Consider the following 224286-nt stretch of genomic DNA (forward strand, 5'->3'; position numbering starts at 1 on the left):
GGCGCGTTGACTTCCTGATAGTCGCCTTTCAGTCGGCGGCGCATATAGGCGATGATTTCCTGGAAGATGGTCCAGCCATTGGCGTGCCAGAACACCGTGCCGGGGCCTTCCTCCTGGAAATGGAAGAGGTCCATCTCGCGCCCGAGCTTGCGATGGTCGCGCTTCTCGGCTTCCTCCATCTGCTTGAGGTAGGCGTCGAGGTCGTCCTGCTTGGCAAACGCAGTGCCGTAGATGCGCGACAGCATCGGATTGTTGCTGTCACCTCGCCAGTAGGCGCCGGCCACCCGCATCAGCTTGAAGGCGTTGCCAACCTTGCCGACCGAGGTCATGTGCGGACCGCGGCACAGGTCGAACCAGTCGCCCTGTTTGTAGATCTTGATCTGCTGGTCTTCCGGAATCGCGTCGACCAGTTCGACCTTGAAATGCTCGCCCTTGTCGGCGAACACCTTCTTGGTCTGCTCGCGCGACCACACTTCCTTGGTAAAAGGTTTGTCGCGGGCGATGATCTCCTTCATCTTCTTTTCGATGACGGGCAGATCGTCGGGCGTGAACGGCTCGTTGCGCGCGAAGTCGTAATAGAAGCCGTTTTCGATGACCGGACCAATGGTGACCTGCGTGCCGGGCCACAATTCCTGCACCGCCTCGGCCAGCACATGGGCGGCGTCGTGGCGGATAAGCTCAAGCGCGCGCGGGTCGTCGCGCGACACGAACTCGATGCGGGCGTCCTTCTCAATAGGGTCGGCGAGGTCGGCGAGGGTGCCATCGAGCGCCATGGCGACGGTGCGCTTGGCCAATGAGGGCGAAATGCCCTTGGCGATGTCGAGGCCGGTAATGCCGTTGGGATAGTCGCGGCGCGCGCCGTCGGGAAAGGTCAGGGCGACCATGGGATATTCTCCTGTTGCTCACTCCCGCGAACGAGCGCGGGTAAGCGGTGGAACTCAGGAGCGATATAGCAGGCGAATCGTGAGGCGCAACAGGTTCAGGGACGGCGATACCGCTGCCTGAGCCAGGCAAAAGCCCGGCCGTCGATGACGATTAGCGAAGCTGCGATGATGAGTGCCCCGGCCACCTCGTTGGCCGAAAGCGGCTCGTTGAGGATCCAGACGCCGAGCAGGATCGCCGTCACCGGAATGAGCAGCGTCACCAGCACGACATTCACCGCGCCGGAGCGGTTGAGGATGCGGAAGAACAGGATATAGGCCAGCGCCGTCGACAAGGTGGCAAGGCCGGCGATCGCCAGCCAGGTGGTGGGGCCGGGCAGAGGCAGCGTCCATGGCCGTTCGACCGCGCCGGCAATCACCGCCATCACCGGTGTCGAGCAGATGAGCTGCGCCGTTGCCGAGGTCAGCGGCGGCACGCCGGCCATCGCGTGGCGGCCCCAATAGCCGGCAAAACCGTAGCTCAATGCGGCGCCGAGGCAGAGCACGATGCCGATCGTCTGACTTTCGGCGCTCAAACCGGGCCCGCGTAGCACCGCCACGCCGCCAATGCCGATCAGCACGCCGGCCAGCCGTCGGCCGGTCAGGCGCTCTTCGCCGGTGAGTGCCATCACCGATACGGCGAACAGCGGCGTGGTCGCATTGAGGACTGAAGCGAGACCGCTGGAAATTGTGGTTTGCGCGGTGAGAAACAGCGAGAACGGGATAACGTTGTTGACGAGGCCCATGACTGCGAAGGGCAGCCAGTCGACGGCGCGTTTCGGCAGCGAGCCGCCGAGCGGCTTGAGGACAATCAGCAAACACAGAGCGCCGAACAGGACGCGCGCGAAGGCCACCGTCAGTGGCGGCAGTTCGCGCAGCGCCAGGCCGTTGAAAAAGAACGAGCCGCCCCACAGCACCGACAAGGCGATGAGCAGCAGCCAATCCTTCCGGTGCATTGGGATGGGTTCGTTGGCCATGAGCGCTCTTTTGCCGTTCGTCGTGGGTCGGCACAGGCTGTGCTCAGACCAGCGCTACGGCGCCACCCGGTTTCTGTTCGTTTCGGTTACGGCTCGGTCTGGGTGTCGCGCCAGCGGCCGTAGCGCCACGGTCTCCACCACTGCGAACTGGGAGGCAACGCTTTCGGCACGAAGTCGAGGCCGTGCGTGCCCCACGGATGGCAGCGCAGGATGCGCGCCAGCGCCATCCAGCCGCCAGCCCAAAGGCCGAAGCGGCTGATGGCTTCGTCGGCATATTCCGAACAGCTCGGCAGGTGGCGGCAGCGCGGCCCGAGAAACGGCGACAGCGTGTAGCGATAGAGCGCGACCAGCCCGCGGCCCATGAGCCGCGGTATGCGAACAATAAAGGGAGCTTGTTCGGGTTCTGACATTGCGCTCTTGGCGTGCGTTCCGGCCGCGGACTAACGCCGCCATCGCACGGCATAAAGTTCCATAGCAAAGTTCCAGAGAAATGGAACTGCTCAGCTTTCAAGCACGATAGGGCAGGGGTAGCGACCTTTTTGCACTAGCGGGAATCCATGTGACAAATTAAAAAATACACATCGGGGGTGTGTTCGATCGGCCAATAGCTCAAAGCGCGCACAAACGCTTTTTGCCGCGGTGCGAACAAAACCCGGTGTGAGAATTCGGACTCCTCCGCTTATGCAATGCGGAGGATCGGTTCCGGTTCCAGCCGCCGGCGGATTTTCCGGGTCGGTAGCGGAAAGGGGAAGATGCGGCGTTCCCTGGCCACTATGTGCAGCCTGATCGGCGCATTGCTGATCGCGCCGGCTCTGGTCGGCTCGGCTCTGATTGTTCCGGCGCGCGGCGACGATCGCTCGCTGCCGATGCATTTCGCCCTTCGTCTGGAAGGTCCGGCCGCGCAATGCGGCGACAACTGTCGAATCCTGATCGGCGCAAGCGGTGCGATTACGGCAGACAGCCCGCGCGATTTCATCAAATTCATGCAAGCGGGTACGGCGCGCGGCGACAATCTCCGCGACGCCACGGTGGTGCTGGATTCCGACGGCGGTTCGGTGCTCGGCGCCATCGCGCTCGGTCGCGAAATTCGCAAGGCGCGCCTGTCGACGGCTGTGGGACGTGTGGTTGATCTTACCGAAGTGGCTGAGGCCGTGCCCGGCGACATCAAGCGCGCGAAAGTCTCGCCGATCGCCGATTGCGAGTCGATGTGCGCCTTCGTGGTGCTCGGTGGCGTGAAGCGCACCGTGCCGGCCGAAGCCCGCGTCATGGTTCATCAGATCTGGCTCGGCGACCGCCGCGAGGATCCAACCGCAGCCAGCTATTCGGCTGAAGACCTTGTGCTCGTGCAGCGCGACATCGGTTCGTTGGCGCGTTTCACGGAAGAGATGGGGGCGTCGATCGATCTGCTCGATCTGGCGCTACGCATCCCGCCGTGGGAGCCGCTGCATGTCATGTCGCGCCAGGAAATTGTCGCGATGCGGCTGGCAACCGAAGATCTCACGACGGCGCCGGTCGCCGCGGCGCCGTCGGCTGGGGTGCGCCCGCAGCGCCCCGCGCTCACCGAAGGCGCGGCGGCAACACCGATCAGCGAGCGCGGCTGGGCCTTGCTCAATCGCGATGAGGGGGCGGCGCTGGCCCGCCGTCATCCGCTGACCTTGAAAGGCGACCGCATTGGCAGCTTCGATCTCTTGTTGTCCTGCGGCGCCGACGGCAAATTCGACATGAGCTATGTCGAGCGCCGAACTGGCAGCGAGGCCATCGCGATCCCGAAACAGCTCGAGAATGTGCGCCTGCGCGTCGGTCGAACCGCGGCGACGCTGAAAGTTGTGTCGAGCGACCGCAAAGATCAGGCGAGCGAATTGCGCAGTCTGGCAATGGGGATGGTGCCCGACGAGTTGGTGCGGGGATTTGCCGAGGGCCGGCGTTCGCTCGTGGTCGAGACGACCAGTGGCGGCATGGTCACCATGATCCGCATCGGCAATACCGGCGCGCCGCAGAACTTTCCCCGTCTCGCCTCGGCTTGCGTGAAGCCGGCCGGCGACCGGGCGGATGCGTCGCTGGTGCAGAAGACCGGCGGCATGGCTTCGGCGAAATAGTTAAAAGCCGTGCGCTACTCGGCGGCCTGCTTGCGCTTGGCCTCGATCTCGTCGACGGCCTTCACCACGGCATCGAAGGTGAGCAGGGTCGAGGCGTGACGCGCCTTGTAGTCACGCACCGGCTCCAGATAGGCGATCTCGGCCCACTTTCCGTCTTTCGGCGGAGCGCCGTTCTCTTTCAGCATCTTGCGCACGGTCTCGCGCAGCGCGCGCAACTCGGCCGAGGTCGAGCCGATGATATGGCGGGCCATGATGGAGGAGGAGGCCTGGCCAAGGGCGCAGGCCTTCACGTCATGGGCAAAGTCGGTGACGTGGTCGCCGTCGAGCGTGAGGTCGATGGTCACGGTCGAACCGCATAACTTAGAATGGGCGGTGGCCGTGGCGTCCGGCTTTTCGAGCCGGCCCAGGCGGGGAATATTACCGGCCAAGTTGAGGATTTTCTCGTTATAGACGTCATTCAGCATGCATTTCGTCCCGGCCGTCCCGACGCCGCCGGAGATCCGGCACATTGCCTCGGTCGTACAAAGCAATATATAGGGATCGTTCAGCCGGTTCGAGAAGGGGTTCTCGGCGGCTGAGGCCCGGGTTACCTGTTGAAAATCAAGAGGAAAGCCGGGCGGCTTTGGGATTGCGGCGTCCGATCGCCCCCAGGGGCGGACTGCGCGGCCACCCCGGTGACACTCCCGGTGCCGTCCCTTGAAGGCGAGCCCCGGTCGAACGGAGACCGTCCATGGACGCCAAGAATACTGTGATCAAGCCCTGGCAGCAGGGCCTTTCCGACCATGTCAGGACCGCGCCTGCGGCCAGCGCGCCGCGCCCCTCCCGCGAGGAAGCGGAAGCGGCCGTGCGGACGCTCATCGCCTATGCTGGCGACGATGCCACCCGCGAAGGCGTGCTCGATACGCCCAAGCGCGTGGTCGATGCTTACGATGAACTCTTCCAGGGCTATCGCGAAGTCCCGGCGGACTCGCTCGACCGCACCTTCTCGGAAACGTCCGGCTACAACGATTTCGTGCTGGTCAAGGACATTCCCTTCAACTCGCATTGCGAGCATCACATGATGCCGTTCTTTGGCCTGGCGCATATCGCGTACAAGCCGACGGATCGCGTGGTCGGCCTGTCGAAGCTGGCGCGGCTTGTTGATACCTATGCCAAGCGCCTGCAGACGCAGGAGAACATGACGGCGCAGATCGCCACCGCGCTCGAAGAAGTGATGAAGCCCAAGGGCGTGGCGGTAATGCTCGAAGCCGAGCATACCTGCATGACCATGCGCGGCGTGGCCAAGCCGGGCTCGCTGACGATGACCACGCATTTCTCCGGCACGTTCCGCGACGACCCGAACGAACTCGTTCGCTTCATGTCGCTGCTGCGCGGGAAGTAGCGCTCTCTCAGGCGCAGTCGTGATGCCTTCATTGCCGGGCTTGCCCCGGCAATTTACTGTCTGTCGTTCAGCGAGACTTTAGACATGGCTTCCTCTCACGACATCGAAGAAGGCCTGACCCTTCTTCCCAAATTCGACGCCGATGGCCTCGTGACCGCAGTGATAACCGACGCCGGCAATGGCGACGTGTTGATGGTCGCGCACATGAATGCCGAGGCGATTGCCAAAACCATCGAGACCGGCGAGGCCTGGTACTACAGCCGCTCGCGCAAGAAACTGTGGAAGAAGGGCGAGACCTCGGGCCACGTCCAGCGCGTCCAGGAACTGCGAGTCGATTGCGATCAGGACGCGCTGTGGCTCAAGGTCGTGCAGGAAGGCGAGGGTGCCTGCCACACCGGGCGGCGCTCGTGTTTCTATCGTGCGGTGCCGCTGGGCCAGACCGGCGCCGTGAAGCTGGAATTCCAGAACGCCGGGAAGGTGTTCGATCCGGACGCGGTTTATTCATCCAAAGGTTAGAGCGGTCGCGCCGCCATTACTGGCTCGACTTCTATCGATGAATCGATTATTTCTATCGATGAACGGGAGAGACCGGCCTCACGCTTGAGGCCGGCGCCGAAGGAGCAACCGCCCCGGAATCTCTCAGGCAAAAGAACCGTTCATCAGGATTTAGATCTCTGAAGAGTGGAGCCTCAAGCTCCCGCCGACGGTGAAAATCGCGAACGCAATGATGCTGTCGCGATGAAGCTCTCAGGCCAATGACAGAGGGGGCACGCAAGACGTCTGCGGACGATTGCGCGCACCTGTCAGAAGGGCCTGAGACATGCCTCCCCAAGCGTCCCCCAATTCATCCAAAACGGATTTCGACGTCATCGTGCTCGGTGGCGGCGTCGTCGGCATCAATACCGCTTACTTCAATCTGAAAAACGGCAAATCGGTTTGCATCGTCGACCGTCAGCCGGAAGCCGGGCTTGAGACCAGCTTCGCCAATGGCGGGCAGGTGTCAGTCAGTCATGCTGAGCCCTGGGCTAATCCATCGGCGCCGCTGAAGGTTCTCAAGTGGCTGATGCAGAGCGATGCGCCGCTGCTGTTTCGGCCGCGCATGGACATTCATCAATGGTTGTGGATCGCGCGCTTCCTGGTCGATTGCCTGCCGCATCGCGCCAATCGCCACACCACAGAGATTGTCAAACTGGCGGTGCAGAGCCGTTCGCTGATCCAGCAGATCCGCAGCGATGAGAATTTCCACTACGACGAGCGCAGCAAGGGCATCCTGCATTTCTATCGCAGCGCCCGCGAATTCGAGGCGGCGATTCCGGTCGCCGAACTGATGCGTCGATACGGCTGCGAGCGCACCGTGATCGACGCCGACAAGGTGGTCGAGATTGAGCCGGCTTTCGCCGGCAAGCGCCACGAGATTGCGGGTGCGACCTACACGGCCGCGGATGAAAGCGGCGATGCGCTCAATTTCACGCAAAATCTGTCTCTGGTTTGCGAGAAGATGGGCGCGACTTTCCTGTATAACACGCAGGTGACCGCGCTCGGCGCCGATCGCGCGTCCGGCGATGTGAGCAGCGTCGAGGTCGTGGGCCCCGACGGTTACAAGACATTGCGGGCGCGCGACATCGTGGTCAGCATGGGTTCGTGGTCGGCGCCATTCCTGCGCAACTACGGCATCAATCTGACGATCTATCCGGCCAAGGGCTATTCGGTGACAATTCCAACCGACGGCTCCAACATGGCGCCGGTGACGAGCCTGACCGATGACGAATACAAACTTGTCTATTCCAACTATGGCAGCCGGCTGCGCGTCGCCGGCACCGCGGAGTTGTCGGGCTATACGCGCGATCTCAACCGCACGCGCTGTCAGGCGATCGTTGACAACGTGAAGCAACTATTCCCGCAGGCCGGCAATTTCGACGCGGCGACGTTCTGGTCGGGCCTGCGTCCGGCGACGCCTTCGAATATTCCGTATGTCGGGCGCACGCGATATCGCAACCTTTGGCTCAATACCGGCCACGGCACGCTCGGTTGGACGTTAGGGGCCGGCTCGGGTTTCCGCGTCGCCGGCATGATCGCCGAAGGCGAAGGGCCGATGGCCGCCTGAGCCGCCAAGCTCGTCGTGCCCGGCAGAAGGCCGGGCATAACGGCGGAGACTACGTTTGTCCCGCGGCGGCGAGCAGCCGCTGCGCGCGAATGAGATGCGGGCGATCAAACATCTTGCCATCGATGCCGATGGCGCCGGCGCCGGGGTTGGCGGCGAAGGCGGCGATGATCGCCTTGGCCTTCTCGATCTGCTCCGGCGTTGGCGTGAACACCTCGTTGATCACCGGCACTTGCGCTGGATGAATGGCGAGCCGCCCGGTAAAGCCGTCGCGGCGTGCGGCGATCGTATCCTGGCGCAGGCCTTCGGAATTGCGGAAGTCGACATAGACCGTTTCGATTGCCGGCAGCTTGGCGGCCGCCGCGCCGAACAGGCAGATCGAGCGGGCGAGGCGATAGGGTTCTGTGAGAAAACCCTTGTCGTCGCGGTTCGATTCCGCGCCAAGCTCGGCGGAAAGATCCTCCGGGCCCCAGGTCATGCCGATCAGGCGCGGGCTCGCATCCTTGAAGGTGCCGGCGAGAAACAGCCCGGCCGCCGACTCGACATTCTGGGCCAGCACCTTGATCGAGCCTTCGGCGACGCCAGAGAGGGCTTCCTGCGCTGTAAGCTTCGCGTCGAGGTGAATAACGCTCGTGCCGCCTTCAGCCTTGGGAAACAGCACCGCATCGGGCATGCCCGGCACGATGGCTTCGAGGTCGGCGTCGGTCATGCCGGTATCGAGACCATTGATGCGCACGAACAGGCGCGGGCGCTCGGCCTTGCCGGTGTGCGCCTTCAGATAGTCGCGCGCGGCTTCACGCGCCGCCGGCTTGCGCTCGGGTGAAATCGAGTCTTCGAGATCGATGATGACGGCATCGGCGCCGGAGGCCATGGCCTTGTCGAGCTTGGCGCCGGCGTCGGCGGGGACAAAGAGGAGGGAACGCATGTAGGTTGGACTCCTTGGCCTCATCCTTCGAGACGCGGCCTTGCGGCCGCTCCTCAGGATGAGGAATGTTGACCCTCATGGTGGGGAGCCGCGCAAAGCGCGGCGTCTCGAACCATGAGGCCGGTCGTTATTTCGGCCGCTTGATGATGAAGGCGTTGCGCTTGCATTCGGCCACCAGCGTGCCGTCCTGCTTGAAAGCCTGGTGATGGAACTCGACGATACCGGCGGTCGCGCGCGATTTCGATTCGCGCTTGCTCACGACCGTGGTCTGGCAGTTGATCGTGTCGCCTTCGAACAGCGGATTGGGAAAACGGACGTCGGTCATGCCCAGATTGGCGATGGTGGTACCGACCGTCATGTCCGACACCTGTATGCCGATCATCAGGCCGAGCGTGAACAGCGAGTTCATCAGCGGCTGACCGAATTCTGTCTCGGTCTCGCAGAAATGGCGGTCGATATGCAGCGGCTGCGGATTGAGCGTCATGTTGGAGAACAACATGTTGTCCATCTGGGTCACGGTGCGGGTGTAGCGGTGCTCATAGAGCTTGCCGACCTCCATGTCCTCGAAATAGAGCCCGCCGCGTTTATGTCGTTGCACCGTTTCCGCCATTGTCCCGTTCTCCGCACTTTTTCGTTTTTTTGCACCGAGGCCGGTAACCCGGCACGCCGGCTACAAATGCCGTTAACCGTTCGTTTACCATAATTACCCAAGGTCTCCAGGAGCAGTTCCCGCCCTGTTGGCCGTTTGCAGCCGGCTTTTTAACGCCGGCAACCCCGAGGGCAACCCGATGGCTGTCGATCGCGTCGCCAATAGCGCCGCTGTCCCTGGTGTCGCACCGCATATCAGCGGCGCGATCAGCAAAGCGGCGGAATCGACCGGGATCAGCTTCCAGTATCTGCTCACCACGGCCCGTATCGAATCCAGCCTGAATCCGCAGGCGCAGGCCGCGACCTCGTCGGCCAAGGGCCTTTACCAGTTCATCGACCAGACCTGGCTTGCCACCGTCAAGCAGGACGGTGCTTCGCTTGGCCTCGGCCAGTATGCCGACGCCATCACAAGGACCGCCAGCGGCCGTTACGAGGTCGCCGATCCGGCGATGCGGTCCGAGATTCTCAAGCAGCGGACCGATCCGGCGATGAGCGCCATGATGGCCGGCGCGCTGGCGCGGACCAATGCGGAGTACCTCACCGCCGTCACCGGCAAAGTGCCGACCGAGGGCGAACTCTACACCGCGCATTTTCTCGGGCCGGATGGGGCGGGGCGGCTGATCAATGCAGTCAACTCGCGCGGCAACGCTAATGCCGCCGCCATGTTTCCCGCTGCGGCCGCGGCCAACCGGCCGATCTTCTACAACCGCGATGGTTCGGCCCGCACGGTGACCGAGGTCTATGACCGGCTTACGGCGAAATTCGATAATACGCGCCTGGCGCTGGTGCAGAATGTCGACCGTCCGCCGGCGCCGATTGACCAGCCGGGGACCGGTCATGTCCTCGGGGCGCAAGCTCCCGACAGTGCGCCGTCAGCGCCGTCAGCGACGCGAGCGGTCGCGGCGCCGGTCAAGGTGCCCGATACCGCGGGCATGACCCAGGTGCTGGCCGCGGCCGACAATCGTCCGCCGCCGGTGCCGTCGCGGCCTTTGTTCGCCGCGATGTTCAGCGATGGCGAGCGCGGTGCGGTGAGCCGCACGGTGACGTCACTCTGGTCGGATACGGAGGGGGCGGGAAGCGGGGCCACGTCATTGCCGGCGCCGGGCCCGGTCGCTTCGGCTGATCGGCCGGTGCGGATGCACGACCTGTTCACCGACAGCGCCGCGCGGGCGCGGGGGCTCTTTACCGGGCGCGGTTAGCGCCCATTCTGGGACTTGCAGCACATTCCGCGCCAACGTCGTTAATCTCTTCTCAAGAACTATGCTGAACGCTTTGTTAAGTGTCGCGGGCTAGGATGGCTGCGTTCGCCGTTGTGTTGGCGAGTGTTTGTAGCGTCCGGTCGTGTCATGATTGTTCGTCAGTTCCTGCAGTGGCTGCGTAATGCATCGCCCGGTGAGCGTGCCGAGGCGACTTCCGCTCTGGCGAGAGCCTATCTCCATTCCGATTTATCAGCCGACGATCTATCCGCCGCCGAAGGCGCGATGATCATGTTGCTCGACGATCCGTCGCCGCTGGTGCGCGGCGCCTTGGCGCAAGTGTTCGCTTCGGCGCAGAAAGCGCCGCCAATCGTAGTCCATGCGCTGGCCGCCGATCAGCCGGAAGTCGCCATTCCCGTATTGTCGCGTTCGCCGCTCTTGAGCGACGAGGATCTCGTCGATCTGTTCGCCACCGCCCAGCCGGATTCGCAATTGGCGATCGCTTCGCGGGCGATACTGACCACGCCGGTCGCCGCCGCTATCGCGGAAGTCGGTTGCGCGCAGGCTTGTCTGGCGCTGCTCGAGAACCCCGATGCGGACATCGCGCTGTTCTCGATCGACCGCATCATCGAGCGCTTCGGTCATCTTGCTGCGATCCGCGAGAACCTGATCGCGCGCAGCGATCTGCCGATGGCGACGCGTCAGGCGCTGCTCGCCAAGCTGTCGCAGACTTTGGCGGGTTTCGTCACGGCGCGGCATTGGCTCGGCTCCGAGCACGCAGAATATGCCGCGCGTGAGGCCTGCGAGAAGGCCACCGTCGCGCTTGCCGCCGAGACGCCCTACGAGGAAATCGCCGAACTGATGCGGCATCTGCGCCAAAGCGGGCAGCTCACCGCCGGCATGATTCTTCGGGCGCTGTTGTCCGGCAATGTCGTGCTGTTCGAGGAGGCCATCGCCGAACTGACCGGCATGTCCATCGACCGTGTGTCGGCCTACATCAATGACAAGCATGTTTCCGGCTTCCGCGCGATCTACACCAAGGCCGGCTTGCCGGATGCCGCCTATCCGGCCTTCCGCGAAGCCATCGCCGCCTTGCGCGACGGCATTCTGGTCGGCGAGACCGGCGGGGTGTCGCGACTCAAACGCCGCATGGTCGAGCATGTTTTGCACGCATGCGCCCTCGAGCGCCGCGACGATATGGCTTCGCTGCTCGCGCTGCTGCGCCGTTTCGCGGTCGAAGCTGCACGCGAGGAAGCGCGCATGTTCTGCGACGATCTGGTGGCTTACGAGCCGATGCCCTACATGCCGCAGATCCACGAGACCCGGCTGGTCGCGTAGGGCGTACCTCGAATTTAGCGGTTAGGGAGTTTGGGTTCGCGCTTTCAGCACGCGCCGGAATTCAACGCGCTTAAGCCGGCGTTAGAGGCGGCGAACCCGTGATTTGTTCGATGATGTCGGGCCGGGTCTTGTTCTCTTCGACCAGGAAATGATCGGTGACATCACGCAGTTTGTGGTTGAGCTGCGATGCGAGTTCCTTGGCGTCGGAGCGGGCATATTCGCGATGAATGGCGCGCACAGCGTCGACATGCTGGCTGATCAGCTTGATCGGAATGCGGTTGGGCTGTGGCGTGTATTCGATCAGTCGGCACAGGCTGTCGGCAATGGCGGCGACCGCCGGGAAACCGAGTGTTGCGGCCTGGCCCTTGATATCGTGGGCGGCGTGAAACAGAGCGGTTTTCGCGTTCTCAGTGACGCCGCGCGCGACGATGGTCTGCCGGCACTTGTCGAGGCGTTCGCATTCCTCTTCCATCCAGCCGGCAAATTCGCTGGACAATTCGGCAAGCGCCTGTTCGGCCCGCGCCACAGGATCGTCTTCGCCCGCGGCGAGCGGCGTGTCGGTGACGGCCTTGCGCAACTTGTTCTCGGGCCGGATGACCTCGTGATCACCGTAGGTCATGATCGCGACTGAGTTCTTTTTGGACCGCATATTGCGCTGCCTTGGTCAGCTCGGGGTACGAACTTTTTCGAGCAGGGTTGAGTGCTTGATGACATCGGCCTTGCCGCCCTTGCGCCGTTCGGGGCCGACGTAACCTGCGCCGGTGCTGCGGCGGCGGTCGGGACCGAAATAGGTTCGGGTGCGGATAAACGGCCGCGGATTGACGACGATATTGACGATCCGCTCGTAGAGGCCCTTTGCCGAAATCGGCTTGGCCAGGAATTCGGTGATGCCGGCGTCACGTGCAGCGGTCACGCGCTTCTTTTCCGAATGGCCGGTGAGCATGATGATGGCGACGTAAGGGTTGCCGTTGGCGCCGGGCTGGCGGATCATTTGCGTCAGTTCCAGGCCGTCGAAGATGGGCATCGTCCAGTCGCTGATGACGATGTCGGGGCCGAAGTGGTTGAAGGCTTCGAGCCCGGTGGCGCCATCTTCCGCCTCGAAAACCTCACGAGCGCCGAAGCCATGGAGCAGGGTGCGCAGAATACGGCGCATGTGCGCATTGTCGTCGATGACGAGGAAGCGCAGCCGATTGAAATCGATGCGGACCATTGTGCCCCGGAAACACGCGCGCGCTTCGGATGTGCCGAAACAGGCGGAAAACCTACAGATTTAGGGTTAATGGAGCGTTTCGGCCGATGAAACCCGCCGGTTCTCGTCGCTTTTCAACGGTTGAAAGGTCGGCGAGAACGACCGCCGAGGGGCTGGTCATCCCCGTACCGGCGTCTAAGCTGCCAACAACCGCTCGCGCCGGGCGGCTCTACGGCCCTGTGGCCTCGCGATAGTTCGTCTGCAAACGGAATGGTCCCGCCATGAAGACAATCCTGATCCCGACCGAAGACCATGACGCCATGCCGGCGGTGCTTGAGGGCGCACGCCTGATCGCGCGGGCCTTCGACAGTTACATGGAAGGCTTCGCGGTGCGGCCGTCGCCGGGCACCTATGTCACGGTCGAGCCTGTGTCGAGCCTGGCTATTTCCGGGGTGTTCGAAGCTGATACGGCCAAGGTGAAGGCCGAGTTCGAAAAGTTCATGCAGGGTCGCAATGTGCCGCTGGGTGGCACCGAAGTGCCGGCGGTCTATTCCTATGCCTGGCCGCGCGCTGAGGCGATGGAGGATGCCTTCATCGGTAACTACGGCCGCATCTTCGATCTGATCGTGCTCGGCCGGCCGGGCTCGGCACCGGAAAATCCGCGAATGCCGCCGCTCGAAGCCGCGCTGTTCGACGCCGGCAAGCCGGTGTTGATTGTGCCGAAGCAGACGCCGGCCGGGATCGGCCGTAATGTTCTCATTGCCTGGAACGGCTCGACCGAACAGGCCCACACCAACGCCTTCGCCATGCCGTTCCTCAGGCAAGCGGACAAGGTGACGGTTCTGTTCGTACAGGGCGGTTCGCCCGACGGACCACCGGTGGAGGAGGCGGCGCGGCACCTGCGGCGTAACGGCGTCAAGGCCGAGGCGGTCTCCGTCAAGCGCGGCGACCGGCAATCAGGCGAGGCGATCGGCGAACTCACGCTGGAGTATGCGGCCTCGCTCGGCTGCGACCTGGTGGTGAAGAGCGCCTATACGCAAAGCCGTTTGCGCCAGATGATTTTCGGCGGCGCGACGCGACACATTCTTGCCAACGCCACTGTGCCGGTGTTGATGGCACACTGAGGGGGAAGACAAGCAGGACGATTCGTTGCCCAACACCCCCAATCCAGCCCCCGGCGTGTCGAAGCATCCCGGCTTTCTCGCCATCTTCCCCTCCATCATGCTGCCGATGTTTCTGGCGGTGGTGGACCAGACCATCATCGCGACGGCGTTGCCGGCGATCGTGGCCGCGACCGGCGAGGTCGAGCGCGCGTCCTGGATCGTCGTTTCTTATCTGATTGCCGCGACCATCGCAGCGCCGGTCTATGGCCGACTCGGCGATTCCTTCGGCCGTCGCCGGATCATGTATTTCGCTCTCGCCATCTTCATGGTCGCGTCGGTTTTGTGCGCGGCATCGACCACAATCCTCACGCTGACCTTAGCGCGTGTGCTGCAAGGTCTCGGCGGAGGCGGCCTGATGACCTTGTCACAGGCGCTGATCGGAGAGTCCATTCCGCCGCGCGAGCGCGCCCGTTATCAGGGTTATCTTGCTGCCGTCGCGGTTTGCGCCAACAGTTTCGGCCCGATCGCCGGTGGTTTTCTCACCGAGCACTTCGGCTGGCAGTCGATTTTTCTGGTCAATCTGCCGATTGGACTATTCGCGTTCTATCTGGTGACCCGGTTGCCGCCTCCGCATGGCGAACGCTTGGCCTGGCGCGCCGATCCGGGAGGCGCCATTCTGTTTGCAATCTTCGTTGCGACGACACTGCTGGCGCTGGAACAGGTGCAGCGTGCCGATCTGGCGAACCTGCCGATCGGTGCCGCGCTGCTGGCAGCCGGTGTCATCGCTCTTGTTATTCTCGTCTGGCACGAGAACCGTGCGGCCTCGCCGCTCATTCCGCTCTCGCTGCTGCGGCAATCGGCGATCTGGCACAGCGACGCCATGGCGGCCTGTCACGGCGCCGCGCTGGTATCGCTGATCACCTTCCTGCCGGTCTATCTCGAAGTGGTGCGCGGATTTTCGCCGTCCGCGACGGGCCTCGTGCTGGTGCCGCTCACGGTTGGCATCGGTGTCGGCTCGCTGGTCACAGGCCGGCTGGTCAACATCACCGGGCGTCTGATGATCTATCCCGTGGTCGGGCTATTCATCGCGACACTCGATTTCATGGTGTTGTCGCTATTTGGCGACAGGTTCGATATCGTCGCGCTCGCGATTCTGCTGCTCGTCAACGGTCTCGCGATGGGCACGGTCATGGGCGTGGTGCAGGTCAGCGTGCAGAACGCCGCCGGACAGCTGCGGCTCGGCGAGGCCGCCGCTTCGGTTCAGTTTTCGCGCTCGATCGGCGCTGCTTTTGGCACGGCGCTGGTGGCGACGCTTTTGTTCGCGGTGCTGTCGTTGCGTAATCCGGATTCGGCGCGGGTCTTTGCCGCGATGTTCGAGCACGCTAAGCATGCCGGCGCCGGTTTGTCAGTGTCTCAGCTATCGGAGATTCAGGGCGATATCACGGTCGCGTTCCGCGCCGCCTTTATGGCGATGGCGCTGTTCACGACTTGCGGCTTTTTCCTGTCCATCACAAATCCGCAAAAGCGGATCTGAACAGGGCTTAGAAACCGAATTGTTCGGTGAGGATGCGCTCGTCGAGACTGTGGCCCGGGTCGAACAGCAGGTTCAGCGAGATGGCGTGATCCATGCTGATATTGACCTTGCGTACAAAGCGCACTTCGTCGTGATCGGCAACCGCAGCAACCGGGCGCTTGTCGGCTTCCATGACCTCGATGGTGACATGCGCCTTGTCCGGCAACAGGGCGCCACGCCAGCGCCGTGGCCGGAACGGCGAGATTGGCGTCAGCGCGAGCAGGGGGGCATTGATCGGGATGATCGCGCCTTGCGCCGATAGATTATAAGCGGTCGAGCCCGCTGGCGTCGCGACCAGCACACCGTCGGCGACCAGCTCGGCGAGCCGCTCCTTGCCGTCGATGAGAATGCGCAGACGCGCGGCTTGCGCGCTCTGCCGGAACAACGACACCTCGTTGATGGCGCGCCGCTCATGGATCACGCCCGCTTCGTCGCGCGCTTGCATGATCAGCGGATGGATGATGGTCGTGTGCGCCGCGGCCAGGCGCTCATGCAAGCCTTCAAGCGAATATTCATTCATCAGGAAGCCGACCGTGCCGCGGTGCATGCCGTAGATCGGCTTGGCCGAGGTCATGAAGCGGTGCAACGTCTGCAGCATCAGGCCGTCGCCGCCCAGCGCGACGATGACGTCGGCTTCCTTCGGGTCGGCATTGTCGTAGCGCGCCTCGAGCTGAGCAATGGCGGCGCGCGCCTCCGGCGTCGGGCTGGCGACAAAGGCGATGCGCTTGAATGAGGGGGCCGAGGGGCTCATCGGGGGCTCTTGAGAGACCGGTCCCGCGCAATGAGAATCTTGCGCAAGTCCCTGTCAGACATTCGATTTCCGGCGCTCCTTTATACGACTTGGGTTCGCTTTGTCGAGGCGGGATGGCCAAAGCCCGGCGCCGAAGCGCCGGGCAGGTCGTCCTTTGCAAGGATCAGGCGATCGGCTTTACCCTGGAGCCCTAGAACTCCCTTTCAGTCGGTCTCCGTCAGGCGTCGAGCATGACGGTCCTGGAGTCGTTGCCATCGTGATCGGCGAGGAGATTTGGCAGGTCTATCAGGGCAATCATGACGTCCTCATTCGACACCAGGCCGGCAAGGAAACTGGTCGAATCAGCGTGCCCGGTGCGCGGCACCGGCTGGATCTGCGCGGCCGTCACGGCGACGATATCAAGCACGCGGTCGCCGATGAGGCCGACCTGGCGGTCGCCGATCTGAACGATGATGACGATGTGCAAGGGTGAGGTTTCGGTCAGACCTTGGCCGAACCGACAGCGCAGGTCGACGATCGGGACGATAGCGCCACGCAGATTGAGCACTCCGCGGACATAGTCCGGCTGCTTCGGCAGATGAGTGATGTCAGACCAGCCCTTGATTTCGCGTACGGCCATGATGTCGACGCCGTATTGTTCATCGCCGATGGCAAAACTGATGAATTCGGTGGCTGTGGCCGGCGCGGTGGATCGGGATGTCGGTTCGACACGGTGATCCACTGCATTGTGTTCAGTCGCAGGCAGGTTCATTTACATCATCCTGATGTCGCGGGTGTGGAGACCGCCGACTTGGCCGCGATGCGATCTCTTTTCATCGCGGCCGAGTCGGGACGGTTCGGAGGTATTTCGATCGAGCGGCGAACTAGAATTGCTGCCACTCGTCGTTAACGGCCGTGGCGAGTGCGGTCTGCATGCCGCGCGCGGTTCCGGCAGTGCGCCGGGCTGGCGCAGCCTTAGTGCCGGCGGGAGTACGTTGCGGCACGGTCTTTGACGCCGGCGTGGCAGACGGCTCGACTCTCGGCGCAGGAGCATGTTGCCCCACCTGCGCCGTTGCCGAGTGACCTTTCACGCGCGGGCGGAAGAACGCGATCCGTTGATCGTTCGACATCGCTTTGGCCTGCTGTTCGAGCGTCTTGGCGGTGGCGGCGTTCTCTTCCACCAGCGCCGAGTTTTGTTGCGTCACGACATCCATCTGCGAAAGAGCTTTCGTGATCTCGGTGATGCCGGTCGACTGCTCGATGCTGGCGCTGGCGATTTCGGAAACGACGGCAGTAACCTTCTGAATGGAGGTGACGATTTCATCGAGCGACTGGCCGACTTTGTTGACCAGTTCGACGCCGTCCTTCACTTGAGTGCTGCTGCTGTTGATGAGGTCCTTGATGTCCTTGGCCGCTTGCGAGGAGCGCTGCGCCAGGCTGCGAACTTCGGAAGCAACGACAGCGAAACCGCGCCCTGCTTCGCCGGCCCGCGCTGCCTCGACGGCCGCGTTGAGAGCGAGGAGGTTGGTCTGACGGGCGATTTCATCGATGACGACGATGATGTTGGAGATTTTCGTCGATGAATCTTCGATCTGGGCCATGGCTTCGACCGTCTTGGTCACGACCGCACCGCCGCGGTTTGCGACATCGCGGGCACTGACCGCGAGATCGCTTGCCTGCTTGGCGTTTTCCGCATTCTTCTTAACGGTGGCAGACATCTCTTCCATTGAGGATGAAGTCTCCTCAAGGCTTGCGGCCTGTTCTTCCGTACGCTGGGAGAGATCGGTGGTGGCGTTGGCGATCTCAACCGCGGCGTTGGTAACCTCGCTGGACGAGACTTTGATCGTGGCAATGGTGTCACCAAAACGCTCGACGATCATTTCGCCGGCTCCGGCAATCTGGCCGACTTCGTCTTTGCGGCCGAGGCCGGTCATCGTGACATTGAAGTCGCCTTCGGAAACCTTCTTGAGCTGGGCCACGACCGAAACTATCGGGGTTGCCACAGTCTTCGTCAGGAAGAACCCGAAAAAGATCGCGAACACAATCGTGATCACTGAGCCGCCAACCATGGCCCAGGTCGCGAAACGTCCCGCCGAATCGCTGGCGGCCTGGCGTACGGCCAGAAGGTCGCGCTCCATTTTGTCGACCTGCGCCATAATGCTGCGGATGCCGTCCATGGACGTCTTGCCGGCGCCGCCGGCCTCCATCGACCGGGCCTGCTCGCGGGTGGCGGGATTGCGCATCAGTTCGATTTCAACCTTGCCGACCTGCGTCGCCCATTGCTCCTCAAGCGCCTTTACTTTGTCGAGCCGATCCTGCTGGACGGGGTTGTCCGATGTTAGGGCTTTGATTGCTTTGAAATTCTGAGCGAAGTTGGCTTCGCCTGCTTTCATTGGCTCGAGGAATTTCTCGTCGCCAGCGATGAGATAGCCGCGCAATCCGGTTTCGCGATCGACCATGTCGCTGACAAGCTTTCCGGCGACTTCAAGAACCCGATAGGTATGCGTGTTCCAGCTCTGCGCCTTCTCCATGGCTGACAGGCTGTTCAGAACAATGGCAGTCAACGCCAGGAGAACGGCAATTACTGCTGCGAATGACAGGGCGAGTTTGTGTGCAATCTTCAAGTTGAGCAGGAGGTTCATTGGGCGTCCAGGTTGTTTGGAGGAAGTCTGTTAGGCGCCGCGGCCGTGGCGGACAGTCGCTAATGCCACAATAATTGCGGCAGCCACTCGCGAAGGGATGAGGGTCCCGCGCCTAGGCTCTTTCTAAAAAACAAGTCCTAAAAGACGGTTTGAAATATGCTTAATTTATATGTACATAATATATCTAACTTCCCGAGCCACCAGTCGCCATCGCTTGTGGCTGCCTCTCTAATCAATAAAGACTGACGCCGGCTAACGAGCCGACCTCAGTGTTCTGGCGTAAATGCAAGGCAATGTCAGTCCGTGCCGACCCCGTCGATCGCGGCTTTGCGCTGGATATATTCCAGGTAGTTGGTGCTGCCGCAGAGCGTGGCGACGTTGGTGAGATACTCGCGGGCTTTGACGCGGTTGCGCTGTTCGGCGTGCCACATGCCGTAATCGGAACAGGAGCGGCGCGTTTCGGGTCGGCTTTCAGCACCGCCTTGTAGAAAATCTTTGACGGCGCGTAGTCGCCCATGCGGCGATTGGCATAGCCGCTACAGTTGGCGACGTCGGCGTGCAAATGCCCGGCGCCGCGGCGCCGGGCAGGTCGTTCTTTGGAAGGGATCAGGCAATCGGCCTTCGCCTGGTGCTCTAGAACTCCTTCCAGTCGGTGTCGGCGCTGGCCGTCTCGATCTTCTTGAGCGCGCCGCCGGTTCCGGTGTGCTTGAGCTGGACGACGGACTTGGGGGCCGTCGGCTTTGCTGAAGCCGGTTTGGCAGGCACCACTTTGGCGATGGCAGGCTTGGCCGCCGGTGCTCTGCCGCCTATTTCGGTTTCGATAGCCGAAGTGCTGCGAACCGTGGTGCGGTCATTCTGGCCGAGTTGGAAGAACGCGACCTGTTCGTCCATCATCTTGGCCTGATGCTCGAGGGTCTTGGCGGTGGCCGCATTTTCCTCGACCAGCGCCGAGTTTTGCTGCGTCACTTCATCCATCTGGGTGAGCGCCTTGTTGATCTGATCGATGCCGGTGGCCTGCTCGATGCTGGCATTGGCGATATCGGTCACGATCTCGGCGACCTTCTTGATCGAGGTGACGATATCGTTGAGCGAGGTGCCGGCCTGGTTGACGAGGTCGACGCCTTCCTTCACCTGGACGCTCGAGTTGGTGATGAGGTCCTTGATATCCTTGGCCGCCTGCGAGGAACGCTGGGCGAGGCTGCGGACTTCGGAGGCCACCACCGCGAAGCCACGGCCGGCTTCACCCGCACGGGCCGCTTCCACGGCCGCGTTGAGGGCGAGCAGGTTGGTCTGGCGGGCGATCTCGTCGATGACACCGATGATGTCGGTGATCTTCTGCGAGGACTCCTCGATCTTGGCCATGGCTTCGACGGTGCGGGCGACCACCTTGCCGCCGAGATCCGCGACGTCGCGGGTCTCGTTGGCCGAACGGCTGGCTTCCTGGGCGTTCTCGGCGTTGCGGCGCACGGTCGAGGTGAGCTCTTCCATGGCGGCGGAGGTTTCTTCCAGGCTCGCGGCCTGTTCCTCGGTGCGCTGGGAGAGATCGGTGGTCGAGGTCGAGATTTCGGCCGAGGCGTTAGTCACTTCGCGGCCGGAGGCTTTGATCTCGGCGATCGTCTCGCGCACTTTCTCCGCCATTTGCCGAACCGACGCAGCGATCTGGCCAACTTCGTCCTTGCGGTCGGTATTCGGGACCTTGACGGTGAAGTTACCTGCAGCGATTTCGTCGAGCGGCTTGACCATTTCGCGAAGGGGGCGGGCGATGGTCATCGCGCCCATCAATGCCGCGGCGATCAAAATCGAGATCGTCAACACGCCCAATATGACCGATATGCGGTTGGCAAAATCGGCGGTGTCCTGAGCTTCGATCATCCGATCGCTTTTAGTCTTGACCGCGGCTTTTCTGGCCTCGGCGACGAGCGCGTTGATGCGTTCTGCGGTTGCCAGCGAAACCTTGGCTGCGGCAAGTTGCTTGCCGTCAAATTCGGTTGCTTGTGCAGCGTCTTGTCTGGCCTGGGCCTCGATCATCTGCCTCCTGAAGTCGACGATGACTTTAGCGTCCTTGGCATACTGATCGAGCGTGGCAATGATTTCTTCGAATCGGGCCCGATTTTCCGGCTTGGCGAACTTTGGCAAGAGAGAGGATGCCTGATCGTGGCTGGTCTTACGGCGCTCCTCAAGAGTCGTCACGGCCGCCTGCATTTGGTCGAGGCTGCGGGACAGGCGTACATCGCGGACGGCCAATTGCAAGCTGCGCAAATTGGACTCGGTTGCGGTAGCTCCTTGCAGGATGTCGGCCTGCATGTTGGCAAGGTCGGTCGAGGATCTGACCGAGCTGCTACCCATAATCTGCCCCACGATGAGGCCGACCGCGAACAGAATACCAAGCCCGGACATCATTGAAAGTTTGAGCCCGATGCTGATATTGGAAAGCTTTAACATTGATTTCTCCTGGCGATGGAAAGAGAGCTGTTGATAGATGCGACGTCACTGCGGCTCGTCACCGCAGATAAAGTTACGGAGTCCCCCCTCAGAGACCCGTTACGCGTCGAGGACGATTGTCTTGGAGTCGATGCCGTTGTGGTCGGCAAGCAGGTTTGGCAGGTCGATCAAGGCGATCATGACGTCTTCATTCGACACCAGTCCGGCAAGAAAGTTGGTCGAATGGGTGTGGCTGGTGCGCGGTACCTGTTGGATCTGCGCCGGCGTCACCGATACGATGTCAAGCACGCGATCGCCGATGAGACCGACCTGGCGGTCGCCGATCTGCACGATGATGACGATGTGCAATGGTGAGGTTTCGGTCAGGCCCTGGCCGAAGCGGCAGCGCAGGTCGACGATCGGGACGATAGCGCCGCGCAAGTTGAGCACGCCGCGCACATAGTCCGGTTGCTTGGGCAGATGAGTAATGTCCGACCAGCCCTTGATTTCGCGCACGGCCATGATGTCGACACCGTACTGCTCCTCGCCAATGGCGAAGCTGATGAACTCGGTGACATTTGATGCCCCCGCGGCGGCTTCGGTCAGAGGAGCGGTCGTCGCCGAGGCAACGGGCTGTGCCGTAACAGGAGGTGATGTAGCAATCTGAGTCATTGAGGCTTCCTTCTCTTGACCCTACGACAAACAGCGCCTGCATGCGCGACGGCAGCGCCGCGCATTGCTCTCGACAGAGGCAATTCGTCGTTTGAGGGTAGGGATAGGAATACCCGCGTAATTTTAAATCGCGATTGAATTTAAACTTAATCTACTTTGCGCAGATGCGTTCAAATCACGACAGTAAGATGTGTTACCTGACAGAGCGAAGAATTTAAAAACACAATAACTGCATCGCATTTTTGCGTTTGTCGACGTGGCGGAATTTTATAAATAACAAGTGCCAGACTGGGAATCCATGATGCGTTTATCAACGTCGTCGATGCGATGCCGCGAATCACTTGGCGACGTTCGTCTGTGATCAGAGTCCGAAAAATTGGGCGGCACGACGATCGAGGGGAGATCGCCGCGCCGCCCGGAGCCGATGGCATCGCCTCCATCGGACTTCGCTGAGAGCCCTAGAACTCCTTCCAGTCGGTGTCGGCGCTGGCCGTCTCGATCTTCTTGACCGCGCCGCCGGTGCCGGTCTGCTTAAGCTGCACCACCGCCTGATACTTGGCCGGGACCGGCTTCGCGATCGCCACTGCCGGCTTGGCGTCCACCGGCCTTGCTTCGGCCGACCGGGCAGGCTTGGCCGCCGGCGTCTTGGGCACCATTTCCTTGGCAATCCGGCCGGCCATCGCGGCCTCTTCCTGACCGAGTTGGAAGAACGCGACCTGTTCGTCCATCATCTTGGCCTGATGCTCGAGGGTCTTGGCCGTGGCGGCATTTTCCTCGACCAGCGCCGAGTTCTGCTGCGTCACTTCATCCATCTGGGTGAGCGCCTTGTTGATCTGATCGATGCCGGTGGCCTGCTCGATGCTGGCATTGGCGATGTCGGTCACGATCTCGGCGACCTTTTTGATCGAGGTGACGATATCGTTGAGCGAGGTGCCGGCCTGGTTGACGAGGTCGACGCCTTCCTTCACCTGGACGCTCGAGTTGGTGATGAGGTCCTTGATATCCTTGGCCGCCTGCGAGGAACGCTGGGCGAGGCTGCGGACTTCGGAGGCCACCACCGCGAAGCCACGGCCGGCTTCACCCGCACGGGCCGCTTCCACGGCCGCGTTGAGGGCGAGCAGGTTGGTCTGGCGGGCGATCTCGTCGATGACACCGATGATGTCGGTGATCTTCTGCGAGGACTCCTCGATCTTGGCCATGGCCTCGACGGTGCGGGCGACCACCTTGCCGCCGAGATCCGCGACGTCGCGGGTCTCGTTGGCCGAACGGCTGGCTTCCTGGGCGTTCTCGGCGTTGCGGCGCACGGTCGAGGTGAGCTCTTCCATGGCGGCGGAGGTTTCTTCCAGGCTCGCGGCCTGTTCTTCGGTGCGCTGGGAGAGATCGGTGGTCGAGGTCGAGATTTCGGCCGAGGCGTTGGTCACTTCGCGGCCGGAGGCTTTGATCTCGTGGATGGTGGTCCGGACCTTCTCCGCCATGACCTGGACCGAGTTGGCGATCTGGCCGACCTCGTCCTTGCGATCGAGACCTGGTACCTTGATGGCAAAGTTGCCTTCGGCGATCTTGTCGAGCGGATCGACCAGGGCGCGAAGCGGCGAGGCGATACCGTACTGGCCGATTGTGAAGCCAATGATGAGGCCAAGGATGATGCCGATGGCGGCGCCGCCCATCATCAGTTTCGACGTATAGAGATATTCGGCGGTGGCGTCGTTCGAAACGGTCTCGACGTCCTTGTCCAAGCCTTCGGCCAGCACCCGGAGATTGACACGCACCTTGTTGGCGAGTTCTGCGCTCGACATTGCCTCCTTGCGCAGCCGGTCCAGTTCGGCGGTCATCTGGAAGTTGGTCACTGCGGCGGCGGCGCGGAAGGTGCCGTTGAGCTCCTTCTGGTAGGTGGTCCAGTCGGCTTCAAGCTCCGCCAACTTGGCCTTGACGTGGGGCCGGGTGGCCTTCTCCTTGAGCCACTGGAAGCGCTCCTGGAACAGCTTGCTCTCCGACGCGACAGCATCCTGCGCGGTCTTGATGCTTTCCGGGCGCGGATCGGTCGAGACCTGGAATTCGGCTCGGTTGATGGCGAGAAGGTTGACGGCAAGACGCTGAGCCATCGTCGACTGGCTGGATACGACCTCCATCCGGTCGGTCGCTTCGCTCAGCGACTTGAGGGAGGTGATGCCGAGCCAGGCGATGGCGGACGCCACCATGGCGAGCAGCATGACGACGGAAACTATCTTGGTCAGCACTTTGAAGCGAGCAAGGATGGACATCTAAATCCCCATTTTCCTGATTAGATAATGTTGGCGCGATGAGATTTTTTAAGCGTCGAGAACGACGGTCTTCTGTTCGTTGGCGACATGGTCCGCCAACAGGTGCGGCAGATCGATCAAGGCGATCATGACGTCCTCGTTCGACACCAGCCCGGCAAGAAAGCTGGTCGAATGAGCGTGACTGGTGCGCGGCACCTGTTGGATCTGCGCCGGCGTCACCGACACGATGTCAAGCACGCGATCGCCGATGAGACCGACCTGACGGTCGCCGATCTGCACGATGATGACGATGTGCAGCGGCGTGGTTTCGGTCAGGCCCTGGCCGAAACGGCAGCGCAGGTCGACGATCGGAACGATGGCGCCACGCAAATTGAGCACGCCGCGCACATAGTCCGGTTGCTTGGGCAGGTGGGTAATGTCCGACCAGCCCTTGATTTCGCGCACGGCCATGATGTCGACGCCGTACTGCTCCTCACCAATGGCGAAGCTGATGAACTCGGTAACGTGCGAGGCCGCCGTGCCGTTGACGGCGGACTCGGAATCGTTGGTTGTATTGATACTAATCTTAGGTTGAGTAATGATGGGTGTGGGTGCGACAACTTGCGACATTCCAGTGGTCCTTATTGTCCCTACGACAGGCAATAGTCATCGAAATGCGCGGCTTTACTTGGCCGAACATACCGCTCTGACGCGGAATCAAATCACACGAAGAGCATGTAGTAATAAGATACCGTGTTTACCTTAAGTTGAAATTGATTTTATTCATAATATAAATAGTTAATAAATATTGTTAATACACGTATAGGCTGTATATGGCGAGCCGCTGTATCGGCAAAATCCGAGAAAATACATCGTGTTGCCGTGTTGCCGTGCTGCCGCGATAGCGTCGTCGAAGCGATCGACAAATTGGATGACGAAATTTCTAGAGTGAATGGCGCGCGGTTGGCGCCGGAGCAATGCGAATCAGAATGCATCGCTCGTTGCACGAGGCGCCAGGAGAGGCGGAAACAAAAAAAACCGCCGGGTGATATGAGCCCGGCGGTTAGAATTTGTCGCTTGTGCGATTGTGCGGTTAAAGCAAGCCGGCGATCAGTACGTGCCGGTGCCGTCGATCACGGCTTTGAGCTCGATATACTCCTGGCAGTTGGTGTTGCCGCAGAGCGAGGCGACCTTTGTCAGATACTCACGAGCCTTGACGCGGTTGCCCTGTTCGGCCTGCCACATACCGTAATAGGACCATGTGCGGGTGTGCTTCGGGTCGGCTTTCAGCGCAGCCTCGTACCAGATCTTCGACTGCTCATAGTTGCCCATACGGCGGTTGGCATAGCCGATGTAGTTGGCAACGTCCGGGTTGCTGTCGCGGCCGAGTGCATGCATCGCGGCAATGCCCGCATCGTATTGGCCGGCGAGAATCAATTGACGCGCTGCGCGATAGTCACGCAGGAATTTCTCATGGGCCTTGGCTTGCGCGAGCTGCTGCTCCGGCTGTTCGATTGCGCTGCCTTTCTTGTCCTTCTTCTTGTCGTCTGTCGGCGTATCGGTGCCGGCCGCATAGACCGGCTTGAGGCCAACGGCGGTGACGAGCAAGGCCGCGGCGGCGATTTGAGGGAGGTGACGTAAAACACGGATGAGGGTCATGGCGGTTGGACCTCTGTGGTTGATGCGGCACGGCGACAGGTTACGCCAGGTCGCCGGCCCAACAGGAAAAACAATTCGTGAAGTCGTTTAGTCCCGCCGGGAAACGAAATTTATCCGGCCACCAGGCCGGCAGGGTGGTTCTTTGGAACCCGACAACCTGAACGGCGGATAACGGCCCGTCTCAGATCGCATTCAGAGCCGGAGGCCTAGAAAGGGTGCCATCAGCCGGCCCGTCGCCGGTTCGCCGGGGATAACCCAAGGGTGCCGGCCGCCCGCCAAAAAGGAAGAATTCGATGTTCAAGACCATCTCTGCCGCCGCTATTGCGCTCAGCCTGATCGCCGCGCCGGCCTTCGCTCAGAGCGCCAGCCCGACCGCCGCCACCACGGCCCCGGTGACCACGCCGGCCAAGCCAGTTGTCCAAAAGAGCGATGCGGTCAGGAAGCACGTCGCCAAGCACAAGAAGAACAAGCACGTTGCGCAAAAGCACAGCGTCAAGAAGCACACCGCCAAAGCGCCGGCGAAGCTGAAGGCCGCCAAGGTCAAGACCGACAAGACCGTCAAGCCGAAGGCCATCTGATCGCCATTCCGGCGCTCGTCAGAACTCACAGTTTCGGGCACCGCGGTTCCTCGATGGGCCGCGGTGCTTGACTCACGTTAACGTTCCATTGAATTATCGAAGCCGTGCTGGTTCCCCGGGTCGCTCCGGGGACGAAAGAGGGAACACGGTTGTCCCGCAAGGCCGCTTTCGGCGATCTTGCGTCATTCCGTGGCTGCCCCCGCAACTGTAAGCGGCGAGCCCGCGTCCGCACGGCCACTGGGAATTCTCCCGGGAGAGCTTTTCTCCTTTGAGAGCCTGGGAAGGCCGGACGCAACGGGCCATGACCCGCAAGCCAGGAGACCTGCCAGCACAGTCACCCAACCGGTGGACGGGCGGTCCATACGGAGCGGCGCTTTCGCAGCGGTGACGTCAATGCCGGTGCGATGGTCCGTTGGAGTTTATTGTCCCACGAACATCGGCAGGTGAGCGTCTCGAGGCGTCAGTCGTCTGCGTTGCGTTCGCATGTTCCTCGCACCGGTTTGGTTTCACCCGGCGCGCCCGTCATCGACGGGCGCCATCGAAGGAATGTGCGTTATGGGGGTTCGTTTTCGTCTGGCTGCCGCGAGTGCGGTGGCGGTCATCGCGGCGGTGCAGGCCGCGTCCAATCCTGCCAAAGCTCAGTCAGCATCTGAACCGGTCGTACTGCCGGAAGTGTCGGTCAGTGCCACCGGCATTGCCACGCCGCTGAGCCAGATCGCCAGTTCGGTGACGGTGATCACCGCCGAGGAGATCGCCCGCACCCAGCGCCGCACCCTGCCGGATGTGCTCAACAATGTGCCGGGTCTCAATGTGGTGCAGACCGGCGGCCCCGGCGGCCAGACTGCGATCTTCATGCGTGGCACCAATTCGAACCACGTCAAGGTGCTGCTCGACGGCATCGACATGGGCGATGTCAGCGCGCCGAACGGCGCGGTTGATCTCGCCCATATCGCCACCGGCGATATCGAGCGTATTGAGGTGCTGCGCGGCCCACAGGGCGGCCTCTATGGTGCCAATGCGATCGGCGGCGTGATCTCGATCGTCACCAAGAAAGGCGAGGGGCCGGCGAAAGCCACAGCGACACTTGAGGGCGGTGCGCTCGGCACCTTCAACCAGTCTGCCGCGGTCAGCGGCGCCAAGGATCGCTTCGATTATGCGTTCAGCGTCGCGCATCTGCGCTCGTCGCATGTCGACGTCACGCCGACCTACGTGCTGCCGGCCGGGCAGTCAGCCAATCCGAACTCCTACGACAACATGACCTATTCGACCCGGCTCGGCGCCAAGATCACAGACGATCTCCGGGTTAATCTGATCGGCCGCTACGTCGATATCCGGCTGAAATATTCCAACGATGATCCGAGCACATTTCCATCGGCGCCTTATGCGACGCGGTCCGACTACGGCAACAAGGCCTTCTTCGGCCGCGCCGAGGCGGTGTATGCCGCACTCAATGGCCGCTTCATCAACACCGTCGGTGTCAACGTCGCCGACAACAGCCGCACCAACAAGGACCCCAACGCCAATCCGGCAACGACGAATGACGGCACGCGCACTGCGGTGAACTGGCGCGGCGAGATCGCCGTGGCCAAGGGCCATACCCTCCTGCTGGGTGCCGAGCGCTCGGAAGAACGCGCCAACACCCAGACTTACGGCATGTTCGGCGGCGCGCCGCTGTCCTATTCTGCCAAGAACGGCAACACCGCCGGTTATGCCGAAATGCAGTCGCAATTTGCCGAACGCTTCTTCATCGTCGGCAACATCCGTGTCGATGACGACGACAAGTTCGGCAGTCATACGACATGGCGCGTTGCGCCGGCCTTCATCATGCCGGGCAGCGAGACCAAACTGAAAGGCAGCTACGGCACGGCATTCAAGGCGCCGACCTTGTACGAGCTCTACGGCGTCGGCGACTTCAACTATGTCGGCAATCCGAATCTGAAGCCGGAAACCAGCAAGGGCTGGGAAGTCGGTTTCGAGCAGCCGCTGTTCGGCGACCGGCTGCGTTTCGGAGTTACTTATTTTCGGAACGACATCAAGGACCTGATCAACAACGTGTTCGCGCCGGTGAATACTTACGTTAATGTAGGCAAGGCCAAGACCGAGGGCTATGAAGCCTTCGTCGATGTCAAGGCCACTGACCGGCTGCGCTTTCACGCCGATTACACCCGTACCGACGCGACCAATGTGATCGCCAATACCGAGCTGTTGCGCCGGCCCAAGCACAAGGCCAATTTCTCGGCGTCCTATCAGGCGACCGAGGCGCTCGGCCTGTCGGCGAGCGTGCTCTATGTCGGCCCCTGGATGGATTTCGATCGCCAGGGCCTGTGGACGACGGCCCGCGACTTCCAGGGCTATACCGTGGTCAATATCGCGGCGAATTATGCGGTCAATAAGCAGGTCACGGTCTTCGGACGCGTCGATAATCTGTTCGACAAGCGCTACGAAGTACCGGTCGGCTGGAAGGCGCCGGGCGTCGGCGTCTTCGGCGGTATCAAGGTCTCGACCCTATAGTCTGGCAAATACGCCTGAACGCGCGGCCGTCCGCCGGCCACGCGTTCGCCTTTGAAAATCGCTAGGATCGCCCCGGGAAAACGATTCCAAGGGGCGAACCATGATGCGATCGTATTTGAGCGCCGGCCTTCTTTTCGTTGCCGTCGCTACGACGCCGGCACGGGCTGATGACATTGTCGATGCCATCGAGCAGGGCCGCAAAGCATACCAGTCCGGTGATATGACGGCGGCCAAGCAATCGCTTGACCTTGCCTCGCAGCTGATCGCGCAAAAGAATGCGGAGGGCTATGCGACGGTGTTGCCAGAGCCGTTGTCGGGCTGGAAGGCCGATAAGGCGCAGACCAGCGCCGTCGGCGCTGCTGTGTTCGGTGGCGTCTCGGCGGCCACGCGCACCTATACCAATGCCAAGGGCGACACGGTCGAGATTTCGATCAGCGGGGATTCGGCGCTGCTGATGCAGTTTGCGCCGATGCTGAACAATCCGGCGATGGCCGGCGCGCTCGGCAAGCTGATCCGGATCGGCAACCAGCGCGCTGTGCAGAACCCGGATGGTGACGTGATGATGATCGTCGCCAACAAGTTCCTGATCAATGTTCAGGGCACGGCGGACTCGGCGAGCAAGGTGGCTTATGCTCAGGCGATCGATATCGCCAAACTGTCGAAGCTGTAGGTGTCGGTGAGGTTGCTAATGCGGTGGATGTTTGTCGGTGTGGCGTTGCTCGTCGCCGGTTGCGCCTCAGACGATGTCGGGCCGAGCCCGGCGGAGTTGCAGGCGCGGTGGGACGCCCAGAACATCGCTCCGCAGAATTACAAGAACGACCTGCTGGCATTCCTGCGCACCTATCTCAACGAGCCGGTCGGCGTGCGCAATGCGCAGGCATCGCAGCCGCTGTTGAAGAAAGTGGGGCAGGGCGATCGCTTCATCGTCTGCGTTCGCTTTCGTGAGAGGAAATCGGCGAACACCTATGCGCCGCCCAAAGACGGCGCTGCCGTCTTCGTGTCCGGCAAGCTCGATCGTTTTCTTGATACGCCGCCGGAAGTCGCCGCGCTCTGCAAGGAGGTGCCGCTTGAGCCGTTTACCGAACTCGAGAAGCTCACGCGCTGACAGAGGGACCGCAAGGTGAACCGCTGGTGCAGCGCGCCCAATAACCAATAACCGCCGGGCTGACCCGACGGTTCGCTTTGTTCATTCAAAGGTCGAAAGTGTCCCCGGGCTTCGAGGCTACTTAACCTTGAGGTTCTCCGCCGACGTCTTGCCGCGGTTTTCGACGAGTTCGAACTGCACGGTCTGACCTTCGTTCAGCGTGCTAAGTCCGGCGCGCTCCACCGCCGAGATATGGACGAACACATCCTTGCCGCCATCCTGCGGCTGGATGAAGCCGTAGCCCTTCGTCGGATTGAACCACTTTACGGTGCCCTGAGGCATGCTAGATCTCCGAAGTATTACGAGTAGCAACACCCCAGTTTGGCACAGTCTTGAACCGCCGAACAAGCTTTCCGATTGCCCGCCGACTGTGACAATTGGTTCAATTTTGGGCGTATTGCGGCGGGCCTCGCGCGGTCGTGGTGCCGGCTGAGGGGATTGAACCCCCGACCTTCGGTTTACAAAACCGCTGCTCTACCGCTGAGCTAAGCCGGCGCTTCCCGTCGCGACGCTCGGATAGCGGATTAGGCCTGACAAATCAATCGTATGGCGTCGGACGGGCAGGACAGCCTCCGGCGCAGACGCGCACCCGAGGCTGCCGGGTTGGCCAATTTATTGCCGAAAGAGGAGGAATTTGGCCGGTATCGTCAGCCTTGCCGTGGACGAATGAAAACGCCCCGCGGCCTGGTGAGCCGCAGGGCGCATTCGTCGAAGTGGCTATACGGCGGCGCCCAGGTTCCGGCGCCGCCATTATGCCCTATCAGGATGTGATATCGCGATCCTTCGTTTCCGGCAGGAAGAAGAAGCCGACGACGACAGTAATCGACGCGAAGATGATCGGGTACCAGAGACCGGCATAGATATCGCCGGTCGAGGCCACGATGGCGAAGGCGGTCGCCGGCAACAGGCCGCCGAACCAGCCGTTGCCGATGTGGTAGGGCAGCGACATCGAGGTGTAGCGGATGCGGGTCGGGAACAGTTCGACCAGCATCGCGGCGATCGGGCCGTACACCATCGTGACGAAGATCACGAGGATGAGCAGCAGGCCGATGACCGCGGCAGGTGCCGCGCGGAAGATGTCGAACGGATGCGCCATCTTCACGATGTTGGCGTCGCCGGCCTTCGGATAGCCCGCAGCCTGGACGGCGGCGAGAACCTTGGCGTTGTCGGCGGCCGCGGCATACGGGATGTCGGTGCCGTTGACCTTCACGACGACCGGCGAACCGGCTGCGCCATAGGAGGTCGAGTACTTGACCGACTGCTGCGACAGGTAGGCGCGGGCGGTGTCGCACGGCTTGGTGAAGACGCGCGTTCCGACCGGGTTGAACAAGTCGCCGCAGGCTGCACGGTCAGCCACCACCTCGACCTTCACGGTCTCGATCGCCTTTTCCAGCGCCGGATTGGCGTTGGTGGTGATCGCCTTGAAGATCGGGAAGAAGGTGAGCGCCGCGATCAGACAGCCGCCGAGAATGATCGGCTTGCGGCCGATCTTGTCGGACAGCGCGCCGAACACCAGGAAGAAGCCGGTGCCGAGCAGGAGCGACCATGCGATCAACAGGTTGGCGGTGTAGCCGTCGACCTTGAGGATCGATTGCAGGAAGAATAGCGCGTAGAACTGGCCAGTGTACCAGACCACGCCCTGGCCCATCACGCCGCCCAGCAGAGCGATGAGCACGATCTTGCCATTCGACCAGTTGCCGAAGGCTTCCGTCAGCGGCGCCTTGGACGACTTGCCTTCATCCTTCATGCGCTGGAAGACCGGCGATTCATTCAGCTTCAAGCGGATCCAGACCGAGACGCCGAGCAGCAGCACGGAGACCAGGAACGGAATGCGCCAGCCCCAGGCCGCGAAATCCTTCTCACCGACGATCGTGCGGGTGAAAAGAATGACCAGCAGCGACAGGAACAGGCCAAGCGTGGCGGTCGTCTGGATGTACGAGGTGTAGTAGCCGCGCTTGCCCTGCGGAGCATGTTCCGCAACGTAGGTTGCCGCGCCGCCGTATTCGCCGCCGAGCGCGAGACCCTGCGCGAGACGCAGTGCGATCAGGATGACGGGTGCAGCGAAGCCGATGGTGGCGGAGCCGGGGAGCAGGCCGACGATGAAGGTCGACAGGCCCATGATCAGAATGGTCACAAGGAAGGTGTACTTGCGGCCGACGATGTCGCCGACACGGCCGAACACGATGGCGCCGAACGGACGCACGAGGAAGCCCGCGGCGAAAGCGAGCAGCGCGAAGATGTCACGCGTCGCTGGCGGATATTCGCTGAAGAATTGCGCGCCGATGATCGCGGCGAGCGAGCCGTAAAGATAGAAGTCGTACCACTCGAATACGGTGCCGAGCGATGATGCGAAGATGACTCGCCGTTCCTCGGCAGTCATTCCGCGGTCCTTGAGACCGGACACGGTCGTCGTTGTCATAGGCGTAACCCCCTAATGGACACGTTATGGTCGTGTGTCGGGCGACGCCTTGCTTGTCTTGATTGTCTTCGGCGCCACCTTGGGCGTATCGATACGCCCGGCCCAGCAACCGCGTCTGTCCGTCTCGCGTCTTACGCCTTTTGGCGGATGACAACTATTTAAGTTATTGATATTTAATGACTATATCAAAAATTAGGGTTGGCGATGGTGCGTTGCGGTTTTTAACAGTCCAGCAACTTTTACGTCGAGTTCCGCGACGTCGATACCCGGATGATGCCGTTCGTCAGACGCCGGCGGCTACGCGTTCGAGAACTTCGATCAGCCAGGCCGCCGCGTGCAATACCGACAGACGTTGCGCCAGTTTGGCCTTGCGGAAGGTATCGTTGAGAAGTTTGAGCGCGCGCTTGTGGCCGGGATGGGCCTGCGCAACGGCGCCGAGCCGATTTAGTCGCGCAAGGAGCTCTTCGCGCTGGCTCTCGACGTTGTCGTAGCGCTTACGGAAAGTTTCGGGCGCCGCAGGGCTGTCGGCGCGGTTGCTGGAAGAATTTCGATTCGGCATTCCGATTAACTTTAACCGCGATCCTTGATGTCGAGCCCCGCTGTCGTTTTCGCGGATGACGGTGCCGAAATCAAGGCCCGACGCACGCTCGTGAGGGCCTGCGAGATTAATGTTACCCGGCGATTGAAGGTGGTCGCGTAAATCGTTCGTATATTGTGCAGGCGAACATCACGGATGGATCGCCTGCAATGCGTGTCTCGATTGCCATTGCCGCCCTGTTGGGAACTTTTGGATTGACCGCGGTTGAGGCAGCCGATCTGTCCGGCCGGGCCGGCTATTACGAATCGTATCCGTCCAGAGCACCGCAGGTCGTCGTCTACGACGTCGAGCCGGGCACCGAGATTCGCGCCTACTGGGCGCGGCCATGGCAGAACCGCCGCTACTTCCCGTTCACCGGTAAGAAGCCGAAGGTTGGCCGCCACGAAGACCTCAACGCACCACGCCGCATCGCGGCGCCGGCGCCCACTTATTACCAGGAGTGGTCGACGCTTTCGCTCTATCCGCCACACGCGATCATGCCGCCGGCCGACGTCGCGCCGTCCGCGCCCATCCTGCCGCTGAAGTGATCCGATGACGATGTCGCCATTCAAAATTGCAGCGCTTGCCATCGCCGCTACCGCGCTCGGCAGCGCAAGCGCGGAGGCGCAATGGTATTCTTCGGTGCAGCCCGCGCCGCAGCCTCTTTATCCTTATGCCCAGCCCGGCCGGTCGGCGAGCCAACCTTACGCCGTTGAAGTCGCGCCGGGTGCCTATGTCATTCACCGGCCGGGTGAGGCGAGAGCGCCTTCCGCGCGCCGCGCCCATCGCGCCGCGCCTGCGCCGCAGGTCAAGCCGTCGCGCTCTAAGAACGATCCAGCGCTGATCGAAGAGTTGCGGCAGCGCGCCGCCGGCAAACCCGCGACTGTCGTCAACACGACCAAGGTCGTCTACATGAAGCCGAAGGTGGTGGAGACGAAGCGTTACGTCGATCTGCCGCCGCGCGTGGTCGAGCGCTACACCGTCGTCGATGACAGCAGTGGCGACAAGAAGGTCGTGGTCGAGGCGCCGCCGGTCGATACGCACGCCACGAAGAACGACAAGCCAGGCAAAGGTGACAAGCGCGTCATCCAGGCCGATGCCGAGATCACCATCCTCGGTCCCGATCGCATGACAATTCAGCTTTACCGCAAGGGCGAGCGCGGCAAGAACGCGCGCCTCAACTGATCGGTTTCAGAGTTTGTGGGCGGCGACGGCGGGCTGGGGGGCCCGCCGTTTGCTTTTGCAGCGTGTGCTTATGCGCGGCCGGCAATATAAAGCGAAAGCACTGCGGCGTTCGAGACGTTGAGGCTCTTGATCTCGCCCGGCATGTCGATGCGAGCGACCTTGTCGCATAGTTCGCGGGTGGACTGCCGTAATCCCTTGCCTTCGGCGCCCAGAACCAGCGCCAGCGGCTTGCGCAGCGTCATGTCCGACAAGTCGGCTTCGCCGTCGGAATCCAGACCGACCACCATGAAGCCCCGTTCTTTCAGAGCGGTGAGACCGCGGGCGAGATTCTGCACGGCAATCAGCGGCACCAGTTCCAGCGCGCCGGAGGCGGCCTTGGCGAGCGCCGCGGTGGCATCCGGCGAATGACGCTGCGTCGTCACGATGGCGGTGGCGGCGAAAGCCGCGGCGGAGCGGAAGATGGCGCCGACATTGTGCGGGTCGGTGATCTGGTCGAGCACCAGAACGGTGCCGTGCGCCGGCACTTCCTCGATCGGTGGCGAGGGCAGGGGATCGGCCTCGAGATAGAGACCCTGATGCACGGCGTCCGGCAGCAGGCGCTCGTCAATGGCGGAGGGTCGCACGATCTCCGGCGCGATGGCTGGCGCGATACCTTCTTCTTCCAGGCGGCGGGCGGCATTGTCGGTGACCAGCAGGCGGCGCAGCCGCCGGGTTGGATTGCGCAGCGCCGCGACGACGGTGTGCCAGCCGTAGAGAATGACGAGTTCGTCGTCGGTGGCCGCCCTGAGGTCCTCGCGCCGGGCGCGCGTGAAGCGCTCACGGCGCTCGACCTGTTCGCGGGTGGCGCCGGGTTTTGCTCCGGGTTTCGCGGTCTTCGGGCCGGATTTGGCGGGGCCGCTGCCGGCATAGGGGAAGGGGCGTTTGCTCATGACCGGGACCTTTAGCGCATGATCCCGAAAAGTGGGACCGGTTTTCCGACCAGACCATGCGCCAGGAAGGATCGCAGGTCGGGGAACGGCCGGGCCGGGCAATTTCCGGCCGTCCTCCATTGACTTCGGCGGCTTGCCTGCTCATAACCCCAGCCATTCCCGCGATCCGCCTGGACCGGAAACCCCGATTGTTCATCGGGATCAACGTGCTAGGACGGCGACCCGCCCGCAAATGCAGGTTCGTCGGGGGATGTGAACTTTGGGGGCGAGTGTCCCGAGCGGCAAAGGGGGCGGACTGTAAATCCGCTGGCTATGCCTTCGTAGGTTCGAGTCCTACCTCGCCCACCATCCTTTCGATGCCTCACTCGAATTGTGCCGATTTCCCGGCCGCTAGGGCGCGTTGAACGCCGCCATGGCGTGCTGGCGCATGCCGCTCACCGGTTCGACCGGCTGGCGGGCGCGATCGTCGATGCTGGGCAGTTCATCGCGCTCCTTGATCGACGACAGATGCGGGCCGAGATCGCGCAGCAGGCCGTCGGTGACGCCGTAGAGCCAGCCATGGAGATGCAGCGGCTGGCCACGCAGCCAGGCTTTCTCGACGGTCGGGATCGCAGCGATGCGGCGCACCTGCATTTCGACATTGAGTTCGCACATGCGATCGATGCGTGCGGCCGGATCGGGAATGGCGTCGAACAGCTTGCGGTGCTTGCGGTACAGCATCGTGATCGGCTGCAGCCAGTGATCGACCAGCGCCGTGCGCTCGTCACCGAGCGCGCGCTGGATGCCGCCACAGCCGTAATGACCGCAGACGATGACATGCTCGATGTGCAGCACGTCGATGGCGTATTCGAGCACGGCCAGCAGGTTCATGTCGCTGGTGTGCACCATGTTGGCGATGTTGCGCTGGACGAAGACCTCGCCGGGGTCGAGCCCGAGCACGTCATTGGCGGTCACGCGGCTATCCGAGCAGCCGATCCACAACAGTTTCGGATTCTGGATGCCGGCCATGCGGATGAAATAGCCGGGGTCGTCGCGGGTCTTGGCCTGCGCCCAGGCGACATTGCGATCGAACAGGTGATCGAGGCACATGGGAAACCAAAGCCGTCCGGATCAGGGCCGCAGATTGTCGCTCGCGGCGTGTTCGTTGTTGCGCAGGTCTGTGGCGAAACCTCTGGCCGCCAGCCAGCGCAGGATGTTCGGCGCGGACACATCACACTCGTCCGCCAGACCGCCGGCGAAATGGCGCCATTGGTCGAGATTGCGATAGGGCACGCCGACGATGAGCGGGACCTCGAGCGCGACCGCGCGGGCAAGCGCATCGCGCAGGCCGCCGCCTTCGGCTTCTATCTTGCCGAACTTGTTGAGCACGACGAGATCGATTTCTTCCTTGAGAGCTTCGTCGAACAGACCGGCCGCCTCGATCAGGCGCGTGTGATCGAGCCGGCAGCCTTTGGCGGCGGGGCCGCGATCTTCTGACAGTTGGAAGACGGTGCGCGAATAGAGTTCTTCCACCGCCATGTCGCACTTCGTCCGATCGCGCACGAATGTGTTGAGCTGCACCAGCCCGGCCACGCTCAGGCCGTCGTCACGCAGCCGGTAGGCGATATCCGCGAGCAATCGGTCGGCGGCGAGCCCATCGGAATACAGCACCGCAAGGATATTGGATGACATTTTAACGACCATGGATTTCACATGCGGGCTGAATTGCGCTGGCGAAGGCGCGCTTGATGAAGATTGCCGCCGGATCGGCCGATTTGCCGATCTGGCCGAGCAGCGTGACCCATTCTTCTTCCGACGCCCGGGCGGCATAGGAGCGCACCGCGTCCTGGCTGAAGGTCGCCAGATCGAGCCCTTCGCCGTCGGCACGCTCGCTCATCGTTTGCAGCAAAGTGAGATCGCCGAGGCCGACGATGAGTTCGGTCGCGGCGGCGTCGTCGGTGAGGCGGCGGATCATGTCACCCAGCAGCATGGCTTTGCCTCCCTAGTTAACCCGATGCTCGGCGGCGCCGGCCAACTCGATGCCGTCGATCTCGGCCGCCGACACCAGCCGCGCCACATATTGCGCCTGCGCGCGGTGCATCACGCTGTCGCGCAGATAGTTGGCGATCTGTTCGGCGACGGCCTCGTAGGGCACCGTCCGGCCCTCGACCTTGCGGTCGAGCCGGATGATGTGAAAGCCGAAGCGGCTTGCGATCGGCTCCGACGAAACCTCGCCCGGAGTCATTGCCAGCATCGCGCGCTCGAATTCCGGCGTCGTCTGGCCTTGCGTAAGTTGGCCAAGATTGCCGCCATGTTCTGCGGAGGGGCAGCGCGAATAGGCGCGGGCCAGCGAGGCAAAACACCCCGGATCGTCCTGCAGCGTTGCCAGCACGCCCTCGGCGTCGGCGCGGGCCTGCGCGCGGGCTTCCGTATCGTCCACCGGCGCCGCGAACAAGATGTGCGAGGCCTCATAAATGTCCGGCGAACGGAAGCGGGTCTTGTTGTTGTCGTAGTAGCGCCGGCAGGTTTCGTCGTCCGGTTCCGGCACCAGCACCTCGCGCTCGACGACGCCGCGCATCAGCGCCTCGTCCTCGGTCTCGCGGCGGCCGTCTTGCGTGAGCGGCTCCGCCGTCAGGCCAAGCGCCTTCGCGCGCTGCAGCAGCAGCTCGCGCACGACCAGCGCGCGCGCCGCCCCAAGCCATGCGACGAAGGGCTTGTCGGCCGGATGGTTCTGCATTTCGCGCACGATCTCGTCGCGCGGAATGGTGATGCCGTTGACGCTGACCTTGACCGGCTTTGCAGCAGGGGACGACGGAAAGCGAACTTCGATGGAAACAGCCATGATGCTCACTCCGCCGGGATCATCGGACGCCGCGTGCGCACCACCTGATAGCCGCGACGGCCGAGATACCAGACCGGCGCGCTCCAGATGTGGACGAGGCGGGTGAACGGGAACAACAGAAAGATGGTCATGCCGAGGAACAGGTGCGCCTTGAAGATCGGATGCACGTCGGCGATGGCCGCCGAGACGCCCGGCTGCAAGGTGAGAATGCCCTGCGCCCAGGTCATGAACTTCACCATCTCGTGGCCGTCGAGATGGCCGAGCGAGACGAAGATGGTGCTCAGCCCGAGGATGAGCTGCACATAGAGAATGAGCAGGATGGCGATGTCGCCGAATGACGAGGTGGTGCGGATGCGCGGGTCGAACAGGCGGCGGTGAATGAGCAGCGTCATGCCGACGAAGCAGGCAATGCCGGCAACGCCGCCGATGACGATCGCCAGCCACTGCTTGAAGGTGTGCGAGATGCCGAGCGTGTCGAACACCCAGATCGGCGTCAGCAAGCCGACGAAGTGGCCGGCAAAGATCAGGAGGATACCGACATGGAACAGGTTCGAGCCCCAGGTCAGTTGCCGGCGGCGTAGCAACTGGCTCGAGCCCGAGCGCCAAGTGTATTGCTCGCGATCGAAGCGGACGAGACTGCCAAGCAGGAATACGGTGAGGCAAAGGTAGGGGTACCAGCCGAAGACGATGTAATTGATCATGTCGCGCATGGTGTGGTCCTCACGAACGCGGGCGCTGAGGCATGTCGGGCGCGGGCCGCATGGAGCCGCGCACCCGGGCGATGAGATTGTCCTTGCAGCCGTCGCCGGAGCCGGGACCGAAATTCACCGGCTCGTCCTCCCAGGCGGCGTCGAGCGCGGCCAGGTCGTTGGGGTCGGGGTCCGGTAGCTGGAGCAGGGCGGACACTTCTTCTTCTGTCGGCTTGGCAGCGGCGATCGCCACCAGCGCCCGGAACACGGCCTCATAGGCCGAGCGCCGCTTGCGCAACCGCTCGGCGATGGCGGCGAAGATATGCGCCGGCTGACCGAGACTTTCGGCCGCTTCAACGGCGGGCCGTGTCGCCACATATTCCAGGAACAACGGCAGGAAGTCCGGCAGTTCGGACACATCCATAAAGAGACCAGCGTCTTCGTATTGCGATTTGAGGTCAATCATGGCCTGGCCGCGGTCGCGGCTTTCGCCGTGGACGTGCTCGAACAGGTGCAGCGACAGCGATCGCGTGCGATCGAACAGCAGCACGTAGCGCTCCTGCAGGTCGTAAAGATCGCCGGTCGCCATTTCATTGAGCAGGCGGTGCAACTGATCGCGGGCGGAGGCGGGGAGGCGCTTGTCCTTGTCCAGTATCTCGCTGATCTCGCCCGCGGCCTGCACCAGGTCGGCAGTGGGATAGGTCAGCAGCGCCGAGAGCGCTTTCAGAGTGCGGCCCATCAGACCATCTCCATCGGGTTCTTGGCGCGCTTCGGCGAGCCGAACAGGTTGGCGCTGGTTTCGCCGCCCGAGCAGCCGTTGCCGAACGAGAAGCCGCAGGAGCCGCGCATGTCGTAGGCGTCTTCGTTGATCTCGCGGTGCGCGGTCGGGATGACGAAGCGATCCTCGTAATTGGCGATCGCCATGATGTGGTACATGTCATCGATCTGCTGGCCGGTAAGGCCGACGCGCTTGGCGATGGCCTCGTCGATGACGCCGTCGATGGTTTTGGCCCGCATATAGGCGCGCATCGCCAGCATCCGTTCGAGCCCGAGCGCCACTGGCTCTTCCTTGCCGGCGGTCAGTAGGTTGGCGAGATACTGCAGCGGAATGCGCAAGGAACGCACGTCCGGCATGTCGCCGTCATGGCCGATCTTGCCGGCGGCGGCGGCCGATTGAATCGGCGACAGCGGCGGCACGTACCAGACCATCGGCAGTGTGCGATATTCGGGATGCAGCGGGAAGGCGACCTTCCACTCCATCGCCATCTTGTAGACCGGCGAGCGGCGCGCGCCCTCCAGCCAGTTCTCGGAAATGCCGTCGCGGCGGGCCTGCTCGATCACCGCAGGATCGTGCGGGTTGAGGAAAATGCTGAGCTGAGCTTCATAGAGGTCCTGCTCGTTGGGCACGCTGGCGGCTTCCTCGATACGATCCGCGTCGTAAAGCACGACGCCGAGATAGCGGATGCGGCCGACGCAGGTTTCCGAGCACACCGTCGGCTGGCCGGCCTCGATGCGCGGATAGCAGAAGATGCACTTCTCGGATTTGCCGCTCGACCAGTTGTAATAGATCTTCTTGTAGGGGCAGCCGGACACGCACATGCGCCAGCCGCGGCATTTGTCCTGATCGATCAGGACGATGCCATCCTCTTCGCGCTTGTAGATGGCGCCCGAGGGGCAGGCGGCGGCGCAGGTCGGGTTGAGGCAGTGTTCGCACAGCCGGGGCAGATACATCATGAAGGTGTTTTCGAACTGGCCGTAGATGTCCTTCTGCACGCCTTCGAAATTCACATCCTTCGAACGTTTGGCAAATTCGGTGCCGAGGATTTCCTCCCAGTTCGGGCCCCACTCGATCTTCTCCATCCGCTCGCCGGTGATCAGCGAGCGTGGTCGCGCGGTCGGCGAAGCCTTGAGCTCCGGCGCGTTCTGCAGGTGCTCGTAGTCGAAGGTGAAGGGCTCGTAGTAGTCGTCGATCTCGGGCAGGTCGGGATTGGCGAAGATGTTGGCGAGCACGCGCCACTTGCCGCCGATGCGCGGCTCGATCTTCCCGTTCTTCTTGCGCCGCCAGCCGCCGTTCCAGCGCTTCTGGTTCTCCCACTCCTTGGGATAGCCGATGCCGGGCTTGGTCTCGACGTTGTTGAACCAAGCGTATTCCATGCCTTCGCGGTTGGTCCAGACGTTCTTGCACGTCACGGAGCAGGTGTGGCACCCGATGCACTTGTCGAGGTTCAGCACCATCGCGATTTGCGCGCGAATCTTCATTCTGCGGCCTCCAGTTTGGTCGATGTGGCGACGGTGAGCGGTTCCGGTTGATCGGCGGCCGGCTTGTCCAGCCAGTCGACCTTGACCATCTTGCGGATGATGACGAACTCATCGCGGTTGGTGCCGATCGTGCCGTAGTAGTTGAAGCCGTAGGCCTGCTGGGCATACCCCCCGATCATGTGCGTCGGCTTGATGACGATGCGCGTGACCGAGTTATGGATGCCACCGCGCTGCCCGGTCACTTCCGAGCCGGGCACGTTCACGATCTTTTCCTGTGCGTGATACATCATGCACATGCCGTCCTTCACGCGTTGCGAAACCACGGCGCGGGCGACCAAGGCGCCGTTGCTGTTGTAGGCCTCGATCCAGTCGTTGTCTGTTATGCCGGCTTTGCGAGCGTCGTTCTCGCTGATCCAGACAATGGGCCCGCCGCGCGACAGCGTCAGCATCATCAGGTTGTCGGTGTAGGTGGAGTGGATGCCCCACTTCTGATGCGGCGTGATGAAGTTGAGGACGATCTGCTTCTCGCCGTTCGGCTTTGAATCGATTACCGGCTTGACGGCCTTGAGATCGACCGGCGGGCGATAAACGCAGAGCGCCTCGCCGAAGGCCCGCATCCACAGATGATCCTGATAGAGCTGCTGGCGGCCGGAGAGGGTGCGCCACGGGATCAGTTCATGGACGTTGGTGTAGCCGGCGTTGTAGCAGACCTTCTCGGATTCCAGACCCGACCAGGTCGGCGCCGAGATGATCTTGCGCGGCTGCGCCACCACATCGCGGAAGCGGATCTTCTCGTCCTCTTTCGGAAGAGCAAGATGGGTATGATCGATGCCGGTGGTCTGCGACAGCGCGGCCCAGGCCTTGACCGCGACTTCGCCATTGGTCTCCGGCGCCAGTGACAGGATGACTTCGGTGGCGTCGATGTCGGTGTCGATGCGGGCAAGGCCCTTGGTCGATCCCTCCTCGGTCACCTCGCCATTGAGGCGTTTGAGCAAGTCCACTTCGTGCTCGGTGTTCCAGGCTATGCCCTTCACGCCGTTGCCGATCTTCTGCATCAGCGGCCCGAGCGCGGTGAAGCGCTGGTAGATGTTGGGATAGTCGCGTTCGACCACCGTCACCGCCGGCATGGTCTTGCCGGGGATCGGGTCGATCTCACCCGTCTTCCAATCCTTGACGTCGAAAGGCTGGGCGATTTCGCCGGGGGAGTCGTGCTGGATCGGCGTGAGCACGACGTCTTTCTCGACGCCGAGCACTTCGGGCGCGACGCGCGAGAGGGCCTTGGCGATAGCCTTGTAGATCTCCCAATCGCTTTTCGCCTCCCACACCGGGTCCACCGCCGAGGTGAGTGGGTGGATGAAGGGATGCATGTCGGAGGTGTTGAGGTCGTTCTTTTCGTACCAGGTGGCGGTCGGCAGCACGATGTCGGAGTAGACACAGGTCGTCGACATGCGGAAGTCGAGGGTGACCAGAAGGTCGAGCTTTCCCTTCGGCGCGTCGTCGTGCCAGGCGACGTCACGCGGCTTCTTGTGGCCCATTTCGCCGAGATCCTTGCCCTGCACGCCATGCGTGGTGCCGAGCAGGTGCTTGAGGAAATATTCGTGGCCCTTGCCGGACGAGCCGAGCAGGTTGGAGCGCCACACAAACATGTTGCGCGGCCAGTTGTCGGGATGGTCCGGGTCCTCGCAGGACATCTGCAACTCGCCGGACTTCAGTGCTTTCGCCACATAGTCCTTGGGCTCGAGGCCGGCCGCTTTCGCCTTGGCGGCGATCTCCAGTGGGTTCTGCTTGAGCTGCGGCGCCGAGGGCAGCCAGCCCATACGTTCGGCGCGCACGTTGTAGTCGATCAGCGCGCCGTCCCAGGGACCGGCCGGCGCGGTCGGCGACAGGATTTCCTCGACGCCGACGGTCTCGTAACGCCACTGGTCGGTGTGCGCATAGAAAAACGATGTCGAGTTCATCTGGCGCGGCGGCCGGCCCCAATCGAGACCGAAGGCCAGCGGCAGCCATCCGGATTGCGGCCGCAGTTTCTCCTGCCCGACATAATGCGACCAGCCGCCGCCCGATTGACCCACGCAGCCGCACATCACCAGCATGTTGATGACGCCGCGGTAGTTCATGTCGCAGTGATACCAGTGGTTCATCGCCGCGCCGATGATGATCATCGAGCGGCCATTGGTCTTCTCGGCATTGAGCGCGAATTCGCGCGCCGTGGTGATGATCTGGTCACGCGGCACGCCGGTGATCTTTTCCGCCCAGGCCGGCGTATAGGGCACGTTGGCGTCATAGGAGGTGGCGACGTGATCGCCGCCGAAGCCGCGGTCGAGACCATAATTGGCGACGAACAGGTCGTAGACGGTCGCGACCAGTTTCTCGCCGTCCTTCAGCGCCACCAATTTGGCCGGCACCTTACGCACCAGCACGCTCGGGTGATCGGTGCCGGCGAAATGATCGTGCTCGCGGTTGCCGAAGTAAGGGAAGGCGACCTCGGCCAGTTCGTCACGATCTTCGGCGAAGGTCAGCTGCAGTTTGGTCGCTTCGCCGTCGGACTTCTTCTCCTCGAGATTCCATTTGCCCTTCTCGCCCCAGCGGAAGCCGATCGAGCCACGCGGCGCGACGATGCTCTTGCTCGCCTCGTCGAAGGCGACCGTCTTCCAGTCCGGATTGTTGGTTTCGCCAAGGTCGCCCGTGAAGTCGGAGGCGCGCAGGAGCCGCCCAGGCACCAGTTTGCCGTCCTGCTTCACGAGCTCCACCAGCATCGGCATATCCGTGTACTGGCGGACATAGTCTTGGAAATACTTGGCCTGCCGGTCGAGATGGAATTCGCGCAGGATGACATGGCCCATGGCCATGGCGAGCGCGGCGTCGGTGCCTTGCTTCACCGAGATCCACATGTCGGCGAATTTTGAGGCTTCCGAATAGTCCGGGCAGATGACGACGCTCTTGGCGCCGCGGTAGCGCGCTTCGGTATAGAAGTGCGCATCCGGCGTGCGCGTTTGCGGTACGTTCGAGCCCCACAGAATGAGGAAGCCGGAATTGTACCAGTCGGCACTTTCCGGAACGTCGGTCTGTTCGCCCCAGGTTTGCGGCGAGGCCGGCGGCAGGTCGCAGTACCAGTCGTAGAACGACATGCAGACGCCGCCGAGCAGCGACAAATAGCGCGAGCCCGCGGCATAAGACACCATCGACATCGCCGGGATCGGCGAGAAACCGATGACGCGGTCGGGGCCGTGCTTCTTCACCGTATAGGCGTTGGCCGCGGCGATGATCTCGGTGACTTCGTCCCAGGCCGCGCGCACGAAACCGCCGAGGCCGCGCTTGCTGGTATAGGCCTCGCGCTTGCCGGCGTCTTCGACGATGGAGGCCCAGGCGGCGACCGGCGTGCGCAGCACGCGCGCTTCACGCCACAGCTTCAGGAGCCGCGAGCGCACCAGCGGATATTTCACGCGGTTGCCGGAATAGAGATACCAGGAATAGCTGGCGCCGCGCGAACAGCCGCGCGGTTCGTGGTTCGGCAGTTCCGGGCGCGTGCGCGGATAATCGGTCTGCTGCGTCTCCCAGGTGACGATGCCGCTCTTGACGTAGATCTTCCACGAGCACGAGCCGGTGCAGTTGGCGCCGTGCGTCGAGCGCACGACCTTGTCGTGTTGCCAGCGCTTGCGGTAGCCGTCCTCCCAGCGCCGGTCCTCGTGGGTGACGATGCCGTGCCCGTTGGAGAAGGGCTCGTCGCCCCGTTTGAAGAATGTCAGTCGATCGAGAAAATGACTCATCGTCCGGTTTCCTTATTCGGCCGGTTGCGGTGCGACGGGCGGGCGCGGAGCGGAGGGTGGCAGTGACGTGCCATGCTCGATGTCGTGGAGCAGGCCGCCGCGGCGGGTGTAGAACCACCAGGTGATGGCGACGCAGGTGACGTAGAAACCCATGAAGCCCCACAGCGCCATTTCCGGTCCGCCTGTCAGCGAGATCGAGGTGCCGTAGCTCTTCGGGATGAAGAAGGCGCCGTAAGCCGCCACCGCAGAGGTGAAGCCAATGATCGCCGCCGATTCCATCTCGGCCTGCTTCTGGCGCACGTCGATGCTCATGCCGGGCTCCAGCCGGACAAGTTCGGCGCGCATGATCGCCGGGATCATCTGGAAGGTCGACGCGTTGCCGACGCCGGTGGCGAAGAACAACAGCATGAACATCGCGAAGAAGCCCCAGAACGCGTGCGGCTGATCCTTGATGCCGAGGAAGTACAGCACACCGGCGACCGCCGCGATCATCAGCGTGAAGACCCAGAAGGTGACGCGGCCGCCGCCATAACGATCGGACAGCCAGCCGGTCGCCGAGCGCGACAGCGCTCCGATCAGGGGCCCGAGGAAGATGAATTTGAGCGAGTCGACCTGCGGGAACATGGTCTTGGCGAGCAGGGGGAAGCCCGCCGAGTATCCGATGAACGAGCCGAAGGTCCCGGTATAGAGCCAGCACATCAGCCAGTTATGCTTGCGCTTGAAGATCACCGCCTGGTCGGCGAACGAGGCGCGCATGTCGGCGATGTCGTTCATGCCGAACCAGGCCGCGGTCGCTGAGATGGCGATAAACGGCACCCAGATGAAGCCGGCATTTTGCAGCCAGAGCCTGGTGCCGTCGTTCGCCACCTGCGGTTCGCCGCCGAACCAGCCGAACACCCCTGCGGTGATGACCAGCGGGATGACGAACTGCACGACGCTGACGCCGAGATTGCCGAGCCCGGCATTGAGTGCGAGCGCGTTGCCTTTCTCCGCCTTGCGGAAGAAGAAGCTGATATTCGCCATCGATGAGGCGAAATTGCCGCCGCCGAAGCCGCACAGCAGCGATAGCGTCAGGAAGAAGATGTAGGGCGTATCCGGGCTCTGCACCGCAAGCCCGATGCCGACCGCCGGGATCATCAGCGACCAGGTCGAAATCGACGTCCATAGGCGGCCGCCGAAGATCGGCGGCATGAAGGAGTAGAAGATACGCAACGTCGCGCCGGAGAGGCCCGGCATGGCGGCCAGCCAGAACAGCTGGTCGGTCGAGAACTTGAAGCCGACCGCCGGCAGCTTGGCGACGACCACCGACCACACCATCCAGACCGCGAAGGCGAGCAGCAAGGCCGGGATCGAGATCCACAGATTGCGGCGGGCGATGGCGCGGCCCTTGGCTTCCCAGAACGCCGGATCTTCCGGCTTCCATTCGTCGAGCACGTGGCCGGAGAGCGCGCCGACGTGCTTCTCCTCGTGGATTGGCTGCATTTCCGGGAACTGCGGCAGCTTGCGCAGGGTCGGTTCGAAGGCTTCGCGCTCCATACGGCGGATGGCGAAATGCATCCAGGCCAGCGAGATGGCGGCGATCAGGAACAGCAGCATGAAGCATGAGGTCCAGATGCCGGTGAGATCGTTGAGCACACCGAAGGTGATCGGCAGCACGAAGCCGCCGAGACCACCGATCATGCCGACGAGGCCGCCGACCGCGCCGACGTTCTGCGGGTAGTAGACCGGGATGTGCTTGTAGACCGCGGCCTTGCCCAGGCTCATGAAGAAGCCGAGCACGAAGATCAGCGCCGTGAAGGTGACGACGCCGGTCGCCATATGGAAGGTGATCGGGCCCTTGATGCCCTCCACCGTGTAGGTTGTCGGCGGATAAGCCAGGATGAAGGTGACCAGCACCGAGACGCCGAACATCCAGTACATGATGCGGCGGGCGCCATACTTGTCCGACAAGTGGCCGCCATAGGCGCGGAACAGACTTGCCGGCACCGAATAGGCCGCGCCGATCATGCCGGCGGTTGTGATGTCGAGGCCATAGACGCCGATAAGATAGCGCGGCAGCCATAGTGCGAGCGCAACGAAGGCGCCGAAGGCGAAGAAGTAATACAGCGAGAAGCGCCAGACTTGAATATTCTTGAGCGCGTCAAGCTCGAGCCATGCGCTTCGCGGGCGCGCGCCTTTGGCGCGGCGCGCCATCTCGACCGGGTCTTCCTTTGTGAAGAACCAGAAGATGATGCCCATCAGCGCGATGGCTACGGCCCAGACCTGCGCGGTGACCTGCCAGCCATAGGCCACCATCACGAAAGGCGCGATGAACTTGGTCACCGCCGCGCCGACATTGCCCGCACCGAAGATCCCGAGCGCCGTGCCCTGCTTCTCCGGTGGATACCAGCGCGACACGTAAGCGATGCCGACCGCGAAAGAACCGCCGGCGATGCCGACGCCCAGCGCGGCAATCAGAAACTCTGTGTAGGTCTCCGCGTAAGTCAACAGGAAGGTGGCAAGCGCGGCCGCGAGCATGACCACCGTGTAGACGCGGCGGCCGCCGTATTGATCGGTCCAGATGCCAAGGAAGATACGGATCAGCGAGCCGGTGAGGATCGGCGTGCCGACCAGCAGACCAAACTGCGTCTCGTTGAGATTGAGCTGCTGTTTGATCTGGACGCCGATGATGGCGAAGATCGTCCAGACCGCGAAGCACACCGTGAAGGCGATGGTCGACATCCACAGGGCTTGAGCCTGGCCCGCTGTAGATTTCGCAGTGTCCGTCGGCATGACGCTCTCCGTTCGCGATTGAATTGTCGCGAGCAGGAAGCCCCACCGAAAACGATGATACTTTGAGGTTGATCAACTCGACTGGTAATAGTGTGGAATTCGACTAGTATTGATATTTGCGAAGACTATGATTGATGAAACTGTTTCTATCGATTGATGTTCATCAAGTCGTGTAGCTTGATAGATGCAGTCGTGAGCATGTCATGCATCATGTCGTTCGCGTGACGAGTCGGGGGATAACGAAAATGCCGGTGCGGCCATCCGATGTGCAATCGATTCGGGTCTTGCCGATGTTCCAGAAAATGTCGGAGCAGGCTTTCGCCGACTTGATGGCGCAGTCGATGCTGCAGCGCTTTCCGGCGCGCGCCGAACTGATCAGGGAAGGGGAATTGCCGGACTTTCTCTATATCGTTGTCGAGGGTGCGGTCGATCTCTATGCCACCCGCGATGCCGAAGAGACGACGATTGACATCGTATATCCCTCATCGAGTTTCATTCTGGCTGCCGTCATGCGCGACGAGCCTTATCTTAAGTCGGCGCGAACGCTGGCGCCCTCGCAAATCCTGATGATTCCGTCGCAGGTGGTGCGCGACGCCTTCAGTCGCGATCCGGCCTTCGCACGCGGTATTGTCGATGAACTGGCGAAGCGTTATCGCGCCGTGACGCGGGTTCTTAAAAATGACCGTATGCGCTCCTCGACCGAACGGCTCGCCATCTGGATTCTCGGCATGGCGCAGCGCTCGGGCAGCAACGAGTTCGAGCTGCCGCTCGAGAAGCGAAAGCTGGCGTCGTTTCTCGGCATGACGCCGGAGAGTTATTCGCGCAGCGTCGCGGCGCTCGAGAAGCATGGCGTGCGCACTCATGGCGCGCTGATCACCATCAACAATCCCGCCGGTCTTGCCGAATTCGCCAAGCCGTCGAAGATCGAAGCCGACTGACGCGGCTCTGACATTTATCAACGCATCGTCGCGGATGAAGCGTCACGGTGCCGGCGCCACGCCAGCCGGGATCATGCTCATGTCGAATGACGCCAATTCAAATCCAGCTTTGGGTCGCCGCCGCCGCTACGCCGGTCCGGCACTGTTCTCCTACGGCTTCCGTATCTTCTTTCTCGCCGCTTCAGTGTGGGCGGCCTTCGGTGTGTTCATCTGGCTGCCGATCTATCTCGGCTGGGTGCCTTTCGTCACCGCTTTCGGTCCGCATGACTGGCACGTGCATGAGATGATTTTCGGTTATGCCGCAGCGGCGATTGCCGGCTTCCTGCTGACCGCGATCCCGAACTGGACCGGCCGGCTGCCGGTGAATGGTTGGCCGCTCGCCGGTCTCGCTGCTCTGTGGCTTGCCGGCCGCATCGCGGTTCTGGCGTCGTCGAGCCTCGGTCCCCTGGTAACGGCGGTGATTGATGTGTCGTTTTTGGCGACGCTGGGGTTCGTCTGTGGCCGCGAGATCGTGGCCGGCAAGAACTGGCGCAACCTGCGTGTGCTCGTCATCATCGCGGCGCTGACGGCAGCGAACATATTCTTTCATGCCGAGGTCTATGTGATCGGCGGCGCCGACTACAGTTTGCGACTGGCCTTCTCGGCCGTCATCGTTCTCGTCTGCCTGATTGGCGGGCGCATCGTGCCGAGCTTCACCAACAACTGGCTGGCGCGGAATAATCCCGGCCGCATGCCCGTGCCGTTCTCGCGCTACGATGGAATGACACTTGCGGTGTCGATCGTGTCGCTGGGGGCATGGATCGTCGCGCCGACCGATGAACGGGCCGGCATTGCGTTGCTGGTTGCGGGAGTCATGCAGACGGTGCGGCTCGCCCGCTGGGCCGGTTACCGGGCGGCGGGTGACAGTCTGGTTCTGGTGCTGCACGTCGCCTATGCCTTCGTGCCGCTCGGCTTCGTCCTGACCGGGCTCGCGCTCGTCACCGACCTGCCGGCGGGGGCCGGTATCCACGCCTGGGGAGCAGGGGCGATCGGACTTATGACTCTGGCGGTCATGACTCGGGCGTCATTGGGCCACACCGGCCACCCCCTCCATGCCGGACCGGCAACGCAAGCGATCTACGGTTTGGTGTTCGCGGGAGCGGTCCTCCGCGTCGCCGCGGCGCTCTCCGGCCACACCGCGGTGCTGGAACTGGCGGGCCTGCTGTGGATCGGCGGCTTTGCGTTGTTCGGGGCCACCTATGGCCCGATCCTGGTGCGCCAGCGTCCGGCCTGGGCGGAGGTCCGTTGCTGACCGAAAACAGTGGCCTATCAATATGTTGAACCGGCGGGGAGCGCGCTTTGGGTTGACAGCGCAAGGCCGATACGGTTCATCTGTCCGCCTCGGCGCGGGTGTAGCTCAATGGTAGAGCAGCAGCCTTCCAAGCTGAATACGAGGGTTCGATTCCCTTCACCCGCTCCAAGCCCTCATTCCACCGCCGTACTTAAATGTCCGGGAAACCGGTTCGGCTAGGCCATTTCGCCCGGATTCCGCCCGGATCGGGGTGCCTCTTAAGCTCTTGCAAAGCCGCGCACTATCATGCATGAAGTCGCGGCGGCGGACCCTTCTATGGTCCGCCGCTTCCGCTTCCGGAGGGGTGTAGCTCAGCTGGTAGAGCACCGGTCTCCAAAACCGGGGGTCGCGGGTTCGAACCCTGCCGCCCCTGCCAAGGCGGCCCGGCTTGTTGTTTTGGCTATCCAGGCCAGAAGCAGCCGGACGCCGGCAGGTCCACACGGAAACGGTCTTCGGGCGAGGGAATTGCGAGCGACGGATTAGAGCGGCAATTTCGCTCCCGCGTACTTAGATCATTCGGTGACCCTGAATAAAGCGGGTTGCCTGCGACTTTGATGTCAGGATTGAATTGAATGGCAACGTCTCCGTTCAAGTTTCTTCAGGAAGTGCGTGAGGAAACGCGCAAGGTCACCTGGCCTTCGCGCAAGGAAACCATGATCACGACGGCGATGGTCTTCGTCATGGTCATGATCGCCTCGATCTTTTTTCTGGTCGCCGATCAAGTGATCCGTCTTGCCGTGAGTTTCGTGCTCGGGCTTGGCGGTTGAGATTTGACGGCTGATAGCTGAAGGCCATTGCAGCGATGACAGATACCGCCACCACCATCACGACCCGGCCGAAGCGCTGGTACATCGTGCATGCCTATTCGAACTTCGAGAAGAAGGTCGCGGAGTCGATCCGCGAGCAGGCCAAGCAGCGCGGCCTCGAAGACCTCGTCGATGACGTCCTGGTTCCGACCGAGACTGTCACCGAGGTGCGCCGCGGCCGCAAGGTCAACTCGGAACGCAAGTTTTATCCCGGCTATGTGCTGGTGAAGATGGCGCTGACCGACGAGGTCTTCCATCTCATCAAGAACACGCCGAAGGTCACCGGCTTCCTCGGTGCCGACAACAAGCCGATGCCGATTTCCGACGCCGAAGCCATGCGCCTCCTGCAGCAGGTGCAGGAAGGCATCGAGCGGCCGAAGCCGTCGGTCACTTTCGAAGTCGGCGAGCAGGTCCGCGTGTCGGACGGCCCGTTTGCCTCGTTCAACGGTACGGTCGAGGAAGTCGACGAAGCGCGCTCGCGCGTCAAGGTCGCGGTGTCGATCTTCGGTCGCGCCACGCCGGTCGAACTGGAATTCGGTCAGGTCGAAAAGGTCTGATCGTTTATCTCCGGCGGAAATCTCCGCCGGGGCATAGAGACGTGGGAGGTGAGGCGGCTTAGCCAGCTGTCAAAATCCGAACCACTAATGGAGAGAGTATATGGCTAAGAAAGTCACTGGATTCCTCAAACTGCAGGTGCCCGCCGGCGCTGCCAACCCGTCGCCGCCGATCGGTCCGGCGCTGGGCCAGCGCGGCCTCAACATCATGGAGTTCTGCAAAGCGTTCAACGCGCAGACCCAGAAGATGGAAAAGAACATGCCGATCCCGGTCGTCATCACGACCTATCAGGATCGCTCGTTCACCTTCGAACTGAAGACCCCGCCGGTCTCCTACTTCCTCAAGAAGGCGGCCAAGCTTGAATCGGCGTCGAAGAACCCGGGCCGCGACTTCGTCGGTTCGGTGACCAAGGCGCAGGTCAAGGAAATCGCCGAACAGAAGATGAAGGACCTCAACGCCAACGACATCGAAGCTGCGATGAAGATGATCGAAGGTTCTGCCCGTTCGATGGGCCTCAAGGTGGCGGAGTAACGGTCATGGCAGGCAAACGTACTGAATCAATCAAGCAGGGTGTCGATCCGGCCAAGGCCTATTCGCTGCCCGAGGCGATCAAGCTCGTGAAGGAGCGCGCCAAGGCGAAATTCGACGAGACCATCGAAGTGGCGATGAATCTCGGCGTCGATCCCAAGCATGCTGACCAGATGGTGCGCGGCGTGTGCAACCTGCCGAACGGCTCGGGCCGCACCGTGCGTGTCGGCGTGTTCGCGCGCGGCGCCAAGGCGGAAGAGGCCAAGGCCGCGGGTGCCGACGTCGTCGGCGCCGAGGATCTGTTCGAGATCGTCAACGGCGGCAAGATCGACTTCGATCGCTGTATCGCCACCCCGGACATGATGCCGCTGGTCGGCCGCCTCGGTAAGGTGCTCGGCCCGCGCGGCATGATGCCGAACCCGAAGGTCGGCACCGTGACCATGGACATCACCAATGCGGTGAAGGCGTCCAAGGGCGGTTCGGTCGAGTTCCGCGTCGAGAAGGCCGGCATCGTGCAGGCCGGCGTCGGCAAGGCGTCGTTCGGCGAGGAACAGCTCGTGCAGAACATCATGGCGTTCGTCGATGCCGTGAACAAGGCCAAGCCGGCCGGCGCTAAGGGCACCTACATCAACCGCGTCTCGGTCTCCTCGACCATGGGCCCGGGCGTGAAGGTCGATACCGCGACGCTGTCGGCGCCGAAGGCGTAAGGCGGCTTTGAGCGACCAGATTGAAAGGCCGGGCCTTGTGCCCGGCCTTTTTTTGAGCGATTGCCGCGCCATTTCTTAAATTTTTCTGAAATCAGCCCTTTACCGAGACGGGCGCCGCGCTCTTGCTTTCTAATCGTTTTCCTGAGGTTCGCGCGCTGACCGCGCGTTGGGAGACGTTGCGGTGTTGGGACAGTCGTGCGGGAAGTCGGCCCGAGCTGTGTGCGGTCATGCCGCGCACCGGCTGCGTCACGCATGGCTGGCCGGCGCGGCGCTGACTGTGGCCGTCTGGCCGGCGGCCGCCCAGACCGCCCAGACCTGGAACGGCAGCGCCAGCACCGACTGGTTCACCGCCGGCAACTGGGACAGCACCACCGCGCCTGTGGCCGGTGACAGCGCCACGCTCGACACCGTCACGCCGAATTCCACCGTGCTCAGTGGCGCGGCCGGCGGTTATTCGGCGGTCGATCTCAACGGCCTCAATGTCGGCTTCACGGCGACGGGCCGCTTGACCGTCAACAACGGCGCCAGTGTCACCATCACCAACAACATTGCCGTCGTCGGCGGCGGAATGTCCGGCCCTGCCACCAGTGCGAATGGCACGGTCATCCTCGACGGTGCCGGCACGACCTTCACTGTGACCGGAGCGCCGACATCCGGTGGCATGGTCGTCGTCGGTGCGACCGGGACCGGCGCCTTCACCGTCCAGAATGGTGCGGCGGCGACGTCGGTCGACAGCTATGTCGGCCATCTGCAAGGCGCGAGCGGCACCGTCACCGTCAACAACGGCACGTGGACCAACAGTCACGACAGCTTCATCGGCAATTTTGGCACCGGCGTCTTCAATCTTTCAAACGGCGGCACGGTGAACGTCGGCCACGATACCGTTATCGGCGCCAACACCGAGGGTAGCGGCACCATCAACATTTCGGGTGCCGGCTCGGTCTGGACCACGACGCGCTATACAGTCCTCGGTGGCAGTGTCGGAACGCCCGGCATCGGTGGTGCCGCGACGCTCAACGTATCCAACGGTGGCACCTACACCGCCAACGACCAGATGTTCGTCGGGCTTGTCGGCTCTGGCACGGTGAACGTCACCAGCGGCGGTCAGGTCAACACGACCAGCGGCGTGGCCTATTTCGGCTACAGCGCCGGCGCGACCGCCACGGTGATCATCGATGGCACCGGCTCGGCCTGGAACGACACAGGCTCCGGTCTGGTGATTGGCGGCAATGACGGCACTACGGCCGGCGGCAATGCCACGATCACGGTGCGCAACGGTGGCGCGCTGAACAGCGGCGACGTCATTCTCGGCAACGACAGCACGAATAGAAGCCGGGGCACGGTGACTGTTACCGGTCTCGGCTCGACGTGGAATGCCAACAACGTCTTCGTCGGCTGGAACAGCATCGGCACGGTCAATATTCTTGATCGCGCCACCTTCGCCGTTAACACGGATCTGTCGATCGGCACCTGCAACTGCTCGTCCGGCACGATGACGGTCAGCGGCGGATCGACCGTGACGATCGGCAATAACTGGACCGTCGGCGAAGCCGCCGGCGGCACCGCTGTCATGACCATCACGGGCGCCGGCACGTCGGTCACCGCCACCGGCGATCTGCAGGTCGGCAGCCTCGGCATCGGCACCTTGAATGTGCAGGATGGCGGATCGGCGACGGCGGCCAACATCTATGTCGGTTTCGGCAACGGCTCCAGCGGCACGCTCAACGTCAGCGGCGGCGCTTCACTGACCGCCACCGGCGATCTGACGGTTGGCGACAACGGCACCGGCATTCTCAACGTGCGGAGCGGCGCGGCCGTGACGGCGGTCAACGGCATCATCGGCAACAATGCCAGTTCAAGCGGTGTCGTCAGCGTCTCGGGCGCGGGCTCGACCGCGACCTTCACCGGCGGTCTGATCGTCGGACTGGGCGGCGTAGGTACCGGCGCGCTCGCGATCGCCGATGGCGGCATCGTCAATGTCACCGGCAACACGCTCAACGGCGATAGCGTCACGGTCGGCGCGGGCAGCGTGCTCAACACCGGCAATTATGCGGGGACCGCGGGCGTGACGACCAGCATTGGTCTGCGCAGTTCGTCCTCCGGCCGGATCAATGCCAGCGGCGGCGGCACGACACTGGGCGGCACATTGGTCATCACCGGCCACAACAGCATCCGCACAACCTACACGCTGGTGCAAAGCGGCGGTCTCGGCGGCAGTACCTTTAACGCCGTCACCTATGCGATGGCGTTACGCAATCCGGTGCTCACCTACACGGCGGGCGACGTGTTGCTCACGGTCGATGCCTATCAGCTCGCGCCGGCATTGCCGTCGAATGCGACCGACAACCAGCGCGCCGTCGCGCAGGCAATGGACGGTGTGGTCGCGGCGGGCACAACGCTGCCTTCCGGTCTCGATTATGTATTCAATCTTTCCGGCGATGCGCTGCTGGGGGCGCTGACGCAGCTCTCCGGCGAGATCGGCGCGGCGCCGTTGCAGGCCAGCCTTGCTGCGTCGAACCAGTTCATGAATCTGCTGGTCGTGCAGGGCGGCGGATCGGCGGGCGGTGGCGGAGCCAGCGGCTATGCGGCGGAGGTGAAGCTCGACCCGCGCGCGGCCGACGCTTACGCAGCCGTGACGCCGCGCGACCGTCGCATGCCGGACTTCAACTCGCGCTGGAGCGCGTGGGGCGCGGGCTATGGCGGCAGTTCGACGGTGAAGGGCGATGCCCGCACCGGTTCGAGCGACACCACCAGCCGGGTATATGGTCTTGCCGCCGGCGCCGAGTATCGATTTGCGGCGGACACGGTCGCCGGCTTTGCGATGGGCGGGGCAGGGTCCAGCTTCGGCGTGTCCGGCGGCAGCGGGCGGGCCGACATATTCCAGGCCGGCGTCTACATGCGCCATCAAGCCGGCGCGGCTTATGTTTCCGGCGCGCTGGGCTACGGCTGGCAGCAGGTCACCACCGACCGCACGGTCACGGTGTCGGGCACCGACAGGCTCGAGGCAAGTTTCAACGCGCAGACTTTCGCCGCGCGAGTTGAAAGCGGCTATCGCTTTGTCACGTCTTGGATGGGCGTGACGCCTTATGCCGGCCTGCAATCGACAACCTTCTTCATGCCGTCTTATGCCGAGAGCGCGGTGAGCGGCAGCAATCAGTTTGCCTTGTCCTACGGCGCGCGTTCGTTCACCGCGACGCGCGGCGAACTGGGCGCCCGCTTCGACAAGGCGGCGATGCTTGGCGACAAGCCGATCGTGCTCAAGAGCAAGCTGGCCTGGGCGCACGACTGGAATAACAGTCCGGCGGCCACCGCGACGTTTCAGCAACTGCCTGGCGCGACGTTCACCGTCGAGGGCGCGGCGCCGGCGGCAAATTCCGCGCTCATCTCGTTCGGTGCCGACATCGCTCTTGGTCGCGGCTGGTCGGCCGGCGCCGCATTCGATGGCGAGTTCTCGCGTACGACGGCAAGCTACGCGGGCAAGGGCAGCTTGCGGTATGCGTGGTAAGCGGCGGCGCTACGGTCTGTTTTTGTTCTCTCAGGCGCCGGGTGACTGCACTTCAGTCAATTGACCGAATCAGCCGCAATGAATTTCATGCAGCCCCATGCGTCTGCCGGAAGTCTTCAAGCGACAGTTCAAGGATGTTGAACTCGTGCGTATGTCGAACGGGGATTACTGCCTCGTTCGTCCGCTCGGCCTCGTGCCGGGCGGCAAGGGCATGCGCCACCACGAGAACCTGCTGCGCCTGACGGCCACCGGCATTGCCTCGAAACTGTGGTCTGTTGCGCGCCATCGCTTTGGCGCTGCGGTTGTTGCCGAGGCGACGCGCGAACTGGCGCGCCAGCCGATTGCGGTGCGGCGGCCGGATCGACCTGGCGGTCAGTAGCCAAGGGCTGCGCTGATCAGGATTTCGCAGTAGCCATTTCGCGCATCGGTGCACGGCTGAGTTCGTTGCCGGCGTCGATCGCCTTGTGCAGCAGACGCATCAGTTCTTTGGACTCCGATGCGGTCAGCCCGCGCAGCATGCTTTTTTGCGCCGCGACGACCGCGGGCTCGATGCCCCGCAAGGTTTTCTTGCCGGTGGCCGTGATCTGCAATTCATGGGCGCGCCGGTCGCGCGGACTCGGTTGCCGGACCACCAGACCCTTCTGCACCAGCCGGTCCACCACACCGGTGATGGTGGTGCGGTCATAGGCAATGAGGCCGGCCAAAGTCGCCTGATCGAGGCCGGCGCGCATCGAAATCGCCGCCAGCGCCGCATACTGCACCGGAGTCAGATCATAGCCGGCGGCTTCCACCTCGGCATGAAACACGGCGACCGCGATCTGCTGGAAGCGTCGCGCCAGATGGCCGGGCTTTTCATTGAGTTCGCTCACAGCCGTCCCTCCGCCGGTTTGACACGTATACTGATAATCAGCATACTGATCAATATCAAAAGCGACCGCCGCGCCAACAAGGCGGCAGGGCAAAGTTCAGGGCCGGGGAGGCGTCATGCAGTTTCATCTCAACGGTTTCGAGCCGGGCGATCCTTCGATTGCCGATCCGGAGTTGCGTTTGCCGCCGGCCGGCTCGGTGGGCGCGCTGCCGAGGAAAGTCGATGTACTCATCGTCGGCTGCGGCCCGGCTGGGCTGACGCTTGCGGCTCAGTTGTCGGCGTTCCCCGATATCAAGACCTGCATTGTGGAGCAGAAGCCCGGGCCGCTGTTGCGCGGCCAGGCCGACGGCATTGCCTGCCGCACCGTGGAGATGTTCGAAGCCTTTGGCTTCTCGGAGCGCGTTCTCAAGGAAGCCTGCTGGATCAACGAGACGACATTCTGGCGGCCGGACGACAAGCAGCCCGCGCACATTGTGCGCTCGGGCCGCATCCAGGATGTCGAGGATGGCCTGTCGGAATTCCCCCATGTCGTGCTTAATCAGGCGCGCGTCCATGACTTCTATCTCGATGTCATGCGCCGGTCGGCCGCGAAGATCGAGCCTTACTATTCGCGCCGCCTCGTCGACCTCGAAATAAGCGATAGCAACGATGCCGATGCGCATCGCGTCACCGCGCGCATCGAGCACATGAAGGAAGGCCAGTATCCGGAGATCGAAACGGTGCAGGCGCGCTATGTCGTCGGTTGTGACGGCGCCCGCAGCGCGGTGCGCAAGTCGATCGGGCGCACCCTGCAGGGCGACTCCGCCAATCATGCCTGGGGTGTGATGGACGTGCTCGCGGGCACCGATTTCCCCGATGTGCGCATGAAGTGCCTGATCCAGTCGGCGAAGGATGGCTCGGTGATCATTATCCCTCGCGAGGGCGGTTATCTGTTCCGCATCTATGTCGAGATGGACAAGCTCGCCGAGCACGAACGCGTATCCGATCGCAAGATCGTGGCCGAGGATGTGATCGCGGCCGCGCAGCGCGTTTTCAGGCCCTATACGCTCGACGTGAAAGAAGTGGCGTGGTGGTCGGTTTATGAGATCGGCCAGCGCCTCTGCGACAAGTTCGACGATGTCGCGGACGGCGCCGACGCCGTGCCCTGCGTCTTCATCGCGGGCGACGCCTGCCACACCCATTCACCGAAAGCCGGGCAGGGCATGAATGTATCGATGCAGGACGGCTTCAATCTCGGCTGGAAGCTCGCCGCGGTGCTGCGCAAGCGCGCCGCACCGCATCTGCTCAAAACCTATTCCGCCGAGCGGCACGCCGTTGCCAAAGAGCTGATCGACTTCGACCGCGAATGGGCGCAGGTCATTTCGTCGTCCAAGGGCGCCGATCCGGCCGAGACGCAGCGCTATTTCGTTCAGCACGGCCGCTACACCGCCGGCACTGCAACCCGTTATCGGCCGGTGCTGCTCACCGGCGAGGCGACGCATCAGTATCTCGCCAAGGGCTTCGCCATCGGAATGCGATTTCACTCGGCGCCGGTGATCCGCGTCGCCGACGCCATGGCGGTCGAACTCGGGCACACGGTGAAGGCCGATGGCCGCTGGCGCCTCTTGGCCTTTGCGCCGAAGGGCGATGCCGGGCAGGCCGGTGGCCCGATCCGGGCGTTGTGCGAGTTTCTGGGCGGCTCGCCGGACTCGCCGGTGCGTCACTACACGCCAAAGGGCGCCGATATTGACGCGGTCATCGACCTCCGCGCCGTGTTTCAGCAGGGCCACCGCGACATCGACGTTGGCGGGCTCCCCGCGCTGCTGCGTCCGGCCAAGGGCAAATTCGGGCTGACCGACTACGAAAAGGCCTTTGCTCCTGACTTGAAGGGCGGCCGGGATATTTTCGACCGGCGCGGCATCGACCGGGAGCGCGGCTGTCTGGTCGTGGTCCGACCGGACCAATATGTTGGCCAGGTGCTGCCGCTGGACGGTTTCGGGGAGCTTTCGGCCTATTTCGGCGGCTTCCTGGTGCCTCAGGCCTGATCTACTGAGGGAATTTCCGTAAAATTCCCCCTTGGCAAGGGCGGCGGAAGACACTAAACGTGTCCCCGAGGGCGTGCCGGCCCAATTGTCGGCATGCCTTTGCGCGTCTCTCAATCTCAATGGTGATCGGAAAACAGTCCTTTTAGAAAGCCTGATGGTCTTCTGGAAGGGGTTCCGGCGTCATTTCGGTGACGTCACCTGAGAAAAAAGAGCGCGGACCTGTCCAAGACTGCCGGTGCCGATGGCTCCTCTTGAGCCTGACGCTTAATCCCCGCGACGGGACCAGCACAGACGGGGATGAGACACTGATTTTGCGTTCCTATGCAGGGCGCCGGATCGGTTCGAACCTCGGATACCGATGCATGACGGCGGTCAGATTCATGACCGAAGTTCATGTTCGGGGGCAGGCTTCGTGGTTGTCCTGCCTAACTGCGTCCACTTGTGGCGCCGATTGCGGGATGGCCGGACGTAACCCGGTGGTTCCCGCAACGTGCGGAAGCCGCCAAACCGGAAAGAGCTTGCAGTGGATCGAGCGGCAAAAAAGGAGTCCATCGCCGAGCTGACCGAGGTCTTCAAGACCTCGTCGGTCGTCGTCGTGGCTCACTATGCCGGCCTCACCGTCGCCCAGATGCAGCAGCTGCGTAAGCAGATGCGGCAGGCTGGTGGTTCGGTGAAGGTCGCGAAAAACCGTCTCGCCCAAATCGCTCTCAAGGACACCGACGTCGCCTCGATCGCGCCCCTTCTGAAGGGGCCGACGGTTCTTGCTTATTCCAAGGACCCGATCGCTGCGCCGAAGGTTGCATCCGATTTTGCCAAGGCGAACGAACAGTTCGTCATCCTCGGCGGATCGATGGGCAAGACTGCCCTGGACCAGAACGGCGTGAAGGCGCTCGCCTCGCTGCCGTCGCTGGACGAACTGCGTGCCAAGATCCTCGGCCTCCTCGTGGCGCCGGCGACCAAGATCGCGCAGCTCACCAACGCTCCCGCGGCCAAGGTCGCGCGCGTTGTCCAGGCATATGCCTCCAAGGGCGAAGCGGCCTGACGGCCTACTGAAACAACCCAACTGGTTCGAAACCGATAGGAACTACGAAAATGGCTGACCTGCAGAAGATCGTCGACGAATTGTCGAGCCTGACCGTCCTCGAAGCGGCGGATCTGGCGAAGATGCTGGAAGAGAAGTGGGGCGTCTCGGCTGCCGCTGCTGTTGCCGTGGCTGCTGGCCCGGCCGGCGCCGCCGGTGGCGCTGCCGCCGAAGAGAAGACCGAGTTCACCGTCGTTCTCGCCTCGGCTGGCGACAAGAAGATCGAAGTGATCAAGGAAGTGCGTGCTCTCACCGGTCTTGGCCTCAAGGAAGCCAAGGACCTGGTCGAAGGCGCGCCGAAGACCGTCAAGGAAGGCGTTGCCAAGGACGAGGCCGAGAAGATCAAGGCCACGCTCGAGAAGGTCGGCGCCAAGGTTGACCTCAAGTAACCCTAGGTTACTTGGGCGAAATCCCCGGGCGAGCGTCAGCGATACCCGGGGATTGCTGCAGTTTTCGATTCTCGGGCCGGCGCGAGCCGGTCCGGGGGTCGTAAAAGATCGAAGGCTGACTATCTAGGGGAAGTGCCGGGTTACCAAGAGCCCGCCATTTCCGACAAACGATCGATATTCCCGGGAGTTACGCCCGAGGATGTCGGACTTAAAAGAGCCGGGCCAGCCTCGACCGCAAGGTCGATCCGGGCTCAGCCGCCACGAGCCGCCCTTAAGAGTGGTCCTGGTTCCTGACTTTGTGAAGTGAGTGCGGTTCGGACGTCCTTTCCGAATCGCTTAAGAGAACCGGGTAGCCCCCGACGCCTGTCCTGATTGCCGCGATGGAATGCGGCTTTTCGGAGAGGCGCCCGCGCTTACCCCGAAAACAATTGAGAGAAACAAACGATGGCGCAGACGTTCACCGGTCGCAAGCGCGTACGCAAATTTTTCGGGTCGATCAAAGAAGTTGCGGAGATGCCGAACCTCATCGAGGTTCAGAAGGCTTCCTATGACCAGTTCCTGATGGTCAATGAGCCGGAAGGCGGTCGTCTCGACGAAGGTCTGCAGGCCGTGTTCCGTTCGGTCTTCCCGATCTCGGACTTCTCCGGCTCGTCGATGCTGGAATTCGTCAAGTACGAGTTCGAACAGCCCAAGTACGATGTCGACGAGTGCCGCCAGCGTGGCATGACCTTTGCCGCGCCGCTGAAGGTGACGCTGCGCCTCATCGTGTTCGATATCGATGAAGAGACGGGCGCCAAGTCGGTCAAGGACATCAAGGAGCAGGATGTCTACATGGGCGATATCCCGCTCATGACGTCGAACGGCACCTTCATCGTCAACGGCACCGAGCGCGTCATCGTCTCGCAGATGCACCGTTCGCCGGGTGTATTCTTCGATCACGACAAGGGCAAGACGCACTCGTCGGGCAAGCTGCTGTTCGCCGCCCGCATCATTCCGTATCGCGGTTCCTGGCTTGACGTCGAATTCGACGCCAAGGACATCGTCTATGCGCGTATCGATCGCCGCCGCAAGATTCCGGTGACGTCGCTGCTCTACGCGCTCGGCCTCGACGGCGAGGCGATCCTCGCGACGTTCTACAAGCACGTCAATTACAAGCGCACCAAGGACGGCTGGCGTGTGCCCTTCGATGCCAACCGCATGAAGGGCTACAAGGCGGTCAACGATCTCGTTGACGCCGACACCGGCAAGGTTGTGGTCGAAGCCGGCAAGAAGCTCTCGGTGCGTCAGGCTCGGCAGCTTGCGGAAAAAGGCCTCAAGGCGCTGCGCATGGCCGACGAGGAGCTGATCGGCCACTACGTCGCCGAAGACCTCGTCAACGTGAAGACTGGTGAGATCTATCTCGAAGCCGGCTCCGAACTCGATGAGAAGAACCTCAAGGTTCTCACTGAAGCCGGTTACAAGGAACTGCCGCTGCTCGACATCGACCACGTCAATGTCGGCGCCTACATCCGCAACACGCTGACGATCGACAAGAACATGACGCGCGAAGACGCGCTGTTCGACATCTATCGCGTCATGCGTCCGGGTGAGCCGCCGACGGTGGACACCGCCGAGGCGATGTTCCGTTCGCTGTTCTTCGACAGCGAGCGTTACGATCTTTCGGCCGTCGGTCGCGTGAAGATGAACATGCGCCTCGAGCTCGACGCGCCGGACACCATGCGCGTTCTGCGCAAGGAAGACATCCTCTCGGTCATCAAGACGCTGGTCGACCTGCGCGATGGCAAGGGCGAGATCGACGACATCGACAATCTCGGCAATCGCCGCGTGCGCTCGGTCGGCGAGCTCATGGAGAACCAGTACCGCATCGGTCTGTTGCGCATGGAGCGTGCGATCAAGGAGCGTATGTCGTCGGTCGATATCGACACCGTCATGCCGCAGGACCTGATCAACGCCAAGCCTGCCGCCGCCGCGGTGCGCGAATTCTTCGGCTCGTCGCAGCTCTCGCAGTTCATGGACCAGACCAACCCGCTCAGCGAGATCACCCATAAGCGCCGCCTGTCGGCGCTTGGCCCGGGCGGTCTGACGCGCGAGCGTGCAGGCTTCGAAGTGCGCGACGTGCATCCGACGCATTACGGCCGCATCTGCCCGATCGAAACGCCGGAAGGTCCGAACATCGGTCTGATCAACTCGCTCGCGACTTTCGCGCGCGTGAACAAGTATGGCTTCGTTGAGACGCCGTATCGCAAGGTGAAGGACGGCCGCGTCACCGACGAGGTGATCTATCTTTCGGCGGTGGAAGAGGGCCGTTACTCGGTCGCCCAGGCGAACGCTCCGGTCGACGCCAAGGGTAAGTTCACCGACGAGATGATTATCTGCCGCGACGGTTCGAACCGCGACGTTCACCCGGTTCCGCGGGAGAAGGTCGACTTCATGGACGTGTCGCCGAAGCAGCTCGTGTCGGTCGCTGCGGCGCTCATCCCGTTCCTCGAGAACGATGACGCCAACCGCGCGCTGATGGGCTCGAACATGCAGCGCCAGGCGGTGCCGCTGGTTCGCGCCGAAGCGCCGTTCGTCGGCACCGGCATGGAAAGCGTCGTTGCCCGTGACTCGGGCGCGGCCATTGCCGCGCGCCGCGCCGGCGTCATCGACCAGGTAGACGCCACGCGTATCGTTGTGCGCGCCACCGGCGAGATGGACCCGACCAAGCCGGGCGTCGATATCTATCGGCTGATGAAGTACCAGCGCTCGAACCAATCGACCTGCATCAACCAGCGTCCGCTGGTGAAGGTCGGCGATCGCGTCGAAAAGGGCGACATCATCGCGGACGGTCCGTCGACCGACCTCGGCGAACTCGCGCTCGGCCGCAACGTGCTCGTCGCGTTCATGCCGTGGAATGGCTACAACTTCGAAGACTCGATCCTGCTCTCCGAGCGGATCGTGAAGGAAGACGTGTTCACCTCCATTCACATCGAAGAGTTCGAGGTGATGGCGCGTGACACCAAGCTCGGCCCCGAGGAAATCACTCGTGACATTCCGAACGTTTCGGAAGAAGCGCTGAAGAACCTCGACGAAGCCGGCATCGTATACATCGGGGCGGAAGTCCACGCCGGCGACATCCTCTGCGGCAAGATCACGCCGAAGGGCGAGAGCCCGATGACGCCGGAAGAAAAGCTTCTGCGCGCCATCTTCGGCGAGAAGGCCTCTGACGTTCGCGACACCTCGCTCCGCGTGCCTCCGGGCGTGCAGGGTACCGTCGTCGAAGTGCGGGTCTTCAACCGCCATGGCGTCGAGAAGGACGAGCGCGCGCTCGCCATCGAACGCGAGGAGATCGAGCGTCTCGCCAAGGACCGCGACGACGAGCAGGCGATCCTCGACCGTAACGTTTACGGCCGTCTCGCTGAACTGCTCGAAGGCCGTCAGGGCATTGCGGGTCCGAAGGGCTTCAAGAAGGACAGCAAGATTACCAAGGCGGTGCTGGATGAGTATCCGCGCTCGCAGTGGTGGCTGTTCGCTTCGCCGAACGACAAGCTGATGGCCGAGATCGAAGCGATCCGGAAGCAGTACGACGAGTCCAAGAAGCTGCTCGAGCAGCGCTTCCTCGACAAGGTCGAGAAGCTGCAGCGTGGCGACGAGCTGCCGCCCGGCGTGATGAAGATGGTCAAGGTCTTCGTTGCGGTGAAGCGCAAGATCCAGCCCGGCGACAAGATGGCCGGTCGTCACGGCAACAAGGGTGTGGTGTCGCGCATCGTGCCGATCGAGGACATGCCGTTCCTCGCCGACGGTACGCATGTCGATATCGTGCTCAATCCGCTCGGCGTGCCGAGCCGCATGAACGTGGGTCAGATCCTCGAGACGCATCTCGGCTGGGCTTGCGCCGGGCTCGGTCTTAAGATCGGGCAGGCGGTCGATGCCTATAATCTCAAGCACGACGCCAAGCCGCTCAAGGAGATGCTCAAGAAGGTCTATGGCGAAGACGAGACCATCAAGTCGCTCGACGAGGACGGCCTGATCGAACTCGGCAACAACCTTCGTCACGGCGTTCCGATTGCGACGCCAGTGTTCGACGGCGCCAAGGAAAGCGACATCGAGAGCATGCTCGAACTTGCGGGCCAGAACCAGTCGGGTCAGTCGACCGTCTATGACGGCCGCACCGGTGAGGCCTTCGATCGCAACGTCACGGTCGGCTACATCTACATGCTGAAGCTGCACCATCTCGTGGACGACAAGATCCACGCCCGTTCGATCGGTCCGTACTCGCTGGTTACCCAGCAGCCGCTCGGTGGCAAGGCGCAGTTCGGTGGCCAGCGTTTCGGCGAAATGGAGGTCTGGGCGCTCGAGGCTTACGGCGCCGCCTACACGTTGCAGGAAATGCTGACGGTGAAGTCGGACGACGTCGCCGGCCGCACCAAGGTGTACGAGGCGATCGTGCGCGGCGACGACACGTTCGAAGCGGGTATCCCCGAGTCGTTCAACGTGCTGGTCAAGGAAATGCGTTCGCTCGGCCTCAACGTCGACCTGCACAACTCCAAGGCCCCGGGTCTCGGCCAGGGACCGACGGCGGAAGCCGCCGAATAACAAGAGCGATTGCCGGGCCCGTCACGGACGCGGCCCGGCGTTCACGCCTTTGTTTTGAATTTGCGGCCGGCGGCATGCCGGCATAGCGGAGAAGAATATGAACCAAGAGATCATGAATCTTTTCAGCCCGACGACGCCGGCTCAGGTCTTCGACCAGATCCGCATCTCGATCGCGAGCCCTGAGAAGATTTTGTCGTGGTCCTACGGCGAGATCAAAAAGCCCGAGACGATCAACTACCGGACCTTCAAGCCCGAGCGCGACGGCCTGTTCTGCGCTCGCATCTTCGGGCCGATCAAGGACTACGAGTGCTTGTGCGGCAAGTACAAGCGCATGAAGTACAAGGGCATCATCTGCGAAAAGTGCTCGGTCGAAGTGACCTTATCGCGCGTGCGCCGCGAGCGCATGGGCCACATCGAGTTGGCCGCGCCGGTGGCGCATATCTGGTTCCTCAAGTCGCTGCCGAGCCGCATCGGCATGCTGCTCGACATGACGCTTAAGGATCTCGAGCGCATCCTGTACTTCGAGTATTACGTCGTGCTCGAGCCGGGCCTGACCCCGCTCAAGGATCGTCAGTTGCTGTCGGAGGACGAGTACCTCAAGGCGCAGGAAGAGTACGGCCCGGATTCCTTCACCGCCGCGATCGGTGCCGAAGCGATCCGTGAGCTGCTCAAGGGCATGGACCTGGAGAAGCTCCAGGTCGAACTGCGTGCGGAGCTGTCCGAGACCGATAGCGACATCAAGAAGAAGAAGCTCGCCAAGCGCCTCAAGCTGATCGAGGCCTTCGTCGCGTCCGGCAACAAGCCGGAGTGGATGATCCTGACCGTGGTGCCGGTGATCCCGCCGGACCTGCGTCCGCTGGTCCCGCTGGACGGCGGCCGCTTCGCCACGTCCGATCTCAACGATCTCTACCGCCGCGTCATCAACCGCAACAACCGTCTGAAGCGGCTGATCGAATTGCGCGCGCCGGACATCATCATCCGCAACGAAAAGCGCATGCTGCAGGAAGCGGTCGATGCGCTGTTCGATAACGGCCGCCGCGGTCGCGTCATCACCGGGGCCAACAAGCGTCCGCTGAAGTCGCTCGCCGACATGCTCAAGGGCAAGCAGGGCCGGTTCCGCCAGAACCTGCTCGGCAAGCGCGTCGACTATTCGGGCCGTTCGGTGATCGTGGTCGGTCCCGAGCTCAAGCTGCACCAGTGCGGCCTGCCGAAGAAAATGGCGCTCGAACTGTTCAAACCGTTCATCTACTCGCGGCTCGATGCCAAGGGCCTGTCGACGACGGTGAAGCAGGCCAAGAAGCTGGTCGAGAAGGAAAAGCCGGAAGTCTGGGACATCCTCGACGAGGTGATCCGCGAGCATCCGGTGCTGCTCAACCGCGCGCCGACGTTGCACCGCCTTGGCATCCAGGCCTTCGAGCCGGTGCTCATCGAGGGCAAGGCGATCCAGCTGCATCCGCTGGTCTGTGCCGCGTTCAATGCCGACTTCGACGGCGACCAGATGGCCGTGCACGTTCCGCTGTCGCTTGAAGCGCAGCTGGAAGCGCGCGTCCTGATGATGTCGACCAACAACATCCTGCATCCGGCGAACGGCCAGCCGATCATCGTGCCGTCGCAGGACATCGTGCTCGGCCTGTACTACCTGTCGCTGATCCGCGAAGGTTCGCCCGGCGAGGGCAAGATCTTCGGCGACATGGCCGACATCGAGCACGCGCTCAACGTCAAGGCGATCTCGCTGCACTCCAAGATCAAGTATCGCTGGGAGGGCCTTGGCCCCGACGGCACGCTGATCAAGAAGTGGTACGAGACCACGCCGGGCCGCGTGCTGCTCGGCAACGTGCTGCCCAAGAACGTCAAGGCGCCGTTCGACATCGTCAACAAGCTCATGACTAAGCGTGAGATCTCGGCGATGATCGATACCGTCTACCGCCACTGCGGTCAGAAGGAGACGGTGATCTTCTGCGATCGCATCATGGCGCTCGGCTTCTATCACGCGTTCAAGGCCGGCATTTCGTTCGGCAAGGACGACATGGTGGTGCCGGCTTCTAAGTGGGCCACGGTCGACAAGACACGCGAACTCGCCAAGGAGTTCGAGCAGCAGTACAACGACGGCCTCATCACCCAAGGTGAGAAGTACAACAAGGTCGTCGACGCCTGGTCGAAGTCCACCGACGCCATCGCCGAGGCGATGATGAAGGAGATCTCCGCGGTCAAGAAGGACAAGGACGGCCGCGACATGCAGATCAACTCGATCTACATGATGGCCCACTCGGGCGCGCGCGGGTCGCCGGCCCAGATGCGTCAGCTCGCCGGTATGCGCGGCCTCATGGCCAAGCCGTCGGGCGAGATCATCGAGACGCCGATCATCTCGAACTTCAAGGAAGGCCTGTCCGTTCTCGAGTACTTCAACTCGACCCACGGCGCCCGCAAGGGTCTGGCCGACACCGCCTTGAAGACTGCGAACTCGGGCTACCTGACGCGTCGTCTCGTTGACGTGGCGCAGGACTGCATCATCACCGAGGCCGATTGCGGCTCCACCAACGGCATCGCTGTCCGCGCCATCATCGACGCAGGCACGGTGGTCGCTCCGCTGGCCATCCGTATCCTGGGCCGTACCACGGCCGAGGATATCAAGGACCCGAACACGGGCGCCGTGGTGATCAAGGCCAACACGCTGCTCACCGAGCCGGAAGTCGATCGCGTGGTGAAGGCGAGTGTGCAGGAGGTGAAGATCCGCTCCGTGCTCACCTGCGAAACCAAGATCGGCGTTTGCGGCGCGTGCTACGGCCGCGATCTGGCGCGTGGTACTCCGGTCAACATGGGCGAGGCGGTGGGCGTCATCGCCGCCCAGTCGATCGGCGAGCCGGGCACCCAGCTGACGATGCGTACGTTCCACATCGGCGGCGCCGCTCAGATCAACGAGCAGTCGTTCATCGAGTCGAACTTCGACGGCAAGATCGTCATCAAGAACAAGAACATTGCCCGTAACTCCGAAGGGCAGTCGATCGGCATGGTTCGCAACATGGTTGTGGCGGTGGTCGACCCCGACGGGACCGAGCGTGCCCATCATCGTATCCCTTACGGCGCGCGCATGCGTGTCGATGAGGGCGATCAGATCAAGCGCGGTCAGCGTATCGCCGAGTGGGATCCCTATACCCGCCCGATCCTCACCGAGGTCGACGGCACCGTCGATTTCGAGGACATGGTCGATGGTCTGTCGATGTCGGAACAGCTCGACGAATCGACCGGTATTGCCAAGCGCGTTGTCATCGACTGGCGCACGGGCTCGTCGCGTAACCAGGCGGACCTGCGTCCGGCCATGGTCGTCAAGGGCAAGGATGGCAGCATCCTCAAGCTGGCTCGCGGTGGCGAGGCACGTTACCTGCTCGCAGTCGACGCGATCATCTCGGTCGATCCCGGCAGCAGCGTGAAGGCGGGCGACATTCTCGCGCGTATTCCGACCGAAAGCGCCAAGACGCGTGACATCACCGGCGGTCTGCCGCGGGTGGCGGAGCTGTTCGAAGCGCGCAAGCCGAAGGATGCGGCGATCATCGCCGAGATCGGCGGCACGGTGCGGTTCGGCAAGGACTACAAGAACAAGCGCCGCATCACCATCGAGCCGACCGACAAGTCGCTCGAGCCGAAGGAGTACCTGATCCCGAAGGGCAAGCACATCCACTTGCAGGATGGCGACGTGCTCGAAAAGGGCGATTACATCGTCGAGGGCAATCCCGCTCCGCACGACATTCTCGCCATCAAGGGCGTCGAGGAACTGGCCGCTTACCTGGTCAACGAAATCCAGGAGGTCTATCGGTTGCAGGGCGTTATGATCAACGACAAGCACATCGAGGTGATCGTTCGCCAGATGCTGCAGAAGGTCGAGATCACCGACGCCGGCGAGACCGATCTTCTGGCCAGCGAGCAGGTCGATCGCAGCGATTTCGACGCGATCAACGCCAAGGCGGCCGAGGAGGGCAAGAAGCCCGCCGTCGGTCACCCGGTTCTGCTCGGCATCACCAAGGCGTCGCTGCAGACGCGGTCGTTCATCTCGGCGGCCTCGTTCCAGGAGACGACGCGCGTCCTCACCGAAGCCGCGGTCAACGGCAAGGCGGATACGCTCGACGGCCTCAAGGAGAACGTCATCGTCGGCCGCCTGATCCCGGCGGGTACCGGCGCCATGATGAACCAGCTCCGCGAAGTCGCCATGAAGCGCGACGCGCTCATCCTGGACGAACGCGAGAAGTCGGCCGCCAAGCAGGCTGCGACTCCGGTCGAAACCCCGGCGTTGCCGATGCCGTCCGTGGAATAAGCCAGCAGACGGTTGGCTTCGCCCGACGCGACAAGATCAAAGGCCGCCCTCCGGGGCGGCCTTTTTGTGCCTGTTCGGGTCATGGTGACCGCTGCGACACATCTCGGGCGTCAGAAAATCCTCAGAACCTTTGCCAAAATATCAGGCCGGCTCTCAGGACTTCCGAACGGAAAAGGCGGAGTGGTGCGGCTCCAACAGGAGATTCGCAATGAAGCTGCCGATCCTCACCCTTGCCGCTGCCATGACCTTCGGCCTTATTTTGGCCGGCGGTCCCGCCCGCGCCGATTCCGACGACGCGAAGTGGGTGGCGCAGTGCGTCAAGGACAACAAGGACGAAGGCCAGACGGTCGAGGTGATTACGTCCTATTGCACCTGCATGAACAACAAGATGTCGTCCAACGAGACGCGCTCGATCACGCAGTGGGAGAAAGCAAACAAGCGCGAGATGGAAGCCTGCTCCACCCAGGCGGGCTGGAAGGGCCGCTAGTCCGCCTTCGGGATCTGTCATACGCCAGTTACGCATGGGCCGGTACACCGGCTCATGCACTGGTGGCAGACAGGCGTCATCTATCAAATCTACCCGCGCTCGTTTCAGGACGAAAACGGCGACGGCGTCGGCGACCTCAAGGGCATTACGCGCCGGCTCGACTATGTCGCCGGGCTCGGCGTCGACGCGGTGTGGCTGTCACCGGTCTTTGTCTCGCCGATGGCGGATTTCGGCTACGACATCGCCGATCACACGGCGATTGATCCCTTGTTCGGCACGCTCGAGGATTTCGACGCGCTGCTTGAGCGTGCGCACGAGCTCGGACTTAAGGTCATCCTCGACCTCGTGCCCAACCACACGTCGAACCGGCATCCGTGGTTTATGGAAAGCCGGGTGTCGCGACAGGCGGCCAAAAGAGACTGGTATATCTGGCGTAACGGCGCGCCCGAAGGCGGTCCGCCGAACAACTGGCTGTCCGAATTTGGTGGCTCCGCCTGGCAGTACGATGAGGCGACGGATCAATATTACTACCATGCCTTCCTGAAAGATCAGCCGGACCTCAACTGGCGCAGCGCCGCGGTGCGCGCGGCCATGCACGACGTGATGCGATTCTGGCTCGACCGCGGCGTTGATGGCTTCCGCGTCGATGTGATGTGGCATCTGATCAAGGACGCGGCGTTTCGCGACAACCCGACAAATCCGGATTGGCAGGAAGGCGAGGCGGCGTATCGCCGTCTGTTGCCGCTCCATTCGACCGACCAGCCCGAGGTGCAGGACGTCGTCCGCGGACTACGCGCCGTGATTGACGAGTATCCGGATCGCGTCTTGATCGGCGAGATCTACCTGCCGGTCGAGAAGCTGGTCGCTTACTACGGCGATGAAAGACTGGCCGGCGCGCATCTGCCGTTTAATTTCGCGCTCATTGAGACGCCGTGGGAGGCGAGGGCCATCGCAGCGCTGATCGAGCGCTATGAAGCGGCCTTGCCGGTCGGCGCCTGGCCGAATTGGGTGCTCGGCAACCACGATCGGCCACGTCTGGCCAGCCGCGTGGGCGAGGCGCAGGCGAGGGTGGCGGCCATGCTGCTGCTGACGCTGCGGGGCACGCCAACGCTCTACTACGGCGACGAGCTGGGGCTGCCGCAGGTCTCTATCCCGAGCCACCGGGTGCGCGATCCCTGGGGCATCAACGTGCCGGGCAGTGGCCGCGACGGCTGCCGGACACCGATGCCTTGGGACGGTTCGCGGTTCGGCGGTTTCTCCGATGCCGAGCCCTGGCTGCCGCTCATTCCTGACGCGGAGATTCGCAACGTCGCTTCCCAGGATACCGATTCTGGCTCCTTACTCAGCCTCTACCGGCGGCTGATCGTCCTGCGGCGGACCCAACCGGCGCTCAGCCGCGGCACCTATAGGCCAGTGGCCCAGTCCGGCGGGGCGCTGGCCTTCGAGCGCCGGACCGATGGGAATCGTTTGGTCGTGGCGCTCGACCTCGGCGGCCGCGGTGCAGAATTACCCGTTGAATCAGGGTGTTGGGCCGGCACCGTGGTGCTCGGAACGGCACCAGACCGCGAAGGCGAGGCGGTCGCCGGCCGCGTCGTCTTGCGTCCGAACGAAGGGCTCATCATATGTTGCCGCGGGTGAGGCCATTGCGACGCAAAGCTGCGGCCGGCTTAAGGTTTTCGGGGCTTTTTCGCCTTGACTTCAAATGACCTGGCCGATACACACCACCCACTTTTCGACAGGCGGTGAGCTTCGTCTGATCGGAACGGCCGCCCGGGCCATCCACTGAAAATCCTACAGGTTTTCGCGGGTTTCCGGCGCCTTCGCCTCGATCAAAGAAGCTCAAACGCTGTCGCTGACAGCCACTGTCAGTTCAGACGTGAACGGATGCTCGTCATCTCGCGATGACATGCGTTCGTCAGAACGGGAAAGCGCCCCCGCTGATTGAAAGCGGATGGCGCGATTTCGTTTTGCGTGCCGAGAACGCACGGAAAGAGAACGCGCGGCCTTCGCGGGCCGCACGACGACGATGCCGGGCGCAAACCTGTAATGGGTTGGGCTCACAACAATTCCGGACCTGCAAAGGTTCAACACGTAACGAAGGCGAACGATGCCGACGATCAATCAGTTGATTGCGAACCCGCGCCACCCGCTCAAGGCGCGCAACAAGGTGCCGGCGTTGCAGGCGTCCCCGCAGAAGCGTGGCGTTTGCACCCGCGTCTATACGACGACGCCGAAGAAGCCGAACTCGGCGCTTCGTAAGGTCGCCAAGGTTCGTCTGACCAACGGCTTCGAAGTCATCGGTTACATCCCGGGCGAGGGTCATAACCTTCAGGAGCACTCCGTGGTCATGATCCGCGGCGGCCGCGTCAAGGACTTGCCGGGCGTCCGCTATCACATCCTGCGCGGCGTGCTCGACACGCAGGGCGTCAAGAACCGCAAGCAGCGCCGTTCGAAGTACGGCGCGAAGCGTCCGAAGTAAGGGGTCCGCACATGTCCCGCCGTCACGCCGCAGAGAAGCGCGAAATCATTCCGGACCCGAAGTACGGGAACATTGTGGTTTCGAAATTCATGAACGCCGTCATGTACGACGGCAAGAAGTCGGTCGCCGAGTCGATCGTCTATGGTGCGCTCTCGACCATCGAAGCGAAGACCAAGGCGAACCCGCTGACCGTGTTCCAGCAGGCGCTCGACAACGTGATGCCCTCGATCGAGGTGCGGTCGCGTCGTGTCGGTGGCGCCACCTATCAGGTTCCCGTCGAAGTCCGCACGACCCGTCGTCAGGCTCTCGGCATCCGTTGGATCATCAACGCGGCCCGTGATCGCAACGAGCGCACCATGACCGAGCGTCTCTCGGCCGAACTGCTCGATGCGTCGAACAATCGCGGTAACGCCGTGAAGAAGCGCGAAGACACGCACAAGATGGCGGAAGCCAACCGCGCCTTCTCGCACTACCGCTGGTAACAGCGGCGCACGAATTCAGGAACGACGACTATGGCTCGCGCTCACGCAATCGAGAATTACCGCAACTTTGGCATCATGGCCCACATTGATGCGGGCAAGACGACGACGACTGAGCGGATTCTTTATTACACCGGCAAGAGCCACAAGATCGGCGAGGTGCATGAAGGCGCCGCGACGATGGACTGGATGGAGCAGGAGCAGGAGCGCGGCATCACCATCACGTCGGCCGCGACGACCGCTTTCTGGAACGGCAAGCGCCTGAACATCATCGACACCCCCGGCCACGTCGACTTCACCATCGAAGTCGAGCGTTCGCTGCGCGTGCTCGACGGCGCTGTCGTCGTGCTCGACGGCAACCAGGGCGTTGAGCCGCAGACCGAGACCGTCTGGCGTCAGGGCGACAAGTATCGCGTGCCGCGCATCGTGTTCGCCAACAAGATGGATAAGACGGGCGCCGACTTCTACAAGTGCCTGGACGACATCGTTGACCGCCTCGGCGCCAAGCCGGTTGCGATCCAGCTGCCGATCGGCGCGGAAAGCAACTTCACCGGCATGGTCGATCTGGTGATCATGAAGGCCTATGTCTGGAACAACGAGGCGCTCGGCGCCAAGTTCGACACCGTCGACATCCCGGCCGACCTCGCCGACAAGGCGAAGGAATACCGCGAGAAGCTCATCGAAGCCGCCGTCGAGCTCGACGACGACGCGCTGACCGCGTTCCTGGACGGCAAGGAGCCGGACCTCGAAACGCTGAAAAAGCTCATCCGCAAGGCCGTCATCACCGGCGCCTTCTATCCCGTGCTCTGTGGCTCGGCCTTCAAGAATAAGGGCGTGCAGCCGCTGCTCGACGCCGTCGTCGACTATCTGCCGTCGCCGCTCGACGTGCCGGCGATCAAGGGCATCGACCCGGACAAGAACAACGAAGAGACGATCCGCGAGCCGAAGGACGACGCGCCGCTGTCGCTGCTCGCCTTCAAGATCATGGACGACCCGTTCGTCGGTACCATCACCTTCTGCCGCATCTATTCGGGCACGCTCGTTTCCGGCACCGGTCTCATCAACTCGACCAAAGAGCGCAAAGAGCGCATCGGCCGCATGTTGCTGATGCATGCCAATAACCGCGAAGACATCAAGGAAGCCTATGCTGGCGACATCGTCGCGCTGGCCGGCCTCAAGGAAACCCGCACCGGCGACACGCTGTGCGATCCCAAGGCCCCGGTGATCCTGGAAAAGATGGAATTCCCCGAGCCGGTCATCGAAATCGCCATCGAGCCGAAGTCGAAGGCCGACCAGGAAAAGCTCGGTGTCGCGCTGGCCAAGCTGGCCGCCGAAGATCCGTCGTTCCGCGTGTCGACCGACCAGGAGAGCGGCCAGACCATCCTCAAGGGCATGGGCGAACTGCATCTCGACATCAAGGTCGACATCCTCAAGCGCACCTACAAGGTCGACGCCAATATCGGCGCGCCGCAGGTTGCCTACCGCGAAAAGATCACCAAGTCGGCTGAAGTGGACTATACCCACAAGAAGCAGACCGGCGGTTCGGGCCAGTTCGCCCGCGTCAAGATCATCGCCGAGCCCACCGAGCCGGGCACGCCGTTCACGTTCGAGAACGAGATTGTCGGCGGCGCGGTGCCTAAGGAATTCATCCCGGGTGTCGAGAAGGGTCTCGAGTCGGTTCTGAACTCGGGCATCCTCGCCGGCTTCCCGGTGGTCGACCTCAAGGTTCGCCTGGTGGACGGCAACTATCACGACGTCGACTCGTCGGCGCTCGCCTTCGAAATCGCCTCGCGCGCCGCTCTGCGCGAAGCCATGCAGAAGGCCAAGCCGGCGCTGCTCGAGCCGATCATGAAGGTCGAAGTGGTGACCCCGGAAGACTACACCGGCTCGGTCATCGGCGATTTGAACTCCCGTCGTGGCCAGATCCAGGGCCAGGACATGCGCGGCAACGCCAACGTCATCAACGCGATGGTGCCGCTTGCCAACATGTTCGGTTACGTCAACACGCTGCGGTCGATGTCGCAGGGGCGCGCGACGTTCACGATGCAGTTCGATCACTATGCTGAAACGCCGGCGAACGTGTCGGCGGAAGTGCAGAAGAAGTTCGCTTAAGCAGCGACAGGGAATCAGAAAGTTTCTGAACGGAGAGATCCATGGCCAAAGAAAAATTCAACCGCAATAAGCCGCACTGTAACATCGGCACCATCGGTCACGTCGACCACGGCAAGACGTCGCTGACCGCCGCGATCACCAAGGTGCTCGCCGAAACTGGCGGCGCGACCTTCACGGCCTACGACCAGATCGACAAGGCGCCGGAAGAGAAGGCCCGCGGTATCACCATCTCGACCGCGCACGTCGAGTACGAGACGACGAACCGCCACTACGCGCACGTCGACTGCCCCGGCCACGCCGACTATGTGAAGAACATGATCACCGGCGCCGCGCAGATGGACGGCGCGATCCTGGTCGTGTCGGCTGCCGACGGCCCGATGCCGCAGACCCGTGAGCACATCCTGCTCGCCCGCCAGGTCGGCGTTCCGGCGATCGTTGTGTTCATGAACAAGTGCGACATGGTCGACGATCCGGAACTCCTCGAGCTCGTCGAGCTCGAAGTCCGCGAGCTCCTGTCGAAGTACCAGTTCCCGGGCGACAAGATTCCGATCATCAAGGGCTCGGCCCTGATGGCGCTGGAAGACAAGGACCCGAAGCTCGGCAAAGAAGCCATCCTCGAGCTGATGAAGCAGGTCGATGCCTACATCCCGCAGCCGGAGCGTCCGGTTGACCTGCCGTTCCTGATGCCGGTCGAAGACGTGTTCTCGATCTCGGGTCGCGGCACCGTCTGCACCGGTCGCGTCGAGCGCGGCATCGTCAAGGTCGGCGAAGAAGTCGAAATCGTCGGCATCAAGCCGACGCAGAAGACCACCGTCACCGGCGTCGAAATGTTCCGCAAGCTGCTCGATCAGGGCCAGGCCGGCGACAACATCGGCGCGCTGCTCCGCGGCACCAAGCGCGAAGAAGTCGAGCGTGGCCAGGTTCTCTGCAAGCCGGGTTCGGTCAAGCCGCACACCAAGTTCAAGGCTGAGGCTTACATCCTCACTAAGGAAGAGGGCGGCCGTCATACGCCGTTCTTCACCAACTACCGTCCGCAGTTCTACTTCCGTACCACCGACGTGACCGGTGTTGTGCACCTGCCGGCCGGCACCGAAATGGTGATGCCGGGCGACAACGTCGCCATGGAAGTTCACCTGATCGTGCCGATCGCCATGGAAGAGAAGCTGCGCTTCGCCATCCGTGAAGGCGGCCGCACCGTCGGCGCCGGCGTCGTGGCGTCGATTATCGAGTAAGCAAGTCGCTTGGGCCCCCGTCCGAACAGGGCGGGGGCTCGGCAATCCTGACTGGAGGCGGGGGCCGATCTTTCCCGTTTCCGCGCAGGGACAACGAGTCGATAGCGAATACTGGATCATCCGTTTGAACGGATGATGACAGTCCAGAGAGACAGACAAATGAACGGCCAGAATATTCGGATCCGGCTCAAGGCGTTCGACCATCGCGTGCTCGATGCGTCGACGCGCGAGATCGTCAACACCGCCAAGCGCACCGGCGCGCAGGTGCGTGGGCCGATTCCGCTTCCGACGCGCATCGAGAAGTTCACCGTGAACCGCTCGCCGCACGTCGACAAGAAGAGCCGTGAACAGTTCGAGATGCGCACGCACAAGCGCCTTTTGGACATCGTCGATCCGACGCCGCAGACCGTGGACGCGCTGATGAAGCTCGACCTGGCGGCCGGTGTCGACGTCGAGATCAAGCTTTAAGGCCGGGTGAGGGATTAAAAAGATGCGCACGGGTGTCGTCGCACAAAAATTGGGTATGACCCGGCTGTTCACCGATGGCGGTGAGCACGTTCCGGTCACGGTGCTCCGCCTCGCGGAGTGCCAGGTCGTCGCCCACCGTTCCAAGGACAAGGACGGTTACGTCGCGCTGCAGCTCGGTTCGGGCGCGCGTCGCGCCGGCAATATGAGCAAGGCCGATCGTGGTTACTTCGCCAAGGCGAAGGTCGAGCCGAAGCGCAAACTTGCCGAATTCCGCGTCGACGAAGCCGGGCTGATCCCGGTCGGTGCGGAAATCACGGCCGATCACTTCATCGAAGGCCAGTTTGTCGATGTCTGCGGCATTTCGGTCGGTAAGGGCTTTGCCGGCGGTATGAAGCGCTGGAATTTCCGCGGTCTGCGCGCCTCGCACGGTGTGTCGATCTCGCACCGGTCGATCGGTTCGACCGGCGGCCGTCAGGATCCGGGCAAGACCTTCAAGAACAAAAAAATGGCGGGCCACATGGGCTCCGACCGCGTCACCACGCTCAACCTCAAAGTCGCCAAGATCGACGTCGCGCGTGGCCTGATCATGGTCGAAGGCGCGGTGCCGGGCTCCAAGGGTGGCTGGATCACCGTGCGCGATGCGGTGAAGAAGAAGTTGCCGAAGGAAGCCGCCAAGCCTGGCAAGTTCCGTTTGGCTGACAGCGCCGAGGCTCCGGCCACCGAGGCCCCCGCCGAGAAGGAGGGCGCATAATATGGATCTCAAGATCACCACGTTCGAAGGCAAGGAAGCCGGTTCGGTGAAGGTGTCGGACGACATCTTCGGCCTCGAGCCGCGCGCCGATATCATTCAGCGCTGCGTCAACTGGCAGCTCGCCCGTCGTCAGCGCGGTACGCACAAGACCAAGGATCGTTCCGAGATCTGGCGTACCGGCAAGAAGATGTACGGTCAGAAGGGCACTGGCGGCGCCCGTCACGGCTCGGCCCGCGTGCCGCAGTTCCGCGGCGGCGGTCGTGCCTTCGGTCCGGTCGTGCGCAGCCATGCCATCGACCTGCCGAAGAAGGTGCGGGCGCTGGCGCTCAAGCACGCCCTGTCGTCGAAGGCCAAGGATGGTGCCATTGTCATCGTCGACAAGGCGTCGCTGGCGGAAGCCAAGACCAAGGCGCTCATCGCGCAGTTCGGCAAGCTGTCGCTGGCCAATGCGCTTATCATTGACGGCGCCGAGCTCGAGGCGAACTTCGCCATCGCGGCGCGCAACATCCCGAACATCGACGTGCTGCCGATCCAGGGCATCAACGTTTACGACATCATGCGGCGTAAGACGCTGGTCCTCACCAAGGCCGCCGTCGACGCGCTGGAGGCGCGGTTCAAATGAGCACCAGCGATCCCCGTCATTACGACGTCATTCTGTCGCCCGTGATCACCGAAAAGGCGACCATGGCGTCCGAGTTCAACAAGGTGACCTTCAAGGTCCGTCGCGACGCGACCAAGCCGCAGATCAAGGAAGCGGTCGAGAAGCTGTTCGACGTGAAGGTCAAGAACGTCAATACGCTGGTCCGTCAGGGCAAGATCAAGGCGTTCCGCAATAGGCTCGGACAGCAGTCCGACGTGAAGCGCGCGGTCGTGACCCTCGAAGAGGGCCATCGCATCGACGTGACCACGGGTCTGTAAGAGGTCGGCGATGGCACTCAAGACATACAATCCGACGACCCCAAGCCAGCGTCATCTGGTCAACGTCGATCGTACGACCCTCTACAAGGGCGCGCCCGTTAAGGCGCTCACCGAAGGTCAGCACTCGACCGGCGGCCGCAACAACCACGGCCGCATCACGTCGCGCTTCCGCGGCGGCGGTCACAAGCAGGCCTATCGCAAGATCGATTTCCGCCGCGCCAAGATGGATATGGTCGCGACGGTCGAGCGCCTGGAGTACGATCCGAACCGCACCGCTTTCATCGCACTGATCAAGTACGAGGACGGTGAGCTGTCTTATATCCTGGCGCCGCAGCGTCTGGCCCCGGGCGATAAGGTGATCTCGGCCGAGCAGGCCGACGTGAAGCCGGGCAATGCGATGCCGCTCGGCGCCATTCCGGTCGGCACCATCGTGCACAACGTTGAACTGAAGATCGGCAAGGGCGGTCAGCTCGCGCGTTCGGCCGGCACCTATGTGCAGATCGTCGGTCGCGACCAGGACTACGTGATCCTGCGTCTGTCGACGTCGGAGCAGCGCCTTGTACACGGCCGCTGCATGGCCACCATCGGCGCCGTGTCAAACCCGGACAACATGAACACGACGATCGGCAAGGCCGGACGTCAGCGCTGGCGCGGCCGTATGCCGCACAACCGCGGCATCATGATGAACCCGGTCGACCATCCGCACGGCGGTCGTACCAAGGGCGGCAAGCACTGGGTCACTCCGTGGGGCAAGCCGACCAAGGGCGCCAAGACGCGCAAGAACAAGCGCACCAACAAATTCATTATGGTCAGCCGTCATGACCGTAAGAAGAAGCAGCAGCAGTAGGATTTAGAGCGATGACCCGTTCAGCCTGGAAAGGCCCTTTCGTCGACGGCTTTCTGCTCAAGAAAGCGGAAGCCGCGCGCGCGTCGGGCCGCCACGAGATGATCAAGATCTGGAGCCGGCGCTCGACCATCCTGCCGCAGTTCGTCGGCCTGAACTTCACCGTCTACAACGGTCAGAAGCACGTTCCGGTGCAGGTGACTGAGGAAATGGTGGGCCACAAGTTCGGCGAGTTCTCGCCGAGCCGTACGTTCCACGGCCACAGCGCCGATCGCAAGGCGAAGAAGGCCTGAGGATAGAGAAATGGGCAAGCGTTCACGCGATCGGGATCTCCCGAACAACGAAGCCAAGGCTGTGACCCGTAACATTCGGGTGTCGCCGCAGAAGCTCAATCTCGTCGCGCAGATGATCCGCGGCAAGAAGGTCGCGGGCGCGCTCGCCGACCTGGAATTCTCGCGCAAGCGCATCGCGAAAGACGTGCGCAAGTGCCTCGAATCGGCGATCGCCAACGCCGAGAACAATCACGACCTCGACGTCGACGATCTCATCGTCGCCGAGGCTCACGTCGGAAAATCGCTTGTGATGAAGCGCTTTTCCCCGCGCGGCCGTGGCCGCGTCGGTCAAATCCTGAAGCCGTTTTCGCATCTGACGATCATCGTTCGTCAGGTCGAAGCCGCGGCCGAAGCCTGAGGAGGCTTTCAGTGGGTCAAAAAATCAATCCGATCGGTCTGCGCCTCGGCATCAACCGCACTTGGGATTCGCGCTGGTTCGCGAACAAGACCGAGTACGGCACGCTGTTGCACGAGGACATCAAGATCCGCGCAGCTCTGATGAAGGAGCTCAAGCAGGCCGCGGTGTCCAAGATCATCATCGAGCGCCCGCACAAGAAGTGCCGCGTAACCGTTCACTCGGCCCGGCCGGGCGTCGTGATCGGCAAGAAGGGCGCCGACATCGAGAAGCTGCGCAAGACCGTCGCCAAGCTCACCGACAGCGACGTCGTCATCAACATCGTCGAAATCCGCAAGCCGGAGCTCGACGCGCAGCTGGTCGCCGAGTCGATCGCGCAGCAGCTCGAGCGCCGCGTCGCTTTCCGCCGCGCCATGAAGCGCGCGGTGCAGTCGGCGATGCGCCTGGGTGCCGAAGGCATCCGTATCAACTGCTCGGGCCGCCTCGGCGGTTCGGAAATCGCGCGCATGGAGTGGTACCGCGAAGGTCGCGTGCCGCTGCACACCCTGCGCGCCGACGTCGATTACGGCGTCGCCACCGCCTTCACCACATTCGGTACCTGCGGCGTCAAGGTCTGGATCTTCAAGGGCGAAATCCTCGAGCACGATCCGATGGCTCAGGACAAGAAGCTCGCCGAAGGCGATACCGGCGGTCGTCCGCGCCGCGATAACGCCGCGTAAGAGATAAAGTCATGCTGCAGCCAAAGAAAACCAAGTTCCGCAAGGCCTTCAAGGGCCGCATCCACGGCGTCGCGTCTTCGGGCGCGACCCTGGCCTTCGGTCAGTTCGGCCTCAAGGCGCTCGAGCCGGAACGCGTCACCGCGCGCCAGATCGAAGCCGCGCGCCGCGCGCTGACCCGCTTCATGAAGCGCGCCGGCCGCGTCTGGATCCGCGTGTTCCCGGACGTGCCGGTGTCGAAGAAGCCGATCGAAGTGCGCATGGGCAAAGGCAAGGGTTCGCCCGAGCTTTGGGTCGTGCGCGTCAAGCCTGGCAAGATCCTGTTTGAGGTGGACGGCATCAGCCCGGCCATCGCCAAGGAAGCGCTGGCGCTCGCCGCCGCGAAGCTGCCGGTCAAGACCCGTTTCATCGAACGTATCGCCGAGTGACGACCATGAAAGCCAGCGACGCCCGAGTGATGACGCTCGACCAGATCGACGATGAGGTACTCAAGCTCAAGAAGGAGCAGTTCAATCTGCGCTTTCAGCGGGCCACGGGTCAGCTCGAGAATACCGCGCGCGTGCGCGTCATCCGCCGCGACATCGCGCGGCTGAAGACGATCGCCTCGCAGAAGCGGGCAGGCGAGACCCCGGTCGTCAAGGCCGAGGCTCAGAAGTCCGCCAAGCCGGTCGCGAAGTCGCGCCGCTTGAAGGCTTCGCGTCCGTCGCCGGCGCGTGAGCCGGCGCGCGCGATTGCCAACAAGCCCAACAAGACGAAGAAGAAGTAAGGGGTCAAAGATGCCGAAGCGTACCCTTCAGGGTGTCGTCGTCAGCGACAAGCAGGCCAAGACCATTGTCGTTCAGGTCGACCGGCGCTTTGCCCATCCGACCATGGGCAAGGTTGTTCGCCGCTCGAAGAAATACCACGCGCACGACGAAAAGAACGAGTTCAAGGTCGGTGACAAGGTGTGGATCGAAGAGCGCCGTCCACTCTCCAAGCTCAAGAGCTGGGAAGTGATCCGCGGCGAAAAGAGAGCCAAGGTCTGACGATCAAGGTTTGACGCGAAGCGCCGCCAAGCGCTTCGCCGATGAAGACGAATAGAAATTAATGGGGCCGTGGTCTTAAAAGGCCGCCGCCCGCAAGGAACGAGAGCCGCATCATGATTCAGATGCAAACCAACCTCGACGTCGCCGACAATTCCGGCGCGCGCCGCGTCATGTGCATCAAGGTGCTCGGCGGCTCGAAGCGGAAATACGCGACCATCGGCGACACCATCGTGGTGTCGGTGAAGGAAGCGATCCCGCGCGGCCGCGTGAAGAAGGGCGAGGTCATGAAGGCCGTCGTCGTGCGCATCCGCAAGGACATCAAGCGCGCCGATGGCACCGTGATCCGCTTCGACCGCAACGCCGCGGTGCTGATCAACAACCAGGCCGAGCCTGTCGGTACCCGTATCTTCGGGCCCGTGCCGCGCGAGCTGCGCGCCAAGAACCACATGAAGATCCTTTCGCTCGCCCCGGAGGTGCTGTGATGGCTGCCAAGATCCGCAAAGGCGACAAGGTGATCGTGCTCACCGGCCGCGACAAGGGTCGCACCGGCGAGGTGATCGAGGTTCGTCCGACCGAGAACCGCGCCTTGGTGCGCGGCATCGCGATGGTCAAGCGCCACCAGCGCCAGACCGCGCAGGTCCAGGGCGGCATCATTTCCAAGGAGAGCGCGGTCGACCTGTCGAATCTCGCGCTCGCGGACCCCAAGGACGGCAAGCCGACCCGGGTTGGTTTCAAATTCATCGGCGAGGGCGCTGACCGCAAGAAAGTGCGCGTTGCCAAGCGCTCGGGAGCAGAGATCGATGGCTGATACGCAGACTGAACAGAAGAAGCCGAAGGCGGCCAAGCCGGCTGCCAAGCCCGCCGGCGACGAAGCCCCGAAGGCCAAGAAGGCCAAGGTGCCGTCCGATTACACGGCGCGTCTGCGCACGCACTACGACAAGGTCGTGCGCGAGCAGATGAAGACCCAGTTTGGCTATGCCAACACGATGCAGATCCCGCAGATCACCAAGGTGGTGCTCAACATGGGCATCGGCGAGGGCGTCGCGGATCGCAAGAAGGTCGAGAACGCCGCTGCCGATCTGGCGCTGATTGCCGGTCAGAAGCCGGTCGTCACCCGCTCGCGCAAGTCGATCGCGAACTACAAGCTTCGCGACGGCCAGGCCATCGGTTGTAAGGTCACGCTGCGCAAGGCGCGCATGTACGACTTTATCGACCGCCTGGTGAACATCGCGCTGCCGCGTATTCGCGACTTCCGCGGTCTCAACCCGAAGAGCTTCGATGGCCGCGGCAACTACAGCCTGGGCATCAAGGAATACACCGTGTTCCCGGAAATCGACTTCGACAAGGTCACCGATACCTGGGGCATGGACATCACCGTCTGCACCACCGCTCGCAACGACGAAGAAGCGCGGGCGCTGCTGGCGGCATTCAACTTCCCGTTCCGGCAGTGAGAGACGATTTCCCGTCTTTCATACGCGGAACCGCAAGGAGCAATTAGATGGCTAAGACGAGTTCGGTCGAAAAGAACAAGCGCCGTCGCCGCATGGCGAAGAAGTTCGGGCCGCGTCGTGCGCGCCTGAAGGCGATTGTGCAGAACAAGGAACTGCCGATGGAGGAGCGCTTTGCAGCGACCCTCAAGCTGGCAGAACTGCCGCGCAACTCCGCGAAGGTGCGCATCCATAACCGCTGCGAGCTGACGGGCCGTCCTCACGCCTTTTACCGCAAGCACAAGCTCAGCCGTATTGCGCTGCGCGACCTCGGCAACAAGGGCCTGATTCCAGGCCTTGTGAAGTCGAGCTGGTAAGGAGGCCGAGATGGTAAACGATCCGATCGGCGACATGATCACGCGCATCCGCAACGCGCAGATGCGTAACAAGTCCAAGGTTTCGATGCCGGGCTCCAAGCAGCGCGAGCGCGTTGCCGAAGTGCTCAAGATCGAAGGCTACGTCCGCGGCTATGCCGTGGTGGCGCATGCCAACGGCCGCAGCGAGCTCGAGATCGAACTCAAGTATTTCGACGGCGCTCCGGTGATCCGCGAAATCGAGCGCGTCTCGAAGCCTGGCCGCCGCGTCTATGCGTCGGTCAAGAACCTGCCGCGTATCAACAACGGTCTCGGCGTTGCCATCGTCTCGACGCCGAAGGGCGTCATGGCGGACCACGCCGCGCGCGACGCCAATGTTGGCGGCGAAATTCTCTGCACGGTGTTCTGATGTCCCGTATTGGCAAAAAACCGATCTCCGTTCCGTCGGGCGTCACCGCAAACGTCGAAGGCCAAACCGTCAAGGTGAAGGGTGCCAAGGGCGCTCTGCAATTCACCTTCCCGGATGACGTTGCGCTGTCCCTCGACAAGGGCGCCGTGAAGGTCGAGCCGCGCAATGAATCCAAGCGCGCTCGCTCGCTGTGGGGTACTTCGCGCACGCTGGTCTCGAATCTGATGACCGGCGTCAGCAAGGGCTTCGAAGAGAAACTCGAGATCAACGGCGTCGGTTACCGCGCGGCGGTGCAGGGCAAGAACCTGCAGCTCCAGCTCGGCTACTCGCACGACGTGGTGTTCCCGATCCCGGCCGGCATCGCGATTGCGACGCCGAAGCCGACGGAAATCGTGATCACCGGCATCGATAAGCAGGTCGTCGGCCAGGTCGCCGCCGAAATCCGTGCCTTCCGCGGTCCCGAACCGTACAAGGGCAAGGGCGTCAAGTACGCCGGCGAATTCATCTTCCGCAAGGAAGGCAAGAAGAAGTAAGGGGCGAGAGCCATGTCGAAAGCCAATATCCGCACCGCGCGGCGGACGGCGTCGGTTCGGCGCAAGATCAAGGCCGTGTCAACCGGTCGCGCCCGTCTGTCGGTGTTCCGCTCGTCGAAGCACATGCACGTTCAGCTCATCGACGACGAGAAGGGCGTTACCGTCGCGTCCGCCTCGACGCTCGAGAAGGATCTGCGTGGCAGCCTGAAGTCCGGCGCCAATATCGAGGCCGCCAAGCAGGTCGGGAAACTGATTGCCGAGCGTGCCAAGAAGCAGGGCATCAAGGACGTCGTGTTCGACCGCGGCGGCTACATCTATCACGGCCGCATCAAGGCCCTGGCCGAAGCCGCCCGCGAAGGCGGGCTGAACTTCTAAACGTATTCGTACAGACGAACGGATTTATTAGATGGCACAAGAACCCCGCAGAGACCGCGAGCGCGGCCACGGTCGTGAAGAGCGCGATAGCGAGTTCACGGACAAGCTGGTCCATATCAATCGCGTCGCCAAGGTGGTCAAGGGCGGCAAGCGCTTCGGTTTCGCCGCGCTGGTTGTCGTCGGCGATCAGAAGGGCCGCGTCGGCTTCGGTCACGGCAAGGCGCGTGAAGTGCCGGAAGCGATCCGTAAGGCGACCGATGCGGCCAAGCGTTCGCTGACCCGCGTCGCGTTGCGCGAAGGCCGCACGCTGCATCACGACGTGTTCGGCCGCCACGGCGCCGGCAAGGTCTACCTGCGCGCGGCGCCTCCCGGCACCGGCATCATCGCCGGCGGCCCGATGCGCGCCGTGTTCGAAACGCTCGGCATGCAGGACATTGTCGCCAAGTCGCTCGGTTCGTCGAACCCGTACAACGTCGTGCGCGCAACCTTCGACGCGCTCAAGCACCAGGACTCGCCGCGCTCGGTCGCCGGTCGCCGCAACCTCAAGGTTTCGACCTTGCAGTCGCGCCGCCGCGAAGGCGCCGACGAAGTCGCGGCCGACTGACAGATAAGGAATTAAGGCCATGGCCACCGCGAAGAAGACCCTCAAGGTGCAGCAGATCGCCAGCCCGCTGCGCTGCCATTTCGATCAGCGCCAGACCCTCATCGGCCTCGGGCTGAACAAGGTCGGCCGCGTCAGCGAATTGCCGGACACGCCGCAAACCCACGGCATGATCCGCAAGCTGCCGCATCTGGTGCGGATCGTCGAAGAGACGAAGTGATTTCATCCATCGTCGCGGTCTGAGCGGCGAGGGACGATCAAAGGACGAGAGCAATGAAACTCAACGAGATCGCCGACAATCCCGGCGCCCGCAAGAACCGCCTGCGCATCGGCCGCGGCATCGGCTCCGGCATGGGCAAGACCGGCGGCCGCGGCGGCAAGGGCCAGACCGCGCGTTCCGGCGTGCGCATCAAGGGCTTCGAAGGCGGCCAGATGCCGCTGCATCGCCGCCTGCCGAAGCGTGGCTTCCGCAACACTGCGTTCCAGGCGCGCCTCAACGAGGTGAGCCTCGGCAAGCTACAGGCCGCTATCGACGCCGGCAAGCTCGACGCCAAGGCGACGGTTGACGCCGAGGCGATGGTGAAGGCTGGCCTGATGCGCCGAGCCAAGGACGGCGTGAAGCTGCTCGGCACCGGCGAACTGAAGGCCAAGGTCGATGTCGCTGTTTACGGTGCGACCAAGACGGCCGTCGCCGCGATCGAAAAGGCGGGCGGATCGGTTAAGATCCTCAAGCCGGTGGTCGAGGAAGACGACGAGCCGCGCGGCAAGAACAAGCGCAAGGCCGCCAAGCAAGCCTGAGCGCCGATTGGAATTTAAGGCCTCGCCCAAAAGGCGGGGCCTTTGCGACGACTACCGGTTCCGCACGCCAGACCCTATCTAGGGTGGCAGGGGCGGGGCCTATGTGAAGAAGGCGCCGCGCCACTCCTCGTCAAGCAAGCCGGCGATCCGGGGAGCGGCTTTCAGGCGTCGGCAGGAGCGAGCGAATGGTTTCGGCAGCGGAACAACTGGCAGCCAATCTCAATTTCGGCGCGCTCGCCAAGGCCGATGAGCTTAAGAAGCGCATCTGGTTCACCATCGGCGCGCTGTTGGTTTATCGCCTCGGCACCTACATTCCGCTGCCGGGCATTGACCCCACCGCTTGGGCGCAGCTGTTCAACAGTCAGTCGGGCGGCATTCTCGGCATGTTCAACATGTTCTCCGGTGGCGGCATCCACCGGATGGCGATCTTCGCCTTGAACATTATGCCTTACATCTCGGCCTCCATCATTATTCAGCTGATGACGACGGTGTCGCCGCAGCTTGAAGCGCTGAAGAAGGAAGGCGAGGCCGGCCGCAAGGTCATGAACCAGTACACCCGGTATCTCACCGTGGTGTTGGCGCTGTTCCAGTCCTACGGCATCGCCGTCGGTCTGCAGGGCGCCGGCAATGTCGTCAGCCAGCCTGGCCTGTTCTTCCTGATTTCGACCACAATCACGCTCACCGGCGGCACCATGTTCCTGATGTGGCTCGGCGAACAGATCACCGCGCGCGGCATTGGCAACGGCATCTCGCTGATCATCTTCGCCGGCATCGTCGCCGAACTGCCGGCTGCCATCGCAAACACCCTCGAACTCGGCCGTCAGGGTGCGATCTCGACCGGCTTTATCCTGCTGGTCATCGTGATGTCGGTCGTTGTTATTGCCTTCATCGTGTTTATGGAGCGCGCGCAGCGCCGCCTGCTGATTCAGTATCCGAAGCGCCAGGTCGGCAACCGCATGTTCGAGGGCCAGTCCTCGCATCTGCCGCTCAAGCTCAACACTTCGGGCGTCATTCCGCCGATCTTCGCCTCGTCGCTGCTGCTGCTGCCCACGACGGTCGCGAACTTCAACGCTGGCTCGGGGCCCGAATGGCTGACCACGGTGACGACATTGCTCGGTCACGGCCGGCCGCTGTTCCTGGTGCTGTATCTGGCGCTGATCGTGTTCTTCTGCTTCTTCTACACCGCAGTCGTATTCAACCCGACTGAGACGGCCGAGAATTTGAAGAAGCACGGCGGCTTCATTCCCGGCATCCGTCCTGGCGAGCGTACTGCCGAATACATCGACTATGTGCTGTCGCGAATCACGATCGTTGGTGCGATCTATCTGTCGATCGTCTGTTTGATCCCGGAAGTTCTGATTTCCTATGCCGCGGTGCCGTTCTACTTCGGCGGCACGTCGCTGCTCATCGTCGTCTCGGTGACGATGGACACCGTTGCGCAGGTGCAGGGCTATCTGCTGGCGCATCAGTACGAAGGCCTGATCAAGAAATCCAAATTGCGGGGGCGCAATAGATGAGATTGATCCTGCTCGGCCCGCCGGGGGCGGGGAAGGGCACGCAGTCGCAGCGACTCGTCGACAAGCACGGCATCGTGCAGCTGTCGACCGGCGACATGCTTCGCGCAGCCGTCGCGGCCGGTACACCGGTCGGCCTGAAAGCCAAGAGCATCATGGAAGCCGGGCAGCTGGTGCCGGACGAGGTCGTGGTTGCGATCATCGCCGACCGAATCGACCAGCCCGATGCCAGCAAGGGCTTTGTACTTGATGGCTTCCCGCGCACCGTTCCGCAGGCGGAGGCGCTGGACAAGCTGCTGGCTGATCGCGGCCTCAAGCTCGACGCCGTGATCGAGCTGAAGGTCGACGAGGGCATCCTGATCAAACGCATTGAGAACCGGGTCGCGGAAATGACCGCGCGGGGCGAAAAAGTGCGCTCGGACGACAAACCGGAGGTCCTCAAAGGCCGTCTGGACGCCTACAGGGCGCAGACCGCGCCGCTGACCGGCTATTACGATTCCAAGGGCATGCTGAGGAGCGTCGACGGCATGGCCCCGGTAGACCAGGTAACCGCTGCGCTAGATGGTATCCTGAAACCATCTAAGACCATCTAGCAGAGGTTGACGAAGCCCTCATGAATCCCTTAATAGAGAGCGTATCCAAGAGTTTGGCGCGATACCGGTTCCCCCAAGAGGGCGGGAACGGGTGTCGTCTTACGTTTTGCCTAACCCCTTCCAGGGAAACAAGAATTTGCCGCCTTACAGCGGCTGGCCGGTAACAGGAGAGAGCATCCGTGGCTCGTATCGCGGGCGTCAATTTGCCCACCAATAAGCGTGTTGTCATCGCGCTCCAGTACATCCATGGCATCGGTCAGAAGATCGCCAAGGATATTGTCACCAAGCTGAACCTGCCGGCCGAGCGCCGCGTGTCGCAGCTCACCGACGCTGAGGTTCTGCAGATCCGCGAACTCATCGACCAGGAATATCTGGTGGAAGGCGATCTGCGTCGCGAGACGTCGATGAACATCAAGCGTCTGATGGACCTCGGCTGCTACCGCGGCCTGCGTCACCGCAAGGGCCTGCCGGTCCGCGGTCAGCGCACGCACACCAACGCGCGCACGCGCAAAGGCCCGGCGAAGACCATCGCCGGCAAGAAGAAGACTGCCTAACCGAGCTGAACGTGCCCGCGCCGCATGACGGCAGGCGGGCTTTGAAGGGACTGATTGACTATGGCGAAGGAAGCCACCACCCGCGTCCGCCGGCGCGAGCGCAAGAACATCGCGTCGGGCGTCGCCCACGTGAACGCGTCGTTCAACAACACCATGATCACCATCACCGACGCGCAGGGCAACGCTATCGCCTGGTCGTCGTCCGGTACGATGGGCTTCAAGGGTTCGCGCAAGTCGACGCCTTATGCGGCGCAGATGGCCGCGGAAGACGCTTCGAAGAAGGCGCAGGAGCACGGCATGCGCACCCTCGAAGTGGAAGTGTCCGGTCCGGGTTCGGGTCGCGAGTCGGCGTTGCGTGCGTTGCAGGCTTCCGGCTTCACCATCACGTCAATTCGTGATGTGACCTCGATCCCGCACAATGGCTGCCGGCCGCGCAAGCGGCGTCGGGTGTAATTGATTTCGTAAGGCGGACGCTCGGGATTACCCGCGTCCGCCGCCGCCGTTCATTGACCCCACACGCGGCGGGTGGGGTGCGCTGGGCAGGCTCAGCGATGCGCTCCTCTAACGAGCGACGCTCATAACGGGTGAACACGTGATTCAGAAAAATTGGCAGGAACTGATCAGGCCGAACAAGCTCCAGGTGACGGCGGGGTCCGACCCGGCGCGCTTTGCGACCGTCATCGCCGAGCCGCTCGAGCGCGGTTTTGGCGTAACGCTTGGCAATGCGCTGCGGCGCATTTTGTTGTCGTCGCTGCAGGGCGCGGCGGTGCAGTCCGTCCACATCGACGGCGTGCTGCATGAGTTCTCCTCGATCGCTGGCGTGCGCGAGGACGTCACCGACCTTGTGCTCAACGTCAAGGACATCGCCATCAAGATGCAGGGCGAAGGCCCCAAGCGCATGGTGGTGAAGAAGCAGGGTCCGGGCACCGTTACCGCGGGCGACATTCAGACCGTCGGCGATGTCGTGGTGCTCAACCCCGATCTCGTGCTCTGCACGCTGGACGAGGGCGCCGAGATCCGCATGGAGCTCACCGTCAACACCGGCAAGGGCTATGTGGCCGCCGAGCGTAACCGTCCGGAAGATGCGCCGATCGGTCTGATCCCGGTCGACTCGCTGTACTCGCCGGTGCGCAAGGTGTCGTACAAGGTCGAGAACACCCGCGAAGGTCAGATCCTCGACTACGACAAGCTGACGCTGACCATCGAGACCAACGGCGCGGTGACGCCGGAAGATTCGCTGGCTTATGCCGCGCGCATCCTCCAGGACCAGCTCAACGTATTCGTGAACTTCGAGGAGCCCCGCAAGGAGCAGGCCGCGGAAACCATCCCGGACCTCGCCTTCAACCCGGCTTTCCTCAAGAAGGTGGACGAGCTCGAGCTGTCGGTGCGTTCGGCCAACTGTCTCAAGAACGACAACATCGTCTACATCGGCGATCTGGTTCAGAAGACCGAAGCCGAGATGCTGCGCACGCCGAACTTCGGCCGCAAGTCGCTCAACGAGATCAAGGAAGTGCTGGCGCAGATGGGCCTCCACCTCGGCATGGAAGTGCCGGGCTGGCCGCCGGAAAACATCGAAGAGCTCGCCAAGCGCTTCGAGGATCATTACTAGAAATACTCGAACCGGGCGCCGCCCGGTTCGGGCTTTTAGCCGCCTTCCGCGGCGCTCCGGAATGGTCCGGGGCAAACAGGATAGAGGCAGGGAGTTACGCGATGCGTCACGGTAAAGTCTATCGCAAGTTGGGAAGGCACTCTTCGCATCGCATGGCGATGCTGGCCAACATGGCCGCTTCCTTGATCAAGCACGAGCAGATCGTCACGACTCTGCCGAAGGCGAAGGAACTGCGTCCGATCGTCGAGAAGCTGATCACGCTCGGCAAGAAGGGCGATCTGTCGGCCCGCCGCCAGGCGATCTCCGAGCTGCGCGATGCCAACATGGTCAAGAAGCTCTTCGACACGCTGGCGCCGCGTTACAAGGATCGTCACGGCGGCTACACCCGCATCATGAAAGCCGGCTTTCGCTATGGCGACAATGCGGCGCAGGCCGTGATTGAGTTTGTCGATCGCGACGTCGATGCCAAGGGCCTGGATTCGGGCCCAGTGCAGGCCAAGCAGGCCGAAGACGAAAACGCTTAAGGAGCGATGCGCTTCGCGCTGACAATGATAACAAGGGCGGTGCTTGGCACCGCCCTTTTTCTTTTGGTCGCTGCCGGGATGGCAGGTCGCGCGATGGGCGATACAAAAGCCGACCAGGCCCTGATCGAGGCCGCAGGCCGCGGCGATGGCATTGCCGTGCGCCGGCTGATCGCCGAGGGCGCCAGCGTTCGGGCGCGCGACGGGCAGGGCCGCACGGCGCTGCTCGCTGCGACCCATGCTCCGCCGGGCGTCGGGACGGAGGCCGCAAGGCTGCTGATTGCGGCCGGCGCCGACGTCAACGCGAAGGACGCGATCCAGGATTCGCCCTACCTTTACGCCGCTGCCGAAGGCCGCAACGACATCCTGCGCATGACGCTGGCGGCCGGCGCCGACCTCCAGAGCACCAACCGCTATGGCGGCACCGGCTTGATCCCGGCCGCCCACCATGGCCATCCGGAAACCGTGCGCATTCTTCTGCGCACCGCGATCGACAAGGACCACGTCAACAAACTTGGCTGGACGGCGCTCCTGGAAGCCATCGTGCTGGGGGATGGCGGGCCGGTACATACCGAGATCGTGCGCGATCTGGTGCGGTCAGGTGCAAGTGTAACTATCGCCGACCGCGAGGGCGTCAGCCCACTCGCCCACGCCCGCCGCCGCGGCTATGCCGCCATCGTTGCGATCCTGGAAACGGCCGGCGCGCGATAGCCGGTGTTTGATAACGCTGCGCTTGTGATGGCGGTCACATCGGGGTCCCGGTATTGTGATATTCGGGCGCCACACAAGAAGCGAATTCCACCTCGGGGGACAATCATGTTCAAAGTCATGCCGCGGCGTGCGTTTGGCGCAGCCGCCTTGTTTGTATTATCCGCTTTGGCCGGCACCGCCGCCAACGCGCAGGCGAATGGGGATCTGGTCGCGCGCGGCGGCTATCTCGTCAACACCGTGATGACCTGCCACAACTGCCATACGCCCATGGGGCCGAACGGCCCGGATTTCTCCCGGGCGTTGTCGGGCGGGTTGTTGTTCGACGAGCCGCCGTTCAAGGTGACCGGCTCGAACATCACGCAGGACAAGGAAACCGGCATCGGCAGCTGGACCGATGCCCAGATCAAGCATCTGCTGCGCACCGGACAGCGGCCGAATGGCGTGCAGATTGCCGCTGTGATGCCCACCGCCTTCTACGGCATCATCACCGAACGCGACATGGACGCCATCGTCGCTTATCTGCGCACGGTCAAGCCGGTCAAGAACAAGGTGCCGGACCCGGTCTACAAGATGCAGATCCCGCATCACGCGTTCCCCGGAGCGGAAAAGCCCTACACGGAAGCGATGCTGAGCGACAAGGTGAAGAATGGCTTCTACCTCGCCACCATCGCCCACTGCATGGAGTGCCACACGCCGTTCGGCGCCAGGGGCAAGGACTTCGTCGGCGATCTCGGCAAGGGCGGCATGGAATTCCCGGGGCCCTGGGGCAAGTCGGTGTCGGCCAATATTACCGCGAGCAAAGCCAAGGGTCTCGGCGACTGGACCGACGCGCAGATCAGAGCCGCGATCACACAAGGCGTGTCCATGGACGGCCACAAGCTCAGGCCGCCGATGGGGTATCCCTTTTATGCGCGCATGACCGGCGAAGATATCGACGCGATGATTGCCTATCTGCGCATGGTGCCGGCCAAGGAGTGACGGCTACCGCTTTTTCTTCTTGCCCTTCACCAGCATCTTCACCTTCGCCGCATCCGCCACGGTCGCTGGCGTGTAGACGACCAGCCCGAGATCGGGCCGGCCGTCGACGGCGAAGGATGAATATTCGAGGCCGATCATGTCGCCCTTGGGCGATCGGATATTCTTGGTGCCTTCGCCGTAATGGCGCACGTCGTTCTCGCGCCACATCGCCGCGAAGTCAGGGCTGGCCGCGCTCAGTTCATCGACCAGTGCCTTGACCTTGTCGGATGCACCGGATCGCGCGGCATCGGCGCGAAATGCGGCGACGACAAAACGGGCGACGGCGTGCCAGTCCTTTTGTCGTGCGCGGCTGTACGGGTCGGCGAAAATAATACGGAGGATGTTGCGATTGTTGGGCGGCAGTTTTGCGTAATCGGTGAGCACCGCCGCTGCGGCTTTATTCCAGGCGACCACATCCCAAGTCGTGGTCTTCACCACGGCAGGGTTCAGCTCCATGGAGTCGATCAGCCGTTGCAGGCGGGGCGACACGCCCTGATCGGCATGCACATGCGCATGCGCGTCCGGCGCACGGCCGAGGCCGATGAAGAAGAGATGCTCGCGCTCGGCCTGCGTCAGCATCAGCGCGCGGGCGATGCGGTCGAGCACATCGGCGGACGGAGCGCCGCCGCGGCCCTGTTCGAGCCATGTGTACCAGGTGGCGCTGACATGAGCGCGCTGCGCCACCTCCTCGCGGCGCAGCCCCGGCGTGCGGCGTCGCGTGAGCGGCAGCCCGAACGCGGCCGGATCAAGCTTTGCCCGGCGGTCCTTCAGATAAAGACCGAGTTGTTTCTCGTCGTTGGCGGCCGCCGGCATCTCGCATCCTGTTAGAAATTATAATAGGATAAGGTCACCTATTTACCCGGATATCTATACGCCTAGATTGGCCTCCAGACAAATCGCGTGTGTTGTCACGCGCCATGAAAAGAGGCTTCCCATGCGTGTTTTCGTCACCGGCGCGACCGGCTTTGTCGGCGCCGCCGTCGTCCAGGATCTGATCGGAGCTGGCCATTCCGTGCTCGGCCTGACGCGCTCGGACAAGGGCGCGGCCGAACTCAGGGCGGCAGGCGCCGAGGTGCATCAGGGCTCGCTCGAGGATCTCGACAGCCTCATACGCGGCGCCAAAGCCGTGGATGCCGTGATCCATACCGCGTTCAATCATGACTTCACCCGCTTCGTGCAGAGCTGCGAGGATGATCGCCGTATCGTCGAGGCGATGGGCAATGCGCTGGTCGGCACCGGCAAGACGCTGATCGTCACGTCGGGCACCGGCGTTGTTCACGGCCTTGCCACCGAGGACAGCGAGCCGGGCCAGCATCCCCGCGCGGCCTCGGAGTACGCCACCGCTGCCGCAGCCTCACGCGGCGTGCGGGCGATGATCGTGCGTCTGCCGCAGGTGCATGGCGATGGCGATCATGCCTTCGTGCCGCTCACCATCAATCTCGCGCGCGAGAAAGGCGAGGCGGTCTATATCGGCGATGGTTCGAACCGCTGGCCAGCGGTGCATCGTTTCGATGCCGCACCGGTCTATCGTCTGGCGCTCGAGAAGGGCACGGCGTTCCGCTATCACGCTGTTGCGGAAGAGGGCGTGCCGTTCCGCGATATCGCCGAGGTGACGGGCCGTCGCTTGAATGTGCCGGTCGTCAGCAAGACGCGAGACGAAGCCGCCGCGCATTTCGGCTGGTTCATCCATTTCGCATCGGCGGACATGCCGGCCTCGAGTGCGAAAACGCGCGCCGAACTCAAGTGGAATCCGGCAGGGCCGAAGCTCCTGCCGGATATTGATCGCGAGATCTACTTCGAGACGTAACGAGGTCTCACCGATCAGCAGAAGGCGTCGCGTGCGATGCCGTGTTGGCGGTGAGATTCTGTCAGGGAGCTCACCAACCAGAAAGCACAATTTTGCCGATGGTCGTGCCGGTTTCGACCTGCTGATGCGCCTTGATCAGGTTCGCCGCATTGATCGGCGACAGCTCCTGAGCGGCCGTGGTGATCATCAGCCCGGCGTCGACCATCGCCGATACTTCGTTGAGCAGCTTGTGCTGGGTTATCATGTCCGCGGCTCCGAATACCGAGCGAGTGAACATCGATTCCCAGTGAACCGAGATCGACTTCGGCTTGAACGGCATCACGTTGAGGCTTTTCGGGTCGTCGATGAGCACGAACTGGCCCTGCGGCGCGATAATATCGGCGAGTTGCGGCGCGCTTTGGTCGGTCCCGGTGATGCCGGCGACCATTGCCACCTGCGGATGGCCGATGGCCTTCAATTGTTCGGCCAGCGGCTTGTGGTGGTCGATGACGTGATCGGCGCCGAGCTTGAGGCACCAGTCGCGCGTTTCCTGCCGTGAGGCGGTGGCAATGATCGTGAGCCCGGTGAGCCGGCGCGCGAGCTGGATCATGATCGAGCCGACGCCGCCACCGCCGCCGATCACCAGCACGGCGCGGCCGTCCGGTGTCTTGGCGGGCTTCACGCCGAGGCGGTCGAACAGCATTTCCCAGGCGGTGATGCTGGTCAGCGGCAGTGCCGCTGCCTGCGCGAAGGTGAGGGACGTGGGCTTCTTGCCGACGATGCGTTCGTCGACCAAATGAAATTCGCTGTTAGTGCCGGGGCGGGCGATCGAGCCGGCGTAGAACACCTCGTCGCCGGCCTTGAACAAAGTGACGTCCGCACCGACCGCCTCGACCACGCCGGCGGCGTCATAGCCCAGTACCTTGGGCGGCTCGCCGGCTTTCGGTTCGGCGCGCATCCGCACCTTGGTGTCGACCGGATTGACCGAGATGGCCTTGACCGCCACCCGCAGGTCGTGCGGGCCGGGGCTGGGCTTGTCGGCGGTGAAATCGACGAGGGCTTTGGGATCGGTGAGGGGCAGGGACTTGAGGTAGCCGACGGCTTTCATGGCGGTCTCCGGAATTGAGACCTTTCACATCTGCGATTGGATGCAACCTTGCAAGTATGGATTTTTATTGTATCTAGTGCCTGAAAAGGTACCTTTGCGACGAATCAAGAGGTTACGTGATGTTGATGCCCCCGCAACGCCTGCCGAAGAAGGCTCCGAAGCCACCCCGCGATTATGACTGCGCGGCCGGATGTCCGGTCGAGGCGACCCTCGAACTGATCGATGGCAAGTGGAAGGGCGTCATTCTGTTTCATCTTCAGGATGGCCCGGTGCGCTTCAACGCCCTGCGCCGTGGCCTCCATGGCATTACCCAGCGCATGCTGACCAAACAGCTCCGCGAGCTGGAACAGGCCGGGCTGATCCTGCGTCAGGTCTATGCCGAGGTGCCGCCGCGGGTTGAATACCGGTTATCGCCGCTAGGCGAGACCATGCAGCCGGTCATCGAAACGCTGAAGAACTGGGGTGAGACCTACCTTAAAGGCCGCAAGCGCGGCGAAGCCGGTCCGATCAACGCCATGCCAGCCGACGAGGCGCGGCTGTAACGGCCTTTTTTCGGCCAACAGGTTTTGTAGATCAAGCCATCATCGATCGCATTGTCGGAACTTCACATGATCCGCTCGATAGCTGCCGTTCTTGTTTTTGTCGTTGCCTCCGCCGTCGCCGCACCGGCACAGGATCGCCGCGTGCCGACTACGAATGAGGTGCGGCTGTCTTATTCGCCGATCGTCAAGCACGTCGCGCCCGCGGTGGTGAACGTCTACGCGGCCAAAACCGTGCAGACGCGCAACCCGCTGTTCGACGATCCGATCTTCCGCCGTTTCTTCGGCGGCGGGCCGGGCGGACTGAACCAGGTGCAGCGCTCGCTCGGCTCCGGCGTCATCGTCGATCCGACGGGGCTGATCGTCACCAATGTCCACGTCATCGAAGGTGCCGACGAGATCAAGGTGTCGCTCGCCGACAAGCGCGAGTTTGAAGCGACCGTGGTGCTGAAAGACCCGCGCACCGATCTTGCGGTGATGCGTATCAAGGATGGCGCAGCATTTCCATTCCTCGAATTCGCCAACTCCGACACGCTGGAAGTGGGCGATCTGGTGCTGGCCATCGGCAATCCGTTCGGTGTCGGCCAGACGGTGACGCACGGTATCGTCTCGGCGCTGGCGCGCACGCAGGTCGGCGTCTCCGATTATCAGTTCTTCATCCAGACCGACGCCGCGATCAATCCGGGCAATTCCGGCGGCGCGCTGGTCGATATCAATGGCCGGCTTGTGGGCATCAACACGGCGATTTTTTCGCGCTCGGGCGGCTCGCAGGGTGTCGGTTTCGCCATCCCGGCCAACATGGTGAGGGTCGTTGTCGCGTCCGCCAAGGGCGGCGGCGGCGCGGTGCGGCGGCCGTGGCTCGGCGCCACGCTGCAAACCGTGACGCCGGAGATTGCCGACGGCCTCAATCTCAAGCGCCCGGCTGGCGCGCTGATTTCCAACGTCATGCGCGATGGGCCCGCCGCCAAGGCCGGCCTTAAAGCCGGCGATCTGATCGTCTCGATCGACGGCCAGGATGTCGATGACAGCAACGCCTTCGATTATCGCTTTGCAACGAAGCCGCTTGGCGGCTCCGCCAAGCTGGGCGTCATGCGCGCCGGCCGCGAGATGGCAGCGACGATCGCGCTTGAAACCGCGCCGGATGCGCCGCGCGACGAAATCACGATTCAATCGCGCTCACCCTTTTCCGGCGCGCGCGTCGCCAATTTGTCGCCGGCGCTGGCCGACGAACTGCAATTGCAGAACATCGATACTGGCGTGGTCATCGTCGGCACCGACGACGGTTCGGTCGCCGGCAATCTCGGCTTCCAGCGCGGCGACGTGATCCAGGAAGTTAACGGCACGCGCGTCGACAAAACGCGCGATCTCGATCGCCTGTCGCGCACGCCGAGCAATGGCTGGCGTATCGTGATTCTGCGGCGCGGGCAGAAGATCTCCGCGATGTTCGGGGGGTAATGATGGCCGCGCGCGGCACGCAAAGCGGTCCTTCACTGTTCGCCGCCGCCGGGCTCGAGCGCGATGCGCCGCGGCCGCTGGCCGACCGGCTGCGTCCGCAAAAGCTCGAGGAGGTCGTCGGGCAGGACCATCTGCTCGGTCCCGATGGCGTGCTCACGCGCATGTTGTCGACGCGTTCGCTCGGCTCAATGGTGTTCTGGGGTCCGCCGGGCACCGGCAAGACCACCGTGGCGCGGTTGCTGGCGAAGGCGACCGACCTGCATTTCGAGCAGATCTCGGCGATCTTCACCGGTGTCGCTGACCTCAAGAAGGTGTTCGAGGAGGCGCGGCGCCGCCGCGAACTGGGGCAGGGCACGCTGCTGTTCGTCGACGAGGTGCATCGTTTCAACCGCGCCCAGCAGGACAGTTTCCTGCCGGTGATGGAAGACGGCACCATCGTGCTGGTCGGCGCCACCACGGAGAATCCGTCCTTCGAGCTCAATGCCGCGCTTCTGTCGCGCGCGCGGGTGCTGGTGTTCAAATCGCTTGGCCCGGATGCGGTCGAAAAGCTGCTCGAGCGCGCCGAGCACACCGAAGGCAAGCCGCTGCCGCTCGACGATAACGCGCGGCTGATGCTGGCCGGGATGGCCGATGGCGACGGCCGGGCCTCGCTGACGCTGGCGGAAGAGGTCTGGCGTGCCGCGCGGCCGGGCGAAGTGTTCGACAGCGCGAAATTGCAGGAGATCGTGCAGCGCCGGGCGCCGATCTACGACAAGTCGCAAGATGGGCACTACAATCTCATCTCGGCGCTGCATAAATCGGTGCGCGGTTCCGATCCCGATGCGGCGCTTTATTATCTGGCGCGCATGTTCGACGCCGGCGAGCCGCCGCTCTATATCGCGCGGCGTGTCGTGCGCATGGCGATCGAGGATATCGGGCTCGCCGACCCGCAGGCGATGGTCATCGCCAACGCCGCCAAGGAGGTCTTCGATTTTCTCGGCAGCCCTGAAGGCGAACTCGCCATCGCCCAGGCCGTGATTTATTGCGCTACCGCCCCGAAATCCAATGCCGGCTACAAGGCCTATGGCGCGGCGCGGCAGGTTGCCAAGACGGCCGGCTCCCTGGTGCCGCCCAAACACATCCTCAATGCGCCGACAAACCTGATGAAAGAGGAAGGCTACGGCCGCGGCTATGCCTATGACCACGATGCCGAGGACGCTTTCTCGGGACAGAACTACTTTCCCGATGCACTGCCACGCCAGCAGTTCTACAACCCGCCGGAGCGCGGATTCGAGCGCGAAATCAAAAAGCGGCTCGATTACTGGGCGAAGTTGCGCCGGGAGAAGAGCGGGGAATGACCAGGTTTCGGGGCCTTCTGATTGTGTCGTTGATGTTTGTGGCGACGCCGGCCGTTGCGGCCGACGTTATCGACGGGCGCTGGGGCGACGACGCCTCCTGCAGCGCCATGTTCTTTTCCGACAATGCGCCGCTGACCGTCAGCAACTACGCGGTGCGCTGGAAGGGCGATTCCTGCCGCGTCGGCCGCATGTACAAGACCGGCGATACCGTCCATATCCAGGCTTGGTGCTGGGACATGGCCGGCGAGCGCTCCATCCCGGTGTCGTTGCGCCCGCATGGCGGCAAGCTTTCGGTGACCTGGGATCGCGCGCACCGCGCCGAGCTCAGGCGCTGTCCGTGAGGCGATGATGACCGATACAATCGACCTCGACGCCTATATGGCCCGCATCGGCTATGACGGCCCGCGCGCGCCGACGCTTGAGACCTTGCGCGACCTGCATCGGCTGCATCCCATTGCCATCGCTTTCGAGAATCTCGATCCGCTGCTCGGTCGACCGGTGCCGATCGACCGGGAGGCGCTCGAGAACAAGCTCGTCCATGCCGGGCGCGGCGGCTACTGTTTCGAACAGAACCTGCTTTTTTCCCATGTGCTGCGAGCGCTGGGTTACACGATCCATGAGCACACGGCGCGCGTGTTGTGGAACCGCCCGGAAGGCGTGCGCACGCAGCGCTCTCATCTCCTGCTACTCGTCGATATCGAGGGTGCGCGTTATGTCGCCGACGTTGGCTTCGGCGGCAATGTGCTGACTGCGCCGTTGCTGCTTGACCACTCAGGGCCGCAGCAGACGCCACACGAACCTTACCGTATCGTGCGCGACGGCGGCGACTACACCATCGAGTTCAATCCGCGCGGCGAATGGCTGAAGCTATTGCGCTTCGATCTGTCGGAACAGATTTACGAGGACCATGTGCAGAGCAACTGGTTCGTCTCAACCTACCCGCAATCGATCTTCACGCGGCAGCTGATGGGTGCGCGCGCCTTGCCGGGTAAGCGCTATGCGCTGTCCAACAACATGCTGACGGTGCATCATATGAACGGCGGCAGCGACAAACGCGCGCTCGGCGCGGATGAATTGCGTGATGCGCTTGCCGACTTGTTCGGCATCAAGCTCGATGGTCTTCACGGTCTCGATGACGCGCTGGCGCGTCTAACCAATGGTGTCGCATGAAACGTGGCGGTGGCAGAAAAGGTCCGCGTCAGCCGGGCGGCGGCAAGCAGACGGCGGGCCCGCGACAAGGGCCGCGCGGCCGGACTCCCGAGGGGCGCGGCGGGCGCAAGGATCGTTTCGGCGGTCGCGGCGGCAAGTCCCGCCTCGACGACGAACGCGCCGAGCGCGGCAAGTTTGGTGGCAGGCCTCCCAACAAGTCTGCCGGTAAGTCTGCGGGCAAATTTGGTGGGGAACGCAGTGAGCGCCCGCGCGGGAAGCCTGACGCGGCGCGGCGTGACGAAGCTGGCCGGCCGCTGTCCTTGGCCCGTCACCCTGAGGCGCGCGGCGCAAAAAGCGCGTCGGCGCGTGTCTTCGACGAGCCAAGGCGCCGGCTCGCGAAGGGCGACGGCGTAAGACGTAGCGAAGGTACCCGTCCGTCTTCCGAAGGCCGGCTGCGCCGTCCCCCTCGGGATGAGGGGGAGAGGCCACCGCGTGTGACGCTCCGTCATGAGCCCGAGCAGCCGTTGCGCAAGGCTGAGCCGGAAATTTCGCCCGCGCTCGCCGCAGCCACGAAGGTGCAGACCGTCACGGTGACGCCGGACGAGAATGGCATGCGCGTCGACCGCTTCTTTGAGGCGCGCTTTCCGGGGCTGTCGTTCAGCCACATTCAGCGCATCGTCCGCAAGGGCGAGGTGCGCGTGAACGGCAAGCGCACCGAGACCAAATCGCGGCTCGAAGCGGGGCAGGAGATCCGCATTCCGCCGCTGCAGCTCGCGGCGCCGCGGGTGCGTGAGGATTCGCCACAGGTGCTGAAGGATCGAGAATATCTGCGGTCGATCACTCTGGCCGAGGACGACGACGTGCTGGTGCTCAACAAGCCGATGGGCCTTGCCGTGCAGGGCGGCTCCGGCACCACGCGTCATGTCGACGGCTTGCTCGAAGCGCTGCGCGGTCCCGGCGTCGATGCGCAAAGACCGCGCTTGGTGCACCGTCTCGACAAGGACACCGCGGGCTGTCTGCTTGTCGCCAAGACGCGCTTTGCCGCCGCGGCACTGGCCAAGACCTTCCGCACACGCTCGGCGCGCAAGATTTATTGGGCTCTGGTTGCCGGCGTGCCAAAGCCGAAGCAGGGCCGCATCTCGACGTATCTGGTAAAGCAGGAGATGGAAGAAGACAGCTTCATGCGTGTCGCCAAACACGGTGAGAAGGACGCGGTCCATGCCGTGACTTATTACGCCGTGGTCGAGACCTCGGCGCAGAAGCTGGCCTGGGTGTCGCTCAAGCCGGTCACCGGCCGCACCCATCAGCTCCGCGCGCACATGGCGCATGTCGGTTCGCCCATCGTCGGCGATCCGAAATACTTCAACATCGAAAATTGGGAACTGCCTGGCGGCATTCAGAACAAGCTGCATCTGCTCGCCCGCCGCATTGTCGTGCCGCATCCGCGCGGCGGCACCATCGATGTGTCGGCGCCGTTGCCGCCGCATATGCAGCAGTCGTGGAACCTGCTCGGACTCGACGCAGAGCGCTTCGACCCCATCGTCGATGCGCCCGATGAGGATTGAACACAAGGCGGTGATGGTACTGGCCCGGCACCGTTTTCGACGCCAGATATACGTGATGCAGCGCCGTGTCGTAACCGTCCTGTTGATTGCGATGGCCATGCCGAATCTCGCGCTTCCGGCGCGGGCGCAGTCGCTCGATGATCCTTACAACATCATTGCACCGGAGCCGGGCCGGCGGCCGCAGCCCAAACCGGAGCCGTGGCTACCACCGAAATACGAAACGCCGCGCAGCGAAAGGCTCAATCGTGCGCCGCCGCCGGAACTGCCGGCTGCGCCGCGGGTGGATGTGCCGCCGGCGATCATGGTGCCGGAAACCGGGCGTGTGCTGCCGAATATGCGGACCTTGTCGCCGTCAGGCCCGAATGGCACCGAGACTGGGCAGGACCGCGCCATGCGCTGCGCCCACCAACTCGGTGCTTACGGTGCGGATGCCGGTAATCCGGCGGCTTATCTCGGCAGTTGCGTCAATCAATAACGCTCAGATCTCGTCTTTGACCTGCGCATAGGACAGTACTGCGAACAGTCCGGTGCCGCCGACAATGTTGCCGGCCAGTACGGGCAGGGCGAAGGTGAAAAGCGCCTGCCACACGGTCCAGTCGCCGGCGATCACCAGCAGATAAGCCTCCAGCGAGCCAGCGACGATATGCGTAAAGTCGCCCGCCGCGATCAGGTAGGTGATCAAGGTGATGACGACGAACTTCGCGCTCTCTGCGCTCGGGATCATCCATACCATCGTGGCGATGAGAAAGCCGGACGAGATGCCGGCGAAAAACATGTGCGAGGCATCGAGCTTGAGCAACGAGCGGCTGACCGCGATCATGCCGTCATAGAGTTCGCTGGAGAGCACGGGGGTATAGGCATAGAACAGCGCCGCCAGCAGCGTGCCGATGAGATTGGCGGCAAGCACGATGGCCCACAACCTCGCCATTTGTCCCAGCATGCGCGGCGTCAGGTTCTTCAGAACCGGTAGTACGGCGGTGATGGTGCTTTCGGTGAACAGTTGCTGCCGCGCCAGGATCACCATGAGAAAACCGACGCTGTAGCCGAAATTGGCGACGAGCGGGCGCCACGGCGCATCCGGCAGATGGATGAGCAGAATGGCCTCCGCCAGTACGGAAAACCCCAACGACAGCCCGGCCGCTATGCCCGACCACCACAACGAGGACGCCGGGCGTTCCATCTCTTCTTCGCCCAGGCGGCGCACGATCTCGTAAATCACCGGTACGCGCGGCGTCGACAATTCCTCGACATCGCGGACTTCGGCATCGGTAATGCCGCGACCGTTCTTCGCCGCCGGTGATTTCCGCTTCGCCATGTCGCCGGTCCGTCCGTGAGGGGGCGGCCAACAACGCTGGAAACAGGCCGGAGTTCCGTCGCCGGAACCGACGCCGATCTACGGGACAGCTACTGATGCGCTAATACGCGCTGGCCTTGTCCAGCGCTGTGACCTCGTCCTTCGTCAGCGACAGCTTCGCCGCGCCGAGAATGTCGGCGAGCTGGTCGGGCTTGGTTGCCGAGGCGATTGGCGCGGTGATGCTCGGCCGTGCCATCAGCCAGGCCAGCGCCACTTGCGCCGGCGTGGCCGACTTTGCACCCGCCATCTCATCAAGTGCCTTGAGGATCGCAACACCGCGGGCATCGAAATAGTTCTCTACCTTGCCGCCGCGGGTCGGGCTCTTTTCGGCGTCTTCCTTGCTCTTGTACTTGCCGGTGAGGAAGCCGGAGGCGAGGCTATAATAAGGAATGACACCGATTTTCTCGGCGGTGGCGATCGGCTCGTAATCCTTCTCATAGACGGCGCGGTCGTAGAGATTGTAGTTCGGCTGCAGCGTCTCATAGCGCGGCAGACCGTGAGTGCGGCTCGCCTCGAATGACGCTTTCAGCCGCGCCGGCGACAGGTTCGAGGCGCCGATGGCACGCACTTTGCCGGCCTTGATGAGTTGGGCATAGGCCTCGAGCGTTTCCTCGACCGGCGTCACCTCGTCGTCGAAATGGCTCTGGTAGAGATCGATGGTGTCGATCTGCAAGCGTTTCAGCGACTGGTCGGCCGAGCGCAGGATGTGGTCCTTCTTGAGGCATTTGCCCTGGCCCATGTCGGAGCCGACCTTGGTCGCGATGACGACCTTGCGGCGCTTGCCGGACGTCTTCAGCCAATGGCCGATGATGGTTTCGGACTCGCCGCCTTTGTGGCCCGGGACCCAACGCGAATAGCTGTCCGCGGTGTCGATGGCGTTGAAACCGGCATCGACGAAAGCATCGAGCAGCCGGTGCGACATCGTCTCGTCGGCGCTCCAGCCGAACACATTGCCCCCAAGCATCAAGGGCGCGATCGACAGGCCGGAACGGCCGAGGGGGCGAGGTTGCATGGCGATTGTCCTTCGTTGCGTGCGGCGCAACGTGTCATGCCGGATGAGGCCCGGCAATGTCGGTGGGCGTGAAGAGGCCTTGCGCTTACCGCATGCTGGCGTTGAACTGGTCCAGTGCGGCCTGACCGGGACACAAGTCCGCAGTGCCGAGGGCATTGAGCGGCTTGTCGACCGTATGCAGATGCGCGTGCAGGTCCTCCGCCTCTTTCTCGACGAACAGCAGGCCGGTCACGATCTGCCCTTTTGCCGAATGATGCTGGAGGAATCCCAGCGCGGCAGAGCGGTCATGTATCTCGTAGTCGGCGGACAGCTTGCGCAGGGCGACTGTCGAGCCGTCATGCTGCTCGACGATTTCCACGGTTCCGGGCTCCTGTTTCAGTTCGATCGGCATCCGCGTCGAGATGAAGTCGAGCCGGTTGACCGCCTCATTGTGCTCGCGCACGAAGTCGAAGCTCCGCGTCGAGCCGGCATGATTGTTGAAGGCGACGCAGGGCGAAATGACATCGAGGAAGGCCGCGCCCTTGTGCGCGATCGCCGCCTTGATGATCGGCACCAGCTGCTCCTTGTCGCCGGAGAAGGAGCGGGCGACGAAGGTGGCGCCGAGTTGTAGCGCCATCGCCACCATGTCGATGGAATTGTCGGTGTTGATGACGCCGCGCTTGGACTTGGAGCCGCGGTCGGCGGTGGCCGAGAACTGGCCCTTGGTCAGGCCATAGACGCCGTTATTCTCGACGATATAGGTCATGTTGACGCCGCGCCGCAGGCAGTGCGCGAACTGGCCGAGGCCGATCGAGGCTGAATCGCCGTCGCCGGAAACGCCGAGATAGATTAGGTCGCGGTTGGCGAGGTTTGCGCCGGTCAAAACCGACGGCATGCGGCCATGCACCGAATTGAAGCCGTGCGAATTGCCGAGGAAATAGGTCGGCGTCTTCGACGAGCAGCCAATGCCGGAAATCTTGGCGACACGGTGCGGCTCGATGGCCAGTTCGAAACAGGCCTGAATGATGGCGGCCGTGATGGAGTCGTGGCCGCAGCCCGCGCACAAGGTCGATATCGTGCCCTCGTAGTCGCGGTGCGTGTAGCCGAGCTCGTTCTTCGGCAGACCCGGATGGTGAAATTTTGGCTTGGCGAGATAGGTCATGATGTCACTTTGGCCGGTTTCATCGTCATCTGGTCGAGGTGGTCGCCGATCGCCTTGGCGATGTAGCGTGCGGTGATCGGCGTGCCGTCAAAATGCAGGATCGGCACCAGCCGCACCGGGTCGATGCCGCATTCGTTGACGATCAGCGAGCGCAGTTGCGCGTCGCGGTTCTGCTCGACCACAAACACGAAGTCGTGGTCGGCAACGAAGGAATTGACCGAGGAATGGAACGGGAAGCCGCGCAGGCGCATCCGGTCGATGCCGTGGCCGCGCGCCTCGATCATGTGGATCGCTTCGTCCATCGCCGGCGCGGTCGAGCCGAAATAGATGACGCCGTATTTGGAGGGCTTGGCCGCGTTGGCGATCAGCGGTTTCGGCACAATGTCCTTGGCGGTCTCGAACTTGCGCAGCAGGCGCTGCATATTGTCGACGTAAGGCCCGCCTTCCTCGGTATATTTGGCGTAGCGGTCGCGCGAGGTGCCGCGGGTGAAGAACGAGCCTCTGGTCGGATGCGTGCCGGGATAGGTGCGGTAGGGAATGCCGTCGCCATCGACGTCGAGATAGCGGCCGAAATCCTTGCCCGCTTCCAGTTCCTCGTAGGTCATCACCTTGCCGCGGTCATAAGTGCGGTTGTCGTCCCATTGGAACGGCCGGGTGAGATGGTGGTTCATGCCGATCTCGAGATCGAGCATGACGAAAACCGGCGTCTGCAGTCGGTCGGCCAGATCGAAGGCCTCGGCGCCCATCTCGAAGGCTTCCGCCGGGTTTTCCGGGAACAGCATGACGTGCTTGGTGTCGCCATGCGAGGCATAGGCGCAGGAGATGAGATCGCATTGCTGCGTGCGCGTGGGCATCCCGGTCGAGGGGCCGGCGCGCTGCACATTGAAGATCACCGCCGGAATTTCCGCGAAATAGGCGAGCCCGATAAACTCCTGCATCAGCGAAATGCCGGGCCCTGAGGTTGCGGTGAAGGCGCGCGCGCCATTCCACGCGGCGCCGATCACCATGCCGATCGAGGCCAGTTCGTCCTCGGCCTGGACGATGGCGTATTTGGCCTTCTTGGTTGTTGGATCGACGCGGTACTTGGCGCACCACTTGGTGAAGGCATCGGCCAGCGACGACGACGGCGTGATCGGATACCAGGCGCAGACCGTGGCGCCGCCATAGACCGCGCCGAGCGCGGCGGCGGCATTGCCTTCGACGAAGATCTTGTTGCCGACCTTGTCGGCCTTGCGCAGGCGCAGGCCGATGGGGTGCGCGAGGTTGAGGACGGCGTAATCGCGGCCGATATGCAGCGCCTTGACGTTGGGTGCGATCAGCTTGTCCTTGCCCTTGTACTGCTCGGCGATCAGCGTCTCGACCGCCTTGACGTCCATCTCCAGCAGTGCGGTGAGGACACCGATGTAGATGATGTTCTTGAACAGCTGCCGCTGCCGCGGGTCGGTGTATTCGCGGTTGCAGATGGCGGTGAGCGGCACGCCGATCACGGTGATGTCATCGCGGAATTTCGAGGCGGGGTAGGGCTTGGTGGAATCGTAAAGCAGGTAGCCGCCGGGTTCGATCGAGGCGATGTCCTTGTCGAAGGTCTGCGGGTTCATCGCCACCATCAGGTCGGTGCCGCCGCGGGCGCCGAGATGGCCGTCCTCGGTGACGCGGACTTCGTACCAGGTCGGCAGGCCCTGAATGTTCGACGGGAAGATGTTGCGCGGCGCGACGGGGATGCCCATACGCAGGATGGCGCGGGCGAACATCTCGTTGGCGCTCGCCGAACCCGAGCCGTTGACGTTGGCGAAGCGGACGACGAAGTCGTTTACGCGGCTGAGCGGCGTGGCGGTCGGCATGACGATCCTGCGTGAGTCATTTCCAGCAAGTACTTTTGCATGTCCCAGGCGCCGGTCGGACACCGTTCGGCGCACAGGCCGCAATGCAGGCAGACGTCCTCATCCTTGACCATGACGCGGCCGGTCTTGAGACCGTCCTGCACGTAAAGGTCCTGGGTCAGGTTGAGCGCCGGCACCAGGAGGCGCTGGCGCAACTCCTTCTCCTCGCCGTTCGGCGTGAAGGTGATGCAGTCCATCGGGCAGATGTCGACGCAGGCGTCGCATTCGATGCACAGGTTGGCGGAGAAGACCGTCTGCACGTCGCAGTTCAGGCAGCGCCCGGCTTCCTTCAGCGCCAGCTTGGCGTCGAATCCGAGTTCGACCTCGGCCTTGATGTCTTTCAGCGCCGTGCCCAGATCGCGCAGCGGCACCTTGAAGCGAAGGTCCGGCTCGATGGCATTGTCATACGACCATTCGTGAATGCCCATCTTCTGGCTGATGACCTCGACCGCGGGCAGGGGGCGGTCGGCGATGTCCTCGCCATTGAGCATTTTGTCGATCGACACCGCGGCTTCGTGACCGTGCGCCACCGCCCAGATGATGTTCTTCGGGCCGAAGGCGGCGTCGCCGCCGAAGAACACCTTGGGATGCGTCGAGCGGAAGGTGACCTGATCGACCTTCGGCATGTCCCAGTCGCCGAACTCGATGCCGCAGTCGCGCTCGATCCAGGGGAAGGCGTTTTCCTGGCCGACCGCGACCAGCACATCGTCGCATGGGAAATGCTGATCGGGCTCGCCGGCGGGCACCAGCTTGCGCCGACCCTTGGCGTCGAATTCCGCCTTCACCTTCTCGAAGGTGATGCCGGTGAGCTTGCCGTTCTGGTGTGTGAACGCTTTCGGCACGAGGTAATTGTGGATCGGGATGCCCTCGTGCTGGGCGTCTTCCTTTTCCCAGGGGCTCGCCTTCATCTCCTCGAAGCCGGAGCGTACGACCACCTGTACGTCCTCGCCGCCGAGACGGCGCGCCGAGCGGCAGCAGTCCATCGCGGTGTTGCCGCCGCCGAGCACGATGACGCGCTTGCCGATCTTGCTGATATGGCCGAACGACACCGACGACAGCCAGTCGATGCCGATATGGATATTGGCGGCGGCTTCCTTGCGGCCGGGAATGTCGAGATCGCGTCCGCGCGGCGCGCCGGTGCCGACGAAAATGGCGTCGAAGTTTTCCGACAGCAGCTTCTTCATGGAGGAGATAACGGTGCCGCCGCGGAATTCGACGCCGAGATTGAGAATGTACCCCGTCTCTTCGTCGATGACGCTATCGGGCAAACGGAATTTCGGGATCTGCGAGCGGATCATGCCGCCGGCTTTGCGGTCGCCATCGAACACCACGCATTCATAGCCGAGCGGGGCGAGGTCGCGTGCCACAGTGAGCGAGGCGGGACCACCGCCGACCAGCGCAATGCGCTTGCCGTTCTTCCGCTGCGGCTTCGGTGGCATGCGAGCCGTTACGTCGTCCTTGAGATCGGCGGCCACGCGCTTGAGGCGGCAGATCGCGACCGGCTCTTCCTCGACGCGGCCGCGCCGGCAGGCCGGTTCGCACGGGCGATCGCAGGTGCGCCCGAGCACGCCCGGAAACACGTTCGATTGCCAGTTGATCATGTAGGCGTCGGAGTACCGCCCATGTGCGATCAGCCGGATATATTCGGGAACGGGTGTATGCGCCGGGCAAGCATACTGGCAGTCCACCACCTTGTGGAAGTACTGCGGGTCGGAAATGTCCGTACTCTTCATTGCTTCCTCGACCGCGAGTGACACGACGGCACTCTGGCGCCGCGCTTCGCGTACGGCCGCTCATCGCGACCAGTCCCCCAAATCGGCCTGTTTTCTAAGCTCAGGCTCGACTCTTGAAGGTGATCATATGACTTAGAATAAATTTAGGCTACGGGCCGCAGTGGCGCAGGGGGCTCCATAAGCGGTGCCTCCTGCCTTTCGCAACGCGGCATAACCATCTAAGAAGCCGGCGGAAAACCAGTACTGACACGCCGGATTTCCGGGCTGTTGCGATGCGATAATGCCGCCCTGGCGGATGCGATAACCGAGATGTGAATGCGCGATATTTTCAACGACATTTTCGAGAACCAGCCGAAGGATCCGATGGTATCGGCCCGGCAGGGCGCCAAGACGCCTTTACGCAAGCGCTTCTACAAGGAAGCGCGGGCCGGCGAGGCAGGCCAACAGGGCCATCCGCTGTTGCTCGACGGCAAGCCGGTGATGACGCCGGCACGGCGGCCGCTGCTGGCACCGTCGCCCGTGCTGGCCGACGCGTTGGCGGGCGAATGGCAGGCGCAGGAGATTGAGATCGATCCGGCGCGCATGCCGCTGACGCGGCTCGCCAACGTCATCGTTGATGGCATCGTGCCCGCACCGGCAGCGGTCGCCGACGAGATCGGCAAATATCTCGGTTCTGACCTTCTGTGTTATCGCGCCCACGAGCCGGCCGGTCTTGTGGCGCGGCAGAACGAATTGTGGAATCCGGTGCTTGACTGGGCGCGTGATGACCTCGGCGCGCGCTTCGTGCTGATAGAAGGCATTGTCTTTGCCGAACAGCCGAGGGAAGCGATTGAAGCCGCGCGCAAGGTCATACCCGTCGATTCAAGTGATCTGAAAAATATCTGGCGCCTCGGCGCCATGGCGTCGGTGACCACCATCACCGGCTCGGCCTTGATCGCGCTGGCGCTCAATGCCGGCGCCTTCGGCGCCGATGCGCTCTGGGCGGCCGCGCATGTCGATGAGGATTTCCAGATGTCGCAGTGGGGCCGCTACGAAGCGGCGATCGAACGTCGCGCCGCGCGCTTTGCCGAATATGAGGCCGCGGCAAAGGTGTTGAAGCTGGTTTGAAAGGATCGTCATTCCGGGGCGCTGCTAAAGGCGCGTCCCGGAATGACAGGTAGAGAAAAAAGAGCGGATGCTTTCGCAGCCGCCCTTTGTCGTCAGCTCGATGTTCGCAACCCGCGCTTTAGAACTCGCGCGCGATCGCCGCATCGACCGAGTAACGGCCGCCGCCGCGCAGCACGAAGGACAGCGCGACGATGCCCCACAGCAGCGGATATTCGTAGCCGCCGTCGGTCCAGAAGAAGCCGGCCGGCAGATGCACCTTCACTGCGGCGACGATCATCAGTCCGGCCACCAGCGCCGCGACCGGGCGGGTGAGGAAGCCAGCCGCCAGGAACAGGCCACCGACGAACTCGATCAGGCCGGCAATCAGCGCGAACGAGGCGGGTAGGCCGAGCTTGGTGGCAAAGAACTGCCCGGTGGCCTCGACGCCGTAGCCGCCGAAAGCGCCGAACAGCTTCTGCGCGCCGTGCGGCACTAGCAGCAGGCCGGCGGCGATGCGGGTCAGCGGCTCGCCCAGCGGGGCGAGGGCATTAGTGACAGGGGCCAGCGCGGGGATCAGCGGGCGGGCGGTGGTGTAGGTCGCATTCGACATGGTCGCCTCCAAGGTTCGGATCGGGGTGAAATTCGCGTGGCCGGGCGGGATCGCCTCGGCCTGTGCCCGCAGATGTAGAGCCCATTCCAAGATGCAACAATCTATGATATTGTAACAATACTGTTGCAATATTCGGGACAATCATGGATCGGCTCGCCGCCCTCCAAGCCTTCGCCAAGGTCGCGGAAACACAGTCTTTTTCCGAGGCCGCCCGACGCCTTAGGTCGTCCAAATCGGCTGTTAGCCGTCATGTGGCGGCGCTGGAGGCCGGTCTCGGCGCCCGGCTCTTCCACCGCACCACGCGCTCGCTGACCCTCACCGAAGCCGGCCGCGACTACTTTGCGCGGGCCAGCCGCATCCTTGCCGATCTGGAGGAGGCGGACGCGTCAGTCAGCCAACTTCAGGCCGCGCCGCGCGGGCGCCTGCGGGTTAATGCGCCGATGAGTTTCGGCTTTCTGCATCTCGCCCCGGCTTTGGGGGACTTTCTCGCCCGCTATCCGGAGGTCGAGCTCGACGTCACGCTGAGCGACCGTTTCGTCGATCTGGTCGACGAGGGCGTCGATGTCGCGGTGCGCATCGGCAGCCTGACCGATTCAAGCCTGGTGGCGCGGCGGCTCGCGAGCATTCGCCGCGTGCTCTGTGCCAGCCCGGATTATCTGAAACGCCGCGGCGTGCCGCAGACACCGGACGATCTGAAACGCCACGATTGCCTCAGCAACACCAATATCAACATCACGCGCGAATGGCGCTTCATTCATCCTGACGATGGCACACCATGGCCGGTCGAGGTGAGGGGCCGCATGAATGCCAATAGTGGCGACATGCTGCGCGTGGCGGCGCTGCACGGCCATGGCTTCGTGCATCTGCCGACCTTCATTGTCGGTGATGACCTCAAGGCCGGGACTCTGATCAGCGTGCTCGAACCCTATATCGCGCAGGACCTGACCTTGAACGCGGTCTATCCGACGGCGCGGCACCTCTCGCCCAAGGTGCGCGCCTTCGTCGATTTCCTCGCCGAACGCTTCGGCGGCGACAGGCCGTATTGGGACGCGACGGCGTAGTCGACGTCCGTGATATGATCGCGACTCTCCGGGGGGCACCTATGAAAATCACGCTCGATCTGTCCAAGCTCGTCGAGGACGGCAAGCTGACGGCCGAGGAGGCTGAACGTCTCAAGGCGCTGGCCTCGCAGGAGACCGGCTCGCTCGGCGTCAATATCCTGATCGGCTTCGGCGTCATCTCCATCGCTGCCGGGGCAGTGGCGCTGCTGCCGAGCGCGGCGACGGTGATCGCCGTCGGCATTCTCCTGTTCATGCTCGGCCTCGCTGTGGTGCTCAACAAGGTCACGCAATGGGCGGTGTTCGGACAGATCTGTCTGGTCACCGGTGCGCTGATGTTTGCCGGCGGCGTCATCGGCGAGATGGAAGGTTCGGTCGCTTCGATGCTGATCGTCACTGCAGCGCTGGCCGCGGCGTCGCTTGCCGCACGCTCCAGTCTTCTGGCTGCGCTGGCCGTCATCGCGCTGTCGGCGACGCTCGGCGCCCGCACCGGCTACAGCCATGCGATGTATTCGCTGGCCATCTTCGAGCCGACATTGACGATCGTTCTGTTCGCGGCGCTGGCGCTGCTGGCTTACTGGGGTTCGCTGCGGCTCAAGGCCGATGACGAGCGCCTCGCCGTCATAGTGGCGCGCACGTCGATCCTGCTGGTCAATTTCGGCTTCTGGGTCGGCTCGCTGTGGGGCGATCCGTTGTTTCTGCTGCGCGGTTTCAAGGATCACAATCCGGCCGAGATGATGCGGAGCATCGTCATTCCGGATTACGTCTTCAGCAGCGGCTGGGCGCTGGCGCTGATCGGCGCCGCGCTCTGGGCGGTGACGGTGAACCGGCGCTGGCTCGTCAATATCGCCGCCGCCTTCGGCGCCATCCACTTTTATACGCAGTGGTTCGAGCGCCTTGGCGCCACACCTTTCTCGGTGCTGCTCGCCGGCGTGCTGATGTTGGTGATCGCCTACGGGCTGTGGATGTTCAATCGGCGGATGGCGTCGGCCTAGCGTCGCGCCCGATGCGGCCGAGATGAGTGAAGCCGAAGCCGGCGGCGTATTTCAGACCATAGCCGAGCACGCGGTCGAAACCGATATGCGCGGCCCAGATCAGCGCCAGTGCGATGACCAATGTCTTGGCGAGCAGCAAGCCGGCGACACCGAGCGCCGCCGGTGCAATCAGCGTGTGCAGACAATTATAGGCGATAGCGCCGAGGCGCGGGCCGCCGAGATAGCCGGCGAAGCTCAGGTCGGGCGCGAGAAACAGCGCGGCGAACAGCCACCACGACTCGCCGGTTCGCGCGTAGAGCAGGACGGCGATCGCGAGCAATGCCGCGCCCTCGGCCCGCACCAGGAGCCGAGGGACGCCGGTAGCCGACCCGGTTTCGTTCATTTGTTCAATTGGCCCTTAGTGGCCGTCGGGCGAGCCCTTGCGGCCGATCTCGTAGAGGAACCAGACGCGCTTTTCGGCGGCGTCGATGTAGTTCTCCAGCAGGCTCGCAGTGGCGACGTCGTTATGTTCGTCGCACAAATCGTGGGTCTCGCGCATGGCGGTGATGACGCGCTGGGTGTCGTCACGCAGCTCCGCGAGCATATCTTCCGGCGACACATAGGCGGCGTCGTTGTCGGCGATACGCGTCTTCTTGGCGATGTCGCCGATCGAGCGGATGGTGTTGCCGCCGATCTTGCGGACGCGCTCGGCCAGCTCATCGGTGGTGGCGAGGATTTCGGCGGCCTGGTCGTCGAGCAGCAGGTGATAGTCGCGGAAATGCGGGCCGCTGACATGCCAGTGGAAATTCTTGGTCTTGATATAGAGCGCGAAGGCATCGGCGAGCAGCGCATTGACGGCGCCGGCAATGTCCTTGCGGGCATTGTCGCCGAGATCGCTCGGGGTTTTCAAACGCGGAGTGGCAGGAGGGGCCATGACGCAAATCCTTTGTTGGCAGGGATATGCCAATAATAGGTTGGAACCGGCAAAGTTCCATGTCGACTTAATGACGGTCGGCTATGCCCGTTTGCCTAGCCGCGTAATTCGGCTACCGCCGCCGCGACCCTTGCCATCAGCGCCGCCCAGTTGCCGCTGGAGTCCTGGCGGAATACTCGCATGGTCGGGTACCACGGCGTGTCGTCGCGCGAGATCATCCAGCGCCAGTCGGAAATCACCGGCACCGCGGTGAAGACCGGACGCCCCAGCGCGCCGGCCAGATGCACGATGGCGGTGTCGCAGCCGATCACCAGATCGAGATTGTCGATGATGGCCGCGGTGTCGAGGAAGAGCGGCGCCTTCGGATCGTTGTCGGCGTCGAGCACCTTGATCTGCTCGCGGAACGACACGCCCTTGATCTGTTCGAGCGGCGCGCCCTTCTGCAAGGCATAGAGTTCGACGCCGGGCAGGTCGGCGATGGCCTTGAAGGCGGCGAGCGGAATATCGCGCCGCGACGTCACGGTGCGGTCGGCATGGCCCGGCGCCCAGTTGATGCCGATACGGAATGCCTTGCGCTCGCCCAGCGTGTCGCGCCATTTGGCAACGCGCGCCGGCTCGGCCTTCAGGTAAGGCGCCTGGCACGGCATTTCGTCCGGCGTCAGCTCCATGATCCCGGGCACGCTCATCAGCGGCGCCCAGCGCATCGGCTTGTCGCTCGTCCGCAACTCGTCTTCGCTGGTAACGATGGTGACGCCTTCCAGCGTCGACAGCAAAGCCTTCAGCCCCGGCCGCACCATGAGGGTGACGTCATGGCCTTGCGCCGCCAGCCACGGCGCGAGCTGCGAGAACTGGATGGCGTCGCCGAGACCTTGCTCGCTCGTCAGCACGATGCGCTCGCCCTTGCGCTCCTCACCATGCCAGCGCGGCTCGGGCAGGGCCTTGTAGGTCGGCTCCGGCAACTGGCCGCGATGGTCGTAATCGGCAAAGCCCGCAGGCCAGTCGCCGAGCATCATCTTGATCTGGCCACGCGCGGCGAAAGCCTCATGCATGCGCGGCGCCGCCTTGATGGCCTGATCGTAGGAAGCGATCGCCTCCTTGAAGCGCGGCGAGGTCTCCGCGCCGCCGCCGAGATCGAGAAGGCCGAGATCCTTTAGCACCGCACCGCGGTTCATCAGGATGCGCGGATCGCCCGGCGAGCCCATCAGCGCCTTGTCGTAATCCTTCAGCGCCTCGGCTGGGCGGCCGATGCTTTCATAAAGCGCGCCGCGGTTGATCAGGTCCGGCACCGAGGCCGGATCGAGGTCGATGGCCTTGTCGAAGCTCTTGAGCGCCTCCAGCGGCATGCCGGCATCGACCATGATATTGGCACGGTTGCCATGGGCGGCGGCGAGCTTGGGGTCGAGCGCGATGGCCTGGTCGATGGCCTTGATGGCCTCCAAGGGCTCGCCGAGCCGGTCCAGCGCCTGGCCCAGCACATTGTACATCTTGGCGGTGGCGGGGCCGAACTTGATGGCCCGGCGCACGACCTCGACGCCTTCCTTGAACTGGCCCTCGGCGCAGGCGACCACGGCGCAGCAATACAGCGCCTCGGCGTGCTCCGGATTGATCCGCAGCACCTCCATATACCGCTCCATCGCCGGGCGCAGCTGGCCCTGGCGGTGGTGGAAAAGGCCCTGTTGCAGGATCTGGGCGATGGTTTGCGGCGTGGCATTCGGATCGGTCATGGCCGCGCTTCTAGGGGGGATTGGCTGGGATTCCAAGACTCCCTTTTCCGCCCTCATCCTGAGGAGCGGCCGCAGGCCGCGTCTCGAAGGATGGGGCGGCCTCATGGTTCGAGACGGGCCTTCCGGCCCTCCTCACCATGAGGGTCGGTCCCCTTTTGCAGCGCACCCAAGGCTGTGACATTCTGCGGCCGAGACAAGATCGGGCAGGGGCCAGAAGACCACCATGAAAGACATCCTCGACAGACTGGAAGAGCGGCGCGCGGAAGCCCGCCTGGGCGGCGGCGAGAAGCGCATCGAGGCCCAGCACAAGCGCGGCAAGCTGACCGCCCGCGAGCGCATCGAGCTGCTGCTCGACAAGGGCTCGTTCGAGGAAATGGACATGTTCGTCGAGCACCGCTCGTCGGACTTCGGCATGGAGAAGACCAAGATCCCCGGCGACGGCGTCGTCACCGGCTGGGGCACCATCAACGGCCGCATCGTCTATCTGTTCTCCAAGGACTTCACCGTGTTCGGCGGCTCGCTCAGCGAGACCCATGCGCAGAAGATCATCAAGGTGCAGGACATGGCGATGAAGGCGCGCGCGCCCATCATCGGCCTGTTCGATGCCGGCGGCGCCCGCATCCAGGAAGGCGTGGCCGCGCTCGGCGGCTATGGCGAGGTGTTCAGGCGCAACGTGATGGCCTCGGGCGTGATCCCGCAGATCAGCGTCATCATGGGACCGTGCGCGGGCGGCGACGTCTATTCGCCGGCCATGACCGATTTCATCTTCATGGTGCGCGACACCTCCTACATGTTCGTCACCGGCCCGGACGTGGTGAAGACCGTGACCAACGAGGTCGTCACCGCCGAAGAACTCGGCGGCGCCTCGGTTCACACCACCAAATCCGGCGTCGCCGACGGTTCATTTGAAAACGACGTCGATTGTCTGCTGCAGATGCGCCGGCTGATGGACTTCCTGCCGTCGAATTTCGAGGCCGGCCCGCCGAGCTGGCCGACCTTCGACGACATCGACGCGATCGATGAATCGCTCGACACGCTGATCCCCGACAATCCGAACAAGCCCTATGACATCAAGGAGCTGATTACGAAGGTTGTTGATGAGGGCGACTTCTTCGAACTGTCGGCGGCTTACGCCAAGAATATCGTCATCGGCTTCGGCCGCGTGGCGGGTTCGACCGTCGGCTTCGTCGCCAACCAGCCGATGGTGCTGGCCGGCGTGCTCGACTCCGATGCCTCAAGGAAAGCCGCGCGCTTCGTGCGCTTCTGCGATGCCTTCAACATTCCGATCGTCACCTTCGTCGATGTGCCGGGCTTCCTTCCCGGCACGGACCAGGAATATGGCGGCTTGATCAAGCACGGCGCCAAGCTGCTGTTCGCCTACAGCCAGGCGACGGTGCCGCTGGTGACGATCATCACGCGCAAGGCCTTCGGCGGCGCCTATGACGTGATGGCGTCGAAACATGTCGGTGGCGATCTGAACTATGCCTGGCCGACGGCGCAGATCGCGGTGATGGGTGCCAAGGGCGCGGTCGAGATCATCTTCCGCGGCGGCACCCCGGAGCAGATCGCGGCGCAGACCAAGCAATACGAAGACCGCTTCCTGTCACCCTTCGTTGCCGCCGAGCGCGGCTATATCGACGACGTGATCATGCCGCATTCGACGCGCCGCCGCATCGCAAGGGCACTGGCGATGCTGAAGGGGAAGACGGCCGAGGTGCCGCGAAGGAAGCACGATAATTTGCCGGTGTAGCGGATGCTAGCGGCGCGAGTCAGGTTAACTTGGCGAACGCTTGGCACAGTCCGTTTGGACCTCAAAGGAAAGTTGCGGTTTCCAGTTGCAACCGGTAGTCAAGTCTATCGCATTTCAATAGTGAGGGCTGACGGCGTTCGTTCACGGTATGTGGGCGAAACGCGTGATTTTGAGGTTCGTTTCAGAGGTTATCGCAATCCCGGTCCTACCCAATGGACAAATCTGCGTATTAATAAATTATGTCTCGATGTGCTTAGAGATTTCGGCAGGATCGAAATCGAAGTCATTGACGATGCTTGGTTGGAAATAAACGGTATCGAAGGCCAAGCTTTTTTTGATTCAAAGTACGTTAGGCGGCTTATCGAGAGTCTAATTGTCGCGACTTCGAATGCTGCTGACGTGGAGGTGCTAAATAGTGGCGCGTAGGCGGGGAGTGGCCTCGCCTCGCGGGGGCTCCGCAGCTGGCTTGCTCCGTATACAGGATATTACACCTGCTCATGTTGCTCTGTGCGAGCCTAAGATCACCTCCTTTATTAGGGCTTTGATCTCTATTGCTTCGGTCTGAAACCGTTCTTCAAATTCGCGGGAGTGGAGTGGGGCGCTCAGTGTTTCGCTGGCATATGAAATACTGATGCCAGGAATTAGTGTCGTAGACACTGTTGGCAAAAATCGTGTCAGAGTGCGGTGCGGTATGGTGCGCTCCACTTTTCCCGTGGAGAAGTTTCCGAGGAATGGAATTTGCGCGAATGCTTCCAGAATAATTTTTTGTGAAACCGCAGTTTCGTTGAGTGACTGATTTACGAATGAATTAAATTTTCTCAGCGTACTATCAAGTTCGTTTGTAAGGTAGGCGTCTGCGCCGCGCGAGAACAATCTGTCAATTTCTAGCAGATAATTGCGACACTGACCCAAGAAGCTGTTTCGTGAACCTGTCGGGACCTGATTGTTATCGAAGTCAATGTTTGCTCTAAATTGATCATAGGATTTCAGTAGTTGTCCGATCGCGATGCTTATCGGGATGTACACATCCGCGGCCATTTTTCTGGCATTCTCTAGATAGCCGTCGCGCAGTTTGTGTGAGTACGAAATTTCGATCTCTCGGATTCTTTGGCGTGCCGCATAGGCATTCGCTAATCCTGCTATGATGGCGCCGCCAATGGCGCCGCCAATGGCTAGGCCCGCTTTAATTAGCGAATCGTCCACAATTCTGCCTCGTGTTATTTATCTCATAGGAGTTTTAATTTGTTGGCTCGGTACTATCAAGTTTCTCGCCAAGGCCGTGAGGTCATACGCTAGCTGGCGAGACGTAATCCGAAATTTCCGTCTCAGGCGTAACGCTCTCCGCTAACGATAAACCGGCGCTTGCGTCTTGCCGCCTCCAAATAGCGGTTCGAACCGGTCGCAAAATCCGCAGCCGCCGTCGCGGTTCATGCGAATCCAGCGAGTCGTTTGAGAAATTCTCGGGTCGTAGACATCGCGCGCATGCTGTCCTGCCGCGAGAATGTCGCGGGCGAGGGCGGTCAATGGGCGGTTTTGCTCTGAAACCCACTTGGAAAGGGCGGCGTGCAGATCGGGATCGACCTCAACGACAATGTCAGGCATGGCGCTTCTCCTTCTCACTAAAATAGCACAACCTCCCGTGCCGGGGGCTCCCGCGTCGTCGGAAGCTGACATGATCGATCCGGCCATCAACGCCACTGGAGCCTTCCTCCCATGTCCCTCCGTCATCGCCTCTGGCACGGCGAGGTGCCGCTGCCGCAAGTGTTCTGGAACGGGGCCGTGTTCGGCGGCATCGCGGTCAATGGGCTGACCACGATCCTGTTCTTCACGCTGCTCCTTCACGGCTACACTCTGGCGGCCTTCGTCGCGGGTTATGCGTTCTCGGTGCCCTACAACGTTTTCATCACGGTCGCGGTCTGGCGGTCCGCCGCGCACTATGACGGCGAGCGACGCTGGGCCGATCTGGCGCGCGTCGTCACCGTTATCGGCATGACGCTGCTGAGCCTCACCTGAGCGGGCCTGTCGGCGCTCCGGCCGCGCGATTTTTGGGCCGCAGCGCCTCTTGACTTTCGTCCTATGTGCCTATAATCCTATATCCGTTCCATCCGTCGAGGGGCGCTGTCATGAGGCGTCGTGGAAGCGGGGTGGAATGCGGTGCCCGCGGGCTGGAGGAAACGCACCTCCAGCGCTCGGGCGGCGCCGGGGTTCCGCCCGGGGGCACTAGGACCCCCCGCGAGGAGCTCGCTGACGGTGTGCGCTACCTGCCGAAAGGCAGATCAGCCGCCGAAAGCGCGGCCCGGTCGCCGTCAAGACACCGCCATGGAGCGCCGCGGGGCGCAGGTTTCTCCGATCGCAAGGAGAAACCTCGCACCCACGAGGTGCGAACTTCAACGGGCGCCTCGCGGCGCTCCATTCCCTCATCGGGCGATGAGGGAAAAAGGCAGGGGAAGTCCGGCGCACCCGGCGCCGATCAAACAATACGGGCGCTGACGCATGTCCGCCCGCTGGCTTCGGCTAACATGCATCGTTCGACTCACCACGCCTGGACCGCCGCCATGCTTCGCCTGTTTGCCATCGTTCTGCTGCTGACGCTGTCCGCGCCGGCCTTTGCCTTTGAGGGCGAGAACCTGCTGGTCTCGCTGCCCGACGGCTACAAGGTCGATTTCCAGAAGAAGCAGGGCAATGCGCAGATCACCGAAATGGTGCCCAAGGCCGAGAATGTGAACGCCTGGACCGAGATGGTGACGGTGCAGGTGTTCAACGGCCTGAAAGCCACGCCGGAGCAGTTTCGCGATCGCATCGCCGGGCTGTGGGCGAAATCCTGTCCCGGCGCTGAAAGCGCGCCGATCACCAGCGCGGTCGAGAACGGCTATGCGATGACGATGTGGCTGTCGTCATGCCCGCTTAACAAGGACACCGGCAAGCCGGAGTTCACCTTCATGAAGGCCATCGCCGGCAAGGACAGTTTTTACGTCGTGCAGAAGGCGTTCAAGGCGACGCCGTCGAAGGAGCAGACGGCGACCTGGACGCTGTATCTGAAGAAGGTCGGCGTCTGCGACACGCGCGTGGCAGAGCGTGCCTGTCCGGCAGGGATCAAGTGATCGTAGCCCGGGCCGCGCTTTGCTTCACCCGGACTACGAGAGCTACAAGCCGTCACGCCGTCTTCAGTCTCGGCACCAGCTTCAGCGCATTGCTGCGCTTGATTGCCGCCGCTTCGTCGGGCTTGAAGAACTTGTCGATCGGCTGAACGTATTCTTCCGAGCGGCGATACGGATAATCGGAGCCGAACACGATCTGCGAGGCCGGCACCATTTTCGCCAGCGCCGACAGCGTCACCTCGTTCGGGATCGCCGCGGTGTCGTAATAGAAACGGCCGATCTGCTTGTCGATCTGCGCGCGCGTCACCTTGCCGGCAAAGGGCGGCCTTGCGATGGACTGCACCGTGAAGCGTTCGTAGAAGGCGGTGATCGAGCCGCCGCCATGCGACCAGATCCAGTTGATGTCGGGATATTTCTCGCCGAAGCCGGAGAAGATGACGGTGAAGATCGAGCGCGTCGTGTCGGTACCGAATTCGATCAGCGCGGGGTCGATGTCGCGCACCAGGTTGACGCAGCAATTGGCCGCGGTTGGATGCGTGTAGACGGTGGCCTTGCGGCGGTTCAGTTCGGCCCATACCGGCTCGAACTCGGCATAGCCGAGCCACTTGTCGCCATAGCTTGTCATCACGCCGACACCGTCGACCTTCAACGTGTCGAAGGCGTATTCGATTTCTTTCAGGCTCTCGTTCACATGCGGCAGCGGCAACATCGCCCAGGTGCCGAAGCGGCCCGGATGCTGCGTCTCCAGCTTCTTGGCGAATTCGTTGGACTCGCGGGCGAGCCGCGCGGCGGTCGGCGCGTCGAAGGGCGAAGCCTGCGGCGTGGTCGGCGAGGTGATGGCGACGCCGACGCCGCCTTTGTCCATGTCCTCGAGCGTCTTCTGCACCGACCAGTTGTTCACCGGCGGCGAGTCCTGCTTGATGCTCTTGAGCGCGTCGACCCAGGTCGGCGGCGAGATGTGGTGATGCACATCGATGATGCTGCCTTTGGCCTGCGCGTAGGCCTTTGGCAGAAAGCCGGCGAGCGGCGTTGTCGCGCAGGCGAAGGCCGCGGCGCCGCCGGCAAGGAAGGCGCGGCGGCTGAACGCGCCGTGGACTTGACCGCAATTGCAGAGCGAAGACAGCCGCGAAGACGCAGCGCGCATGGGGTAGCCTCCCTGGTGGCCGAACATGGCGTCCGGCCTTCATTGTTCTCGCCGTGAGGCTAGCGCGCGCTGGCGGGGCAGGGAATGACGATTACATGCTGCGGCGCGGTGCTTGGCGCGCAATGCCCAACGATTGGGCCGCGTTATTTTGCGCGGGTCGGTCGTGGGACGGCGACGTGGGCACGCGGCGGGCATGTTAAGATAACGACACCGGACCTTCGTCGACGATTCGCAAATTCTGGACCCGCATGACCGCCCACGCCGATGCTGTGAAATCCAACGCCGCGAAGCCCTCGCCGGCCGCCATGCTGCGCGCCGAAATGCCGATGATCGCCGGCCTTGCCGTCACAGCCGTTGTTTTCGTCTTCGGTCATGACGCCATCCGTGATTTTTCCAATCTGGCTTTCACGGCAGCGGTTTTCGTCGTTCTGTTCTCGGTGATGATCTGGTGCGCCTTCGGCGTGGTCCGCCACGCCGAAGCGCTGGCGCATTACTGCGGCGAGCCTTATGGCACGCTGATCCTCACGCTCTCGGTGGTGGCGATCGAGGTCACGATCATGGCCACGGTCATGCTGACCGGCGATCCGAACCCGACCTTGCCGCGCGACACGGTCTATGCCGTGGTGATGATCGTCCTCAATCTCATGGTCGGCGTGTCGGTCATCGCCGGCGCGCTGCGCCACAAGCAGCAGCAGTACAGCCTGCAGGGCGCGGTCGCCTTCCTCGCGGTGATCACCAGCCTGGCGGTGATCTCGCTCATCATTCCGACCTTCACCAGGTCGACGCCCGACAGTTCGGTGACGCCGATGCAGGCGGTTGCCTTCGCCGTGCTCACCGCGGTGCTGTATGGCGGCTTCCTGATGATCCAGACCATGCGCCATCGCACCTTCTTCATCGAGGCTGACGCAGTGGAAGAGGGCGGACATGCGGCCGGCGGCGCGCCGGCCTATCCGGCCTGGGCGCATGCTCTGCTGCTGCTGTTGACGCTGATGCCGGTGGTGCTGCTGGCGGAATCGCTGGCGCTGATCGTCGATTTCGCGCTCGATAAGCTGCATGCCCCGGCAACCGTCGGCGGCATCATCATCGCGATTCTGGTGCTGTCGCCGGAAGGTCTGTCGTCGTTCAAGGCGGCGTCGCAAAATCATCTGCAACGCTCGGTCAATCTGTCGCTCGGTTCGGCGTTGTCGACCATTGGCCTCACCATTCCGGCGATGCTGGTGATCAGCCTGTTTACCGGCACGCCGCTGCAACTCGGTCTGGCGCCGGCCGATGCGATCCTGCTCGGTCTGACGCTGCTGATTGCGCAAATGACGTTTTCCGGCGCGCCGACCAATATTCTGCTCGGCGCCGTCCACCTTGTCGTGTTCGCGACCTTCCTGGTTCTGATCTTCAGTCCATAAAAAAAGCCGTGCCCGGGCGGGCACGGCTTTGTTCAGGTGTCGCGGCTCGATTACTGGTTGTTCTGAGCCGGCGGCGTCGCGGGCGCCGGCGTCATCGGCGTCGGCGACGTGGCGCCCGAGCCCGTGGTGCTCGGCGGCGTTACGTTCCGCACGGGCGGTGCACCGGCGGGTGCCGTCACGGCCGGATCATTCGCCGTCACCGGCGTACTGGTGTCGGTGCCGCTGTGCCAGTTACCCAGCACCAGAATGGCGATCAGGACCACAGCGGCAATGCCGCCGACCCAAGCCCATGTCGAACTCGAACCGGCGCTGCCGCGCAATGCCGGGTCGCGCAATGTCGGATCTCGCAACGTCGGGTCGGTTGGGCGGGTGTCGAAACGCGGATCGTTGAGACGGGGGTCGCTCATGGCAGTTCCTCCTGGTTCCATGCCTCGCACGGTAGCTTGCTGAGAAGAACGTTTGCCCGACGCAAAAGTTGCAGCGGCGAGACAGGAGGACACGTCGGTTCCGACGGAACAAATGTTGGGTTACGCGCGTGCAAAATGGTATAGCGCGGTTCCGGCCCATGCTGGGCCACTCGCCGCCGGGTTCTCTTCACAACATGCCTGCCATGCGTCCATCGACACAGCGCCTGCCGGATTTGGCGATCACCTCGGCACCGATCCTGTTCGTGCTGCTGTGGAGCACGGGCTTCATCTTCACCCGCTTGGGCTTGCCCTATATCGAGCCGATGACGTTTCTCGCGGTGCGGATGTCAGCCGTCGTTGTCCTGATGACCATCATCGCCGTGGTGGGCGGCGCGCGGTTGCCGGACAAAGCGGGCATAGGCCACAGTTTCGTCGCCGGCCTGCTGGTCCATGGCGTGTATCTTGGCGGTGTGTTTCTCGCGATCAGCCAGGGGGTCCCGGCCGGCATCTCGGCGCTTATCCCCGGCCTGCAGCCGATCCTCACTTCGACCATCGCCAATCGTTTCATGGGTGAGAAGGTGTCGCCGCTGCAATGGGCGGGTCTTGTGCTCGGTCTCGTTGGCGTCGCGTTGGTGCTGCACGACCGGCAGATGCTGGCCGAAGCGAGCGTGCTTGGCTGGGTCGCCAGCGTCGTATCGCTGATCGGCATCACGCTCGGTTCGCTTTATCAGAAGCGCTTCAGCGGCGGCATCGATTGGCGCAGCGGCAACACCATTCAGTATTTCGGCGTTGCGGTGGCGTTCTGGCTCATCGCCTTTGCATTCGAGACCCGCGTCATTCACTGGACCGGCGAGCTGATTGTCGCACTGACCTGGCTTGTTGTCGTCTTGTCGGTCGCCACCATCGGCCTGATGTACTGGCTGATCCGCCGCTCGGCTGCGACCCGCTTTGCCAGCCTGTTTTATCTGGTGCCCGCGACGACGGCGCTGATGGCCTATGGCCTGTTCGGCGAGAAGCTCGACGCGCTATCGATTTTCGGCATGGTCGTGTGCGCCGCCGGCGTGCTCATCGTCAATCGCGGCGCGCCGGCCCAGCCGGCTGCGGCGACCTCCGATAAATAGCCGCTACTTCTTCTCCATCACTAATTGCGTTTGTGTCACCAGCGCGCACAGACGGCCATCATTGCGCGTGATCCTGGTCTGCCAGACCATGGTGGTGCGGCCGCGGTGCAGCGGCGTGCATTCGGCATAGGCGGTGTCGCCGATCGGAATGGCGGCGAAGAAATTGGTCTTGCTCTCCACCGTTGTGGTGGTCTGACCGGGTTTCAGATTGGCCGAGGTTGCCGTGCCGCCGAGATTGTCGGCCAGCGCCATGATCGCGCCGCCATGCATGATGTTAAAGCGGTTGTTGAGTTCCTCGCGCATCGGCAATTCCGCCGTGACCTTGTCGGCCGACATATGGGTGACCTTGAGGCCGAGGTGTTCGGCAAAGGGCGGCTGCTTGAAGGCGACTTCGTTGACGTCGGACATGCACGGGCTCCGCAGGGCAAAGAAAAAGGGCGCGGAAATGTCCCGCGCCCTCGATCTATAGCCAAACCCGCTTCGGGCTGTCGCGGCCTATTTTGCCACTTACTTCGGCTGCGGCGCGATGCGGATATAGGGGCGGGGTTGCTTGTAGCCACCGGGCCAGATCTTCTTGGCTTCCTCATCGCTCACCGCGCCGGTGATGATGATGTCCTCGCCCTGTTTCCAGTTTGCCGGCGTCGCCACGCGATGCTTGGCGTTGAGCTGGAGGCTGTCGATGACGCGCAGGATTTCGTCGAAGTTGCGGCCGGTGGTCATCGGATAGACCAGGATCAGCTTGATCTTCTTGTCCGGGCCGATGACGAAGACGTTGCGGACGGTCTGGTTGTCGGCGGGCGTGCGGCCTTCCGAGGTACCTGAGGTCGAAGCCGGCAGCATGCCATAGAGCTTGGCCACCTTCAGGTCGGTGTCGCCGATCATCGGGTAATTCGGGGCAAAGCCGACGATCTCCTTGATGTCGACCGACCACTTGGCGTGGTTGTCCACCGGATCGACCGACAGGCCGATGATCTTGGTGTTGCGCTTGTCGAACTCCGGCTTGAGCCGCGCCATGGTGCCGAGCTCGGTGGTGCAGACCGGCGTGAAGTCCTTCGGATGCGAGAACAGCACGGCCCAGGAATCGCCTAGCCATTCGTGAAAGCGGAGCTTGCCTTCGGTGGTGTCCGCTTCGAAATCCGGCGCGATATCGCCGATTGCCAAGGTCATTTCAGTCTCCAAACACGGTTCGGGTTAGAATTCGTCGCATCTTATATAAGGTGAGCTTTCCGGCTGAAACAGGTCAGGTGCGAAAAGGGAGATTTCACCCGCGCCCCCGATCGATACAGAATAACGCTTTTACATGGCGGCTCTGCGGCAGCATATTCATCCGTCGCGCAAGCGACCCAAAAGCCGGGATTCGCAATGACCATCGACGATCTTCTCCTTCGTCTGACCATCGCCCTCGGTATCGGCATGCTGGTCGGCCTCGAACGCGGCTGGAAGACGCGCACCATGGCGCCGGGTTCGCGCGCGGCCGGCATCCGCACTTTTACTTTGTGCGGTCTGCTCGGCGGCGTCATTGCCACGCTGGCGCAACTGGCCGGCCCGGGTTTCGGCGCCGGCCTTGTCATCGGGCTGGGCTTTGCCGTTTATGCCGCGGTTTTCACCGTCCTGCAGCGTGACGCCGATCGCGCCGCCGGCAGCTTCTCCGCGACGACGATTCTCGCCGGTCTTTTGACCTTCGCGCTCGGCGCGCTCGCCGTGGCCGGTGACAGTCGGGTGGCTGCCGCCGCTGCAGTCGCCATGACCGGGGTGCTGGCGATCCGCACCGAGGTCCACGGCTGGATTGAGCGCATCACCTGGCCGGAACTGCGCTCGGCGCTGGTGTTGCTGGCGATGACCTTCATCATCCTGCCGGTGATGCCTGATATGGCCATCGGTGTTGCCCCGGGTGTCAATCCGCGTGAGGTCTGGCTCATCGCCATCGTGCTCGCCGGCGTGTCCTTCCTGGGCTACGCCGCAGTCAAGGTCTTCGGCGCCGAACGCGGCGTTCTGGTCAGCGCACTGGCCGGCGGGCTCGTATCGTCGACGGCGGTGACCCTGGCCAATGCCCGACGTTCGACCGCGGGCGAGGGCTCGGTGGGGCTGCTCGCCGCCGGGGTGGCGATCGCCACGGCGCTGTCGTTCCTGCGCGTCGCCGCCATCGTAGCGGCATTGCAGCCCGGTCTGCTGGTCCTCGTCGCGCCCGCGCTCGTTCCCGCCGCGCTGGTCGCGGCAGGCTTTGCTATCATCACCGTGTATTGGCGCGGCGCCGATGGCGGAGAAGGGGTGGCCACCGACACATTCAATAATCCCTTCAGCTTCTGGCCGGTGGTCGGCTTTGCCGTGTTGCTGGGTGTCGCGATGGTTGTCGGCAGGGTCGTTGCCGAAGCCTTTGGGGCCGGCGGCACCCTGATCGGTGCCGTCGTCCTTGGTCTCGGCGATGTCGACGCTGTAACGGCGGCGACAAGCCGGCTCGTGCCGGTGCCGCTCGGATGGCTCGCCGCCAGCCAGACGATCCTGGTCGCGGTCGTCGCCAACACCGCCAGCAAGCTTGTGCTGGCCGCCGTCATGGGGCGCGCGCGCTTCGCCGCTGAAGTGGCGGCCATGACGGTATTGTGCTGGCTCGTCGGCGCTGCCGGCCTGTGGCTGGCGGTCTCGGCCGGGTTTGCCGTCCCGCATTGACATTTTATTGCAGTGCCGCAGAGTGCTTTGGTTTAGCGGCGGGGACCATCGACCTACATGTTCAAGCGCATTTTGATCGCCAATCGCGGCGAAATCGCCTGCCGGATCATTAAGACCGCCCGCAAGATGGGGATCGAGACCGTCGCGGTATATTCCGAGGCCGACAAGGACGCGCTCCATGTCGAGATGGCCGATACCGCCGTGCTCATCGGGCCGCCCCCGGCGGCGCAAAGCTATCTGATTATCGAGAAGATCATCGCCGCCTGCAAAGAGACCGGCGCCGAGGCGGTGCATCCCGGCTACGGCTTCCTGTCCGAGCGCGAGGCGTTCCCCAAGGCGCTGGAGGCCGCCGGCATCGTCTTCATCGGCCCCAACCCCCGGGCCATCGCCGCCATGGGCGACAAGATCGAATCCAAGAAGGCGGCGGCCGCCGCCAAGGTCTCGACCGTGCCCGGCCATCTTGGCGTCATCGCCGACGAGAAGGAGGCGGTGAAGATCGCCAACGACATCGGCTATCCAGTCATGATCAAGGCCTCCGCCGGCGGCGGCGGCAAGGGCATGCGCATCGCCTGGTCCGAGAAGGAAGTCGCCGAAGGTTTTGCCCGGTCGCGCTCGGAAGCCAAATCGTCGTTCGGCGACGACCGCATGTTCATCGAGAAGTTCATCGTCGATCCGCGCCACATCGAGATTCAGTTGCTCGGCGACAAGCACGGCAACGTCATCTATCTCGGCGAACGCGAATGCTCGATCCAGCGCCGCAACCAGAAAGTCATCGAGGAAGCGCCAAGCCCGCTGCTCGATGAGGCGACGCGCAAGAAAATGGGCGACCAGTCCGTCGCGCTGGCCAAAGCCGTCGGTTACGATTCCGCCGGCACCGTCGAATTTGTCGCCGGACAGGACCGCAGCTTCTTCTTCCTCGAGATGAATACGCGTCTGCAGGTCGAGCATCCGGTGACCGAACTGATCACGGGCATCGATCTGGTCGAGCAGATGATCCGCGTGGCCGCCGGCGAGAAGCTGTCGATCAAGCAGGACGACGTGAAACTGAAGGGTTGGGCTGTCGAGAGCCGCGTCTATGCCGAGGACCCGTATCGCAACTTCCTGCCATCGACCGGGCGCCTGACGCGCTACCGTCCGCCGGTCGAGCGCGTCATTGACGGAGTCACCGTGCGCAATGACACCGGCGTCTATGAGGGCGGCGAGATCTCGCTGTTCTACGATCCGATGATCGCCAAGCTCGTGACGCATGCACCGACGCGCGCCGAAGCGGTCGAAGCCCAGAGCGATGCCCTCGATGCCTTCGTCATCGACGGCATCCGCCACAACATCCCGTTTCTGTCGGCGCTAATGGCGCATCCGCGCTGGAAGTCCGGCAAGCTGTCGACCGGCTTTATCGCCGAGGAATTCCCTGAAGGCTTCCATCCGCAAGTGCCGGACGGCGAGCGCGCCGAGGTGATTGCCGCCGTCGCGGCGGCGATCGATCATGTTCTCGGCGAGCGCAAGCGCCAGATTTCGGGCCAGATGACTGGCCGTGTTGTGACCCGTGAGGCCAATCGCGCGGTGTGGCTCGGCGATACCGAGTATCGTCTCGAGGTTAAACGAGAGAACGGCACGATCGGCGTCCGCTTCGATGGTAAAGATGGCAACAAGAATGCCGTACGTCATCTGGAATCGAGCTGGAAGCCGGGCGAGCCCTTGTGGGCCGGCACGATGGATTCAAAGCCGGTCGCCGTGCAGGTGCGCACCATTCCGAACGGCTTCGCATTGGCCTATCGCGGTGTCGAAGCGAAGGTCTATGTCTTCACCGAGCGCGAGGCCGCTTATGCGCGGCTGATGCCGGTGAAGCAGGCGGCCAATACGGCTAAACTGGTGCTGTGCCCGATGCCGGGTCTGGTCGTTTCCATTGCGGTGGCCGAAGGGCAAGAAGTGAAGGCCGGCGAGACCGTGGCCGTGGTCGAAGCCATGAAAATGGAAAACGTGCTGCGCGCCGAGATCGATGGCACCGTGAAGAAGGTGAACGCCAAGCCCGGCGACAGCCTGGCGGTGGATGCGGTGATTATCGAGTTCGCCTGATCAGTGTTTTACCACAGAATTGGCCTGCACGAAGCTCTTGGCTAGCGCATGGTAGATGCCTTCGGGGCAGACCAGACGCGAGCACGCATAGGCGATCAGCGAAGCGGCCATCACCGGCAGCACCATGGCGTGATTGCCGGTCATCTCGGTGACGATGACGAAGGCTGTGATCGGGGCCTGCACGACGCCGGAAAAATAGGCCACCATGCCGAGAATGATAATGGGGCCGATCGGCGCGCCGTGAAAGAATTGCGCAACGTTGCTGCCGATACCGGCGCCGACCGCGAGCGACGGCGCGAAAATGCCGCCGGGAATACCGCTGATGGCCGTCAGTGCCGTGGCCGCAAATTTCAGCAGGCCAAAACTTTCCGGCAGCGGCGTTCCGCTTTCCAGGGCGGTCTTCACTTGCTCGTAACCGGTGCCGTAGGCGAGGTCGCCCGAGGCGAGGCCGCACAATGCGACGCCGAGGCCGCAGAGGCCGGCGAGCAAAAGCGGACGCTTCTTGAGAAACGAGCCTGCTAAACCGGGCACGCCGCGTGCCATGGCGATGACGAAGCGGCTGAACAGGCCACCGCACAAGCCGCCGATCACACCGCAGATCGGCACCGCCAGCCAGTCGGCGCCATGCTGCAACATCGTCGGCGTGCTGCCGAAGTAAGTGTAGTTGCCGACCAGGGCGAGGGTTGTGAGACCGGCGGCAATGACGGCGGCGATGATGAGGCCGCTGGCCCGTGTTTCGAAGCTGCGGCTCAACTCCTCGATGCCGAACACGATGCCGGCCAGCGGCGTGTTGAAGGCCGCGGCGACGCCGGCCGCCGCGCCAGCCAGCACGAGGCCGGGTTGCCGGCGTGGCGACAGCCGACCTGCGGCGAACATGATGGACGCGCCGATCTGCACGGTCGGGCCTTCGCGGCCCGCCGATGCGCCGCACAGAAGGCCGAGCAGGGTCAGCAGCACTTTGCCGATGGCGACGCGGATCGACAGCAATCGCGCGCGGGCGCCCTGATCGGTCAACTGGCGGGCCGCGATCGCCTGCGGGATGCCGCTGCCCTGCGCGTTTGGGAAGTATTGGCGGGTAAGCAGTACGGCGAGCACGAAACCGGCCGGCGTGACGGCCAGCGCGAGATAGTGGGAATAGCCGAGCAGTATTGCGAAGGCGTGCTGCGCCCAGTCCGCCAGCACGGCGAGCAGAACGGCGGCCGCGCCAACCGCGATGCCGCCCATTACGAACAGCAGGCGCCTTTGCCAGCGCGCCGAAAAGACCTTGATCAGACGCAAGCGGCGGGCCGAGCGGATCGGAAACATCGGGTGCGAGCTCGTGAGGTCGCGGACGACAGGGGCGGGGCGCGTGCTGTCTTTGTAAATCTCTAGGTCCGCCGGCCGCATATGGCAACCGCGCCATTCGGCGAATGATGTTGAACAGGAACCGCCCGTCGTCGGCGGGCGTTGTCGGCCCGACAATAATCCTCAAGGAGATGGCCTATGCCTCCGCCCCGTACGCCACGCAACACCGATCTTGAAAGTAACACGGCGCCGGACCTCATCGACGAGGATCGCCGCCGCGACCTGCCGGAGACGCGGCCCGATACGCTCGGCGAGCGGGTGGAGCGAGGCGAGGAGACGCCAGCGGGCGGTGGCTTCTCGCCGACCGCGGACGGCGGCAACGCCCAGCATCCCGTCCATGACGAGGACGACGAGGATCCGGCGCCGGAAGACTTCGAGCGCGAGATCGATCAGTTCGACGGGCCGGTCGACGAATTCGACAAGAGCGACGAGGAGACCACCCACTAACGGTGGACGTCTGCTATTCTTGAGGCGTGACGCTCTACTTCGCCTACGGCTCCAACATGCACCGCGCTGCCATGATGGCGCGCTGTCCGGGTGCGCGCGCCTTGGGACCGGCGCGACTCGATGGCTGTGAATTCTTCATCGGCCTCGATGGTTGGGCTTCGGTGCGCCGTGCGCCGGGCAAGACCGTGCATGGCGTGCTGTGGCGGCTGACGCCACGCGACATGGCCGCGCTGCATGCCTACGAATTGCTGCACAAGGAAGTCTACGTCGTAAGCCATCTACCGCTGCGCGTCGGCCCGCGCATGGTGCGGGCCATGGTCTATCTTCTGCGGCGCGCCCGGACAGGGCGGCCCAAGCCCGGCTATGCCGAAATGTGCGCCGCCGCCGCCCGCGACTGGCGCCTGCCGGAACGTCATGTCCGTGTCATCGCGCGGTGGTCGATATCGCGGTGGACGGGCAGCCGGTGGATGGCGCGGGGAGAAGCCTGATGATCGATGAGGTGATCATCCATCTTGTTGTGCATGGCCGGGTTCAGGGAGTCGGTTATCGCGCTTTCGTCGAGCGTGAGGCACGTTCACGCGACCTGCGCGGCTGGGTGCGCAACTGCGGCGATGGTACGGTCGAGGCTTTGCTCATGGGTGACGCGCCGGTGGTCGAAGACATGATCGCGGCCTGCCGGCGTGGCCCTTCCGGCGCGCGCGTCGATGCTATCCACCGCTCGGCCGGTCATGCCTCGGCGCTGAAGGAGTGCATGGCCGGTCAGGCGTTCTCGGTGCTGCCGACGATCTGAACGCAGCGCTCGCGCGGCTGGCGCTGGCGGAATTGCCGGCGCCCCCAGATCCACAAGCCGGTCACCATCAGGATCGTCAGCGCGATCGAGGTGATGACGTTGAGCAGCGGCGCGACGATGCCGCTCCAGTTGCCCTCGTGGATGAGTCGCGGCCAGTTGCGCGCGAAGGGCACGAGGCCGTCACGTGTCACCGCAAACACCCGCATTTCGCCATTGTCGTTGATGCGCGCTGCGAGCACGCCGCCGAGCGGTCGCACCCAGGTGATGCGCGACAGGTCGTATTGCGTACCGACGATACCCAGCGCTTCGCTCAGCGACGGAGCAGGGCCCGCCGGGCGCGCGGCCGGCGTGGCGAAGGTAATGCCGAACGCCAGAGCAAGGCCGGTCAGCGGGCTGAGGATCACCAGCGGCAACGCGAACCAGCCGGCGCCCTTGTGCCAGCCCGATACCGTGTTGCGGATGCGCGGCCAGCCCATGAGGATGCCGAGCAGGATCATGACCAGCATGGCGATGGTCGAGGCAGTAACTACCCAGCGCAGGTCGTAGATGAAGTTCTCGTGCAGCCGGCGCGATGAGCCGAACAGACTCGCGAGCATGCCCGGTGCAGCGGCGCGTTCGTTGCTGGCCAGATCGATGATCGTGGCCTGGCTGCGCTGAGCGCCGCCAATCGACAAGGTGCTGTCATAGGCGCGGATCGCGATCGAACGCGCCTTGCCGTCGGGATCGTGCTTGGTGAGCGCCGCGTTGATCGATGCCGTTGTGACGGCGGGGCTGCCCGCGCCCATCACCATCGGCTCGAAAGACAGGACCAGGCCGGTGACGATGACCACGGCGAAGGGAATGGAAAGGACCAGCGCGATCCACCGGTGAAAGCGCAGCAGCCAGAACCTAAGCATTGAGACCTCGATGAGCAGAAATTGCCTCAGCGAAGTAACGCTAGACGCCGCCATTTCCTGCGGCTTGATCTGTCGCAAGTGATGACAGCGATGTCATGATGTCCCTATCGGGATACTTCGGTGCCGACAGTTTGGGCGTTGGATGGTGCCGTCACGCCGAACAATTCCTCAAACGCCTGCCGGAAGCTGATGTCGAATTCCGGCATCGTCGTCGTGTGTCCGAGATCGGCAAGGCTGGTGACGCCATAACGCTGCACCGAGACGCCGCAGGGCACGATACCGCCGAAGTGGGAGAGGTCGGGTTCGATATTGATGGCGACGCCATGCAGTGTCACCCATTTGCGGACGCGAATGCCAAGCGCGGCGATCTTGTCCTCGAAACCGTCTCCCTTGTCTGGTCGCCTGACCCAGACCCCGATGCGGTCCTCGCGCCGTTCGCCGCGCACGTTGAAGGTGGCGAGGCTGCGGATGATCCACTCCTCGAGCGTGGCGACGAAGCGGCGCACGTCCGGCCCACGCCGGCGCAGGTCGATCATGACGTAGCCGACCCGCTGGCCAGGGCCGTGATAGGTCATTTGCCCGCCGCGACCCGAATCGAACACCGGAAAACGAGCGTCGAGCACGTCGGCGCGGTTGGCGGAGGTGCCCGCCGTGTAGAGCGGCGGGTGCTCGACCAGCCAGACGAGCTCCGGGGCTTTGCCTTGGCTAATCGCGTCGGAACGGGCCTCCATGAAGGCCACGGCCTCCGGATAAGGCGTCAAACCCTCGGAAATCCGCCATTCGACCGCCGGGGCGCCTGGCGCCACCGGCATGCCGATTTCGATGAGATCGCGCGCGTTAATCACCGGTTAACCATACTGGGGTGACCTTGGATCAAGCCCGGTCACAGGGGACGGGCACAAAACGACATACAGGAATTTGGGAACTTGGCCACTTTCGACAAGGTTTCGGTCGACATCACAGTCGTGCTGGGCACGACCACCATGCCGATTCATCAGGTGCTCCGGCTCGGCCGCGGCGCCATCATCGAACTCGACGCCACCGAGGACGACGCCGTCAAGGTGCTCGCCAACAACATGCCGGTGGCGCAGGGCACCGTCGTGGTCAATGGCAACCGTATTGCGGTCGAGGTGGGCGAGTTGCTGCCGCGCTCGCCGGATATGCGGTAACGAGCCTTCGAACCGCTTTCACCGACGAAAAAAGCCCCGCAAGCGGGGCTTTTCTTTAGCAAAACCGATTGTTCGATTTTGGTGCGGCCGAGAAGACTCGAACTTCCACGGTGTTACCCGCTGCCACCTCAAGGCAGTGCGTCTACCAATTCCGCCACGGCCGCATTGTGAAGGGGACCGAAGTCACCCTCAGCGGCGGTCCCTCTATCAAATAGGGTCCGGACACACAAGTGCCGAAGGGACATTCCCCGGCCTTCGTCCCTGAAATTTTGCCGTCCCGTCAATCCGTTAGCCGGGCAGCGGTTTCGTGCCTCACGCCGCCTCGATGCGGATCGGCTTGGCGCCTTCGTACAGCACGGCGCGGCCGAACTCGTAGAGCCGGTCCAGGCCCGACGTCAGGGTGATGAAATGGTTGCCGGCGAGCTGGCCGAGCTTCGAGGCGAAGTGGACGGCGCCGTAGGACAGCAAAATCTCGGTTTCGCTGATGCCGCCCGGATAGACGATCATCTGGCCCGGATGTGGATAGCTGGTGTGGTTTTCGTAAGTGAGGCCGAGGTCGAGCTCGCCGAGCGGCACCCAGACGCCTTCGCCGCTCCACCGCACATGGATGACCTTCTGCTCGTAGGGCAGGAGCTTCTTGAACACCGCGACGGTCTTGGGCGCCAGTTCGGTTTCGAACTTGGCATCGAACACGAACGACCCGGCGGTGATGCGAAGTTTGTCCATTGATTGCTCCTGATACGGTCTCAAAAGGCCTGGGGGCCAGTTCTGGCCGCGATGCTGCACCGGCCGGCGCCGGCTGACAATCCGCCGGACGGCACCGTCAGCGGTTGAACAGGGTGCTGAAACCGGACGTGGCGACGACGGTCTTGGTCTTGCGACTGGCGAGTTTGGCGCGCAGCGCGGTGTCCTTCTTCGCGGCGGCCACCTTGATCTTCCCAACAGCCCGCTGCGCCGGCTGAACGACACGTGGCCAGCCCTGTTTCTCAGCGGCGGCAACCTGAACCGGGCTGCGTTCGGGCACGGACGCCGGGCGGTCGCCCGTCGGCACGGCCTGCACGATGCGGTAGCCGCCGGCCTTAAGGCGCTTCAGCAGCATCGGCACGGCGCGGGCAGTGGCCGGATGAATGTCATGCAGCAACAACACTCCGCGGTGCCCCTTGGCCTCGATGCGGTTCATGGCACGTTGCACGATCTGCTCCGCGGTAATGCCGCGGTGCCAGTCGTCGGCGACCTCGTCGGCGCTCCACACCGAAAGCGACTGCGATGCCGCGTAGGTCTCGATCTGTTGCGAGCGCGCCAGTCCCGGAACGCGAAAGAACGGCGCCAGCGCCCGCTCGTCGCCGAGGGCCGCCGTCACCGCGGCGATGCCGCTGTCGATTTCGCTGACGACGCGCCCCCGCTCCATCCGATCCATGTTGAAGGGATGCCGGTGGCTGTGCGTGCCGATAACGTGGCCGGCATTGTAGATGCGGCGCACGAGGTCGGGATTGGCGCGCGCCATGGTGCCGACCAGGAAGTAGGTGACCTTGACGCATTCGGTAGCGAGCGCGTCGAGCACACGGTTGGTGTAGGGCGGCAGCGGGCCGTCATCGAAAGTGATGACCACTTCATGATCGTCGAGCGGCAGCGTACGCCGATACTGCATCGTGCCGATGCGCGGCAGGTCGTTGCTGTCGACGGTCACGGTACGGCTGGTGCCCAGCGCGTTCGTATTCGTGCAAGCCTCGGCCTTTGCCGCCGTTACGAAGCCGGAAAGACCTGTGATCGCGCCGCAGACCAGCAGCAGCGCAGTACGCAAACGCAACATGGAAGGCACGCCCCCGAGAACCCTGTGCGCCGCGTGCGTGCTTTCTTCGAAGCGCGTCGGACGCGGGCGGGCGGCAACTTAACGTTACCGCGTGGGCGCATTAAGCGAAAATCAACCATAGCGGCTGTGCCGGGCCTTGTTTTCAAATGTATTTTTGGACGGTGCGGCAAAAATGGAACAGTTCGGTGGACAACTATGTCTCAGTTCGTGACAGAGGCGGAAGCCGGTACGACATGGACGATGCGATAGCCGCGCAGCTTCAACTCGCGCAGCAGTCGGGGCAGCATAGCCGCAGTCTGCGCCTTGGTGTCGTGCAGGAGCACGATGCCGCGCCCGACATGCTCGATGCGCTGCATCAACTTCTGCAACTGCACGTCCGGCGACATCGGTTCCCAATCGCTGGCCCAGACATCGGCGCCGAACACGACAATGCCGCGATCCTGCAGCCGGTCGAGCAAGGGCTGGCTCGAGGCGAAGCCCGGAAAGCGGAAGAACGGCGTTGATGGCGTGCTGCGGGCAACGCCGGTCAGTGCAAATTCATCACGCGCGATGCCGCGATTGATCTCCGCCTCGGCCTTGGCGAGAGGCAGGTGACTGAGCAGCGGGTGCGAATACGTGTGGTGACCGATGCTGTGACCTTCCGCCAAAGCGCGCCGCGCCAGCAACGGATGGGCGTCGGTGTTGCGGCCGAGCAGGAAGAACGTTGCGCGCACGCACTCGGCCTTGAGCGCATCGAGCACGCGGGGCGTGGTCGTTGGCCAGGGGCCGTCGTCGAACGTGAGGACCAACTCCTTGTCGGCGAGCGGCAGTGTTTCCGGGAAATGCTTGCGGCCGACGCGGGGCGTTGTCGCGGCACTGACCGCAAGCACGCGAAAGGTCCCGAGAGCATCCGGGTGGCCAGGGCAGTCGGCGGCCGCTGCCGCGGGCAGGCTCAAGGTCGCCACGGCGACTATCAGAACAGCGGCGAAGCGGCGCATCGGTATTCGTCCTTGGCGAAGGCGAGGGGGAGCCGGCACCACGCGTCAGGCGTTTAGGGTCGTGCCCGCCTGCGCGTCAAGCGCGTAGCCGACGGGGGTGTGCTAAATGCAGGGAATTGCTGTGGTTATTTGCATAATTATCGGCATGGTTACGCTTCGTTCACCGTATTTGCTGACCCGCCATTAAGGCTGTCCCGCTAAGCCTGTACCGGAACGCCGCAGGTGTTGCGCGGGGGAGTGCTGCGTGTTGCGTAAAGTTGACACAGGTCTGCCGGACTTCGGCGTGGAAACCGGCGATTTGCGTCCGGCCACCGCGGCACAAACAGCCGACCGTGCGCCGGCGCGGGCCAGCCTGTCGTCGTCACGTATGATTGTGCTGCTGGCGTTGGTGGTCCTTCTTGCCACCATGGTGAGCACTGGCGTCGGATATCAGGTCGCACGGCATCAGGACGAAACCTTGGCGATGGAGCAGCGCACCGCCTTGCGCAATGCCGTTGCCGAATTCCGCGCACTGTTCGGGCATGAGCGCGAAATCGATCCGCGGTTCGTTCGTATGGTCGAGCAAAGCGCCCGCTTGAAGAATCTGCAGTTCGAAGTGGCTCCCGCGGATGATGGCCGAGAAATTCAGCCCGTCCTCGATACGGAAGGCCGCATTACCGGCTTTTTCACCTGGCAAAGAACATCGCCGATGGCCGCTACGGCGAAGGCCGTCATGCCTTTCGTTGCGGCGCTGGCGATGGCGTTGGCCGGCTTCGCCGGATTTTCCGTATGGCACCTGCGGCGTGCAAGCCGCGAGCTTAGCGAAAGCGAGGCGCTGGCGCGCCGTGCCGCCGACGTCGACAAGATCACCGGGCTCCCCAATCACGCCAAGATGCTGGAGCTCCTCGATCTGGCTCTGGCGGAGCGCATGCCTGGCGAGACCACGACCTTTGCCGTGTTCGAAATCGATGGCATAGCGGATATCACCGCCAATTTCGGCGTGCTCGGCAGCGACGAACTGATCATCGCGCTGGCCGACCGCATTCGCGAAGCGACCCCCGACGGAGCGGTGTGTGCGCGCATTGGCAGCGACGAATTCGCCATGCTGCTGACCGCGCCGGACGCCACCGATATCGGCAAGATCATCGCATCGGTGATCGAGAATTTTGCGCGACCGCATTGGTTCGAAACCGTGGTGCGCGTCAGCGCCCATGCCGGTTTTGCCCAGGCGCCGCATCATGCGGCAACCCGTGGCGAACTGACCCGCCGCGCTGAATTGGCGCTGCGCGCCGCGGTCAAGAAGGGGCCGGGCGCATGGGTCGCGTTCGAGACTCCGCTGGACACGATCTCGACCGACCAGAAGTTCATTCAGCGCGAACTGCCGCGCGCCGTCAGCGCGCACGAACTCGAGCTGCATTACCAGCCGATTATCGCCGCTCATGGCGGCCGCATCATTGGCGTCGAAGCCTTGCTACGCTGGACACATCCCCAGCGCGGACCGATCGGCCCCGCTGTGTTCATTCCAATTGCCGAGCAGATGGGGCTGATGGATGTGATCGGCGCCTTCGTGCTCCGCCGCGCATTGCAGGAAGCCAAGCGCTGGCCGGATCTCTACGTCGCCGTTAATCTGTCGCCGCTGCAAGTGCGCGACGGGTCGATCGTCGATACCGTGCGGGCGGCGCTGGCCGAGAGCGGCGTGCCGCCGTCGCGGCTGATGCTGGAAATTACCGAAGGCGTGCTGATCGACAATCCGGAAGAGATGGTGCGTCGTATCGAGGACCTGCATGCGCTCGGCGTGCGCGTTGCGCTCGATGACTTCGGTTCGGGCTATTCGAACCTGAGCTATCTGCAGCGCTTCCCGCTCGACAAGCTCAAGATCGATCGCAGCTTCGTCACCGCACTCGGCACTTCCGCCAATGGCGGCGTCATCATCCAGGCTATCGTCGCGCTCGGCCGTGCGCTCGGTCTGTCGATCCTGGTGGAGGGCGTTGAGACGGAACAGCAGCGTGTGCTGCTGCGTCTCGCCGGCTGCGACGAGATGCAGGGCTTCCTATTCGCCCGCCCGGCGCCGGCCGCAACGATCGACCGGCTGCTGGCGCAGCAGAAGCAGAATGGCGGCAAGGCACTGCCAGCGTCGGGCGGAAACGAGGGTGAGGCGCTGACCGCCTAACTTTCTTCCGTTGGCGCGTTCCAGGACGAAGCGGATACCGGTTTGCGGCCGGGATATGCGACACGATAAAACTCCGGCGTAATCACCGTTTCGCTGAAACGTCGATTGTGACTACAGTTGCCGCTCCAACGTGCCGGAGACAGTGCCATGATTCCCAATGCCTGGTCGGGCTTCGATTTCGGGCTCGGCGAAGATGCCGACATGCTGCGCCAGTCGGTTGCCGATTTCGCGCGCGACCGGATCGCGCCGCGGGCCGATGACATCGACCGCAGCAATGTGTTTCCGCGCGATCTTTGGCCCGAAATGGGCGCGCTCGGTCTGCATGGCATCACAGTCAGCGAGGAGTACGGCGGCTCCGATCTCGGCTATCTGGCGCATTGCGTCGCCATGGAAGAGGTCTCGCGCGCATCCGCCGCCGTCGGCCTGTCCTACGGCGCGCATTCCAATCTTTGCGTCAATCAGATCAACCGTAACGGCAACGAGGCGCAAAAGAAGAAGTATCTGCCGAAGTTGGTGTCCGGCGAACATGTCGGCGCGCTGGCGATGTCGGAACCGGGGGCCGGCTCCGATGTCGTGTCGATGAAAACACGGGCCGACAAGGTCGGCGACCGCTACGTGCTCAATGGTTCGAAGATGTGGATTACCAACGGCCCGGTAGCCGATACGCTGGTGATCTACGCCAAGACCGATCGCACCGCGGGCGCGCGCGGTATCACGGCCTTTATCGTCGAGAAGGACTTTAAAGGTTTTGCGCCGGCGCAGAAGCTCGACAAACTCGGCATGCGCGGCTCCGACACGTCGGAACTGGTGTTCACCGATTGCGAAGTACCGGAAGAGAATGTGCTCGGTGTCGAAGGCAATGGCGTCAACGTCCTGATGTCGGGTCTCGACTATGAGCGCGTTGTGCTGGCGGCAGGTCCGCTCGGTATCATGCAGGCTTGCATGGATGTCGTGATCCCCTACGTTCACGACCGCCATCAGTTCGGCCAGGCCATCGGCCGTTTCCAGCTCATCCAAGCCAAGCTCGCTGACATGTATGTGTCGATGAATGCGGCCAAGGCTTATGTCTATGCCGTAGCGAAAGCCTGCGACGACGGCCGCACCACCCGCGAGGACGCCGCCGGCGCCATCCTGTATGCCGCCGAAAAAGCCACGTGGATGGCGCTCGAAGCGATCCAGTGCCTGGGCGGCAACGGCTACATCAATGACTTCTCGACGGGACGCTTGCTGCGCGACGCCAAGCTCTACGAGATCGGCGCGGGCACTTCGGAAATCCGCCGCATGTTGATCGGGCGCGAGATCTTCGAGAAGACGCGGTAGGCCGCGTGCTCAATCCAGCTTGTCGAGAATATCGGCGATCGGGTTGCCGGTCCAGGCTTCGGTGACAAAGTCACGGTGGCGCACCGTGTTCTCGGTTTCGATCAGCGCGACCCCGCCGCGCCGCCACAGGTTCTTGCGGATTTCGGTGTCGTAGGGGATGTGCTGCGCTTTCAGCATTTGTGCCAGCGACATGTTCTGCCGGCGTGTCGATGCTGTGTAGGACGAGATGAAGAACGACGACTTCCAGTTCCTGATGAAGTGGATGAAGTCGTCCATCTCGCCATAGAGTCCGTCCATCAGAACAAGGCCCTTGAGCTTCTTGCCCAGTCCTCCCTGGCGAATGGCGTAGGCTGCCGGCACATAGCCGCCGCTATAGGCAACGATGATCACCGGCAGATTGCCGAAACGTGCTGCGGCGGCCGGTCTGTTGTCGAGGGCAGCGAGCTTGGCGCCTGCTTCCTTGACGAAACGGGTGAAGCCGCCGGGCTCCCAAAAGCGCCCAGCGCTGGAGTCGGCAGCATCGACCGCGAATTGCGGCGCCACCAGCACGGCGTTCATGCCGGAGGCCGTAATCTGCTCGGGCACGTTCTGGCGGTTGAGCACGTCACGCGTCAGCTCGGCGCCATGGCCATGGAAGAACACCACCATCACGGCAGGTCGGGTGACATCGAAGCCGCGCGGAATGTGGAGAAGCACGCGGTTGTCGCCGAAGGTGGTGCTTTCCCACAGCACGCCGCCGCGGGAGGTGCGGTGGCCCTTGCGGCCATTCTCTGTGACGTTGAGGAATGGCTCGCCAGTCGTCGGCACGGTGCCATTGTACGGGAACGGCGCCGACGCGAATTTAACCAGCGCGGTGCGTGGCTCTGGCCGTGGCGGGCTTAGTGCCGGCGGTGTGAGCGCGGCCTGGCGCTCCGTGCGCGGCTGCGGGCGCGGTGTGGGCAGGGGAACGGTTCGGACACCGATAGTGCCCGTGACATCATTGGCCGGCCAGCGCGCGGCGAATACATCGTTGGCTGTCTGTGACGAGGCGCTGCCGCAGGTGAGCACGCCGGCCGTCAGCACCAGCGGCATCCAGCGCCGGCGTTTCCTGCGGATGTCGGAACCTGCGCGAGGCTGACGCAAGGCGGGATGGTCTCCGGTATCGCCTGCCGCGCAGGCCCGCCGCTGTGTCCGTTCGGGACAGCGCCGGCGTTTCGCCACGCAACGAGTCTTGGCCGACATTGCGGCACGGGCAAGGACGGCCGCATGTCCCATCTTGGGTGTTGCCGTCCGTCAGGTCATATCAATATGATCAACAAATAATTAACGGCTTGAGCGGGCGCGGGGGCGTTTCTCGGTGGAGTCACAAGGGGGATCGGCCGCGCCGGCGGGAATCACGCTGTTCGCGGCGACGGCAATCGTCATCGCCGACATGGTGGGTGTCGGTGTTTTCACCAGCCTCGGCTTCCAGGTCCAGACGCTCAGCTCCGGCTTTTCCCTGATCCTGCTCTGGGTTGTGGGCGGCGTGGTCGCGATGTGCGGCGCAGCCTGTTACGCCGAATTGTCCGGGATGTTTCCCCGCTCGAGCGGCGAATACAATTTCCTGCACCGCACCTACCATGCCGCATTCGGTTTTATTGCTGGCTGGCTGTCGGCGACCGTCGGCTTTGCCGCGCCCGTGGCGCTCGCGGCCATGGCTTTCGGCGAATACGCTAAACCTCTGCTGCCCGGCATTTCACCGCTCACGCTTGGTCTCGGCGTCATCTGGATTGCCACGGCCTTTCATCTGGCGGGCCTGCGCACCGGCGCCGCGTTTCATAACGCCGCCACCGTGATTAAGCTCGTGCTGATCGTGGTCTTCATCGTCGCCGGGATCGCTTATGGCCAGCCGCAGCCGATTTCATTTGCGCCGGCCGCCGGCGATCTCGGCCGCATCTTTACGGCGGCCTTCGCCATCAATCTTGCTTTCGTCATGTACGCCTATTCGGGCTGGAACGCATCGACCTACATCATCGGCGAAATCCGCGACCCGAGCCGCACCTTGCCGCTCGCTCTGTTCTTCGGCGTATCGGTGGTGCTGGTGCTCTATGTTGCGCTCAACGCGGTGTTTCTTTACACCACGCCGGTCGAGAAATTCGCCGGCCAGATTCAGGTGGCGACGATCATCGGCGAGCATGTCTTCGGGGCGTTCGGCGGCACTCTGGTCGGCGCTCTGATCTGCATCGGGCTCGTGTCGTCGATCAGTGCCATGATGTGGATCGGGCCGCGCGTCACCATGGTGATGGGCGAGGATTTCCCGCTGCTGCGCCTGTTCGCCTGGCGCTCGCGCTTTGGCGTGCCGTCCTTCGCCATCGGTTTCCAGCTCGTGGTGGCAAGCCTCTTGCTGCTGACGCAAAGCTTCGAGGCGGTGCTGGACTTCACCCAGTTCAGCCTGACCTTGTGTTCGTTCTGCGCGGTCGCGGGCGTGATCGTGCTGCGCTTTACCAAGCCCGATCATCCGCGGCCTTATCGCTGCTGGGGCTATCCGGTCACGCCGCTCATCTTCCTCGCCGTCACCGGCTTCATGCTGTACTACCTGCTGGTGAGCCGCCCGGCCCAGGCGCTTGCCGGCGTGGCGTTGATGCTGGTGGGACTCGTCATCTATTTCATTGTGCAACACCACGCGGCCGTGCCGGCCGCCGATAAGGCCACGGTCATTAAATGAATCGTATTGCTCTTGTTGCCGCGCTTGTCTCCGGCTTGCTCGGCGTCATCGTCACGCCCGCCCGCAGCGACGACGTCACCCAGGCCGACACCGCACGCTTCCTCGCCGGTATGCCGCCGTCGGCGGGTTCGCCGCTGGAGGCGCTGACCAAGAGCGGCCACTGGCGCAGTCATGCCAAGGCGATGGATACGGCCTTTGCCACGGTCGAGAAGAACACCTTGTCGAAAATCCGCGTCTGGTCGCGCGACAACGTCAAGTCGCCGCAACCGACGCTGCTCTATATGTTCGGCGGGCCGGACTTCCTGTTCGCCAACGCCTTCTTCCCCGATGCATCGACCTATCTGCTGGTCGGTCTCGAGCCGGCCGGCGACATTCCCGACCTGATGAGGATGCAGCGGCGCGGCGAGGTGGCCGGCCTTGGTCGTCTGGAAAGCTCGATGCGGACGCTGCTGGCGGTGAGTTTTTTCATCACCAAGGACATGCGGGAGGATCTCGGCGGCTCGAACCTTCAGGGCACCATTCCGATCATCTACATCTTCCTTGCGCGTTCTGGCATGGAAGTCCGAGACGCCAGTCTGGTCATGATCGATGACAATGGTGAGGTGAAGCCCGACGACAAGAAAGGCAAGACCTCGGCGCGTGGTGTTAAAATCACTTTCGCCGGATTGGATGGCCGCCTGCGCACGTTCTACTACTTCACCACAGACTTGGCCAATGGCGGCGTCCAGCGCGGCGGTTTCTTGAAGTTTGCCGGCAAGCTCGGTCCCGCCGACGCCTTCCACAAGAGCGCGTCCTATCTGATGCATAAGGACAACTTCTCGCAGATACGCTCTTTCGTGTTGTCGCAGACGAAAACCATCGTCCAGGACGACAGCGGAATCCCGCTGCGCTATTTCGACCAGAAAGTCTGGGACCTGTATCCCTTTGGCAAATATCACGAGCCGTTGGAGATCTTTCCCGAAGGCCGGCAGTCGAAGATCGCCCGCGAGGTGTTCGGCAAGGCCGCCAAGATCGACTTCGGCCTCGGCTATCGCTGGCGCACGGGCGAGTCGAACCTGCTGATGGCGGTCAAAAAACCCCAGTAACGGGGGTGGCCGCCGCCGGCGGCATTAACTATTGCGTTGGCCGAATCGGCTAGCCCATTGGACGAGCCAACCATGGGAGCCGCTAAGCCATGATGCGGGTACGCTTGAAGGCGGATGGGCGCCTCGTTGAAATCGCCCCGGACGGCAGCGAAGTTGCGGTCGAGCATCGCGATCCGGCGGCCTTCGTCCGCCAGGTGCGCGCCCGCTGCGGCCTGACCCAGGCTGCCTTTGCCGAGAAGATCGAAGTGCCGATCGAAACCGTGCGCAACTGGGAGCAGGGCAAGCGCAATCCGCGCGGGCCGGCGCGAGCCTTGCTCAAGGTGATCGATCGTTCGCCCGACGCCGCCTTCGCCGCGCTCGGCGGCCGGCGCTAGGCTTCGACCGGCCGCGCCTGCGGCCGGTAGCGCGCGATGCGCATCAGCACGAACATCGCGGCCAGCGCGGCCACGTAAGCCACGACCTGCAACGCCGTCGGCTGCGCCACATAGCCGACCAGCGTATGCATCAGCTGCCCGAACAGACTCTTTTCGGTGAGCAGCCACGAGGTATCCCACACCGTCTCGCCGAGATGATTGATGACGCCGGCGGCGTACAGGAACTGCGCCGATTGCGCGGCCATGCCGGCGGCGAGCAGGGCGATCAGCCAGCTCGTCACCGCGAAGATGTAACGCTGCGGAATGGCGAGCAGGCCGGCATAAGTCAGGCCGGTAAAGGCCGCGCCGGCAAGAATGCCGAGCAGGCCGCCGGTAAGCAGCGACAGACCCGACGTGCCCTGCGCAAAGATGCCGTAGAGGAACAGCACGACTTCCGAGCCCTCGCGCAGCACGGCAAGCCCGACGACGACCGCGAGCGCGGTAAGGGGCCTTGCGCCTTCGCTGACGGCGCTGCCGATCTGCTTCATCTCCATCGCGATCTCGCGGCCGTGCCGCGCCATCCAGGCGTTGTGCCACATCAGCATGACGACGGCGGCGCCGAGCACGCCGGCGTTGAACAGCTCCTGGCCAATGCCTTCGAAAGCCTCCGCAATGACGCCGGCGAAAGCGGCAACGATCGCCGCGCCGAGAATGCCGGCGCCGACCCCGATCGCCACCCAGCGGCCGCGGCCTTCGACGCCGCGCGTCGCCGCCATGACGATGCCGATGATGAGACCGGCTTCGAGAACTTCGCGAAAGACGATGACGAGAGCGCCGAGCATGAGAGGCCTGTTTCGTGTCTGATTATTCGGCGATCACGACGCCCTTGGCGGTGTCTTCGTGAAACTCCCCGAAGAAGCCGTAGCGGCCAGGCTTGAGCGGGCCGATGCGAACCGTGGCCTTGGCATTGCCGGCGATGATCTTCTCCACCTTGAGGCTTTCGCTTTCGAACTCCTCGGGGGTGGGGTCGCTGTTGATGACCGTGATGGTGACGCGCTTGTTTGCCGGCACCTTGAGTTCGGCGGGCGAGAACTTGTGGTCCTTGATGGTCAGCGTGAACTCGTCGGCGGCCTTCGCGGTGAGCGGAGCGGCAACCAGCAGGGCGGCGAGGGCGGTAAAGGCGAAGAGGTGGCGCATGGTTTCCCCGGCTGTACAAATTGTCGCACCCACAAAACCAGGATTTGCTTAGGGCGCAAGTGCTTAATTTTGTTTGGAAATATTCTAACCAAGACAAAGCGGCCAAATGCCTGACAGGACGGGGAATGTCGGCGGGCCGGCGCAGCATTAAATCTCGGCAATGAGGACTGTGGAGCGGCCTTGTAGTCTTTGGCGGTTGGCAGGCCCTTGCCGGAACGGCATGCTCGCGGCCCGACCGGGCCGCCCGCAACAGGGGCACACGTCGAGGAGGTCGTCATGCAGACCGTCGAAGCCAAAGGCTTCATGATCCCGATCATCGGACTGGGCACCTGGGAGTTGCGTGGCCGCGATTGCGCGCGCCTGGTCGAACAGGCCATTCATCTCGGCTACCGCCATATCGATACGGCGCAGATGTATGCCAACGAGGCCGAGGTCGGTGAGGGGGTGCGCAACTCCGGCCGGCGGTCGGACGTGATGGTGACCACCAAGGTCGCACATACCAACATGGCGCCGCAGGACGTCGAGCGTTCGGTGAAAGAGAGCCTGCGCAAGCTACGCATCGATGAAATCGACCTTCTGATCATCCATTGGCCGAACGAACGCATACCGCTTGCCGAAACGCTCGGCGCGATGGCGAAGATGAAACAGGTCGGTTATGTCAAGCAGCTCGGCGTTTCCAACTTCACCGTCAAACTGCTGGACGAAGCGGTGAAGGCAACCGACGAGCCGTTGGTCTGCAATCAGATCGAATATCACCCCTTCCTCGACCAGACCAAGGTCGTAGCGGCCACCAAGGCGCACGGCATGGCCGTCGTCGCCTATAGTCCGATTGCGCGCGGGTCGGCCTCCGGCAACGAGGTGCTTGAGCGTATCGGCCGGGCCCATGGCAAGTCAGCGGCGCAGGTGTCGCTGCGCTGGCTGGTGCAGCAGGACATCGTCGTCATTCCGCGCACCAGCAAGCGCGAGCGTTTGGAAGAAAATGTCGCGATTTTCGACTTCGCTCTGTCGCCGGCGGAAATGGCGGAGATCGCCGCACTGTCGGCGGCGCAGAAACGGATCGTCAATCTGGCGTGGTCGCCGGAGTGGGATTGAACGAAAGTTTAGGGCGGACGTCGGCCTCGGCTGGCGCTATGAACAACGCCATGACCATCGCCAATGACGCTGCGCTCGTCCTTTTCTCGGGCGGACAGGATTCCACGACATGCCTCGGCTGGGCGCTTGAGCGCTTCGCGCGCGTCGAGACGGTCGGCTTCAATTACGGCCAGCGCCACGCGGTCGAGCTTGAGGTGCGGCCGCGGTTGCGCGACCTGATCGCCGGGCTCAAACCCGAATGGAAGGCCCGGCTCGGTGACGACCACATGGTGTCGCTCGATGCGCTGGCGGCGATATCCGACACGGCGCTGACCCGCGAAACCGCGATTGCCGTTGCCGACAGCGGCCTGCCCAACACCTTCGTTCCGGCGCGCAATCTCATCTTCTTCACTTTCGCCGGCGCGCTGGCCTACCGGCGCGGCGCCCGCCACATCGTGGCCGGCATGTGCGAGACGGATTATTCGGGCTATCCGGACTGCCGCGACGACACCATCAAGGCCATGCAGGTCGCGCTCAGCCTCGGGCTCGACCGGAAACTGACCATCCACACGCCCCTGATGTGGGTGGACAAGGCCGGAACCTTTGAGATGGCGCGCGATATCGCCGGGCAGGCCTTCCTCGACCTTGTTGTCGAACATAGTCACACCTGCTACTTGGGCGACCGCTCGCACCGCCATCCATGGGGTTATGGCTGCGGCACTTGCCCGGCCTGCGACCTGCGCCGGCAGGGCTACGCCAAATTTCTCGTCAGCCACCCGAACTGAAGCTTTCCAGCGATGACCATCGAAACACGCAAGTCTGTCGAAGGCGCGATCTTTCTCGTGCTGTTCTGTCTCACCATTCCGGCCGCCAACTGGATGATCGGCAATGTCGGCACGGTGTGCCCGCCGGGCAGCCCATGTCTGATCCCGGTGGCGCCGCATCTGATGGCGCCGTCCGGCGTGCTGATGATCGGCGCGGCGCTGGTGCTGCGCGATCTGGTGCAGCGCCGCCTTGGCGTCGAGTTCGGTATCGCCGCGATCGTGGCGGGCGCGGGCATCTCCGCGGCCATCGCGCCGCCGGCGCTGGTGACGGCCTCGGCCGCCGCTTTCCTGATATCCGAGCTGGCCGATTTCGCCGTCTACACACCGCTGGCGCGACGCCGTCTGGTGGCCGCTGTGGTCGCCTCCAGCATGATCGGTCTGGTGATCGACTCCATCGTCTTCCTGTGGCTGGCCTTCGGCTCGCTTGACTTCCTGATCGGGCAGGTGGTCGGCAAGAGCTGGATGGTGCTGTTTGCCATTCCGCTGGTGGCCTATCTTCGCCGCCGTGACGCTCGCCTTGGACTGGCCCCCGTATAAACCTCAGCGAGACATCCATGACCAAGCCCGCAAGCCAGCCTATGACCATGACGTCGCCGTCCACCGCGACGATCAGCGCGGCGACCCTCGACCTCCTGCGCACCGTCACGACCGGCACCGTGACCACGATGCTGCTGAAAAAGGGCATCCGGCATGCCTGGATGAAAGGCGCCATGCCGTTCGGTTTCACCGGCAAGCGCATCGTCGGTCCGGCTTTCACCTTGCGCTTCGTGCCGGTGCGCGAAGATCTCGCCACGCCGGCGAGTTGGCTCAATCCGATCTCGACGCGGTCGGCCATCGAGGCCATGCCGGAAGGCTGCATCTGCGTCGCCGACGCCATGGGCGTGACCGGCGCCGGCATCTTCGGCGACATCCTTTGCATGCGTATGGTCAAGCGCAAGGTTGCGGCGCTGATCACCGATGGTGTGATGCGCGACAAGCATGGTGTGCTCGGCACTGGCCTGCCGGTGTGGTGCCAGGGCGTGGCGGCGCCGGCTTCGGTCAACATGCTGACCTTCGTCGGCTGGAACGAGCCGATCGGCTGCGGCGGCAGCGCCATCTTCCCCGACGACATCATTGTCGCCGACGATGACGGCGCCGTGGTGATCCCGCGGGACCTGGTCGAGTTCGTCGCGCATGAAGGCGCCGAGCATGAGCTGATGGAAAGCTGGCTGGTGCAGGAAGTTGAGAAGGGCGAGAGGCTGCCCGGTCTCTATCCGCCGAATGATGAGAACAAGAAGCGCTACGAGGCTTGGAAGAAGTCCCGCTAGCGACTTCCGCGACGATGTGCGCCAAGACGCGGTGCCCGGCCGGTGTGATACGGTGACGGCCGGAAAGGGCGCTCGCCGGCCGTCATGTTCTTCATTATGTCAAAAACCGTCACGGTGCTGTTGCAGCCGTCGAACCTGATCCTGCTGATCGGGGTTGTGGGTCTTGCACTGATGCTGATGCGCTGGCGGCGCGCTGGTATCCGGCTGGTGGTTGCCAGCGTCATCCTACTGTTCATTGCCGGATTGCTGCCGCTGGGCGCCTACATGACTCATGTGCTCGAACGCCGCTTTCCGCTGTGGGAGCAGAGCGGCGGTCCGGCGCGCGGTGCGCCGACCGGCATTGTCGTGCTCGGCGGCGCCGTCTCGCCGCTGCTGTCGCAGCAAACGGGTCTGACCGCCGTCAATGGCGATGCCGGACGCGTGCTGGCCCTGGCGCATCTGGCCCGCGCCTTTCCCGGCGCGCGCATCATCTATTCCGGCGGCGACGGCAGTCTGCTTGGCAACAAGCCGCGCGAGGCCGACTATATCGGTCCCTTGCTCGACGATTTCGGTCTGGCGCGCGCCCGTGTCGAACTGGAGCCGGCCTCGCGCAACACCGTGGAGAATGCGGTGTTCAGCAGGCAGATGGCGCAGCCAAAACCGGGCGAGCGCTGGTTGCTGGTCACGTCGGCGCAACATATGCCGCGCGCGGTCGGGGCCTTTCGGGCCGCGGGCTTTCCGGTCGAAGCCTATCCGGTGGCGTATCAGGTCGAACGGCAATTGCGGCTGCGACCGGGCTTCACGGTGGGCCACAATCTGGCGCGCCTTGACCGGGCAACCAATGAGTGGGTCGGTCTGATCGCCTATTGGGCAACCGGCCGGAGCTCGGCGCTGTTTCCGGCGCCCTGACGCGCTCCTCACGCGCAGCAAACATTGTGATGCCTGCGAGCGACCGTTACGATTCCTCACAGTGGGCGATTCGTGCGCCCGAGTGCGCGTCAGCGTTCTCGAGCACCATCCGCGTGTTTTTTCCGCGTGATGCCTTCAACACAAGGGGAATCGCAATGGCTGCCAAAAAGGTGCCCGCTTTGCGTCCGTCTAAGACCGACGCGGCGGATTTCTATGACGACTTCGGCCTGAGTGCCCATTGGGGCGAGCGCGTCATCACCGCAGTGGCCGCAGCGCTGGGCATCACCATCGTCGCCGCGGTCGCGCTGCTGATGGGCATGGCTTAGCGCGCGCCTGAAATGCCGGGCTGGATCAGGCCGGGTCCGCATCGAAGGCGCGGCGTGACGGCGAGGCGAACTGCCGCCGCCACATCACGATCACCACGCCGATGGTGGTGAGCGCCAGTTCGATCGGGCCGAGGAACCAGCCGAGATAGCCAAGCGCGAAGAAAAAAGCGCGCTGGCCGCGGTTGAATTGCCGTCCGGCGTCCTCGCACAGCCGCGCGCCGCGATGCGCGAAGATGCGGGCCGCTTCGCTGTCCTTTTGCGTATGGGGCGGCGCGGCGCCGACCATGATGGCGAGATAATTGAACAGCCGGTACGACCAGGCAAACTTGAAGAAGGCGTAGACGAAGATCACCGACAGCCCAACGATCTTGGCCTGCCACATCTCCGGCGTGTTCGGCACGCTGAACGGCAGCATGCCCATCACATGCACGATCTCGTCGGACGCGCGCAGCAGCGTCAGCGCGCCGCCGATGGCGATCAGGCTGGTGGAGGCGAAGAACGCCGTGCCGTTCTGCAGCGCCGCGGTGACCTGGGAATCGACGATGCGAATCTCGCGCGCCAGCAATTCGTTCATCCACTGATCGCGATAAATATGCATCAGCGAATTGAGGCTGCGCCCGCCGTGAGCGGTTTTCTCGATGACGATCGAGTAGCCGATCCAGGCGGTGAGGAAGAGGCCGAGCGCGAGCGCGTCCGGCAGGTTCAGTGACACCATGGCAATCCGGTCCCCGCGTGGCGGCGGTGCGCTTGTCGCAATGTCGCCGTTCCGTTACACCGGCATTGTAACGGCCGAGCGTGGTGGCCGAACAGGGAAATCCGGACGATGCCGCAGAATATCACCATCGGATATAAAGAGCTTTGCGCGGCGGCCGAGCGCGAGATCGAGACCCTCGACACCGCCGACGCCATCAAGCTCGCCGGCCGCGACGATGTCGTCTTTGTCGATATTCGGGACATTCGCGAACTGCAGCGCGAAGGCAAGATGCCGGGCGCCTTCCACTGTCCGCGCGGCATGCTGGAGTTCTGGATCGATCCGAACGGCTCCTATTACAAACCGGTGTTCGGCCAGGACAAGAAGTTCGTGTTCTTCTGTGCCGGCGGCATGCGTTCGGCGCTAGCCGCGCAGACGGCGCAACGCATGGGGCTGAAGCCCGTGGCCCACATCCGCGGCGGCTTCGGTGCCTGGACCAAGCAGGGCGGCCCGGTCGAGGCACCGGAAGCCAAAAGCTGAGCCTCAAGGATTGACGGCCACCGCCGACCGATCAAATTCGCTGCTGGCCGGTATCGCCAAAATTCATTTGCCGCTATGGAGATGCTTCCGCACCATGCCGCCCGAATCCGGTCAGAAGGGGACGCAATGGCGCTGACGCTGATCATCGGCAACAAGAACTATTCGAGCTGGTCGCTGCGGCCCTGGATCGCCATGACGGCGGCCGGCATTGCGTTCGACGAAGAGCTCATTCCCTTTGAAAGCGAAGACTTCCGCACCATCGTGCCGGCCGTGTCCGGCTCGGGGCGGGTGCCGGTGCTGGTTGACGGCGATATCCGCGTCTGGGAGTCGCTGGCGATCCTGGAATATCTGGCCGAGAAATTCCCCGATGCCGGTCTGTGGCCGAAGGACGCCGCGGCGCGCGCGCATGCGCGCGTTGTCGCCAATGAGATGCATGCCGGCTTCCAGGCCTTGCGCAACCACCTGCCGGTCAACTTCGCCCGCCGCGTCATGAAGCGCGACCTGCCGGAAGCGGTCAAAGACAATGTCCGCCGCATCGAATCGCTGTGGGCGGATTGCCGCGCCCGCTTCGGCGTCAAGGCAGAGAAGGTCGGCCCCTTCCTGTTCGGTGCGTTCACCAACGCCGACGCCATGTACGCGCCGGTGGTGTCGCGCTTCCATACTTACGCTGTCGACGTAACGCCCGGCACCCGCGTCTATATGGACGCGGTGATGGCACTGCCGGCGTATCAGGCCTGGACCGCCGCCGGCATTGCCGAGCCGTGGCTCTTCGCCGAGGATGAGGTGGACTGGCCTGACGTTCACCGCGCCGACGCGCATTGATCGAACATATCGAGCGAGCGAGACAAGCCATGGCTCTCAAACTGGTAATTGGCAACAAGAACTATTCGTCATGGTCGATGCGGCCGTGGATCGCCATGAAGGCGGCCGGCATCGCCTTCGAGGAAATTCTGATCCCGCTCTATGCACCGGGCAGCGCCGAGCAGATCCTGAAATACTCGCCGGCAGGCAAGGTGCCGATCCTGCATGACGGCGATTTCGCGGTCTGGGACTCGCTCGCCATAGTCGAATATCTCGCTGAGAAATTTCCCGATGCGCATTTGTGGCCCTCGGATGCGCAGGCGCGCGCTCGAGCGCGCTCGGTTTCTGCCGAAATGCACTCCGGCTTCCAGGCGTTGCGTCAGCACTGCACCATGAATCTCTGGCTGCCGCCGAAGCCGCGACCGATGCCGGATGAGGTCATCGCCAATATGAAGCGTATCGAGACCATCTGGGCCGAGTGCCGCGCGCAGTACGGGCAGGGCGGGCCGTTCCTGTTCGGGGCGCAGTTCGGCAATGCCGATGCGATGTATGCGCCGGTCGTGGCGCGTTTCCACAATTACGGTCTGCCGGTGTCGGCCGCAACCAAAGCCTACATGGACGCGGTGAGGGCAACGCCCGCCTGGAGGGAATGGTACGACGCGGCCATGAAGGAAACCTGGGTCCTGCAGCACAATGAGCCGGACTGGCCCTTGGTGCGCGGCGTGAAAGTTGCCTGACGCGGCGCGCCGCGGCCGAAACCAAAGTTCCAATCATGCGTTGACATGAGCTGAAGGCGGAACCCGCGTTCGGGTTCCATGGCCTTCACGCGGGGTCAATACATGCTGCTCAAACCGGATCACAACGTCTGGCGCATTGCGCGCGCCAATCGCGCTTCGATGCTGATCGACGCCGCCAATTATTTCGGTGCGGTGCGCAGCGCCATGATCAAGGCCGAGCGCTCGATCCTGATCGCCGGCTGGGACATCCACAGCCAGACGCGGTTGGTGGGACCGGATTGCCGTGCCGATGACGGCTATCCCGAAACCTTCGCCGAGTTTCTCACCGCCCTGGTGGCCAAGAAGCCGGAACTCGAAATCCGGCTGCTGCTGTGGGATTTCTCGGTGCTCTACGCCGGCGAACGCGATCCGTTTCCGACGGCAAGGCTGCAATGGAGCACACCACACAATATCCGCTTCTGCCTCGACGATTGCGTGCCGGTCGGCTCCTCACAGCACCAGAAGCTGGTGACCATCGACGACAAGGTCGCGTTCTCGGGCGGCCTCGACATCACCATTCGCCGCTGGGACACCTGTTCCCACATGCCGGGAGATACGCATCGCGTCGATCCGGCCGGCAAGCCCTACGATCCTTTTCATGACGTGCAGATGGTGGTCGATGGCGATGCCGCCGGTGTGCTGAGCGAATTGCTGCGCAGCCGCTGGGCTTGCGCAGCATCGGAAGAGGTCGCAGCGGTGGTGTGCGGCGGCGATCCGTGGCCTGACGACGTCAAGCCTGACTTCACCGACACTGATATCGGCATATCGCGCACCGAGCCGCGCTTCGATGGCCAAGAAGAGGCGCGCGAGGTCGAGAAGCTGTTTCTGGACATGATCGATGCCGCCGAAAGTGCCGTCTATATCGAGAACCAGTTTCTCACTGCGCTGCCGGTCGCTGAGCGGCTGGCCGCGCGTTTGCGCGAGCGGCCCGAACTCGAGGCGCTGATCGTATCGCCGCAGACGCATGTGTCGTGGCTTGAGGCGCAGAGCATGCGCTCCGGCCGTGCGCGCTTTGCCGCAGCTTTAAGCGAATTTCCGGAAGAGCGCGTCGCGCTGCTGTATCCGCAGGTCGAGGCTGCCGGCGCCAGCGTCAACACGATGGTGCATTCCAAGGTGATGGTGGTCGACGACCGGATCATCCGTGTCGGCTCGGCCAATCTCAACAACCGTTCGATGGGCACCGACACCGAGTGCGATCTGGTCGTTGTCGCCGACAGCGACGAACAACGCCGCGCCGTGGTTCGACTGCGTGACACCTTGATCGGCGATCACTGCGGCGCCACGACGGACGAGGTCGCCAAGGCCGTGGCAGAAAATGATGGCTCGCTGGTCAAGACAGCGCGGGCGCTAAAGCGCAATGGCCACAGCCTGAAGCCGATCGTGGACGATCCTGCGTCGTCGTCCGAGGCTTTCTCCTTCATTGAGGGCGTGGCCGATCCGGAACGGCCCATCGGCGCCGAAGAATTCATCAGCAACATGTTTGGGGGATATGTGCCCGCCCGCAGTTATTCGACCGTGCTCAAGGTGGTGGCCGCGGGTCTGGTCATTCTCGCCTTGGCCATGGCCTGGCAGTTCGTTCCGCTCGCCGATCCCAAGTCGGTCAAGGAAGCCTTCAGCGAAATTGCCGGCAGCCGCTGGGCGCCGCTCGTGGTGATCGGCAGCTTCGTCATTGCCGGCTCGCTGATGTTTCCGGTGACCGTGCTGATCGCCGCCACGGCGGCGGCCTTCGGACCCTGGACGGGCTTCGCCTATGCCTTCGCCGGCGCGCTGGCCAGCGCCTTGACGACCTATGCCATTGGCGCGGCGATCGGCAAACGCACGGTGCAGGACTTACTTGGGCCAAAGCTCAATCGTATTCGCCAGAAGATCGCTTCACGGGGCGTCATATCCATTGCCGCCATCCGGCTGGTGCCGGTGGCGCCGTTCGCCGTAGTCAATCTGGCGGCCGGCGCCAGCGCCATTCCGGTGTTCGACTATATGGCCGGCACCGTGATCGGCATGGTGCCGGGCCTGATCATGATCTCGGCGGTCGGCAACCAGTTCGCCCGCATCATGACATCGCCGACGCCGTTCGATATTGCCGCGCTGGTGCTGGCGGTGGGGGCCTGGGTGGCGCTGTCGATCGGCGTTCAAGTGGTCGTCACGCGCTACTGGGGGCGCTGAACGGTGAGGGGAGATGAAGAGCGGGCGAACAGCGTCCGTGTCATGACCTGGAACATCCACGGTACGCTCGGGCGTAATCCGCGCTTCGATCTGGTGCGGGTCGCCGATCTCATCCGCCGCTGGGACCCGGACGTCGTCGCGCTGCAGGAAGTCGACTCCCGCCGTGCTCTGGCCGACGGCACCAATCCATTCGAGTATCTCAAAGGGGCTGTCGGTCTCTATGGCATCGGCGCCAAATCGCTGACAGGCGCCGACGGCGACTACGGGCAGATGCTGATCTCGCGCTTCCCGCTCCGGAGTCATGAGATCCGCGATATTTCCTTTGGCGAGCGCGAGCCGCGCCGCGCCATCCGCGCCGAACTCGAGACGCCATTCGGGCCTCTGACGGTGGTGGCGACCCATCTCGGCCTGAGTATCGGCGAGCGCCGCCGTCAGACGCGCATGCTCATCGAACTCGCCGCTGGCGATGCCCCCGCCGTGGTGGTGGGCGATTTCAATGACTGGTTCTGGCCGGGGTCGGTGCGGGGTGTCCTGTCGCGCATTCTGGCCGGCCGCACGCGCTTCCGTACGTTCCCCGCGGCATTTCCGCTGCTGCGGCTGGATGGCATCTATTGCCGGCCGCGCGCGGCGCTGCTGCGCAGCTTCGTCGATCGCAGCGCGCGCACGCTGTCCGATCATCTGCCGGTGATCGCCGATCTGCGTCCGGATGTTTGATGACAGCACCAACAAAAAGCCCGGCGCGTTCGCACCGGGCTTTCGTCAGCGTGCGGGCTTGTTGCCCTGTTAGTTGTCGAGCGCTTCCTTGAGCTTGTCCTTGGCGCCGCCAACGGCGTTCTGGATCTTGCCCTTGACCTGATCGGCGTGGCCTTCGGTTTCCAGCTTGGCGTCGCCTGTCACCTTGCCGGCGACTTCCTTCACCTTGCCTTTGGCCTGCGTCATCGAGCCTTCAATGCGATCTTTGTTCATGATGGTTCCCTTTGTCCTGTCGTGAAGCTCATCAAGACAACGCGCAATCCCCGCGGGACGTTCCACCGAGGGTGCTGTCTCAAAATAAAAGCCCCACGTCCTTGCAGACGCGGGGCTTCAGTTGCCTCATCGAGATGACGGGGTGCTACTTCAGATCCTTGGCCTTGAGCTTGCCATTTTCGGTGCCCTTGTCTTTCGGGTCGACCGTGCTCGAGGCGCCGCTGCCGGTGGTCGTGCGCGAACCGGTCGCGGCCGGCATGTCGGCAGTGGCCGGCGACTGCGTGCCGCTCTTGCTCATGCTGCCATCGTTCGCCGGTGCGGCGTTGGGGCTGGACGGGTTGGCGGTCGTGCCGCTGTTGGTAATGGTCTGCGCGTGAGCGATCGACATGCCGGCGACGAGTGCGGCAACGGCCGTCAAAGTGGTGAGCGTCTTCATGGTCATCCTCCTGTGAAACATTTAATGGGTTCCGGTTTGCTACCGAACACGCAAGGACAACGGACGTAACAAGTTGAGCGTTCCGGGAACCGGCGCGATTCTTTGCAGTTGAGCGCGACTAAAGAGTCGCAGCGTCGCGCCGTCACCGCGTGGAGTTCGCAAGCGCGCCGTTGCCGTGGCCGTCGATGCGATCATCGGGCGTGAGGCGTAGCGGCTTTTTGCCCTTGTCATCCGACAGACCCGGCTTGCGCGGCGCCTGACTGCTGGTCTCGGGACGACCGTCCTTGCGCTCGCCGGCATTCATCGGCGGCGCGATCTTGGCGGGCGGGGCGTTCTGCTGCGCCGCGGCAGCAGGCTCGGGCGGTGCATCGTTTGTCTGGGCGCCGGCGGCGGCCGTGGAAAGGACAAAGGCCAGAGCGGCGGACATCAGGAGCGGGGTTGGGGTCATCACGGTCCTCTGCGGCGGCCCCGAACGGGCGCTTCCGCACTGTCAACGCGGCGGCGCGCCCGCGCGTTCCGCCCTCCATTGCCTTGCTGTTCCAGCCGGGGCACCTTGGCCGCGCATGACAAGACGGCCGGCGATTCCGCCGCCGGGGAGGCGCAGCTTTGACGGTCCTGAAATCGGCGATCGATGCTTCATCGCCGGAATTTGCCGGTAATTCCGCCCGCATGCGGGTGCTGCTCGAGGAACTGCACGCCCGGCGCGCCGAGGCCGCCCTGGGCGGCAGCGAGAAGGCGCGGGCGCGCCATGTCGGCCGCGGCAAGCTGTTGCCGCGCGACCGGGTGATGAACCTGATCGACCCGGGTTCGCCCTTTCTCGAAATCGCGCCGCTCGCCGCCAACGGCATGTATGACGATGCCATTCACGGCGCCGGCATGATCGCCGGCATCGGCCGCGTCGAGGGCCGCGAATGCATGGTCGTGTGCAACGATTCCACCATCAAGGGCGGCACCTATTACCCGATGACGGTGAAGAAGCATCTGCGCGCCCAGGAGATCGCGCGCGAGAACCGGCTGCCTTGCGTCTACCTCGTCGACAGTGGCGGCGCCAACCTGCCGCACCAGACCGAGGTGTTTCCCGACCGCGAGCATTTCGGCCGCATCTTCTACAATCAGGCGACTTTGTCGTCCTTGCGCATTCCGCAGATCGCCGTGGTGATGGGCTCCTGCACGGCGGGCGGCGCCTATGTGCCGGCGATGTCGGATGAGACCATCATCGTCAGGAATCAGGGCACCATTTTCCTCGGCGGCCCGCCGCTGGTGAAGGCGGCGACGGGCGAGGTGGTCAGCGCCGAGGATCTCGGCGGCGGCGACCTGCATGCGCGCAAGTCCGGCGTCGCCGATCATCTGGCGCAGGACGATCATCATGCGCTCAGCCTCGCGCGCCGGATTGTCGCCAATCTCAACACCCGCAAGGATGTCGATATCGCGATCGAGACGCCGCGCGATCCGCTCTATGACGCCGCCGAGCTGGACGGCCTTGTCCCGGTCGATCTCAAGAAGCAGTACGACATCCGCGAGGTCATCGCGCGTCTGGTCGACGGCTCGGAGTTCGACGAGTTCAAGCAGCTTTACGGCACCACTTTGGTCTGCGGCTTCGCACGCATCCACGGCATGCCGGTCGGCATCCTCGGCAATAACGGCATCCTGTTCTCGGAGAGCGCGCTCAAGGGCGCGCATTTCATCGAGCTGTGCTGCCAGCGCCGCATTCCGCTGCTGTTCCTGCAGAACATCGTTGGTTTCATGGTCGGCCGCGATTACGAGGCCGGCGGCATCGCCAAGGACGGCGCCAAGCTGGTCACCGCGGTCGCCTGCGCGCAGGTGCCGAAGATCACGGTCATCGTCGGCGGCTCCTACGGCGCCGGCAATTACGGCATGTGCGGCCGGGCCTACTCGCCGCGTTTCCTGTTCACCTGGCCGAATGCGCGCATCTCGGTGATGGGCGGCGAGCAGGCGGCGTCCGTGCTCGCCACCGTCAAGCGCGACAATATCGAAGCCGGCGGGGCCAAGTGGAGCGAGATCGAGGAAGAGGAATTCAAGACGCCGATCCGCGAGCAATACGAGGAAGAGGGCAATCCCTATTACGCGACGGCGCGGTTATGGGACGACGGCATCATCGCGCCCTCGGAAACCCGCCGCGTGCTGGCTTTGGCGTTCAGCGCGGCGCTCAACGCGCCGGTGCCGGAGACGAGGTTTGGGGTTTTCAGGATGTGAGGGCTTGAAATGGGTTAATTTCGTCAGTCGTCTTTAGATCGGCCGCGGTCATAGTATTCTTGAACGTCAGGGTGCGTTGGTCGAATTGACCACCAGTACCGACGATCGCCAGCAGCAACTTGAGTGAACATGTTGTCATAAACATATTTCACTTTCGTTGATCCGGGCCGATTTCGATTGGCAAGCGGTATGCGGCCGTATGCGTCTAAAAATAGATTCAAGGCGTTGGCTTCAATGTCTATGCAGCGCGCGTCGTCGAACGCCCAGACTTCATAACGAGCGTTGGGAAGAGTGCGTCCGAGCGGCTCCAGCCATTGTCGATGAGAAGACCAGCGCTGCGCTATGCTGCCTCTGCCGATATAGATTAGCGGACTGTCGTCCTTGTCGTATGCAATTTGATAAGGAGGCCCGAGACGTATGAAGTATATCGAATTTTTCCAATCCCACACTTCGTTGCTTCCGCTGCAATACAATATGATGTTGCGCCAGTCAGACTCGGTCAGCGGAATTTCAGTGGCACGCCACCAGTTTACCTCAGCGATCGTTGCCATGGCGTGCTCTTTGATGGATTGCAGGTGAGTGTTGGGGGCGACAGCGATGCGTAGTTGCCGTTTCTTTCGCTTCCGCCGCCCCTCGTCGTTATTCTCCGGTAACCCGTGAACCTTCGCAATGCCCTCCCGCCCCAAAAAACCGCCCGGTCACGATTGGGAAGTCTTCATCCGCTATCTCGAAGATGGCGAGGATGACAGCCTTGAGGTGACCGGCTGCTGGACACCGGAGGAGGCGATCGCCAAGGCGCGCGATGAACTCAACGCCTATGCCAAGAGCGACGACGACAAGGACCAGTTCGAGGTTGTTGCGGTGGTCCGCTCGGACGCGGAAATTTAGGAGGCAGGCCTCATGGTGAGGAGCGCTCCGGCAGGAGCGCGTCTCGAACCATCGCAAGTCGGCTTTAGCCGACTTGCGTGATAACATGCCCGATCTCGGGTTTACCCGAGATCGGGTGGGCCGCCCCATCCTTCGAGACGCGGCCGTCGCAGCCAAGTCTGTGCAGGCTGCGCCTGCTATGGCCGCTCCTCAGGATGAGGGCGGGGCGTGGATTGACGAACCGAGATATTCCCGCATTGCGCTTGGCTCCATGCGGGCTACACTTTTTCAACCAAGACAGGCAGCGGCATAAAAAGGGCCTCATGAAACACACCTCCGCTCTCATCGTCGGCGCCGGTTCCGGCCTGTCCGCCTCGCTCGCGCGGCTCATGCTCAAGGATGGCATGCAGGTCGCGCTCGCCGCGCGGTCGCCGCAGAAGCTCAGGGAATTCTCCGACGCCACCGGCGCGCGGACCTTCGAGTGCGACGCGGCGCAGGCCTACGACGTCGGCAAGCTGTTCGACGATCTCGACGCCGCCCGTCTCACTCCCGATGTTGTCGTCTACAATCCGGGCTACCGGGTGCGCGGCCCGCTCATCAATCTCGATCCGGTCGAGGTCGAGAAGACGCTGGCGATCACCGCCTTCGGCGGCTTCCTCGTCGCGCAGCAGGCCGTCAGGCGCATGCTTCCGAAAGGCGAGGGCGCGCTGCTGTTCACCGGCGCGTCCGCCTCGGTGAAGGGCTATGCGCAATCGGCGCCCTTCGCCATGGGCAAGTTCGCGCTGCGCGGCCTGGCGCAAAGCCTCGCCCGCGAACTCGGCCCGCAGGGCATTCATGTCGCTCATTTTGTTATCGACGGCGGCATTCGCAGTGTGCGCCGCCCGCCCGATCCGGCCAAGCCCGACGCGACTCTCGATCCCGACGCCATTGCCGAAACCTATATGCAGGTCCTCAGGCAGCCGCGTAATGCCTGGAGTCTGGAAGTCGAGCTGCGGCCGTGGGTGGAGAAGTTCTAGCGTCCGTCATTCCGGGTCCGCACGTTTTGATGCGCGTCCCCGGAATGACAGGCCGCAAGGCTTTTCATGGCCGCCGCGGGCCGATAAACCTCGGGCATGATCGACACTCAGCACCTCCAATCTCTCGCTCCCGCCGGCACCTTGCGCGGCGGCGTTGTCGTCGCGCCGGCCAAATCCATTTCATTTGCCACGACAGGTGACGACGGCGCGGTGCAGGGGGTGCCCGTCGATCTGCTGCGCGGCTTTGCGGCGCTGCTGAACGTGCCACTGGCGCTGACCGAATTTCCCAATTCCGGCCAGCTCACCGACGCCATTGCCGAAGGCCGCTGCGACATCGGTTTCATGCCGCGCGATGCGGCGCGTGAGGCGCGCGTCGCCTTCGGCCCGTCCTTCTATCTGATGGGCAGCACGTATCTGGTGCCGGCCGGCTCGGAGATCTTCACCATCGAGGCCGTCAACCGCGAGGGCATCCGCATCGTCGCCATCGCCAACACCACGACAGCGCGCGCGGCTCGGCGCACCGCGCCGCTGGCAATGGTCGAGGAAGTGCCAAGCGTCGAACTCATGACGGCGATGGCGCAGCGCGGTGAGGCCGACGCCTTCGCGCTATCGCATGACTCCTTCGCCGGCCTGTTGCCACGCATTCCCGGCGCGCGCATTTTGCCGGGCCAGTTTCAGCAGACCGGCATCGGCGTCGCGGTGCCACCGGGCCGGCCCGGCGCGCTGGTGCTCGCGCGTGCGCTCATCGAAGAGGCGAAGACGAACGGTCTGGTCCGCCGCGCCTTCGATGCCGCGGGCTTCGTCGACGCCGCGGTGGCGCCCCTGGAAAGCTAGAGCGCGTCAGCTTTGCTTGGGGCGTTTGCTGGATGCCCCGCTTTTATGGGGCCTGACAGGGCGGGCACCTCCGTGTCGATCAACTTCAATTGCGCTTTAGTCGGCGCTTACCCGGATCGGCGCGGCGGCCATGCGCCGGTACAGATTGATGCGACGGCGGATCGGCACCCAATCGTACAGATAGATTTCGATCGGCTTCCAGTTGGCGACCCAGCCGACAATGATCAGGCTTTCCTCCAGCACCCGCGCTGCCACTTTGTTGGGAATAATGGCGGCGGCGATCTGGCTCGCCGTCAGGCAGCCGATCAGCACCACAATGCCGATACCGAGGAAGCGCCGACCAAGGCGGAACAGTTCGCGCAATTCCTGCTCGGCGTGGATGGCACGGTCGGTGAAATAATGCGCGAAGGCTTCAGGAATGCGCGCGGCGTCGGGCTTGGCCGCCTCGCTTTCCGGCAAGTGGACGACGATTTCAAAAGCCTCCGCCGCCGGCAGTTCGCGCACCCAGCCGGCGATGAATTCCTCGACGCCGGCGTCGAGATCCTTCTGCCTGAACGGCGAGGGATCGAGCGAACTGAACAGGTGCGCGATCGTCGCCGTGCGCAACGCAATGACGGTTGCGGGCGCGCTCGGGCTCATGGCGTCGTCATCAGATGGTGACCACGATCTTGGCGCTCGCGCCTTGCTCCACCGCCTCATGCGCGGCGGCGGTATCGTTGAGCCCGAACTGGCGCGGATCGACACGGTGGATCAGCTTGCCCTGGGCCAGTGCGGCGCCGATACCGCTGACCGCGCGGGCACGCTCGGCAGCATCGAGTTCGAACACCAGGAAGAACTGGATGCCGATGGCGTTCGACAGCAGGAACTGCGCCGGCAGCGACAAGTCGGGCCCGGCAATGCCGTAGACGATGACGCTGCCTTTGGGCCGCAGCACCGTCGGCAGCAGCTTGGCATTGGCGGTGATGTTGAGTTCGACCACCGCGTCGACGCCGCGCTTGTCGGTCAGCGCCATGACGCGGTCGCCGACATTCTCCGTCTTGTAATCGATGACATGATCGGCGCCGGCTTCCTTGGCAATCTTCGCCTTTTCGGGCGACGAGACCGTGGTCAGCACGGTCGCGCCGGCGAGCTTGGCGAACTGGATGGCGTAATGGCCAACCGCGCCGGCGCCGCCGGAAACGAGCAACGTCTTGCCGGAGCGCATGGCGAGCTCGACGGCATGAAAAGCCGTCATCGCCGGAATACCGAGGCAGGCACCTTCGGCGAAGCTCACTTTGTCGGGCAGCGCCACGGCCTGCGCCGAGGGCAGGGCGACGTATTCGGCGGCGGTGCCGAACGGCCGCTTCCACTGCGCGTTCCAGATCCACACGCGTTCGCCGATGCGCTTCTTGTCGACGCCATCGCCGACCTGATCGATGGTGCCGGCGCCGTCGCTGTGCGGGATGATGCGCGGCCAGGGTTGCTTGCGTCCGGCGCGTACTTTCACATCGACCGGATTGACGCCCGAGGTCGCGAGCTTGACGCGGACTTCCCCCGGTCCGCATTCCGGTGTCGGCACATCGCCTGTGCGCAGCACATCACGCGCCGCGCCGATATCGTCATAGTAACAAGCCCGCATGTTGTTTCCTCTTCGTGATGCAGTTGAGCATGCCTGCATCGCGGAACTTGAACAAGCGTGACGACGTTTTCACAGACGGAACACCGATTAGAATGGTGATCGTAGGGGGCGACGGCTCACGGAGGAAAACGCATGACTTATCGTGTTTATAGCGGCCCGCAGGGCGCACCCGATCTCTCGCCGCTCGAGAAGCAGCGCGTGCTCTACAAGGAATTCATGTCGATGGACGAGGCGCTGTGGTGGGCCAGCCATCTGCGCAAGCAGGGCAGGGTTGCGTTATCGATCGAAGGCGATGACGGCACCACGCTCGATCGCCGCGCCATCGGCGCTGCGATCAGCGTCGCTCCGTTCGCGCGGTCGGCGTGACATCTGCCGTGCCGCGTGTGTGCGGACCAGAATAAAAAAAAGCCCCGCCGGTCCGGCGGGGCTTTTGACGTGTGGTGGGGTGGCGCTAGTTGGCGCGCGTCGCCTTGTCGGGCTGGATATTGGCGGTGACGCGGTGCCATTGCTGCTTGGCGCCTTCGCTCAGGTCGCGCCATTTCACGCCGACGACATCCCAGTTCACCATCGGCCGTTCGGCGGTGAGGGTGCCGTCATTGCTGGCGCTGCCGGCATGGGAGCTGTCGTAGACATAGGCGCCGCCGATGGTGAGTGCGGCGCCGAGAATGATGCCCAACAGAAGTCGCATGACGTGTTCTCCGTCCCTGGAAGCGTATGCCCCCGATTTCCCGGCTAACGAACGGTCTGGGCCGGTAAAAGTTCCATCGTGCAGGGTCCGGGCCGTCTCTGGCGGTACGCAGGGGGCCGTCCCGGCGGTCCGGGCGGGCGCTGCGGGCGGGTCTGCGGTATTTGCGTAAAAACAATACAGGTCGCCCCAAGTAATTGCTTAAACGATTGAAATACCTAAGTTAAATCATCAAAAAATGTCGCCCCCCGGGCAAAAATTCTGCTATATTACAAATATGCCTACACAGTCGCGCAAGGCCGCCGGACGGACCTCCCAGAAGTCGACCCGGCGGAACGTCAAAAAGACCGCCAAGAGCACCCGCAACACCGGGAGCACCGCGAAGTCGTCGCGGGCCCGGGCGACGGCACGTTCGTCTCGGGCCGCTTCCAAGGCTTCGTCGACCAAATCCGCGCCAATCAAATCCGCTCCCGCCAAGGCCGCCGTCAGCAAGACCAAGCCGGCGAGCAAGACCGTCGCCAAGGTCGAGAAGGCCGCCATCAAGGCGGTTGCCCGGCCGGCCGACAAGGCCCCGGTGAAGCCGGCTGTCGCTTCGGCCGCCAAAGCGGCGGAAAAGCCGATGAGCAAGTCGGCCGAAAAGTCGGCCTCGAAGGTTGTCGCCAAGCAGGTGTCGCGCATCGCGGCCGATATCGCCGCCAAGGCTGCGGCCAAGGAAGCGATCAAGGCCAAAAACGGTCTCGGCAAAAGCGCTCCGAGCAAAGCGGCCGCGACCAAGCCGGGCGCTGCTAGGATCGAGAAGGCCGACAAGACCGACAAGATCGAATTGTCCGAGAGCGAACTCGCCGCGCTCAGCATGATCCGCACCTTCTCGCCGCCGATGCAGCCGGTCGAGGCGCCCGAGGCGGCGCCAGCCAAGGCGTCGCACAAATATCAGGTCGGCGATGCGGTGTACTTCACCTCGCCGAGCTTCGGCCGCGCCGCCGCCAGCGGCACCTATACGGTGATCAAGGTGCTGCCGTCCGACGGCGAGGACCGTCAGTACCGGATCAAGAGTTCGGTCGAGGCGTTTGAGCGCGTCGCCAAGGAAAGCCAGCTCGAGCGCATCTGAGCTGGCCTGCACCGGACTTCGCCGGCTTGGCTCGCGCGCGTGTTGCCGCTTTGCCCTATAGTCGCACCTCGTGAATCGTTTTCGTCGCGGGGAAGTCAACGTTATGCCGATCTACATCACGCAGGGGCGCTACACGCGCGAGGCCATCAAGGGCATGCTGGTCAAGCCCGAGGACCGCGCCGAGGCGGTGCAGCGGCTGCTGGCCAAGGTGGGCGGCAAGCTGATCGGTTACTACGTCACCTTTGGCGACTACGATTTCCTGCTGGTCGCGGAAGCGCCCGACAACACGCAAATGGCGGCGGCGTTGCTGGCGGCGGGTGGCAGCGCCGGCGTCACCGATCTCAAAACGACGGTGGCCATGACCTCGATCGAGGCCAAGGGCGCCTTCGCGGCGGCCAGCGATATCGCCCCGGGCTTTCGCGCGCCGGGCGGGCTGTAAACGAACGAAGGTGCCGACCTTGATGCCGCCACCATTGCCCTGTCGGTAGAGCGTTATGCTAGGCCGCGTCACCATGTCCGTCTTGTTCGCCCGCTATGCCACTCCGCTCGCCGTGCTGCTGGGCCTCGGTGTGGCCGCCTTCGCGCTCGCCGAGCAGATGAGCGCCGACCGCCGCGCCGCGCATGAGCGCGCAGTCATCGCGCGCAGCGACGAACTCACCGCACGCGCCATGGCGCCCGGTTCGGCGCTGGCCTGTCTCGACGCCGCGGCCGGCGATACCACTGAGACGGCCTGTGAGGCCGCGGTGTTCGGTTCGCCACAGGCCACCGCCGCCGCCGTCGCCTATATCGGCGCGCGCATGGCGCTGCTCGCCGACGGCCGCGACATGCCGGCGCTCGCGCCGCGCTTGGCCGCCACCCGCCGTGCCATCGAACTCGATCGTTTCGGCATCGCCGCGCAGGTGATGAGCCAGCGCGACGGCTGCTCGGCGGCACAGTGCACCGGCTTTGCGCTGGTGACCGACTCCAGCATGCTGCGCTCGAACCTGAAGGCGCGCACCTTCGACCAGTATGTCTCGCGCCACGCCGTGCACTGGAACGCCGCGCCGGCCGCGGCAGACAAGCCGGTGGCGTCGGCACAGCCGCCGGTTCAGGTGGTGCCGGTTTTGCCGACTCCGGCGGTTGCCGCGAGCGAGCCGCGCCCGGTGTCGTCGAAATATGATTTTCCCTCGGCCGCCTCGATCCCGCCGGTCAGCATCATGAATGCCGAGCCGGCCTTGTCGAAGGAAGCGGCCGACGCCAGACAGGCCGTCGCCGCGCAGGGCGCGGCGCTGGGCGACCGCGCGCCACCGGCGCCGCCGCAGCCGGAGCGCACCCCGGTGCCGCCGCGGCGTCCACAGGCGGCGAATGAACCGGCGGACATTGCCCCGGTGCGCTAGGCTATAGTTGTTGCGCCCGGGGCAAAGCCGGGCATGACGCCGATAAAGCCGGGGCCGTCCGCCGCATGTTCAAGTCCGTCCTGATCGCCAATCGCGGCGAAATCGCCTGCCGCATCATGCGCACGGCCAAACGCCTGGGCCTGCGCACCATTGCGGTCTATTCGCAGGCCGACGCGCAGGCGCTGCACGTCAAGCTTGCCGACGAGGCGCATCTCATCGGGCCGGCGCCGGCGGCGCAAAGCTATCTGGTGATCGACAACATCATCGCCGCGGCGAAAGCGGCGAAGGCCGAGTGCATTCACCCCGGCTACGGCTTCCTCTCGGAGAACACGGCTTTCGCCAAAGCCTGCGCCGATAACGGCATCGTCTTCGTCGGTCCGCCGCCATCCGCCATCGAGGCGATGGGGCTGAAGGATCGCGCCAAGGCGCTGATGGAGAAAGCCGGCGTGCCGGTGGTGCCCGGCTATCACGGCAACAACCAGGACCCGGCGCTTCTCAAGCGCAAGGCCTATGAGATCGGTTATCCGGTGCTGATCAAGGCGGTGGCCGGCGGTGGCGGCAAGGGCATGCGCCGCGTCGACCGCCATGCCGATTTTGACGACGCGCTCTCAGGCGCGATGCGCGAGGCGCAGAATTCGTTTGGTGACGCCCGCGTGCTGATCGAGAAATACGTCACGGCGCCGCGTCACATCGAGATGCAGGTCTTTGCCGACACGCAGGGCAACGCCATTCATCTCAACGAGCGCGATTGTTCATTGCAGCGGCGGCATCAGAAAGTCATCGAGGAAGCGCCGGCGCCCGGCATGAGCGCCGCCTTGCGCGCCGAGATGGGCGCTGCGGCGGTGGCCGCCGCCAAGGCCGCCGGCTATGTTGGCGCCGGCACTATCGAGTTCATTGCCGACGGCGCGGGCGGCCTCAAGAGCGGCGGCTTCTGGTTCATGGAAATGAACACGCGGCTGCAGGTCGAACATCCGGTCACCGAGGCCGTCACCGGCCTCGATCTGGTCGAATGGCAGTTCCGCATCGCCAATGGCGAGACGCTGCCGCTGACGCAAGCTGAGGTGCCGCTTCACGGGCATGCCGTCGAGGCGCGGCTTTATGCCGAAGACCCGGAGAAGAGCTTCCTGCCATCGACCGGCCGGCTGATCGCGCTCGAATTTCCGAAAGCCGAAGGTCTTCGCGTCGACACTGGCGTCGAGAGCGGCGACGAGGTGACGCCGTTCTACGATCCGATGATCGCCAAGCTGATCGCCAAGGCTGAGACGCGCGAGGCCGCGCTCGACCGGCTGGCGACCGCGCTCGACGCCACCGTCGTCATCGGCCCGCGCAGCAATGCCGGATTTCTGGCGGCCCTGGTCCGCGCGCCCGATTTCTGCATCGGCGCCTTCGACACCGGCTTTATCGACGCGCACCTGTCCGAACTCGGCGCCGGGCCGCAGGCTCTCGACCATGAAGCGGTGGCGTTCGGCGCACAGGCGCTGGTCGCACGTGAGCGCGATCGTCTGGCGGAACGCGGCGACGGGTATGACTCGCCGTGGGATGCCGATGACGGTTTCCAGCTTTCTGGCACGCGGCGTTTAATCGTGCCGCTGATCGCCGAAGGTCATCACCTCAATGCCGAAGTCGCCTTCGTTGGCGGCGAGGCCAAAGTGAGCGTCGAGGGCGCCGCGCCCGCGCTCGATGCCACGGCGATCGCGACCGCTGACGCGGTCTATGTTCTGCGCCGCGGCCGCCAGACCAGGCTGGCGCCGCGCGATCTCAGCCTCGCGGAAGGCGCGGAGGAGGGCGGCAGCGGCACGATCCGCGCGCCGATGCACGGCAAGGTTCTGGCGGTGCTGGTGGAGCAGGGCGCGTCGGTCGCGCGCGGCCAGCGCCTTGCCATCATCGAGGCGATGAAGATGGAGCACACGCTCACCGCGCCGCTCGATGGCACCGTGGCCGAGATCGCGGCCTCCGCCGGTTCGCAGATTGCCGAAGGCGCTCGGGTGATGGTGATTGTGCCGGCGGAAGGCGCTTAGTCAGTCACGAGTCAACAATGCCCCTTCACCTCATCAAGCTCTCCGTCGGGACCGACTCCATCGCCGATCTGCAAGGCTGGATCGACGACAAGATCAAGGCGCAGAAGAAGCGCGGCGTCAAAAAGCCCGAGCGCATCCACACCACGCGCATGGTGCCCAAGCGCGCCAATGAACTCAAAGACGGCGGCTCGATCTATTGGGTGATCAAGGGCCAGATCATGTGCCGCGAGTTGATCCTCGACGTGCGGCCCTTCACCGACAAGGACGGCATCCACCGCTGCAAGCTGGTGCTCGATCCCAAATGCATTCCGGTCGAGCCGCGCCCGCGTGCCGCCTTTCAGGGCTGGCGCTATCTGGAAGATAAGGAAACGCCGCGCGACCTCAGCAAGATGGGCAAGGGCGCGCTCGACATGCCCGAGGAGTTGCGGCGCGAGCTGATGCAGTTGGGGTTGCTGTAAGGCTTTGTTGGCGGGTCGGTTCAGCCGGGTTCTTAAGGCGCTGCCAGCCAGTAGCCGCCGAGAACCAGGAAAAGGGCGAGGCCCACGATGATCGTCACCACGGCGGCGGCGATCGCCGGCAGGCCATGCGCGTCCATCCAGCCCTGAAGTGCTTTCCCCATCGCGTGAACTCCCAAACCCCGGCTGTCGTTGGCGGGCAGTATAGCAATTGAGCGGGTGGCAACCACCCGCTGTGTTTGTCATTCCGGGGCGCTCGCATCAGCGAGGCCCGGAATGACGAGGAAGGTTCACACCCCCAGATTATCGATCAGCCGCGTTTTGCCGATCTTCGCCGCAACCAGCAGCCTGATTGGGCCGTCCTTGGCCGAAGCGATGGGCTTCAAGGTCTTTGCGTGACGCGCTTCGAGATAATCGAGCTTGAAGCTGGCGCGGGAAATTTCGCTGGCGCCTTCTTCCATCACCATCTCGATCGGCTCGCCGCGCTTGATACGCGCAGCGCAGGCCTTCAGCACGCGCGAGAGCACCGGCGCCGCGGCGCGCTCGGCTTCCGACAGGTAGACATTGCGCGACGACAGGGCGAGTCCGTCCTTCTCGCGCACGGTCGGGATGCCGATCACCTTGACGCCGAGGTCGAGGTCGCTGGCCATCTGCGTGACGACGCGGAGTTGCTGGTAGTCCTTCTGGCCAAACAGGGCGATGTCGGGCCGCACTTGCGTGAACAGCTTGGTCACCACCGTGGCGACGCCGCCGAAGAAATGCGGGCGAAACTTGTCTTCGAGCCCGGCCAGGGCTGCGCCTTCCGGCGCCACGCGGGTGGCAAAGCCTTCGGGATACATCTCGGCCGCGGTCGGCGCCCATACGGCGTCGACTTTCAGGGCCGCCAGCGCCTTGACGTCGGCGTCGAAGGTGCGGGGATAACTGCCGAAGTCCTCGGTCGGCGCGAACTGGGTCGGATTGACGAAAATCGACACCACGACGCGGCGTGCCTTTTTTCGGGCTTCGCGCACCAGTTTGAGGTGGCCTTCGTGCAGCGCACCCATTGTCGGAACCAGGGCAAGCGCCTGGCGCGCCCGCCGGTATGGCTCGAGCGTCCGGCGCAGCGATGTGACGGTTCTGAGGATTTTCGGTCTGTCGGCCATGTCAAAAGGTTCCGGCGGCGGCCCGCGTTATGGCCTTGTCGGCGGTTTGTCGTCAATCGCGGTTAAAACCGCCACGTCATGGTGAACAACGACCGCGCCGGTTAATGGTTAAACTGCCGCAAACTTGACGAAAGCCCTATCGGTCATCGAGTATTGCCCCAGTAAGGGACGCATAGATGTTGGTCCAGCCAATCAATCCTAAACCGCAGTCTGCACACGTCGTCGTGCTCGGCAACGAGAAGGGCGGCTCGGGCAAATCCACGACGGCGCTGCATATTGCCGTCGCCCTGATGAAGGCCGGCCAGAAGGTCGCGACCATCGACCTGGACTCGCGCCAGCAGAGCTTTACCCACTATATCCAGAACCGCCGCGACTGGGCCGAGCGCGCCCGCATTCGCCTCGAGCTGCCGACGCATTATTGCGTGCCGCGCGCCGACGGCAATTCGGTCGAGGCCAATGAGGCGGCCGAGTTCGCTTCGTTCTCGCGCGCCATCGCCGCGATCGAGCATACGCATGACGTCGTCATCATCGACACGCCCGGCAACGACACTTACATGATGCGGCTCGCCCATTCGCTGGCCGACACGCTGGTGACGCCGCTCAATGACAGCTTCGTCGATTTCGACGTGCTGGCGAAGATCGATCAGACCAATTTCACCGTCACTGGCGAAAGCCACTATGCCGAGATGGTGCGCGAAGCGCGCCGCCAGCGCCGGCTGGTCGACGGCAAGCTCACCGACTGGATCGTGGTGCGCAACCGCCTGTCGGCGCTCGGCTCGCGCAACAAGAAGCTGGTTGGCGAGGGCATTCAGGAACTCGCCAAGCGCATGGGCTTCCGCGCCGTCGACGGTTTCGCCGAGCGCGTCGTCTACCGCGAATTCTTCCCGCGCGGCCTGACCGCCTTCGACGATCTCGACGAGCAGACCCTCGGCATGCGCCCGAACATGTCGCACCTGACCGCGCGCGAGGAAGTCATCGGGCTCCTCAACGCGCTGCGCCTGCCGATGTCGGAAAACGGCCGCCGCCGCGCCGCCGCCCGCGCCGAATGGTACTCGGTCATGGATCAGCCGCTGCAGGTCCACGACCTGCTGGCCTGAGGCCTCCTTCCATTTTGTCGCACGTTACCGGTCGCTGGCCCGCTTTCGCGGGCGGTCGGGCGTAATTAGCTGTTGCCGGAATCGCGCTCGAAACGGTGTACAGTTCCCCCATGACCACGCCGACCCGTAAAGGCACCGATACTGCGCCCGCGACCTCCTCGCGCGCCGACATCGACGCCTTTCTGACCAAGGTGAAATCGCTCGGGCCCGCCGTCACCGCTGGCAAGCGCGGCCGGCTGGTGTTCGCGCTCGACGCCACCATGAGCCGCCAGCCGACCTGGGACACGGCGCAGTCGCTCACCGCCGACATGTTCCGCGAGGCGGCCCAGATCGGCGGCCTCGATATCCAGCTCGTCTATTTCCGTGGCATGGCCGAGTGTCGCGCCTCGGCTTTCGTTGCCAATGGCGAGCGGCTCGCCGAACTGATGTCGCGTATCGCCTGCCAGGGCGGCCACACCCAGATTGCCAAGGTGCTCAGCCACACCCGCAACGAGCACAAGGCGCAGCCTGTGCAGGCGCTGGTCTATATCGGCGACGCGATGGAAGAGGCGGTCGACGATCTGGCCGCCGCGGCCGGCGAATTGGGCCTGCTCGGCGTGCCGGTGTTCATGTTCCAGGAAGGCCGCGATCCGGTGGCGGAGAACGCCTTTCGCGAGATCGCGCGGCTATCGCGCGGCGCCTATGGCCGCTTCGATACCGGCGCGGCGCACCAGCTGGCCGAGTTGCTGCGTGCCGTTGCCGCTTATGCCGCCGGCGGCATGAAAGCGCTCGCGGCTCTGTCAAACCGCCAGCCGGGCGGGGCGCAGCGCCTGCTCGCGCAACTCAGCGGCTGACATGCCCACACTCATTTTCGGCATTCTGATTTTGCTCGGCGCCCTGTGGGTGCTCGGCGTCATTTCCAAGATCGACCCGCAGGTCGGCGCCCGCATTCTCAAGGCCGGCGGCGGCCTCATTGCCATCGGGATGGCGGCGTTCCTGGGCCTGCGCGGCGAACTCTTCATCGCCATCCCGCTCGGCGCCTTCGGGCTCGGATTGCTGGGCTGGATCGGTCCGGCGGGCTTTAGCGCCCGGACCCGCAGGTCGGCGGGGCAGGTGTCGCGGGTGCGCACCGCCTATATCGAAATGACCCTCGATCACGACACCGGCGCCATGAGCGGTACGGTGCTCGCCGGGCGCTATGCCGGCCGCGGACTGGACGACCTGAACACCGAGGCGCTGGTGACGCTGCTCACCGAAGCCGACGACGAAACCCGAGCGCTATTGATGCCGTATCTTGACCGCCGGGATCCCGCTTGGCGTGAACACGCGCAAGGTGACGCGGCAACGGGGCGGGCTGCGCCGGGCACTGCCAAAATGACGGACGAGGAGGCCTATCAGGTCCTTGGCCTGGAACCCGGCGCGCGTGAACGCGACATCACCCGGGCGCATCGCGCCCTGATGAAGAAATTTCATCCCGACCAAGGGGGATCGACGTATCTCGCGGCCCGGATTAACGAGGCCAAGGAAACGCTGCTTCGCCGACATCGCTGATGCTCTCCAAACGCAACATCACCAGCGGCTCCTGTCGTTCGATGCTTCCTGTTATCGCCGTAACGATCGGCGTCACTTGCCGTCGCCACGTTATTATTGGCGCCCGTTTACAGCCGACGGGTTAGTTCTTCATTAGCAGGCAAGGTATTTCGCTGCGCTTAAGGTTCTTGCAGGCCGCTTCGGCCTGGGACTTATCGAGGCCGGCAAAGCGGGCACGGAACAGCGCGCGCTCACCCTTGGCGACCTTTTCGGTAAAGGGTTCGGCCTGGCCGAGCTGGGCCTTGGCCTTGGTCTGCGCGGCTTCGAGCCGCTCCTTGGCCGCGGTTTCTTCCGGGAAGGCGCCGACCTGGATCATCCAGCCGCTGCGCGACTTGGCCGATCCCATCGCTTCCTGAACCGGCGCGGACGCGGGCGCCGGAACGGGGACCGAGACGCCGACGGAGGCGACCCGCTGCGGCACGGGCTTGGCCGGCAGCGTGCCGAGAATGCCGGGACCGGCATCAGCCGGTGGCGGGGGCAGATCGCTCTTCACCGTGGCAATGGTGCTGACGGTGGTCGGCTTGGCGTGCGGCGGCATCAGCGCGCGGCCGGCCGGCGGCAATTCGGACAGGGCAGCCATCTGCGTCTTGCCGGATCGGACCAGCACGGTCTTCACCGCATTCGGCTTGATCGGCTCGGTCGAACCGACATCGGGATTGTCGTTTGCGGCAACGTCTTCCGGACGCGGGTCGGCGACCGGCGTCGGCGGCTTCGCCGGCATCTTGATCTCGGCAACGGCGGTGCCCTCGGCCACCGGCGGCGCCGTGCGCTTGGCGGCCGCGACGTTGTAGGTCTTGTCGATCAGGCCGCGCACTAAGGCGTCGCGCGCTCTCGCGGTGCGGCCGCCGAATACGGCGGCGACGAGATGGCGATTGTTGCGGTTGACCGAGGTGACGATGTTGAAGCCGGACGCGCGGATATAGCCGGTCTTGATGCCGTCGACGCCATCGACGCTGCCGAGCAGGCGATTATGGCCGCCAATGGTCCGGCCTTCATAGGCGAAGGAGCGGGTGTTGAAATAGCGGAAGTAGTTGGGGAACCGGTCCTGCAGGGCCCGGCCGAGCAGGGCCTGATCGCGCGCGGTGGTGACCTGATCGTCGTCCGGCAGGCCGGAGGCGTTACGGTAGGTCGTATGAGTCATGCCCAGCGCCCGCGCCTTGGCGGTCATCATGCGGGCGAAGCTGGGTTCGTCGCCGCCGAGATATTCGGCGATGACCACGGCGACGTCGTTGGCGGACTTCACCACCAGCGCCTTGATCGCGGTTTCCACCTTGATGGTGTTGCCGGGCTTGAGGCCCATCTTGGAGGGGGCCTGCGCGGCGGCGTGAGCTGATGCCGGCATGTCGCTGGTCAGTTTGACCTTGCCGGATTCCAGACGCTCGAACAGCAGATAGAGAGTCATCATCTTGGTGAGCGAAGCCGGATGACGGATGGCGTCGGCGTTGCTGGCGTGCAAAACGGTTCCGGTGTTGCCATCGACGACGATCGAGGCGGTTGGGGGGCTATAGGTGCTCGCCGCCGCAGGCTTGTGCCGCGCTTTGCGCGAGCGGGCGTCGGCGCTGTCGCTGATCGCAGCGACCGCCACAATCACGGCGAGGCCGAGAGAACTCCAACGCATCAAGCGTTGGCGGTTGCTGTCTCGCCGCGTCATTGCACCTCCCACACCCCGTCGGACCACGTCCCGCCTTACTTCGATTTGTCGAAAAATTATAGCGCATCTTTGGCGCTTGAACGGCGCAGGCTAGGCAAACGTCGTTACCAAAATCCTAATCTATGCCTATGATTTTGTGGTAAATTTTGCATTGCAACAAAGGTTGCTTGACTTTATTGTGCAGCGCACTATAAATATAAACCAAGCCCGGTTTGAACCGGGTCATTCATTCATCGGAAGCGCCGCCGGAGCGGCCGGGAAGGGAATTACCATGGTCAAGAATTTTGACGAATTCCAGCAAGCCAGCAAAGAAAACATCGACCTCGCCGTGAAGTCGGTGGGCAACGTTTCCAAGAGCGCCCAGGCGATTGCGGCCGAACTGGCCGACTACTCGAAGAAGTCCTTCGAGGAAGGCACCGCCCTCATCGAAAAGCTGTTCGGCGTGAAGTCGCTGGAGAAGGCGATCGAAGTGCAGAGCGAATACGCCAAGGCCGCCTATGAAGGCTTCGTCGCCGAAACCACCAAGCTCGGCGAAATGTATTCGGCCCTCGCCAAGGAAACCTACAAGCCGTTCGAAAACCTGATGGCGAAGGCCAAGTAAGGTTTCGAGCAAGCTGAGCCCAACAGGCGATCTGAAATAGAAAGAGCCCGGCGCATGCGCCGGGCTCTTTTTTTTGGGCCGTGCGCGGCGTTACTGGGCGACGCGCAACTGGGTCAGGTTGGTGCCGATCTCGGTGAACACCTTGGCGATGCCGCTGGCGCTGGTGACAGTGAAGAACTTCGACACGTCGTACATCTTGTCCTTCGAGCCGGCACAGTTCTGCAGCAGGGTGGAGGTCGGATCGCCGTCGGTATTGACGTGAATCGTGTAGATCGTGATGCCCGAGTTCTTGATGTTGGCGCAGGTGCCCGAGCCGTTACCGGTCTGGTACATGCGGTTATCGACGGCCGTGCTGGTGTTGGAGCCGTTGCCGTACCAGCGGTCCTGCGTATTGAGACCGTCCGACATCAGGATGATGATGTCCTGGTACTGATAGTTTGAGTCCTTCGCCGGCGCGGTCAGCGGTCCGCCGCCGACCAGCGATTGCCAGGCCCAGACAAGGCCGATCGGCTGGTTGGTCGCGCCGTTGGGCTGCATCGAATCGACAAGGTTGTTGAGCGCCGTCCAGTCATAGGTCAGGCCCTTCATGGCGACCGGGCAGGCATTGTATTGCTCGGCTGGCCATTTCGAAATCGCCGTGGTGTTGGGCAGCGTCGCGACCTGGTCCCAGGTCGAGGTGCCGGGGGCACTGGACGGGCCGCGGTCGGTAACGCAGCCATTCCAGGTGTTGTGATTGGCCGCCGAGCAGCTGCCGCCGCCGCCGCCCCAGCCGCCGCCCCAACCACCGCCCCAGCCGCCTCCGCTGCAGGTTTGATTGTCGTTGTCCCAATCCGTCCAGTCGATCCAGTTGGCGTTATAGTTGCTGGCTCCGACATTGACGTCCTTCGCGAAGGGGATGATCGACACATAGACGTCGCCATTCGTCGAAGCCGCATTCTTGAGCTGCGTCAGCAGATTCTTGGTCGCCGACTTGAGAGCGGTCATCTTGTCATCGTAGGCCATCGAACCGGTATTATCGAGCGCGAGCGCCACGCGCAGGCGCGTCGAGCCCCAGGCCGTCGTCGATGAGCCGCTGACCGTCAGGTTGTCGTAGCCGATGATGCCGAGGAAGTTGGTCGGAACCGACACCGAACCATTGACGACGACCTTCGAGCCGCCCGTGGTGGTGTAGGTGGCGTTGATGGCAACGCTCTTGGCCTCAGGCCGGTTGAACAGCGCGGTGAAGTATTTCAACGCCTTGCTGTCGAGATCGGTGTCGCTCAAGCTGGCCGCGTCGCGCGCCAGCATCAGCGCGGTTGAATCCAGCGCGGCTTGCAGCGCTGCTTTGACGTTGTTGGCGTGGCTGTAATCGACGGAGTAGCCGACGGCGCCGACGATCGGCAGCGTCGCCATGGCAAAGGTGATGGCAACGTTGCCGCCGCGATCGCGACGGAAAGCCGCCATGCTGCGGAACAGACGGTTGGACAGACGATTCCAGATCGAGTTCATGACAACCCACCAGACGCTTTGTGTCTGCCTGCCGTCATAAACGGTGCTGTTAAACTGCGCGTATACGGCGCGCACGAAAAACGGGGGCTTTTCCTAAACCTCTCTGGGGGCACCGCGACGCAAATGTCGTCGGTTCAAAGGGTTCGATGGTTAACCAGCCTTCCCTGGGACCGGACGAATGCCGAATAGTTCTTAGACGACGTCCTTAACGGCTCGTTGGCGGAATGCCGCGCCGGAGCCGGAGTGACCCGGCCGCGTGCTCCGGAGCCGCTTTGGTACGTCGGCCGCGGGCGGATCGCACCGGCGCCAATTCGGTCCAATTCCAAAGGTAATGTGCCGATTCGGAGCGGTCGGGTGGCTTGCCAAGGGCCATTCAATGGCTATCTGACGCAGAGGACGGCCAATTCCGAGCGGAAAGCCCTGAAAGCGGCCGCCTGAAACGCAATTCGCGGCTTGGAATGACGGCGCCGACGTCCTTATGATGGTGAATAAAGGCCCTTGTGGGGGTGACGGCGGGGGCACGCGGATGCAACGCTTGTGCTGGTGTATCAGTGCCCTGGGATACCGCCGCGGTGCTGAAACGGCTTTTGCTCGGACGTGAATTCTGACTGACCATGACCAGGAATGTGACGCTCGACTCTTTCTCTCGCCGGTCTGCCGCCGCGCCGGAGCGCAGCGCAGGCATGCAGCGGCGCATGGCCGGCTTCATGGCGCCGCGCCTGGCCGACGATGACCGCAAGGGCAAGGCGCCGGCCGGCGGGGAGCCGAACGTCGCCGTCATCACCAAGACCAAGCCGCAAACGAAGCGGCCGAATCTGTATCGCGTGCTTATATTGAACGACGACTACACGCCGATGGAGTTCGTCGTTCACGTGATCGAGCGGTTTTTCAGCAAGGATCACGAGGCGGCGACACGTATCATGCTGCATGTGCATCATCACGGCATGGGTGAGTGCGGTGTCTATACATACGAGGTCGCGGAGACCAAAGTGACGCAGGTCATGGACTTCGCGCGCAAACATCAGCATCCTTTGCAATGCGTGATGGAAAAAAAGTAGGCTTCGGGGAGTGGGGGACGATTTCGCCGAGACGACTGACAAACGCTTCTACATAACGGGACTGGAACACTGAATGCCGACATTCTCCCGCAGCCTGGAACAATCGCTTCATCGGGCGCTTGCGCTCGCGAATGAGCGGCATCACGAATACGCGACGCTGGAGCATCTGCTGCTGGCGATGATCGACGATCAGGACGCCTCCGCTGTGATGCGGGCCTGCAATGTCGATCTGGAGAAGCTGCGCCGCAGCCTGGTTTCCTATCTCGAGTCGGAACTCGAGAATCTCATTACCGATGGCGGCGAAGACTCCAAGCCCACCGCCGGGTTCCAGCGTGTCATCCAGCGCGCGGTGATCCATGTGCAGTCGTCGGGCCGTGAGGAAGTGACCGGCGCCAATGTGCTGGTCGCGATCTTCGCCGAGCGCGAGAGCCACGCCGCCTATTTCCTGCAAGAGCAGGACATGACGCGCTACGACGCCGTCAACTACATCAGCCACGGCATTGCCAAGCGTCCGGGCCTGACCGAGCAGCGCCCGGTGCGCGGCGCGGACGAGGAAGCCGACGCCAAGGGCGGTGGCAGCGACGAGCCCAAGAAGAAGGGCGATGCGCTGGAGGCTTACTGCGTCAACCTCAACAAGAAGGCCAAGGACGGCAAGATCGATCCGCTGATCGGCCGTGATCAGGAGATCAGCCGCACCATCCAGGTGCTGTGCCGCCGCTCCAAGAACAATCCGCTGTTCGTCGGCGAAGCCGGCGTCGGCAAGACCGCGATCGCCGAGGGTCTGGCGCGCCGCATCATCCATGGCGAGGTGCCGGACGTGCTGAAGGGCGCGACCGTGTTCGCGCTCGACATGGGCACGCTGCTTGCCGGCACGCGTTATCGCGGCGACTTCGAAGAGCGCCTCAAGCAGGTGATCAAGGAGATCGAGGCCTATCCGGGCGCGATCATGTTCATCGACGAGATCCACACCGTGATCGGCGCCGGCGCGACGTCCGGCGGCGCGATGGACGCGTCGAACCTGCTCAAGCCGGCTCTGTCCTCCGGCACCATCCGCTGCATCGGCTCGACCACCTACAAGGAGTACCGCCAGTACTTCGAGAAGGATCGCGCGCTGGTGCGCCGCTTCCAGAAGATCGACGTCAATGAGCCGTCGGTGCCGGATGCGATCGAGATCCTCAAGGGGCTCAAGCCGTATTTCGAGGAGTATCACAAGCTCAAATACACCAATGACGCCATCAAGGCGGCGGTGGAGCTGTCGTCGCGCTACATCCACGATCGCAAACTGCCGGACAAGGCGATCGATGTGATCGACGAATCCGGCGCGGCGCAGATGCTGCTGCCCGAGGGACGGCGCAAGAAGACCATCGGCGTCAAGGAAATCGAGACCACGATCTCGACCATGGCCCGCATTCCTCCCAAGACCGTGTCGAAGGACGATGCCGAGGTGCTCAAGCATCTTGAACAGACGCTCAAGACCGTGGTCTACGGCCAGAACAAGGCGATCGAGGCGCTCTCGGCATCGATCAAACTGGCGCGCGCCGGCCTGCGCGAACCGGAGAAGCCGATCGGCTGCTACCTGTTCTCGGGCCCGACCGGCGTCGGCAAGACCGAGGTCGCCAAGCAGCTGGCGCTGTCGCTCGGCGTCGAACTGATCCGTTTCGACATGTCGGAATACATGGAGCGGCACACCATCTCGCGCCTGATCGGTGCGCCTCCGGGCTATGTCGGTTTCGACCAGGGCGGCTTGCTGACCGATGGCGTCGACCAGCACCCGCACTGCGTGCTGTTGCTCGACGAAATCGAGAAGGCGCATCCGGATCTGTTCAACGTGCTGCTGCAGGTCATGGATCACGGCAAGCTCACCGACCACAACGGCAAGCAGGTCGATTTCCGCAACGTCATTCTCATCATGACGACGAACGCGGGCGCGTCCGACATGGCGAAGGCGGCCTATGGCTTCACCCGCACCAAGCGGGAAGGCGAGGACCAGGACGCGATCAACCGGCTGTTCACGCCGGAATTCCGCAACCGTCTCGACGCGACCATCACCTTCGGCCATCTGCCGCAGGAGGTCATCTCCCAGGTGGTCGAGAAGTTCGTGCTGCAGCTCGAGGCCCAGCTCGGCGACCGCAACGTCACCATCGAACTGTCGGACGAAGCGTCGCGCTGGCTCATCGCCAATGGCTACGACGAACTTATGGGCGCGCGGCCGATGGCCCGCGTCATCCAGGAGCACATCAAGAAGCCGCTGGCCGATGAGGTGTTGTTCGGCCATCTGAAGAATGGCGGCCATGTCCGCGTCATCGTCGACAAGGATGAGAACGGCCGCGACAAGCTCGGCTTCCAGTTCCTCGACGGCCCGGTGACGCCGAAGCCGGAGAAGCTGCCGGCGGTCAAGCCGAAGGCCAAGCGCCGCGCGTCACCGAAGCCCCGTCCCAACAAGCCGAAGGGCGACGGCGGCGAGGGCGGCGGCAAGAAGGGCTCGGTGCCGAAGGTGCCACTGCTGAAGGCCTAAGAGCGACCACCGCAACGCAATAACAAAGGCCGGGCCTCACGCCCGGCCTTTTTGATTTCGCAGAGCGTGCATGCGCCCGACGAAGGGGACTGCGCGCATTGCCGGTTGCGGACGACCGGGCCGTGTGAGAAACCGGATGCTAATGCCGGATCTCAGGTCCTTTCCCACATCGTCCGCAGCGTTTCTTGGCGGCGTCAAGCGCGCGCTCACTTCGGTATTCTTTCCGGTGATGGCCGGCACCTATATCGGCCTCGGGGCGCTGGCGCATGACTACGGCTTGTCGGCATGGTGGCTCACCGCATCGACATTGTTCGTCTGGGCGGGGCCGGCCCAGGTCATCCTCATTTCGGGGATAGGCACCGGCTCGGCGCTGATCGAGGTGGCCATTGCCGTGAGCCTCAGCGGCATCCGCCTGTTTCCCATGGTGGTCGCGCTGCTGCCGCTGTTGCGCACGCGCGCGACACGCACAATCGATCTGGTGCTGCCGGCGCATTTCACCTCAGTCAGCATGTGGATCGAGTCGCTGCACACGCTGCCCGGCATCGCGGCCGAAAACCGTCTTGCGTACTGCAATGGTTTGTCGGTCGCCTATATCAGCGTGGCGGCGACTTCCGGGCTGGTGGGCTTCTTCCTGGCGGCTGGCTTGCCACCCTTGTTCGCGGCGGCGCTGCTGTTCATTACGCCGCTGTCGTTTCTGATCTCGACCGCGCGCAGCGCAGTGACCTTGCTGGACCGCGTTGCGCTGGGGCTCGGCATTGTTTTCGGCTCCTCGCTCGCGGCGCTGAACGTCGAGTTCGATCTGATGTGGTCCGGCGTCGGCGGCGGCACGCTGGCCTATGTCGTGCATCGCGTGCTGAAGGCGCGCGGGGAGGCGCGTGTATGACCGGGGAGCTGTGGCCTTATTTCGTGCTTCTCGTTGTCGGCTTCCTGCCGAACGAGGCCTGGCGCGCGCTCGGCCTGGTTTTAGCGCGCGGGCTTAACGAGGAGTCGGAGATTGTTCTGTGGTCGCGGGCGGTGGCGACGGCGATCCTGGCCGGCGTCGTCGCCAAGCTGATCGTGTTCTCGAATGGCGCGCTGACCACCATTCCGCTCAGTGTCCGCATGGCTGCGGTCGCCATCGGCTTTGCGACCTTCCTGCTGATCCGCCGCTCGGCGCTGGCCGGCGTGCTGGCGGGCGAGGCGGCGCTGCTGATCGGCGGCTATTTCTTCGCGCAGTGAGCGTTAGCCCAGCGCCGCGCTCAGCTTCTTCGCCATCTCGGCCAGCGCCTCTGGCTTTTCTTTCTCGGCGGCGGGCGGCTTCATCGGCATGCCGGTCTTGCGCGGGATAACGTGAACGTGGAGGTGGAACACCACCTGACCGCCGGCACTTTCGTTGAACTGCTGCACCGTCACGCCGTCGGCGCCGAGCGCGCCCATCGCGGCCTGCGCAATCCTCTGCGCCACTTTGGCGACATGGGCGAGATCGTCGGGAGGGCAGTCGATGAGGTTGCGGGCGGCTGCCTTCGGCAGCACCAAAGTATGTCCCGGCGCGCGCGGCATGATGTCGAGGAAGGCCAGCGCCTTGTCGTCCTCATAGACCTTGTGACAGGGCAGCTCGCCGCGCAGGATCTTGGCGAAGATGTTGTTCGGATCGTAGCTCGGCATAGGGGACTCCGGTGGACGGCCGTCAATCCCGGCCATGAGGGCAGCTACTCTTGTTCGTCCAAATCCTTGCGGAACGGCGCGGCCTCCGCAAGCTCCTCGGAAGCGGCTTCGACATAGGCCCGCTCGCGCTCGAGATACTGGGCGACGGCGCGGCGCAGCCCGGCGTCGGCGATGTAATGCGCCGAATAGGTGGTGTGGGGCAGGTAGCCCCGCGCCAGCTTGTGCTCGCCTTGGGCGCCGGCCTCGACCCAGCGCAGTCCCTTCGCGATCGCATAGTCGATCGCTTGATAGTAGCAGACCTCGAAATGCAGGAAGGGGTGATGCTCGATGGCGCCCCAGTTGCGGCCGTAGAGGGTGTCGCTACCGAGGAAATTGATGGCGCCGGCGATGTAGCGGCCCGCGCGCTTGGCCATGATCAGCACGATGCGATCGGCCATGGTCGCGCCGATCGCCGAGAAGAATTCGCGCGTGAGATACGGGCTGCCCCATTTGCGGGAGCCGGTGTCCATGTAGAACGTGAAGAAGGCGTCCCACGCCTCCTCGGTCAGGTCTGTGCCGGTCAGCCAGACGATATCGATCCCGGGGCTGAGCGCCTCCTTGCGCTCGCGGCGGATGGTCTTGCGCTTGCGCGACGATAGTTCGCCGAGGAAATCCTCGAAGCGCGCATAGCCCGGGTTCTTGAAATGAAACTGCTGGTCGGTGCGCTGCAGGTAGCCGCGCTCGCCGAGCAGGTCCCATTCGGTTTTGGTGCAGAAGGTAACGTGCGCGGACGACAGGTCGTTCGCGTCCGTCAGCTTGGCCAAGGCCTCGGCGAGTACGTCGCGGATGCCTGCGGCTCCCGGGCCGGGTCGCGCGAGCAGACGCGGTCCGGTGACCGGGGTGAAGGGCACCGAGACCTGGAGCTTGGGGTAGTAGGCGCCGCCGGCCCGTTCGAAGGCATCAGCCCAGCCGTGATCGAAGACATACTCGCCGCGCGAATGGGTTTTCACATAGCAGGGCGCGGCGCCGAGCAGGGTGCCATCCGCGGCCTCGGCCAGGAGGTAGCGCGGCAGCCAGCCGGTGCGGTCCCCCACGCAGGAGGCCTGTTCAAGAGCGGACAGAAAGCTGTGTGAAACAAATGGGTTATCTAAATGTCCTCGTGTTGATAATTCAGGGGATAAGTCATCCTCATTGTTCACATGAGATCGGGGCTTGTCCTCGTCCGGTCTGGGCGCGGCCGGAGGCGCTTGTGGAAATGTTATCCCGTCTGGGGAAAACTTTGCTGCGCCAGCGCCGCTTTGTCCCGCGCAAGCGTCCCATTGTACTGCCGGAATCTCGGCGAGGCTCTGCGCCATTCGAATGCGGATTTCGTCGTCGCTCATGGGGACAGGATGGGACGCTATGGACGGAGCCTGTGGATGGCGACAGCGGACTTTGTGGACAAACAGCTGCCGCCGAACGGGCCTTCAGTGTCGCACGCCGGCGCCGCATTGACGACAGGCCGAGCTGCCTGCACCGTTGCCATCGTTAACTCACAGACACAATGCAGCGCGCCCGGGAACCGGGCGCGCTGCGAAGTGCTGACGTGTATCGCCTCAGGGGCAGGTTATCATCTGGTAACCCGGCGTCTGGCCCGGTTGGGCGACGGCTCGACAGCCGACCGGCACGACTTCGCAGCCATGCGTGGTGCAGGCGATGGTCTCCGGAGTCGAAGCGCGAGCCCGCAGGGCTTCGCTTCGGTGGGTCGGTTTCTTTGTCGATGCGGCGTAAGCAGAGGGGGCAGGCAGGGCAAACGCCGCGGACAGGGTCAGCGCAGACAAAGCGATAACGTTGGCGCGGAAGGCGCCATGGAACAGGTTCGGCATTTTCGATTTCTCTTGGATTGGATTGAAACGCCGCACCGCGCCGTGTGACGCGATGCGTTCTTGCCCTTGGCGGGGCATGTAGGTACCGGTCGCTCGGCCGACCACGGCGTTTTTCGATGAGCAGTTCCGCAAATTTAGCGGCAGACCACGACGTCAAACCCGCTCGGTATGCCATCCCAGCGGTAGCCGGTCTGCGGGCGGCAATTCGGCGGGATTGGATGACAGCCGAAAGCGGTGCACGCGATCTGCCGAGGTGCCGACCGCGCCGGCCGTTTCACAATCTTCTTGGTCGGCTTTGAAACCTGCTGCGACGATTGCGCGGCTGCCGGGGAGACGGGCGCCGCAATGGTCACGGCAAAGGCCAGAGCCAGTGGAAGGGTCATGGTGCGGATGATGCGCATGACAAAATAACCGTTCTGGCTCGCAGATGGTTCCGGCGGCGCCAGCGTTCAAGGCGCGCGGAACCCTTCGAAAATCATCTGGTCGGCATAGCGCGCAGCTGTCGCACGGTCTTCGGCGCTGCGGACCGTCCAGGTCAGGAGCGGCCGGCCAAAGATGGTCCGCGCCACCAGCGGCGCCAGCGCCGGCAGGTTCTTGACCGACCAGGCGACGAAATGCGGCCGCGTCCGCGGTGCATGCAGCAGGAAGGCGAGATTGCGTTTGGTCGCCGCGGACAAGGCGTCCCATTCGTGGTGGCGGTAGTGGCGTTCGGCGACAATGCCGCGCGTGAGCGCCGGTGCCGTTTCGCGCAGCGTGGCAACAGGCTCCGGATCGAACGACATGGCGGCAGCAGGGCCCTTGTAGCGGCCCAGCACGTCAGCGACGCGGCGTGTGAGCCGGAGATCACCGTCGAACCGGCTCTTGATCTCGACAACGAGTGGCACGCGGCCACTAACGAGTTCACACAGTTCGGAGAGCGTCAGCATGCGGTCCGCCGTCGTCTTGAAGGCGACCTGCTTTAAAGCGGCGGCGTCGAGGTTTGCTAGCGGCGCGCTGCCTTCGGTGAGGCGACCGAGCGCGTCGTCGTGATGCACCATGGCCTCGCCATCGGCGCTGACCTGGACATCGCATTCGATGCCGTAATCACCGGCCATCGCAGCTGCAAACGCCGAGGCCGTGTTCTCGACGATGCCGGCCGCGGCATCATGCAAGCCGCGGTGAGCGATCGGACGTGCCGTGAGCCAATCCAGATCCGGCATGGGCGCTCCCGCGCGTCAGGCGACCTCGAACATGCCATCGACTTCGACGGCCGCATTGGCGGGTAGCGCCGAGACGCCGACGGTCGAGCGGGCGTGGCGACCCTTGTCACCGAACACTTCCACCATCAGGTCGGAAGCGCCGTTCATGACCTTCGGTCCGTCGGCATAGCCGGGGGCGGAATTGATGAAGCCGCCAAGCCGCACCACGCGCACGACCTTGTCGAGGTCGCCAATGGCGGCCTTGACCTGCGCGAGCAGGTTGATGGCGCAGGCGCGGGCGGCTTTCTGGCCGTCTTCCATAGAGACACCGGCACCGAGCTGGCCGGTCGCCACCAGCTTGGCATCCTCACCAAAACAAAGCTGCCCCGAGATCGTGAGCAAATTGCCGCTGCGGACGGCGCCGACATAGTTGGCGATCGGCGCGGCCGGCGTCGGCAGCGTAATTCCGAGGTCGTTCAGCTTCTTTTCGATGGCGCCGGCCATGAGTTATCTCCGTATGTCGTGTCGTTGCGGGTCGTATTGGCCGAAAGTCATGGCCGATTGGGCCTGGGAGCGCAAGGCGGCCGGGCGCAAGACACGCCTCGTTCTTGCCCCTATCATTGCGTCAGATAGCGCCGGATTCTTTGCCAGGGTTGTCATGAAACAAATCACATTCGGCCTCGCGCTGCCGGTTCTCGCTGCCCTTGCGGCAGGCCTCCTGACCGGCACGACCGACAGTCAGGTTCGGGCTGCGCCGATTGCCGCGCCGGTGCCGCCGGGCGAGGCGGCCAAGGCCAAGCCCGTGGTGCTGGCGTCGCACCGCGCCGTCTACGATCTCAAGCTCGCCAAATCGAGCGGCAGCCGCGGTATCCAGGCAGCGCGGGGCCGCATCCTGTACGACTTCTCGGGCAGCGCCTGCGATGGTTACGAACTGCACTTCCGCCAGGTGTCCCAACTCGACTCCGGCGAGGGCAAGACCATCCTCAGCGACCTGCGCTCGACCACCTGGGAGAATACGGACGCCAGCAAATTCCGCTTCAACTCGGAGAACCTGCTCAACGACAAGGTCACCGATACAGTCGATGGCAGCGCCGAGCGCGGCGCCTCGGGCGTCAAGGTGGGTCTCAACAAGCCGACCAGCAAGACCTTCAATGTCCCGGCCGATGTTGTATTTCCGACCGAGCATATGCGCCGCATCATCGAAGCGGCGCGCGCCGGCAAGACCATTCTCGAATTCCCGGTCTATGACGGCTCCGACGGCGGCGAGAAGCTCTATCACACGCTGACGGTGATCGGTGCCGCCATCGATCCGGCGCAGAAGCCGGCCGACGACGTAACCGGAAAGGACCCGGCGATGGCCGGCATGCTGCGCTGGCCGGTGACGGTGAGCTACTTCGACAAGAAGAGCGAAGACAGCGAGCGCACCGGCGAGCAGACCCCGGTCTATGCCATCGCTTTCGAACTCTACGAGAACGGTATCTCGCGGGCGCTTGTGCTCGATTACAACGACTTCACCATCAAGGGCGACCTGAGTTCGCTGGAGATGAAGAAGGCGAAGGTTTGCCAGTGATGATCTGTCCGGACGTGGTGCAGCGCGAAGCGGTGCATTGCAGAGCCGGGACCTTTACAAATGCTGGGTCTGGGGCGGCCCCGGTTCTGCGGTGCACCGTTACGCTTCGCTCCACGCTGCGCCGCGCCCGGGACAAGTGCAGTCTCACTCCTCCTCAATCGCCAGACCCTTCACCACCGCGGCCTTGCCGAATTTCTCGCGCAGTTTGTCGACTGCGTGTTCGGCCAGCGCCCCGCGCCGGTTGAGCAGATCGGACAGGTCTTCGCCGTCCGACTCGACCAGATGGCTGACGCCGATGCCGATCAGGCGATAGCGCGTCGATCCAACCTCGTTTTTGAGCATGTCGCGGCCCTCGGCGAAGATGCGACCGGCAAGTTGCGTCGGAGCAGCGAGCGAGCGGGCGCGGGTACGCGTTTTGAAATCCGCGCTCTTGAGCTTGAGCGTCACTGTGGAGCCGGCAAGCTGCGCCGCCTTGAGCCGTGCCGACACCTTCTCGGTCAATTCCCACAACGTTTGTTCGAGAGGGCGGAAATCGCTGATGTCGGTGTTGAACGTGGTCTCGGACGAGACGCTCTTGGTGTCGCGCTCCGGGTCTACTTTGCGCGTATCGATGCCGCGCGCCAGTCGCCACAGCCTTTGCCCTTCCTCGCCATAGCGGCGCATGAGGTCGTGCTCGTCGGCGCGCTGCAGGTCGCCGATAACGCGGAAGCCGTCTTGCGCAAGCTTGCCGGCGCTCACGGCGCCGACGCCATAGATGAAACCGACGGGACGCGGGGCGAGGAAGGTCATCGCCTCGGACTGACCGATCACGGCGAAGCCGCGCGGCTTGTCGAGGTCGGAGGCGATCTTGGCGAGGAACTTGTTGGCGGACAGGCCGATCGACACCGTGATGCCGACATCGCGCTCGATGTCGCGCGCGAACCGCGCCAGCACTTTGGCGGCGCTCATGCCATGGAGGCGTTCGGTGCCGGTCAGATCCAGGAAGGCTTCGTCGATCGACAACGGCTCGACCTGCGGTGTCAGCGCCAGCATCGCGGCGCGGACTTCGCGGCCGACTTCGGCATATTTGCGCATGTTCGGTTTGACGATGGCCGCCTGCGGACAAAGCTCCAGCGCCTTGAACATCGGCATGGCCGAGCGCACGCCGTAGGTGCGGGCGATGTAGCAGCAGGTCGAGACCACGCCGCGCTTGCCGCCGCCGATGATCAGCGGCTTGTCGGCGAGGGCAGGGTCGTCGCGCTTCTCGATGGTGGCGTAGAAGGCATCGCAGTCGATATGGGCAATGGTCAGCGTCGCGAGGTCGGCATGGCGTGCCAGTCGCGGCGAGCCGCAGGCGGCACAGCGTTTGGCCGTATCGGCCGTGTCTTTGAGACAATCGCGGCAGAAGGCGGTCACGGGATTTCGCGCTCCCAGGGCTGGCCCCCAAGCGCGATATGAGCCCGGAAAATGTCCTCGGGCCGGCAGGCGGCATGCGCCGTGAATTCGCTCGCGAGTTGCTCGTCGGAGGCGAGGTAGGCCAGCACGCCGGCGAGGAACCCGGGCTCACCCACCTGGTCGCGAATCCCGGACGGATCGAGGCCGGTCACCCCAAAGAAGCGGGTTAACCTTTCCGAATCCCCCGCAATGAAGCCAAGTGCTTGAATTGCCAGCTCTTCGGCGGCCTCTGGGGGCATGCTGCGGGGGGCTTTCACCGGACGAGTTTGCCTTTCCGTAAGAAATCACCACTAACGTCGTGTGTGGATCATACCTCACGCGGGCGGCCGCAAGGCGCCGCAGCACCGGGTGAGGCGCTAGCCATTGGAAGTATTTGGGGACAACGGGGCGGAGCATGGCGAAGACCGTCCTGATCGTCGAGGACAACGAACTCAATATGAAGCTCTTCCACGATCTGCTGGAAGCGCATGGCTATGACGTCGTCGGCACCCGCAACGGCATCGAGGCCCTCGACCTCGCCCGCAAGCACCGGCCGGATTTGATCCTGATGGATATCCAGTTGCCGGAAGTGTCGGGCCTCGAAGTCACCAAATGGCTCAAGGACGACGCCGAGCTCAAGGCCATTCCGGTGGTCGCCGTGACTGCCTTTGCCATGAAGGGCGACGAGGAGCGCATCCGCGAGGGTGGCTGCGAAGCCTATCTCTCCAAACCGATCTCGGTGGGCAAGTTTATCGAAACCGTCCGCCATTTTCTGGGACCTGCCTGATTTAGGGTTTGCCAGGAAGGGAATTTGCAATGACCGCCCGCGTACTCGTCGTCGATGACATTCCAGCCAATGTGAAGTTGCTGGAGGCGCGGCTGTCCGCCGAATACTTCGATGTCGCCACCGCCTATTCGGGCGCCGAAGCGCTGGCTTTGTGCGACCGCGCCGAATGCGACATCGTGCTGCTCGACGTGATGATGCCGGACATGGACGGCTTCGAGGTCTGCCGCAGGCTCAAGTCCAACCCGGCGACGCATCACATTCCGGTGGTGATGGTGACCGCGCTGGACCAGCCCTCCGACCGCATCAAGGGCCTGGAAGCCGGGGCCGACGATTTCCTCACCAAGCCGGTGAGCGACGTCGCGCTGATTTCGCGGGTGCGCTCGCTGGCGCGGCTCAAGATGATCACCGACGAACTGCGCATGCGCGCGCTGACCTCCAAGGAGATCGGCATCCAGAGCGCCGAGCGCGAGGCGGTGACCGACACCGGCCGGGGCGGCAAGGTTCTCATCGTCGATGACCGGCAGTCCTCCTACGAGCGCATCGCGCAGACGTTGTCGGCCGAGCAGACGGTCGACGTGCAGAGCGATCCGAAGGAGGCCTTGTTCCGCGCCGCCGAAGGCGACTACGAACTGATGATCGTGTCGCTCGGCCTCAAGGATTTCGACGGCTTGCGGCTGTGCAGCCAGGTGCGCTCGCTCGAGCGCACCCGCGGCCTGCCGATCCTCGCCATCTCCGAGCCGGACAACAATGCCCGCCTGGTGCGCGGGCTCGAAATCGGCGTCAACGACTATCTCATTCGCCCGATCGACAAGAACGAGATGCTGGCGCGCGTGCGCACCCAGGTGAAGCGCAAGCGTTATACCGACCGGCTGCGCGACAATTTCGCCGCGTCGATCGAGATGGCGATCACCGATGCGCTGACCGGCCTGCATAACCGCCGCTACATGGAAACGCATCTGGGCGCGCTGACCGAACAGGCGGCGCAGCGCGGCAAGCCGCTGGCGGTGTTGATCCTCGACATCGACTTCTTCAAGTCGATCAACGACAATCACGGCCACGATGCCGGCGACGACGTGTTGCGCGAATTCGCCGTGCGCATCCGCAAGGCCATCCGCAACATCGATCTGGCCTGCCGCTATGGCGGCGAGGAGTTCGTCATCGTCATGCCGGAAACCGACCTCGCGGTCGCCGGCATGGTGGCCGAGCGCATCCGCCGCCGCATTGCCGGCGAGGCCTTCTCGATCCAGCAGGGCGCCAAGAGCCTCGACGTCACGCTGTCGATCGGCATTGCGGCCCTGGGCGGCGCCGGCGACACCGCCGCGGCCATGCTCAAGCGCGCCGACCAGGCGCTGTACCGCGCCAAGCGCGACGGGCGGAACCGCGTGGTTGAAGAGGCGGCGTAGCCGGCTCGCTTTTCAAGCCGCGATATTCTCGTCGTCATTCCGGCTTCGCTCACGTCGTTCGCGCCCGGAATGACGAGCGGACATGACTCATCGCCCGCGTTCTTTGGTCGGCCCCGGGCAGGCCGCAGTCCTGAACATCATTCCAAGTGCGCACTCGATAAGACGAGGGCGCGCGGAACGCCGGGGCCCAACAACCCCATGACTCTGTGCGCGTGTTGGTTTGGTAGTGCGCACAGACGTCGTCGCCACGGAAATTGCCGGACTTCCGGCGTTCCGCACGCGGTGTTTCTAGGTTTGCTCCGCGCCGTTCCCGGTGGTCGTCCGTTCGTCATCGGCCTGTTCACAGCCCGACAACGCTCCACCGAAGGGGCAGGCAACTCGCCGGTCCTGTTCTGACTCAGGACCGGGTACCGGCCGTCAGGGCCCCGGCACGCGGCAGGCGTGCAGGAATCCCGGCGCGGCTTGGACCGCCGGGAGGGGAAAGCTGCGCCGCATCTCCGACGCCCCGTGCCCGGCCACCGCTCCCCGCCCCGCATCTGAAGATGCTGTACAGACACCCCTCGCAGAAGGGGCGGGATGGAGGGGAATATAGACCTAGGCTTAAATACAGTCAAGCGGCATTTTGAATAAATTCCGTCCTCATCCTGAGGAGGGCGCGCTTGCGCCCGTCTCGAACCATGGGGCGGCCTCGATCCTTCGAGACGCCCTCGCTGCGCTCGGGCTCCTCAGGATGAGGCCGATGAGATGCTGCGGCGTCTGGAGTCCGGGCTCGCGCGTTGCACGCGCGCCCCGGAATGACGGAGAGAGAAGGCGCCCCGGAATGACGGAATGGGTGAGGCGGCGTTACGCCACCGAGGTCAGCACCGCGCCGTAGTGGCACAAGGCTGCCGACAGGACGAAGCTGTGCCAGATCGCGTTCTGGAAGCGCAGGCTGCGCCAGACGTGGAAGATGACGCCGACGGAATACAGGATGCCGCCGGCGGCGATCAGCGCCAGGGTCAAGGGCCCCAGCGCGGCGGCCATCGGCCCGATCACGAACAGGCCGCTCCAGCCCATCAGCAGATACAGCGCGATGGAGAGACGATCGAAGCGGCCCGGGAAGAGCAGCTTGAGCGCGATGCCGGCGATGGCGCAGACCCACTGCACGATGAGGATCGCGACCGGCGCCTCGCCGCCCATCGGCAGCACGAAGGCGGTGTAGGTCGCGGCGATCAAAAGATAGATCGCCGAATGATCGAGCCGGCGCAGCCACCATTTGACCGGCGTCAGCGGCCACAGATTGTAGGCGGCGGAAAAGCCGATCATCGCCATCAGCCCGCAGAGATAGATCGTGATCGCGGCGAATTGCGAGACATTGGCGTGATGAACGGCAATGACCAGGAGCACCGCCGCGCCGGCAATGGCCAGCGCAATGCCGAGCGCATGCACGACGGCATCGGCAATGGTCTCGGCGCGGTCGTAATTCCAGGCGATCGGTGTTGTCATTGCGAAAGCGTAACGGGGGAATAAGGCGCTGCCTTGACGGTGACGCAGCGGCCCCGCGACGCTTTAAGGCGCGGCTTTTTTCTTCTTCTTGGACTTCGGCTTTACAGCCGGTTCGGCCGGCGGGTTGGCGGCGTCCTCGGCTTCCTTGGCGAGTCGCAAGGCCCGCAGCTTGGCGGTCTTGGCGCGCATGGAGATCGCGGCCGCCTCATATTCGGCGGCGGCTTTCAGACCGTCGCGGGCCTGATCCTGACGCCTTTTCAGCTTGGCGCCGGCGTCGTTGGGCGACGATGCGTTGATGGATTTGTTCAGCAAGACCTCCTGTTGTGGGGGCTCGGCGCCCGGCAACAACCACTGGTCGAATGTACCATACTTCAAGCGGAGTCGTTACCCGCATGAGGGGTGAAAAGCGCGCGAAAACGGCCGTTTCAGGGTGTTTTTGGCGGCGCCGCGCTGGGCCCGGGGCGCGAAAGCGCCCAGCGCCGCGATGTCCGGCGCCGCTTGAGTCGCCCTTATTTGCCGCAATTCCACTGATAGCCGATCGGCGTCGTGGTCCAGCACGGGCCGAAGGAGCCGCCGTTCCAGCGGCCGCGATAGAAGCGCGGATCGGAGTAGCCCCAATAGGCGATGCGCGGGCCGCCGGCGCGGTAATAGGCGCGTCGCTCGCGCTGGATCTCCATGTACCGGTCGCGCTCGATCTGCGCCGGCGTGCGATAGCCGGGCAGGAAGCCGGTGCCGCGGGGGATGTGGCGTTTGGTGACGTGCTTTTTGGCGGGCTTGGGGACGGTTTGCGCGGATGGGTCCGACGACGCGGATGAGGCGAGGGCAGGCGACGCGGCCAGAAGCAGGGCGGCAAGTCCGGCGAGTGCGAGTCTCATGCGTTGATCAATACACCGTCATGGCCGGGCTTGTCTCGGCCATCCCGCTGAGGCAGGCACAGTGCGTCCCTAAGCGGGATCACCGGGACATAAGGGCGTTACACCCGTCTTTGACGGGCTATGCCCGGTGATGGCAGGTGGTGGAGCGCATGGGCATCTGTGCTATATTTATCTGATGAACGCCGCGACCCGGGACATTCTACGCAAGGTCGAAACCTGGCCCGAAGAGGACCAGAACGAACTGGCCGCGCTCGCCCGCGAGATTGAGGCGCGGCGCACCGGCGTCTATGTGCTGAGCGATGAGGAGAAAGCGGCGATAGCCGAGGCTCGGCGCGAACCTTTTGTCTCCGATGAAGAGATGGCGCAGTTCTGGAAGCGCCACGGCGTCCGTTGAAGGTCCGCTACCGGCCACGGGCGAAGGCGGACATTGACGAGATTTTCCAGTATTTGAACGAACGCAGCCCGTCCGGCGCGCTCCATGTGCTCTCGGCTATCGCCGACGCGATCGACGAGATAGGCGCCAATCCTGATGCGTGGCAGGCGACGTCACTCCCTGACATTCGTGCCAAGACGGTCGGGCGTTATCGTTACAAGATTTTCTATGCGGCAGTTGGCGACGAGACCGTCGAGATTATCCACGTGCGGCACACCGCGAGACGGCCGTGGACGTAGGGCGGATTAGGCGCAGCCGTAACCCGCCGAGCGGATTTGACCGGGAATGAAGATAGTGGATTACGCTCCGCTAATCCGTCCTCCGAGCTTACTATCTTTTTTCGATCGGCGCGGCTGGTGCCAATTGGCCTTTTGCTAACCCTTGAGATTTTCGCCAAGCGTCAATCGTTTCATCGACATAGTCTATGGGCAAAACTTCAGCCAACCCTGAATTTTCTTCGAAAGCGATTCTTGGGCGGCCAGTTTGTGGGCTGACTGCGACATCAGTGTAGGGTTTATAACTTGTTACGACACCTATTAAGTTCGCGCTTGGTTGCGACTTGGTTCCGTCGATGGCGACAATTTCTGGTCGGAGTACGACGGGCCCGCCGCTGTTGCCCGGAAAGACTAACGCATCAATCATAAATGTCTTAGAGGCGCCTTCTAGCATTTCAGAAATGCGCGCAATAACTCCCTGGCGCACAATGACGTGGTTCTTCTGAGAGCCTGCCAAGTTCATCGGAAAGCCGAGCACAAAGGTGCCGTCACCAGCAGAAACTTGTCTGTCGATAAGGCGGGCCTTTGTCAGAGCATTAGTGTCGCCAAGGAAAAAACTCGGCTCGTATCCAAGCGGATAGAGCGCTTCGAAATTAACGCGGACAATGGCGATATCGATGTCGTTGTCGGGATGAAAGAACCAAGTCGCCTCTCCAGGATTCGGTCTGTCGGGAATTTTGAACTGCTGAATTGGCGTTTTTGGATCCTTTGGATTTATGCGAACTTGAACTTCGGTTTTACCGCTTTTTCGATGCGCTTCGATGACGTGGCGGGCTGTTACAAGGTATACTTCGTATCCTTTTTTTTGGTTAGGTCCAGGTCGTCTTTTATAAGATTTCCGTAGAAGAATCCGGTTCCTTTGGTTTGCCATTCAACGCGAGGCGGTTGACCCGGTAATGACGTGGGCTGCATATCGCCAATGGCAACGACACTATTCACAAAAAATGGTGGAATTAGCATTGCGCCACTTTCGGAAATCAAAAATGCCCCAGCTGCGAATATTGCGACAAGAAACGTGTTGTTTTTAAATATCATGCCAGCGCTTGTTTTTTATCACCAAGGATTCCGCCGTCCCGTTTGCCCGGTATACGGGTTGTAATTCCCGCGCGTGCCGTAGTTATCGAGCGTCGTGTTGTTAGGATTGGTCTGATAGTGGCCGCCTGTGTAGCCGCCGCTGTTGCTATTGTAGTGTGGCGCAACATAGTGCGAGTTCGGATTCGAGCCCGTGCCGTATGAGCCGTATCCGGAATTGTAGCCGCGGTTTGAATTATAATATTGCGCGTTCGCCGTGCCGACGGCCGAGACAAGCGCCATGGCGGCGAGAAGCAGAGTCTTCATTTTGTAATCCCCCCTTAGCCGCCATTTGATGGCGGTTGTGGAGAGGGTATATTTCGCTCAACTGCAAGTAAACAGCAAAAAGGCGGCCCACTGGGCCGCCCTTTTAGTCGTGGCTGGCCGAGCCTGCGCCCGGTCATGACGTTTTGTGCTTGCGGCTAACGCCTCACGAACACCCGCTCGTTGACCCACACGTGTCGCACTTCATGCAGGTGCCGTTGCGCACCAAAGTGAAGTTGCCGCATTCGCCGCACATCTCGCCTTCGTAGCCCTTGGCCTTGGCTTCGGCGCGCCGCTCGGAAGCGAGCGCCTTGGCCGATGGCTGCGCGACGGCGACGGCTGCCGTTGCGTGGCCGACTTCGAGCTGCTGCGCGGGCGACAGCTTCATCTCCGGCTCGGCCTTGAGCGCGGTGGCCGCGTGTCCGCCGGAGAAGGCTGTCACGTTGGCGGTCGACACCGCCTGCGCGGCAGGCGAGGCGACCACCGACAGCGAGCGCGTCAGGCCCTTCGACACGAAGTTCGGCGCCGCCTTGCCTTCGCTCTCGCCGGCGCCCAGCGCGTCGAACGAGCCCTGGCTCGGGTCGACATGGGCGAGGTCGTAACGTTCGAGATACGACACCGCCAGTTCCCGGAACACGTAATCGAGGATCGAGGTGGCGTATTTGATCGAGTCGTTGCCCTGCACCGGGCCCTGCGGCTCGAAGCGGGTGAAGGTGAAGGCATCGACATATTCCTCGAGCGGCACGCCGTATTGCAGGCCGAGCGAAATGGCGATGGCGAAGTTGTTGAGCAAAGAGCGCAGCGCCGCGCCTTCCTTGTGCATGTCGACGAAGATCTCGCCGAGACGCCCGTCGTCATATTCGCCGGTGCGCAGATAGACCTTGTGGCCACCGACCACGGCCTTCTGCGTGTAGCCCTTGCGGCGCGACGGCAGCTTCTCGCGCTCGCGCAGCACGGTGACGCGCTCGACGATCTTCTCGACCACCTTCTCGGCGAGGCCGGTGGCGCGGGCCGCCGCCGACTTCTCGAGGAAAGCCTCGATCTGGTCTTCCTCGTCATCCTCATCGGCGATGAGCTGCGAGTTCAGCGGCTGCGACAGCTTGGAGCCGTCGCGGTACAGCGCGTTGGCCTTCAGCGCCAGCTTCCAGGACAGGAGATAGGCCTCCTTGCAGTCCTCGACGGTGGCCTCGTTCGGCATGTTGATGGTCTTGGAGATGGCGCCCGAAATGAAGGGCTGCGCCGCCGCCATCATCTTGATGTGGCTGTCCACCGACAGATAGCGCTTGCCGGTGCGGCCGCACGGATTGGCGCAGTCGAACACCGGATAGTGCTCGAGCTTTAGGTGCGGCGCGCCTTCCACCGTCATGGCGCCGGCCACGTGGATGTTGGCGGCCTCGATCTCGCGCTTGGTGAAGCCGAGCGCGGCGAGGAGGTCGAAGGTCGGCAGCGCCAGTTGCTCGACCGAGATGCCAAGGACGTCGCGGCAGAACGCTTCGCCGATGGTCCACTTGTTGAAGGCGAACTTGATGTCGAAGGCGGTCGGCAGCGCCTTTTCGATCTTGGCGATCACCTCGTCGGTGAAGCCCTTCGCTTTCAGGGTGGTGTGGTTGATGCCCGGGGCCTGCGCCAGCGAGCCATGGCCCACGGCAAAGACCTCGATCTCGGCGATCTGCGCTTCCGAGTAGCCGAGCGTGCGCAGGGCTTCCGGCACCGCGCGGTTGATGATCTTGAAGTAGCCGCCGCCGGCCAGCTTCTTGAACTTCACCAGCGCGAAGTCGGGCTCGATGCCGGTGGTGTCGCAATCCATGACCAGGCCGATCGTGCCGGTCGGCGCGATGACGGTGGACTGCGCGTTGCGATAGCCGTGCTTCTCGCCGAGTTCGATGGCGCGATCCCACGCCGCCTTGGCATGCGCGACCAGCTTCTGGTCGGGGCAGGAGGCGTGATCGAGCGGCACGGGGGCCTGCGAGATTTTCTCATAGCCCTGGCGTTCGCCGTAGGCGGCGCGGCGGTGGTTGCGCATCACGCGCAGCATGTGCTCGCGGTTCTTCTTGTAGCCCGGGAACGGACCTTGCTTCTCGGCCATTTCGGCCGAGGTGGCATAGGACACGCCGGTCATGATCGCAGTGAGGGCGCCGGCATAAGCGCGGCCCTCATCGGAGTCATAGGACATGCCGGAGGTCATCAGCAGGCCGCCGATATTGGCGTAGCCGAGGCCGAGCGTGCGGAATTCATAGGAGAGCTGGGCGATTTCCTTGGACGGGAACTGCGCCATCAGCACCGAGATTTCCAGCACCACGGTCCACAGCCGCACCGCATGCTCGTAGCTCTCGACGTCGAAGGCGCCGGTCTTGCCGTCGCGGAAGGTCAGGAGGTTCAGCGAGGCGAGGTTGCAGGCCGTGTCGTCGAGGAACATGTACTCGGAGCACGGATTGGAGCCGCGGATTTCACCCGACGCCGGGCAGGTGTGCCAGTCGTTCACGGTGGTGTGGAACTGCAGACCCGGATCGGCGCAGGCCCAGGCGGCGTGGCCGATCTTTTCCCACAGATCGCGCGCCTGCACGGTCTTGGCGACCTTGCCGTTCTTGCGGAACGTCAGATCCCACTTGCCGTCGGCTTCGACCGCCTTGAGGAACTGGTCGGTGACGCGCACCGAGTTGTTCGAGTTCTGGCCCGACACGGTGAGATAGGCGTCGCTGTCCCAGTCGGTGTCATAGGTCGGGAAGTCGATGTCGGTGTAGCCCTGCTTGGCGAACTGGATGACGCGCTTGATGAGGTTGTCCGGCACAAAGGCCTTGCGGGCGAGCTTGACCTCGCGCTTGAGCGCCGGGTTCTTGTCCGGGTTGAAGCAGTCGTCGTCCGAGCCTTCGCAGTTCACGCAGGCCTTCAGCACCGCCTTGAGGTGCTTCTGGTTGATCTTGGAGCCGGTGACGAGGGCGGCGACCTTCTGCTCTTCCTGTACCTTCCAGTCGATGTACTTCTCGATATCCGGATGGTCGGCGTCGACGATCACCATCTTCGCCGCGCGGCGCGTGGTGCCGCCCGACTTGATGGCGCCGGCAGCGCGGTCGCCGATCTTGAGGAACGACATCAGGCCCGACGACTTGCCGCCGCCGGACAGGCGCTCGCCTTCGCCGCGGAGATTCGAGAAGTTGGTGCCGGTGCCGGAGCCGTATTTGAACAGGCGCGCCTCGCGCACCCACAGATCCATGATGCCGCCCTCGTTGACGAGGTCGTCGCTGATCGACTGGATGAAGCAGGCGTGCGGCTGCGGGTGTTCGTAGGACGATTTCGACTTGGTCAGCTTGCCGGTCTGGAAGTCGACGTAATAGTGGCCCTGGCCCGGGCCGTCGATGCCGTAAGCCCAGTGCAGGCCGGTGTTGAACCACTGCGGCGAGTTCGGCGCGCACATCTGCTTGGCGAGCATGAAGCGCAGCTCGTCGTAAAAGGTCTGGGCGTCGTCTTCACTGTTGAAGTAGCCGCCTTTCCAGCCCCAGTAAGTCCAGGTGCCGGCCAGGCGATCGAACACCTGCTTCGACGAGGTCTCGCCGATATAGCGTTCCTTCTCGGGCAAGGCTTCGAGCGCGGCCTCATCGGCCACCGAGCGCCACAGGAAGGAGGGGACGGAGTTTTCTTCGACCTTCTTCAGGCGGGCGGGGACGCCGGCCTTGCGGAAATACTTCTGCGCCAGCACGTCGGAGGCAACCTGCGACCAGAATTCCGGCACCTCGACATTGTCCAGCTTGAAGACAACGGAGCCATCCGGATTCTTGATCTCGGACGTGGTCAGACGGAAATCGATTCCTGCGTAAGCCTGACCCGCATCCTTGGTGTAGCGTCGTTCAATCCGCATCTTCTCAGTCCCCAAAATTCCGGGCGGCCTGGGCCGCCGACGATTATTCCAGACGGACCTGTCCCTGTCCGCCTTCTGACAACTCAAAAACTCTGTCTGAGACCCACCTCAGCGGTCCGGAGCTCGTAAATCGGCACCCGGTACCTCCGGGTCCTTGTCCGACCCGGTTACGCAAAGCTCACCCGTTCCCTGAAAACGCCTGAGAGGGCTTTCAGGGCTCAAAACGCCACAGCGCGTCGGTTTGGAGGTTCCGGCAGGAACGCAAAACGGGAACTCAAACCCACCGTACTGGCACTAAATCTAGGGGACTCACTCCCCATCGTCAACAACAGCTTGTGGGGTATTGGTAACCAAATCACTAAGTCTTGTGTCGGTCGCCACTCCCTACGTCAAAAGCTGGTGTTCGAGATTGGGCCCAGTATGGGCGTTCAAGCCCAACCGGGAAGCCATTTTTCTTCGCCGTCGAGTTAGGTTTTCCTGCCTAGTCCCGTGATAGAAAAATGACCGAAAATGGGGGCTTGCCGACAACCCACAGCTTCTTTTCGGTCTTGGCCGGACGGGGATAAAGGCGGGATAACCACCCGGGAACCGGGATGAGAGTCGCTGATTCTCGTTTAGAGGTCAGGCCCTTAGCCTGTGGGTGCGGCAGACTGACCAGCGGGATAAGGACACCCACCGCTGTGAATCGCGCCATGGGCGAGGTTCTTAAGGCGACGCCAAGGAATCGTTCGGCCACCGCGCATGGCGGGGCCTACGAAAAAGGCGGACCTCAGAGAGGCCCGCCTTCTTATTTCCCGGCACTGTCATCTCGTATCCAGCGCGCAAATGCTGAATTCCTGAGCACGATAACTCCAGAATCTGGGCAATGGCAATGGCGCCGTCGTGCGCCTCTGGCGACCTGCTCAAACCGGGGCGGTCAGATCTGTTGTCTGTCGATCGCCACATCGGCCCGGCGCCGCGGCAGCGCCTCGGGGTGTTCGCGCTGCAGGAAGTCGATGAGTTTCTCGCGCACCTCGCAGCGCAGATCGAAGGTCCGGGGTGCCGACCGCGCGCTGACGAGGCAGCGCAGTTCCAGCGTGTCCGTCTTGCAGTCGGTGACCTGGAGATTGACCACCTTGCCGTCCCACAAAGGCGAGGCCTTGGCGATTTCCTCAAGCTTGGCGCGGATCGCCGCCACGGGCGCGCGATAATCCACATAAAGCATCGACGTGCCGATCAGCTCCGAGTTTTCGCGCGTCCAGTTCTGGAACGGCTTCTCGATGAAATAGGTCAGCGGCACGATGAGGCGCCGCCAGTCCCAGAGCCGCAACACCACGTAAGTCGCGGTGATCTCCTCGACCCAGCCCCATTCGTTCTCGACGATCACGGCATCGTCGATGCGGATCGGCTGCGTCACCGCCAGTTGGACGCCGGCAATGAGGTTCGACAGCACCGGCCGTGCCGCAAAACCGGCAACGAGACCGGCGACGCCCGCGGAAGCGAACAGGCTGACGCCGTATTGGCGCACCGGTTCGAAAGTCATCAGCGCCGCGCTGATCGTGAAGATGATGATGAGCACGTCGAGGGCGCGCAGCAGCACGCGAACCTGCGTGTAGTGCTTGCGCGCGAGCAGGTTGTCGTCGCTGTCGATGCGGAATTGCAGCAGGTAAAGGTCCGCTGCGATCTTGAGCGCCGTCATCGCCGCCCAGCCGATCATGGCAATGACCGCGATCAGCATGAAGCGGCCGATCCATTCCGCGGTCTGGGAGTCGAAGGGGGCCACCGGCACCGAGATCGACAGCGCGAGAATGATCAGGCCGAGACGGGTGACGCCGCGCATTTGCTGCACGACGGTCAGCGCGTAGGGGAAGCGCGTCGCCAGCGTCTTGCGCAGCAGCCGCCGTGCGGTCTTGTGCAGCGAATAGGCAATGGCGACGGCAAGGGCCACGATCACGATCGCGACTATCTGGTCGGGCAGCCAGGCCAGCCACTGGGCGAGGGCGTTGAGCGCCGATCTGAGCGAGTCCATATGTGCCGAAAGTCCCCCGATAATGCGTGAAAAATGTGATGAATGGCGCCGGGGGCATGCTGGACACGGGCGTGCCGGGGTGTCACAACGCGCCCATCGCAACAGAAATGCGCGTCGGCGATGAAAAGTTTCCTGCTGAAATGCTTCACCTGGTGGAACTCCTCCACCTTCGGTACCGATTTGTGGACCCGTCTCTACGGCGAGAAGGTCGGCACCGACGAGTTCGGCAACACCTATTACCGGACCAAGGGCGGCAAGATCGATCCGACGCTGCTCTTCGAACGCCGCTGGGTGATCTATAACGGCTATGCCGAGGCGAGCACCGTGCCGCCGGGCTGGCACGGCTGGCTGCACCACACCGTCGACGTGCCGCCGACCGATGAAACTTACGTCCCGCGTGAATGGCAGAAGCCGCATCGGCCGAACATGACGGGGACGCCCGGCGCCTACCGGCCGCAGGGCTCGACTCTCGCATCGGGCCGCCGCCCCAAGGCGACCGGCGACTACAAGGCCTGGTCTCCGGAAGGCTGATGCCGATCGCGGCCTTCTGGGCCGCCCTTCCGCCGCCGCATTCACCGTGTTAACCGGACCCCATACGGCGCGTGCGAATCCGCGCGCGCGGGCGCCTGAAACTCCCTGATCAAGCGACATTTATGGCCCGGGTCCGGCTTCCAGCGATAGCGATGATGGTGCTGCTCGGCGCGGGTCCGGCGCTGGCCCAGTTCACCGACATTTTCAGCGACGGCCCGCCGCGTCCGCCCGGCAATGTGCCGCGCGGCCAGCCTCCGCAGCAGGCACCGAATGTTGCGCCGGCCGACCTCGGCCGCGGCCGCGACGTTCAGAGCGGCGCCACGGCCACGCAATCGGGGAACTGGGTCAATCCGGATCTGCCGCCCGCACAGCCTTTGCCGGCACCGATGAACCTGCCGCCGTCCAGCCGGCCGGGCCGCGGCGGCATCCAGTCCGACGAATTGGCGCCACTGCCGGGCACCAATGCGAGGCCGGGCGACCTGACTCCCATGACACCGGTTGCACCGAGTGCACCGGCGGGCCAGCAGCCGCAGAATGCCGGCCCGAATCCGGTGCAGACACTGCCCGGCCTGCCGCCGGGCCAGCGTCAGCCGCCGGGAACGCCGACCGACGCCGCGCTTCAACCGGGCGACGAAGTCGTGGTCGAGCCACCGCCGCAGCGCATCGCCAATCCGACGGCGGTGTTCAACGGTCTCGACAAGATCACCGGCCGCATCATCTCATTCGACGTCGCCATCGATGAAACCGTGCAGTTCGGCGCGCTGCGCGTGACGCCGCGGGTGTGCTATTCGCGGCCGCCGACCGAAACGCCGAACACCGACGCTTTCACCCAGGTCGATGAGGTGACGCTCAACGGCGAGATCAAGCGTATTTTTTCCGGCTGGATGTTTGCGGCGAGCCCCGGCCTCAACGCGGTCGAGCATCCGACCTATGACGTCTGGCTGACCGACTGCAAAGGCGGCACCAATCCGAACGTCGCGGACGCCGCCGAAGCCAAGAAGCCGGCACCCGCCGCCGCGCCCGCTCAACGCGCGCCGCAGCCGCGTCCAACGCAGCCGCGTACGCAACAGCCCGCCGGCAATTTGTTGCCGCCGCTGCGCTGATCGGCCTTACCGCGTCGATCCATTATCGAGAATGGCCAGCGCCTCCGCGCCGCTGATCGGTCGGTCGGCCGGCAGCGCGGCGAAATCGGCGGTGCCGATCAGCGCCTCTTCGAGCAGCTTGTGATAGCGCTTTTTCGGCACCTCGACGGCGCCGAAGCTGCGCAGATGTTCGGTCACATATTGCGTGTCGCAAAGTGTGAAGCCGCCGGCCTTCAGCCGCGCAATCAGATGCACCAGCGCAATCTTGGACGCATCGCGCACGGTGTGAAACATGCTCTCGCCGAAATAGGCGCGGCCGAGCGACACGCCGTAAAGCCCGCCGACCAGACGCTCGCCGTCATAGACCTCGACCGTGTGGCAATGGCCGCGGTCGAACAGGCCGCGATAGAGTTTGCGGATGCGATCGTTGATCCAGGTGCGGTCGCGATCGGGCGCCGGCGCGGCGCAGCCGTCGATCACGGCATCGAAATCGCGATCGACAAGAACGGTGAGGGGCGTGGTGCGCACCGTGCGGGCCAGCCGTGCGGACACATGGAAACCGGACAGCGGAATAATGCCGCGCTGCTCTGGCTCGATCCAGTACAGCGCCGGATCGTCGGCATTCTCCGCCATCGGGAAGATGCCGCAGGCATAGGCCTTGAGCAGCACGTCGGGCGTAATTTCGAACGGGGCATTGTCGCGGCTGGCCATAGCCTGATCTTAATCCAGAATGCGCGGTTCCGGCGACGTTAAGATGCCGCTTACCATACATATCAAAATGTCAGACGGCGCGAACATTAGCCTGCCGCACGGCGTTGTCATGCGAGCTGAACTCGATCGCGAGTATCGCCATGAGTCGTGGGCCGCAGCCGATCAAAGTGCTTCTGGTGGAGGACGATGTCGTGATCGGCTCCCTTGTGGCCGACAAGCTTCGTGATGACGGCTTCGTCGTCCAGGAAGCGAGCACCGGCGAAAAGGCGATCGCCTGGCTCGAAACCGAGCCGGGCATCGACATCCTGTTCACCGATATCAGTCTGCCCGGCGAGGTCGATGGCCGCGAACTGGCGGTGCGCGCCCGCGCCATGCGGCCAGACCTGCCGATCGTTTATGCCTCCGGTTGTTATTCGGCCTTCGGCCTCGAGGGCATGGTGACGCGCTCGCTGTTCGTGCCGAAGCCGTATCAGCCCGCCGATATCTGCGCGCTGCTGGCGCGGCTAACCGAGCCGGTCCATTGACCCGGTCGCGGTGATCAGGCGGCAGGTCGCGGTGCGGCGGCGGGAGCCGCGGGAGGGGGATTGTGCGCCGGCGTGGGAGACAGATCGAAGGTCAGGACGATGCGCGCACCACGATGGGTGCGATCCTGTTCGATGGTGGCGCGAATTTTCTCGGCCATGGCGCGCACAATGCGCTGACCCAAGCCGGTCGATTTCGGACCGCCATTTGGCGCGATGCCGACGCCGTCGTCCTCGACGGTCAGGACGCCGCGATTTTCGCCGTCCTTGCGCAGCATGACGCGGATCACGCCCTTGCCTTCGGGATAGGCGTATTTCAGCGCGTTGGTGACGAGTTCATTGACGATCATGCCGATGGCGACGGCGTGATCGGGTGTCGCCGCGATCGGTTCCGCTTGGAGCGCCAGCTGCGCCAGCGCGCCGTCTTCGGCGGAGCGGCGCAGATCCTCGACCAGGGCTTCGAGATAAAGGTCGATGGCAACCGCCTGGACGTCGTCCGAGGTGTAGAGCCGGCGATGCACCTGCGCTACGGCCATCACGCGGCCGGTGGCATCGCTCAAGGCTTCGCTGACCTCGGCATTGTGAGCAGCGTTTGACTGGATGGTGAGCAGCGAAGCGATAAGCTGAAGGCTGTTGCCGACGCGGTGGTTGACCTCGCGCATGAGGAGCGCGCGTTCGGTCGCCAGCGCCTCGAAGCGATCGCGCGCGGCGCGGACTTCGGCTTCAGCGGCCTCCTTGGCGCGGCGCATGCGCATGGCGTCGACGGCGGTGTGGAACGCGGCCTTGAGCAGGAAAATGAATTCGCCCTGGACGTCCTTGACGACATAGTCGAACGCGCCGGCCTTGAGAACGGCGACCGCCATGCGCGAGTCCTGCGCGCCGGTGACGACGATGACCGGCGGATGATTGGGCATAGCGTTGATGCGCTCGGTCAGCTCGACGCCGGAAATGCCGGGCATGTAAAGATCGACCGCGACGATGTCGAAATCCGAATGTTCGGCAAGCAGGCGCAGTCCGGTCTCGCCGTCGCCGGCGGTCAGGACCTCGATGCCATCGCGGCCGAGGCTCCGCGCGACCAGCCGGCGCAGACCTTCATCATCGTCGATATAGAGAACCTTGCGGGGCATGGTGCTTACTCGGGTGAGGGCACCTGGATGACCGAGAAGAACAAGCCAAGCTGCCGAATGGCATTGGCGAAATTCTCGTAGTTGACCGGCTTGGTGATGTAGACGTTGCAGCCGAGATCGTAGCAGCGCTGAATCTCGATCGCATCGTCGGTCGTCGTGAGGACGACCACCGGCACACGCTTCATGTGTTCGTTCGACTTGATGCGGCCGAGGATCTCGATGCCGGTCATGTCGGGCAGGTTGAGGTCGAGCAGCACCAGCAGGGGCTTGCCCTTGCTGGCAAGGCCGGAACCGTCGGCGCCGAACAGATAGGTGATACCGTCGGTGCCGTTCTTGAACGGCATGATCGGGTTGTTGACGCCGGCGCGGCGAATGTTCTTCTCGATCAGGCGCGCGTGGCCCTCATCGTCTTCGATCATGACGATTTCGACGGGACGCTCCGCCGTACGGCTATTCATGCAGTACTCCTGTTATCCCCCACCCAGCGCCGCGGCAGCGTCACGATAAAGACGCTCCCTTTGCCGGGTTCCGACGTCAACCCCATTGTTCCCCCCAGACGCCGGACCAGCGCGCGGACATGGGCCAGGCCAATGCCTTCGCCCGGCCGGTCTTGTTTGCCGGCGCGGCGGAACAGCTCGAAAACTCGCTGAAAATCGGCTGGCTCGATGCCGCGGCCGTTGTCCTGGACCTCGTAAATGGCATGGGCGGCGGTCAGACGGCCGCGTATGTGGATTTCAAGGTTTGCGTCATCGCGACCATATTTCAAAGCATTATCAATGAGATTGCCAAAAATTTGCTGTGCTGCCAGCAAGTCGGTTTCAACCGGCGGCAGCTCCTCAACGCGCAAAGTCGCATTAAGTTCCGTCGCCCGGTGGCTGACGGTTTCGATAATGCCGCTGATCAGGCCATTCATATCGACCCGCTCGGGGTTGAACTGACGGCGGCCCTCCCGGGACAGGCGAAGCACAGCGGTGATCAGCCGGTCCATACTGGCAATCGACGACTTGATGAAGCCGATGGCCTCGTCGAAATCGCGACCCAACTGGACGGAGGCTTCGGTCTCCTGGGCCGCCTCGGCCTCACCCTTGAGGGTGGCGACTTCGGCGCGCAGCTTCTCGACCTGTTGGAAAATGTCCTGGCGCAGCGCCTCCAGCTCGGAGGTGAAGCCCATGATGTTCACGAGCGGCGAACGCAGGTCGTGGCTGACAATGTAGGCGAAGCGCTGGATTTCCTCGTTGGCCTCCGTGAGGTCGGCGGTGCGGTACTCGACAATGCGCTCGAGATTGGCATTGGTCCCGGCCAGTTCCTGGCGGGCAATTTCGGCGCGGCGGTAATTGCGCTGAACCAGCGACATCGACATGGCGCCGATGCCGACGATGAGGGTCGCGCCGGCCAGCGACACGATCAGCAGCCAGCTATTCGTGCGGCGCGACGTCTCGGCACGGACGCCTGCCAGTTCGCCTTCCGCCTCAATGGCCTCCTCGATGACGTCGCGCAATTGGATCATGAGGCGGCGGCCCTGACCTTCGCGCACCTGGGCCAAGGCTTCGGGACGGCGGCCGCCCTCATTCAGCTCGATGATGCGACGCATTTCGCGAAACTTGCCATCGACCAGCTCGGCCACGCGGTCGAGAGTCGATTTGCGGGTGGCACTGGCGACAGACAGGCTGCGCAGTTCATTGATGGTTTCGTGGGTTTCCGGCTCGGCGTCGCGGAAGTCGTCAAGATAGGCCGCATCGTTCGTCAGCAGGTAGCCACGCTGGCTGCTTTCGGCGCGGCGGATGGTGAGCAGGATGTCGGACAGCTTGTCCTCGACGCTGAGCGTCGTCGCCAGTTCGCGGCTGTCGGTGGCCGCGCGCTCGACCAGGTAAATGGTCGCGGCGCTGATGCCGACCAGCACCAGAAAGCCGATGCCGAGCAGGAGCGATTGCAGATTGAGAAACCGCCAGCGGGGCAGGGCAATCGGCAATGTGTCGGTTCTCCGTTTCACCGGGGCCGTATAGCACGGCAGACGGCACAGTGGACCCGTCCGCCCCGGCGCCGCAAATGTCGCGGGCGGGGGTTCCAATCCCCAGGTGTTCAGTTTTGTTCCGCGCGGCTCGCGGTGGCGCACCGAAGTCCGCGCAAAAGCACTGTCGAAGCAGGGTATTTCGTGGAAGCGCGCAGGCGCGCCGCTGTCACGAGGACAGCGGCTGGCTTTCTTCCATGCCACCCCGAGCGAGGAATTGCTCCAGCCAATGGATGTGATAGTCGCCGTTGATGATGTCGGACTCGCGCACCAGTGCCCGGAACAGCGGCAAGGTGGTCTCGATGCCGTCGACCACGATTTCGTCGAGCGCGCGCTTGAGGCGCATCAGCGCTTCGGGGCGGGTCTTGCCGTGCACGATGAGCTTGCCGACGAGGGAGTCGTAATAAGGCGGGATCGTGTAGCCCTGATACACCGCGCTATCGATACGCACGCCGAGACCGCCCGGCGGATAATAGTGCAGGATCTTGCCGGGGGACGGCCTGAACGACACCGGATTTTCCGCGTTGATGCGGCACTCGATGGCGTGGCCGAGGAACTGCACGTCGCTCTGCTTGATCGTCAGTTCGGCGCCGGCGGCGACTCTGATTTGCTCGAAGATCAAATCGATGCCGGTGATCATTTCGGTCACCGGATGCTCGACCTGGATGCGCGTGTTCATTTCGATGAAATAGAACTCGCCGTCTTCGTAGAGGAATTCAACGGTGCCGACGCCGAGATACTGGATCTCGCGCATCGCTTTCGCGACCACTTCGCCGATCTTGTCGCGCGCGGCGACATTGAGCGCGGGCGAGGGGCTTTCTTCCAGTACCTTCTGGTGACGGCGCTGCAGCGAGCAGTCGCGCTCACCGAGGTGGATGGCGTTGCCGCGGCCGTCGCCGAGCACCTGAATTTCGATGTGGCGCGGCTTGGCGAGATATTTCTCGATATAGACGGCATCGCTGCCGAAATTGGCTTTCGCTTCGGAGCGCGCGGTGGACAGGGCGCGCGACAATTCGTCTTCCGTGTGGGCGACGCGCATGCCCTTGCCGCCGCCGCCGGCCGCGGCCTTGATCAGGACCGGAAAGCCGATTTCGCGCGAAATGCGGACGGCCTCGGCGTCGTCGGTAACGCCGCCATCGGAGCCGGGCACGACCGGAATGCCGAGGCGCTTGGCAGTGCGCTTGGCTTCGATCTTGTCGCCCATGGTGCGGATGTGCTCGGCCTTCGGGCCGATGAAATGCAGGCCATGGTCGGCCAGGATTTCGGCAAAACGCGCATTCTCGGACAGGAAGCCGTAGCCAGGGTGCACGGCATCGGCGCCGGTGATTTCGCAGGCGGCGAGAATGGCGGGGATGTTGAGGTAGGAGTCCTTGGCCGAAGGAGGCCCGATGCAGACGCTTTCGTCGGCGAAGCGGACATGCATGGCGTCGGCGTCGGCGGTGGAATGCACCGCGACCGTCTTGATGCCGAGCTCCTTGCAGGCGCGCAGCACGCGGAGCGCGATCTCGCCGCGATTGGCAATGAGGATTTTATCGAACATGGGGTTCTCTTGTCCCGGACGCGGTGCAGCGCGCAGCCATAAGCGCGGTTACGCGCGTCTGCGACGCGCTATGGCGGAGCGGTGCAGCGCAGAGCCGGGACCGTTCCAACCTGTGGCGGTCCCGGTTCAGCAGCGCACCACTGCGTGTTGCGCTGCGCCCGGGACAAGTAAGAGGTGCGCGCGGTCGCAAAGCTATCACTCGATAATCACCAGCGGTTCGCCGAACTCGACCGGCTGACCATCCTCGAACAGGATCTGCGTCACCGTGCCCGCGCGCGGCGCCGGGATCTGGTTCATGGTCTTCATCGCTTCGATGATGAGCAGCGTCTCGCCGGACTTCACCTTGGCGCCGACTTCGATATAGGGCCGGGCGCCCGGCTCCGGCGCGCCATAGGCCGTGCCGACCATCGGCGAGGCGACGACGCCCGGGTGCTTGGCGGGATCGAGCGGCTTCGAAACGGATTCAGTGATCGGCTGCGGCACGGCGGCCACCGCGCGCGGCGCCGGCGCGGCGGACACGGCGACGCTGCCGCGGGCGACGCGGATGCGCTGGCCGTCCTGCTCGATCTCGATTTCGGTCAATCCAGTCTCGTCGAGCAGCTTCGACAGCTCCTGAATGAGCTCGCGGTCGACCAGTGGCGATTTCGGCGGTTTTGCCATTCAAACGGTTCCGAGTTGAGGCGCGTCCCGGCGTGGCCGGGGACAAGCGCATAGCGTAAGAGTTCTTAACGTTCCTTAGCGCCGATCATGCCGGCGAGGCCTTCGATGGCCAGCGCGTAGCCTTGGACGCCGAAGCCCGCAAGCACGCCGCGCGCCACCTTCGATACATAGGAGTGGTGACGGAAGCTTTCACGCTGGTGGACGTTGGTAATGTGGATTTCGATCACCGGAAGCTCGGTCAGCGTCAGCGCGTCCAGGATGGCGACCGAGGTGTGGGTATAGGCGGCCGGGTTGATGACGATGCCGGACGCCTTGTTGATGCGGGCTTCCTGAATGAAGGTGACGAGCTCGCCCTCGATGTTCGATTGCCTGAACACCATGTCGAGGCCGAAACGCTTGCAGGTGTCGGCGCACAGGCTCTCGACATCCTTGAGCGTGGCCGAGCCGTACTTCGCCGGTTCTCGCACGCCGAGCATGTTCAGGTTGGGTCCGTTGAGGACGTAGATCGTCTGGGCCATTGAAGGATTCCGGCAGTGATCGGCGGCGGCGCGGCCTTCAAGCAGAGGCGCGAACCGGCCGGCCCGCTTTATAGGTGGCCGGAGCGGCGAGGGGAAGAGCGCCGCCCAATCCCCGTGGGACAGACTAAATAACAGTAAAATAAAGAGAAATCAGGCCGCGGAGGCGAGTTCTCCCGTCGCCAGGGTTTCGGCGGCTGCCCAGTCGATGACCGCACGGATGGCATGGAGGCGGGGCCGGCCGGCGGCGCTCGCCTGTTTGAACATCGCAATCTGGCGGTCGCCGCTGGTGCCCTCGGCGACGATACGGTCGAGATGGGCGATTTCGGCGCCGCAGCCAAAGGCCTCGATGTCCGGCCCGATGAGCGTGCGGATGTCGGCAAGCCATTGGTCCAGGGTGATCGGCTGACGCGAGAACGGCTCGACGAAGGTCGCGGCGATGCCGTGGCGCTGCGCGTGCCATTTGTTTTCGGCGGTGATGGCGCGGCCGACCCGGTCGAAGCCGGCATTGACACCGCGGTCGCGATCGAGCGCGCGCACGAGGCACCGAAACAGCGCGGCAATGGCGATGGCGTCCTCCAGCCGCGTACAACTGTCGGCGATGCGCAGTTCGAGGGTCGGGTGCGCCACCGAAGGCCGGATCGCCCACCAGATGTAACTGGCGTCCGGGATGATGCCGGCACCGACCAAAGCCGCGATATATTCGTCGTAGTCCTGGTTGGTGCGGAATAGTTCGGGCAAGCCGGTACGCGGCAGTTCGTCGTAGGCCGCCAGCCGATAGCCGGTTAGGCCGGTGAGGTGACCCTGCCAGAAGGGCGACGACGTCGACAGCGCTAGCAGGACCGGAAGATACGGCGTCAGCCGCATCATGAGATTGATGCGGGTGTCGAGATCGGGCACCGCGACATGGATATGCAGGCCGCACATCATATTGCGCTGCCCGATCATCTGCAGGTCGTCCATGATTGGGCCGTAGCGCTCTTTTCGTGTCGGCGTCATTTCCGGCCAGAAGGCGAGCGGGAAGGTCCCCATGGCGGCAATGCCGAGACCGCGCTCGCGCGCGGCATCGGCGAGCCCCTGCCGCAGCCTCGACAGATGCGCGCGTGCTTCGCTCAAGGTTTCGCACACCGGCGTCACCGTCTCGATCTGCGACTGCAGCATCTCGGTGGTGACGGATTTGCCCAGCGTCTGTTTCACGCGCGCAAGGAAACGCTTGTCGAGACGGCGCACCGCACGCCGTGTCGACGCATCGAAAACAAAGAATTCCTCTTCCAGCCCGATCGTATACATGCGCGCGACAACCCGCTCCGGCGTTTCGGGTTCCCGCGTATCCTAAATGTAAAAAACCGCCGGACCAGCGGCCCGGCGGTTCTTGTTCAGATGCGGATTGCCGCAGTGCGCCGCGGCAGACTCAAAGTCTCAGCACGTCGCCGTCTTTAGCACGTCGCCTTGCCGCAGCGCGCGTTGTTGACCTTTTCCTGCAGCGCAGGGAGACCGACGGCGCCGATGACGACATCGCTGCCGATGACGTAGCTCGGCGTGCCATTCATGCCGAGCGCCTCGGCGAGCTTGAAGCTCTCCTGCAGCGTGTCGCGCACTTCCTGGCTCGCGATGTCCTTCTCCAGCCGCGCCATGTCGGCGCCGGCGGCCTTGGCGGCGGCCATGGCATGCGACTTGTCGGCCTGGCCGCGGCCGCCGAGCAGCTTCTGATGGAAGTCGAGATATTTCTTGCCGGTCGGATCCTGCATGCGCATTGCGACCGCAACCTGCGCCGCCTCTACCGAGCCGGGTCCGAGCACCGGGAATTCCTTGAGCACGACCTTCAGGTTTGGATCCTTCAGCAGCGCCATCATGTCTTCCATGGCGCGCTTGCAGTAGCCGCAGTTGTAATCGAAGAACTCGACGAGCGTGACGTCGCCCTTCGGATTGCCGAGCGTGACCTGCCGCTTCGACGAGAAGATCGCTTCGGCATGCTCCTTCACGGCGGCCTTGTGTTTCTCGACCTCCGCGGTCTGCTGGCGCTTTTCGAGCTCGGCCATCGCCTCCTGCAGGACTTCCGGGTGGGCGATCAGATATTCGCGCACGATCGCGCCAATCTCGTCGCGCTGCGGGGCCGTGAATTCGGCGGCGGAGACCTGCTGCGTCATGGCGAGCGCAAACAGGCCGGCGCAGATGGCGGCGAGGCGGCTTCCGGTTTTCATCGGGTTATGTCCTTGTCGGGGTTCAATTGCGGGCATTGGCGGATTGCGGCTTGTCATTGGTAATATCGTTGGCGCGGACCCAGGGCGGCGAGCCGACCGGCAGCCGCGCCTTGGCGCGGGCGGCGATCTGCCGGGCTGTTTTTAGATCGCCCCGGTTAAGGGCAGCTTGCGCCGCGGCCAGATCGGCGCGGCCGAGATCGCCTTTGCGGCCATAAGCCATGGCGAGCTGGTCATAGGCCTCGGGAATGGTCGGTTCGCGGGCCAGCGCCGTGTTCAGAAGGCCGACCGCTTCCTCGGCGGTGGCGGGATTATTGGTATTAATGAGGGCTTGCGCCAGCATCACCTGAATGAGGGGCGCGCTGCCCGCCAGTTGCACGGCGCGGCGCAGCGGTGCGATCGCCTCTGTGCCGCGGCCGGCCTCGAGCAAGGCCTGGCCCTTGAGTTCGTAGAAATAGGCGTTGGCCGGTTGCGCCTGGATCAGGCTGTCGATCTGGGCCAGCGCATTGCGCAAATCGGCGTGACGATAGGCGGCGATCGCGCGGGCATAGCGCGCCGGCATGCTTTGATCGCTCGACGGATAGCGCCGCGCCACGGTGTCGGGCCGCTCGAGAAAGCCCGCGAGCTTGGCACGCATCATGTCGTGGCGGGCCTGCAGGGCCGGCGGATCCTTGACGTCGAAATAGGGGCTCTGCTTGGCGATCACTTCCAGCGCCGCGACGCGTTCCTGCGGCATCGGGTGGGTCTGCAAATAGGGATCGACATAGCGCGAGTTGAACAGCGCATCGTTCGACAGCCGCTTGAACAGTTCGATCATGCCGCGCGCCGACTGGTGCGAGGCGTTGAGAAACTTCACGCCGGCATGATCGGCCTGGTCTTCCTGTGTGCGGACATAAGCAAGCAGCGAGCGCTGGATCGCCGCCTGCGGCGCCATGATCGCGGCCGCGCCGGCATTGCCGCCGCCCGCCACCGCGGCGCCGGCGCCGAGCAGCAGCGCGATGATCGAGGCGGTCTGCGCGCGCGCCAGCTGCTCACGCAGTTTCAACAGGTGGCCGCCGGCAAGGTGGCCGGTTTCATGGGCGAACACGCCGATGACTTCGTTCGGCGTCTTGGCGTCGAACAGGGCGCCGGCATTGATGAAGATGTGGCGGCCGTCCATGACGAAGGCATTGAAGGAGCGGTCGTTGAGTACGATGACGCGGACATTCTGCTGGGTGAGCCCGGCCGCGCGCAGGATCGGCGCGGCATAGTCGCGCAACAGATTCTCGATTTCGGTGTCGCGAATGACGGACGGGCCGCCGCCGCGCTGTTGTGCGGCCGCAGGCGGCGGTGCCACGGGACCGACTCCGGCCAGCGCGAGCGCAGCGGCGGTCACAAGGCCGAGGGCCCGCCGAAGGTGGCGGCGAGCGCCCGCTGGCGCGGGAGAAACGGTCCTGTTAGGTAAGCCCGTCAATTCCATGGTCGAAAACGATGCCAGTTTTTAGCCCTGCGATTGGCGCGGAACTTAAGAGACACGGACGAACCGGGTCAATCTAAGCCGATTTGGCGCGACGCCACTGTCCTTTGCAGCGACCGGCCATCACGAATTGGCGATATTGAGCCCGCGAGTCACGGCGAAATCCGTTGGCCCCAAGCAAGCCGCCGAATACGGCAGCAGCGGGGCGGACCCGTATCCCGGCAGGGCTTAAGCTGATGCTCGACAAGGCGAAAAACCTCATTCTGCCGTCACGGCGCAGCGACGTGCCGCCCTTCATCGTCATGGATGTGATGGCGGCGGCGGCGCAGGTCGAGGCGCAGGGCCGCCACGTCGTCCATATGGAGGTTGGCCAGCCATTCCAGCCGGCACCGAAGACGGCGCTGGAAGCGGCGCGCGCGGCGCTTTCCGGCCGCATCGCCTATACCGAGGCGCTCGGCATGCCGTCGCTGCGCGGCCGCATCGCGCGTCACTATGCCGACACCTACGGCCTCGATCTCGATCCGGCGCGTGTGGTGGTCACGACCGGCTCATCCGGCGGCTTCATGCTGGCCTTTCTGTCGCTGTTCGAGGCTGGAGACAGGGTGGCGCTCGCCAATCCCGGATACCCGCCGTACCGCCACATCCTCACCGCGCTCGGCTGCGAGCCGGTGCTGATCGAGACCTCTGCCGCGACCCGATGGGTCATGTCGCCGGAGGCGCTGCTCGCGGCGCACCGGGACAAGCCGCTCGCTGGCCTCCTGATCGCAAGCCCGGCCAATCCGACCGGCACGATGATGGACAAGGAGAGTCTGGGGCGCCTCATCGCTGCGGCAGAAGCCGAAGGCATCAAGGTGATCTCCGACGAGATCTATCACGGGCTCGATTATGCCTTCGCTGCGGAGACGGCGGCCAAGCTCACCGATCACGCCGTGATCATCAATTCGTTTTCGAAATATTTCTGCATGACCGGCTGGCGCGTCGGCTGGCTGGTGATGCCGGAAGCGCTGACGCGCTCGGTCGAGCGGCTGCAGCAGAACTTTGCCATCTCGGTGCCGGCGCTGTCGCAGATTGCCGCCGAAGCGGCTTTCGACGGCCGCGACGAGATGGATGCCGTCAAGCATGTCTACGAAGCGAACCGGCGGGTTCTTGTCGATGGCTTGCCGAAAGCCGGCCTCGACAAGTTTCTTCCTGTCGATGGCGGGTTCTATCTCTATGCCGATGTGTCACGCTTCTCCAATGACAGCCTCGATTTCGCCAAGCGCATGCTGAACGAGGCGGGCGTTGCGGCGACGCCGGGCATCGACTTCGATCCGGTCAACGGCCACAACTATCTGCGCTTCTGCTACGCCGGCTCGACGCCCGAGATGCACGAGGCCGTGCAGCGGATCGGAGCGTGGCTCAATCGCTGAGCGAGCGGCCCGCCTGCTCTTGTTACTTTCCGTCGGCAATGGCCTCGAGCACCGCATGTGCCGCCGCGATGCGCGCCGCTATCGGCATGTTGCGGTTGGACAGGATGACGACGCCGATCTGTTTTTCCGGCACGAAGGCGGCGTAGGCGCCGAAGCCCCGGGTCGATCCGGTCTTGTTGAACAAGGTCGGGCCTGACGGCGCGCGCGGCGGCTTGAGTGCCGTGGCCGCATTCGGCTCGAAAATCATCTTGTCACTGTTGCCAGCCAGAAGCCGCTCCAGCGGGACGGGGTAGGGATATTGCTCCCAGCCGAGGCCCTGCACCATATCGCCGACCTTGAAGTAGCCGACATGCGTGCCTTCGATGGCGCGGCGTATCAACGGGTCGAGATTGTCAGGCCGGATGTTGGCCTCGATGTAGCGGATCATGTCGGCGGCTGAGGCCTTGATGCCGTAGGCTTCCGCCGCGAAGGGCGCCGTGCCGGCGCGGACCGGCTTGTTGGTGCGGTCGTAGCCCCACGCATAGTCGGCCATCGCCGCCTGCGGGACGCGGATGTAGCTATGGGCGAGGCCGAGTTTGGGAAGGATCTCGCGTTCGACAAGGTCGGTATAGTCGCCCTTCATCGCCAGCGCGGCGACATGGCCGAACAGGCCGAGGCTCGGATTGGAATAGCGCCGCTGCGTGCCGGGCGCCGCTGACGATTTCCACTTTTGCAGGAAGGCCGTTGCATCGGCTTCGGACTTGATGGCGCCGGGAAACAGCAACGGCAAACCGCCCGCGGTGTAGGTGCCGAGATGAAGCATGGTCGCCTTGTCGACGGCAGTGCCTTTCAACGCCGGCATGTGCTGGCCGGGGTGGTCGTCCAGCGACAGTTTGCCGGTCACCACGCCATAAGCGGCCAGCGTCGCCGCGAAGGTCTTGCTGATCGAGCCGATCTCGAACAGCGTGTCCTTCGTCACCGGCGTCTGCAACTCCTTGGAGGCGACGCCATAGGTGAAGAAGTATTGTTGCCCGCCCACGGTCACGCCGACGGCGATGCCGGGCACGTCATGTTGCGCGAGCAGGGGACGGATGGTGCGCTCGACCGTTGCGGCGAGCTTCTCGGGCGCTTCGGCGGCAGCAAGTGCGGCCGGGGTCAATGTGCTTGTTACGACAGCCAGCACGGCCGTCATCGTCGTGGCGAATTTCAAGTCGCTTCCTCGCACGTATCAGGCAGGCCGCGATCACGCCGCAGCAATGTGGCAGCAGCGCGACGCCATGCTTTGCGACGAAGTCAGTGCGAGTGTCAGAACTCGACGTCGAGTTCGACCACTTCGTCCGGCTCGGCCAGCGCGCCTTCGATCCATTCCTTCACCGCCGGCAGGTTCATGATCGCCTGGCAATAGGCAGCGCAATCGGAATCGAGCTTGACGTCGTAGGTGATGAAGCGCGTCACCACCGGCGCGAACATCGCGTCAGCCATGGTCGGCGTGTCGCCGAACAGGAACGGGCCTTTGCTTTTGGCCAGGCACTCGCGCCAGATCGAGATGACGCGTTCGATGTCGGCCTGCGCGCCAACCCAGACCTTGAAGCCGGGGTGCCGGGCTTTCAGATTCATCGGCAGCGCCGAGCGCAGATTGGTGAAGCCGGAATGCATCTCGCCGCTGACCGAACGGCAATGCGCACGGTCGGCGCGGTCATTGGGTAATAGCGTGCAGTTCGGAACGTTCTCGCTGAGATATTCGGCGATCGCGAGCGTGTCCCAGATCTTCACGCCGTCATGTGTCAGCGCCGGCACCAGGAAGGAGGGCGACAGCAGCAAGAGTTCGGCGCGCGTCGAGGGATCGTCGCTGCCCACCGGCTGCTCGTCGAAATCGAGCCCGGCGAATTTGCACAACAGCCAGCCGCGCATCGACCACGAACCGTAGTTCTTGCTGGCGATGGTGAGGGTGGCTTTCGCAGGCGCGAACGAATCCATGGGAATACGATGTCCTCATCGATAAGCAGCCCGGCACCGCTAGCTTAGACGAAAGTGCAGGCTAATCAATCGTTTCCGCGCCGATTTGCCGGCCGCAGCCAAGGATTGTCCCCATGGCGGCCGGTACCGGGGCCGTTTGGCCCTTGCCAAGATTTATCTCGCAGCGCAGCATGAAATGAACTAGCGTCGATAAATAGAGGGCTCGCCGGGGTCCTCCGGGGATTGGATGCTCTATCAAACCTATCAAGCGCAGTCGGATTTCTTCGATCCATTGCGCAAATTTGCGGCTTTGGCTGCGGACTCCGTCGGGGCACAGCTCAACGGCGCGCTGCGGCCGTCGTTCTGGGGCAATCTCGGCGCCGGTTATGAACTGATCGCACGCGCCACTCTCACTCACAGCCGGCCGAGCTACGGCATCGACAGTGTCACCGTCGGTAATCAGGAAGTCGCGGTCACCGAAGAGGCGGCCGATGTGACGCCGTTCGGCACGCTGCTTCATTTCAAGAAAGACATCGATCAGGCCCAGCCGCGCGTGCTCATCATCGCGCCGCTGTCCGGGCATTTCGCGACGCTGTTGCGTGCGACCGTGCGCACCATGCTGGCCGAGCACGACGTCTACATCACCGACTGGCACAATGCGCGCGACGTGCCTTTGTCGGCCGGCGACTTCGGCTTCGAGGATTATACGGCGCATCTCATCCGCTTCCTCGACAAGATCGGGCCGGGCGCGCATATGATGGCGGTGTGTCAGCCTTGCGTATCGGCGCTGGTCGCGGCGAGCGTGATGGCGCAAGGCGATCATCCGGCGCAGCCGCGGTCTATGACGCTGATGGCCGGGCCGATCGACACCCGCATCCAGCCGACCAAGGTCAATGAGCTCGCCAAGAGCAAGTCGATCAAATGGTTCGAAGAGAACATGATCGCCACGGTGCCGGCGCGCTATGCCGGCGCGGGCCGGCGGGTTTATCCGGGTTTCGTTCAGCTGATGGCCTTCATGTCGATGAACATGGACCGGCATCTCAAGGCGCATCGCGAGCTCTATGAGAACATCGCCAAGGGCAACACCGAGAAAGCCGAGCAGACCAAGGCGTTTTACGACGAATATTTCGCCGTGCTCGATCTTGCCGCCGAATTCTATCTCGAGACCGTGCAACTGGTGTTCCAGGAGCATACGCTGCCGCTCGGCCAGTTGACCTATCAGGGTCAGAAGGTGGAGCCGGCGGCGATCAAGCGCACCATGTTGTTTACGGTCGAAGGCGAGCGCGACGACATCTGCGCGGTGGGACAGACGCTCGCGGCGCATGATCTGTGCACGTCGCTGCGACCCTATCGCAAGCGGCATTACATGCAGGCCGGTGTCGGCCATTACGGCGTTTTTTCCGGCAAGAGCTGGCAGAACCAGATCTATCCGCAGGTCAAGAACGTCATTTTGCAGAGCGACTGAGCTGACCGATACCGACCTTCCAGCTCCGCGCCACACGGTCTACGAGGACGTGCTGGCGATCATCACCGGCACGCTGTTCATTTCGTTCGCGCTTGCCGTGTTCAAGCTCGCCGGATTGCTCACCGGCAGCACGGCCGGGGTGGCGTTTCTGGTTTTCTACACGACCGGTCTGCCGTTCGGCGCGGTGTTCTTCGTCATCAACCTGCCGTTCTACATCCTCGCCTTTCTGCGCATGGGCTGGCGCTTCACCGCGAAGACTTTCGTTGCCGTGGCGCTGACCTCGGTCATGACCGAGCTGCACATCCGTTTCATCCACATCACGGACGTCAACCCGTTCTATGCTGCCGTGTTCGGCGGCCTGCTGATGGGCGTCGGTTTCATCGTGCTATTCCGGCATCAAGCCAGTCTGGGCGGCGTCAACATCCTCGCGCTCTATGTGCAGGACCGCTACGGCGTCCGCGCCGGAAAGTTTCAGCTTGTCGTCGATCTCACCGTGCTTGCCGCGTCGTTCTTCATCGTCAGCCCGATGGCCTTGCTGGCCTCGGTGATCGGCGCCTGCGCGCTCAACATGGTGATCTGGATCAACCACCGGCACGATCGCTACATTGCGTGGTCGGCGCCTTAGGCTCGCCGCCAATAAAAAAAGCCCGCCGGTCGCGAAACCGGCGGGCTTTCTTTTTGCGTTGGCGTCAGGTGATGCCGAGCAGCATCAGCACGAGGATGAGGCTGATCGGAACGCCGAGGAGCCACAACAGAATAGGCATGAGTTTTTCTCCTCTATTGCCAGGTTGAGTTATTCGGCGGGCGCGGTGTGCACGCGGCCGCGCGCATCGGTCCACCATGCGCGATTGCGCAGGTTGCCGCCTTCGATTGCCGCCAGTGACGCCGCGAGCGCGCTGGCGAGCAGGGCGAAGGCCAGCCAGAAGGCCGCCGCGGCGGACGACTTGCGCGCCTTGTCGGCCGCAGTCTGCGCCTGCGTGATGATCTGATCGACGCGCTGACGGGCTTGCGCTTCCGGCAGGCCGGTTTGCGTGGCGACAAGCTGGGTCAGGTAAGTGCGATCGGGATCGGTGATGCTGCCGCCCTTGATCATCGCCGGAGCGATGAGGCGGGCGATCGATGCACGGTTGACCGCGATGCCGGTGCGGGCCGGCAACTGGCCGCCTTGCAGAGTCGGCGCAATCTGGCTGTTCTCGACCGGCGTCGTGGCTTGCTGCTGTGCATCGGCAGGGACGGCGGTGGCCGGGCGCTCATTGGCCGGATTGGTCCGCAGCAGCGCATCGACATACATGTCGGCGGGCTGCGAGCCGGCGACCGCAAGGCCAGCGCCGGTGGTGCCGACGATGGCGGTCATGGCGCCGCCAAGGATGGTGGCCACCGCGAGGGTCGCAACCGCCCAGGTGACGAGGCCATGCGCAGAGTCACGGAAGTAGCGCTCGTTAGAATGCACCGCGCCCCATTGCGGGCGCAGCCGGCCCGCGATGTAGCCGCCGATGGTCGACGACAGCATGGCGACGACGATCAGGAAGATGCCGCCGCCGATGGTGAAGGTCGATGCGGAGACGCCCTGGCCGCTCCACGGCGAGATCACCGAAAAGCCGACGCCGACACCGAACGCGACCAGGATGAGAGTGATAGCGGCCGCGGTCGCCGCGCCTGCAATGATGGCATGCCAACTCACCGCTGCCCCGGCATCTTCGGGGGCGGTCACGATATCGATTTCCGTCATAGACATGAGCCCAGCTCTCCACTGACGTGGCCAATGAAATGGCTTGCCACGTTTATGGCGCGTCAACCGATGCTGTGCGGAATGGTTCCGGGCGCGCGGCGCGGAATGAGAGCAGGGCGGGGATGTATGTCTTTCGACGTAATCGCCTTAGCGGCGGAAACCTTCGACGACGCTGCGCACGCGTTCTGCCGCGCGTTCGGAATCGGACTTGCGCAGCTTGGCCAGCCTTGCGTCGCAGTCGATATGTTCCTTGTACTCGATGGCACCGGTCCAGTTGTCGAAGGAGTGCTCCTGGCACATCTCGGGATCGACGAAGAGGATCGTGCCCTGGCGGTGCGCGAGCGCAGCCTTCAGCGCTGCCTGGCGGGCGTCCTCGGCGATTTTTTCCTGGGACAGTTCGATCTGCGCCGGCCGGAGTTTCGGTACGACGAAAACGAGCACCGACAGCATGCCCACGAGAAACGCGGCGCCGAGGGCGAGGCCGACAATGTCGGTCGCGCGAAGCTGCTTGCGTAAGTGGGGTCGCACCAGACGGGCGGTGGCCATGACAATTCCAGACCGGACAATTCCAGACGGCCGGGTAAACCGGCGTTAGCCTTGGACCTTAAGCCCCGCCGCTTGCGGTCGCTTAAAGAACTTGCCTCAAATTTTAGGGAAAGTTCCGTCGCCGGAACGGGCGCGATCAGAGGGTATAGGCGGTGCGGAAACCGCCCCATTTCTTGCCGAAAACGCGGATCGGCGCACCGATTTCCCACATCATCACAACCCTGTCGCCCATATCGCGCGGGTAGTTCTGGATGATGTAGGGGCGCACCACGCGGCCGGCCGACAGGCCGGCGCGGTCGTCGAAAATGCGGCGGTTGCGGCTGTGTGCGGCATTCCAGATCGGATCGTTCGGCCGCTGCGGCTGCGAGTATTCGGCGTTGTGGACGGGCAGGTAGCCGTTGCGATCCACCGCGACGCAAAAGACCATGCGCGGGTCGCTCGCCAGCAGCGGCTCCTGTACGCCCGGCAACAGCGCCTCGCACAGCGACAGGAAGCGCGTGCGATATTGCTGCGGCTCGGTGCCGGGGATTGGCAGATAGTTATTGTCGAACAGGTCGTCGAGCGCGATACGCCCGGCGTTCACCGCATTCTCGAACAGGGTCGAGATGCGGCCCGCGGCATCGATGGCGCGTGCGATGAATTCCTTGTTGGCAGCACGGATCGCGGCGAGGCGGCCTTCGAGATTGACTTTGGTGCTGGGCGCCAGGGCCCCAAACCGCAAATGCAGTCCGAGCGGCGATTGATTGACGAGGTGAACTTCGCATGGACCGACGCCGGCGATCTCGGCGTTCAGCACAGTGCCGGTGCGAAGCTCTTTCGGCTGGGACAGCCGCACCAGCAGCCCGCCCTCTGAGATATCGGCCGTCTGGCCGCGCAGCGCCACGCCGGCGATGTCAAGCGAGACGTCGAGTTCGCAGGGCAGGCGCTCATGCTGGCGGCGGTCGCCGATATCGGTCAGGCGCAGGAAAATGACGCAGCGCGTCTTCAGCTTCTCGGCGAGGTGGCCGGCTTCCTGGCCCGAACGATCGACGGCGTCGCCATGCGCGGTGGCATCCGCCGCGGCTTGCCGGATTTGACCGGCGCCATCGGCGACGGCGCCGATGAAGGCCGAGGTTTCGTTGGCATTGCGCGAGAGGCCATCGGTGGTCTGCACCTGCGCTTGCACCGCCTCGGCGATTGACGAGAACACCGGCCGCACCGCCTTTGTCGCATCGGAGATGCGATGCACGGCGGCGATGGAGGCGGCCGCGGCCTTCTGCAGCGTTTCGATCTTGCGCGTGATGTCCTCGGTGGCGGCCTGCGTGCGGACCGACAGTTCTTTCACCTCGGCGGCGACGACAGCGAAACCGCGGCCGGCGGCGCCGGCGCGCGCCGCTTCGATGGTGGCGTTGAGCGCGAGCAGGTTGGTCTGGCGCGCCACATTGGCGATGAGATTGACCACCTTGCCGATGTCGCCAATCGAGGACTTGAGTTCATCGACGCTTTTGTTGGCGGCGCTGGCGGCGGCTTCGGCATCGTCGGTCAGAGCGCCGGCGGCTTTGACGCGCTGATCGATTTCGCCGGCCGACTGCGCCAGTTCGACGGTGGCCTCGGCAACCTGGCCGGCATCGCGCCGGGCGTCCTGCGACTGGGCGGCAAGGTCTTCGCTGCGGGAGCGGATCGAAGCGAGCGCCCGGGCGGAGGCGCTGGTGCCGGAATGGACGGCCTCGGCCGCCTGCGCCACGTCGCGGATCATGGCGCCGAGATCGAGTTCGATCAGATCGATGGTCTCGCGCACGGAAGCGGCGGTGGCAGCCGTTGCGGCGTCTTGTTCGGCGGCGAGTAGCGGGGAATCGACAACCGGCATCGAGACATCAGGCAAAGCCTGACCGTCTCGCGATTGCGATGTCGCCTTGAGCTTCGTCCCCATCATTACGGTATAGGATTACGCGGGATGGTTAATTTCGCCTTAAAGCTGTATTTGGCTGCTATTTCGTCGCATCTGATGCCGGTTGAGGCCCCGACCGGGGCGCGCAGCGGACCCGATGGCGGGGCTCTTCCATTACCGTGACCGGTACCTACATCTCGGTCCGACCCTCAATACAAGAATGCAAACATGCTCGACTTCACGCCTCCTTCCCCTGAGGAAGACGCTGGCGTGGGTGCGGCCGCGGCCGCTCCTGCGCTGGATCAAGAGTTTGAATCGGACGCCGGCCTTCTCGATGCCTATTCGCGGGCGGTGACTTCAGTTGCCGACACCGTCGGACCGGCCGTGCTGCGCGTCGAAACGCGCGCCGCCGGTAACCGGCCCGGTGGCACCGGCTCCGGCGTCACCATCGCGCCGGACGGCCTGGTGCTCACCAACTGCCACGTCGTGGAAGGCGCCAAGGAGATCAGGCTGCTCGATACCGAGGGCCGGGTGATGGAAGCCCGTACGATCGGCGTCGATCCTGACACAGATCTGGCGCTGCTGCGCGCCGGCGCGGTGCGGGACCTGCCGCACGCCGCACTCGGTGATTCCAAATTACTACGCCGCGGCCAGTTGGTCGTCGCCATCGGCAATCCGCTTGGCTTTGAATCGACGGTGACCGCCGGCGTCATCTCGGCGCTCGGCCGTTCGCTGCGCGCGCGCAACGGCCGGCTGATCGAGGACGTGATTCAGACCGACGCGGCGCTCAATCCCGGCAATTCCGGCGGCCCCCTGGTGTCGTCGCGCGGTGAAGTAATCGGCATCAACACCGCGGTGATCCGCGGCGCGCAGGGCATCTGCTTTGCCGTCGCCGCCAACACCGCGCAATTCGTGCTGTCCGAACTCATCCAGCACGGCCGCGTGCGGCGCGGCTACATCGGTGTTTCGGGTCAGACGGTGGAGGTGCCGCGGCGGCACGCACGCAACGCGGAAATCGAAAACCGCACCGGCGCGATGGTGTCCGGTCTCGAAAAAAGCGGACCGGCGGAGCGGGCGGGATTGATGTCGTTCGACACCATCGTGCGTGTCGATGGCGAAGCCGTGACCGGCGTCGACGATCTGATCCGCATTCTCAACGGCGACCGCATTGGCCGGTCGGTTGCGTTCGACGTGCTGCGGCGCGGACAGTTGCGTTCATTCGACGTAACGCCACTCGAACGGCCGGCGCCGAAGGCGGCGTAGCGGGCGATACAGTCTGCAACTGTCAGATCGGGGATTGCGCATTTTGCGTTCCCGCTTGCGCGCGGGAACGCACGGAGACTGAAGCAGTCCCGATAAACCGGATTACTGCGCCTTCTCTTCGGTCTCTTCGTCCGCGGGCGGCGCAGCGGCAGGCGTCGCCGCCGGCTTCTTGGACTTGGCCTGCTTGAGCGCATCCTGACGCGCCTTGGGCTCGTAGTTGCCGGCACCCATGCACTTCTTCATGAAGGCATCGCGCTTGGCGCCGGTCAGCTTGTCGTGTTCTGCGCCGGCCTTGCAGGTTTCCATCTTCTCCTGCTTGGTCGCGGCAGCGGCAGGCTGCGCGGCCAAAGCCAGCGGCAGAAGGCTCGCCAGCGCGAGCGTGGTGATCTTGAGCTGCGGCAAGATCTTGAGCATGGGTGTCGTCCCTTCGCGTCGGGTTCCACGCTGCGCGCGGAACATAAATAATTATAGCACGCTTTCACCGAGTCCGGCTGGCCTCGCGCACCGCGGCGATTCCGCCGCGGGTCCGATGTGGTGGCCGATTGCGGCTAACTCTTGTCGCCGAGCAAGCGCTTGGCCCACCAGCCACGCTTCGGCGGTTCCGCCGCCGCAGGTGACGAAAGGATCGGCGTTGGTGCGGGCGCCGGCGGGACCGGTGCAGCCGTCGCCGTCGATTCGCTCGTCCCAACGGGCGCAGGTTCGCGGATGGTCGAACGGCGGCGTGGTGCCGCTTCCGATGTCGGTTCGCTCGCAGCCGGTGTGGTCGGCGAAGGCGCCGGTGCTGCCTGGTGAACCGGAGTCGGCTGCGGGAAGGGCGGCGCCATCAGGCCGGCATCCTCATCGCTGAGGACCGGATGCGGCGCGCCTTCCGAGGTTTCATGCACGCCCCGTTCGGCGAACGCGCCGTTCTGCTCGCCGGCCTCGCGGCCGTTGCCCTGAACGCCTTCGTCACCGCGCTGACGGTTGCGGCGTCCGCCACGGCGTCCGCGACGGCGGCGGCGGCGCGGGTCGCCATTGGCTTCGCTGCCTTCGGTGGCGGCTTCTTCGCCTTCCTGTTCGGGAGCGGATAAATCTTCCTCCGGCGAACCGGCGTCATGATCTTCATGCGCGACAGTGTGCTCGCCGAGATTCTGCTGCTGCGGTGGCTGCTGGTCGTCGCGCGGACCGCCACGACCGCGACCGCGGCCACGCCCCCGACGCTTGCGGCGACGGCGGCTGCCATCGCGCTCGGCTTCGCCGTCTTCCGTGCCTTCCGCTTCGGTTTCGTCCTCGGCGGCGTCGTCCTCGTCCTCACTGGCGGCGATGATTTCGTCTTCGTATTCCGGCTCCTCCGGAGCGACGAAGTCGTCTTCCTCGATGGCAATGGTCAAGGGCGGCGCGGCGGCGGCAATGGCCTTGGCCTGTTCGATGCTGTGGATCTGCTCGCCGCGCTCGACCATGTACGAGACCTGCGGCGCCACATTCGGATCGGCCGAGACGGTGATCGTGATGCGGAAGCGCTCTTCCAGCGCGCGCAGATGAGCGCGCTTGTGATTGAGCACATAGAGCGCGACGTCCGAGCGCGTGCGCACGGTGAGGTTATGCGTGCCGCCCTTGTTCAGCGTGTCCTCGATCGCGCGCAGCAACTGCAGCGCCACCGACGATACCGAGCGCACGTGGCCGAGGCCGCCGCACACCGGGCATTTCTCGGTCGAACTCTCCAGCACCGAAGTGCGGATGCGCTGGCGCGACATTTCGAGCAGGCCGAAATGCGAGATGCGGCCGACCTGGATGCGGGCGCGATCGTGCTTGAGCGCCTCTTTCATGCGCCGCTCGACCGTGCGGTTGTTGCGGCCTTCGTCCATGTCGATGAAGTCGATGACGATGAGACCGGCGAGATCGCGCAGGCGAAGCTGGCGCGCCACTTCGTCGGCGGCTTCGCAATTGGTCTTGAGCGCGGTGTCCTCGATGTGATGCTCGCGCGTGGCGCGGCCGGAGTTCACGTCGATGGCGACGAGCGCCTCGGTCTGGTTGATGACGATGTAACCGCCCGACTTGAGCTGCACGGTCGGCTGGAACATGGCGTCGAGCTGGCTCTCGATGCCGTAGCGCGTGAACAGAGGTTGCGCATCGGAATAGAGCTTCACGTTCTTGGCATGCGTCGGCATCAGCATGCGCATGAAGTCGCGCGCTTCCTTATAGCCGGCTTCACCCGCAACGATGATCTCGTCGATGTCCTTGGAATAGAGATCGCGGATCGAACGCTTGATCAGCGAGCCTTCCTCGTAGACGAGGGTGGGGGCCATCGACTTGAGCGTCAGATCGCGCACCGTCTCCCACAACCGCAGCAGATATTCGAAGTCGCGCTTGACCTCCATCTTGGTACGGGCGGCGCCTGCGGTGCGCAGGATCACGCCCATGCCTTCCGGCACTTCGAGTTCCTGAGCGATTTCCTTGAGGCGGCTGCGGTCTTCGCCGGAGGTGATCTTGCGCGAAATGCCGCCGCCGCGCGCGGTGTTCGGCATCAGCACCGAGTAGCGGCCGGCGAGCGACAGATAGGTCGTCAGCGCCGCGCCCTTGGAGCCGCGCTCTTCCTTGACGACCTGCACCAGCATCACCTGGCGGCGCTTGATGACTTCCTGGATCTTGTAGTTGCGGCGAAAGCGCGGCTTGCGGTCTTCGACTTCTTCGAGCGCATCGGCGCCGCCGACGGATTCGACCTGCTCCGGCTCGTCGTCGTGATGATCGTCGCCATTGCCATCACTCTGACCGTTGTCGTCGTGCTCGTCGTCGCCGTTCTGTTCGTCGCCGTTATGGTCGGCAACGATCGACTGCGCGTCGGGCAAGAGAGCCTCGTCGGCGGTTTCGGCGTGATCGTCGCCGCCTTCGGGTTGGACGGCGACCGGCTGT

General features: G+C 63.4%; 231 protein-coding genes, 5 tRNA genes, 1 pseudogene and 2 riboswitches (2 of these 239 cut by a window edge). Of the genes and pseudogenes, 134 read left to right on the forward strand and 103 right to left on the reverse strand.

Annotated features, from left to right (window positions below):
• The 3 genes from thrS to yidD all read right to left on the reverse strand — a co-directional run.
• On the reverse strand, positions 1–884 hold the start of the coding sequence (thrS, locus tag DXH78_RS12675) for a threonine--tRNA ligase (RefSeq protein ID WP_115517375.1). It extends 1084 nt beyond the left edge of the window; 884 of the gene's 1968 nt are visible here — the first part of the coding sequence; it begins with the start codon at positions 882–884; the stop codon falls past the left edge of the window.
• A 95-nt stretch (positions 885–979) separates the two neighbouring features.
• The gene (locus DXH78_RS12680) at positions 980–1897 is read right to left on the reverse strand and encodes a DMT family transporter (RefSeq protein WP_115517376.1); all 918 of its coding nucleotides are present in this window, start codon (positions 1895–1897) and stop codon (positions 980–982) included.
• An 86-nt stretch (positions 1898–1983) separates the two neighbouring features.
• Positions 1984–2307 carry a membrane protein insertion efficiency factor YidD gene (gene yidD, locus DXH78_RS12685; RefSeq protein ID WP_115517377.1) on the reverse strand — a complete coding sequence of 108 codons (324 nt, stop codon included), beginning with the start codon at positions 2305–2307 and terminating at the stop codon, positions 1984–1986.
• 342 nt (positions 2308–2649) lie between these two features.
• Between yidD and DXH78_RS12690 the strand changes: the two genes are divergently transcribed.
• Entirely contained in the window at positions 2650–3993 is a 1344-nt protein-coding gene (locus DXH78_RS12690) for a COG3904 family protein (protein WP_147292634.1), read from the forward strand.
• 14 nt (positions 3994–4007) lie between these two features.
• Here DXH78_RS12690 and DXH78_RS12695 read toward each other — a convergent pair whose 3' ends face one another.
• Positions 4008–4457 carry an iron-sulfur cluster assembly scaffold protein gene (locus tag DXH78_RS12695; protein ID WP_115517379.1) on the reverse strand — a complete coding sequence of 150 codons (450 nt, stop codon included), beginning with the start codon at positions 4455–4457 and terminating at the stop codon, positions 4008–4010.
• A gap of 266 nt (positions 4458–4723) precedes the next feature.
• Here DXH78_RS12695 and folE point away from each other — a divergent pair, with 266 nt between their 5' ends.
• From folE to DXH78_RS12710, 3 genes are all read left to right on the forward strand, one after another.
• Complete coding sequence (gene folE, locus DXH78_RS12700; protein ID WP_115517380.1) at positions 4724–5374, forward strand: GTP cyclohydrolase I FolE; 651 nt, start codon at positions 4724–4726, stop codon at positions 5372–5374.
• A gap of 84 nt (positions 5375–5458) precedes the next feature.
• On the forward strand, positions 5459–5890 hold the full coding sequence (gene hisI / locus DXH78_RS12705) for a phosphoribosyl-AMP cyclohydrolase (protein WP_115517381.1): 432 nt from the start codon (positions 5459–5461) through the stop codon (positions 5888–5890).
• A gap of 53 nt (positions 5891–5943) precedes the next feature.
• A riboswitch (glycine riboswitch) is annotated at positions 5944–6039 on the forward strand.
• A gap of 155 nt (positions 6040–6194) precedes the next feature.
• The gene (locus DXH78_RS12710) at positions 6195–7478 is read left to right on the forward strand and encodes a D-amino acid dehydrogenase (protein WP_115517382.1); all 1284 of its coding nucleotides are present in this window, start codon (positions 6195–6197) and stop codon (positions 7476–7478) included.
• Between the two features lie 49 nt (positions 7479–7527).
• Here the strand turns inward: DXH78_RS12710 and DXH78_RS12715 are convergent, their stop codons facing one another.
• Both DXH78_RS12715 and DXH78_RS12720 read right to left on the reverse strand, forming a co-directional pair.
• Complete coding sequence (locus tag DXH78_RS12715) at positions 7528–8400, reverse strand: HpcH/HpaI aldolase/citrate lyase family protein (protein WP_115517383.1); 873 nt, start codon at positions 8398–8400, stop codon at positions 7528–7530.
• Positions 8401–8527: 127 nt separating this feature from the next.
• Positions 8528–9010 (reverse strand): MaoC family dehydratase, encoded by a 483-nt coding sequence (locus DXH78_RS12720; protein ID WP_115517384.1) that lies wholly within the window; start codon positions 9008–9010, stop codon positions 8528–8530.
• 178 nt (positions 9011–9188) lie between these two features.
• Between DXH78_RS12720 and DXH78_RS12725 the strand changes: the two genes are divergently transcribed.
• Both DXH78_RS12725 and DXH78_RS12730 read left to right on the forward strand, forming a co-directional pair.
• Entirely contained in the window at positions 9189–10247 is a 1059-nt protein-coding gene (locus DXH78_RS12725) for a transglycosylase SLT domain-containing protein (RefSeq protein WP_115517385.1), read from the forward strand.
• A 147-nt stretch (positions 10248–10394) separates the two neighbouring features.
• The gene (locus DXH78_RS12730) at positions 10395–11582 is read left to right on the forward strand and encodes a DUF2336 domain-containing protein (protein ID WP_115517386.1); all 1188 of its coding nucleotides are present in this window, start codon (positions 10395–10397) and stop codon (positions 11580–11582) included.
• A gap of 70 nt (positions 11583–11652) precedes the next feature.
• Here the strand turns inward: DXH78_RS12730 and DXH78_RS12735 are convergent, their stop codons facing one another.
• Positions 11653–12201, reverse strand: a complete 549-nt coding sequence (locus DXH78_RS12735; RefSeq protein ID WP_168192797.1) for an Hpt domain-containing protein — start codon at positions 12199–12201, stop codon at positions 11653–11655.
• Positions 12202–12246: 45 nt separating this feature from the next.
• Complete coding sequence (locus DXH78_RS12740) at positions 12247–12792, reverse strand: response regulator (protein WP_115517388.1); 546 nt, start codon at positions 12790–12792, stop codon at positions 12247–12249.
• A 260-nt stretch (positions 12793–13052) separates the two neighbouring features.
• On the opposite strand from DXH78_RS12740, the gene DXH78_RS12745 reads away from it, so the two are divergent.
• Both DXH78_RS12745 and DXH78_RS12750 read left to right on the forward strand, forming a co-directional pair.
• The gene (locus tag DXH78_RS12745; RefSeq protein ID WP_115517389.1) at positions 13053–13895 is read left to right on the forward strand and encodes a universal stress protein; all 843 of its coding nucleotides are present in this window, start codon (positions 13053–13055) and stop codon (positions 13893–13895) included.
• A 25-nt stretch (positions 13896–13920) separates the two neighbouring features.
• Positions 13921–15408 (forward strand): MFS transporter, encoded by a 1488-nt coding sequence (locus DXH78_RS12750; RefSeq protein ID WP_245416807.1) that lies wholly within the window; start codon positions 13921–13923, stop codon positions 15406–15408.
• A 7-nt stretch (positions 15409–15415) separates the two neighbouring features.
• Here the strand turns inward: DXH78_RS12750 and DXH78_RS12755 are convergent, their stop codons facing one another.
• The 9 genes from DXH78_RS12755 to DXH78_RS12790 all read right to left on the reverse strand — a co-directional run bounded on the left by DXH78_RS12755 (position 15416) and on the right by DXH78_RS12790 (position 25811).
• Entirely contained in the window at positions 15416–16198 is a 783-nt protein-coding gene (locus DXH78_RS12755) for an NAD kinase (RefSeq protein WP_115517390.1), read from the reverse strand.
• Between the two features lie 217 nt (positions 16199–16415).
• On the reverse strand, positions 16416–16949 hold the full coding sequence (locus tag DXH78_RS12760) for a chemotaxis protein CheW (protein ID WP_115517391.1): 534 nt from the start codon (positions 16947–16949) through the stop codon (positions 16416–16418).
• Positions 16950–17061: 112 nt separating this feature from the next.
• Entirely contained in the window at positions 17062–18819 is a 1758-nt protein-coding gene (locus tag DXH78_RS12765; RefSeq protein ID WP_115517392.1) for a methyl-accepting chemotaxis protein, read from the reverse strand.
• A 296-nt stretch (positions 18820–19115) separates the two neighbouring features.
• A complete protein-coding gene (locus tag DXH78_RS20255) occupies positions 19116–19250 on the reverse strand; it encodes a hypothetical protein (protein WP_283805622.1) in 135 nt (44 codons plus the stop codon).
• A gap of 202 nt (positions 19251–19452) precedes the next feature.
• A complete protein-coding gene (locus tag DXH78_RS12770; RefSeq protein WP_115517393.1) occupies positions 19453–21261 on the reverse strand; it encodes a methyl-accepting chemotaxis protein in 1809 nt (602 codons plus the stop codon).
• A 99-nt stretch (positions 21262–21360) separates the two neighbouring features.
• Positions 21361–21912 (reverse strand): chemotaxis protein CheW, encoded by a 552-nt coding sequence (locus DXH78_RS12775; protein WP_115517394.1) that lies wholly within the window; start codon positions 21910–21912, stop codon positions 21361–21363.
• A 458-nt stretch (positions 21913–22370) separates the two neighbouring features.
• The gene (locus tag DXH78_RS12780; protein ID WP_115517395.1) at positions 22371–24173 is read right to left on the reverse strand and encodes a methyl-accepting chemotaxis protein; all 1803 of its coding nucleotides are present in this window, start codon (positions 24171–24173) and stop codon (positions 22371–22373) included.
• 48 nt (positions 24174–24221) lie between these two features.
• Positions 24222–24782, reverse strand: coding sequence for a chemotaxis protein CheW (locus DXH78_RS12785; protein WP_115517396.1), 561 nt, complete (start codon positions 24780–24782; stop codon positions 24222–24224).
• Positions 24783–25262: 480 nt separating this feature from the next.
• Positions 25263–25811 carry a tetratricopeptide repeat protein gene (locus DXH78_RS12790; RefSeq protein ID WP_115517397.1) on the reverse strand — a complete coding sequence of 183 codons (549 nt, stop codon included), beginning with the start codon at positions 25809–25811 and terminating at the stop codon, positions 25263–25265.
• A 293-nt stretch (positions 25812–26104) separates the two neighbouring features.
• On the opposite strand from DXH78_RS12790, the gene DXH78_RS12795 reads away from it, so the two are divergent.
• The 4 genes from DXH78_RS12795 (at position 26105) to DXH78_RS12810 (ending at position 30005) form a co-directional block, all read left to right on the forward strand.
• Positions 26105–26389, forward strand: a complete 285-nt coding sequence (locus tag DXH78_RS12795; RefSeq protein ID WP_115517398.1) for a His-rich protein BRANT — start codon at positions 26105–26107, stop codon at positions 26387–26389.
• A gap of 91 nt (positions 26390–26480) precedes the next feature.
• Positions 26481–26733, forward strand: a riboswitch (cobalamin riboswitch).
• Positions 26734–26944: 211 nt separating this feature from the next.
• Entirely contained in the window at positions 26945–28900 is a 1956-nt protein-coding gene (locus DXH78_RS12800; RefSeq protein WP_168192798.1) for a TonB-dependent receptor plug domain-containing protein, read from the forward strand.
• Between the two features lie 100 nt (positions 28901–29000).
• The gene (locus tag DXH78_RS12805; protein WP_115517400.1) at positions 29001–29570 is read left to right on the forward strand and encodes a hypothetical protein; all 570 of its coding nucleotides are present in this window, start codon (positions 29001–29003) and stop codon (positions 29568–29570) included.
• Between the two features lie 18 nt (positions 29571–29588).
• Positions 29589–30005 (forward strand): hypothetical protein, encoded by a 417-nt coding sequence (locus DXH78_RS12810; RefSeq protein ID WP_147292635.1) that lies wholly within the window; start codon positions 29589–29591, stop codon positions 30003–30005.
• A 117-nt stretch (positions 30006–30122) separates the two neighbouring features.
• On the opposite strand, the gene DXH78_RS12815 is transcribed toward DXH78_RS12810, so the two are convergent.
• The 4 genes from DXH78_RS12815 to DXH78_RS12830 form a co-directional block, all read right to left on the reverse strand.
• Positions 30123–30326, reverse strand: coding sequence for a cold-shock protein (locus DXH78_RS12815; RefSeq protein WP_115517402.1), 204 nt, complete (start codon positions 30324–30326; stop codon positions 30123–30125).
• 138 nt (positions 30327–30464) lie between these two features.
• Positions 30465–30539 (reverse strand) — tRNA-Thr (locus DXH78_RS12820).
• Positions 30540–30804: 265 nt separating this feature from the next.
• A complete protein-coding gene (locus tag DXH78_RS12825) occupies positions 30805–32424 on the reverse strand; it encodes an MFS transporter (RefSeq protein ID WP_210209580.1) in 1620 nt (539 codons plus the stop codon).
• Between the two features lie 322 nt (positions 32425–32746).
• On the reverse strand, positions 32747–33022 hold the full coding sequence (locus DXH78_RS12830; RefSeq protein ID WP_115517404.1) for a hypothetical protein: 276 nt from the start codon (positions 33020–33022) through the stop codon (positions 32747–32749).
• A gap of 188 nt (positions 33023–33210) precedes the next feature.
• On the opposite strand from DXH78_RS12830, the gene DXH78_RS12835 reads away from it, so the two are divergent.
• Both DXH78_RS12835 and DXH78_RS12840 read left to right on the forward strand, forming a co-directional pair.
• Entirely contained in the window at positions 33211–33588 is a 378-nt protein-coding gene (locus DXH78_RS12835) for a hypothetical protein (RefSeq protein WP_115517405.1), read from the forward strand.
• Positions 33589–33598: 10 nt separating this feature from the next.
• Complete coding sequence (locus tag DXH78_RS12840; protein ID WP_168192799.1) at positions 33599–34225, forward strand: hypothetical protein; 627 nt, start codon at positions 33599–33601, stop codon at positions 34223–34225.
• 68 nt (positions 34226–34293) lie between these two features.
• Here DXH78_RS12840 and rlmB read toward each other — a convergent pair whose 3' ends face one another.
• Positions 34294–35154: a 23S rRNA (guanosine(2251)-2'-O)-methyltransferase RlmB gene (rlmB, locus tag DXH78_RS12845; RefSeq protein WP_115517407.1), complete on the reverse strand. Its 861-nt coding sequence runs from the start codon at positions 35152–35154 to the stop codon at positions 34294–34296.
• 263 nt (positions 35155–35417) lie between these two features.
• Between rlmB and DXH78_RS12850 the strand changes: the two genes are divergently transcribed.
• Positions 35418–35502 (forward strand) — tRNA-Tyr (locus DXH78_RS12850).
• A gap of 42 nt (positions 35503–35544) precedes the next feature.
• Here DXH78_RS12850 and DXH78_RS12855 read toward each other — a convergent pair.
• From DXH78_RS12855 to DXH78_RS12895, 9 genes are read right to left on the reverse strand one after another with little or no spacing between them, the layout of a single operon-like run.
• On the reverse strand, positions 35545–36243 hold the full coding sequence (locus DXH78_RS12855; RefSeq protein WP_115517408.1) for a carbonic anhydrase: 699 nt from the start codon (positions 36241–36243) through the stop codon (positions 35545–35547).
• 21 nt (positions 36244–36264) lie between these two features.
• Positions 36265–36825, reverse strand: a complete 561-nt coding sequence (locus DXH78_RS12860) for a DUF2478 domain-containing protein (protein WP_245416808.1) — start codon at positions 36823–36825, stop codon at positions 36265–36267.
• 1 nt (position 36826) lies between these two features.
• The gene (locus DXH78_RS12865) at positions 36827–37123 is read right to left on the reverse strand and encodes a hypothetical protein (RefSeq protein WP_115517410.1); all 297 of its coding nucleotides are present in this window, start codon (positions 37121–37123) and stop codon (positions 36827–36829) included.
• 12 nt (positions 37124–37135) lie between these two features.
• Positions 37136–37975 carry a peptidylprolyl isomerase gene (locus DXH78_RS12870; protein ID WP_115517411.1) on the reverse strand — a complete coding sequence of 280 codons (840 nt, stop codon included), beginning with the start codon at positions 37973–37975 and terminating at the stop codon, positions 37136–37138.
• A 5-nt stretch (positions 37976–37980) separates the two neighbouring features.
• Positions 37981–38685, reverse strand: coding sequence for a respiratory nitrate reductase subunit gamma (gene narI, locus DXH78_RS12875; protein WP_115517412.1), 705 nt, complete (start codon positions 38683–38685; stop codon positions 37981–37983).
• A gap of 10 nt (positions 38686–38695) precedes the next feature.
• Positions 38696–39403 (reverse strand): nitrate reductase molybdenum cofactor assembly chaperone, encoded by a 708-nt coding sequence (narJ, locus tag DXH78_RS12880; RefSeq protein ID WP_115517413.1) that lies wholly within the window; start codon positions 39401–39403, stop codon positions 38696–38698.
• The gene (gene narH / locus DXH78_RS12885) at positions 39403–40923 is read right to left on the reverse strand and encodes a nitrate reductase subunit beta (protein ID WP_115517414.1); all 1521 of its coding nucleotides are present in this window, start codon (positions 40921–40923) and stop codon (positions 39403–39405) included. The genes narJ and narH overlap by 1 nt, the downstream gene beginning before the upstream one ends.
• Entirely contained in the window at positions 40920–44690 is a 3771-nt protein-coding gene (locus DXH78_RS12890; RefSeq protein ID WP_115517415.1) for a nitrate reductase subunit alpha, read from the reverse strand. Before DXH78_RS12890 ends, narH begins: the two co-directional genes overlap by 4 nt.
• A 12-nt stretch (positions 44691–44702) precedes the next feature.
• A complete protein-coding gene (locus tag DXH78_RS12895; protein WP_115517416.1) occupies positions 44703–47462 on the reverse strand; it encodes a nitrate/nitrite transporter in 2760 nt (919 codons plus the stop codon).
• 245 nt (positions 47463–47707) lie between these two features.
• On the opposite strand from DXH78_RS12895, the gene DXH78_RS12900 reads away from it, so the two are divergent.
• From DXH78_RS12900 to DXH78_RS12945, 10 genes are all read left to right on the forward strand, one after another.
• Positions 47708–48400, forward strand: a complete 693-nt coding sequence (locus DXH78_RS12900) for a cyclic nucleotide-binding domain-containing protein (RefSeq protein ID WP_115517417.1) — start codon at positions 47708–47710, stop codon at positions 48398–48400.
• Between the two features lie 79 nt (positions 48401–48479).
• Positions 48480–49691 (forward strand): NnrS family protein, encoded by a 1212-nt coding sequence (locus tag DXH78_RS12905; RefSeq protein WP_115517881.1) that lies wholly within the window; start codon positions 48480–48482, stop codon positions 49689–49691.
• A 94-nt stretch (positions 49692–49785) separates the two neighbouring features.
• Positions 49786–49859: transfer RNA gene (locus DXH78_RS12910), tRNA-Gly, on the forward strand.
• A 171-nt stretch (positions 49860–50030) separates the two neighbouring features.
• Positions 50031–50106 (forward strand) — tRNA-Trp (locus DXH78_RS12915).
• Positions 50107–50302: 196 nt separating this feature from the next.
• A complete protein-coding gene (gene secE, locus DXH78_RS12920; protein ID WP_115517418.1) occupies positions 50303–50497 on the forward strand; it encodes a preprotein translocase subunit SecE in 195 nt (64 codons plus the stop codon).
• Positions 50498–50532: 35 nt separating this feature from the next.
• Positions 50533–51093 carry a transcription termination/antitermination protein NusG gene (gene nusG, locus DXH78_RS12925; protein ID WP_115517419.1) on the forward strand — a complete coding sequence of 187 codons (561 nt, stop codon included), beginning with the start codon at positions 50533–50535 and terminating at the stop codon, positions 51091–51093.
• Between the two features lie 100 nt (positions 51094–51193).
• Positions 51194–51622, forward strand: a complete 429-nt coding sequence (gene rplK / locus DXH78_RS12930) for a 50S ribosomal protein L11 (protein ID WP_115517420.1) — start codon at positions 51194–51196, stop codon at positions 51620–51622.
• A gap of 5 nt (positions 51623–51627) precedes the next feature.
• Positions 51628–52326: a 50S ribosomal protein L1 gene (gene rplA, locus DXH78_RS12935; RefSeq protein WP_115517421.1), complete on the forward strand. Its 699-nt coding sequence runs from the start codon at positions 51628–51630 to the stop codon at positions 52324–52326.
• Between the two features lie 277 nt (positions 52327–52603).
• Entirely contained in the window at positions 52604–55831 is a 3228-nt protein-coding gene (locus tag DXH78_RS12940) for an autotransporter domain-containing protein (protein WP_147292636.1), read from the forward strand.
• A gap of 97 nt (positions 55832–55928) precedes the next feature.
• Positions 55929–56210: a hypothetical protein gene (locus tag DXH78_RS12945; protein ID WP_245416809.1), complete on the forward strand. Its 282-nt coding sequence runs from the start codon at positions 55929–55931 to the stop codon at positions 56208–56210.
• A gap of 16 nt (positions 56211–56226) precedes the next feature.
• On the opposite strand, the gene DXH78_RS12950 is transcribed toward DXH78_RS12945, so the two are convergent.
• Positions 56227–56700, reverse strand: coding sequence for a MarR family winged helix-turn-helix transcriptional regulator (locus tag DXH78_RS12950; RefSeq protein WP_115517423.1), 474 nt, complete (start codon positions 56698–56700; stop codon positions 56227–56229).
• A 115-nt stretch (positions 56701–56815) separates the two neighbouring features.
• Between DXH78_RS12950 and DXH78_RS12955 the strand changes: the two genes are divergently transcribed.
• The 40 genes and pseudogenes from DXH78_RS12955 (at position 56816) to DXH78_RS13150 (ending at position 92269) form a co-directional block, all read left to right on the forward strand.
• Positions 56816–58723: an FAD-binding monooxygenase gene (locus DXH78_RS12955; protein ID WP_115517424.1), complete on the forward strand. Its 1908-nt coding sequence runs from the start codon at positions 56816–56818 to the stop codon at positions 58721–58723.
• A 523-nt stretch (positions 58724–59246) separates the two neighbouring features.
• Complete coding sequence (gene rplJ, locus DXH78_RS12960) at positions 59247–59765, forward strand: 50S ribosomal protein L10 (protein WP_115517425.1); 519 nt, start codon at positions 59247–59249, stop codon at positions 59763–59765.
• A 50-nt stretch (positions 59766–59815) separates the two neighbouring features.
• Positions 59816–60193, forward strand: a complete 378-nt coding sequence (gene rplL, locus DXH78_RS12965; protein ID WP_115517426.1) for a 50S ribosomal protein L7/L12 — start codon at positions 59816–59818, stop codon at positions 60191–60193.
• Between the two features lie 444 nt (positions 60194–60637).
• Positions 60638–64768 (forward strand): DNA-directed RNA polymerase subunit beta, encoded by a 4131-nt coding sequence (gene rpoB, locus DXH78_RS12970; protein ID WP_115517427.1) that lies wholly within the window; start codon positions 60638–60640, stop codon positions 64766–64768.
• 97 nt (positions 64769–64865) lie between these two features.
• Entirely contained in the window at positions 64866–69074 is a 4209-nt protein-coding gene (gene rpoC / locus DXH78_RS12975) for a DNA-directed RNA polymerase subunit beta' (RefSeq protein WP_115517428.1), read from the forward strand.
• 208 nt (positions 69075–69282) lie between these two features.
• The gene (locus tag DXH78_RS12980) at positions 69283–69561 is read left to right on the forward strand and encodes a hypothetical protein (RefSeq protein WP_115517429.1); all 279 of its coding nucleotides are present in this window, start codon (positions 69283–69285) and stop codon (positions 69559–69561) included.
• 54 nt (positions 69562–69615) lie between these two features.
• Positions 69616–71199 (forward strand): alpha-amylase family glycosyl hydrolase, encoded by a 1584-nt coding sequence (locus tag DXH78_RS12985; protein ID WP_115517430.1) that lies wholly within the window; start codon positions 69616–69618, stop codon positions 71197–71199.
• A gap of 469 nt (positions 71200–71668) precedes the next feature.
• Complete coding sequence (rpsL, locus tag DXH78_RS12990) at positions 71669–72040, forward strand: 30S ribosomal protein S12 (RefSeq protein ID WP_056910737.1); 372 nt, start codon at positions 71669–71671, stop codon at positions 72038–72040.
• Between the two features lie 11 nt (positions 72041–72051).
• Positions 72052–72522, forward strand: coding sequence for a 30S ribosomal protein S7 (gene rpsG / locus DXH78_RS12995; RefSeq protein WP_115517431.1), 471 nt, complete (start codon positions 72052–72054; stop codon positions 72520–72522).
• A 30-nt stretch (positions 72523–72552) separates the two neighbouring features.
• Positions 72553–74631 carry an elongation factor G gene (gene fusA, locus DXH78_RS13000; RefSeq protein WP_115517432.1) on the forward strand — a complete coding sequence of 693 codons (2079 nt, stop codon included), beginning with the start codon at positions 72553–72555 and terminating at the stop codon, positions 74629–74631.
• Between the two features lie 41 nt (positions 74632–74672).
• Positions 74673–75863 carry an elongation factor Tu gene (tuf, locus tag DXH78_RS13005; protein WP_115517433.1) on the forward strand — a complete coding sequence of 397 codons (1191 nt, stop codon included), beginning with the start codon at positions 74673–74675 and terminating at the stop codon, positions 75861–75863.
• A gap of 159 nt (positions 75864–76022) precedes the next feature.
• On the forward strand, positions 76023–76331 hold the full coding sequence (gene rpsJ, locus DXH78_RS13010; RefSeq protein ID WP_056910741.1) for a 30S ribosomal protein S10: 309 nt from the start codon (positions 76023–76025) through the stop codon (positions 76329–76331).
• A gap of 22 nt (positions 76332–76353) precedes the next feature.
• The gene (gene rplC, locus DXH78_RS13015) at positions 76354–77082 is read left to right on the forward strand and encodes a 50S ribosomal protein L3 (RefSeq protein WP_115517434.1); all 729 of its coding nucleotides are present in this window, start codon (positions 76354–76356) and stop codon (positions 77080–77082) included.
• Position 77083: 1 nt separating this feature from the next.
• Positions 77084–77704: a 50S ribosomal protein L4 gene (gene rplD, locus DXH78_RS13020; protein ID WP_115517435.1), complete on the forward strand. Its 621-nt coding sequence runs from the start codon at positions 77084–77086 to the stop codon at positions 77702–77704.
• Complete coding sequence (locus DXH78_RS13025) at positions 77701–78000, forward strand: 50S ribosomal protein L23 (RefSeq protein ID WP_115517436.1); 300 nt, start codon at positions 77701–77703, stop codon at positions 77998–78000. Before rplD ends, DXH78_RS13025 begins: the two co-directional genes overlap by 4 nt.
• Positions 78001–78010: 10 nt before the next feature.
• The gene (gene rplB, locus DXH78_RS13030) at positions 78011–78847 is read left to right on the forward strand and encodes a 50S ribosomal protein L2 (RefSeq protein ID WP_115517437.1); all 837 of its coding nucleotides are present in this window, start codon (positions 78011–78013) and stop codon (positions 78845–78847) included.
• Between the two features lie 11 nt (positions 78848–78858).
• Positions 78859–79137 carry a 30S ribosomal protein S19 gene (gene rpsS, locus DXH78_RS13035; protein ID WP_115517438.1) on the forward strand — a complete coding sequence of 93 codons (279 nt, stop codon included), beginning with the start codon at positions 78859–78861 and terminating at the stop codon, positions 79135–79137.
• A gap of 10 nt (positions 79138–79147) precedes the next feature.
• Positions 79148–79534 (forward strand): 50S ribosomal protein L22, encoded by a 387-nt coding sequence (gene rplV, locus DXH78_RS13040; protein WP_115517439.1) that lies wholly within the window; start codon positions 79148–79150, stop codon positions 79532–79534.
• Between the two features lie 11 nt (positions 79535–79545).
• The gene (gene rpsC, locus DXH78_RS13045; RefSeq protein WP_115517440.1) at positions 79546–80250 is read left to right on the forward strand and encodes a 30S ribosomal protein S3; all 705 of its coding nucleotides are present in this window, start codon (positions 79546–79548) and stop codon (positions 80248–80250) included.
• An 11-nt stretch (positions 80251–80261) separates the two neighbouring features.
• Positions 80262–80675, forward strand: a complete 414-nt coding sequence (gene rplP, locus DXH78_RS13050; protein ID WP_115517441.1) for a 50S ribosomal protein L16 — start codon at positions 80262–80264, stop codon at positions 80673–80675.
• A gap of 5 nt (positions 80676–80680) precedes the next feature.
• Positions 80681–80875, forward strand: a pseudogene (gene rpmC / locus DXH78_RS20140) (50S ribosomal protein L29); the annotation flags it as partial.
• Positions 80876–81023: 148 nt separating this feature from the next.
• Positions 81024–81272, forward strand: a complete 249-nt coding sequence (gene rpsQ / locus DXH78_RS13060) for a 30S ribosomal protein S17 (protein ID WP_115517443.1) — start codon at positions 81024–81026, stop codon at positions 81270–81272.
• A gap of 113 nt (positions 81273–81385) precedes the next feature.
• Entirely contained in the window at positions 81386–81754 is a 369-nt protein-coding gene (rplN, locus tag DXH78_RS13065) for a 50S ribosomal protein L14 (protein WP_115517444.1), read from the forward strand.
• Positions 81754–82080 carry a 50S ribosomal protein L24 gene (gene rplX, locus DXH78_RS13070; protein ID WP_115517445.1) on the forward strand — a complete coding sequence of 109 codons (327 nt, stop codon included), beginning with the start codon at positions 81754–81756 and terminating at the stop codon, positions 82078–82080. Before rplN ends, rplX begins: the two co-directional genes overlap by 1 nt.
• The gene (rplE, locus tag DXH78_RS13075; RefSeq protein ID WP_115517446.1) at positions 82073–82723 is read left to right on the forward strand and encodes a 50S ribosomal protein L5; all 651 of its coding nucleotides are present in this window, start codon (positions 82073–82075) and stop codon (positions 82721–82723) included. Before rplX ends, rplE begins: the two co-directional genes overlap by 8 nt.
• A gap of 47 nt (positions 82724–82770) precedes the next feature.
• On the forward strand, positions 82771–83076 hold the full coding sequence (gene rpsN, locus DXH78_RS13080; protein WP_115517447.1) for a 30S ribosomal protein S14: 306 nt from the start codon (positions 82771–82773) through the stop codon (positions 83074–83076).
• 10 nt (positions 83077–83086) lie between these two features.
• Entirely contained in the window at positions 83087–83482 is a 396-nt protein-coding gene (rpsH, locus tag DXH78_RS13085) for a 30S ribosomal protein S8 (RefSeq protein WP_115517448.1), read from the forward strand.
• Positions 83482–84015, forward strand: coding sequence for a 50S ribosomal protein L6 (gene rplF, locus DXH78_RS13090; protein ID WP_115517449.1), 534 nt, complete (start codon positions 83482–83484; stop codon positions 84013–84015). Before rpsH ends, rplF begins: the two co-directional genes overlap by 1 nt.
• Positions 84016–84027: 12 nt before the next feature.
• Positions 84028–84390 carry a 50S ribosomal protein L18 gene (gene rplR / locus DXH78_RS13095; RefSeq protein WP_115517450.1) on the forward strand — a complete coding sequence of 121 codons (363 nt, stop codon included), beginning with the start codon at positions 84028–84030 and terminating at the stop codon, positions 84388–84390.
• A 31-nt stretch (positions 84391–84421) separates the two neighbouring features.
• A complete protein-coding gene (gene rpsE, locus DXH78_RS13100; protein ID WP_115517451.1) occupies positions 84422–84994 on the forward strand; it encodes a 30S ribosomal protein S5 in 573 nt (190 codons plus the stop codon).
• A 19-nt stretch (positions 84995–85013) separates the two neighbouring features.
• Positions 85014–85211 carry a 50S ribosomal protein L30 gene (gene rpmD, locus DXH78_RS13105; RefSeq protein WP_115517452.1) on the forward strand — a complete coding sequence of 66 codons (198 nt, stop codon included), beginning with the start codon at positions 85014–85016 and terminating at the stop codon, positions 85209–85211.
• A gap of 53 nt (positions 85212–85264) precedes the next feature.
• Positions 85265–85789: a 50S ribosomal protein L15 gene (gene rplO, locus DXH78_RS13110; protein WP_115517453.1), complete on the forward strand. Its 525-nt coding sequence runs from the start codon at positions 85265–85267 to the stop codon at positions 85787–85789.
• A 185-nt stretch (positions 85790–85974) separates the two neighbouring features.
• Positions 85975–87306, forward strand: a complete 1332-nt coding sequence (secY, locus tag DXH78_RS13115; protein WP_115517454.1) for a preprotein translocase subunit SecY — start codon at positions 85975–85977, stop codon at positions 87304–87306.
• The gene (locus tag DXH78_RS13120; protein WP_115517455.1) at positions 87303–87896 is read left to right on the forward strand and encodes an adenylate kinase; all 594 of its coding nucleotides are present in this window, start codon (positions 87303–87305) and stop codon (positions 87894–87896) included. Before secY ends, DXH78_RS13120 begins: the two co-directional genes overlap by 4 nt.
• 179 nt (positions 87897–88075) lie before the next feature.
• Positions 88076–88450, forward strand: a complete 375-nt coding sequence (gene rpsM / locus DXH78_RS13125) for a 30S ribosomal protein S13 (RefSeq protein ID WP_115517456.1) — start codon at positions 88076–88078, stop codon at positions 88448–88450.
• Between the two features lie 60 nt (positions 88451–88510).
• A complete protein-coding gene (gene rpsK, locus DXH78_RS13130) occupies positions 88511–88903 on the forward strand; it encodes a 30S ribosomal protein S11 (protein ID WP_115517457.1) in 393 nt (130 codons plus the stop codon).
• 124 nt (positions 88904–89027) lie between these two features.
• Positions 89028–90059, forward strand: a complete 1032-nt coding sequence (locus DXH78_RS13135; RefSeq protein WP_210209583.1) for a DNA-directed RNA polymerase subunit alpha — start codon at positions 89028–89030, stop codon at positions 90057–90059.
• A gap of 101 nt (positions 90060–90160) precedes the next feature.
• The gene (gene rplQ / locus DXH78_RS13140) at positions 90161–90583 is read left to right on the forward strand and encodes a 50S ribosomal protein L17 (RefSeq protein ID WP_115517459.1); all 423 of its coding nucleotides are present in this window, start codon (positions 90161–90163) and stop codon (positions 90581–90583) included.
• A 93-nt stretch (positions 90584–90676) separates the two neighbouring features.
• On the forward strand, positions 90677–91291 hold the full coding sequence (locus tag DXH78_RS13145; RefSeq protein WP_347337769.1) for an ankyrin repeat domain-containing protein: 615 nt from the start codon (positions 90677–90679) through the stop codon (positions 91289–91291).
• 105 nt (positions 91292–91396) lie between these two features.
• Positions 91397–92269, forward strand: a complete 873-nt coding sequence (locus DXH78_RS13150; protein WP_245416811.1) for a c-type cytochrome — start codon at positions 91397–91399, stop codon at positions 92267–92269.
• Positions 92270–92272: 3 nt separating this feature from the next.
• Here the strand turns inward: DXH78_RS13150 and DXH78_RS13155 are convergent, their stop codons facing one another.
• The gene (locus DXH78_RS13155; RefSeq protein WP_115517461.1) at positions 92273–93121 is read right to left on the reverse strand and encodes a helix-turn-helix transcriptional regulator; all 849 of its coding nucleotides are present in this window, start codon (positions 93119–93121) and stop codon (positions 92273–92275) included.
• A 121-nt stretch (positions 93122–93242) separates the two neighbouring features.
• Here DXH78_RS13155 and DXH78_RS13160 point away from each other — a divergent pair, with 121 nt between their 5' ends.
• Entirely contained in the window at positions 93243–94115 is an 873-nt protein-coding gene (locus DXH78_RS13160) for an SDR family oxidoreductase (protein ID WP_115517462.1), read from the forward strand.
• 70 nt (positions 94116–94185) lie between these two features.
• Here DXH78_RS13160 and DXH78_RS13165 read toward each other — a convergent pair whose 3' ends face one another.
• On the reverse strand, positions 94186–95202 hold the full coding sequence (locus DXH78_RS13165; RefSeq protein ID WP_115517463.1) for a zinc-binding alcohol dehydrogenase family protein: 1017 nt from the start codon (positions 95200–95202) through the stop codon (positions 94186–94188).
• Positions 95203–95321: 119 nt separating this feature from the next.
• Here DXH78_RS13165 and DXH78_RS13170 point away from each other — a divergent pair, with 119 nt between their 5' ends.
• From DXH78_RS13170 to DXH78_RS13200, 7 genes are all read left to right on the forward strand, one after another.
• Positions 95322–95744, forward strand: coding sequence for a winged helix-turn-helix transcriptional regulator (locus DXH78_RS13170; RefSeq protein WP_115517464.1), 423 nt, complete (start codon positions 95322–95324; stop codon positions 95742–95744).
• A 66-nt stretch (positions 95745–95810) separates the two neighbouring features.
• Positions 95811–97196, forward strand: a complete 1386-nt coding sequence (locus tag DXH78_RS13175) for a Do family serine endopeptidase (RefSeq protein WP_115517465.1) — start codon at positions 95811–95813, stop codon at positions 97194–97196.
• Positions 97197–97198: 2 nt separating this feature from the next.
• A complete protein-coding gene (locus tag DXH78_RS13180) occupies positions 97199–98533 on the forward strand; it encodes a replication-associated recombination protein A (RefSeq protein ID WP_115517884.1) in 1335 nt (444 codons plus the stop codon).
• On the forward strand, positions 98530–98874 hold the full coding sequence (locus DXH78_RS13185; RefSeq protein WP_115517466.1) for a hypothetical protein: 345 nt from the start codon (positions 98530–98532) through the stop codon (positions 98872–98874). The genes DXH78_RS13180 and DXH78_RS13185 overlap by 4 nt, the downstream gene beginning before the upstream one ends.
• A gap of 7 nt (positions 98875–98881) precedes the next feature.
• Complete coding sequence (locus DXH78_RS13190) at positions 98882–99703, forward strand: arylamine N-acetyltransferase family protein (RefSeq protein ID WP_210209547.1); 822 nt, start codon at positions 98882–98884, stop codon at positions 99701–99703.
• 293 nt (positions 99704–99996) lie between these two features.
• On the forward strand, positions 99997–101247 hold the full coding sequence (locus DXH78_RS13195; RefSeq protein WP_245416873.1) for an RluA family pseudouridine synthase: 1251 nt from the start codon (positions 99997–99999) through the stop codon (positions 101245–101247).
• 55 nt (positions 101248–101302) lie between these two features.
• Positions 101303–101722 (forward strand): hypothetical protein, encoded by a 420-nt coding sequence (locus DXH78_RS13200; protein WP_115517469.1) that lies wholly within the window; start codon positions 101303–101305, stop codon positions 101720–101722.
• 3 nt (positions 101723–101725) lie between these two features.
• On the opposite strand, the gene DXH78_RS13205 is transcribed toward DXH78_RS13200, so the two are convergent.
• From DXH78_RS13205 to DXH78_RS13225, 5 genes are all read right to left on the reverse strand, one after another.
• Positions 101726–102562 carry a formate/nitrite transporter family protein gene (locus DXH78_RS13205; protein WP_115517470.1) on the reverse strand — a complete coding sequence of 279 codons (837 nt, stop codon included), beginning with the start codon at positions 102560–102562 and terminating at the stop codon, positions 101726–101728.
• Between the two features lie 100 nt (positions 102563–102662).
• On the reverse strand, positions 102663–103613 hold the full coding sequence (locus DXH78_RS13210) for an aldo/keto reductase (RefSeq protein WP_115517471.1): 951 nt from the start codon (positions 103611–103613) through the stop codon (positions 102663–102665).
• An 85-nt stretch (positions 103614–103698) separates the two neighbouring features.
• A complete protein-coding gene (locus DXH78_RS13215; RefSeq protein ID WP_115517472.1) occupies positions 103699–104754 on the reverse strand; it encodes a 2-oxoacid:ferredoxin oxidoreductase subunit beta in 1056 nt (351 codons plus the stop codon).
• Entirely contained in the window at positions 104751–106595 is a 1845-nt protein-coding gene (locus tag DXH78_RS13220; RefSeq protein ID WP_168192801.1) for a 2-oxoacid:acceptor oxidoreductase subunit alpha, read from the reverse strand. The genes DXH78_RS13215 and DXH78_RS13220 overlap by 4 nt, the downstream gene beginning before the upstream one ends.
• Positions 106565–108367 carry an FAD-dependent oxidoreductase gene (locus tag DXH78_RS13225; protein WP_115517474.1) on the reverse strand — a complete coding sequence of 601 codons (1803 nt, stop codon included), beginning with the start codon at positions 108365–108367 and terminating at the stop codon, positions 106565–106567. Before DXH78_RS13225 ends, DXH78_RS13220 begins: the two co-directional genes overlap by 31 nt.
• Before the next feature lie 315 nt (positions 108368–108682).
• Between DXH78_RS13225 and DXH78_RS13230 the strand changes: the two genes are divergently transcribed.
• Entirely contained in the window at positions 108683–109474 is a 792-nt protein-coding gene (locus DXH78_RS13230) for an ATP12 family chaperone protein (protein WP_115517475.1), read from the forward strand.
• A gap of 118 nt (positions 109475–109592) precedes the next feature.
• Here the strand turns inward: DXH78_RS13230 and DXH78_RS13235 are convergent, their stop codons facing one another.
• Positions 109593–110063 carry a DoxX family protein gene (locus tag DXH78_RS13235; protein WP_115517885.1) on the reverse strand — a complete coding sequence of 157 codons (471 nt, stop codon included), beginning with the start codon at positions 110061–110063 and terminating at the stop codon, positions 109593–109595.
• Between the two features lie 143 nt (positions 110064–110206).
• Here DXH78_RS13235 and DXH78_RS13240 point away from each other — a divergent pair, with 143 nt between their 5' ends.
• Both DXH78_RS13240 and DXH78_RS13245 read left to right on the forward strand, forming a co-directional pair.
• A complete protein-coding gene (locus tag DXH78_RS13240) occupies positions 110207–111124 on the forward strand; it encodes a LysR family transcriptional regulator (RefSeq protein WP_115517476.1) in 918 nt (305 codons plus the stop codon).
• 41 nt (positions 111125–111165) lie between these two features.
• Positions 111166–112116, forward strand: coding sequence for a hypothetical protein (locus DXH78_RS13245; RefSeq protein WP_115517477.1), 951 nt, complete (start codon positions 111166–111168; stop codon positions 112114–112116).
• Here the strand turns inward: DXH78_RS13245 and DXH78_RS13250 are convergent.
• The 3 genes from DXH78_RS13250 to DXH78_RS13260 form a co-directional block, all read right to left on the reverse strand.
• Positions 112091–112498 carry a DUF4260 domain-containing protein gene (locus tag DXH78_RS13250; RefSeq protein WP_115517478.1) on the reverse strand — a complete coding sequence of 136 codons (408 nt, stop codon included), beginning with the start codon at positions 112496–112498 and terminating at the stop codon, positions 112091–112093. The genes DXH78_RS13245 and DXH78_RS13250 overlap by 26 nt on opposite strands.
• 15 nt (positions 112499–112513) lie before the next feature.
• Positions 112514–113029 (reverse strand): Dps family protein, encoded by a 516-nt coding sequence (locus DXH78_RS13255; RefSeq protein ID WP_115517479.1) that lies wholly within the window; start codon positions 113027–113029, stop codon positions 112514–112516.
• A 95-nt stretch (positions 113030–113124) separates the two neighbouring features.
• Positions 113125–114753 carry a tetratricopeptide repeat protein gene (locus DXH78_RS13260; RefSeq protein ID WP_168192802.1) on the reverse strand — a complete coding sequence of 543 codons (1629 nt, stop codon included), beginning with the start codon at positions 114751–114753 and terminating at the stop codon, positions 113125–113127.
• A gap of 223 nt (positions 114754–114976) precedes the next feature.
• On the opposite strand from DXH78_RS13260, the gene DXH78_RS13265 reads away from it, so the two are divergent.
• The gene (locus DXH78_RS13265) at positions 114977–116503 is read left to right on the forward strand and encodes an acyl-CoA carboxylase subunit beta (RefSeq protein ID WP_115517481.1); all 1527 of its coding nucleotides are present in this window, start codon (positions 114977–114979) and stop codon (positions 116501–116503) included.
• A gap of 54 nt (positions 116504–116557) precedes the next feature.
• Positions 116558–116929 carry a GIY-YIG nuclease family protein gene (locus DXH78_RS19655; protein ID WP_147292637.1) on the forward strand — a complete coding sequence of 124 codons (372 nt, stop codon included), beginning with the start codon at positions 116558–116560 and terminating at the stop codon, positions 116927–116929.
• Positions 116930–116998: 69 nt separating this feature from the next.
• Here DXH78_RS19655 and DXH78_RS13270 read toward each other — a convergent pair whose 3' ends face one another.
• A complete protein-coding gene (locus DXH78_RS13270) occupies positions 116999–117706 on the reverse strand; it encodes a hypothetical protein (protein ID WP_115517482.1) in 708 nt (235 codons plus the stop codon).
• Between the two features lie 141 nt (positions 117707–117847).
• A complete protein-coding gene (locus tag DXH78_RS19660; protein WP_147292638.1) occupies positions 117848–118105 on the reverse strand; it encodes a hypothetical protein in 258 nt (85 codons plus the stop codon).
• A gap of 111 nt (positions 118106–118216) precedes the next feature.
• Here DXH78_RS19660 and DXH78_RS13275 point away from each other — a divergent pair, with 111 nt between their 5' ends.
• Together DXH78_RS13275 and DXH78_RS13280 are read left to right on the forward strand one after the other, a co-directional pair.
• Positions 118217–118516 carry a hypothetical protein gene (locus tag DXH78_RS13275; RefSeq protein ID WP_115517483.1) on the forward strand — a complete coding sequence of 100 codons (300 nt, stop codon included), beginning with the start codon at positions 118217–118219 and terminating at the stop codon, positions 118514–118516.
• Positions 118517–119022: 506 nt separating this feature from the next.
• Positions 119023–119604, forward strand: coding sequence for a hypothetical protein (locus DXH78_RS13280; protein ID WP_115517484.1), 582 nt, complete (start codon positions 119023–119025; stop codon positions 119602–119604).
• 52 nt (positions 119605–119656) lie between these two features.
• Here the strand turns inward: DXH78_RS13280 and DXH78_RS13285 are convergent, their stop codons facing one another.
• Positions 119657–120745 carry an amidohydrolase family protein gene (locus tag DXH78_RS13285; protein ID WP_168192804.1) on the reverse strand — a complete coding sequence of 363 codons (1089 nt, stop codon included), beginning with the start codon at positions 120743–120745 and terminating at the stop codon, positions 119657–119659.
• A 248-nt stretch (positions 120746–120993) separates the two neighbouring features.
• Here DXH78_RS13285 and DXH78_RS13290 point away from each other — a divergent pair, with 248 nt between their 5' ends.
• Positions 120994–122145 (forward strand): calcium:cation antiporter, encoded by a 1152-nt coding sequence (locus tag DXH78_RS13290; RefSeq protein ID WP_210209548.1) that lies wholly within the window; start codon positions 120994–120996, stop codon positions 122143–122145.
• Positions 122146–122195: 50 nt separating this feature from the next.
• Here DXH78_RS13290 and DXH78_RS19915 read toward each other — a convergent pair whose 3' ends face one another.
• Entirely contained in the window at positions 122196–122552 is a 357-nt protein-coding gene (locus DXH78_RS19915) for a hypothetical protein (RefSeq protein ID WP_168192805.1), read from the reverse strand.
• A 203-nt stretch (positions 122553–122755) separates the two neighbouring features.
• On the opposite strand from DXH78_RS19915, the gene DXH78_RS13300 reads away from it, so the two are divergent.
• Complete coding sequence (locus DXH78_RS13300) at positions 122756–123673, forward strand: DMT family transporter (protein ID WP_115517887.1); 918 nt, start codon at positions 122756–122758, stop codon at positions 123671–123673.
• 3 nt (positions 123674–123676) lie between these two features.
• On the opposite strand, the gene DXH78_RS13305 is transcribed toward DXH78_RS13300, so the two are convergent.
• Together DXH78_RS13305 and DXH78_RS13310 are read right to left on the reverse strand one after the other, a co-directional pair.
• Positions 123677–124081 carry a PaaI family thioesterase gene (locus tag DXH78_RS13305; RefSeq protein WP_115517487.1) on the reverse strand — a complete coding sequence of 135 codons (405 nt, stop codon included), beginning with the start codon at positions 124079–124081 and terminating at the stop codon, positions 123677–123679.
• A gap of 99 nt (positions 124082–124180) precedes the next feature.
• A complete protein-coding gene (locus tag DXH78_RS13310) occupies positions 124181–124840 on the reverse strand; it encodes a peroxiredoxin (protein WP_115517488.1) in 660 nt (219 codons plus the stop codon).
• A gap of 195 nt (positions 124841–125035) precedes the next feature.
• Between DXH78_RS13310 and DXH78_RS13315 the strand changes: the two genes are divergently transcribed.
• On the forward strand, positions 125036–126337 hold the full coding sequence (locus DXH78_RS13315; protein ID WP_115517489.1) for an MgtC/SapB family protein: 1302 nt from the start codon (positions 125036–125038) through the stop codon (positions 126335–126337).
• A gap of 57 nt (positions 126338–126394) precedes the next feature.
• Positions 126395–128410, forward strand: coding sequence for an acetyl-CoA carboxylase biotin carboxylase subunit (locus DXH78_RS13320; RefSeq protein WP_115517490.1), 2016 nt, complete (start codon positions 126395–126397; stop codon positions 128408–128410).
• Here the strand turns inward: DXH78_RS13320 and DXH78_RS13325 are convergent, their stop codons facing one another.
• On the reverse strand, positions 128411–129715 hold the full coding sequence (locus tag DXH78_RS13325; protein ID WP_115517888.1) for a chloride channel protein: 1305 nt from the start codon (positions 129713–129715) through the stop codon (positions 128411–128413). It abuts the gene before it with no gap.
• Positions 129716–129892: 177 nt separating this feature from the next.
• On the opposite strand from DXH78_RS13325, the gene DXH78_RS13330 reads away from it, so the two are divergent.
• From DXH78_RS13330 to DXH78_RS13340, 3 genes are read left to right on the forward strand one after another with little or no spacing between them, the layout of a single operon-like run.
• Positions 129893–130201 carry a hypothetical protein gene (locus DXH78_RS13330; protein ID WP_115517491.1) on the forward strand — a complete coding sequence of 103 codons (309 nt, stop codon included), beginning with the start codon at positions 129893–129895 and terminating at the stop codon, positions 130199–130201.
• Positions 130202–130227: 26 nt separating this feature from the next.
• Positions 130228–130689, forward strand: coding sequence for a gamma-glutamylcyclotransferase family protein (locus tag DXH78_RS13335; protein WP_115517492.1), 462 nt, complete (start codon positions 130228–130230; stop codon positions 130687–130689).
• Complete coding sequence (locus tag DXH78_RS13340; RefSeq protein WP_210209549.1) at positions 130689–130991, forward strand: acylphosphatase; 303 nt, start codon at positions 130689–130691, stop codon at positions 130989–130991. Before DXH78_RS13335 ends, DXH78_RS13340 begins: the two co-directional genes overlap by 1 nt.
• Here DXH78_RS13340 and DXH78_RS13345 read toward each other — a convergent pair.
• Both DXH78_RS13345 and lipB read right to left on the reverse strand, forming a co-directional pair.
• Positions 130961–131887 carry a PepSY-associated TM helix domain-containing protein gene (locus DXH78_RS13345; RefSeq protein ID WP_115517493.1) on the reverse strand — a complete coding sequence of 309 codons (927 nt, stop codon included), beginning with the start codon at positions 131885–131887 and terminating at the stop codon, positions 130961–130963. The genes DXH78_RS13340 and DXH78_RS13345 overlap by 31 nt on opposite strands.
• Before the next feature lie 104 nt (positions 131888–131991).
• Positions 131992–132732: a lipoyl(octanoyl) transferase LipB gene (gene lipB / locus DXH78_RS13350; protein WP_245416812.1), complete on the reverse strand. Its 741-nt coding sequence runs from the start codon at positions 132730–132732 to the stop codon at positions 131992–131994.
• Positions 132733–132813: 81 nt separating this feature from the next.
• Between lipB and DXH78_RS13355 the strand changes: the two genes are divergently transcribed.
• A complete protein-coding gene (locus tag DXH78_RS13355) occupies positions 132814–133056 on the forward strand; it encodes a FliM/FliN family flagellar motor switch protein (RefSeq protein WP_115517494.1) in 243 nt (80 codons plus the stop codon).
• A 79-nt stretch (positions 133057–133135) separates the two neighbouring features.
• Here DXH78_RS13355 and DXH78_RS13360 read toward each other — a convergent pair.
• The 4 genes from DXH78_RS13360 to DXH78_RS13375 form a co-directional block, all read right to left on the reverse strand.
• Positions 133136–133220: transfer RNA gene (locus DXH78_RS13360), tRNA-Leu, on the reverse strand.
• A 148-nt stretch (positions 133221–133368) separates the two neighbouring features.
• Entirely contained in the window at positions 133369–133782 is a 414-nt protein-coding gene (locus tag DXH78_RS13365; protein ID WP_115517495.1) for a DUF3830 family protein, read from the reverse strand.
• A gap of 97 nt (positions 133783–133879) precedes the next feature.
• Positions 133880–134866, reverse strand: coding sequence for a polysaccharide deacetylase family protein (locus DXH78_RS13370; RefSeq protein WP_115517496.1), 987 nt, complete (start codon positions 134864–134866; stop codon positions 133880–133882).
• Positions 134867–135066: 200 nt separating this feature from the next.
• On the reverse strand, positions 135067–135843 hold the full coding sequence (locus DXH78_RS13375) for a polysaccharide deacetylase family protein (RefSeq protein WP_115517497.1): 777 nt from the start codon (positions 135841–135843) through the stop codon (positions 135067–135069).
• A gap of 244 nt (positions 135844–136087) precedes the next feature.
• On the opposite strand from DXH78_RS13375, the gene DXH78_RS13380 reads away from it, so the two are divergent.
• Together DXH78_RS13380 and DXH78_RS13385 are read left to right on the forward strand one after the other, a co-directional pair.
• Positions 136088–137992, forward strand: coding sequence for a putative bifunctional diguanylate cyclase/phosphodiesterase (locus tag DXH78_RS13380; protein WP_115517498.1), 1905 nt, complete (start codon positions 136088–136090; stop codon positions 137990–137992).
• A 147-nt stretch (positions 137993–138139) separates the two neighbouring features.
• Positions 138140–139312: an isovaleryl-CoA dehydrogenase gene (locus DXH78_RS13385; RefSeq protein WP_115517499.1), complete on the forward strand. Its 1173-nt coding sequence runs from the start codon at positions 138140–138142 to the stop codon at positions 139310–139312.
• A gap of 9 nt (positions 139313–139321) precedes the next feature.
• On the opposite strand, the gene DXH78_RS13390 is transcribed toward DXH78_RS13385, so the two are convergent.
• Entirely contained in the window at positions 139322–140434 is a 1113-nt protein-coding gene (locus DXH78_RS13390) for an alpha/beta hydrolase family protein (protein WP_147292639.1), read from the reverse strand.
• A 214-nt stretch (positions 140435–140648) separates the two neighbouring features.
• On the opposite strand from DXH78_RS13390, the gene DXH78_RS13395 reads away from it, so the two are divergent.
• The 3 genes from DXH78_RS13395 to DXH78_RS13405 all read left to right on the forward strand — a co-directional run bounded on the left by DXH78_RS13395 (position 140649) and on the right by DXH78_RS13405 (position 143454).
• The gene (locus DXH78_RS13395) at positions 140649–141995 is read left to right on the forward strand and encodes an APC family permease (protein ID WP_283805624.1); all 1347 of its coding nucleotides are present in this window, start codon (positions 140649–140651) and stop codon (positions 141993–141995) included.
• Positions 141992–143080 (forward strand): hypothetical protein, encoded by a 1089-nt coding sequence (locus DXH78_RS13400; protein ID WP_115517501.1) that lies wholly within the window; start codon positions 141992–141994, stop codon positions 143078–143080. The genes DXH78_RS13395 and DXH78_RS13400 overlap by 4 nt, the downstream gene beginning before the upstream one ends.
• Before the next feature lie 89 nt (positions 143081–143169).
• Positions 143170–143454 carry a helix-turn-helix domain-containing protein gene (locus tag DXH78_RS13405; RefSeq protein ID WP_115517502.1) on the forward strand — a complete coding sequence of 95 codons (285 nt, stop codon included), beginning with the start codon at positions 143170–143172 and terminating at the stop codon, positions 143452–143454.
• Here DXH78_RS13405 and DXH78_RS13410 read toward each other — a convergent pair.
• Both DXH78_RS13410 and DXH78_RS13415 read right to left on the reverse strand, forming a co-directional pair.
• Positions 143451–144275, reverse strand: a complete 825-nt coding sequence (locus DXH78_RS13410) for an FTR1 family iron permease (protein WP_115517503.1) — start codon at positions 144273–144275, stop codon at positions 143451–143453. The genes DXH78_RS13405 and DXH78_RS13410 overlap by 4 nt on opposite strands.
• 22 nt (positions 144276–144297) lie before the next feature.
• On the reverse strand, positions 144298–144630 hold the full coding sequence (locus DXH78_RS13415; protein WP_115517504.1) for a cupredoxin domain-containing protein: 333 nt from the start codon (positions 144628–144630) through the stop codon (positions 144298–144300).
• A gap of 276 nt (positions 144631–144906) precedes the next feature.
• On the opposite strand from DXH78_RS13415, the gene DXH78_RS13420 reads away from it, so the two are divergent.
• From DXH78_RS13420 to DXH78_RS19920, 6 genes are all read left to right on the forward strand, one after another.
• Positions 144907–145722 (forward strand): aldo/keto reductase, encoded by an 816-nt coding sequence (locus DXH78_RS13420; RefSeq protein WP_115517505.1) that lies wholly within the window; start codon positions 144907–144909, stop codon positions 145720–145722.
• Between the two features lie 50 nt (positions 145723–145772).
• Entirely contained in the window at positions 145773–146486 is a 714-nt protein-coding gene (gene queC / locus DXH78_RS13425; RefSeq protein ID WP_115517892.1) for a 7-cyano-7-deazaguanine synthase QueC, read from the forward strand.
• Positions 146487–146498: 12 nt separating this feature from the next.
• Entirely contained in the window at positions 146499–147062 is a 564-nt protein-coding gene (locus tag DXH78_RS13430) for a VUT family protein (RefSeq protein WP_115517506.1), read from the forward strand.
• 47 nt (positions 147063–147109) lie between these two features.
• A complete protein-coding gene (locus tag DXH78_RS13435; protein ID WP_210209584.1) occupies positions 147110–147832 on the forward strand; it encodes a ribonuclease activity regulator RraA in 723 nt (240 codons plus the stop codon).
• Between the two features lie 96 nt (positions 147833–147928).
• Positions 147929–148720 (forward strand): YdcF family protein, encoded by a 792-nt coding sequence (locus DXH78_RS13440; RefSeq protein WP_245416813.1) that lies wholly within the window; start codon positions 147929–147931, stop codon positions 148718–148720.
• 155 nt (positions 148721–148875) lie between these two features.
• Positions 148876–149046, forward strand: a complete 171-nt coding sequence (locus DXH78_RS19920) for a hypothetical protein (protein ID WP_168192806.1) — start codon at positions 148876–148878, stop codon at positions 149044–149046.
• A 25-nt stretch (positions 149047–149071) separates the two neighbouring features.
• Here DXH78_RS19920 and DXH78_RS13445 read toward each other — a convergent pair whose 3' ends face one another.
• Positions 149072–149761 (reverse strand): DUF599 domain-containing protein, encoded by a 690-nt coding sequence (locus DXH78_RS13445; protein WP_115517509.1) that lies wholly within the window; start codon positions 149759–149761, stop codon positions 149072–149074.
• A gap of 108 nt (positions 149762–149869) precedes the next feature.
• Here DXH78_RS13445 and DXH78_RS13450 point away from each other — a divergent pair, with 108 nt between their 5' ends.
• The 5 genes from DXH78_RS13450 (at position 149870) to DXH78_RS13470 (ending at position 154731) form a co-directional block, all read left to right on the forward strand.
• Positions 149870–150277, forward strand: a complete 408-nt coding sequence (locus DXH78_RS13450) for a rhodanese-like domain-containing protein (RefSeq protein ID WP_115517510.1) — start codon at positions 149870–149872, stop codon at positions 150275–150277.
• A 126-nt stretch (positions 150278–150403) separates the two neighbouring features.
• Complete coding sequence (locus DXH78_RS13455; RefSeq protein WP_115517511.1) at positions 150404–151099, forward strand: glutathione S-transferase family protein; 696 nt, start codon at positions 150404–150406, stop codon at positions 151097–151099.
• Between the two features lie 29 nt (positions 151100–151128).
• A complete protein-coding gene (locus DXH78_RS13460) occupies positions 151129–151815 on the forward strand; it encodes a glutathione S-transferase family protein (RefSeq protein ID WP_115517512.1) in 687 nt (228 codons plus the stop codon).
• Between the two features lie 102 nt (positions 151816–151917).
• The gene (locus DXH78_RS13465) at positions 151918–154017 is read left to right on the forward strand and encodes a VTT domain-containing protein (protein WP_168192807.1); all 2100 of its coding nucleotides are present in this window, start codon (positions 151918–151920) and stop codon (positions 154015–154017) included.
• A gap of 42 nt (positions 154018–154059) precedes the next feature.
• A complete protein-coding gene (locus DXH78_RS13470) occupies positions 154060–154731 on the forward strand; it encodes an endonuclease/exonuclease/phosphatase family protein (protein ID WP_115517514.1) in 672 nt (223 codons plus the stop codon).
• A 69-nt stretch (positions 154732–154800) separates the two neighbouring features.
• Here the strand turns inward: DXH78_RS13470 and DXH78_RS13475 are convergent, their stop codons facing one another.
• The 3 genes from DXH78_RS13475 to DXH78_RS13485 all read right to left on the reverse strand — a co-directional run bounded on the left by DXH78_RS13475 (position 154801) and on the right by DXH78_RS13485 (position 155867).
• A complete protein-coding gene (locus DXH78_RS13475; RefSeq protein WP_115517515.1) occupies positions 154801–154983 on the reverse strand; it encodes a CsbD family protein in 183 nt (60 codons plus the stop codon).
• Positions 154984–155128: 145 nt separating this feature from the next.
• Entirely contained in the window at positions 155129–155419 is a 291-nt protein-coding gene (locus tag DXH78_RS13480; RefSeq protein WP_147292640.1) for a hypothetical protein, read from the reverse strand.
• Between the two features lie 142 nt (positions 155420–155561).
• Entirely contained in the window at positions 155562–155867 is a 306-nt protein-coding gene (locus DXH78_RS13485) for a hypothetical protein (RefSeq protein ID WP_147292641.1), read from the reverse strand.
• Positions 155868–156025: 158 nt separating this feature from the next.
• Between DXH78_RS13485 and DXH78_RS13490 the strand changes: the two genes are divergently transcribed.
• Positions 156026–157633: a carboxyl transferase domain-containing protein gene (locus DXH78_RS13490; RefSeq protein ID WP_115517518.1), complete on the forward strand. Its 1608-nt coding sequence runs from the start codon at positions 156026–156028 to the stop codon at positions 157631–157633.
• A 23-nt stretch (positions 157634–157656) separates the two neighbouring features.
• Here DXH78_RS13490 and DXH78_RS19665 read toward each other — a convergent pair whose 3' ends face one another.
• Positions 157657–158184: a hypothetical protein gene (locus DXH78_RS19665; protein WP_147292642.1), complete on the reverse strand. Its 528-nt coding sequence runs from the start codon at positions 158182–158184 to the stop codon at positions 157657–157659.
• 118 nt (positions 158185–158302) lie between these two features.
• Here DXH78_RS19665 and DXH78_RS13495 point away from each other — a divergent pair, with 118 nt between their 5' ends.
• The 3 genes from DXH78_RS13495 (at position 158303) to DXH78_RS13505 (ending at position 160350) form a co-directional block, all read left to right on the forward strand.
• Positions 158303–158521, forward strand: a complete 219-nt coding sequence (locus DXH78_RS13495; protein WP_115517519.1) for a hypothetical protein — start codon at positions 158303–158305, stop codon at positions 158519–158521.
• Between the two features lie 302 nt (positions 158522–158823).
• On the forward strand, positions 158824–159516 hold the full coding sequence (locus DXH78_RS13500) for an SDR family NAD(P)-dependent oxidoreductase (protein WP_115517520.1): 693 nt from the start codon (positions 158824–158826) through the stop codon (positions 159514–159516).
• A 96-nt stretch (positions 159517–159612) separates the two neighbouring features.
• Positions 159613–160350, forward strand: a complete 738-nt coding sequence (locus DXH78_RS13505; RefSeq protein WP_115517521.1) for a transporter substrate-binding domain-containing protein — start codon at positions 159613–159615, stop codon at positions 160348–160350.
• Between the two features lie 96 nt (positions 160351–160446).
• Here DXH78_RS13505 and DXH78_RS13510 read toward each other — a convergent pair whose 3' ends face one another.
• Both DXH78_RS13510 and DXH78_RS13515 read right to left on the reverse strand, forming a co-directional pair.
• Positions 160447–160989, reverse strand: coding sequence for a hypothetical protein (locus DXH78_RS13510; RefSeq protein ID WP_115517522.1), 543 nt, complete (start codon positions 160987–160989; stop codon positions 160447–160449).
• A gap of 10 nt (positions 160990–160999) precedes the next feature.
• On the reverse strand, positions 161000–161968 hold the full coding sequence (locus DXH78_RS13515) for an NADPH:quinone reductase (protein WP_115517523.1): 969 nt from the start codon (positions 161966–161968) through the stop codon (positions 161000–161002).
• 132 nt (positions 161969–162100) lie between these two features.
• Here DXH78_RS13515 and DXH78_RS13520 point away from each other — a divergent pair, with 132 nt between their 5' ends.
• Complete coding sequence (locus DXH78_RS13520; protein ID WP_115517524.1) at positions 162101–162334, forward strand: hypothetical protein; 234 nt, start codon at positions 162101–162103, stop codon at positions 162332–162334.
• Positions 162335–162419: 85 nt separating this feature from the next.
• On the opposite strand, the gene DXH78_RS13525 is transcribed toward DXH78_RS13520, so the two are convergent.
• Positions 162420–162656 (reverse strand): hypothetical protein, encoded by a 237-nt coding sequence (locus tag DXH78_RS13525; protein ID WP_115517525.1) that lies wholly within the window; start codon positions 162654–162656, stop codon positions 162420–162422.
• A gap of 874 nt (positions 162657–163530) precedes the next feature.
• Here DXH78_RS13525 and DXH78_RS13530 point away from each other — a divergent pair.
• The 5 genes from DXH78_RS13530 (at position 163531) to DXH78_RS13550 (ending at position 167613) form a co-directional block, all read left to right on the forward strand.
• Complete coding sequence (locus DXH78_RS13530) at positions 163531–163761, forward strand: hypothetical protein (protein ID WP_115517893.1); 231 nt, start codon at positions 163531–163533, stop codon at positions 163759–163761.
• Positions 163762–163864: 103 nt separating this feature from the next.
• Positions 163865–164200 (forward strand): GYD domain-containing protein, encoded by a 336-nt coding sequence (locus tag DXH78_RS13535; RefSeq protein ID WP_115517526.1) that lies wholly within the window; start codon positions 163865–163867, stop codon positions 164198–164200.
• A 73-nt stretch (positions 164201–164273) separates the two neighbouring features.
• Positions 164274–165137 (forward strand): hypothetical protein, encoded by an 864-nt coding sequence (locus tag DXH78_RS13540; RefSeq protein WP_147292643.1) that lies wholly within the window; start codon positions 164274–164276, stop codon positions 165135–165137.
• Between the two features lie 65 nt (positions 165138–165202).
• Positions 165203–167155, forward strand: coding sequence for an acetyl/propionyl/methylcrotonyl-CoA carboxylase subunit alpha (locus tag DXH78_RS13545; RefSeq protein WP_115517528.1), 1953 nt, complete (start codon positions 165203–165205; stop codon positions 167153–167155).
• A 17-nt stretch (positions 167156–167172) separates the two neighbouring features.
• Entirely contained in the window at positions 167173–167613 is a 441-nt protein-coding gene (locus tag DXH78_RS13550) for a DUF1489 family protein (RefSeq protein WP_115517529.1), read from the forward strand.
• A 32-nt stretch (positions 167614–167645) separates the two neighbouring features.
• On the opposite strand, the gene DXH78_RS20260 is transcribed toward DXH78_RS13550, so the two are convergent.
• Positions 167646–167774, reverse strand: coding sequence for a hypothetical protein (locus DXH78_RS20260; protein ID WP_283805625.1), 129 nt, complete (start codon positions 167772–167774; stop codon positions 167646–167648).
• Between the two features lie 126 nt (positions 167775–167900).
• Entirely contained in the window at positions 167901–168752 is an 852-nt protein-coding gene (panC, locus tag DXH78_RS13555) for a pantoate--beta-alanine ligase (protein WP_115517530.1), read from the reverse strand.
• A gap of 176 nt (positions 168753–168928) precedes the next feature.
• Between panC and DXH78_RS13560 the strand changes: the two genes are divergently transcribed.
• The 3 genes from DXH78_RS13560 (at position 168929) to DXH78_RS13570 (ending at position 171379) form a co-directional block, all read left to right on the forward strand.
• A complete protein-coding gene (locus DXH78_RS13560; protein WP_115517531.1) occupies positions 168929–169849 on the forward strand; it encodes a division plane positioning ATPase MipZ in 921 nt (306 codons plus the stop codon).
• Positions 169850–169959: 110 nt separating this feature from the next.
• Positions 169960–170682 (forward strand): vWA domain-containing protein, encoded by a 723-nt coding sequence (locus tag DXH78_RS13565; RefSeq protein WP_115517532.1) that lies wholly within the window; start codon positions 169960–169962, stop codon positions 170680–170682.
• A 1-nt stretch (position 170683) separates the two neighbouring features.
• A complete protein-coding gene (locus tag DXH78_RS13570; RefSeq protein ID WP_115517533.1) occupies positions 170684–171379 on the forward strand; it encodes a DnaJ domain-containing protein in 696 nt (231 codons plus the stop codon).
• Between the two features lie 121 nt (positions 171380–171500).
• Here DXH78_RS13570 and DXH78_RS13575 read toward each other — a convergent pair whose 3' ends face one another.
• Complete coding sequence (locus DXH78_RS13575) at positions 171501–173036, reverse strand: serine hydrolase (RefSeq protein ID WP_245416814.1); 1536 nt, start codon at positions 173034–173036, stop codon at positions 171501–171503.
• Between the two features lie 304 nt (positions 173037–173340).
• On the opposite strand from DXH78_RS13575, the gene DXH78_RS13580 reads away from it, so the two are divergent.
• On the forward strand, positions 173341–173670 hold the full coding sequence (locus DXH78_RS13580) for a phasin family protein (RefSeq protein WP_115517535.1): 330 nt from the start codon (positions 173341–173343) through the stop codon (positions 173668–173670).
• A 90-nt stretch (positions 173671–173760) separates the two neighbouring features.
• Here DXH78_RS13580 and DXH78_RS13585 read toward each other — a convergent pair whose 3' ends face one another.
• On the reverse strand, positions 173761–175158 hold the full coding sequence (locus DXH78_RS13585; protein ID WP_115517536.1) for a TadE/TadG family type IV pilus assembly protein: 1398 nt from the start codon (positions 175156–175158) through the stop codon (positions 173761–173763).
• A gap of 707 nt (positions 175159–175865) precedes the next feature.
• On the opposite strand from DXH78_RS13585, the gene clpS reads away from it, so the two are divergent.
• The 4 genes from clpS (at position 175866) to DXH78_RS13605 (ending at position 179949) form a co-directional block, all read left to right on the forward strand.
• Complete coding sequence (gene clpS, locus DXH78_RS13590; protein ID WP_430727497.1) at positions 175866–176216, forward strand: ATP-dependent Clp protease adapter ClpS; 351 nt, start codon at positions 175866–175868, stop codon at positions 176214–176216.
• Between the two features lie 73 nt (positions 176217–176289).
• Positions 176290–178731: an ATP-dependent Clp protease ATP-binding subunit ClpA gene (gene clpA, locus DXH78_RS13595; protein WP_115517537.1), complete on the forward strand. Its 2442-nt coding sequence runs from the start codon at positions 176290–176292 to the stop codon at positions 178729–178731.
• Positions 178732–178867: 136 nt separating this feature from the next.
• Positions 178868–179614: an AzlC family ABC transporter permease gene (locus DXH78_RS13600; RefSeq protein WP_115517538.1), complete on the forward strand. Its 747-nt coding sequence runs from the start codon at positions 178868–178870 to the stop codon at positions 179612–179614.
• Positions 179611–179949 (forward strand): AzlD domain-containing protein, encoded by a 339-nt coding sequence (locus DXH78_RS13605; RefSeq protein ID WP_115517539.1) that lies wholly within the window; start codon positions 179611–179613, stop codon positions 179947–179949. Before DXH78_RS13600 ends, DXH78_RS13605 begins: the two co-directional genes overlap by 4 nt.
• 3 nt (positions 179950–179952) lie before the next feature.
• Here DXH78_RS13605 and DXH78_RS13610 read toward each other — a convergent pair whose 3' ends face one another.
• The 6 genes from DXH78_RS13610 to DXH78_RS13635 all read right to left on the reverse strand — a co-directional run bounded on the left by DXH78_RS13610 (position 179953) and on the right by DXH78_RS13635 (position 183901).
• A complete protein-coding gene (locus DXH78_RS13610; protein WP_115517540.1) occupies positions 179953–180375 on the reverse strand; it encodes an HIT family protein in 423 nt (140 codons plus the stop codon).
• Between the two features lie 44 nt (positions 180376–180419).
• Positions 180420–181736 (reverse strand): GNAT family N-acetyltransferase, encoded by a 1317-nt coding sequence (locus DXH78_RS13615; RefSeq protein WP_245416815.1) that lies wholly within the window; start codon positions 181734–181736, stop codon positions 180420–180422.
• A gap of 213 nt (positions 181737–181949) precedes the next feature.
• A complete protein-coding gene (locus DXH78_RS13620; RefSeq protein ID WP_115517542.1) occupies positions 181950–182219 on the reverse strand; it encodes a hypothetical protein in 270 nt (89 codons plus the stop codon).
• 134 nt (positions 182220–182353) lie between these two features.
• Complete coding sequence (locus DXH78_RS13625) at positions 182354–182620, reverse strand: hypothetical protein (RefSeq protein ID WP_115517543.1); 267 nt, start codon at positions 182618–182620, stop codon at positions 182354–182356.
• Positions 182621–182668: 48 nt separating this feature from the next.
• Positions 182669–183418, reverse strand: a complete 750-nt coding sequence (locus DXH78_RS13630; RefSeq protein WP_115517544.1) for a glycerophosphodiester phosphodiesterase family protein — start codon at positions 183416–183418, stop codon at positions 182669–182671.
• 15 nt (positions 183419–183433) lie between these two features.
• The gene (locus tag DXH78_RS13635) at positions 183434–183901 is read right to left on the reverse strand and encodes a RidA family protein (protein WP_115517545.1); all 468 of its coding nucleotides are present in this window, start codon (positions 183899–183901) and stop codon (positions 183434–183436) included.
• A gap of 154 nt (positions 183902–184055) precedes the next feature.
• Between DXH78_RS13635 and DXH78_RS13640 the strand changes: the two genes are divergently transcribed.
• Positions 184056–184967, forward strand: coding sequence for a cell envelope integrity EipB family protein (locus tag DXH78_RS13640; protein ID WP_168192808.1), 912 nt, complete (start codon positions 184056–184058; stop codon positions 184965–184967).
• 144 nt (positions 184968–185111) lie between these two features.
• Here the strand turns inward: DXH78_RS13640 and DXH78_RS13645 are convergent, their stop codons facing one another.
• Both DXH78_RS13645 and DXH78_RS13650 read right to left on the reverse strand, forming a co-directional pair.
• Positions 185112–186362, reverse strand: a complete 1251-nt coding sequence (locus tag DXH78_RS13645; protein WP_245416816.1) for a DNA polymerase IV — start codon at positions 186360–186362, stop codon at positions 185112–185114.
• The gene (locus DXH78_RS13650; protein ID WP_245416817.1) at positions 186359–186658 is read right to left on the reverse strand and encodes a DUF3572 domain-containing protein; all 300 of its coding nucleotides are present in this window, start codon (positions 186656–186658) and stop codon (positions 186359–186361) included. Before DXH78_RS13650 ends, DXH78_RS13645 begins: the two co-directional genes overlap by 4 nt.
• A gap of 137 nt (positions 186659–186795) precedes the next feature.
• Here DXH78_RS13650 and DXH78_RS13655 point away from each other — a divergent pair, with 137 nt between their 5' ends.
• Entirely contained in the window at positions 186796–187167 is a 372-nt protein-coding gene (locus DXH78_RS13655; RefSeq protein WP_115517549.1) for a response regulator, read from the forward strand.
• Between the two features lie 29 nt (positions 187168–187196).
• The gene (locus tag DXH78_RS13660) at positions 187197–188570 is read left to right on the forward strand and encodes a PleD family two-component system response regulator (protein ID WP_115517550.1); all 1374 of its coding nucleotides are present in this window, start codon (positions 187197–187199) and stop codon (positions 188568–188570) included.
• An 843-nt stretch (positions 188571–189413) separates the two neighbouring features.
• On the opposite strand, the gene trhA is transcribed toward DXH78_RS13660, so the two are convergent.
• The 3 genes from trhA to DXH78_RS13675 all read right to left on the reverse strand — a co-directional run bounded on the left by trhA (position 189414) and on the right by DXH78_RS13675 (position 190930).
• The gene (gene trhA / locus DXH78_RS13665; protein WP_115517551.1) at positions 189414–190055 is read right to left on the reverse strand and encodes a PAQR family membrane homeostasis protein TrhA; all 642 of its coding nucleotides are present in this window, start codon (positions 190053–190055) and stop codon (positions 189414–189416) included.
• Positions 190056–190118: 63 nt separating this feature from the next.
• Complete coding sequence (locus tag DXH78_RS13670) at positions 190119–190367, reverse strand: hypothetical protein (RefSeq protein WP_245416818.1); 249 nt, start codon at positions 190365–190367, stop codon at positions 190119–190121.
• A gap of 197 nt (positions 190368–190564) precedes the next feature.
• Positions 190565–190930, reverse strand: coding sequence for a hypothetical protein (locus DXH78_RS13675; protein WP_115517552.1), 366 nt, complete (start codon positions 190928–190930; stop codon positions 190565–190567).
• Positions 190931–191105: 175 nt separating this feature from the next.
• On the opposite strand from DXH78_RS13675, the gene DXH78_RS13680 reads away from it, so the two are divergent.
• Both DXH78_RS13680 and DXH78_RS13685 read left to right on the forward strand, forming a co-directional pair.
• On the forward strand, positions 191106–191324 hold the full coding sequence (locus DXH78_RS13680; protein ID WP_115517553.1) for a hypothetical protein: 219 nt from the start codon (positions 191106–191108) through the stop codon (positions 191322–191324).
• A complete protein-coding gene (locus tag DXH78_RS13685; protein ID WP_168192809.1) occupies positions 191321–191602 on the forward strand; it encodes a type II toxin-antitoxin system RelE/ParE family toxin in 282 nt (93 codons plus the stop codon). Before DXH78_RS13680 ends, DXH78_RS13685 begins: the two co-directional genes overlap by 4 nt.
• A gap of 91 nt (positions 191603–191693) precedes the next feature.
• Here DXH78_RS13685 and DXH78_RS13690 read toward each other — a convergent pair whose 3' ends face one another.
• From DXH78_RS13690 to DXH78_RS13705, 4 genes are all read right to left on the reverse strand, one after another.
• Complete coding sequence (locus tag DXH78_RS13690; protein WP_115517555.1) at positions 191694–192509, reverse strand: S1 family peptidase; 816 nt, start codon at positions 192507–192509, stop codon at positions 191694–191696.
• Between the two features lie 182 nt (positions 192510–192691).
• Entirely contained in the window at positions 192692–192976 is a 285-nt protein-coding gene (locus DXH78_RS13695) for a hypothetical protein (protein ID WP_115517556.1), read from the reverse strand.
• Between the two features lie 163 nt (positions 192977–193139).
• The gene (locus tag DXH78_RS13700) at positions 193140–196826 is read right to left on the reverse strand and encodes a vitamin B12-dependent ribonucleotide reductase (protein ID WP_115517557.1); all 3687 of its coding nucleotides are present in this window, start codon (positions 196824–196826) and stop codon (positions 193140–193142) included.
• 916 nt (positions 196827–197742) lie between these two features.
• Entirely contained in the window at positions 197743–198834 is a 1092-nt protein-coding gene (locus tag DXH78_RS13705) for a mechanosensitive ion channel family protein (RefSeq protein WP_115517558.1), read from the reverse strand.
• 120 nt (positions 198835–198954) lie between these two features.
• On the opposite strand from DXH78_RS13705, the gene DXH78_RS13710 reads away from it, so the two are divergent.
• Both DXH78_RS13710 and DXH78_RS13715 read left to right on the forward strand, forming a co-directional pair.
• Positions 198955–199365 carry an NADH:ubiquinone oxidoreductase subunit NDUFA12 gene (locus tag DXH78_RS13710; protein ID WP_115517559.1) on the forward strand — a complete coding sequence of 137 codons (411 nt, stop codon included), beginning with the start codon at positions 198955–198957 and terminating at the stop codon, positions 199363–199365.
• Between the two features lie 122 nt (positions 199366–199487).
• On the forward strand, positions 199488–200468 hold the full coding sequence (locus tag DXH78_RS13715; protein ID WP_115517560.1) for a DUF2155 domain-containing protein: 981 nt from the start codon (positions 199488–199490) through the stop codon (positions 200466–200468).
• Between the two features lie 6 nt (positions 200469–200474).
• Here DXH78_RS13715 and aat read toward each other — a convergent pair whose 3' ends face one another.
• A complete protein-coding gene (gene aat / locus DXH78_RS13720; protein WP_115517561.1) occupies positions 200475–201158 on the reverse strand; it encodes a leucyl/phenylalanyl-tRNA--protein transferase in 684 nt (227 codons plus the stop codon).
• Between the two features lie 140 nt (positions 201159–201298).
• On the opposite strand from aat, the gene DXH78_RS13725 reads away from it, so the two are divergent.
• Entirely contained in the window at positions 201299–201682 is a 384-nt protein-coding gene (locus DXH78_RS13725; RefSeq protein WP_115517562.1) for a response regulator, read from the forward strand.
• A 14-nt stretch (positions 201683–201696) separates the two neighbouring features.
• Here DXH78_RS13725 and DXH78_RS13730 read toward each other — a convergent pair whose 3' ends face one another.
• The 9 genes from DXH78_RS13730 to DXH78_RS13770 all read right to left on the reverse strand — a co-directional run bounded on the left by DXH78_RS13730 (position 201697) and on the right by DXH78_RS13770 (position 211186).
• Positions 201697–202806, reverse strand: coding sequence for a sensor histidine kinase (locus DXH78_RS13730; protein WP_115517563.1), 1110 nt, complete (start codon positions 202804–202806; stop codon positions 201697–201699).
• A gap of 5 nt (positions 202807–202811) precedes the next feature.
• Positions 202812–203264 carry a response regulator gene (locus DXH78_RS13735; protein WP_115517564.1) on the reverse strand — a complete coding sequence of 151 codons (453 nt, stop codon included), beginning with the start codon at positions 203262–203264 and terminating at the stop codon, positions 202812–202814.
• A complete protein-coding gene (locus DXH78_RS13740) occupies positions 203261–204775 on the reverse strand; it encodes a sensor histidine kinase (RefSeq protein WP_147292644.1) in 1515 nt (504 codons plus the stop codon). Before DXH78_RS13740 ends, DXH78_RS13735 begins: the two co-directional genes overlap by 4 nt.
• Positions 204776–204983: 208 nt before the next feature.
• Positions 204984–206354 carry an acetyl-CoA carboxylase biotin carboxylase subunit gene (gene accC / locus DXH78_RS13745; RefSeq protein ID WP_115517566.1) on the reverse strand — a complete coding sequence of 457 codons (1371 nt, stop codon included), beginning with the start codon at positions 206352–206354 and terminating at the stop codon, positions 204984–204986.
• Between the two features lie 195 nt (positions 206355–206549).
• Positions 206550–207014 (reverse strand): acetyl-CoA carboxylase biotin carboxyl carrier protein, encoded by a 465-nt coding sequence (accB, locus tag DXH78_RS13750; RefSeq protein ID WP_115517567.1) that lies wholly within the window; start codon positions 207012–207014, stop codon positions 206550–206552.
• 65 nt (positions 207015–207079) lie between these two features.
• A complete protein-coding gene (aroQ, locus tag DXH78_RS13755; RefSeq protein WP_115517568.1) occupies positions 207080–207532 on the reverse strand; it encodes a type II 3-dehydroquinate dehydratase in 453 nt (150 codons plus the stop codon).
• Between the two features lie 150 nt (positions 207533–207682).
• On the reverse strand, positions 207683–208819 hold the full coding sequence (locus tag DXH78_RS13760) for a carboxylate-amine ligase (protein ID WP_115517569.1): 1137 nt from the start codon (positions 208817–208819) through the stop codon (positions 207683–207685).
• Positions 208820–208965: 146 nt separating this feature from the next.
• A complete protein-coding gene (locus DXH78_RS13765; RefSeq protein WP_115517570.1) occupies positions 208966–209730 on the reverse strand; it encodes a DsbA family protein in 765 nt (254 codons plus the stop codon).
• Between the two features lie 22 nt (positions 209731–209752).
• Complete coding sequence (locus DXH78_RS13770) at positions 209753–211186, reverse strand: M48 family metalloprotease (RefSeq protein WP_115517571.1); 1434 nt, start codon at positions 211184–211186, stop codon at positions 209753–209755.
• Between the two features lie 233 nt (positions 211187–211419).
• Between DXH78_RS13770 and DXH78_RS13775 the strand changes: the two genes are divergently transcribed.
• Positions 211420–212592 (forward strand): pyridoxal phosphate-dependent aminotransferase, encoded by a 1173-nt coding sequence (locus DXH78_RS13775; RefSeq protein WP_115517572.1) that lies wholly within the window; start codon positions 211420–211422, stop codon positions 212590–212592.
• Positions 212593–212614: 22 nt separating this feature from the next.
• Here the strand turns inward: DXH78_RS13775 and ampC are convergent, their stop codons facing one another.
• Positions 212615–213763: a class C beta-lactamase gene (ampC, locus tag DXH78_RS13780; protein ID WP_115517573.1), complete on the reverse strand. Its 1149-nt coding sequence runs from the start codon at positions 213761–213763 to the stop codon at positions 212615–212617.
• 113 nt (positions 213764–213876) lie between these two features.
• Complete coding sequence (locus DXH78_RS13785; protein WP_115517574.1) at positions 213877–214548, reverse strand: glutathione S-transferase family protein; 672 nt, start codon at positions 214546–214548, stop codon at positions 213877–213879.
• Positions 214549–214774: 226 nt separating this feature from the next.
• On the opposite strand from DXH78_RS13785, the gene DXH78_RS13790 reads away from it, so the two are divergent.
• Positions 214775–215992, forward strand: coding sequence for a polyhydroxyalkanoate depolymerase (locus DXH78_RS13790; protein WP_115517575.1), 1218 nt, complete (start codon positions 214775–214777; stop codon positions 215990–215992).
• Positions 215993–216041: 49 nt separating this feature from the next.
• The gene (locus tag DXH78_RS13795; RefSeq protein WP_245416820.1) at positions 216042–216617 is read left to right on the forward strand and encodes a YitT family protein; all 576 of its coding nucleotides are present in this window, start codon (positions 216042–216044) and stop codon (positions 216615–216617) included.
• 168 nt (positions 216618–216785) lie between these two features.
• Here the strand turns inward: DXH78_RS13795 and DXH78_RS13800 are convergent, their stop codons facing one another.
• The 3 genes from DXH78_RS13800 to DXH78_RS20265 all read right to left on the reverse strand — a co-directional run bounded on the left by DXH78_RS13800 (position 216786) and on the right by DXH78_RS20265 (position 220179).
• The gene (locus DXH78_RS13800) at positions 216786–217727 is read right to left on the reverse strand and encodes a hypothetical protein (RefSeq protein WP_115517576.1); all 942 of its coding nucleotides are present in this window, start codon (positions 217725–217727) and stop codon (positions 216786–216788) included.
• A 141-nt stretch (positions 217728–217868) separates the two neighbouring features.
• Positions 217869–218267, reverse strand: coding sequence for a hypothetical protein (locus DXH78_RS13805; protein WP_115517577.1), 399 nt, complete (start codon positions 218265–218267; stop codon positions 217869–217871).
• Positions 218268–218403: 136 nt separating this feature from the next.
• Positions 218404–220179, reverse strand: a complete 1776-nt coding sequence (locus DXH78_RS20265) for a methyl-accepting chemotaxis protein (protein ID WP_115517578.1) — start codon at positions 220177–220179, stop codon at positions 218404–218406.
• Positions 220180–220362: 183 nt separating this feature from the next.
• Here DXH78_RS20265 and DXH78_RS13815 point away from each other — a divergent pair, with 183 nt between their 5' ends.
• The gene (locus DXH78_RS13815) at positions 220363–221397 is read left to right on the forward strand and encodes a S1C family serine protease (protein WP_115517579.1); all 1035 of its coding nucleotides are present in this window, start codon (positions 220363–220365) and stop codon (positions 221395–221397) included.
• 102 nt (positions 221398–221499) lie between these two features.
• On the opposite strand, the gene DXH78_RS13820 is transcribed toward DXH78_RS13815, so the two are convergent.
• Complete coding sequence (locus DXH78_RS13820; protein WP_168192811.1) at positions 221500–221811, reverse strand: PsiF family protein; 312 nt, start codon at positions 221809–221811, stop codon at positions 221500–221502.
• 134 nt (positions 221812–221945) lie between these two features.
• Positions 221946–224286, reverse strand: the 3' portion of a protein-coding gene (locus tag DXH78_RS13825) for an Rne/Rng family ribonuclease (RefSeq protein WP_115517581.1). Its footprint extends 650 nt past the window's final position; 2341 of the gene's 2991 nt are visible here — the last part of the coding sequence; its start codon lies beyond the right edge, outside the window; the stop codon is at positions 221946–221948.

The sequence above is a fragment of the Undibacter mobilis genome (genome assembly GCF_003367195.1).
Lineage (GTDB): Bacteria > Pseudomonadota > Alphaproteobacteria > Rhizobiales > Xanthobacteraceae > Pseudolabrys > Pseudolabrys mobilis.

Coding starts and splice junctions, on each gene's coding strand:
- DXH78_RS12680 (WP_115517376.1), bottom strand. CDS start 1,897: ATGGCCAACGAACCCATCCCAATGCACCGGAAGGATTGGCTGCTGCTC.
- yidD (WP_115517377.1), bottom strand. CDS start 2,307: ATGTCAGAACCCGAACAAGCTCCCTTTATTGTTCGCATACCGCGGCTC.
- DXH78_RS12690 (WP_147292634.1), top strand. CDS start 2,650: ATGCGGCGTTCCCTGGCCACTATGTGCAGCCTGATCGGCGCATTGCTG.
- DXH78_RS12695 (WP_115517379.1), bottom strand. CDS start 4,457: ATGCTGAATGACGTCTATAACGAGAAAATCCTCAACTTGGCCGGTAAT.
- folE (WP_115517380.1), top strand. CDS start 4,724: ATGGACGCCAAGAATACTGTGATCAAGCCCTGGCAGCAGGGCCTTTCC.
- hisI (WP_115517381.1), top strand. CDS start 5,459: ATGGCTTCCTCTCACGACATCGAAGAAGGCCTGACCCTTCTTCCCAAA.
- DXH78_RS12710 (WP_115517382.1), top strand. CDS start 6,195: ATGCCTCCCCAAGCGTCCCCCAATTCATCCAAAACGGATTTCGACGTC.
- DXH78_RS12715 (WP_115517383.1), bottom strand. CDS start 8,400: ATGCGTTCCCTCCTCTTTGTCCCCGCCGACGCCGGCGCCAAGCTCGAC.
- DXH78_RS12720 (WP_115517384.1), bottom strand. CDS start 9,010: ATGGCGGAAACGGTGCAACGACATAAACGCGGCGGGCTCTATTTCGAG.
- DXH78_RS12725 (WP_115517385.1), top strand. CDS start 9,189: ATGGCTGTCGATCGCGTCGCCAATAGCGCCGCTGTCCCTGGTGTCGCA.
- DXH78_RS12730 (WP_115517386.1), top strand. CDS start 10,395: ATGATTGTTCGTCAGTTCCTGCAGTGGCTGCGTAATGCATCGCCCGGT.
- DXH78_RS12735 (WP_168192797.1), bottom strand. CDS start 12,201: ATGACCTACGGTGATCACGAGGTCATCCGGCCCGAGAACAAGTTGCGC.
- DXH78_RS12740 (WP_115517388.1), bottom strand. CDS start 12,792: ATGGTCCGCATCGATTTCAATCGGCTGCGCTTCCTCGTCATCGACGAC.
- DXH78_RS12745 (WP_115517389.1), top strand. CDS start 13,053: ATGAAGACAATCCTGATCCCGACCGAAGACCATGACGCCATGCCGGCG.
- DXH78_RS12755 (WP_115517390.1), bottom strand. CDS start 16,198: ATGAGCCCCTCGGCCCCCTCATTCAAGCGCATCGCCTTTGTCGCCAGC.
- DXH78_RS12760 (WP_115517391.1), bottom strand. CDS start 16,949: ATGAACCTGCCTGCGACTGAACACAATGCAGTGGATCACCGTGTCGAA.
- DXH78_RS12765 (WP_115517392.1), bottom strand. CDS start 18,819: ATGAACCTCCTGCTCAACTTGAAGATTGCACACAAACTCGCCCTGTCA.
- DXH78_RS20255 (WP_283805622.1), bottom strand. CDS start 19,250: ATGTGGCACGCCGAACAGCGCAACCGCGTCAAAGCCCGCGAGTATCTC.
- DXH78_RS12770 (WP_115517393.1), bottom strand. CDS start 21,261: ATGTTAAAGCTTTCCAATATCAGCATCGGGCTCAAACTTTCAATGATG.
- DXH78_RS12775 (WP_115517394.1), bottom strand. CDS start 21,912: ATGACTCAGATTGCTACATCACCTCCTGTTACGGCACAGCCCGTTGCC.
- DXH78_RS12780 (WP_115517395.1), bottom strand. CDS start 24,173: ATGTCCATCCTTGCTCGCTTCAAAGTGCTGACCAAGATAGTTTCCGTC.
- DXH78_RS12785 (WP_115517396.1), bottom strand. CDS start 24,782: ATGTCGCAAGTTGTCGCACCCACACCCATCATTACTCAACCTAAGATT.
- DXH78_RS12790 (WP_115517397.1), bottom strand. CDS start 25,811: ATGACCCTCATCCGTGTTTTACGTCACCTCCCTCAAATCGCCGCCGCG.
- DXH78_RS12795 (WP_115517398.1), top strand. CDS start 26,105: ATGTTCAAGACCATCTCTGCCGCCGCTATTGCGCTCAGCCTGATCGCC.
- DXH78_RS12800 (WP_168192798.1), top strand. CDS start 26,945: ATGGGGGTTCGTTTTCGTCTGGCTGCCGCGAGTGCGGTGGCGGTCATC.
- DXH78_RS12805 (WP_115517400.1), top strand. CDS start 29,001: ATGATGCGATCGTATTTGAGCGCCGGCCTTCTTTTCGTTGCCGTCGCT.
- DXH78_RS12810 (WP_147292635.1), top strand. CDS start 29,589: ATGCGGTGGATGTTTGTCGGTGTGGCGTTGCTCGTCGCCGGTTGCGCC.
- DXH78_RS12815 (WP_115517402.1), bottom strand. CDS start 30,326: ATGCCTCAGGGCACCGTAAAGTGGTTCAATCCGACGAAGGGCTACGGC.
- DXH78_RS12825 (WP_210209580.1), bottom strand. CDS start 32,424: ATGACTGCCGAGGAACGGCGAGTCATCTTCGCATCATCGCTCGGCACC.
- DXH78_RS12830 (WP_115517404.1), bottom strand. CDS start 33,022: ATGCCGAATCGAAATTCTTCCAGCAACCGCGCCGACAGCCCTGCGGCG.
- DXH78_RS12835 (WP_115517405.1), top strand. CDS start 33,211: ATGCGTGTCTCGATTGCCATTGCCGCCCTGTTGGGAACTTTTGGATTG.
- DXH78_RS12840 (WP_168192799.1), top strand. CDS start 33,599: ATGTCGCCATTCAAAATTGCAGCGCTTGCCATCGCCGCTACCGCGCTC.
- rlmB (WP_115517407.1), bottom strand. CDS start 35,154: ATGAGCAAACGCCCCTTCCCCTATGCCGGCAGCGGCCCCGCCAAATCC.
- DXH78_RS12855 (WP_115517408.1), bottom strand. CDS start 36,243: ATGTGCCTCGATCACCTGTTCGATCGCAATGTCGCCTGGGCGCAGGCC.
- DXH78_RS12860 (WP_245416808.1), bottom strand. CDS start 36,825: ATGTCATCCAATATCCTTGCGGTGCTGTATTCCGATGGGCTCGCCGCC.
- DXH78_RS12865 (WP_115517410.1), bottom strand. CDS start 37,123: ATGCTGCTGGGTGACATGATCCGCCGCCTCACCGACGACGCCGCCGCG.
- DXH78_RS12870 (WP_115517411.1), bottom strand. CDS start 37,975: ATGGCTGTTTCCATCGAAGTTCGCTTTCCGTCGTCCCCTGCTGCAAAG.
- narI (WP_115517412.1), bottom strand. CDS start 38,685: ATGCGCGACATGATCAATTACATCGTCTTCGGCTGGTACCCCTACCTT.
- narJ (WP_115517413.1), bottom strand. CDS start 39,403: ATGGGCCGCACTCTGAAAGCGCTCTCGGCGCTGCTGACCTATCCCACT.
- narH (WP_115517414.1), bottom strand. CDS start 40,923: ATGAAGATTCGCGCGCAAATCGCGATGGTGCTGAACCTCGACAAGTGC.
- DXH78_RS12890 (WP_115517415.1), bottom strand. CDS start 44,690: ATGAGTCATTTTCTCGATCGACTGACATTCTTCAAACGGGGCGACGAG.
- DXH78_RS12895 (WP_115517416.1), bottom strand. CDS start 47,462: ATGCCGACGGACACTGCGAAATCTACAGCGGGCCAGGCTCAAGCCCTG.
- DXH78_RS12900 (WP_115517417.1), top strand. CDS start 47,708: ATGCCGGTGCGGCCATCCGATGTGCAATCGATTCGGGTCTTGCCGATG.
- DXH78_RS12905 (WP_115517881.1), top strand. CDS start 48,480: ATGTCGAATGACGCCAATTCAAATCCAGCTTTGGGTCGCCGCCGCCGC.
- secE (WP_115517418.1), top strand. CDS start 50,303: ATGGCAACGTCTCCGTTCAAGTTTCTTCAGGAAGTGCGTGAGGAAACG.
- nusG (WP_115517419.1), top strand. CDS start 50,533: ATGACAGATACCGCCACCACCATCACGACCCGGCCGAAGCGCTGGTAC.
- rplK (WP_115517420.1), top strand. CDS start 51,194: ATGGCTAAGAAAGTCACTGGATTCCTCAAACTGCAGGTGCCCGCCGGC.
- rplA (WP_115517421.1), top strand. CDS start 51,628: ATGGCAGGCAAACGTACTGAATCAATCAAGCAGGGTGTCGATCCGGCC.
- DXH78_RS12945 (WP_245416809.1), top strand. CDS start 55,929: ATGCGTCTGCCGGAAGTCTTCAAGCGACAGTTCAAGGATGTTGAACTC.
- DXH78_RS12955 (WP_115517424.1), top strand. CDS start 56,816: ATGCAGTTTCATCTCAACGGTTTCGAGCCGGGCGATCCTTCGATTGCC.
- rplL (WP_115517426.1), top strand. CDS start 59,816: ATGGCTGACCTGCAGAAGATCGTCGACGAATTGTCGAGCCTGACCGTC.
- rpoB (WP_115517427.1), top strand. CDS start 60,638: ATGGCGCAGACGTTCACCGGTCGCAAGCGCGTACGCAAATTTTTCGGG.
- rpoC (WP_115517428.1), top strand. CDS start 64,866: ATGAACCAAGAGATCATGAATCTTTTCAGCCCGACGACGCCGGCTCAG.
- DXH78_RS12980 (WP_115517429.1), top strand. CDS start 69,283: ATGAAGCTGCCGATCCTCACCCTTGCCGCTGCCATGACCTTCGGCCTT.
- DXH78_RS12985 (WP_115517430.1), top strand. CDS start 69,616: ATGCACTGGTGGCAGACAGGCGTCATCTATCAAATCTACCCGCGCTCG.
- rpsL (WP_056910737.1), top strand. CDS start 71,669: ATGCCGACGATCAATCAGTTGATTGCGAACCCGCGCCACCCGCTCAAG.
- rpsG (WP_115517431.1), top strand. CDS start 72,052: ATGTCCCGCCGTCACGCCGCAGAGAAGCGCGAAATCATTCCGGACCCG.
- fusA (WP_115517432.1), top strand. CDS start 72,553: ATGGCTCGCGCTCACGCAATCGAGAATTACCGCAACTTTGGCATCATG.
- tuf (WP_115517433.1), top strand. CDS start 74,673: ATGGCCAAAGAAAAATTCAACCGCAATAAGCCGCACTGTAACATCGGC.
- rpsJ (WP_056910741.1), top strand. CDS start 76,023: ATGAACGGCCAGAATATTCGGATCCGGCTCAAGGCGTTCGACCATCGC.
- rplC (WP_115517434.1), top strand. CDS start 76,354: ATGCGCACGGGTGTCGTCGCACAAAAATTGGGTATGACCCGGCTGTTC.
- rplD (WP_115517435.1), top strand. CDS start 77,084: ATGGATCTCAAGATCACCACGTTCGAAGGCAAGGAAGCCGGTTCGGTG.
- DXH78_RS13025 (WP_115517436.1), top strand. CDS start 77,701: ATGAGCACCAGCGATCCCCGTCATTACGACGTCATTCTGTCGCCCGTG.
- rplB (WP_115517437.1), top strand. CDS start 78,011: ATGGCACTCAAGACATACAATCCGACGACCCCAAGCCAGCGTCATCTG.
- rpsS (WP_115517438.1), top strand. CDS start 78,859: ATGACCCGTTCAGCCTGGAAAGGCCCTTTCGTCGACGGCTTTCTGCTC.
- rplV (WP_115517439.1), top strand. CDS start 79,148: ATGGGCAAGCGTTCACGCGATCGGGATCTCCCGAACAACGAAGCCAAG.
- rplP (WP_115517441.1), top strand. CDS start 80,262: ATGCTGCAGCCAAAGAAAACCAAGTTCCGCAAGGCCTTCAAGGGCCGC.
- rpsQ (WP_115517443.1), top strand. CDS start 81,024: ATGCCGAAGCGTACCCTTCAGGGTGTCGTCGTCAGCGACAAGCAGGCC.
- rplN (WP_115517444.1), top strand. CDS start 81,386: ATGATTCAGATGCAAACCAACCTCGACGTCGCCGACAATTCCGGCGCG.
- rplX (WP_115517445.1), top strand. CDS start 81,754: ATGGCTGCCAAGATCCGCAAAGGCGACAAGGTGATCGTGCTCACCGGC.
- rplE (WP_115517446.1), top strand. CDS start 82,073: ATGGCTGATACGCAGACTGAACAGAAGAAGCCGAAGGCGGCCAAGCCG.
- rpsN (WP_115517447.1), top strand. CDS start 82,771: ATGGCTAAGACGAGTTCGGTCGAAAAGAACAAGCGCCGTCGCCGCATG.
- rpsH (WP_115517448.1), top strand. CDS start 83,087: ATGGTAAACGATCCGATCGGCGACATGATCACGCGCATCCGCAACGCG.
- rplF (WP_115517449.1), top strand. CDS start 83,482: ATGTCCCGTATTGGCAAAAAACCGATCTCCGTTCCGTCGGGCGTCACC.
- rplR (WP_115517450.1), top strand. CDS start 84,028: ATGTCGAAAGCCAATATCCGCACCGCGCGGCGGACGGCGTCGGTTCGG.
- rpsE (WP_115517451.1), top strand. CDS start 84,422: ATGGCACAAGAACCCCGCAGAGACCGCGAGCGCGGCCACGGTCGTGAA.
- rpmD (WP_115517452.1), top strand. CDS start 85,014: ATGGCCACCGCGAAGAAGACCCTCAAGGTGCAGCAGATCGCCAGCCCG.
- rplO (WP_115517453.1), top strand. CDS start 85,265: ATGAAACTCAACGAGATCGCCGACAATCCCGGCGCCCGCAAGAACCGC.
- secY (WP_115517454.1), top strand. CDS start 85,975: ATGGTTTCGGCAGCGGAACAACTGGCAGCCAATCTCAATTTCGGCGCG.
- DXH78_RS13120 (WP_115517455.1), top strand. CDS start 87,303: ATGAGATTGATCCTGCTCGGCCCGCCGGGGGCGGGGAAGGGCACGCAG.
- rpsK (WP_115517457.1), top strand. CDS start 88,511: ATGGCGAAGGAAGCCACCACCCGCGTCCGCCGGCGCGAGCGCAAGAAC.
- rplQ (WP_115517459.1), top strand. CDS start 90,161: ATGCGTCACGGTAAAGTCTATCGCAAGTTGGGAAGGCACTCTTCGCAT.
- DXH78_RS13145 (WP_347337769.1), top strand. CDS start 90,677: ATGGGCGATACAAAAGCCGACCAGGCCCTGATCGAGGCCGCAGGCCGC.
- DXH78_RS13150 (WP_245416811.1), top strand. CDS start 91,397: ATGTTCAAAGTCATGCCGCGGCGTGCGTTTGGCGCAGCCGCCTTGTTT.
- DXH78_RS13155 (WP_115517461.1), bottom strand. CDS start 93,121: ATGCCGGCGGCCGCCAACGACGAGAAACAACTCGGTCTTTATCTGAAG.
- DXH78_RS13160 (WP_115517462.1), top strand. CDS start 93,243: ATGCGTGTTTTCGTCACCGGCGCGACCGGCTTTGTCGGCGCCGCCGTC.
- DXH78_RS13165 (WP_115517463.1), bottom strand. CDS start 95,202: ATGAAAGCCGTCGGCTACCTCAAGTCCCTGCCCCTCACCGATCCCAAA.
- DXH78_RS13170 (WP_115517464.1), top strand. CDS start 95,322: ATGTTGATGCCCCCGCAACGCCTGCCGAAGAAGGCTCCGAAGCCACCC.
- DXH78_RS13175 (WP_115517465.1), top strand. CDS start 95,811: ATGATCCGCTCGATAGCTGCCGTTCTTGTTTTTGTCGTTGCCTCCGCC.
- DXH78_RS13180 (WP_115517884.1), top strand. CDS start 97,199: ATGGCCGCGCGCGGCACGCAAAGCGGTCCTTCACTGTTCGCCGCCGCC.
- DXH78_RS13185 (WP_115517466.1), top strand. CDS start 98,530: ATGACCAGGTTTCGGGGCCTTCTGATTGTGTCGTTGATGTTTGTGGCG.
- DXH78_RS13190 (WP_210209547.1), top strand. CDS start 98,882: ATGACCGATACAATCGACCTCGACGCCTATATGGCCCGCATCGGCTAT.
- DXH78_RS13200 (WP_115517469.1), top strand. CDS start 101,303: ATGCAGCGCCGTGTCGTAACCGTCCTGTTGATTGCGATGGCCATGCCG.
- DXH78_RS13205 (WP_115517470.1), bottom strand. CDS start 102,562: ATGGCGAAGCGGAAATCACCGGCGGCGAAGAACGGTCGCGGCATTACC.
- DXH78_RS13210 (WP_115517471.1), bottom strand. CDS start 103,613: ATGCAACCTCGCCCCCTCGGCCGTTCCGGCCTGTCGATCGCGCCCTTG.
- DXH78_RS13215 (WP_115517472.1), bottom strand. CDS start 104,754: ATGACCTATCTCGCCAAGCCAAAATTTCACCATCCGGGTCTGCCGAAG.
- DXH78_RS13220 (WP_168192801.1), bottom strand. CDS start 106,595: ATGCCGACCGCCACGCCGCTCAGCCGCGTAAACGACTTCGTCGTCCGC.
- DXH78_RS13225 (WP_115517474.1), bottom strand. CDS start 108,367: ATGAAGAGTACGGACATTTCCGACCCGCAGTACTTCCACAAGGTGGTG.
- DXH78_RS13230 (WP_115517475.1), top strand. CDS start 108,683: ATGCGCGATATTTTCAACGACATTTTCGAGAACCAGCCGAAGGATCCG.
- DXH78_RS13235 (WP_115517885.1), bottom strand. CDS start 110,063: ATGTCGAATGCGACCTACACCACCGCCCGCCCGCTGATCCCCGCGCTG.
- DXH78_RS13240 (WP_115517476.1), top strand. CDS start 110,207: ATGGATCGGCTCGCCGCCCTCCAAGCCTTCGCCAAGGTCGCGGAAACA.
- DXH78_RS13245 (WP_115517477.1), top strand. CDS start 111,166: ATGAAAATCACGCTCGATCTGTCCAAGCTCGTCGAGGACGGCAAGCTG.
- DXH78_RS13250 (WP_115517478.1), bottom strand. CDS start 112,498: ATGAACGAAACCGGGTCGGCTACCGGCGTCCCTCGGCTCCTGGTGCGG.
- DXH78_RS13255 (WP_115517479.1), bottom strand. CDS start 113,029: ATGGCCCCTCCTGCCACTCCGCGTTTGAAAACCCCGAGCGATCTCGGC.
- DXH78_RS13260 (WP_168192802.1), bottom strand. CDS start 114,753: ATGACCGATCCGAATGCCACGCCGCAAACCATCGCCCAGATCCTGCAA.
- DXH78_RS13265 (WP_115517481.1), top strand. CDS start 114,977: ATGAAAGACATCCTCGACAGACTGGAAGAGCGGCGCGCGGAAGCCCGC.
- DXH78_RS19660 (WP_147292638.1), bottom strand. CDS start 118,105: ATGCCTGACATTGTCGTTGAGGTCGATCCCGATCTGCACGCCGCCCTT.
- DXH78_RS13275 (WP_115517483.1), top strand. CDS start 118,217: ATGTCCCTCCGTCATCGCCTCTGGCACGGCGAGGTGCCGCTGCCGCAA.
- DXH78_RS13280 (WP_115517484.1), top strand. CDS start 119,023: ATGCATCGTTCGACTCACCACGCCTGGACCGCCGCCATGCTTCGCCTG.
- DXH78_RS13285 (WP_168192804.1), bottom strand. CDS start 120,745: ATGCGCGCTGCGTCTTCGCGGCTGTCTTCGCTCTGCAATTGCGGTCAA.
- DXH78_RS13290 (WP_210209548.1), top strand. CDS start 120,994: ATGACCGCCCACGCCGATGCTGTGAAATCCAACGCCGCGAAGCCCTCG.
- DXH78_RS19915 (WP_168192805.1), bottom strand. CDS start 122,552: ATGAGCGACCCCCGTCTCAACGATCCGCGTTTCGACACCCGCCCAACC.
- DXH78_RS13300 (WP_115517887.1), top strand. CDS start 122,756: ATGCGTCCATCGACACAGCGCCTGCCGGATTTGGCGATCACCTCGGCA.
- DXH78_RS13305 (WP_115517487.1), bottom strand. CDS start 124,081: ATGTCCGACGTCAACGAAGTCGCCTTCAAGCAGCCGCCCTTTGCCGAA.
- DXH78_RS13310 (WP_115517488.1), bottom strand. CDS start 124,840: ATGACCTTGGCAATCGGCGATATCGCGCCGGATTTCGAAGCGGACACC.
- DXH78_RS13315 (WP_115517489.1), top strand. CDS start 125,036: ATGACCATCGACGATCTTCTCCTTCGTCTGACCATCGCCCTCGGTATC.
- DXH78_RS13320 (WP_115517490.1), top strand. CDS start 126,395: ATGTTCAAGCGCATTTTGATCGCCAATCGCGGCGAAATCGCCTGCCGG.
- DXH78_RS13325 (WP_115517888.1), bottom strand. CDS start 129,715: ATGTTTCCGATCCGCTCGGCCCGCCGCTTGCGTCTGATCAAGGTCTTT.
- DXH78_RS13330 (WP_115517491.1), top strand. CDS start 129,893: ATGCCTCCGCCCCGTACGCCACGCAACACCGATCTTGAAAGTAACACG.
- DXH78_RS13340 (WP_210209549.1), top strand. CDS start 130,689: ATGATCGATGAGGTGATCATCCATCTTGTTGTGCATGGCCGGGTTCAG.
- DXH78_RS13345 (WP_115517493.1), bottom strand. CDS start 131,887: ATGCTTAGGTTCTGGCTGCTGCGCTTTCACCGGTGGATCGCGCTGGTC.
- DXH78_RS13365 (WP_115517495.1), bottom strand. CDS start 133,782: ATGGACAAACTTCGCATCACCGCCGGGTCGTTCGTGTTCGATGCCAAG.
- DXH78_RS13370 (WP_115517496.1), bottom strand. CDS start 134,866: ATGTTGCGTTTGCGTACTGCGCTGCTGCTGGTCTGCGGCGCGATCACA.
- DXH78_RS13375 (WP_115517497.1), bottom strand. CDS start 135,843: ATGCGCCGCTTCGCCGCTGTTCTGATAGTCGCCGTGGCGACCTTGAGC.
- DXH78_RS13385 (WP_115517499.1), top strand. CDS start 138,140: ATGATTCCCAATGCCTGGTCGGGCTTCGATTTCGGGCTCGGCGAAGAT.
- DXH78_RS13400 (WP_115517501.1), top strand. CDS start 141,992: ATGAATCGTATTGCTCTTGTTGCCGCGCTTGTCTCCGGCTTGCTCGGC.
- DXH78_RS13405 (WP_115517502.1), top strand. CDS start 143,170: ATGATGCGGGTACGCTTGAAGGCGGATGGGCGCCTCGTTGAAATCGCC.
- DXH78_RS13410 (WP_115517503.1), bottom strand. CDS start 144,275: ATGCTCGGCGCTCTCGTCATCGTCTTTCGCGAAGTTCTCGAAGCCGGT.
- DXH78_RS13415 (WP_115517504.1), bottom strand. CDS start 144,630: ATGCGCCACCTCTTCGCCTTTACCGCCCTCGCCGCCCTGCTGGTTGCC.
- DXH78_RS13420 (WP_115517505.1), top strand. CDS start 144,907: ATGCAGACCGTCGAAGCCAAAGGCTTCATGATCCCGATCATCGGACTG.
- queC (WP_115517892.1), top strand. CDS start 145,773: ATGACCATCGCCAATGACGCTGCGCTCGTCCTTTTCTCGGGCGGACAG.
- DXH78_RS13430 (WP_115517506.1), top strand. CDS start 146,499: ATGACCATCGAAACACGCAAGTCTGTCGAAGGCGCGATCTTTCTCGTG.
- DXH78_RS13435 (WP_210209584.1), top strand. CDS start 147,110: ATGACGTCGCCGTCCACCGCGACGATCAGCGCGGCGACCCTCGACCTC.
- DXH78_RS13440 (WP_245416813.1), top strand. CDS start 147,929: ATGTCAAAAACCGTCACGGTGCTGTTGCAGCCGTCGAACCTGATCCTG.
- DXH78_RS19920 (WP_168192806.1), top strand. CDS start 148,876: ATGGCTGCCAAAAAGGTGCCCGCTTTGCGTCCGTCTAAGACCGACGCG.
- DXH78_RS13445 (WP_115517509.1), bottom strand. CDS start 149,761: ATGGTGTCACTGAACCTGCCGGACGCGCTCGCGCTCGGCCTCTTCCTC.
- DXH78_RS13450 (WP_115517510.1), top strand. CDS start 149,870: ATGCCGCAGAATATCACCATCGGATATAAAGAGCTTTGCGCGGCGGCC.
- DXH78_RS13455 (WP_115517511.1), top strand. CDS start 150,404: ATGGCGCTGACGCTGATCATCGGCAACAAGAACTATTCGAGCTGGTCG.
- DXH78_RS13460 (WP_115517512.1), top strand. CDS start 151,129: ATGGCTCTCAAACTGGTAATTGGCAACAAGAACTATTCGTCATGGTCG.
- DXH78_RS13465 (WP_168192807.1), top strand. CDS start 151,918: ATGCTGCTCAAACCGGATCACAACGTCTGGCGCATTGCGCGCGCCAAT.
- DXH78_RS13470 (WP_115517514.1), top strand. CDS start 154,060: ATGACCTGGAACATCCACGGTACGCTCGGGCGTAATCCGCGCTTCGAT.
- DXH78_RS13475 (WP_115517515.1), bottom strand. CDS start 154,983: ATGAACAAAGATCGCATTGAAGGCTCGATGACGCAGGCCAAAGGCAAG.
- DXH78_RS13480 (WP_147292640.1), bottom strand. CDS start 155,419: ATGAAGACGCTCACCACTTTGACGGCCGTTGCCGCACTCGTCGCCGGC.
- DXH78_RS13485 (WP_147292641.1), bottom strand. CDS start 155,867: ATGACCCCAACCCCGCTCCTGATGTCCGCCGCTCTGGCCTTTGTCCTT.
- DXH78_RS19665 (WP_147292642.1), bottom strand. CDS start 158,184: ATGGCAACGATCGCTGAGGTAAACTGGTGGCGTGCCACTGAAATTCCG.
- DXH78_RS13495 (WP_115517519.1), top strand. CDS start 158,303: ATGCCCTCCCGCCCCAAAAAACCGCCCGGTCACGATTGGGAAGTCTTC.
- DXH78_RS13500 (WP_115517520.1), top strand. CDS start 158,824: ATGAAACACACCTCCGCTCTCATCGTCGGCGCCGGTTCCGGCCTGTCC.
- DXH78_RS13505 (WP_115517521.1), top strand. CDS start 159,613: ATGATCGACACTCAGCACCTCCAATCTCTCGCTCCCGCCGGCACCTTG.
- DXH78_RS13510 (WP_115517522.1), bottom strand. CDS start 160,989: ATGAGCCCGAGCGCGCCCGCAACCGTCATTGCGTTGCGCACGGCGACG.
- DXH78_RS13515 (WP_115517523.1), bottom strand. CDS start 161,968: ATGCGGGCTTGTTACTATGACGATATCGGCGCGGCGCGTGATGTGCTG.
- DXH78_RS13520 (WP_115517524.1), top strand. CDS start 162,101: ATGACTTATCGTGTTTATAGCGGCCCGCAGGGCGCACCCGATCTCTCG.
- DXH78_RS13525 (WP_115517525.1), bottom strand. CDS start 162,656: ATGCGACTTCTGTTGGGCATCATTCTCGGCGCCGCACTCACCATCGGC.
- DXH78_RS13530 (WP_115517893.1), top strand. CDS start 163,531: ATGCAGCCGGTCGAGGCGCCCGAGGCGGCGCCAGCCAAGGCGTCGCAC.
- DXH78_RS13535 (WP_115517526.1), top strand. CDS start 163,865: ATGCCGATCTACATCACGCAGGGGCGCTACACGCGCGAGGCCATCAAG.
- DXH78_RS13540 (WP_147292643.1), top strand. CDS start 164,274: ATGTCCGTCTTGTTCGCCCGCTATGCCACTCCGCTCGCCGTGCTGCTG.
- DXH78_RS13545 (WP_115517528.1), top strand. CDS start 165,203: ATGTTCAAGTCCGTCCTGATCGCCAATCGCGGCGAAATCGCCTGCCGC.
- DXH78_RS13550 (WP_115517529.1), top strand. CDS start 167,173: ATGCCCCTTCACCTCATCAAGCTCTCCGTCGGGACCGACTCCATCGCC.
- DXH78_RS20260 (WP_283805625.1), bottom strand. CDS start 167,774: ATGGGGAAAGCACTTCAGGGCTGGATGGACGCGCATGGCCTGCCGGCG.
- panC (WP_115517530.1), bottom strand. CDS start 168,752: ATGGCCGACAGACCGAAAATCCTCAGAACCGTCACATCGCTGCGCCGG.
- DXH78_RS13560 (WP_115517531.1), top strand. CDS start 168,929: ATGTTGGTCCAGCCAATCAATCCTAAACCGCAGTCTGCACACGTCGTC.
- DXH78_RS13565 (WP_115517532.1), top strand. CDS start 169,960: ATGACCACGCCGACCCGTAAAGGCACCGATACTGCGCCCGCGACCTCC.
- DXH78_RS13570 (WP_115517533.1), top strand. CDS start 170,684: ATGCCCACACTCATTTTCGGCATTCTGATTTTGCTCGGCGCCCTGTGG.
- DXH78_RS13575 (WP_245416814.1), bottom strand. CDS start 173,036: ATGCGTTGGAGTTCTCTCGGCCTCGCCGTGATTGTGGCGGTCGCTGCG.
- DXH78_RS13580 (WP_115517535.1), top strand. CDS start 173,341: ATGGTCAAGAATTTTGACGAATTCCAGCAAGCCAGCAAAGAAAACATC.
- DXH78_RS13585 (WP_115517536.1), bottom strand. CDS start 175,158: ATGAACTCGATCTGGAATCGTCTGTCCAACCGTCTGTTCCGCAGCATG.
- clpS (WP_430727497.1), top strand. CDS start 175,866: ATGGCGCCGCGCCTGGCCGACGATGACCGCAAGGGCAAGGCGCCGGCC.
- clpA (WP_115517537.1), top strand. CDS start 176,290: ATGCCGACATTCTCCCGCAGCCTGGAACAATCGCTTCATCGGGCGCTT.
- DXH78_RS13600 (WP_115517538.1), top strand. CDS start 178,868: ATGCTAATGCCGGATCTCAGGTCCTTTCCCACATCGTCCGCAGCGTTT.
- DXH78_RS13605 (WP_115517539.1), top strand. CDS start 179,611: ATGACCGGGGAGCTGTGGCCTTATTTCGTGCTTCTCGTTGTCGGCTTC.
- DXH78_RS13610 (WP_115517540.1), bottom strand. CDS start 180,375: ATGCCGAGCTACGATCCGAACAACATCTTCGCCAAGATCCTGCGCGGC.
- DXH78_RS13615 (WP_245416815.1), bottom strand. CDS start 181,736: ATGAGCGACGACGAAATCCGCATTCGAATGGCGCAGAGCCTCGCCGAG.
- DXH78_RS13620 (WP_115517542.1), bottom strand. CDS start 182,219: ATGCCGAACCTGTTCCATGGCGCCTTCCGCGCCAACGTTATCGCTTTG.
- DXH78_RS13625 (WP_115517543.1), bottom strand. CDS start 182,620: ATGCGCATCATCCGCACCATGACCCTTCCACTGGCTCTGGCCTTTGCC.
- DXH78_RS13630 (WP_115517544.1), bottom strand. CDS start 183,418: ATGCCGGATCTGGATTGGCTCACGGCACGTCCGATCGCTCACCGCGGC.
- DXH78_RS13635 (WP_115517545.1), bottom strand. CDS start 183,901: ATGGCCGGCGCCATCGAAAAGAAGCTGAACGACCTCGGAATTACGCTG.
- DXH78_RS13640 (WP_168192808.1), top strand. CDS start 184,056: ATGAAACAAATCACATTCGGCCTCGCGCTGCCGGTTCTCGCTGCCCTT.
- DXH78_RS13655 (WP_115517549.1), top strand. CDS start 186,796: ATGGCGAAGACCGTCCTGATCGTCGAGGACAACGAACTCAATATGAAG.
- DXH78_RS13660 (WP_115517550.1), top strand. CDS start 187,197: ATGACCGCCCGCGTACTCGTCGTCGATGACATTCCAGCCAATGTGAAG.
- trhA (WP_115517551.1), bottom strand. CDS start 190,055: ATGACAACACCGATCGCCTGGAATTACGACCGCGCCGAGACCATTGCC.
- DXH78_RS13675 (WP_115517552.1), bottom strand. CDS start 190,930: ATGAGACTCGCACTCGCCGGACTTGCCGCCCTGCTTCTGGCCGCGTCG.
- DXH78_RS13680 (WP_115517553.1), top strand. CDS start 191,106: ATGAACGCCGCGACCCGGGACATTCTACGCAAGGTCGAAACCTGGCCC.
- DXH78_RS13690 (WP_115517555.1), bottom strand. CDS start 192,509: ATGGCAAACCAAAGGAACCGGATTCTTCTACGGAAATCTTATAAAAGA.
- DXH78_RS13695 (WP_115517556.1), bottom strand. CDS start 192,976: ATGAAGACTCTGCTTCTCGCCGCCATGGCGCTTGTCTCGGCCGTCGGC.
- DXH78_RS13700 (WP_115517557.1), bottom strand. CDS start 196,826: ATGCGGATTGAACGACGCTACACCAAGGATGCGGGTCAGGCTTACGCA.
- DXH78_RS13705 (WP_115517558.1), bottom strand. CDS start 198,834: ATGGACTCGCTCAGATCGGCGCTCAACGCCCTCGCCCAGTGGCTGGCC.
- DXH78_RS13710 (WP_115517559.1), top strand. CDS start 198,955: ATGAAAAGTTTCCTGCTGAAATGCTTCACCTGGTGGAACTCCTCCACC.
- DXH78_RS13715 (WP_115517560.1), top strand. CDS start 199,488: ATGGCCCGGGTCCGGCTTCCAGCGATAGCGATGATGGTGCTGCTCGGC.
- aat (WP_115517561.1), bottom strand. CDS start 201,158: ATGGCCAGCCGCGACAATGCCCCGTTCGAAATTACGCCCGACGTGCTG.
- DXH78_RS13725 (WP_115517562.1), top strand. CDS start 201,299: ATGAGTCGTGGGCCGCAGCCGATCAAAGTGCTTCTGGTGGAGGACGAT.
- DXH78_RS13730 (WP_115517563.1), bottom strand. CDS start 202,806: ATGCCCCGCAAGGTTCTCTATATCGACGATGATGAAGGTCTGCGCCGG.
- DXH78_RS13735 (WP_115517564.1), bottom strand. CDS start 203,264: ATGAATAGCCGTACGGCGGAGCGTCCCGTCGAAATCGTCATGATCGAA.
- accC (WP_115517566.1), bottom strand. CDS start 206,354: ATGTTCGATAAAATCCTCATTGCCAATCGCGGCGAGATCGCGCTCCGC.
- accB (WP_115517567.1), bottom strand. CDS start 207,014: ATGGCAAAACCGCCGAAATCGCCACTGGTCGACCGCGAGCTCATTCAG.
- aroQ (WP_115517568.1), bottom strand. CDS start 207,532: ATGGCCCAGACGATCTACGTCCTCAACGGACCCAACCTGAACATGCTC.
- DXH78_RS13760 (WP_115517569.1), bottom strand. CDS start 208,819: ATGTATACGATCGGGCTGGAAGAGGAATTCTTTGTTTTCGATGCGTCG.
- DXH78_RS13765 (WP_115517570.1), bottom strand. CDS start 209,730: ATGAAAACCGGAAGCCGCCTCGCCGCCATCTGCGCCGGCCTGTTTGCG.
- DXH78_RS13770 (WP_115517571.1), bottom strand. CDS start 211,186: ATGGAATTGACGGGCTTACCTAACAGGACCGTTTCTCCCGCGCCAGCG.
- DXH78_RS13775 (WP_115517572.1), top strand. CDS start 211,420: ATGCTCGACAAGGCGAAAAACCTCATTCTGCCGTCACGGCGCAGCGAC.
- ampC (WP_115517573.1), bottom strand. CDS start 213,763: ATGACGGCCGTGCTGGCTGTCGTAACAAGCACATTGACCCCGGCCGCA.
- DXH78_RS13785 (WP_115517574.1), bottom strand. CDS start 214,548: ATGGATTCGTTCGCGCCTGCGAAAGCCACCCTCACCATCGCCAGCAAG.
- DXH78_RS13790 (WP_115517575.1), top strand. CDS start 214,775: ATGCTCTATCAAACCTATCAAGCGCAGTCGGATTTCTTCGATCCATTG.
- DXH78_RS13800 (WP_115517576.1), bottom strand. CDS start 217,727: ATGTCTATGACGGAAATCGATATCGTGACCGCCCCCGAAGATGCCGGG.
- DXH78_RS13805 (WP_115517577.1), bottom strand. CDS start 218,267: ATGGCCACCGCCCGTCTGGTGCGACCCCACTTACGCAAGCAGCTTCGC.
- DXH78_RS20265 (WP_115517578.1), bottom strand. CDS start 220,179: ATGATGGGGACGAAGCTCAAGGCGACATCGCAATCGCGAGACGGTCAG.
- DXH78_RS13815 (WP_115517579.1), top strand. CDS start 220,363: ATGCTCGACTTCACGCCTCCTTCCCCTGAGGAAGACGCTGGCGTGGGT.
- DXH78_RS13820 (WP_168192811.1), bottom strand. CDS start 221,811: ATGCTCAAGATCTTGCCGCAGCTCAAGATCACCACGCTCGCGCTGGCG.